The organism is Klebsiella pasteurii (assembly GCF_018139045.1).
Lineage (GTDB): Bacteria > Pseudomonadota > Gammaproteobacteria > Enterobacterales > Enterobacteriaceae > Klebsiella > Klebsiella grimontii.
Genome location: NZ_CP073236.1, coordinates 2,921,702 through 3,152,387, shown reverse-complemented (window position 1 = coordinate 3,152,387; position 230,686 = coordinate 2,921,702). Strand labels below are relative to the sequence as shown.

General features: G+C 55.7%; 216 protein-coding genes, 2 tRNA genes, 1 other RNA gene and 2 pseudogenes (1 of these 221 only partly in view). 109 read left to right on the top strand and 112 right to left on the bottom strand.

The genetic code is table 11. The features are described from left to right. Positions 1-6 precede the first annotated feature (6 nt). The 5 genes and pseudogenes from KCG39_RS14760 to KCG39_RS14740 all read left to right on the top strand — a co-directional run. Positions 7-876, top strand: coding sequence for an AraC family transcriptional regulator (locus KCG39_RS14760; protein WP_112166964.1), 870 nt, complete (start codon positions 7-9; stop codon positions 874-876). 122 nt (positions 877-998) lie between these two features. Then, a complete protein-coding gene (gene parC / locus KCG39_RS14755) occupies positions 999-3,257 on the top strand; it encodes a DNA topoisomerase IV subunit A (RefSeq protein ID WP_004125256.1) in 2,259 nt (752 codons plus the stop codon). A gap of 192 nt (positions 3,258-3,449) precedes the next feature. Beyond that, positions 3,450-4,187, top strand: coding sequence for a 1-acylglycerol-3-phosphate O-acyltransferase (gene plsC, locus KCG39_RS14750; RefSeq protein WP_004125254.1), 738 nt, complete (start codon positions 3,450-3,452; stop codon positions 4,185-4,187). Between the two features lie 84 nt (positions 4,188-4,271). Further along, entirely contained in the window at positions 4,272-5,684 is a 1,413-nt protein-coding gene (ftsP, locus tag KCG39_RS14745) for a cell division protein FtsP (RefSeq protein ID WP_004125252.1), read from the top strand. Positions 5,685-5,714: 30 nt separating this feature from the next. Beyond that, positions 5,715-7,940 (top strand): annotated as a pseudogene (locus tag KCG39_RS14740) (YgiQ family radical SAM protein); the annotation flags it as partial. 95 nt (positions 7,941-8,035) lie between these two features. On the opposite strand, the gene KCG39_RS14735 reads toward KCG39_RS14740, so the two are convergent. The 3 genes from KCG39_RS14735 to yqhD form a co-directional block, all read right to left on the bottom strand. Further along, a complete protein-coding gene (locus KCG39_RS14735) occupies positions 8,036-8,491 on the bottom strand; it encodes an HIT family protein (RefSeq protein ID WP_004125248.1) in 456 nt (151 codons plus the stop codon). A 98-nt stretch (positions 8,492-8,589) separates the two neighbouring features. Continuing rightward, positions 8,590-9,417 (bottom strand): 2,5-didehydrogluconate reductase DkgA, encoded by an 828-nt coding sequence (dkgA, locus tag KCG39_RS14730; RefSeq protein WP_049113394.1) that lies wholly within the window; start codon positions 9,415-9,417, stop codon positions 8,590-8,592. A gap of 132 nt (positions 9,418-9,549) precedes the next feature. Beyond that, positions 9,550-10,713 carry an alcohol dehydrogenase gene (gene yqhD, locus KCG39_RS14725; protein ID WP_004125245.1) on the bottom strand — a complete coding sequence of 388 codons (1,164 nt, stop codon included), beginning with the start codon at positions 10,711-10,713 and terminating at the stop codon, positions 9,550-9,552. A 196-nt stretch (positions 10,714-10,909) separates the two neighbouring features. Between yqhD and KCG39_RS14720 the strand changes: the two genes are divergently transcribed. Then, the gene (locus tag KCG39_RS14720; protein ID WP_004125243.1) at positions 10,910-11,809 is read left to right on the top strand and encodes an AraC family transcriptional regulator; all 900 of its coding nucleotides are present in this window, start codon (positions 10,910-10,912) and stop codon (positions 11,807-11,809) included. Between the two features lie 44 nt (positions 11,810-11,853). Here the strand turns inward: KCG39_RS14720 and yghB are convergent, their stop codons facing one another. After that, on the bottom strand, positions 11,854-12,513 hold the full coding sequence (gene yghB, locus KCG39_RS14715; protein ID WP_142468401.1) for a DedA family general envelope maintenance protein YghB: 660 nt from the start codon (positions 12,511-12,513) through the stop codon (positions 11,854-11,856). Between the two features lie 132 nt (positions 12,514-12,645). Beyond that, complete coding sequence (gene metC, locus KCG39_RS14710) at positions 12,646-13,833, bottom strand: cystathionine beta-lyase (RefSeq protein WP_004125240.1); 1,188 nt, start codon at positions 13,831-13,833, stop codon at positions 12,646-12,648. Positions 13,834-14,084: 251 nt separating this feature from the next. Between metC and exbB the strand changes: the two genes are divergently transcribed. The 4 genes from exbB to yghX all read left to right on the top strand — a co-directional run bounded on the left by exbB (position 14,085) and on the right by yghX (position 16,934). Beyond that, the gene (exbB, locus tag KCG39_RS14705) at positions 14,085-14,816 is read left to right on the top strand and encodes a tol-pal system-associated acyl-CoA thioesterase (RefSeq protein WP_004125237.1); all 732 of its coding nucleotides are present in this window, start codon (positions 14,085-14,087) and stop codon (positions 14,814-14,816) included. A gap of 6 nt (positions 14,817-14,822) precedes the next feature. Beyond that, positions 14,823-15,248 (top strand): TonB system transport protein ExbD, encoded by a 426-nt coding sequence (gene exbD, locus KCG39_RS14700; protein ID WP_004125236.1) that lies wholly within the window; start codon positions 14,823-14,825, stop codon positions 15,246-15,248. Between the two features lie 142 nt (positions 15,249-15,390). Continuing rightward, positions 15,391-15,885, top strand: coding sequence for a TIGR00645 family protein (locus KCG39_RS14695; RefSeq protein WP_004105804.1), 495 nt, complete (start codon positions 15,391-15,393; stop codon positions 15,883-15,885). Positions 15,886-16,046: 161 nt separating this feature from the next. Then, positions 16,047-16,934, top strand: a complete 888-nt coding sequence (gene yghX / locus KCG39_RS14690) for a YghX family hydrolase (RefSeq protein WP_142445254.1) — start codon at positions 16,047-16,049, stop codon at positions 16,932-16,934. Positions 16,935-16,969: 35 nt separating this feature from the next. Here yghX and yghU read toward each other — a convergent pair whose 3' ends face one another. Together yghU and KCG39_RS14680 are read right to left on the bottom strand one after the other, a co-directional pair. Then, on the bottom strand, positions 16,970-17,836 hold the full coding sequence (gene yghU / locus KCG39_RS14685; protein WP_004125234.1) for a glutathione-dependent disulfide-bond oxidoreductase: 867 nt from the start codon (positions 17,834-17,836) through the stop codon (positions 16,970-16,972). 60 nt (positions 17,837-17,896) lie between these two features. Next, complete coding sequence (locus tag KCG39_RS14680) at positions 17,897-18,457, bottom strand: DsbA family protein (RefSeq protein ID WP_049113389.1); 561 nt, start codon at positions 18,455-18,457, stop codon at positions 17,897-17,899. On the opposite strand from KCG39_RS14680, the gene KCG39_RS27995 reads away from it, so the two are divergent. The 3 genes from KCG39_RS27995 (at position 18,457) to KCG39_RS14670 (ending at position 21,978) form a co-directional block, all read left to right on the top strand. Then, positions 18,457-18,585, top strand: a complete 129-nt coding sequence (locus KCG39_RS27995; RefSeq protein WP_305955025.1) for a hypothetical protein — start codon at positions 18,457-18,459, stop codon at positions 18,583-18,585. The two genes, KCG39_RS14680 and KCG39_RS27995, sit on opposite strands and share 1 nt — an antisense overlap. Before the next feature lie 76 nt (positions 18,586-18,661). Then, complete coding sequence (gene gss / locus KCG39_RS14675) at positions 18,662-20,533, top strand: bifunctional glutathionylspermidine amidase/synthase (protein WP_142468403.1); 1,872 nt, start codon at positions 18,662-18,664, stop codon at positions 20,531-20,533. A gap of 263 nt (positions 20,534-20,796) precedes the next feature. Beyond that, entirely contained in the window at positions 20,797-21,978 is a 1,182-nt protein-coding gene (locus KCG39_RS14670) for an aminotransferase-like domain-containing protein (RefSeq protein ID WP_004125228.1), read from the top strand. 333 nt (positions 21,979-22,311) lie between these two features. Here the strand turns inward: KCG39_RS14670 and KCG39_RS14665 are convergent, their stop codons facing one another. The 4 genes from KCG39_RS14665 to KCG39_RS14650 all read right to left on the bottom strand — a co-directional run bounded on the left by KCG39_RS14665 (position 22,312) and on the right by KCG39_RS14650 (position 26,004). After that, positions 22,312-22,500, bottom strand: a complete 189-nt coding sequence (locus KCG39_RS14665) for a hypothetical protein (protein WP_071988238.1) — start codon at positions 22,498-22,500, stop codon at positions 22,312-22,314. Between the two features lie 273 nt (positions 22,501-22,773). After that, on the bottom strand, positions 22,774-24,696 hold the full coding sequence (locus KCG39_RS14660; protein WP_228299420.1) for a tyrosine-protein phosphatase: 1,923 nt from the start codon (positions 24,694-24,696) through the stop codon (positions 22,774-22,776). 272 nt (positions 24,697-24,968) lie between these two features. Then, positions 24,969-25,295 carry a hypothetical protein gene (locus KCG39_RS14655; RefSeq protein ID WP_004125215.1) on the bottom strand — a complete coding sequence of 109 codons (327 nt, stop codon included), beginning with the start codon at positions 25,293-25,295 and terminating at the stop codon, positions 24,969-24,971. A gap of 106 nt (positions 25,296-25,401) precedes the next feature. Beyond that, positions 25,402-26,004: a short chain dehydrogenase gene (locus KCG39_RS14650; protein WP_004125214.1), complete on the bottom strand. Its 603-nt coding sequence runs from the start codon at positions 26,002-26,004 to the stop codon at positions 25,402-25,404. Between the two features lie 98 nt (positions 26,005-26,102). Between KCG39_RS14650 and KCG39_RS14645 the strand changes: the two genes are divergently transcribed. Further along, positions 26,103-27,002, top strand: coding sequence for a LysR family transcriptional regulator (locus tag KCG39_RS14645; RefSeq protein WP_004125213.1), 900 nt, complete (start codon positions 26,103-26,105; stop codon positions 27,000-27,002). A gap of 79 nt (positions 27,003-27,081) precedes the next feature. Here the strand turns inward: KCG39_RS14645 and KCG39_RS14640 are convergent, their stop codons facing one another. Beyond that, positions 27,082-28,227 carry a trans-sulfuration enzyme family protein gene (locus tag KCG39_RS14640; protein WP_049112486.1) on the bottom strand — a complete coding sequence of 382 codons (1,146 nt, stop codon included), beginning with the start codon at positions 28,225-28,227 and terminating at the stop codon, positions 27,082-27,084. Between the two features lie 10 nt (positions 28,228-28,237). Beyond that, positions 28,238-29,608 carry a pyridoxal-phosphate dependent enzyme gene (locus KCG39_RS14635; protein ID WP_064397229.1) on the bottom strand — a complete coding sequence of 457 codons (1,371 nt, stop codon included), beginning with the start codon at positions 29,606-29,608 and terminating at the stop codon, positions 28,238-28,240. Positions 29,609-30,153: 545 nt separating this feature from the next. On the opposite strand from KCG39_RS14635, the gene KCG39_RS14630 reads away from it, so the two are divergent. Then, the gene (locus tag KCG39_RS14630) at positions 30,154-31,542 is read left to right on the top strand and encodes an SLC13 family permease (RefSeq protein WP_004125196.1); all 1,389 of its coding nucleotides are present in this window, start codon (positions 30,154-30,156) and stop codon (positions 31,540-31,542) included. Positions 31,543-31,841: 299 nt separating this feature from the next. Here KCG39_RS14630 and KCG39_RS14625 read toward each other — a convergent pair. After that, positions 31,842-31,917 (bottom strand) — tRNA-Phe (locus KCG39_RS14625). A gap of 105 nt (positions 31,918-32,022) precedes the next feature. After that, positions 32,023-32,739 (bottom strand): DUF554 domain-containing protein, encoded by a 717-nt coding sequence (locus KCG39_RS14620; protein WP_004125195.1) that lies wholly within the window; start codon positions 32,737-32,739, stop codon positions 32,023-32,025. Positions 32,740-33,176: 437 nt separating this feature from the next. Here KCG39_RS14620 and KCG39_RS14615 point away from each other — a divergent pair, with 437 nt between their 5' ends. Further along, positions 33,177-35,315, top strand: coding sequence for an ornithine decarboxylase (locus KCG39_RS14615; protein WP_004125193.1), 2,139 nt, complete (start codon positions 33,177-33,179; stop codon positions 35,313-35,315). 67 nt (positions 35,316-35,382) lie between these two features. On the opposite strand, the gene KCG39_RS14610 is transcribed toward KCG39_RS14615, so the two are convergent. The 4 genes from KCG39_RS14610 to mutY all read right to left on the bottom strand — a co-directional run bounded on the left by KCG39_RS14610 (position 35,383) and on the right by mutY (position 39,327). After that, positions 35,383-36,639, bottom strand: a complete 1,257-nt coding sequence (locus KCG39_RS14610; protein WP_004125191.1) for a nucleoside permease — start codon at positions 36,637-36,639, stop codon at positions 35,383-35,385. A 193-nt stretch (positions 36,640-36,832) separates the two neighbouring features. Further along, positions 36,833-37,915, bottom strand: a complete 1,083-nt coding sequence (gene mltC, locus KCG39_RS14605; RefSeq protein ID WP_004135825.1) for a membrane-bound lytic murein transglycosylase MltC — start codon at positions 37,913-37,915, stop codon at positions 36,833-36,835. A 50-nt stretch (positions 37,916-37,965) separates the two neighbouring features. Next, complete coding sequence (locus tag KCG39_RS14600) at positions 37,966-38,241, bottom strand: oxidative damage protection protein (protein WP_004105744.1); 276 nt, start codon at positions 38,239-38,241, stop codon at positions 37,966-37,968. A gap of 27 nt (positions 38,242-38,268) precedes the next feature. Beyond that, complete coding sequence (mutY, locus tag KCG39_RS14595; protein WP_004125187.1) at positions 38,269-39,327, bottom strand: A/G-specific adenine glycosylase; 1,059 nt, start codon at positions 39,325-39,327, stop codon at positions 38,269-38,271. A gap of 137 nt (positions 39,328-39,464) precedes the next feature. Between mutY and trmB the strand changes: the two genes are divergently transcribed. The 3 genes from trmB to KCG39_RS14580 are packed head-to-tail and all read left to right on the top strand — an operon-like array spanning position 39,465 to position 41,280. After that, positions 39,465-40,184, top strand: a complete 720-nt coding sequence (gene trmB, locus KCG39_RS14590; protein WP_004125186.1) for a tRNA (guanosine(46)-N7)-methyltransferase TrmB — start codon at positions 39,465-39,467, stop codon at positions 40,182-40,184. After that, positions 40,184-40,510, top strand: coding sequence for a YggL family protein (locus KCG39_RS14585; RefSeq protein ID WP_004105731.1), 327 nt, complete (start codon positions 40,184-40,186; stop codon positions 40,508-40,510). Before trmB ends, KCG39_RS14585 begins: the two co-directional genes overlap by 1 nt. A gap of 50 nt (positions 40,511-40,560) precedes the next feature. After that, positions 40,561-41,280: a YggN family protein gene (locus KCG39_RS14580; RefSeq protein ID WP_024358653.1), complete on the top strand. Its 720-nt coding sequence runs from the start codon at positions 40,561-40,563 to the stop codon at positions 41,278-41,280. A gap of 48 nt (positions 41,281-41,328) precedes the next feature. On the opposite strand, the gene KCG39_RS14575 is transcribed toward KCG39_RS14580, so the two are convergent. From KCG39_RS14575 to KCG39_RS14540, 8 genes are all read right to left on the bottom strand, one after another. Then, positions 41,329-42,630: a TRAP transporter large permease gene (locus tag KCG39_RS14575; RefSeq protein ID WP_004125184.1), complete on the bottom strand. Its 1,302-nt coding sequence runs from the start codon at positions 42,628-42,630 to the stop codon at positions 41,329-41,331. Next, entirely contained in the window at positions 42,630-43,133 is a 504-nt protein-coding gene (locus tag KCG39_RS14570) for a TRAP transporter small permease (RefSeq protein ID WP_049113283.1), read from the bottom strand. Before KCG39_RS14570 ends, KCG39_RS14575 begins: the two co-directional genes overlap by 1 nt. 46 nt (positions 43,134-43,179) lie before the next feature. Beyond that, complete coding sequence (locus tag KCG39_RS14565) at positions 43,180-44,166, bottom strand: TRAP transporter substrate-binding protein (protein ID WP_004125181.1); 987 nt, start codon at positions 44,164-44,166, stop codon at positions 43,180-43,182. 304 nt (positions 44,167-44,470) lie between these two features. Beyond that, positions 44,471-45,607: a radical SAM family heme chaperone HemW gene (gene hemW, locus KCG39_RS14560; protein ID WP_004125178.1), complete on the bottom strand. Its 1,137-nt coding sequence runs from the start codon at positions 45,605-45,607 to the stop codon at positions 44,471-44,473. Next, complete coding sequence (locus tag KCG39_RS14555) at positions 45,600-46,193, bottom strand: XTP/dITP diphosphatase (RefSeq protein WP_049113279.1); 594 nt, start codon at positions 46,191-46,193, stop codon at positions 45,600-45,602. The genes hemW and KCG39_RS14555 overlap by 8 nt, the downstream gene beginning before the upstream one ends. 12 nt (positions 46,194-46,205) lie before the next feature. After that, on the bottom strand, positions 46,206-46,496 hold the full coding sequence (gene yggU, locus KCG39_RS14550; RefSeq protein ID WP_004125173.1) for a DUF167 family protein YggU: 291 nt from the start codon (positions 46,494-46,496) through the stop codon (positions 46,206-46,208). Continuing rightward, the gene (locus tag KCG39_RS14545; RefSeq protein ID WP_004105714.1) at positions 46,493-47,059 is read right to left on the bottom strand and encodes a YggT family protein; all 567 of its coding nucleotides are present in this window, start codon (positions 47,057-47,059) and stop codon (positions 46,493-46,495) included. Before KCG39_RS14545 ends, yggU begins: the two co-directional genes overlap by 4 nt. 8 nt (positions 47,060-47,067) lie before the next feature. Beyond that, the gene (locus tag KCG39_RS14540; RefSeq protein WP_004125172.1) at positions 47,068-47,781 is read right to left on the bottom strand and encodes a YggS family pyridoxal phosphate-dependent enzyme; all 714 of its coding nucleotides are present in this window, start codon (positions 47,779-47,781) and stop codon (positions 47,068-47,070) included. A 16-nt stretch (positions 47,782-47,797) separates the two neighbouring features. Between KCG39_RS14540 and KCG39_RS14535 the strand changes: the two genes are divergently transcribed. Then, positions 47,798-48,778: a type IV pilus twitching motility protein PilT gene (locus KCG39_RS14535; protein WP_142468404.1), complete on the top strand. Its 981-nt coding sequence runs from the start codon at positions 47,798-47,800 to the stop codon at positions 48,776-48,778. Positions 48,779-49,126: 348 nt separating this feature from the next. Then, on the top strand, positions 49,127-49,780 hold the full coding sequence (locus KCG39_RS14530; RefSeq protein WP_004125160.1) for a LuxR C-terminal-related transcriptional regulator: 654 nt from the start codon (positions 49,127-49,129) through the stop codon (positions 49,778-49,780). Positions 49,781-49,835: 55 nt separating this feature from the next. Here KCG39_RS14530 and ruvX read toward each other — a convergent pair whose 3' ends face one another. The 8 genes from ruvX to metK form a co-directional block, all read right to left on the bottom strand. Beyond that, positions 49,836-50,252, bottom strand: coding sequence for a Holliday junction resolvase RuvX (gene ruvX / locus KCG39_RS14525; protein ID WP_004125157.1), 417 nt, complete (start codon positions 50,250-50,252; stop codon positions 49,836-49,838). Continuing rightward, positions 50,252-50,815 (bottom strand): YqgE/AlgH family protein, encoded by a 564-nt coding sequence (locus tag KCG39_RS14520; protein ID WP_004125153.1) that lies wholly within the window; start codon positions 50,813-50,815, stop codon positions 50,252-50,254. The genes ruvX and KCG39_RS14520 overlap by 1 nt, the downstream gene beginning before the upstream one ends. A gap of 175 nt (positions 50,816-50,990) precedes the next feature. Next, complete coding sequence (gshB, locus tag KCG39_RS14515; protein ID WP_049113275.1) at positions 50,991-51,938, bottom strand: glutathione synthase; 948 nt, start codon at positions 51,936-51,938, stop codon at positions 50,991-50,993. A 20-nt stretch (positions 51,939-51,958) separates the two neighbouring features. Continuing rightward, the gene (gene rsmE, locus KCG39_RS14510; RefSeq protein WP_004125147.1) at positions 51,959-52,690 is read right to left on the bottom strand and encodes a 16S rRNA (uracil(1498)-N(3))-methyltransferase; all 732 of its coding nucleotides are present in this window, start codon (positions 52,688-52,690) and stop codon (positions 51,959-51,961) included. Between the two features lie 90 nt (positions 52,691-52,780). Further along, entirely contained in the window at positions 52,781-53,488 is a 708-nt protein-coding gene (gene endA / locus KCG39_RS14505) for a deoxyribonuclease I (RefSeq protein WP_004125144.1), read from the bottom strand. Between the two features lie 94 nt (positions 53,489-53,582). Then, complete coding sequence (locus tag KCG39_RS14500) at positions 53,583-54,083, bottom strand: SprT family zinc-dependent metalloprotease (protein ID WP_087828544.1); 501 nt, start codon at positions 54,081-54,083, stop codon at positions 53,583-53,585. Between the two features lie 75 nt (positions 54,084-54,158). Next, a complete protein-coding gene (locus KCG39_RS14495) occupies positions 54,159-55,553 on the bottom strand; it encodes a sugar porter family MFS transporter (protein WP_004125138.1) in 1,395 nt (464 codons plus the stop codon). Between the two features lie 380 nt (positions 55,554-55,933). Further along, a complete protein-coding gene (gene metK / locus KCG39_RS14490; RefSeq protein ID WP_004125136.1) occupies positions 55,934-57,088 on the bottom strand; it encodes a methionine adenosyltransferase in 1,155 nt (384 codons plus the stop codon). A gap of 467 nt (positions 57,089-57,555) precedes the next feature. On the opposite strand from metK, the gene KCG39_RS28095 reads away from it, so the two are divergent. The 4 genes from KCG39_RS28095 (at position 57,556) to speB (ending at position 61,043) form a co-directional block, all read left to right on the top strand. Then, positions 57,556-57,705 carry a hypothetical protein gene (locus KCG39_RS28095; RefSeq protein ID WP_227637570.1) on the top strand — a complete coding sequence of 50 codons (150 nt, stop codon included), beginning with the start codon at positions 57,556-57,558 and terminating at the stop codon, positions 57,703-57,705. Between the two features lie 85 nt (positions 57,706-57,790). Further along, entirely contained in the window at positions 57,791-57,922 is a 132-nt protein-coding gene (gene yqgB, locus KCG39_RS14480) for an acid stress response protein YqgB (RefSeq protein WP_075210876.1), read from the top strand. 8 nt (positions 57,923-57,930) lie between these two features. Next, positions 57,931-59,907: a biosynthetic arginine decarboxylase gene (speA, locus tag KCG39_RS14475; protein ID WP_004125134.1), complete on the top strand. Its 1,977-nt coding sequence runs from the start codon at positions 57,931-57,933 to the stop codon at positions 59,905-59,907. Between the two features lie 215 nt (positions 59,908-60,122). After that, positions 60,123-61,043, top strand: coding sequence for an agmatinase (speB, locus tag KCG39_RS14470; RefSeq protein WP_004205166.1), 921 nt, complete (start codon positions 60,123-60,125; stop codon positions 61,041-61,043). Between the two features lie 3 nt (positions 61,044-61,046). Here the strand turns inward: speB and KCG39_RS14465 are convergent, their stop codons facing one another. Next, on the bottom strand, positions 61,047-62,258 hold the full coding sequence (locus KCG39_RS14465) for an MFS transporter (protein ID WP_211811428.1): 1,212 nt from the start codon (positions 62,256-62,258) through the stop codon (positions 61,047-61,049). Between the two features lie 427 nt (positions 62,259-62,685). Here KCG39_RS14465 and KCG39_RS14460 point away from each other — a divergent pair, with 427 nt between their 5' ends. The 14 genes from KCG39_RS14460 (at position 62,686) to KCG39_RS14395 (ending at position 75,393) form a co-directional block, all read left to right on the top strand. Next, the gene (locus KCG39_RS14460) at positions 62,686-63,009 is read left to right on the top strand and encodes a Rieske (2Fe-2S) protein (protein ID WP_112166751.1); all 324 of its coding nucleotides are present in this window, start codon (positions 62,686-62,688) and stop codon (positions 63,007-63,009) included. Then, positions 63,006-63,314, top strand: coding sequence for a recombinase-like helix-turn-helix domain-containing protein (locus tag KCG39_RS14455; RefSeq protein WP_004125120.1), 309 nt, complete (start codon positions 63,006-63,008; stop codon positions 63,312-63,314). The genes KCG39_RS14460 and KCG39_RS14455 overlap by 4 nt, the downstream gene beginning before the upstream one ends. Before the next feature lie 10 nt (positions 63,315-63,324). Continuing rightward, positions 63,325-64,347 (top strand): aromatic ring-hydroxylating oxygenase subunit alpha, encoded by a 1,023-nt coding sequence (locus KCG39_RS14450; protein WP_087828541.1) that lies wholly within the window; start codon positions 63,325-63,327, stop codon positions 64,345-64,347. After that, the gene (locus tag KCG39_RS14445; protein WP_004125115.1) at positions 64,347-65,096 is read left to right on the top strand and encodes an SDR family oxidoreductase; all 750 of its coding nucleotides are present in this window, start codon (positions 64,347-64,349) and stop codon (positions 65,094-65,096) included. The genes KCG39_RS14450 and KCG39_RS14445 overlap by 1 nt, the downstream gene beginning before the upstream one ends. 13 nt (positions 65,097-65,109) lie before the next feature. After that, positions 65,110-65,898, top strand: a complete 789-nt coding sequence (locus tag KCG39_RS14440; protein WP_004125113.1) for an IclR family transcriptional regulator — start codon at positions 65,110-65,112, stop codon at positions 65,896-65,898. Between the two features lie 88 nt (positions 65,899-65,986). After that, the gene (locus KCG39_RS14435; RefSeq protein WP_087828540.1) at positions 65,987-66,913 is read left to right on the top strand and encodes a VOC family protein; all 927 of its coding nucleotides are present in this window, start codon (positions 65,987-65,989) and stop codon (positions 66,911-66,913) included. Further along, a complete protein-coding gene (locus tag KCG39_RS14430; RefSeq protein WP_004125103.1) occupies positions 66,910-68,097 on the top strand; it encodes an NAD(P)/FAD-dependent oxidoreductase in 1,188 nt (395 codons plus the stop codon). The genes KCG39_RS14435 and KCG39_RS14430 overlap by 4 nt, the downstream gene beginning before the upstream one ends. A gap of 26 nt (positions 68,098-68,123) precedes the next feature. Beyond that, a complete protein-coding gene (locus tag KCG39_RS14425) occupies positions 68,124-69,380 on the top strand; it encodes an MFS transporter (protein ID WP_004125097.1) in 1,257 nt (418 codons plus the stop codon). 10 nt (positions 69,381-69,390) lie between these two features. Continuing rightward, positions 69,391-69,921, top strand: a complete 531-nt coding sequence (locus KCG39_RS14420) for a cupin domain-containing protein (RefSeq protein ID WP_004125089.1) — start codon at positions 69,391-69,393, stop codon at positions 69,919-69,921. Between the two features lie 9 nt (positions 69,922-69,930). Then, entirely contained in the window at positions 69,931-70,701 is a 771-nt protein-coding gene (locus tag KCG39_RS14415; RefSeq protein ID WP_004125084.1) for an alpha/beta fold hydrolase, read from the top strand. Then, positions 70,685-71,479: an SDR family oxidoreductase gene (locus KCG39_RS14410; protein ID WP_004125082.1), complete on the top strand. Its 795-nt coding sequence runs from the start codon at positions 70,685-70,687 to the stop codon at positions 71,477-71,479. Before KCG39_RS14415 ends, KCG39_RS14410 begins: the two co-directional genes overlap by 17 nt. Positions 71,480-71,488: 9 nt before the next feature. Beyond that, positions 71,489-72,253 carry an aspartate dehydrogenase gene (locus tag KCG39_RS14405; RefSeq protein WP_032741950.1) on the top strand — a complete coding sequence of 255 codons (765 nt, stop codon included), beginning with the start codon at positions 71,489-71,491 and terminating at the stop codon, positions 72,251-72,253. Positions 72,254-72,268: 15 nt separating this feature from the next. After that, entirely contained in the window at positions 72,269-73,738 is a 1,470-nt protein-coding gene (locus tag KCG39_RS14400; RefSeq protein ID WP_004125077.1) for an aldehyde dehydrogenase, read from the top strand. A 14-nt stretch (positions 73,739-73,752) separates the two neighbouring features. Continuing rightward, on the top strand, positions 73,753-75,393 hold the full coding sequence (locus KCG39_RS14395; RefSeq protein WP_004125074.1) for a thiamine pyrophosphate-binding protein: 1,641 nt from the start codon (positions 73,753-73,755) through the stop codon (positions 75,391-75,393). Between the two features lie 134 nt (positions 75,394-75,527). Here the strand turns inward: KCG39_RS14395 and loiP are convergent, their stop codons facing one another. Beyond that, positions 75,528-76,286, bottom strand: a complete 759-nt coding sequence (gene loiP / locus KCG39_RS14390) for a metalloprotease LoiP (RefSeq protein WP_042946041.1) — start codon at positions 76,284-76,286, stop codon at positions 75,528-75,530. Positions 76,287-76,564: 278 nt separating this feature from the next. On the opposite strand from loiP, the gene tkt reads away from it, so the two are divergent. Then, positions 76,565-78,556 carry a transketolase gene (gene tkt / locus KCG39_RS14385; RefSeq protein WP_024358643.1) on the top strand — a complete coding sequence of 664 codons (1,992 nt, stop codon included), beginning with the start codon at positions 76,565-76,567 and terminating at the stop codon, positions 78,554-78,556. A 160-nt stretch (positions 78,557-78,716) separates the two neighbouring features. Here tkt and KCG39_RS14380 read toward each other — a convergent pair whose 3' ends face one another. From KCG39_RS14380 to KCG39_RS14360, 5 genes are read right to left on the bottom strand one after another with little or no spacing between them, the layout of a single operon-like run. Then, positions 78,717-79,373 (bottom strand): ABC transporter ATP-binding protein, encoded by a 657-nt coding sequence (locus KCG39_RS14380; protein WP_142468406.1) that lies wholly within the window; start codon positions 79,371-79,373, stop codon positions 78,717-78,719. Next, positions 79,367-80,044, bottom strand: coding sequence for an energy-coupling factor ABC transporter ATP-binding protein (locus KCG39_RS14375; RefSeq protein WP_004125061.1), 678 nt, complete (start codon positions 80,042-80,044; stop codon positions 79,367-79,369). Before KCG39_RS14375 ends, KCG39_RS14380 begins: the two co-directional genes overlap by 7 nt. Continuing rightward, entirely contained in the window at positions 80,032-80,739 is a 708-nt protein-coding gene (locus tag KCG39_RS14370; protein WP_049112186.1) for an energy-coupling factor transporter transmembrane component T, read from the bottom strand. Before KCG39_RS14370 ends, KCG39_RS14375 begins: the two co-directional genes overlap by 13 nt. Then, positions 80,740-81,318, bottom strand: a complete 579-nt coding sequence (locus KCG39_RS14365) for an ECF transporter S component (protein ID WP_004125055.1) — start codon at positions 81,316-81,318, stop codon at positions 80,740-80,742. Between the two features lie 24 nt (positions 81,319-81,342). Beyond that, positions 81,343-81,768 carry a PPC domain-containing DNA-binding protein gene (locus tag KCG39_RS14360; RefSeq protein WP_004125053.1) on the bottom strand — a complete coding sequence of 142 codons (426 nt, stop codon included), beginning with the start codon at positions 81,766-81,768 and terminating at the stop codon, positions 81,343-81,345. Positions 81,769-82,145: 377 nt separating this feature from the next. Between KCG39_RS14360 and epd the strand changes: the two genes are divergently transcribed. The 7 genes from epd (at position 82,146) to srsR (ending at position 89,265) form a co-directional block, all read left to right on the top strand. Continuing rightward, entirely contained in the window at positions 82,146-83,165 is a 1,020-nt protein-coding gene (epd, locus tag KCG39_RS14355) for an erythrose-4-phosphate dehydrogenase (RefSeq protein WP_004125050.1), read from the top strand. Positions 83,166-83,216: 51 nt separating this feature from the next. Further along, complete coding sequence (gene pgk, locus KCG39_RS14350) at positions 83,217-84,380, top strand: phosphoglycerate kinase (protein ID WP_004125049.1); 1,164 nt, start codon at positions 83,217-83,219, stop codon at positions 84,378-84,380. A 97-nt stretch (positions 84,381-84,477) separates the two neighbouring features. After that, positions 84,478-85,557, top strand: a complete 1,080-nt coding sequence (gene fbaA, locus KCG39_RS14345; protein WP_004125043.1) for a class II fructose-bisphosphate aldolase — start codon at positions 84,478-84,480, stop codon at positions 85,555-85,557. Between the two features lie 189 nt (positions 85,558-85,746). Continuing rightward, entirely contained in the window at positions 85,747-86,604 is an 858-nt protein-coding gene (locus tag KCG39_RS14340; protein WP_004125028.1) for a small-conductance mechanosensitive channel MscS, read from the top strand. 150 nt (positions 86,605-86,754) lie between these two features. Next, a complete protein-coding gene (argO, locus tag KCG39_RS14335) occupies positions 86,755-87,390 on the top strand; it encodes an arginine exporter ArgO (protein WP_032741948.1) in 636 nt (211 codons plus the stop codon). A 90-nt stretch (positions 87,391-87,480) separates the two neighbouring features. Beyond that, entirely contained in the window at positions 87,481-88,248 is a 768-nt protein-coding gene (locus KCG39_RS14330) for an oxidative stress defense protein (protein ID WP_004125023.1), read from the top strand. Positions 88,249-88,368: 120 nt separating this feature from the next. After that, positions 88,369-89,265: a LysR family transcriptional regulator SrsR gene (gene srsR, locus KCG39_RS14325; protein ID WP_004125020.1), complete on the top strand. Its 897-nt coding sequence runs from the start codon at positions 88,369-88,371 to the stop codon at positions 89,263-89,265. Here the strand turns inward: srsR and KCG39_RS14320 are convergent. From KCG39_RS14320 to argP, 5 genes are all read right to left on the bottom strand, one after another. Next, complete coding sequence (locus KCG39_RS14320; RefSeq protein ID WP_142445241.1) at positions 89,262-90,728, bottom strand: acetyl-CoA hydrolase/transferase family protein; 1,467 nt, start codon at positions 90,726-90,728, stop codon at positions 89,262-89,264. The genes srsR and KCG39_RS14320 overlap by 4 nt on opposite strands. Before the next feature lie 24 nt (positions 90,729-90,752). After that, entirely contained in the window at positions 90,753-91,538 is a 786-nt protein-coding gene (scpB, locus tag KCG39_RS14315; RefSeq protein ID WP_004125013.1) for a methylmalonyl-CoA decarboxylase, read from the bottom strand. A gap of 10 nt (positions 91,539-91,548) precedes the next feature. Next, positions 91,549-92,544: a methylmalonyl Co-A mutase-associated GTPase MeaB gene (gene meaB / locus KCG39_RS14310; protein ID WP_142445240.1), complete on the bottom strand. Its 996-nt coding sequence runs from the start codon at positions 92,542-92,544 to the stop codon at positions 91,549-91,551. Continuing rightward, on the bottom strand, positions 92,537-94,681 hold the full coding sequence (scpA, locus tag KCG39_RS14305) for a methylmalonyl-CoA mutase (RefSeq protein ID WP_142445239.1): 2,145 nt from the start codon (positions 94,679-94,681) through the stop codon (positions 92,537-92,539). The genes meaB and scpA overlap by 8 nt, the downstream gene beginning before the upstream one ends. 198 nt (positions 94,682-94,879) lie before the next feature. Continuing rightward, complete coding sequence (gene argP / locus KCG39_RS14300) at positions 94,880-95,773, bottom strand: DNA-binding transcriptional regulator ArgP (RefSeq protein ID WP_004105608.1); 894 nt, start codon at positions 95,771-95,773, stop codon at positions 94,880-94,882. 169 nt (positions 95,774-95,942) lie between these two features. Between argP and rpiA the strand changes: the two genes are divergently transcribed. Both rpiA and serA read left to right on the top strand, forming a co-directional pair. Then, complete coding sequence (gene rpiA, locus KCG39_RS14295; protein WP_004125006.1) at positions 95,943-96,602, top strand: ribose-5-phosphate isomerase RpiA; 660 nt, start codon at positions 95,943-95,945, stop codon at positions 96,600-96,602. 269 nt (positions 96,603-96,871) lie between these two features. Continuing rightward, positions 96,872-98,104, top strand: coding sequence for a phosphoglycerate dehydrogenase (gene serA, locus KCG39_RS14290; RefSeq protein WP_004125005.1), 1,233 nt, complete (start codon positions 96,872-96,874; stop codon positions 98,102-98,104). Between the two features lie 377 nt (positions 98,105-98,481). On the opposite strand, the gene KCG39_RS14285 is transcribed toward serA, so the two are convergent. The 3 genes from KCG39_RS14285 to zapA all read right to left on the bottom strand — a co-directional run bounded on the left by KCG39_RS14285 (position 98,482) and on the right by zapA (position 99,734). Further along, positions 98,482-99,078 (bottom strand): 5-formyltetrahydrofolate cyclo-ligase, encoded by a 597-nt coding sequence (locus KCG39_RS14285; protein ID WP_049114439.1) that lies wholly within the window; start codon positions 99,076-99,078, stop codon positions 98,482-98,484. A gap of 101 nt (positions 99,079-99,179) precedes the next feature. Then, positions 99,180-99,363, bottom strand: a non-coding RNA gene (ssrS, locus tag KCG39_RS14280) — 6S RNA. A gap of 41 nt (positions 99,364-99,404) precedes the next feature. Beyond that, entirely contained in the window at positions 99,405-99,734 is a 330-nt protein-coding gene (gene zapA, locus KCG39_RS14275; RefSeq protein ID WP_004105598.1) for a cell division protein ZapA, read from the bottom strand. Positions 99,735-99,899: 165 nt separating this feature from the next. On the opposite strand from zapA, the gene KCG39_RS14270 reads away from it, so the two are divergent. The 8 genes from KCG39_RS14270 to KCG39_RS14235 all read left to right on the top strand — a co-directional run bounded on the left by KCG39_RS14270 (position 99,900) and on the right by KCG39_RS14235 (position 109,960). Then, complete coding sequence (locus KCG39_RS14270; RefSeq protein WP_087828548.1) at positions 99,900-100,478, top strand: YecA/YgfB family protein; 579 nt, start codon at positions 99,900-99,902, stop codon at positions 100,476-100,478. A 29-nt stretch (positions 100,479-100,507) separates the two neighbouring features. Next, entirely contained in the window at positions 100,508-101,824 is a 1,317-nt protein-coding gene (pepP, locus tag KCG39_RS14265) for a Xaa-Pro aminopeptidase (protein ID WP_134897563.1), read from the top strand. Then, positions 101,821-102,999, top strand: a complete 1,179-nt coding sequence (gene ubiH / locus KCG39_RS14260; RefSeq protein ID WP_142468408.1) for a 2-octaprenyl-6-methoxyphenyl hydroxylase — start codon at positions 101,821-101,823, stop codon at positions 102,997-102,999. The genes pepP and ubiH overlap by 4 nt, the downstream gene beginning before the upstream one ends. A gap of 10 nt (positions 103,000-103,009) precedes the next feature. Continuing rightward, entirely contained in the window at positions 103,010-104,212 is a 1,203-nt protein-coding gene (gene ubiI, locus KCG39_RS14255; RefSeq protein ID WP_087828532.1) for an FAD-dependent 2-octaprenylphenol hydroxylase, read from the top strand. Positions 104,213-104,631: 419 nt separating this feature from the next. After that, on the top strand, positions 104,632-105,726 hold the full coding sequence (gene gcvT / locus KCG39_RS14250) for a glycine cleavage system aminomethyltransferase GcvT (protein WP_049114444.1): 1,095 nt from the start codon (positions 104,632-104,634) through the stop codon (positions 105,724-105,726). Between the two features lie 22 nt (positions 105,727-105,748). Next, the gene (gene gcvH, locus KCG39_RS14245) at positions 105,749-106,138 is read left to right on the top strand and encodes a glycine cleavage system protein GcvH (protein ID WP_049114442.1); all 390 of its coding nucleotides are present in this window, start codon (positions 105,749-105,751) and stop codon (positions 106,136-106,138) included. 144 nt (positions 106,139-106,282) lie between these two features. Then, positions 106,283-109,156 carry an aminomethyl-transferring glycine dehydrogenase gene (gene gcvP / locus KCG39_RS14240; RefSeq protein WP_142468410.1) on the top strand — a complete coding sequence of 958 codons (2,874 nt, stop codon included), beginning with the start codon at positions 106,283-106,285 and terminating at the stop codon, positions 109,154-109,156. Positions 109,157-109,216: 60 nt separating this feature from the next. Continuing rightward, complete coding sequence (locus KCG39_RS14235) at positions 109,217-109,960, top strand: SDR family oxidoreductase (protein WP_112166769.1); 744 nt, start codon at positions 109,217-109,219, stop codon at positions 109,958-109,960. Between the two features lie 110 nt (positions 109,961-110,070). On the opposite strand, the gene KCG39_RS14230 is transcribed toward KCG39_RS14235, so the two are convergent. The 3 genes from KCG39_RS14230 to KCG39_RS14220 form a co-directional block, all read right to left on the bottom strand. Then, positions 110,071-110,562 (bottom strand): protein disulfide oxidoreductase, encoded by a 492-nt coding sequence (locus KCG39_RS14230; protein ID WP_112166771.1) that lies wholly within the window; start codon positions 110,560-110,562, stop codon positions 110,071-110,073. 190 nt (positions 110,563-110,752) lie between these two features. Further along, positions 110,753-112,186, bottom strand: coding sequence for a 6-phospho-beta-glucosidase (locus KCG39_RS14225; RefSeq protein WP_049115565.1), 1,434 nt, complete (start codon positions 112,184-112,186; stop codon positions 110,753-110,755). A 121-nt stretch (positions 112,187-112,307) separates the two neighbouring features. Continuing rightward, positions 112,308-113,036: a MurR/RpiR family transcriptional regulator gene (locus KCG39_RS14220; protein ID WP_024358621.1), complete on the bottom strand. Its 729-nt coding sequence runs from the start codon at positions 113,034-113,036 to the stop codon at positions 112,308-112,310. Between the two features lie 50 nt (positions 113,037-113,086). Here KCG39_RS14220 and yqfB point away from each other — a divergent pair, with 50 nt between their 5' ends. Next, positions 113,087-113,398: a N(4)-acetylcytidine aminohydrolase gene (gene yqfB, locus KCG39_RS14215; protein ID WP_049115563.1), complete on the top strand. Its 312-nt coding sequence runs from the start codon at positions 113,087-113,089 to the stop codon at positions 113,396-113,398. A gap of 162 nt (positions 113,399-113,560) precedes the next feature. Next, a complete protein-coding gene (gene trhA / locus KCG39_RS14210; protein ID WP_004124978.1) occupies positions 113,561-114,220 on the top strand; it encodes a PAQR family membrane homeostasis protein TrhA in 660 nt (219 codons plus the stop codon). 159 nt (positions 114,221-114,379) lie between these two features. Here trhA and dagF read toward each other — a convergent pair whose 3' ends face one another. The 8 genes from dagF to ygfZ form a co-directional block, all read right to left on the bottom strand. Further along, complete coding sequence (gene dagF, locus KCG39_RS14205) at positions 114,380-115,123, bottom strand: 2-dehydro-3-deoxy-phosphogluconate aldolase (protein WP_049115562.1); 744 nt, start codon at positions 115,121-115,123, stop codon at positions 114,380-114,382. Beyond that, positions 115,110-116,219, bottom strand: a complete 1,110-nt coding sequence (gene dgaE, locus KCG39_RS14200) for a D-glucosaminate-6-phosphate ammonia lyase (protein ID WP_049115561.1) — start codon at positions 116,217-116,219, stop codon at positions 115,110-115,112. Before dgaE ends, dagF begins: the two co-directional genes overlap by 14 nt. Positions 116,220-116,222: 3 nt before the next feature. Beyond that, positions 116,223-117,083 (bottom strand): PTS system mannose/fructose/sorbose family transporter subunit IID, encoded by an 861-nt coding sequence (locus KCG39_RS14195; RefSeq protein WP_162626088.1) that lies wholly within the window; start codon positions 117,081-117,083, stop codon positions 116,223-116,225. Further along, complete coding sequence (locus tag KCG39_RS14190) at positions 117,080-117,829, bottom strand: PTS mannose/fructose/sorbose/N-acetylgalactosamine transporter subunit IIC (protein WP_004124968.1); 750 nt, start codon at positions 117,827-117,829, stop codon at positions 117,080-117,082. Before KCG39_RS14190 ends, KCG39_RS14195 begins: the two co-directional genes overlap by 4 nt. Positions 117,830-117,854: 25 nt before the next feature. Then, positions 117,855-118,340 carry a PTS sugar transporter subunit IIB gene (locus tag KCG39_RS14185; RefSeq protein WP_142468412.1) on the bottom strand — a complete coding sequence of 162 codons (486 nt, stop codon included), beginning with the start codon at positions 118,338-118,340 and terminating at the stop codon, positions 117,855-117,857. A gap of 12 nt (positions 118,341-118,352) precedes the next feature. Beyond that, on the bottom strand, positions 118,353-118,778 hold the full coding sequence (locus KCG39_RS14180) for a PTS sugar transporter subunit IIA (protein ID WP_139529490.1): 426 nt from the start codon (positions 118,776-118,778) through the stop codon (positions 118,353-118,355). 120 nt (positions 118,779-118,898) lie between these two features. Further along, positions 118,899-121,697 carry a transcriptional regulator DagR gene (dagR, locus tag KCG39_RS14175; protein WP_004124960.1) on the bottom strand — a complete coding sequence of 933 codons (2,799 nt, stop codon included), beginning with the start codon at positions 121,695-121,697 and terminating at the stop codon, positions 118,899-118,901. Between the two features lie 172 nt (positions 121,698-121,869). Further along, positions 121,870-122,853 carry a tRNA-modifying protein YgfZ gene (ygfZ, locus tag KCG39_RS14170; RefSeq protein WP_004124956.1) on the bottom strand — a complete coding sequence of 328 codons (984 nt, stop codon included), beginning with the start codon at positions 122,851-122,853 and terminating at the stop codon, positions 121,870-121,872. Between the two features lie 244 nt (positions 122,854-123,097). Here ygfZ and sdhE point away from each other — a divergent pair, with 244 nt between their 5' ends. Further along, positions 123,098-123,364, top strand: coding sequence for an FAD assembly factor SdhE (sdhE, locus tag KCG39_RS14165; RefSeq protein WP_004124953.1), 267 nt, complete (start codon positions 123,098-123,100; stop codon positions 123,362-123,364). Then, on the top strand, positions 123,345-123,755 hold the full coding sequence (locus tag KCG39_RS14160; protein ID WP_004124948.1) for a protein YgfX: 411 nt from the start codon (positions 123,345-123,347) through the stop codon (positions 123,753-123,755). The genes sdhE and KCG39_RS14160 overlap by 20 nt, the downstream gene beginning before the upstream one ends. 8 nt (positions 123,756-123,763) lie before the next feature. On the opposite strand, the gene fldB is transcribed toward KCG39_RS14160, so the two are convergent. Then, positions 123,764-124,285, bottom strand: a complete 522-nt coding sequence (gene fldB / locus KCG39_RS14155) for a flavodoxin FldB (RefSeq protein ID WP_004124946.1) — start codon at positions 124,283-124,285, stop codon at positions 123,764-123,766. Positions 124,286-124,406: 121 nt separating this feature from the next. Between fldB and xerD the strand changes: the two genes are divergently transcribed. From xerD to lysS, 5 genes are all read left to right on the top strand, one after another. Next, positions 124,407-125,303 (top strand): site-specific tyrosine recombinase XerD, encoded by an 897-nt coding sequence (gene xerD / locus KCG39_RS14150; RefSeq protein WP_004124942.1) that lies wholly within the window; start codon positions 124,407-124,409, stop codon positions 125,301-125,303. Between the two features lie 22 nt (positions 125,304-125,325). Further along, entirely contained in the window at positions 125,326-126,039 is a 714-nt protein-coding gene (gene dsbC / locus KCG39_RS14145) for a bifunctional protein-disulfide isomerase/oxidoreductase DsbC (protein WP_049115165.1), read from the top strand. 5 nt (positions 126,040-126,044) lie between these two features. Beyond that, positions 126,045-127,778: a single-stranded-DNA-specific exonuclease RecJ gene (gene recJ, locus KCG39_RS14140; protein WP_004124937.1), complete on the top strand. Its 1,734-nt coding sequence runs from the start codon at positions 126,045-126,047 to the stop codon at positions 127,776-127,778. A gap of 85 nt (positions 127,779-127,863) precedes the next feature. Further along, a protein-coding gene (gene prfB / locus KCG39_RS14135) for a peptide chain release factor 2 (protein ID WP_098066859.1) occupies positions 127,864-128,962 on the top strand; the annotation gives its coding sequence in 2 pieces (ribosomal slippage) (positions 127,864-127,938 and positions 127,940-128,962; 1,098 coding nt in all). 9 nt (positions 128,963-128,971) lie between these two features. Continuing rightward, the gene (gene lysS, locus KCG39_RS14130; RefSeq protein WP_004124930.1) at positions 128,972-130,489 is read left to right on the top strand and encodes a lysine--tRNA ligase; all 1,518 of its coding nucleotides are present in this window, start codon (positions 128,972-128,974) and stop codon (positions 130,487-130,489) included. A 40-nt stretch (positions 130,490-130,529) separates the two neighbouring features. On the opposite strand, the gene idi is transcribed toward lysS, so the two are convergent. Then, positions 130,530-131,078 carry an isopentenyl-diphosphate Delta-isomerase gene (gene idi, locus KCG39_RS14125; RefSeq protein ID WP_004124926.1) on the bottom strand — a complete coding sequence of 183 codons (549 nt, stop codon included), beginning with the start codon at positions 131,076-131,078 and terminating at the stop codon, positions 130,530-130,532. Between the two features lie 331 nt (positions 131,079-131,409). Here idi and actS point away from each other — a divergent pair, with 331 nt between their 5' ends. From actS to arsC, 15 genes are all read left to right on the top strand, one after another. Next, complete coding sequence (actS, locus tag KCG39_RS14120) at positions 131,410-132,135, top strand: amidase activator ActS (RefSeq protein ID WP_004124922.1); 726 nt, start codon at positions 131,410-131,412, stop codon at positions 132,133-132,135. Positions 132,136-132,333: 198 nt separating this feature from the next. Then, positions 132,334-132,407, top strand: a tRNA-Gly gene (locus tag KCG39_RS14115). 693 nt (positions 132,408-133,100) lie between these two features. Continuing rightward, positions 133,101-133,826 (top strand): winged helix-turn-helix domain-containing protein, encoded by a 726-nt coding sequence (locus tag KCG39_RS14110; RefSeq protein WP_049113068.1) that lies wholly within the window; start codon positions 133,101-133,103, stop codon positions 133,824-133,826. Continuing rightward, on the top strand, positions 133,795-134,277 hold the full coding sequence (locus KCG39_RS14105) for a hypothetical protein (protein ID WP_142446962.1): 483 nt from the start codon (positions 133,795-133,797) through the stop codon (positions 134,275-134,277). The genes KCG39_RS14110 and KCG39_RS14105 overlap by 32 nt, the downstream gene beginning before the upstream one ends. 1,170 nt (positions 134,278-135,447) lie before the next feature. Continuing rightward, positions 135,448-136,131 (top strand): winged helix-turn-helix domain-containing protein, encoded by a 684-nt coding sequence (locus KCG39_RS14100; protein WP_032751173.1) that lies wholly within the window; start codon positions 135,448-135,450, stop codon positions 136,129-136,131. A gap of 327 nt (positions 136,132-136,458) precedes the next feature. After that, a complete protein-coding gene (locus tag KCG39_RS14095; RefSeq protein ID WP_142468413.1) occupies positions 136,459-136,935 on the top strand; it encodes a glycine zipper 2TM domain-containing protein in 477 nt (158 codons plus the stop codon). A 1,106-nt stretch (positions 136,936-138,041) separates the two neighbouring features. Further along, positions 138,042-138,638 carry a helix-turn-helix transcriptional regulator gene (locus tag KCG39_RS14090; protein WP_004124890.1) on the top strand — a complete coding sequence of 199 codons (597 nt, stop codon included), beginning with the start codon at positions 138,042-138,044 and terminating at the stop codon, positions 138,636-138,638. Positions 138,639-138,726: 88 nt separating this feature from the next. Next, on the top strand, positions 138,727-139,257 hold the full coding sequence (locus KCG39_RS14085) for a fimbrial protein (RefSeq protein ID WP_004124888.1): 531 nt from the start codon (positions 138,727-138,729) through the stop codon (positions 139,255-139,257). 74 nt (positions 139,258-139,331) lie between these two features. Continuing rightward, complete coding sequence (locus KCG39_RS14080) at positions 139,332-140,066, top strand: fimbria/pilus periplasmic chaperone (RefSeq protein WP_004124884.1); 735 nt, start codon at positions 139,332-139,334, stop codon at positions 140,064-140,066. Beyond that, complete coding sequence (locus tag KCG39_RS14075) at positions 140,047-142,635, top strand: fimbrial outer membrane usher protein (protein WP_004124881.1); 2,589 nt, start codon at positions 140,047-140,049, stop codon at positions 142,633-142,635. Before KCG39_RS14080 ends, KCG39_RS14075 begins: the two co-directional genes overlap by 20 nt. 5 nt (positions 142,636-142,640) lie before the next feature. After that, entirely contained in the window at positions 142,641-144,029 is a 1,389-nt protein-coding gene (gene stbD / locus KCG39_RS14070) for a fimbrial usher protein StbD (RefSeq protein WP_049113064.1), read from the top strand. Then, positions 143,995-144,738, top strand: a complete 744-nt coding sequence (locus tag KCG39_RS14065) for a fimbria/pilus periplasmic chaperone (RefSeq protein WP_049113063.1) — start codon at positions 143,995-143,997, stop codon at positions 144,736-144,738. The genes stbD and KCG39_RS14065 overlap by 35 nt, the downstream gene beginning before the upstream one ends. Positions 144,739-144,867: 129 nt before the next feature. Beyond that, complete coding sequence (locus KCG39_RS14060) at positions 144,868-145,218, top strand: transcriptional regulator (protein ID WP_004124874.1); 351 nt, start codon at positions 144,868-144,870, stop codon at positions 145,216-145,218. A 51-nt stretch (positions 145,219-145,269) separates the two neighbouring features. Beyond that, positions 145,270-146,562: an arsenite efflux transporter membrane subunit ArsB gene (gene arsB, locus KCG39_RS14055; protein WP_004124871.1), complete on the top strand. Its 1,293-nt coding sequence runs from the start codon at positions 145,270-145,272 to the stop codon at positions 146,560-146,562. 9 nt (positions 146,563-146,571) lie between these two features. Further along, positions 146,572-146,997 carry a glutaredoxin-dependent arsenate reductase gene (arsC, locus tag KCG39_RS14050; protein WP_087828524.1) on the top strand — a complete coding sequence of 142 codons (426 nt, stop codon included), beginning with the start codon at positions 146,572-146,574 and terminating at the stop codon, positions 146,995-146,997. 93 nt (positions 146,998-147,090) lie between these two features. On the opposite strand, the pseudogene KCG39_RS27780 reads toward arsC, so the two are convergent. Beyond that, positions 147,091-147,174 (bottom strand): annotated as a pseudogene (locus KCG39_RS27780) (hypothetical protein); the annotation flags it as partial. Between the two features lie 23 nt (positions 147,175-147,197). Here KCG39_RS27780 and KCG39_RS14040 point away from each other — a divergent pair. Continuing rightward, complete coding sequence (locus KCG39_RS14040; protein ID WP_142468415.1) at positions 147,198-147,719, top strand: P-loop nucleotide/nucleoside kinase family protein; 522 nt, start codon at positions 147,198-147,200, stop codon at positions 147,717-147,719. A 48-nt stretch (positions 147,720-147,767) separates the two neighbouring features. Here the strand turns inward: KCG39_RS14040 and KCG39_RS14035 are convergent, their stop codons facing one another. From KCG39_RS14035 to KCG39_RS13965, 15 genes are all read right to left on the bottom strand, one after another. Next, complete coding sequence (locus KCG39_RS14035; RefSeq protein WP_004124862.1) at positions 147,768-149,417, bottom strand: OFA family MFS transporter; 1,650 nt, start codon at positions 149,415-149,417, stop codon at positions 147,768-147,770. Between the two features lie 332 nt (positions 149,418-149,749). Further along, positions 149,750-150,907, bottom strand: a complete 1,158-nt coding sequence (locus tag KCG39_RS14030) for a CdaR family transcriptional regulator (RefSeq protein ID WP_004124860.1) — start codon at positions 150,905-150,907, stop codon at positions 149,750-149,752. Continuing rightward, positions 150,904-152,079: a glycerate kinase gene (locus tag KCG39_RS14025; protein WP_004124858.1), complete on the bottom strand. Its 1,176-nt coding sequence runs from the start codon at positions 152,077-152,079 to the stop codon at positions 150,904-150,906. Before KCG39_RS14025 ends, KCG39_RS14030 begins: the two co-directional genes overlap by 4 nt. A gap of 13 nt (positions 152,080-152,092) precedes the next feature. After that, a complete protein-coding gene (locus KCG39_RS14020) occupies positions 152,093-153,463 on the bottom strand; it encodes an MFS transporter (RefSeq protein WP_162557762.1) in 1,371 nt (456 codons plus the stop codon). 76 nt (positions 153,464-153,539) lie between these two features. Further along, positions 153,540-154,418: an SMP-30/gluconolactonase/LRE family protein gene (locus KCG39_RS14015; protein WP_004124853.1), complete on the bottom strand. Its 879-nt coding sequence runs from the start codon at positions 154,416-154,418 to the stop codon at positions 153,540-153,542. 13 nt (positions 154,419-154,431) lie between these two features. Beyond that, positions 154,432-155,769 carry an MFS transporter gene (locus tag KCG39_RS14010; RefSeq protein WP_004124842.1) on the bottom strand — a complete coding sequence of 446 codons (1,338 nt, stop codon included), beginning with the start codon at positions 155,767-155,769 and terminating at the stop codon, positions 154,432-154,434. Between the two features lie 135 nt (positions 155,770-155,904). After that, complete coding sequence (locus tag KCG39_RS14005; protein WP_142468417.1) at positions 155,905-157,095, bottom strand: thiolase family protein; 1,191 nt, start codon at positions 157,093-157,095, stop codon at positions 155,905-155,907. Between the two features lie 11 nt (positions 157,096-157,106). Further along, positions 157,107-157,841, bottom strand: a complete 735-nt coding sequence (gene fabG, locus KCG39_RS14000; RefSeq protein ID WP_142468419.1) for a 3-oxoacyl-ACP reductase FabG — start codon at positions 157,839-157,841, stop codon at positions 157,107-157,109. Positions 157,842-157,852: 11 nt separating this feature from the next. Next, on the bottom strand, positions 157,853-159,445 hold the full coding sequence (locus tag KCG39_RS13995; RefSeq protein WP_211811427.1) for an acyl CoA:acetate/3-ketoacid CoA transferase: 1,593 nt from the start codon (positions 159,443-159,445) through the stop codon (positions 157,853-157,855). Then, entirely contained in the window at positions 159,442-160,998 is a 1,557-nt protein-coding gene (locus KCG39_RS13990) for a class I adenylate-forming enzyme family protein (protein WP_142468422.1), read from the bottom strand. Before KCG39_RS13990 ends, KCG39_RS13995 begins: the two co-directional genes overlap by 4 nt. 249 nt (positions 160,999-161,247) lie before the next feature. After that, complete coding sequence (locus tag KCG39_RS13985) at positions 161,248-161,637, bottom strand: VOC family protein (RefSeq protein WP_004124827.1); 390 nt, start codon at positions 161,635-161,637, stop codon at positions 161,248-161,250. A gap of 1 nt (position 161,638) precedes the next feature. Further along, entirely contained in the window at positions 161,639-162,973 is a 1,335-nt protein-coding gene (gene fucP, locus KCG39_RS13980) for an L-fucose:H+ symporter permease (protein ID WP_004124824.1), read from the bottom strand. A 36-nt stretch (positions 162,974-163,009) separates the two neighbouring features. Beyond that, complete coding sequence (locus KCG39_RS13975) at positions 163,010-163,951, bottom strand: ribokinase (protein ID WP_004124820.1); 942 nt, start codon at positions 163,949-163,951, stop codon at positions 163,010-163,012. 11 nt (positions 163,952-163,962) lie between these two features. Beyond that, positions 163,963-164,652 carry a D-allulose 6-phosphate 3-epimerase gene (alsE, locus tag KCG39_RS13970; protein WP_112166788.1) on the bottom strand — a complete coding sequence of 230 codons (690 nt, stop codon included), beginning with the start codon at positions 164,650-164,652 and terminating at the stop codon, positions 163,963-163,965. 110 nt (positions 164,653-164,762) lie between these two features. Beyond that, positions 164,763-165,563, bottom strand: a complete 801-nt coding sequence (locus KCG39_RS13965) for a DeoR/GlpR family DNA-binding transcription regulator (RefSeq protein WP_004124815.1) — start codon at positions 165,561-165,563, stop codon at positions 164,763-164,765. A gap of 364 nt (positions 165,564-165,927) precedes the next feature. Here KCG39_RS13965 and deoC point away from each other — a divergent pair, with 364 nt between their 5' ends. From deoC to KCG39_RS13940, 5 genes are all read left to right on the top strand, one after another. Then, positions 165,928-166,677, top strand: coding sequence for a deoxyribose-phosphate aldolase (gene deoC / locus KCG39_RS13960; protein WP_032741946.1), 750 nt, complete (start codon positions 165,928-165,930; stop codon positions 166,675-166,677). A 53-nt stretch (positions 166,678-166,730) separates the two neighbouring features. Continuing rightward, entirely contained in the window at positions 166,731-168,236 is a 1,506-nt protein-coding gene (locus KCG39_RS13955; RefSeq protein WP_004124808.1) for a xylulokinase, read from the top strand. A 47-nt stretch (positions 168,237-168,283) separates the two neighbouring features. Then, positions 168,284-169,057, top strand: a complete 774-nt coding sequence (locus tag KCG39_RS13950) for a DeoR/GlpR family DNA-binding transcription regulator (RefSeq protein ID WP_004124804.1) — start codon at positions 168,284-168,286, stop codon at positions 169,055-169,057. A gap of 622 nt (positions 169,058-169,679) precedes the next feature. Then, positions 169,680-170,102 carry a hypothetical protein gene (locus KCG39_RS13945; RefSeq protein WP_004124801.1) on the top strand — a complete coding sequence of 141 codons (423 nt, stop codon included), beginning with the start codon at positions 169,680-169,682 and terminating at the stop codon, positions 170,100-170,102. Positions 170,103-170,600: 498 nt separating this feature from the next. After that, on the top strand, positions 170,601-172,154 hold the full coding sequence (locus KCG39_RS13940; protein ID WP_004124798.1) for a peptide MFS transporter: 1,554 nt from the start codon (positions 170,601-170,603) through the stop codon (positions 172,152-172,154). 40 nt (positions 172,155-172,194) lie between these two features. Here the strand turns inward: KCG39_RS13940 and KCG39_RS13935 are convergent, their stop codons facing one another. Next, complete coding sequence (locus KCG39_RS13935) at positions 172,195-172,974, bottom strand: acetoin reductase (RefSeq protein WP_004124794.1); 780 nt, start codon at positions 172,972-172,974, stop codon at positions 172,195-172,197. 166 nt (positions 172,975-173,140) lie between these two features. Between KCG39_RS13935 and KCG39_RS13930 the strand changes: the two genes are divergently transcribed. Next, positions 173,141-175,852, top strand: coding sequence for a winged helix-turn-helix domain-containing protein (locus tag KCG39_RS13930; protein WP_142469420.1), 2,712 nt, complete (start codon positions 173,141-173,143; stop codon positions 175,850-175,852). Here the strand turns inward: KCG39_RS13930 and KCG39_RS13925 are convergent. The 4 genes from KCG39_RS13925 to KCG39_RS13910 are packed head-to-tail and all read right to left on the bottom strand — an operon-like array spanning position 175,849 to position 180,584. Further along, on the bottom strand, positions 175,849-177,327 hold the full coding sequence (locus KCG39_RS13925; protein WP_004124789.1) for an MdtP family multidrug efflux transporter outer membrane subunit: 1,479 nt from the start codon (positions 177,325-177,327) through the stop codon (positions 175,849-175,851). The two genes, KCG39_RS13930 and KCG39_RS13925, sit on opposite strands and share 4 nt — an antisense overlap. Next, positions 177,324-179,267 (bottom strand): FUSC family protein, encoded by a 1,944-nt coding sequence (locus KCG39_RS13920; RefSeq protein WP_142468425.1) that lies wholly within the window; start codon positions 179,265-179,267, stop codon positions 177,324-177,326. Before KCG39_RS13920 ends, KCG39_RS13925 begins: the two co-directional genes overlap by 4 nt. Positions 179,268-179,276: 9 nt before the next feature. Beyond that, positions 179,277-180,305: a multidrug transporter subunit MdtN gene (gene mdtN / locus KCG39_RS13915; protein WP_004124783.1), complete on the bottom strand. Its 1,029-nt coding sequence runs from the start codon at positions 180,303-180,305 to the stop codon at positions 179,277-179,279. Between the two features lie 6 nt (positions 180,306-180,311). Next, complete coding sequence (locus tag KCG39_RS13910) at positions 180,312-180,584, bottom strand: YtcA family lipoprotein (RefSeq protein WP_004124782.1); 273 nt, start codon at positions 180,582-180,584, stop codon at positions 180,312-180,314. Positions 180,585-180,853: 269 nt separating this feature from the next. Here KCG39_RS13910 and yjdI point away from each other — a divergent pair, with 269 nt between their 5' ends. Together yjdI and KCG39_RS13900 are read left to right on the top strand one after the other, a co-directional pair. After that, the gene (yjdI, locus tag KCG39_RS13905) at positions 180,854-181,084 is read left to right on the top strand and encodes a 4Fe-4S mono-cluster protein YjdI (protein ID WP_004124779.1); all 231 of its coding nucleotides are present in this window, start codon (positions 180,854-180,856) and stop codon (positions 181,082-181,084) included. Between the two features lie 11 nt (positions 181,085-181,095). Next, positions 181,096-181,368: a GNAT family N-acetyltransferase gene (locus KCG39_RS13900; RefSeq protein WP_004124777.1), complete on the top strand. Its 273-nt coding sequence runs from the start codon at positions 181,096-181,098 to the stop codon at positions 181,366-181,368. Between the two features lie 69 nt (positions 181,369-181,437). Here the strand turns inward: KCG39_RS13900 and KCG39_RS13895 are convergent, their stop codons facing one another. The 11 genes from KCG39_RS13895 to KCG39_RS13845 all read right to left on the bottom strand — a co-directional run bounded on the left by KCG39_RS13895 (position 181,438) and on the right by KCG39_RS13845 (position 192,862). Then, on the bottom strand, positions 181,438-182,874 hold the full coding sequence (locus KCG39_RS13895) for an EAL domain-containing protein (RefSeq protein ID WP_004124775.1): 1,437 nt from the start codon (positions 182,872-182,874) through the stop codon (positions 181,438-181,440). A 28-nt stretch (positions 182,875-182,902) separates the two neighbouring features. After that, positions 182,903-183,829 (bottom strand): fimbrial protein, encoded by a 927-nt coding sequence (locus KCG39_RS13890; RefSeq protein ID WP_170100957.1) that lies wholly within the window; start codon positions 183,827-183,829, stop codon positions 182,903-182,905. A gap of 50 nt (positions 183,830-183,879) precedes the next feature. After that, positions 183,880-184,380 (bottom strand): type 1 fimbrial minor subunit FimG, encoded by a 501-nt coding sequence (fimG, locus tag KCG39_RS13885; RefSeq protein ID WP_142468428.1) that lies wholly within the window; start codon positions 184,378-184,380, stop codon positions 183,880-183,882. Between the two features lie 12 nt (positions 184,381-184,392). Continuing rightward, on the bottom strand, positions 184,393-184,920 hold the full coding sequence (gene fimF, locus KCG39_RS13880; RefSeq protein WP_162626091.1) for a type 1 fimbrial adaptor subunit FimF: 528 nt from the start codon (positions 184,918-184,920) through the stop codon (positions 184,393-184,395). A 13-nt stretch (positions 184,921-184,933) separates the two neighbouring features. Beyond that, the gene (locus KCG39_RS13875) at positions 184,934-187,570 is read right to left on the bottom strand and encodes a fimbrial biogenesis usher protein (protein WP_142445229.1); all 2,637 of its coding nucleotides are present in this window, start codon (positions 187,568-187,570) and stop codon (positions 184,934-184,936) included. A gap of 73 nt (positions 187,571-187,643) precedes the next feature. Further along, positions 187,644-188,369 carry a fimbria/pilus periplasmic chaperone gene (locus tag KCG39_RS13870; RefSeq protein WP_142468468.1) on the bottom strand — a complete coding sequence of 242 codons (726 nt, stop codon included), beginning with the start codon at positions 188,367-188,369 and terminating at the stop codon, positions 187,644-187,646. A 35-nt stretch (positions 188,370-188,404) separates the two neighbouring features. After that, positions 188,405-188,944 carry a type 1 fimbrial minor subunit FimI gene (fimI, locus tag KCG39_RS13865; protein ID WP_004124751.1) on the bottom strand — a complete coding sequence of 180 codons (540 nt, stop codon included), beginning with the start codon at positions 188,942-188,944 and terminating at the stop codon, positions 188,405-188,407. 72 nt (positions 188,945-189,016) lie between these two features. Beyond that, on the bottom strand, positions 189,017-189,562 hold the full coding sequence (gene fimA / locus KCG39_RS13860; RefSeq protein ID WP_004124748.1) for a type 1 fimbrial major subunit FimA: 546 nt from the start codon (positions 189,560-189,562) through the stop codon (positions 189,017-189,019). 464 nt (positions 189,563-190,026) lie between these two features. Next, positions 190,027-190,653 (bottom strand): tyrosine-type DNA invertase, encoded by a 627-nt coding sequence (locus KCG39_RS13855; protein WP_004124745.1) that lies wholly within the window; start codon positions 190,651-190,653, stop codon positions 190,027-190,029. Positions 190,654-191,096: 443 nt separating this feature from the next. Beyond that, a complete protein-coding gene (locus KCG39_RS13850) occupies positions 191,097-191,702 on the bottom strand; it encodes a tyrosine-type DNA invertase (protein ID WP_004124742.1) in 606 nt (201 codons plus the stop codon). Between the two features lie 548 nt (positions 191,703-192,250). Continuing rightward, positions 192,251-192,862 (bottom strand): LysE family translocator, encoded by a 612-nt coding sequence (locus KCG39_RS13845; protein WP_004124739.1) that lies wholly within the window; start codon positions 192,860-192,862, stop codon positions 192,251-192,253. Between the two features lie 149 nt (positions 192,863-193,011). On the opposite strand from KCG39_RS13845, the gene KCG39_RS13840 reads away from it, so the two are divergent. Then, entirely contained in the window at positions 193,012-193,473 is a 462-nt protein-coding gene (locus tag KCG39_RS13840; RefSeq protein ID WP_004124737.1) for an Lrp/AsnC family transcriptional regulator, read from the top strand. A gap of 106 nt (positions 193,474-193,579) precedes the next feature. Here KCG39_RS13840 and KCG39_RS13835 read toward each other — a convergent pair whose 3' ends face one another. Further along, the gene (locus tag KCG39_RS13835; protein WP_004124735.1) at positions 193,580-194,086 is read right to left on the bottom strand and encodes a MarR family winged helix-turn-helix transcriptional regulator; all 507 of its coding nucleotides are present in this window, start codon (positions 194,084-194,086) and stop codon (positions 193,580-193,582) included. An 80-nt stretch (positions 194,087-194,166) separates the two neighbouring features. Here KCG39_RS13835 and KCG39_RS13830 point away from each other — a divergent pair, with 80 nt between their 5' ends. Continuing rightward, the gene (locus KCG39_RS13830; protein WP_004124726.1) at positions 194,167-195,051 is read left to right on the top strand and encodes an EamA family transporter; all 885 of its coding nucleotides are present in this window, start codon (positions 194,167-194,169) and stop codon (positions 195,049-195,051) included. A 207-nt stretch (positions 195,052-195,258) separates the two neighbouring features. Here the strand turns inward: KCG39_RS13830 and KCG39_RS13825 are convergent, their stop codons facing one another. Continuing rightward, a complete protein-coding gene (locus KCG39_RS13825; RefSeq protein WP_004105360.1) occupies positions 195,259-195,468 on the bottom strand; it encodes a YdgH/BhsA/McbA-like domain containing protein in 210 nt (69 codons plus the stop codon). Between the two features lie 382 nt (positions 195,469-195,850). Here KCG39_RS13825 and KCG39_RS13820 point away from each other — a divergent pair, with 382 nt between their 5' ends. The 7 genes from KCG39_RS13820 (at position 195,851) to KCG39_RS13790 (ending at position 202,908) form a co-directional block, all read left to right on the top strand. After that, a complete protein-coding gene (locus tag KCG39_RS13820; RefSeq protein WP_004124723.1) occupies positions 195,851-196,168 on the top strand; it encodes an antibiotic biosynthesis monooxygenase family protein in 318 nt (105 codons plus the stop codon). 40 nt (positions 196,169-196,208) lie between these two features. Continuing rightward, entirely contained in the window at positions 196,209-196,931 is a 723-nt protein-coding gene (locus KCG39_RS13815; protein WP_142468467.1) for an ArsR/SmtB family transcription factor, read from the top strand. A gap of 394 nt (positions 196,932-197,325) precedes the next feature. Beyond that, positions 197,326-197,931 (top strand): type 3 fimbria major subunit MrkA, encoded by a 606-nt coding sequence (mrkA, locus tag KCG39_RS13810; RefSeq protein WP_004124717.1) that lies wholly within the window; start codon positions 197,326-197,328, stop codon positions 197,929-197,931. A gap of 126 nt (positions 197,932-198,057) precedes the next feature. Then, entirely contained in the window at positions 198,058-198,759 is a 702-nt protein-coding gene (locus tag KCG39_RS13805; protein ID WP_004124715.1) for a fimbrial biogenesis chaperone, read from the top strand. An 11-nt stretch (positions 198,760-198,770) separates the two neighbouring features. Next, a complete protein-coding gene (locus KCG39_RS13800; protein ID WP_004124712.1) occupies positions 198,771-201,257 on the top strand; it encodes a fimbria/pilus outer membrane usher protein in 2,487 nt (828 codons plus the stop codon). After that, positions 201,248-202,243: a fimbrial protein gene (locus tag KCG39_RS13795; RefSeq protein WP_004124708.1), complete on the top strand. Its 996-nt coding sequence runs from the start codon at positions 201,248-201,250 to the stop codon at positions 202,241-202,243. The genes KCG39_RS13800 and KCG39_RS13795 overlap by 10 nt, the downstream gene beginning before the upstream one ends. A gap of 14 nt (positions 202,244-202,257) precedes the next feature. Continuing rightward, the gene (locus KCG39_RS13790) at positions 202,258-202,908 is read left to right on the top strand and encodes a fimbrial protein (protein ID WP_142468466.1); all 651 of its coding nucleotides are present in this window, start codon (positions 202,258-202,260) and stop codon (positions 202,906-202,908) included. Between the two features lie 57 nt (positions 202,909-202,965). On the opposite strand, the gene mrkJ is transcribed toward KCG39_RS13790, so the two are convergent. The 6 genes from mrkJ to KCG39_RS13760 all read right to left on the bottom strand — a co-directional run bounded on the left by mrkJ (position 202,966) and on the right by KCG39_RS13760 (position 208,316). Continuing rightward, the gene (mrkJ, locus tag KCG39_RS13785; RefSeq protein ID WP_004124691.1) at positions 202,966-203,682 is read right to left on the bottom strand and encodes a cyclic-di-GMP phosphodiesterase MrkJ; all 717 of its coding nucleotides are present in this window, start codon (positions 203,680-203,682) and stop codon (positions 202,966-202,968) included. Between the two features lie 137 nt (positions 203,683-203,819). Further along, on the bottom strand, positions 203,820-204,404 hold the full coding sequence (locus tag KCG39_RS13780; protein ID WP_004124688.1) for a helix-turn-helix transcriptional regulator: 585 nt from the start codon (positions 204,402-204,404) through the stop codon (positions 203,820-203,822). A gap of 4 nt (positions 204,405-204,408) precedes the next feature. Next, the gene (locus KCG39_RS13775) at positions 204,409-205,110 is read right to left on the bottom strand and encodes a flagellar brake protein (protein ID WP_004124685.1); all 702 of its coding nucleotides are present in this window, start codon (positions 205,108-205,110) and stop codon (positions 204,409-204,411) included. Positions 205,111-205,498: 388 nt separating this feature from the next. Beyond that, the gene (locus KCG39_RS13770; protein ID WP_004124682.1) at positions 205,499-206,371 is read right to left on the bottom strand and encodes an aldo/keto reductase family oxidoreductase; all 873 of its coding nucleotides are present in this window, start codon (positions 206,369-206,371) and stop codon (positions 205,499-205,501) included. Between the two features lie 116 nt (positions 206,372-206,487). Further along, positions 206,488-207,717 carry an amino acid permease gene (locus KCG39_RS13765; RefSeq protein ID WP_004124679.1) on the bottom strand — a complete coding sequence of 410 codons (1,230 nt, stop codon included), beginning with the start codon at positions 207,715-207,717 and terminating at the stop codon, positions 206,488-206,490. Between the two features lie 110 nt (positions 207,718-207,827). Continuing rightward, complete coding sequence (locus KCG39_RS13760; RefSeq protein WP_004124676.1) at positions 207,828-208,316, bottom strand: multidrug/biocide efflux PACE transporter; 489 nt, start codon at positions 208,314-208,316, stop codon at positions 207,828-207,830. A 96-nt stretch (positions 208,317-208,412) separates the two neighbouring features. On the opposite strand from KCG39_RS13760, the gene KCG39_RS13755 reads away from it, so the two are divergent. From KCG39_RS13755 to KCG39_RS13745, 3 genes are all read left to right on the top strand, one after another. Then, a complete protein-coding gene (locus KCG39_RS13755; protein ID WP_004124673.1) occupies positions 208,413-209,285 on the top strand; it encodes a LysR family transcriptional regulator in 873 nt (290 codons plus the stop codon). 130 nt (positions 209,286-209,415) lie between these two features. Next, positions 209,416-210,591 (top strand): acetyl-CoA C-acetyltransferase, encoded by a 1,176-nt coding sequence (locus KCG39_RS13750; RefSeq protein WP_004124670.1) that lies wholly within the window; start codon positions 209,416-209,418, stop codon positions 210,589-210,591. A 243-nt stretch (positions 210,592-210,834) separates the two neighbouring features. Continuing rightward, positions 210,835-211,530: a porin gene (locus KCG39_RS13745; RefSeq protein WP_004124666.1), complete on the top strand. Its 696-nt coding sequence runs from the start codon at positions 210,835-210,837 to the stop codon at positions 211,528-211,530. A gap of 217 nt (positions 211,531-211,747) precedes the next feature. Here the strand turns inward: KCG39_RS13745 and KCG39_RS13740 are convergent, their stop codons facing one another. Then, positions 211,748-212,923 carry an oligogalacturonate lyase family protein gene (locus KCG39_RS13740; RefSeq protein WP_004124664.1) on the bottom strand — a complete coding sequence of 392 codons (1,176 nt, stop codon included), beginning with the start codon at positions 212,921-212,923 and terminating at the stop codon, positions 211,748-211,750. Between the two features lie 543 nt (positions 212,924-213,466). Between KCG39_RS13740 and kduD the strand changes: the two genes are divergently transcribed. Both kduD and araE read left to right on the top strand, forming a co-directional pair. Continuing rightward, complete coding sequence (kduD, locus tag KCG39_RS13735; protein ID WP_004124661.1) at positions 213,467-214,228, top strand: 2-dehydro-3-deoxy-D-gluconate 5-dehydrogenase KduD; 762 nt, start codon at positions 213,467-213,469, stop codon at positions 214,226-214,228. A gap of 311 nt (positions 214,229-214,539) precedes the next feature. Further along, entirely contained in the window at positions 214,540-215,958 is a 1,419-nt protein-coding gene (gene araE, locus KCG39_RS13730; protein WP_004124659.1) for an arabinose-proton symporter AraE, read from the top strand. On the opposite strand, the gene KCG39_RS13725 is transcribed toward araE, so the two are convergent. Continuing rightward, on the bottom strand, positions 215,959-216,954 hold the full coding sequence (locus KCG39_RS13725) for a LacI family DNA-binding transcriptional regulator (protein ID WP_004124657.1): 996 nt from the start codon (positions 216,952-216,954) through the stop codon (positions 215,959-215,961). A gap of 240 nt (positions 216,955-217,194) precedes the next feature. On the opposite strand from KCG39_RS13725, the gene KCG39_RS13720 reads away from it, so the two are divergent. From KCG39_RS13720 to KCG39_RS13710, 3 genes are all read left to right on the top strand, one after another. Beyond that, entirely contained in the window at positions 217,195-218,436 is a 1,242-nt protein-coding gene (locus KCG39_RS13720; protein WP_004124655.1) for an MFS transporter, read from the top strand. A gap of 18 nt (positions 218,437-218,454) precedes the next feature. Further along, positions 218,455-219,888, top strand: coding sequence for a glycoside hydrolase family 32 protein (locus KCG39_RS13715; protein ID WP_162626077.1), 1,434 nt, complete (start codon positions 218,455-218,457; stop codon positions 219,886-219,888). Between the two features lie 122 nt (positions 219,889-220,010). Beyond that, entirely contained in the window at positions 220,011-221,357 is a 1,347-nt protein-coding gene (locus KCG39_RS13710; protein WP_142468465.1) for a carbohydrate porin, read from the top strand. 220 nt (positions 221,358-221,577) lie between these two features. Here the strand turns inward: KCG39_RS13710 and KCG39_RS13705 are convergent, their stop codons facing one another. The 6 genes from KCG39_RS13705 to KCG39_RS13680 form a co-directional block, all read right to left on the bottom strand. Beyond that, positions 221,578-222,708, bottom strand: coding sequence for an oligogalacturonate lyase family protein (locus KCG39_RS13705; RefSeq protein ID WP_032742198.1), 1,131 nt, complete (start codon positions 222,706-222,708; stop codon positions 221,578-221,580). A gap of 68 nt (positions 222,709-222,776) precedes the next feature. Beyond that, positions 222,777-224,063 (bottom strand): ABC transporter substrate-binding protein, encoded by a 1,287-nt coding sequence (locus KCG39_RS13700; protein WP_004124644.1) that lies wholly within the window; start codon positions 224,061-224,063, stop codon positions 222,777-222,779. A gap of 16 nt (positions 224,064-224,079) precedes the next feature. Further along, entirely contained in the window at positions 224,080-225,207 is a 1,128-nt protein-coding gene (locus tag KCG39_RS13695) for an ABC transporter ATP-binding protein (protein ID WP_004124642.1), read from the bottom strand. Positions 225,208-225,219: 12 nt separating this feature from the next. Beyond that, a complete protein-coding gene (locus KCG39_RS13690; RefSeq protein ID WP_004124639.1) occupies positions 225,220-226,122 on the bottom strand; it encodes a carbohydrate ABC transporter permease in 903 nt (300 codons plus the stop codon). Then, on the bottom strand, positions 226,115-227,005 hold the full coding sequence (locus tag KCG39_RS13685) for a carbohydrate ABC transporter permease (protein WP_004115132.1): 891 nt from the start codon (positions 227,003-227,005) through the stop codon (positions 226,115-226,117). Before KCG39_RS13685 ends, KCG39_RS13690 begins: the two co-directional genes overlap by 8 nt. A gap of 490 nt (positions 227,006-227,495) precedes the next feature. After that, on the bottom strand, positions 227,496-227,822 hold the full coding sequence (locus KCG39_RS13680) for a cupin domain-containing protein (protein WP_004124635.1): 327 nt from the start codon (positions 227,820-227,822) through the stop codon (positions 227,496-227,498). 135 nt (positions 227,823-227,957) lie between these two features. Here KCG39_RS13680 and KCG39_RS13675 point away from each other — a divergent pair, with 135 nt between their 5' ends. Then, complete coding sequence (locus KCG39_RS13675) at positions 227,958-228,650, top strand: aspartate/glutamate racemase (protein ID WP_049114678.1); 693 nt, start codon at positions 227,958-227,960, stop codon at positions 228,648-228,650. Here the strand turns inward: KCG39_RS13675 and KCG39_RS13670 are convergent. Then, the gene (locus KCG39_RS13670; RefSeq protein ID WP_049114677.1) at positions 228,637-229,563 is read right to left on the bottom strand and encodes a LysR family transcriptional regulator; all 927 of its coding nucleotides are present in this window, start codon (positions 229,561-229,563) and stop codon (positions 228,637-228,639) included. The two genes, KCG39_RS13675 and KCG39_RS13670, sit on opposite strands and share 14 nt — an antisense overlap. Before the next feature lie 135 nt (positions 229,564-229,698). Here KCG39_RS13670 and lysA point away from each other — a divergent pair, with 135 nt between their 5' ends. Next, positions 229,699-230,686, top strand: the 5' portion of a protein-coding gene (gene lysA, locus KCG39_RS13665; protein WP_004124628.1) for a diaminopimelate decarboxylase. 275 nt of this gene lie beyond the right edge of the window; only the first 988 of its 1,263 coding nucleotides appear in the window; it begins with the start codon at positions 229,699-229,701; its stop codon lies beyond the right edge, outside the window.

Sequence of the window (230,686 nt, the reverse complement as noted above, 5' to 3'; positions counted from 1 at the left end):
GATGCGATGAACGATACTCAGGTAAGCCCGGCCTTTGCCGGGCGTTTTCAGCAAGTGTGCTTGTACATTGAACGTCATCTGGACACGCCGCTGTCGCTGGAGACGCTCAGTGCGATAGCCCATAGCTCGCCGTATCATTTTCACCGGCAATTCAGCGCCTATAGCGGGGTACCGCTCTATCGCTATATCCAATGGTTACGTTTGCGTCGCGCCTGTTGGCGACTGGCGTTTAATCCACAGGAAAAGATTATCGATATTGCCCTTGATGCGGGGTTCCAGAACCCGGAGTCGTTCAGCCGCGCCTTCCGCAGCGCCTTCGCGCAAAGCCCCAGCCAATTCCGCCAACAGCCGGACTGGCTGGAATGGCATCGACGTGTACCGAAACATACGCTACAGGAGCAACACCCAATGGATGTTAAAATAATCCAGCTTCCTACCACTCAGATCGCGATGCTGCAGCATCGCGGTAACCCTGGTTTAGTCAATGAGACCGCCGCGAAGTTTATCGCCTGGCGCAAGAAGAGCGGTCTGTCCCCGGTCGCCAGCTGCGCAACCTGGGGGATCTCCTGGGACGACCCCGCTGCCACGCCGGCTGACGATTTTCGTTTCGATATTGGCGGTACGGTCAGCCAGCCGGTGCCGGAAAACAGCTTTGGCGTGGTGAATGGCGAGATCCCCGGCGGGCGCTGCGCAGTAGGGCGTCATTACGGTTCTCTGGACACGCTCGCGCAGAGTATCTGGTTTCTTTATCGCGACTGGCTGCCCGCATCGGGAGAGGCGCTGCGCGATTTCCCGGTTTTCTTTCGCTACCTCAATTTTGTGCATGAAGTCGGTGAGCATGAGCTGCAGACGGACGTTTATCTTCCGCTGAAATGAAGGATGTCCACGGAATTCCTCAACCAGCCTAACGCCCTGTGACTCAGGGCGTCAGATAGGGTATTATCGCCGGTAGTTTTGCCGTCCGAACGGCCGGTACGCAGATTGAGGATTCACGATTAATGAGCGATATGGCAGAGCGCCTCGCGCTGCATGAATTTACGGAAAACGCCTACCTGAACTACTCCATGTACGTCATCATGGACAGGGCGCTGCCGTTTATTGGCGATGGCCTGAAGCCGGTCCAGCGTCGCATCGTCTATGCGATGTCTGAGCTGGGTCTCAACGCCAGCGCCAAGTTCAAAAAGTCCGCCCGCACCGTCGGCGACGTGCTGGGTAAATACCATCCGCACGGCGATAGCGCCTGCTATGAAGCCATGGTGCTGATGGCGCAACCCTTCTCTTACCGCTATCCGCTGGTTGACGGTCAGGGGAACTGGGGGGCGCCGGACGATCCTAAATCCTTCGCCGCGATGCGTTATACCGAATCCCGTTTGTCGAAGTATGCTGAACTGCTGCTGAGCGAACTGGGGCAGGGCACCGTTGACTGGGTACCAAACTTTGACGGCACTCTGCAGGAGCCGAAAATGCTGCCTGCGCGCCTGCCCAATATTCTGCTCAACGGCACTACCGGCATCGCCGTCGGCATGGCGACGGATATTCCGCCGCACAACCTGCGTGAAGTGGCTCAGGCGGCCATTACCCTGATTGAAAAACCGCAGACCTCGCTGGACGATCTGCTGGATATCGTACAGGGGCCGGATTACCCGACCGAAGCGGAAATCATTACTCCGCGTGCCGAGATCCGCAAAATCTACCAGAATGGCCGCGGTTCGGTGCGTATGCGCGCGGTGTGGACGAAAGAAGACGGCGCGGTGGTGATCAGTGCGCTGCCGCATCAGGTTTCCGGCGCCCGCGTGCTTGAACAGATTGCCGCTCAGATGCGCAACAAAAAGCTGCCGATGGTGGATGACCTGCGCGACGAATCGGATCACGAAAACCCGACTCGTCTGGTGATCGTCCCGCGCTCTAACCGCGTGGATATGGAGCAGGTGATGAACCACCTGTTCGCGACGACCGATCTGGAAAAGAGCTATCGTATCAACCTGAATATGATCGGGCTTGATAACCGTCCTGCGGTAAAAAACCTGCTGGAAATCCTCTCGGAATGGCTGACTTTCCGCCGCGATACCGTGCGCCGTCGTCTCAGCTACCGTCTGGAAAAAGTCCTCAAGCGCCTGCATATCCTGGAAGGTTTGCTGGTGGCGTTTCTGAATATCGATGAAGTTATCGAAATTATCCGTCACGAAGATGAGCCGAAGCCGGCCCTGATGTCGCGCTTTGGCATCAGCGAAACCCAGGCGGAAGCGATTCTGGAGTTAAAACTGCGCCATCTCGCCCGACTGGAAGAGATGAAGATCCGCGGTGAACAAAGCGAGCTGGAAAAAGAACGCGACCATCTGCAGGCCATTCTGGCGTCTGAACGCAAAATGAATAACCTGCTGAAGAAAGAGCTGCAGGCCGATGCCGACGCCTTTGGTGACGATCGTCGTTCGCCGCTGCGCGAGCGTGAAGAAGCGAAAGCGATGAGCGAGCACGATATGCTGCCGTCCGAGCCGGTGACCATCGTTCTGTCGCAGAGCGGCTGGGTACGCAGCGCCAAAGGCCATGATATCGACGCGCCGGGACTGAACTATAAAGCGGGAGACAGTTTTAAAGCCGCAGTGAAAGGGAAGAGCAATCAGCCGGTGGTCTTTATTGACACCACCGGGCGTAGCTACGCGATTGACCCGATCACCCTGCCGTCCGCACGTGGACAGGGCGAGCCGCTCACCGGTAAGCTGACGCTGCCGCCGGGGGCGACGGTGGAGCATATGCTGATGGAGGCCGATGATCAAAAACTGCTGCTGGCGTCCGACGCAGGCTACGGGTTTATTTGTACTTTCAACGATCTGGTCGCGCGCAACCGCGCCGGTAAGACGTTGATTAGCCTTCCGGATAACGCCCACGTGATGCCGCCGCTGGTGATTGAGGACGAGTCCGATATGCTGCTGGCCATTACCGCCGCCGGCCGCATGCTGATGTTCCCGGTCAGCGACCTGCCGCAGCTGTCGAAAGGCAAGGGCAACAAGATTATCAACATCCCGTCGGCGGAAGCGGCTGCGGGTCAGGATGGCCTGGCGCATCTGTTTGTCCTACCGCCGCAAAGTACGCTGACGATTCACGTCGGCAAACGGAAAATCAAACTCCGTCCGGAAGAGCTGCAAAAAGTCACCGGCGAGCGCGGCCGCCGCGGCTCTCTGATGCGTGGACTGCAGAAAATCGACCGGGTGGAGATTGATTCACCGCGTCGCGCCTCGGCGGGCGATAGCGAAGAGTAGGATGATCCTCCCCCGCAGTAAGGCGGGGGAGGTTAATATTTACCGCAAAATCGTTGTTTATTCAGGCATTGCGATTAACAATATCCGTCAGGATCGTTCGGGGTGCTTAACGCGCTTTGCAATGATGCCCGATGCCTGCAATCTGCGAAACAGCGAGTATAATTCTAAGCGGTTTGGGTTTTAGAGGTAGCTATGCTATTTATTTTTCGACTAATTATCGTTGTCATCTATTGTATTCTGGTCTGCATCTTCGGCTGTATTTATTGTCTGTTCAGTCCTCGTAATCCTAAGCACGTCGCCACCTTCGGTCACCTGTTTGGCAAACTGTCGCCGGTCTTCGGCCTGAAAGTCGAGCTGCGCAAGCCGGCCGATGCGGAAAGCTACGGCAACGCTATCTATATCGCTAACCACCAGAATAACTATGATATGGTGACGGCATCAAATATTGTGCAGCCGCCGACCGTTACCGTGGGTAAAAAGAGCCTGGCGTGGATCCCTTTTTTCGGCCAGCTCTACTGGCTAACGGGGAACCTGCTGATTGACCGCAATAACCGGGCAAAAGCGCACGGCACTATTGCCGAAGTCGTGAATGCGTTTAAAAAGCGCAATATCTCTTTTTGGATGTTTCCAGAAGGGACCCGCAGTCGAGGCCGCGGTCTGCTGCCTTTTAAAACCGGCGCTTTTCATGCGGCTGTCGCGGCTGGCGTGCCAATTATTCCGGTGTGCGTTTCTAATACATCGAATAAAATTAATCTCAATCGCCTGAATAACGGTCTGGTGATTGTAGAAATGCTGCCGCCGGTAGACACCAGTCAGTATGGAAAAGAGGGCGTTCGCGCGCTGGCGACGCACTGTCGCGAGCTGATGTCCGCTAAAATCGCTGAGCTGGATAAAGAAGTTGCCGAACGCGAAGCGGCCGCAAAGAAATAACACAGGAAACGCCGCGAAGCGCGCGCGTATTGCTGGCGGGAAACGAATTCCCTTGTTAATTAGTCAGTATTTCATGGAGTAAATATGTCACTCAGTCGGCGTCAGTTCATTAAGGCTTCAGGCGTAGCGCTGTGCGCAGGCGCCGCGCCGCTGAAAGCACAGGCCGCTGGTCAGCAGCCTGCGCTGCCGATCCCTCCTCTGCTGGAGTCCCGCCGCGGGCAGCCGCTATTTTTAACGCTACAGCGAGCGCACTGGTCGTTTACGCCCGGAACCCGCGCATCGGTGTGGGGGATTAACGGCCGCTATATGGGGCCAACCATTCGCGTCTGGAATGGCGACGATGTGAAGCTGATTTACAGCAACCGCCTGACGGAAAACGTGGCGATGACGATCCGCGGCCTGCAGGTCCCCGGTCCGCTGATTGGCGGCGCCGCGCGCATGATGTCCGCCAACGCCGACTGGGCTCCGGTACTGCCAATCCGCCAAAGCGCGGCGACGCTGTGGTATCAGGCCAACACGCCAAACCATATGGCAAAACAGGTCTATAACGGTCTGGCCGGGATGTGGCTGGTGGAAGATGATGTCAGTAAAAATCTGCCGATCCCCAATCACTACGGCGTGGATGATTTCCCGGTGATTATTCAGGATAAGCGTCTGGATAATTTCGGTACGCCTGAGTATAGCGAGCCCGGTAGCGGAGGGTTCGTTGGCGATACGCTGCTGGTGAACGGCGTTCAGGGGCCTTTCGTGGAAGTGTCGCGCGGCTGGGTGCGCCTGCGCCTGCTGAATGCGTCCAACTCCCGTCGCTATCAGCTGCAGATGAGCGACGGTCGATTGCTGCACGTGATTTCCGGCGATCAGGGGTTGCTGCCGGCGCCGGTTTCGCTGAAGCAGCTGTCGCTGGCGCCGGGTGAGCGTCGTGAAATTCTGGTCGATATGACTAACGGCGATGAAGTATCGATCACCTGCGGGGAAGCTGCCAGCATCGTCGATCGTATTCGCGGCTTCTTCGAACCGTCGAGCATCCTGATTTCCACCCTGATTCTGACGCTGCGCCCGACGGGCCTGCTGCCGCTGGTGACCGATAGCCTGCCCGTGCGTTTGCTGCCGACGGAGATTCTGGCTGGCGCGGCGATTCGCAGCCGCGATATCACGCTTGGTGACGATCCGGGTATTAACGGTCAGCTATGGGATCCGCAACGTATCGATATTACGGCGCAGCAGGGAACCTGGGAGCGCTGGACGGTGCGCGCCGACCGGCCGCAGTCCTTCCATATTGAAGGCGTGATGTTTCAGGTGCGTAACGTCAACGGCTCCGCGCCGTTCCCGGAAGATCGCGGCTGGAAGGATACCGTCTGGATCGATGGTCAGGTTGAGCTGCTGGTCTATTACAATCAGCCCTCCTGGCCGCACTTCCCGTTCCAGTACTTAAGTCAGACGCTGGAGCTTGCCGACCGTGGCTCTATTGGCCAGATTCTGGTGAATCCGGCGCCGTAATGTATTCTGTCCCGGCCCATACCGGCCGGGATCGGAAAAACCTCCTTCATTTCTTCCATCGTTCCGGCTTATAATCGCCGCCCTTTTTGATTATTTTTTTATCATTTCCCCGGAAGCAATATGAGCGCAATATCCCTGATCCAACCGGATCGTGACCTTTTCTCATGGCCGCAGTACTGGGCCGCCTGCTTTGGCCCCGCGCCGTTCTTGCCGATGTCGCGAGAAGAGATGGATCAACTTGGCTGGGATAGCTGCGACATTATTCTGGTTACCGGCGATGCCTATGTCGATCACCCGAGCTTTGGCATGGCGATCTGCGGACGCATGCTGGAAGCGCAGGGGTTCCGCGTGGGGATTATTTCCCAGCCGGACTGGAATAATAAAAACGACTTTATGCGCCTGGGTAAACCGAATCTGTTCTTCGGCGTCACCGCCGGGAATATGGATTCGATGATCAACCGCTACACTGCTGACCGTAAGCTGCGCCATGACGATGCCTACACGGCGGGGAACGTGGCCGGCAAGCGCCCGGATCGCGCCACGCTGGTTTATACGCAGCGTTGCAAAGAAGCGTGGAAAGATGTGCCGGTGATCCTCGGTGGTATCGAAGCCAGCCTGCGCCGAACCGCGCACTACGACTACTGGTCTGATACCGTGCGTCGCTCGGTTCTGGTGGACTCTAAAGCCGATATGCTGATGTTCGGCAACGGCGAGCGTCCGCTGGTGGAAGTGGCGCACCGTCTGGCCGCCGGCGAGCCTATCGGGCAAATTCGCGACGTTCGCAACACCGCGATCATGGTGAAGGAAGCGCTGCCGGGCTGGAGCGGGGTGGACTCCACGCGTCTGGACACGCCGGGGAAAATCGATCCGATCCCGCATCCGTACGGTGAAGATCTGCCGTGCGCGGATAACAAAACCGTCGCACCGCCAAAACAGGAAGCGAAGCGCGTTACCGTACAGCCGCCGCGTCCGAAGCCGTGGGAAAAGACCTATGTCCTGCTGCCTTCTTTTGAAAAGGTGAAAGGCGACAAGGTTCTCTACGCGCACGCGTCGCGTATTCTGCACCATGAAACTAACCCCGGCTGCGCCCGCGCGCTGATGCAGAAACACTGCGAACGCTATATCTGGGTTAACCCGCCCGCTATTCCGCTTTCCACTGAAGAGATGGATAGCGTGTTTGCCCTGCCGTATAAGCGTGTTCCGCATCCTTCATACGGCGATGCCCGCATTCCGGCCTACGAGATGATTCGCTTCTCGATTAACATCATGCGCGGCTGTTTTGGCGGCTGTTCGTTTTGCTCGATTACCGAGCATGAGGGCCGCATCATTCAGAGCCGCTCCGAAGATTCGATCATCAATGAAATCGAAGCGATTCGCGACACGGTTCCCGGCTTTACCGGCATTATTTCCGATCTTGGCGGTCCGACGGCCAACATGTATATGCTGCGCTGCAAGTCGCCGCGCGCCGAGCAAACCTGCCGCCGCCTGTCATGCGTTTATCCGGATATCTGTCCGCATATGGACACTAACCATGAGCCGACGATTAATCTTTACCGCCGCGCCCGTGACCTGAAAGGCATCAAAAAGATCCTTATCGCGTCCGGCGTGCGTTACGACATCGCCGTTGAAGACCCGCGCTATATTAAAGAGCTGGCCACCCACCACGTTGGCGGTTATCTGAAGATTGCCCCTGAGCATACGGAAGAGGGGCCTCTGTCGAAGATGATGAAGCCAGGAATGGGCAGCTACGATCGCTTTAAGCAGCTGTTTGATACCTATTCGAAGCAGGCGGGCAAAGAGCAGTATCTGATCCCGTACTTTATTTCCGCCCATCCGGGGACGCGGGATGAAGATATGGTGAATCTGGCGCTGTGGCTTAAGCAGCATCGTTTCCGCCTGGATCAGGTGCAAAACTTCTATCCGTCGCCGCTGGCGAACTCGACCACCATGTATTACACCGGTAAGAACCCGCTGGGTAAGATTGGCTATAAGAGTGAGGATGTAGTGGTGCCGAAGGGCGACAAACAGCGCCGCCTGCACAAGGCGCTGCTGCGCTATCACGACCCGGCCAACTGGCCGCTGATTCGCCAGGCGCTGGAGACCATGGGTAAAAAGCACCTGATCGGCAGCCGTCGCGATTGCCTGGTACCGGCGCCGACGATCGACGAGATGCGCGAAGCGCGTCGCCAGAACCGCCATACTCGTCCGGCGCTAACCAAGCATACGCCGGTGGCGCATCAGCGCCAGACGCCGGCAGGCCAGAAAAAGCGGGTAAAAGCAGGGCGTTAATCTCATGCCCGGTGGTTATAGGCTACCGGGCCCAAGCCTCAACGGCAAAAGCCGTTATGTGGCTATGCTTCTCTGATTCTGGCGGCCAGCGCCGCCAGCTTTTCATCATCCGCCCGCTCGTGATCGTGGGAAGAGAGATAGCCTTCGTATTGCGCAAAAAACTGAGTCTGACGCGACTCGATAGGCCGCCATTGGGTCATATCGCCGGTGCCGTGCATCGGGCTGAGCTTGCTGTGGACATGGTCAACGCCATAGCCTTCAAAAAACATCCCCGTACGGCCCACGTCATCAAAGGCTTTATCCAGAAGCTTCGCCACTTTCTGCGTCGCCAGCACCAAATCGGCCAGCGCCTGCGGCGGCATATCAAACGCATAGCTGGGGTAGTGCTTCTTTGGGATCACGACTGTAAAACCGTCGGTATTGGGGAAAATAGAGAGAAAGGCGAGGTGGTGTTCATCTTCCCACACCTTATGGCAGGGGGCTTTCCCCGCAACAATTTGACAGAAAATACAGCTCATCAGCACACATCCATTTGATTGCAACAAACTCTCAATGTACGTGGTTTTAACCGGTCCGCAAAGCGATGCTCCGCCGAAATCCGACGGAGCGGGGAAGATTAACCGCCGAACTGATCCGGGTCTGGCCCCAGGCGTTTGTTCTGGTCCAGTTTAGTGATTTCACTTAATTCATCTTTATCAAGACGGAAGTCCCAGACGTTAAAATTCTCGGCAATGCGCGATGGCGTCACCGATTTCGGGATCACCACCAGGCCGCTGTCCAGATGCCAGCGGATTACGATCTGCGCCGGGGTTTTAGCGTATTTATCCGCCAGTTGACGAATAATTTTGTGATCGAATACCCCTTCGCCACCCTGCGCCAGCGGGCTCCAGGACTCGGTCTGGATCTTATGCGTCGCATTCCAGGCGTGAAGCTGACGCTGCTGCATCAGCGGGTGAAGTTCAATCTGGTTTATCACCGGAGCGACACCGGTTTCATCTATGATTTTTTGCAGATGATGAACCTGGAAATTACACACGCCGATGCTTTTTGCCAGACCCTGCTGCTGCAGCTCAATTAAGCTTTTCCAGGCGTCGACGAAGTGGTTCGTTGCCGGAACCGGCCAGTGAATTAAATATAAATCGACGTAGTCGAGCTTCAGTTTTTTCAGACTTTCCTGCAGCGCTTCTTTGGGCTGCTTTTGATCGTCATTCCACAGTTTCGTGGTGACGAACAGCTCATCGCGGGGAACGCCTGCGCTGCTTAACGCGTTGCCGACGCCGGTTTCATTCTGGTACACGGCGGCGGTGTCAAACGAGCGATAACCGACTTCCAGCGCCTTATGAATGGCGGAGACGACTTCCTCGTTGCCTGCTTTCCACACGCCGAGCCCCAGCTGCGGCATCAGGTTGCCGTCGTGTAGTTTTATAACGGTTGGATGTGTCATGCCTTCCTCCTGTTAATGAACTCAGCGGAATAAAATCCGCCGAGGGGTAGCATTAAGTCTGGACGAAATAGCTAAAAACGGTAGTTAAACTCCTCTCCTTTGCGCGAGTTTACGCGTCGGAGAGGAGGTTGATTAGCGTGCAGCCTCGTAAATACGGCGGCTGACGTCCAGCGTAATATCCTGGTTTTCGCCCAGTTGGGTCATGCCGTGCTCTTCCAGTTTCGCCAGCAGCGCCGGGATAGAGCTACCATCCAGACCGTAGGCAGAAAGGCGCGTCGGGACACCCATCTGTTCGAAGAAATCACGCGTTGCGGCGATGGCGGCATCGATACGCTGCTCTTCAGAACCTTCGGTGATGTTCCAGACGCGAGCGGCGTACTGCAGCAGCTTGGCGCGTTTAACGTCGCGTTTTTCATTCCACAGCGCAGGCAGGACGATAGCCAGGGTCTGGGCGTGATCGAGACCGTGCATGGCGGTCAGCTCGTGGCCGAGCATATGGGTCGCCCAGTCCTGCGGCACGCCTGCGCCAATCAGGCCATTCAGTGCCTGGGTGGCCGCCCACATAATATTGGCGCGTACGTCGTAGTTTTCCGGCTCTTTCAGCGCTTTCGGGCCGTCTTCCACCAGGGTCAGCAGAATGCCTTCGGCAAAGCGGTCCTGAATTTTGCCATCGACCGGATAGGTGACGTACTGTTCAACGGTATGGACAAATGCGTCGACGACGCCGTTAGCCACCTGGCGCGGCGGCAGGGTATAGGTGTAAACCGGATCCAGGATGGCGAACACCGGCTGGACGTGGCTGGACATAAACGCGCGTTTGTCACCGGTGGTTTTGCGCGAGATGACCGCGCCTTTATTGGATTCGGAACCGGTCGCCGGCAGCGTCAACACGGAGCCCATCGGGATGGCGCTGGCCACTTTGCTGCCGTAGGTTTCGAGGATTTCCCACGGATCGCTATCGGCATTGTAGTGGGCCGCCGCGGCGATGAATTTGGTGCCGTCGAGAACGGAACCGCCGCCCACCGCCAGCAGGAAAGTGATTTTTTCATCACGCGCAATTTTTACCGCGTTCATCAGCGTTTCGTAGGATGGGTTGGGCTCGATGCCGCCAAATTCCCGGACGTCAATGCCGTTCAGCGCGCTGAGAACCTGATCAAGCACGCCGGTTTTCTTCACGCTACCGCCGCCGTAGGTGACAAGCACGCGAGCATCCGCCGGGATTTGATCGCGCAGATTTTCAATCGCGCCTTTACCGAACAGAATGCGGGTTGGGGTATGTAGGTCGAAATTATTCATGGCTGATGCCCTCAAATAGATAAAACCGCCAACAGAGACGATACCTCTGCCAGATGACGGACATTGTGTTCCCGTCGCCCGTTCCCCTCAATGCACATTCCTGCCGTTGTCTTGCCCATTTCTCCTTGGGGCTGGAGAAATACGCCGGAAGTGCGCACAATACGGAGGTAAAAAAATGTTCGCAGAGGCCCGCCAAATGAACCGCGCTGAGATATGTCAGTTACTAACGAGTAAGGTTAATCAGCTGAAAGATAAAGAGGAAGTGCTTAATGGTCTGCTGCCGGATATTCGCCTGCTGTACGGTACCCAGCCGGGGACACGGACGCCGGTCATGTATCAGCCGGGGATCGTTTTTCTCTTTTCCGGGCATAAAATTGGTTACATTAACGAGCGTACCTTTCGCTATGACACCAATGAGTATTTGCTGCTGACGGTACCGCTACCGTTTGAATGCGAAACCTTCGCCACCCCGGAAGTGCCGCTGGCGGGGATTCGGCTGAATGTCGATATTCTGCAACTGCAAGAGCTGCTGATGGATATCGGCGAAGATGAGCAGTTTCAGCCGTCCATGGCGTCGAGCGGGATTAACTCCGCGGTGCTGTCCGAAGAGATTCTGTGCGCGGCTGAGCGCCTGCTGGACGTGATGGAGCGCCCGCTGGACGCGCGCATTCTTGGTAAACAGATTATCCGCGAAATTCTCTATCATGTACTGACCGGGCCGTGCGGGGGTGCGCTGCTGGCGCTGGTCAGCCGGCAGACCCACTTCAGCCTGATTAGCCGCGTATTGAAGCGTATTGAAAGCCAGTACACGGAAAACCTCAGCGTCGATCAGCTGGCGGCGGAAGCAAATATGAGCGTCTCGGCGTTCCACCATAACTTTAAATCAGTCACCAGCACCTCCCCGCTGCAGTACCTGAAAACCTATCGTCTGCATAAAGCGCGCATGCTGATGATCCACGATGGTATGAAGGCCAGCGCGGCGGCGATGCGGGTGGGGTATGAAAGCGCGTCGCAGTTCAGCCGCGAGTTTAAGCGTTATTTCGGCATGACGCCGGGGGAAGATGCGGCGCGAATCAGAACGATTCAGGGGATGTGACGAACGATGTAAGGGCGGCGAATCCGCGCCGCCCCGGCAAACGATCAGGCGTTACAGTATTTCTTTTTAATCACCACGATAACCGTACCGAGCAGCCCGGCGATCAGCAGCGCGATAGGCAGAATCATCAGACAGGTCATAACCTGATCTTCATGACGCTTAACGAAGGGAATCATGCTCAGCGCATAGCCCAGGCCGGTAACCACGCCAACCCACAGCAGCGCGCTCAGCCAGTTGAAGAACTGGAAGCGGCGGTTTGGCAGCCCGGAAATGCCCGCCATGGTGGGAAGCAGGGTGCGAACAAACGCCAGGAAACGCCCGGCCAACAGCGCCAGCAGGCCGTGTTTGTCAAACATGCAGGTTGCCCGCTGATGGTACTTATGCGGCAGATGCTCAAGCCAGCGCTTAACCGTGACGGTGTTACCCAGCCAGCGCCCCTGGATATAGCTCAGCCAGCAGCCGAGGCTGGCCGCTGCGGTTAAAATGGCGACCGTAGGTACAAAGTCCATTACGCCTTTGGCGATCAGCGCCCCGGCGAGCAGCAGCAGGCTATCGCCCGGTAAAAATGAGGCGGGCAGCAGACCGTTTTCCAGAAACAGGGTTGCGAACATGACCAGATATACAACGCCCACAACGTGGGGGTTTGCCAACGCGGCAAAATCATGCTGCCACAGCGCGGCGACAATTTCTTGAATGACAACCATGGACTTTCCTAAGTGGTACCGTGTTTTTTGTCTAGTGTACTCCTGAAGAGGCTCGGGCACCTTGATCCCGGGCGCAACTAAAGCGGCCGTTTTTCTAAAAAACGTCCGCTATTGTTGCCACTGACTGTCACTTTACACGATACGCGCGAAGCCCGCCGCTAAATCATCCTGCAGATCGGTAACATTTTCTAACCCGATATGCAGGCGGATCAGCGTGCCGCTGAAATCAACTTCAGCATCAGGGCGGATTGCGGCAATGTGTTCCGGCTGGTTGGCTAAAATCAGCGATTCAAAGCCGCCCCAGGAGTAGGCCATGCTGAACAAGCTGAAGTGGTCCAGATAAGCGGAGAGTTCGGCGTCGGTCAGGCGTTTATTGAGCACGAAAGAGAACAGGCCGCTGCTGCCGGTGAAGTCGCGCTGCCAGAACTCATGGCCTTTGCTGCCGGGCAGAGCGGGGTGATTCACGCGGGCCACTTGTGGATGCTGGGCCAGCCATTCGGCAATCTGCAGGCTGCTTTCATGGTGCTGACGCAGACGCACCGCCAGAGTGCGCAGACCGCGGCTGGTCATATAGGCGGTATCGGCATCCACCATTTGCCCCATCAGATAGGCGTTTTCGCGCAGCTGCGCCCAACAGCGCTCATTGGACACGGCGGTACCGACCATCGCGTCGGAATGGCCGATCAGGTATTTGGTGCCGGCCTGAATGGAGATATCGATACCAAACTCCAGCGCTTTGAACAGCACGCCCGCCGCCCAGGTGTTGTCGATCATAATGATGGCTTCGGGAGCGACGCGGCGCACCGCCGCGACGATCGCCGGAACATCATGAACTTCCATGGTGATGGATCCGGGGGATTCGAGGAACACCACGCGGGTGTTCGGCTGTACCAGACGGGCGATATCGCCGCCGATGAGCGGGTCGAACCAGCCGGTGGTGACGCCGAGTTTGGCGAGGATTTTAGTGCAGAAATCCTGGGTAGGTTCATAGGCGGTGTTGGTTACCAGAATATGGTCGCCCTGCTCGACAAATGCCAGAATGGTATTGGCCACCGCCGCCGCGCCGCAGGGAAAAAGGGCACAGCCGGCGCCGCCTTCCAGCTCGCACATCGCTTCCTGCAGGGAAAAGTGGGTCAGCGTCCCGCGACGCCCGTAGAACAGTTCGCCTTTGGCGCGGTTGCGGGTGGCGTGTTTTTTCGCTTCGACGGTGTCGAAAACCAGCGATGAGGCGCGCTGAATGACGCTGTTTACCGAGCCCTGAGTGTATTTTTTGCTGCGTCCGGCGTGAACCAGCGCAGTATCAAGATGTTTATCAGCCATGTTCAGATAACCTGTTTTTATACGTCTGGACGTCTAAACTAACATGAATACCCGTTAATGTACCGGGTCGCGGCGGATACAGGTAAAAATTTTACCAACGGTGGGGTCAGCAACTTTTTTACTGCGTAAGCGCAAGGAAAATAATCGTGATTTGCTGCACAGTGTAAATACTAATGAGAACCACTATCAATTCGATGTCGTTTTGATATTATTGTGCGCAGATTTTGTGATTTACGTCCTGGAGATACAGTGTGGGTAATAATTTGATGCAGGCGGATCTCTCCGTTTGGGGTATGTATCATCATGCCGATATTGTCGTTAAGGTAGTGATGATCGGCCTGATTCTGGCGTCGGTAGTCACATGGGCTATCTTTTTCGGCAAAGGCGCAGAGATCCTGGCCAGCAAGCGTCGCCTCAAGCGCGAACAGCAGCTGGTTGCAGAAGCACGCTCTCTCGACCAGGCCAGCGATATCGCTAACGCGTTCGAGGCGAAAAGCCTGACCTCCCAACTGATCAACGAAGCGCAGAACGAGCTGGAGCTGTCCGCAGGTTCTGAAGATAACGAAGGCATTAAAGAGCGTACCGGTTTTCGACTGGAGCGTCGCGTGGCGGCGGTGGGTCGTTACATGGGGCGCGGCAACGGTTATCTGGCTACCATCGGCGCGATTTCCCCGTTTGTTGGTCTGTTTGGTACCGTCTGGGGCATCATGAACAGCTTTATCGGTATTGCCCAGACCCAGACCACTAACCTGGCGGTCGTGGCGCCAGGCATCGCGGAAGCTCTGCTGGCTACGGCAATTGGCCTGTTCGCTGCGATTCCGGCGGTGGTCATCTACAACATCTTCGCCCGTATGATTGCCAGCTACAAAGCTTCACTTGGCGATGTCGCCGCCCAGGTTCTGCTGCTGCAAAGCCGCGATCTGGACCTGAGCGCCAGCGGCGTTAAGCCAGTGCGTACCGCCCAGAAACTTCGCGTAGGTTGATGCTTTATGGCCATGCATTTTAACGAAAACCTCGATGATAACGGTGAAATGCACGACATCAACGTGACGCCGTTTATCGACGTCATGCTGGTGCTGCTGATCATCTTTATGGTGGCGGCGCCGCTGGCCACCGTAGACGTGAAGGTGAATCTTCCGGCGTCTTCCAGCCAGCCGCAGCCGCGCCCGGAAAAGCCGATCTACCTGTCGGTGAAGGCGGACAAAACCATGTTCCTCGGTAATGACCCCATCACCGAAGAGAGCATGATTACGTCCCTGGATGCCCTGACCGAAGGCAAGAAAGATACCACTGTCTTCTTCCGCGCAGATAAAACCGTAGACTACGAGACGATGATGAAGGTCATGGATACCCTGCACCAGGCGGGCTATCTGAAGATTGGTCTGGTAGGCGAAGAAACCGTAAAAGCGAAGTAACCCCTTACCGACTCATCTCCCAGGCTGGCCTTGCGCCGGCCTTTTTTATCTCCTCGAATTGCTCTCCTGTTGGACGAGTGTTGCATAAACGTTGCCCTGTTGCGGTATAATGGCGGCCGTTTATGTTAACTGACAGGATCTTATGGAACGCTTTCTGGAAAATGCTATGTACGCCTCGCGCTGGCTGCTGGCGCCGGTTTATTTTGGCCTTTCGCTCGGTTTGATTGCGCTGACGATCAAATTTTTTCAGGAGATCTTCCACATACTGCCGCATATTTTCAGCGTCAGTGAGTCGGATATGATTCTGACCCTGCTGTCGCTGGTGGATATGACCCTGGTGGGCGGTCTGCTGGTGATGGTGATGTTCTCCGGGTATGAAAATTTTGTCTCGCAGCTGGATATTAACGAGGGTAAAGAAAAACTCAGCTGGCTGGGCAAAATGGACGCGACGTCGTTGAAAAATAAGGTTGCCGCCTCCATCGTGGCGATCTCCTCTATTCACCTGCTGCGGGTGTTTATGGATGCGAAAAACGTCCCGGACAATAAGCTGATGTGGTACGTCATTATCCACCTGACCTTTGTGCTGTCGGCCTTTGTGATGGGCTACCTCGATCGTCTGACCAAAGTGAAACACTGAGGCTGATGATCGAGCTGTTTTAGATATTGCGCTCGTCTTTCTGCCGGGTGGCGGCTTGCGCCTGACCCGGCCAACAAAATCCACCATTTCTGCCCCTCGCCGCTGGCGCATGCTCGCGCTTCTGCTTTGCTTAAAGAGCGCTTAACAACGGAGGAAGGGTGATGACGCGACTCACGGCCAAAGATTTTCCCCAGCAGCTGCTCGAGTACTATGACTACTACGCCCACGGCAAAATCAGCAAACGCGAGTTTCTCCAGCTGGCGGGGAAGTATACCGTCGGCGGGATGACCGCGCTGGCGCTGTTTAACCTGCTGAAGCCCGACTATGCTCTGGCGGAGCAGGTGGCGTTTACTGACCCGGATATCCGCCCGGAGTATATGCGCTATCCCTCTCCTGACGGCCACGGTGAAGTGCGGGCCTATCTGGTGACGCCGGCGAAAATAGCCGACAAAGCGCCCGCCGTGGTGGTGGTTCATGAGAACCGAGGCCTGAATCCCTATATTGAAGACGTTGCCCGGCGGGTGGCGAAAGCGGGCTATATCGCGCTGGCGCCGGATGGCCTGAGCTCCGTCGGCGGCTATCCCGGTAACGACGACGAAGGCCGCGCGCTACAGCAGAAGGTCGATCCCGTGAAGCTGATGAATGATTTCTTTGCGGCGGTCACGTTTATGCGCCAGCACCCGCAGGCGACGGGGAAGGTCGGCATCACCGGATTTTGCTACGGCGGCGGCGTCAGCAACGCGGCGGCGGTAGCGATCCCCGAGTTGGCCTGCGCGGTACCGTTTTACGGTCGCCAGCCGCCGCTGAATGAGGTCGATAAAATTAACGCGCCGCTGCTGCTGCATTATGCAGGACTGGATAGCGGCATTAATGAAGGCTGGCCCGCCTATGAAAAAGCGCTGAAGGCACACCATAAAGTCTACGAGGCCTATATTTATCAGGGTGTTAACCACGGCTTTCATAATGATTCCACGCCGCGCTACGACCGGGCCGCGGCTGAGCTCGCCTGGCAACGCACGCTGGCATGGTTTGAGAAGTATCTGCGCTAAAAGCCGGAGGCTGAAGCCTCCGGCGGGCATGGGTGCTAAGCCTGGCGTTTATCTTCGGTTTGCGTGTCGAAGTCGCTGGCGTCATGGCGCTCGTGAAGCTGCTCGTTGAGCGGGCCAGAGGTGCGGTTAACCATGCGTCCACGCTGTACGGCCGGGCGATTGCCAACATCCTGCGCCCAACGCAGCACGTTTTTATAGCTACCGGCATCAAGGAACTCGGCGGCGTTATAAACGTTCCCCAGCACCACGTTACCGTACCATGGCCAGATGGCCATATCGGCGATGGTGTACTCTTCTCCCGCCACAAAACGGCCGCGGGCAAGCTGCTTGTCGAGCACGTCAAGCTGGCGTTTGGCTTCCATCGTAAAGCGGTCGATCGCGTATTCGATTTTCACCGGCGCATAGCTGAAGAAATGGCCAAAGCCGCCGCCGAGGAACGGGGCCGAGCCCTGTAGCCAGAACAGCCAGTTGAGGGTTTCAGTGCGGCCTGCTGGATCTTTGGGCAGGAAGAAGCCAAACTTTTCCGCCAGATAGAGCAGGATGCTGCCGGATTCAAAAACGCGGGTCGGCGGCGTGGTAGAGTGGTCGCGGAGCGCGGGGATTTTCGAGTTCGGGTTAACCTCGACAAAGCCGCTGGAGAACTGATCGCCTTCGCCGATGCGAATCAGCCAGGCGTCGTATTCCGCGCCGCTGATGCCTAACGCCAGCAGCTCTTCCAGCATAATGGTCACCTTCTGCCCGTTGGGCGTCCCCAGCGAATAGAGCTGAAGCGGGTGCGCGCCCACCGGCAGCACCCGATCGTGCGTTGCGCCGGAGACGGGACGGTTGATATTGGCGAATGCGCCGCCGTTGTTTTGCTTCCATTCCCACACTTTCGGTGGCTGGTAGTTCTTCTCTGACATGCTGATCTGCCTTTTTAGTGAGGTGTTGAAGTCGTGGCGCTAACCTTTCGGTGCGCCGGTCTAAGCCAGAATCCGCGCGGCCCATACGCTGACGTCGTCGCCGCTGCCGAGATCCGGCTGCACCAGGCCGTTAACCATAAAGGTCGGCGACACGTGAATGCCGTTCTGGCGGGCGTACTTGCTGTGCCATTTGATCTCGTTTTGCAGCTCCGGGCGGGCAAACGCCGCAGCCAGCGAAACGTGGCTATAGCGTTCGATACGCTCGATAATCTGCTGCGGCGTGACGTCCATGTTTGGCCCGCTACAGTGGTCGGTAAACTCAAACTCTTCACGGTGGTCGGCGACGGCTTTAAGGACCTTATGCGCCTGCTCCCGGCCGTGCGGCAAGGTGGAAGCGGCAAGAATGCAGCGCACGATGACGCCGGAAAACAGATGCCAGGGCTGGGACTGGAGACGAATTTTGATCGTCACGTTATCCGCGCCAACTTCATCTAGCAGATCATCCAGCTTATTAAAGGCGCGCACGGAGAAAGGGCAGGTGGGTTCGAGGAACACCTCAAAGGTGCGTGGGCCATGCCCCCAGACCAGCGGTTGGGCAGTCAGATGCGAAGGTGTGCTCATTGTCGACTCCTGTTTTTTTTATCTCAAATAACGATATCACTTTTGCCCGGCGGCGCAGGCTTATTTTCCTTAAGGGCACGATTAGCGAATCGAATGAGTGGTATCATCACTCCACCTCTGTCTGGTAAGTGCCTGCGGCAGGATAAGAAGAGGGAGTTTTGTTTCGCCAACTGCCCGGGCTGCATTAATTTGAGGTCAGGCTAAATGAGCAAAGGTTCGACAAGCAGTGACGCCCCGTTTGGTACACTATTAGGCTACGCACCGGGCGGCGTGGCGATTTATTCTTCGAATTACAGTAGCTTAAATCCGCAAGATTATCCGGATGACGCCACGTTCCGCAGCTATATCGGTAATGAGTATATGGGGCACAAATGGCAGTGCGTGGAGTTCGCGCGCCGCTTTCTGTTCCTCACCTACGGCTTTGTTTTCACCGATGTCGGCATGGCCTATGAAATCTTCTCCCTGCGTTTTCTTCGCGAGGTGGTCAACGACAATATTCTGCCGCTGCAGGCGTTCGCCAACGGCTCCCGCCGTCCGCCGATCGCCGGCTCGCTGCTGATCTGGCAGAAAGGCGGCGAGTTTAAGCACACTGGCCACGTGGCGGTGATTACGCAACTGGTTGGGAATAAGGTCAGGATCGCCGAACAGAACGTGATTCACTCGCCGCTGCCGCAGGGCCAGCAGTGGACCCGCGAGCTGACGCTGGAAGTGAAAAACGGCCTCTACACGATTAAAGACACCTTTGCCGATACCGAAATCCTCGGCTGGATGATCCAAACCGCCGATACCGAGCACAGCCTGCCGCAGCCGGTGCTGCCGGGTGAGGCGATGGCCATTAAAGGCGCGCGGCTGCCGAATAAAGGCCAATACCGCGGCAACTGGCTCAACGAGAAAGATTCGCTGCAAAAAGCCTATGTGGAAGCCAACGGCCACGTCATCAATAAAGACCCTTACCAGTATTTCACCATCAGCGAAAGCGCCGAGCAGGAGCTTATCAAGGCCACCAACGAGCTGCACCTGATGTACCTGCACGCCACCGACAAGGTGATGAAGGATGACAGCCTGCTGGCCCTGTTCGATATTCCGAAAATTCTCTGGCCGCGTCTGCGCCTCTCGTGGCAGCGCCGTCGCCATCATATGATTACCGGCCGCATGGATTTTTGTATGGATGAGCGGGGGCTCAAGGTGTATGAGTACAACGCCGACTCCGCGTCCTGCCATACCGAAGGCGGGCTAATCCTCGAACAGTGGCTGAAACAGGGCTACTACGGCACCGGCCACAACCCGGCGGAAAATCTGCTGGATGAGCTGGCCGGGGCGTGGAAGCACAGCCGGGCGCGTCCTTTTGTACACATCATGCAGGATAAGGATCTGGAGGAGAACTACCACGCGCAGTTTATCCAGCGTTCGCTGACCCAGGCCGGTTTCGAGAGCAACATTCTGTTTGGCCTGGATGAGCTGCGCTGGGATGCCGCCGGGCAGCTGATCGATGCTGACGGTCGTCTGGTCAACTGCGTCTGGAAAACCTGGGCATGGGAAACCGCTATTGAGCAGGTGCGGGAAGTCAGCGCCGATGAGTACGCGGCGGTGCCGATCCGTACCGGACACCCGAATAATGAAGTGCGTCTGATTGACGTTCTGCTGCGCCCGGAAGTATTAGTCTTCGAGCCGCTGTGGACCGTCATTCCAGGCAACAAGGCGATTTTGCCGGTGCTGTGGTCGCTGTTCCCTAATCATCGCTATCTTCTGGATACCGATTTTGTGGTTAACGAGCAGCTGGCGGAAAGCGGCTATGCGGTTAAGCCTATCTCGGGCCGCTGCGGCAACAATATCGACCTGATTGGCCCGCAGGACGAAGTGCTGGATAAAACCAGCGGCCAGTTTTTCGACCGCAAAAATATCTATCAGCAGCTGTGGTGCCTGCCAAAAGTGGATGGCAAATACATCCAGGTTTGCACCTTCACCGTCGGCGGTAACTATGGCGGGACCTGCCTGCGCGGAGATGATTCTCTGGTGGTTAAAAAAGAGAGCGATATTGAACCGTTAATCGTGCTAAAAGACACAGATAGCCGTTAAGTTTGGCCCCGGATTGCGGCAGTGAGCGCTTTATCCGGGCTGCGGTTCTCGTCACCTGCGGCATTTGTAGCCCGGGCAAGGCGCATCGCGCCGCACCCGGGCAAGGCCGCTGGATGCTGAAGAATATCCCGGAGGCGATGCTGCGCATCTGTCCGGGCTACCGAACATACGAACCCGTAGCCCCGGTCAGCGTCGCGCGACCGGTGAATGACCGTTAAAAATAGATAAAACATCACAACAACAAGACAGAAAAGGAAAATAGTATGCACGATCGGCGACTCGCCGCCCGCGCGGGTGAACTTAAGCCCTCCGCCGTCCGCGAACTCCTCAAGCACAGTAAACTGCCCGGCGTTATCTCTCTGGGCGGCGGTATTCCGGCCCCGGAGCTTTTTGATACCGAAGGCCTGAACCTGGCAGTGCAGCAGGTGATGAACGGGCGCTTTAACGATGCGTTCCAGTACGGGTTGACCGAAGGTTATCCGCCGCTGCGTCAGGCCGTTAGCGAACTTTGTCAGGCGCGCGGCGTGGCCTGTTCGGCAAGCCATGTCTATATCACCTCCGGTTCGCAGCAGTCGCTGGATATCGTCGCCCGCACGCTGCTCGATCCGGGCGATGCGATCGTCGTTGAGCGTCCGACCTATCTGGCGGCGCTGCAGGTCTTCCAGCTGGCGCAGGCGAACATTCTCAGCGTCGATACCGATGATGACGGCATGCTGGTGGAGCAACTGGCCGACCTGCTGGAAACCACGCGTGTGAAAGCCGTTTACCTGGTGCCGACGTTTGGCAACCCCGGCGGGAAAACCCTGAGCGAAGCACGCCGTCGCCGCCTGGTAGAGCTGGCGAAAAAGCACGACTTCGTCATCATTGAAGACGATCCGTATGGCGAAATTAGCTTCACTGACGAAGTGCGCCGTCCGCTGTATCAGTACGCGGTTGAGCTGGGCTGTGAAGATCAGGTGGTTTATACCTCCACCTTCTCCAAGATCCTCGCGCCGGGGATGCGTATTGGCTGGATCGTCATGCCGGACTGGCTGGCGCAGCAGACGGTGATCGTCAAACAGGCGGCGGATCTGCACACTAACATGCTTTCGCAGGTCATCACCGCGGAATACCTGAGCATGAACCGTCTGGAAAGCCAGATTGCCCTGATCCGCGAGGATTACCGCAAGAAGTGCGTGGCGCTGGCCGACGCGCTGGAATCGCAGCTTGGCGAGCATCTGGAGTTCAGCCGTCCTAAAGGTGGTATGTTCCTGTGGGCCCGCTTCCGCTATCCGTTCGATACCATGGAATGGATGAAGAAAACGCTGGAAAACGGCGTGGTTTACGTTCCAGGGGAAGCGTTCTATAACGATAACCCGGATACCCGCACGCTGCGTCTTTCCTACTCTACGGTGTCGGCAGACGGTCTGATGACCGCCGTCGAGCGTCTGGCTAAGTCGCTGTAATCGTCTTGCTCCGCGCCGTCGGCGGCGCGGGGCTCCCTTCTCGTTTTCTTCTTTAAGCCCCTGTTTTTATGCGAATGCATGACCTGCCCGGCGGGCGAAAATCATCAATGCGTAGCGTGAAAATGGCATGGGCGGGGTTTTTGAATCGCCCGCAGCCGATGGCGACGGGCGAAAGAAACACAGAGGCGGGCGTTTTGCGACTTATCGCTGGCCCGGGTCGTTAATCCTGGTCGGCAATGCGATCGTCAAGCCAGATCAGCATCAGCGTGGAAAGAAAAGCAACAGCGACGGTACCAATAGCTAACAGCATAAGAAGAGCCTCAGGGGTTTTTATTATTTTTCTGCTTTGACCGATGAGCGATTATTTCTGTCTGTGATGGTGACTTTTGTTGCTGAATGGGATGTTGCGAGGGTGAAAAAATCGTCAGCATCAATATCGAAATTGAGGACGATTTCTTTGTACTTTCCACAATTCATTAACTCTTTTGCTTCTTTCATACTACTGGCTGTGATAGTAGGCATCAGTTTCATCTCGTTTAAAAACTGAGAAGCAAAATAAGAGCTTGTCGATACCAGATCAACTACTTTTTATGGTAAGGACAATCATGCATCAGATTGATGATTGCCGCTGCCAGTAGCCGATTGAAACATAATTTCTGTTTTACCTTTCCTGCCAGCGTTTCGTTTTGCCCATGACGGCGAAAAATGCGCCGATCCTCGGCGGTGTATGTTTAACCGCTTTGCAATTTCGTGGCTAAGAGCAAGCCGCCCGCGGCGGCGGCCTGCTGGGGATGTTTAAAAGGCGTAGCCCACGCTAAGGCTGCCGCTGTAGCCGTGGCTGTCGCCGCCGCTGGCGACGTCAGCCTGGCCGCCAAGGTTCAGGCTCAGCGCACCGCGCGTGATGCTCAAACTGGCGCCAGCGTTGACCATGTCACGGCTATCGAAGGCCGCGTTCTGTACGACTTCATAGTGATAAACCTGGCCCTGAGTACGTACCGAAGGGCCGCTGAAACTATGTTCATAGCCGATATTTATCGCCGGCGTGAAGCGCCAGCCGCCGCCGTTTTGCGAATGAAATGCGATACTCACATTGGCAATACCGCTGGCGTTATTTTCACTGACGCGGTCGACGTTGAGCGCCAGCTCGCTGCCGCTTTCGCGGAAAGCGTCCATCCGCAGGTGGGTCAGGCGGGTACCGATGGCGTACTCAACGCTGGCAAAATCGAGTGGACTCACGTAGCCGAGGCGCAGCGTGCCGCCAACCAGCTGGCCATGGGTATCGCCGGTGGCCGTACCCAGCCCGCTATTCAGCCGGCGCGTACTGCTATAATCGATCCAGCCTGCGTTAAGATCGGCGGCGGCAAATAAACCACGATTTAGATCCTCAAAAGCATAGCGACCGCCAAACCCCAGCAGAGTGGTGTTGGCATCCGCATCGGCGCTGGCGCTGCCCAGCGAGCCCCAGCTATATCCCAGAGTGCCGTAGCCGCTAAGCTGCGCGTTAAACCGCCAGGTATAGCCCAGCAGCGAGCCGGTGGTATGCTCATTACTGCTGGCGGCGCGGGCGGAACCATCGGTGCCAAGATAGCCGCTAAGCCCGGTCAACCACAGTTTTCCTTCCCCATCCCGCAGCTGACGGCTATCAATATTCGGCGTTAACGCCCTGTCTAATCGCGATCCGCTGCGCAGCAGGTAGCTGGCGGCGTCCGCGTAGATCTGCCCGCCGACCTGAGTCTCCACGCCGCCGAGGGTTCCGGCATCAATGGCCGATTGCAGATAATAGTTATAGTCGGTGTAGCGGCCCGCTAGCCCGCTATTTTGCAGGGCGTTAAGCAGCGCTGCGCCCTGCGCCGCATTCCCCCGCAGTTCGCTTTGCCCCGGCAGCTGGCCGTACTGCACCATTTTGCCGCGCAGGACGTAGAGCGTCTCCTGCGACAGCCCCAGGCCCTGCTTCAGATAGTTATCAACCGATCCGTACTCGCGGCTGATTTCATCCAGCCCGGCCTGAAGATAGCTGGCGTCAACGCCCAGCAGCGGCTCGTAAATCGCCGCCATGGCGGGGGGCATCATCGCCAGGGTCGCTTCAACGCGCTGGCGGGTATAATCGTTGGTGGCGAGGTAGTTTTCCATAATGGTCCCCTCATCGACGCCGGCAATGCTCAGCAGCATCGCGGCGGTCCAGCCGGTGCGGTCCTTGCCCGCGGTACAATGGAACAGCGCTGCGCCTTCGGCGCTGGCCAGATCGTTAAATAGCGTGGTGAACCGGGCGCGCATCCCGGCATCGCTGACGAAGGCGACGTTAGTCTGCTGCATCATTGCTTTGGCTTCCGCGGCGCTACTGAACGTTATTGAGGTGATGTTGCTGCCCGAAGCGGTGTTGCCGATGATATCAATATGGGTATACCTCGCCCCGTCGGGCATCACGTCCGGGCTGCTGGCGATTTCGCTGGCCGTGCGCAAATCATAAACATCGCTGATACCGAGCGTGCTCAGCGTCGACTGGTCCGCGGAGGATAATGCCAGGGCATTGGAACGATAAAAAACGCCTGTGCGCAGGGTGCCGTCGCGGCTGGTGGTATAAACAGTCGTCGTGCCAGCAATATCGCGGAAATTATCCATCGTAGCGAGCACGGGCGTATTTATCGGCGCAGCGTAGAGCACGCAGGAAACGGCAGCGGCGACCAGAGAGAGCGAAACGGGAATATAGCGAATCAACATAAGCCTCGATAATTATTGGTTATAATTCTTTGTTTATTAAGGCTTGAAAATATAAGAGGGGATTGTGACGAAATTATTTCTGAAACGAAATTTTTTAAATAAATAGGATGATAATAACGTCAGGCTATCGATTAAATATAACTTTTGCGCGCGCTAAATACTGTTATTCATTCGCCATGTTTATGTTTAACATTCCGCTCGTCGCAGCGGAATGTTATTTTCTATTATTGTCAGCGAGTCATTTTGCGCAGTAATCCCCCTTAATCCGGGCGCTACTTTTCACTCATCAGCTGGCGACAGCGCTGCTGGTCCTGGCTGATACTTTTCTGCTCTTCCGGCGTGAGCTGCTGCCAGGTGTCCAGCATCCGTTGGCCCAGAGCGGGCACGTAATGGGTCTTATGCAGCGCATAATCCGAATTGCCGCCTTCAATCATATTTTCCATATCGCGGAGAAACGCGCGGCTGTCCTGATGGTCGATAACGCAGAAGACGGAGCGGTAGTACGCGACATCCTCTTCGGCGTAGCGGGGCGTGAACCACCAGATAAGCAGGGCGATAAGCGTCAAAAGCGGGGCGATAAAAGCAAGTTTCTTCAACATGAGTCATTCAAAAAGGCAAATTGAAGGAGCAGTGTAGCCGTTGATGAAACAGGATGTAAGCGCCGCTGCGGGCTGGAAGGGGGATTCCGGCCCGCAGCGGTACCGGTTAGTAGCCGACCTTATAGATCCGTCCGCTCTGGATGCCTTCCACGCTGCGGCGGTAGGCCTGAGCCACGCTGGCGGCGGGAACGCTGGCAAAACCGGGGAAGAAACCGTCGTAGGCTGCCGCCGATTCCGTTAATACGGTCGGGCTAATCAGGTTAATGCGTATTCCGCGCGGTAGTTCGCAAGCGGCGGCGCGAACGAATCCTTCCAGCCCAGCATTGACGGTGGTGGCATTGACGCCCTGAGCGATGGGCTCATGGGCGACGATCCCGCTAATCAGCGTAATAGATCCGCCGTCGTTCAGATAATGCTGGCCGGTCAACGCCAGGCGAATCTGCCCCAGTAGTTTATCCTGTAAGCCCTGGTTGAAATCGTCATCGGTCATGGTCGCCAGCGGACCAAAGAACAGATTACCAGTGGCGGAAACAATCGCGTCTACCCGACCGATTTTCTCAAACAGGTTCTCTACGCTTTGCTGTGAGGTGATATCCACCTGATAGTCGCCCTGAGTGCGGCCGACGTGAATAACCTCATGACGCTGACTTAACTCTTGCGCAACCGCGCGGCCAACGGTACCGCTGGCGCCAATAACGATGATTTTCATAGCAGATTCCTCTCTCGGATGAGAGGCTATTCTTTAATAAAACAAATATCGGATAAACTGGCTAAAAGTTAAATGATTACTAACCAGGAGTTTGTAATATGGATAAGCTGCGGGCGATGGAGACCTTTATTGCGGTGGTGGAGTGCGGAAGCTTTACCGAAGCCGCATCGCGCCTCGATATGTCGGCGGTGATGGTCGGGAAATATATCGCGCTGATCGAACGGCAGCTTAATACCCGTCTTCTTGAGCGCAATACCCGCCGCCAGAGCCTCACCGACGCCGGGCGGGTCTATTTTGACGAGGCGAAACGCGTCCTTGAACAGGTTTCAATCGCCGAGAGCGCGGTGGAGAGGCTGCGGATCGCGCCCGCGGGGACGCTGCGGGTAAGCGCGCCAACGTCGTTTGGCGCCTGCGTCATTGCTCCGCTGGCCGCCACTTTTCTCCAGGCCTGGCCCGACGTGCGCGTGGAGCTGGATCTGACTAACCGGATGGTCGATCTGGTGGATGAAGGTATCGATTTGGCGATCCGCATCGGCGAGATCCGCAATAACGATCTGGTAGCAAAGTATCTCGCGCCCTACCGGATGACGATCTGCGCCGCGCCCGGGTATTTAGCCCGCTACGGTACCCCGATGACGCCTGCGGACCTGGCCGATCACCTCTGTTTGTCGCATACGGTGTGGACCGCGCGCAATGAGTGGAAGCTGCCGGGCGCCGAGGAGGGCGTCCGCTGGAAGCGCGATGCCGTCCTGCGCTGCAATGATGGCTATGCCCTGCGAACGGCGGCGATCGCCGGAGCTGGACTGCTGCTGCAGCCGGAAGTGCTGCTGGCGGATGCGCTCGAGTGCGGCAAACTGGTGCGCGTGCTGGAGGCGTATACCCCGCAGCCGAGGCCGGTTCATTTACTCTGGCGGCAGGATCTTCGGCCGCTGCCGAAGCTGACGCGGTTTGTTGAGCATCTTTTGCAGGGGCAGCGCCACAACGGGCAGAGTGCTTAAGTCTCTGCCGGGCGGCGGGCCTGATGTGATGGGGGGCTTGTCGGCCCGGCAAAGCGTTAGCCGCCGCCGGGCAATCTGCTTAGTCGCGCAGCGCGTGGCGCCAGTCGGCGATCAGATCCTGCGGATCTTCGATGCCTACCGACAGACGAATCAGCTGAGGAGTAATGCCGTTGGCTAACCGCTGCTCCAGCGGGATTGACGCGTGGGTCATGCTAAACGGCTGGCTCACCAGGCTTTCCACGCCGCCGAGGCTCTCCGCGAGGGTAAACAGCTTCAGCTTACGGATGATCCGTTCGGCGTAGCCATCATCGCCTTTGACCACCACGGAGATCATCCCGCCGGGAAGCGCCATTTGCCTGCGCGCCAGCTGATGATGCGGATGCGAAGCCAGCCACGGGAACCAGACTCTTTCGACCTGCGGCTGCTGCTCCAGCCACTCGGCAAGCAGCAGCGCATTGCTGCTGTGGCGCTCCATACGCAGCGCCAGGGTACGAATACCGCGCAGCGTCAGGAAACTGCTGAAGGGATCGAGCACGCCGCCAACCGCGTTTTGTAGATAGCCCAGCTTTTCCGCCAGCGCGGCGTTGTCGCCGACCACCGCCAGCCCGGCGACCACATCGGAGTGGCCGTTAAGATACTTGGTCGCCGAATGCACCACGATATCAAAGCCCAACTCAAGCGGACGATGGATAGCCGGCGAGGCGAAGGTGTTGTCGGTGACGCTGATAATATTGTGCCGCCGCGCAATGGCGGCGATGGCGCTGAGGTCGGCCAGCTTAAGCAGCGGGTTGGTCGGCGTTTCAACCCAGATCATGCGCGTATCGGGCCGAATAGCTGCTTCGATGGCCGCCAGATCGTCGGGCTTCACCCAGCTTACCCGCAGGCCGGCGCTGCGGCGGCGAACGTTTTCAATCAGCCGATATGTGCCGCCGTAGACATCGTCGACGGCGACCAGGTGACTGTCTTTATCCAGCAGTTCCAGCACGGTTGAGATGGCCGCCAGACCGGAAGCAAAGGCGTAACCGCGCGTGCCGCTTTCCAGGTCGGCAATCGCCGTCTCCAGCGCGTGACGGGTCGGGTTGCCGCTGCGCGAATATTCGTACCCGGTATGCTGGCCCGGCGCAGGCTGAGCAAAGGTGGAGGTGGCATAAATAGGCGGCATCACCGCGCCGTGTTCATCGGTAAATGCGCCGCTATGTACGCTCAGGGTATGCAAATTTGTCATTGAGAAGTCCTTACTGTTCGAGTCGGTTACGCCAGGTGGTCAGCACATCGCTGCGGGTAATGAGGCCAAGAAAACGATCGTTGTCGGCGATAACGGCCACCAGGCCGCGATCGAAAATGGCCTTCAGCGCGCTTTCCGGCGCGTGCTTATCCAGGGTCTCCACGTTACGCGTCATTGCTTCCCTGACCGGCAGAGAAAAGCGCTGACTGTCGCCCTGGACGTGGCTAATCAGATCCCATTCGTCGACAATGCCGACGACCCGGCCGTTTTCCAGCACCGGCAGCTGCGAGATGTCGTAGAGACGCATACGCGCGAGGATGGCCGCCAGGGTATCGTCCGGCGCGGCGGTGACGGTTGCCCCTTCGTCGTGGCGCAGAGCGATAAAATCGCTGAGATCGCCGCGCGATGGACGGCTTAAAAAGCCCTGCTGGCGCATCCAGTCATCGTTAAACATCTTTGATAAATATTTATTGCCGCTGTCGCAGGCGAAGGTCACCACGCGTTTCGGGGTTGTCTGCGCCCGGCAGTAGCGCAGGGCAGCGGTGAGCAGCGTTCCGGTAGAGGAGCCCGCGAGAATGCCCTCAACCTGCAGCAGCTGGCGGGCGGTGGCGAAAGCTTCGCTATCGGTGACGCGGTATGCGCTGCGGACGCCTTCAAGATGGGCCAGCGGCGGAATAAAGTCTTCGCCGATCCCTTCCACCAGCCACGAGCCGGTTTCGCCGTAGCGTCCGGTTTCGACCTGGTCCGCCAGAATGGAGCCCGCCGGGTCGGCGAGGATAAATTCCGTTTTGGGGGAGTGCTCAGCAAACCAGGCCTGTAGCCCACCGAGCGTTCCGCCGGAGCCGACGCCGACGACAATCGCGTCGATATCGCCTTCCAGCTGCTGGAAGATCTCCGGGGCGGTGGTGGTGGCATGCGCCAGCGGGTTAGCTTCGTTATTAAACTGGTCGATATAAAAGGCGCCAGGCGTTTCGTCGGCAAGACGCCGGGCGTAGTCCTGATAGTAGGCGGGATGGCCTTTGTTAACGTCCGAGCGGGTAAGCTGCACCTGCGCTCCCAGCGCGCGCAGGTGGAAAATCTTCTCACGGCTCATTTTGTCCGGCACCACCAGGATCAGGCGATAATTTTTCTGCGCGGCGATCAGCGCCAGCCCGAGGCCTGTATTGCCGGCGGTGGCTTCGATAATCGTGCCGCCGGGTTTTAATTTTCCTTCGCGCTCTGCCTGGGCAATCATGGATAGCGCGACGCGGTCTTTTATCGAACCGCCGGGATTTTGATTTTCCAGTTTTAGAAACAGGCCGCAGGGGCCGGTATCCAGCTTATGAAGCTGCAGCAGGGGAGTATGACCAATCAGGTCGCTAACGGAATGAAAAACTGACATAACATTTTGCCCATTCGTATCGAGATGATTTGAATGGTAGGGCTGCAAAATTGGCATTTTAAAGAACTTTTGTCTGCCGCTAAGAGCAAAAAGGAATATAAGATGCTTTTTAGCCGTCCGGAGGGAAAGGTTGTTAGCCGCCTGGGCGTGTTGATTTCCAGAATAGCGCGCTTTTGCCCGGTTTTTCACCGAATTATCCGTTTTTACGCGCTGCTTTATCTCTATTTCAGAAATAGATTGCCGAAAATATTCGATGGATCTCTGGGGTTAGTTTAGGTGTTGGTGAAATTATCAATGCCGCGTATACCGGCAAAGTAGCCAACGATCTAAATTCAGGTGCAGGAAATTAAAGCTAATAAAGTCGGCCTGCTCGCTTCAATAAATCGTCTATATCAGGAACCTCTTTCCGGAAATATCCTGACTTGGGTGTCATTCAGCCGGGAAATTGTCTGGTACGATCCAGTTAACAGAACAGGAACATAATTTATACCTGATAGACATATACATGTAATGATTCAGTCGTAACCAGTTACAAGGAAGCTACTATGAATAAAAACGACATGAGTCCTTTACCCACCAATACCCACGAGTGGTTTTTTAATCGTAACAGCATCATCATTTTGCTCGATATTGTTCTGTTTATCGTTCTCTACAACACGCTACCCTATGAGCCGAAGGTGGTCATGGGACTGAGTATGCTCGCTTTTATCGCCGTATTATGGTTAACAGAAGCGCTGCACGTGACCGTTACGGCCATAATGGTTCCCGTTATGGCCGTGCTGTTGGGGGTATTTAATACCCAGGCGGCGCTAAACAGTTTCGCTAACTCTACGATATTCCTTTTCCTCGGCGGCTTTGCTCTGGCGGCGGCGATGCATGTGCAGGGGCTGGATAAAGTCATTGCCGATAAAGTATTAGCGATGGCGAGGGGCAAAATGCGCCTCGCGGTCTTTATGCTATTTGGCGTGACGGCGCTGCTGTCAATGTGGATCAGTAATACGGCAACGGCCGCAATGATGATGCCGCTGGTATTGGGGATCCTGAGTAAAGTCGATGGCAAAAACCGCCATTCGACCTATGTGTTTGTGCTCCTCGGTATTGCCTATAGCGCCAGCATTGGCGGAATGGCGACCATCGTCGGCAGTCCACCGAATGCGATTGCCGCCGCTGAGGTGGGGCTCTCCTTCTTTGACTGGATGAAGTTCGGTTTCCCGGCAATGATCGTCTTACTGCCAGTCGCTATTGCGATTCTTTACCTCGTGTTCAGGCCGGAACTTAAGGGGACCTTCGAAACGAATAGTGAACAGGTCGATTGGGATAAAGGTAAAATAGTCACCCTGGCTATTTTTGGCCTTACCGTATTCTTCTGGATTTTCAGCGGACCCATTAACGATCTGCTGGGCGGTTTTAAATCCTTCGATACCATCGTGGCTTTAGGCGCCATTATATTAGTCAATTTCGCCCGGGTGGTTCACTGGAAGGATATAGAAAAAACGGCTGACTGGGGCGTGCTGTTATTATTCGGCGGCGGTATCTGCTTAAGTAATGTGTTGAAAGAGACGGGTACCAGTCTGTTCCTGGCAAACCAGATTAGCGGGATGGTGGCTCATATGGGGATATTTATTATTATCCTGGTGATTGCAGCATTCGTGGTGTTTCTGACCGAGTTTGCCAGTAATACGGCCAGCGCCGCTTTGCTTATTCCCGTATTTGCCTCAGTGGCCGAAGCGTTCGGCATGTCGCCTGTGATTCTGTCGGTATTGATTGCCATTGCGGCTTCATGCGCTTTTATGCTGCCCGTGGCGACGCCGCCAAACGCTATCGTTTTCGCCACTGGCCATATCAAGCAGCAGGAGATGATGCGCGCCGGCCTGTTTTTGAATATCGCCTGTATCGTCGTTTTGACCGGATTTAGCATGATGTTTTGGGTCTAGCTTTTGATAAGCGAGTTTCCACCCAATATCTTGCAAATGAAGACTGCCGAGCGGCGAATAATCGAATGCAGTTCGATGGAGAGTCCGGTCGTAGAAAAGCAAAAACCCAGCCATAGGCTGGGTTCTCTGAATAAGTGGTGCCCGGACTCGGACTAACGCCGCAGGCGTTGAACAGCGCGCTTGTCGCGCTGGCCCCGAAGGGGTGAGCCGCTGTGCGGCGAATAATCGAACGTAGTTCGATGGAGAGTCCGGTCGTAGAAAAGCAAAAACCCAGCCATAGGCTGGGTTCTCTGAATAAGTGGTGCCCGGACTCGGAATCGAACCAAGGACACGGGGATTTTCAATCCCCTGCTCTACCGACTGAGCTATCCGGGCAACGGGGCGCATTAAACCTGATTCACCGCACCTCGTCAACGAAATTTATCTGTTTCGCAGCAGACTGAACAATCTATCACCAGATTGCGTCAAAAGCACGCATCTTCAGGCGAAAAACGCCGTCCAGGCCATTGAAATCGGCATCGCCAGCACCAGGGCAGGCAGCATATTCACCACGGCGAACATTTTAATTCCGCAGATGCGCAAACCGGTGGCAACCAGCAGCATCCCGCCGACAGCGGTGAAATCCGCCATCATCATCGGCGTGGTTAACGGCATAATCAACGATGCGCAGGCCGCCAGCGCCAGCTGGATGGCCAGCATCGGTACGCAAATGGCCGAGACCGCCAGCCCCAGGGTGCAGGCGAAGATGGTGGCGGTAAAGAAGTCGAGAAACGCTTTGGCGATAAGAATGCTGGCGTCGCCGGTCATTCCTTCGCGCATCGCGCCGAAAATCCCGGTTCCGCTGGCGCAGAACAGCACGATTATCGCGACGTAGCTTTGAATATAGGACTCATGCGCTGAGACCTTTTTCTGCCCCTTTTTGGGCGAAAGCAGCTGCTGGAGCTTACTGACCAGCGTATTAATGCCTTTCTCCATGTTGCACACTTCGCCGAGCAGCGCGCCCACCAGCGTTGAAAGCACCATCACCGGCAGGTTGGCGCATTTAATCACCAGCAGAATGCCGATGCCCAACGACGCAAGGCCAAAAATAGAGGTCATTGATGTACGAATCCGTTCCGGCAATCTTTGACTTAAGAGTGCGCCGAGTACGCCGCCCAAAAGGACCGCGCCGGCGTTAATAAATGGCCCTGTAACCACAATATGACTCCTGTTAATTATCCCTAATGACTGCATTATTATGACGCCAATCGGGCAAAAAGGCTTGCGCATCCGTGGTGTGGCTGCATACGTAATTCATCTTGCGCGGTAGATTTAAAGGTGACATGATTGCGCGAATTTTCTCCTCTCCTGAATGAGGCCGCCGGGATGACGACATCGCCACTACATCACCAGTGCCGCTGCGTACAGATGCGCAGGCAGCCTCGTCTTGCTACCCTTACACTGCAACTTCTGCCCGCCATGCGGTGAGCGTAACGCAGGCTCACTGCAGGACAACAGTAAGATCGGACGCGGTCTGCTTTTACTGATGTCTGGCGGTCGGAGCTGGGATCCAGTCAGACCCTGACATTTCGTTGGCCAGAGCCCAGACGCCTTGGCCGAAGCCTTTTACTCTCCGGAAACGGGTATTCGCGCTCATGAAATCAATGCACATTGCCGCCAGCCGCGAGCTGGTATCCCGCCTGTCCACCCACCGTCGCGTGGTGGCCCTGGACAGTACCGATTTTACCGATGTGGCGGCAGTCGTCATTACCGTAGCGGACAGCCGCAGCGGCATCCTTGCGTTACTGAAACGCACCGGGTTCAACCTGCCGGTTTATCTGTTCAGTGACGCTGACCACGAAAAACCAGAAGGCGTGACGGCCATCGTTAGCGGCAAAGAGCAGGAGTGGCTCGAACTGGAAGCCGCCGCCTGCGGCTATGAAGAGAACCTGCTGCCGCCGTTCTTCGATACCCTGACCCAATACGTTGAGATGGATAACAGCACCTTCGCGTGCCCGGGCCATCAGCACGGCGCCTTCTTTAAGAAGCATCCGGCGGGACGGCAGTTCTTTGACTTCTTTGGCGAAAACGTCTTTCGCGCCGACATGTGCAACGCCGACGTTAAGCTTGGCGATCTGTTGATTCATGAAGGATCGGCCAAACACGCGCAGAAGTTCGCGGCGAAGGTCTTCAACGCCGATAAAACCTACTTCGTCCTTAACGGCACCTCGGCGGCGAACAAAGTGGTGACCAACGCGCTGCTGACGCGCGGCGATCTGGTGCTGTTTGACCGTAACAACCATAAATCCAATCATCATGGCGCGCTGATTCAGGCCGGGGCAACGCCGGTTTATCTCGAAGCGTCGCGCAATCCGTTTGGTTTTATTGGCGGTATCGACGATCGCTGCTTCGATGAGAAATACCTGCGTGAACTGATACGCGAGACGGCGCCGGAAAAAGCCGATGCGCCGCGCCCGTTCCGCCTGGCGGTGATTCAGCTCGGTACTTATGACGGGACGGTGTACAACGCCCGCCAGGTGGTCGATAAAATCGGCGGTCTGTGCGACTACATCCTGTTTGACTCGGCCTGGGTCGGCTACGAGCAGTTTATCCCGATGATGGCCGACTGTTCACCGCTGCTGCTGGACCTGACGCCGGACGATCCGGGTATTTTTGTCACGCAGTCGGTGCATAAACAGCAGGCCGGTTTTTCGCAAACGTCGCAGATCCATAAAAAAGATAACCACCTGCGCGGGCAGGAACGTTTTTGCCCGCATAAGCGGCTCAACAATGCCTTTATGCTGCACGCCTCGACCAGCCCGTTTTATCCGCTGTTCGCCGCTCTGGACGTGAATGCCAAAATTCATGAAGGAGAGAGCGGGCGCCGCCTGTGGGCGGAGTGCGTGGCGCTGGGTATTGAAGCGCGCAAGGCGATTATCGCCAACTGCAAAATGATCCAGCCGTTTATTCCACCGGTGGTGGCGGGGCGTCCGTGGCAGGATCATCCCACTGAAGCCATCGCCCGCGAACGGCGCTTCTTTAGCTTTGAGCCGGGCGCGCGCTGGCACGGCTTCGAAGGCTATGCCAGCGATCAGTATTTCGTTGACCCCTGTAAACTGCTGCTGACAACGCCGGGGATCGATGCGGAGAGCGGGAAATATACCGATTTTGGTATCCCGGCGACCATTCTGGCCCACTACCTGCGCGAAAACGGCATCGTGCCGGAGAAGTGCGATCTGAACTCCATTCTGTTCCTCCTGACGCCCGCAGAGAGCGCCGAGAAGCTGGCGCAGCTGGTGGCGATGCTCGCCCAGTTTGAGCAGCATATTGAATCCGACACCCCGCTGGCCGACGTTCTGCCGACCATCTTTAATAAATATCCGGTGCGCTATCGGGATTACACCATCCGCGAGCTGTGCCAGGAGATGCATAACCTGTACGTCAGCTTTGACGTGAAGGATTTGCAAAAAGAGATGTTCCGCAAGAGGAGCTTCCCGCGCGCGGTGATGAACCCGCAGGACGCCAACCGCGAGTTTATTCGCGGTAACGTTGAGCTGGTGCGCTTAAGCGCAGCCGAAGGGCGCATTGCGGCGGAGGGCGCGCTGCCGTATCCACCGGGCGTGCTGTGTGTGGTGCCCGGAGAGATCTGGGGCGGGGCGGTGCTGCGCTATTTCCTGGCGCTGGAGGAGGGGGTCAATATGCTGCCGGGCTTCTCGCCGGAGCTCCAGGGGGTCTACAGCGAAACGGACCCTGACGGCATTAAGCGGCTATATGGCTATGTGCTGAAAGCATAAAAAACGCGCCCCGTTGATAACACCGGGGCGCGTTTTTTTATTCGTAAATCTGGGGTAAGCCGTTTATTTAATGTGCGACGGTCTGCGCCCCGGTTGGTACGCGGACGTGCTTGTACTTAAACAGCGCTACAAAGGCAAAAGCCAGAACCAGCGAATAGCCGGCGAAAATCAGCCATACGGTTTGCCAGTCGGTGATCCCTTCGACGGTAAAGTGCTCCACCACTTTACCGCTTACCATCCCGCCAAGTATGCAGCCGAAGCCGTTGGTCATCATCAGGAACATCCCCTGCGCGCTGGCGCGGATTTCCGGGCGAACCTCTTTTTCCACAAACACCGAACCCGAGATGTTGAAGAAGTCGAAGGCGCAGCCATAAACGATCATCGACAGCACCAGCAGCACGGTGCCGAACGGGGTCGGGTCGCCGTAAGCGAACAGGCCGAAGCGCAGCATCCACGCCACAATACTAATCAGCATCACGTTCTTGATGCCGTAGCGGCTGAGGAAGAACGGGATGGTCAGGATGAACAGGGTTTCCGAGATCTGCGAAATCGACATCATCACCGAGGCGTGCTGCACGATAAAGCTGCTGGCGAACAGCGGATCTTTATCAAAGCTGTGCAGGAAGGTGTTGCCGAACATATTGGTGATTTGCAGTTCGGCGCCCAGCATCATCGAGAAAATAAAGAAGATCGCCATACGTTTGTTTTTAAACAGCGCGAAGGCATCGAGGCCCAGCATGGCGGTCCAGCTCTGGTTTTTCTGCTGATTAGCCACCGGAATATGCGGCAGCGTCAGGGTGAAGAGCACCAGCAGTAAGGAGAGCGCCGCGCCGATATAAAGCTGCATATGGCTTAGCTCAAATCCGGAGAAGCTGACGCCCCACATGGCGAGGATAAAACCGATGGTGCCCCAGATGCGAATCGGCGGGAAATCGGTCACGATATCCATGTTCGCAGACTGCAGACGGTAGTAGGAAATGGTGTTAATCAGCCCCAGCGTCGGCATATAGGCCAGCGAGTTAAGCAGAATGACGAGGAACATCTCGCCCGGCGTAGTGACCTGGGCGGCGAGCCACAGCGTCAGCGCGCCGACCAGATGGCAAATGGCGTAAACCCATTTGGCACTGATCCATTTATCGGCAACGATACCAAGCAGCGTCGGCATAAACACCGCGGCGATACCGAGTGAGCTATAAACCGCTCCGATGGCCGCACCGTCAAACTTCAGGGTGACGAACATATACGAGCCGAGCGTGGTGAGCCAGCTTCCCCAGAGGCAGAACTGCAGGAACGACAGTACTTTGAGCTGCAGTTTAAGATTCATGTTTTGATCCTCACGGATATAGAATTGTTTTGTGTTTTAAATAACATTTATAGCGTTATTTTGGTTGGATTCTATCATTTATGCGGTGGATGCTTTTGTTAACTGCCGCAGAAAATCGCAAAACAGTTGCGCAACTCTATTGTGTATAGCAGAAGGAAGGCGCCCTTGAGGAAACAAGGGCGCTGGAGGGAGATTACCTGCGGCGATAGCCTTTCTGCGCAGAGTTAACCTTGTACAGATAACGACGCGACTCGGCGGAGGGGTGACGGCTGGTGATGGTTTGATAAACATCGCCCGGCGTCATGTTGTTGATGATATTCGCTGCCTGAACCTTATCGCTGGAGAAGACCCGCAGTACGCTGCCCGCGCCGCCGTTATACGCGGTGATGACCGCATAGCGACGCGAGGTCGGGTTGGTGATACCGGACAGATAGACGTTGTTAAGCATTGCCAGATAGGCGGTGCCGGTGTCGATGTTATTGACCGGATCGAACAGGTAGCTGCGGCTCGGTAGGCCTGATTTCCCCTGCGAACGGAACACGTCCTTCCCGGCGCTGTGCTGCACCACCTGCATCAGCCCCAGGGCGTCGGCGTGACTTACCGCATAGGGGTTAAAGGAGGATTCGGTTTGCATAATCGCCAGGATCAGCGATTCATCAACGCCGTATTTGCGCGATGCCTGACGGACCATACCAATGTACTTATGCGCGCGTTTGTCGAGGTGGTTCGGCACCAGGTTAATGGTGATGCTGTAGATCATGCGCGGGCCGTTGCTGCGGCTTTTCAGGCGTGTTTGCAGCAGATAGTCGGCGAAGCGCGAGGCGCGCCACTCCCAGCGAATCGCCTCGCCGGTGTTATCCACCACCTGGCCATACAGGAACGGCTCTTTTGAAATCTGAATATCATCGACGTCAGAATAGAGGTCGATGGAGTTAGGGTCATCGCCCATCAGCAGGGTTTTAATAATCGCCTGGCGCAGGCGCCCGGCCGGGTCGGTACCGGCGATAGTTTCAACGGTAATCGTCCCCGCATCAAAGTTGATGTGGCTGCGGGTTTGATACTGGTCGGTGTATTTAACGTAGTCCTTCGGCCCGGCGAGCAGAACTTCGTTATAACCCCAAATGTTCTCGATGTTATGGGCGAACTGGCCCATCAGGATATCAAAGCCGTTGGTGTCCTTCACCCACGCCTCGTTATACTCGGCGCCTTTTTTGGTTGAGCTGGAACACGAAACGAGCAAAGGCGCAATCAGCGCTAGCGCTAAGTATTTTTTCATCATTCCGGGAGTGCGTGTTGTGTTTATTGTTGTAAAGGGCCGTCAGGCCCTTACTGTTTTTCTGGCGGCGTATAGCCTTCGATGTGCACGTCTTTGCCTTCAAACAGGAACTGAACCATCTCCTGCTCCAGCAGTTTGCGATGCTCAGGGTTCATCATGCTGAGTTTTTTCTCGTTTATCAGCATCGTCTGCTTATGCTGCCATTGGGCCCAGGCTTCTTTGGAAATTTCGTTATAGATGCGTTTGCCCAGCTCGCCCGGATACAGCTGAAAATCCTGGCCATCGGCTTCACGCTGCAGGAAAGTACAAAAAATCGTTCTGCTCATTCTTAATCCTCTTTAATCGCCAGAAAGCTAAACCGGTGCTCCGGCTTTTAACTGTTGCAACAAGCGCTCCACGGGGGCCGCCAGACCGACGGACGGCGGCTGCGCTAAGTTATACCAGAGTGCGCCCCCTTCATCCATGCATGCGCCGGATGAGTGCACTGTAAGCCACATCGGCACAATATCCAGATGGAAATGGCTGAAAGTGTGGCGGAACGCGGTTAATTGCGTCAGATTCTCAGCCTTGATCTGCCGCTGGGCCAGCCACTCCCGCAGCGTATCTTCATCTTCAAACTGCGGGAAGCAGAACAATCCCCCCCATAATCCCACCGGTGGGCGCTGGGAGAGAAACACCTTGTCGCCGTGCTGCATCAGCAGGAAATAGCCGGTACGCTCGGGGATCGTCTGTTTCGGTTTTTTGCCTGGATATTGAGCCCATGAATGATTTGCGTAGGCCACGCAGCCGTTATTCAGCGGACAAAGCTCGCATTTCGGCTTTGAGCGGGTGCATACCATCGCTCCAAGGTCCATCATGGCCTGGTTAAAACGCTCGACGCCTTTGGCCGGCGTGACGTCCTCGGCGATCTCCCACAGGCGTTTCTCAACCTCTTTTTTCCCCGGCCAACCGCTGACAGCATAGCAGCGCGCGAGCACGCGCTTCACGTTGCCGTCGAGAATCGGATAATGCTGACCGAGAGAAAGGGACAAAATCGCGCCGGCGGTGGAGCGGCCCACGCCTGGCAGTGCGGCGACTTCATCGAAGGTCTGCGGGAATTTTCCGCCGTGCAGGGTGGCCACCTGCTGCGCCGCTTTATGCAGATTGCGCGCGCGGGCGTAATAGCCAAGTCCGGTCCAAAGATGCAGGACTTCATCGAGGGGTGCGTTCGCCAGATCGGTAATTGTTGGGAAACGCGCCATAAAGCGTTCAAAATAGGGGATAACCGTCGCCACTTGCGTTTGTTGCAACATCACCTCGGAGAGCCATACTTTGTAAGGCGTCTTGCCAATTTGCCAGGGCAGGGTTTTGCGCCCGTATTTGTCGTACCAGTCCAGCACCTGGGCTGAAAATTGCGCGGCGAGAAAAGTCAAAGCTACGGCTCCGGGAAAGCGATTATAAGGTGGCAGATTGCAGCACAAGGGCGAGGGGCTGTAAACCCTTGCATCCGCCGGGTAACTTTGGATAATGCCCGTTTTCCGAACACATCTCACAAGCAGACTTAACTTTTATGAAAAACGACGTCATATCTCCGGAATTCGATGAAAACGGCCGCCCGCTGCGCCGTATTCGCAGCTTCGTCCGTCGTCAGGGCCGCCTGACCAAAGGTCAGCAGCACGCGCTGGACACTATTTGGCCGGTGATGGGCGTTGAATTCAACGAAGCGCCGCTCGATTTCGCCGCCCTGTTTGGCCGTGAAGCGCCGGTCACGCTGGAGATTGGTTTTGGCATGGGGGCGTCGCTGGTGGCGATGGCGAAAGAGAAGCCGCAGCAGAATTTCCTCGGCATTGAAGTGCACTCGCCGGGCGTCGGCGCCTGCCTGGCGTCCGCCGAAGAAGAGGGCGTGCAGAACCTGCGCGTCATGTGCCACGATGCGGTGGAAGTGCTGCATACCATGATTCCGGATAACTCCCTGAGCATGGTGCAGCTGTTTTTCCCTGACCCGTGGCACAAAGCGCGTCATAATAAGCGCCGTATCGTTCAGCCGCCTTTTGCCGAACTGGTGAAAAGTAAACTGAAGCTGGGGGGTGTCTTCCATATGGCGACCGACTGGGAGCAATATGCCGAGCATATGCTGGAAGTGATGTCCTCGCTTGAAGGGTATCGTAACCGGTCTGAAAGCAACGACTATGTGCCGCGCCCGGAATCGCGCCCGGTAACCAAATTTGAACAGCGTGGCCATCGTCTTGGCCACGGCGTATGGGACTTAATGTTCGAGAGGGTGAAATAATGGCAACGAATCGTAGCCGTCGTCTGCGTAAAAAAATGCATATCGACGAGTTTCAGGAAGTGGGTTTCTCCGTCGCGTGGCGCTTCGCGGAAGGAACCAGCGAAGAGCAGATCGACCAGACCGTTAACGATCTGATTGATGAAGTGATTGAGCCTAATAAGCTGGCCTTTGATGGCAGCGGCTATCTTTCCTGGGAAGGGCTGATCTGCCTGCAGGAAATCGGCAAATGCACCGAAGAACACCAGGCCATCGTGCGTAAATGGCTGGAAGATCGCGGGCTTGCCGATGTACGCACCAGCGAACTTTTTGATATCTGGTGGGACTAAGTTTGACAAGGGTCGGCAACTGCCGGCCCGTTTTGTCTGAAGGGAGTTAAATGATGCGCAAAACGCTGTTGGCAGTGGCGCTGTCCGTCACCGCTTTGTCCGCGCATGCGGACTACCAGTGTAGCGTCACGCCGCGTGACGATGTCATCCTCAGCCCGCAGCAGGTGCAGGTGAAAGGCGAAAACGGCGATCTGGTGATTAAGCCGGACGGCAATCTGACCTTTAACGGGAAAGCCTATGCGCTGAATGCCGCCCAGCGCGAGCAGGCGCAGGACTATCAGGCTGGACTGCGCAGCAGCCTGCCGTGGATTGATGAAGGCGCCCGCACGCGGGTAGAAAAAGGCCGCGCCGCGCTGGATAAAATCATTACCGAACAGGTGGGGGCCAGCAGCAGCATGCATAGCCGCCTGACCAAGCTTGATGCGCAGCTGAAAGCGCAAATGGGCCGTATTATTGAACATCGCAACGATGGGCTGACGTTCCACTATAAAGCCATCGATCAGGTGCGCGCCGACGGCCAGCAGCTGGTAAACCAGGCGATGGGCGGTATTCTGCAGGACAGCATCAACGAGATGGGCGCGAAGGCGGTTCTCAAAGGCGGCGGTAACCCGCTGCAGGGGATCCTTGGTAGCCTTGGCGGCCTGCAAACGGCCATTCAGGACGAATGGAAAAACCAGGAGGCAGATTTCCAGCAGTTTGGTAAGGACGTCTGCGGCCGCGTGGTCTCCCTTGAGGAGAGCCGCAAAGCGCTGGTGGGGTCGTTAAAGTAAGTTTTAATTCGCTACCTGCGGGCGCAGGTAGCGATTATGGTCAGTCGGTCACATCAGCCCCAGCAGCTGCGGAATAAACAGCGAGATCTGCGGGATATAGACAATCATCATCAGCGCGATCAGCAGGGCGGCGTAGAACGGCAGCAGCGGTTTAATGAGCTGCTGAATTTTAACGCCGGAAATAGAGCAGCCTACAAACAGCGCGCTACCTACCGGCGGCGTCAGCAGACCGATGCACAGGTTAGCGACCATCATGATGCCGAAATGCACCGGATCCATCCCCAAATCCTGCGCGATGGGCAGGAATATCGGCGTGAAAATCAGTACCGCCGGGGTCATATCCATAAAGATCCCGACGATTAACAGCACGATATTTATCAGCAGCAGAATCACCACCGGGTTTTCAGAAATCCCCATTAGCGCATCGCTTATCATGTAGGGTATATCGGCGTTGGTCATCGCCCACGACATGCCGACGGAAAAGCCGATCAGCAATAGCACGATGGAGGTCATCACCACCGATTCAAGGATCAGCTTCGGCAGATCGCGCCACTTCACTTCCCGGTAAATCAGCACTGACAGGATAAAGGTGTAAACCACGGCGATAGCCGACGCTTCGGTCGCGGTAAAAATGCCGCCGAGGATCCCGCCCATCACAATGATCACCAGCAGCAGGCTGGGCAAGGCGTCGAAAAACGCTTTTGCTGCCTGGGCGCATGTGGGACGTTCAGAAACCGGATAACCGCGACGTTTAGCGATAAAAGCGCACACCACCATGATGGCCAGACCCATCAGAATGCCCGGCAGATAACCGGCCATAAACAGCGACGCAACCGAGACGCCCCCGGCCGTCAGGGAGAAGACGATCAGGACGTTTGACGGCGGGATGAGCAGGCCCGTGATGCATGATGAGACGTTAACCGCCGTGGAGAACGCCGGATCGTAGCCCTTCCGGGTCTGAATGGGGTTGAGCGTTCCCCCTACCGCCGCCGCCGCGGCGACCGCCGAACCTGAAATCGAGCCGAACATCATATTTGCCAGCACGTTGACGTGGCCCAGCGATCCCGGCACGCGTCCGACCATCACCTGCGCCAGATTGATTAAGCGGATGGCAATCCCGCCGCTGTTCATCAGGGTGCCGGCAAAGATAAAGAATGGAATCGCCAGCAGGGCGAAGTTGTCGAGGCCGTTCGCCAGGCGCTGAGAAACGGTAATCACCGCAATATCCCACGGGAACATCAGCAGCATCGAGCCGACGGTCGCGATGCCAATGGAGAAGGAGATGGGGACGCCAATAAAAACCAGAATAAAGAAAGAGCCAAATAGCATCAGTGCGATATAGCTGTCCATCAATTTGCCCCCGCTTCATAGTTTTTCATATTTTTCAGACCGTTGCTGATAAAACAGAGCGTGTAAAACATCATAATGATGCCGGTTAGCGGCAGGATCAGATACACGTAGCCCATGGGGATCTGCATCGCGGCCGAGACCTGGGATGTCGACAGCGTTTTTTCAATCAGCTTCACGCCGCCGGTTACAATTACTGACCCGGCAAAAATAAAGATCAGCAGATTAATAATGACGCTGAGCAGCGCTTGCTTGCGGGGAGGAAGCGTCATGGCGAGTAAATCGATCGCCAGATGACGCTGGGCGCCGACAGTATATGCCGCACCCAGCAGCCCGACCCAGATCATCAAAAATCGCGCCAGCTCGTCGGTCAGGGTGCTTGGCTGGTTTAGCACGTAGCGGCTGAACACCTGCCAGACGACGCAGACCACCAGCGCAATCATAACGGCGACGGAGAATGCGGCGATCGTGCGGTCCACCGCCAGCTTTATGCGGTTAAGTATCATCATTGTTTTCCCGATGAAAGCGGGCCAGCGGCTGGCCCGCTAAGTGTTATTCGGCGGCAGCTTCAAATTTGTCCAGCAAGGCGGCCTGCTTCGGATCTTTTTTGAAGTCATCAAACAGCGGCTGCACGGCGGCGCGGAACGGTGCTTTATCCACTTTGATGATTTCGCCGCCCATGGCTTTGGCCTGCGCGCGGGTGTCGGCGTCGATCTTGTCCCACAGTTTTTGCTGATACGCTTCGGAAGCTTTTGCCGCCTTGATCAGGATTTGCTGCTGATCGGGCGTCAGTTTGTCCCAGGTTTTACTGGAGATAACGAGGAAATCCGGGATGGAGGCATGTTCATCTTCAGAGAACACTTTAGCGATTTCGATATGGCGCGTTTGCACCCAGGAAGGCACATTGTTCTCCGCGCCGTCCACCACGCCCTGCTGCATGGCGGTATAAACTTCACCAAAGGAAATGGGCGTTGGCGAACCGCCCATTAATTCGACCATTTTTAAGGTTGTCGGGCTGGCCTGGACGCGGATTTTCAATCCTTTTAAATCTTCCGGTTTAGTGATGGGCTTTTTGGCGTAAAAACTGCGGGTCCCGGCAACATAAGCGGAAAGCGCAAAGAATCCTTTATCTTTCGTAGACTCCATTATTTCCTTACCCACCTCACCGAAGACGACTTTATTGAAGTGATTCTGGTCTTTAAACAGGAACGGTAAATTATATATCGCGTAGACGTTATCGAAGGACTCCAGATCGCTGGCGGAACCTTTGGTCATATCCAGCGCGCCATTTTGTAATAACTCCAGCGTTTCACGGGCGCTGCCCATTTGGCTACTGGGATAAATACGGATCTTTATAGCCCCGTTGGAAAGTTGGTTAACCTCTTTGGACATCTCCTCAAAGGCCTGATGAACAACATGGCTGCGTTCAAGGTTATGTGCCAGTTTTAATGTGACTTTTTCAGCCGCGCTTGCGCCTGAGGAGAGCAGGGCAAGCAAAGATACACACACCAGAGAACGAGAAAAAGAGAATTTTTTCATGAGTCGGCTCCATGCACTTGGGGTAATTGGTCAATATCTTAAGGGGTAATCTTTGTTTCTGTATGACATATTATCCTTGTTGTCGTATATCTTTAAGCTATCTGTCTCACACTTTTTCTCAATAAGTCGATCAAAAAGATATTTTTGTGCGGTTGGTTATATTTATTTTCAATAAATGAATGTGAATTTATTTTCACTGGAAATGTTGAATTGAGATGCTTCGGGAATAGTGATATTGATGTTTCGTAAAAAACGAATAATTAATTATCCCGCTATTTTTATAACGGGATAAGTGGAGAGGAGATTATTCGCTGAGGAAAAGTTCGAGAAGGGAATTCAAAAATAGCTTACCGTGCTCGGTAATTTGCCAGTAGCGCTCATCTTCCATCAGGTAGCCTTCGGCGATGGCGGCATCGATTTGCGGACGGATCGTACGCTCATCAAGGCCGGTGTAGCGGCTGAATTCATCGCGCGGGGCGGCTTCCAGCAGGCGGAAACGGTTCATAAAGAACTCAAACGGTTTATCCGCATCTTCCACATCGTGCTGGCGCTCCAGATAGCGGCCTTCCATGTAGCCGCGTGGATGCCGGGTTTTCGCCGTCCGCAATATGCGCCCGTCCGGGAACGTCACTTTGCCGTGCGCGCCGCAGCCAATCCCCAGGTAGTCGCCAAAGCGCCAGTAGTTCAGGTTATGCTGGCACTGATAGCCCGGCTTAGCGTAGGCGGAGGTTTCATATTGCTGATAGCCCGCCGAACTGAGCAGGCTATGCCCCTGTTCATAAATGTCCCACAGCGCGTCGTCGTCCGGCAGGGTTGGCGGACGCGAGCCAAACAGGGTGTTTGGCTCAATGGTCAGCTGATACCAGGAGAGGTGCGGCGGATTGAGCGCGATTGCCTGGCGCAGGTCATCCAGCGCCTCTTCCAGAGACTGATCCGGCAGACCGTGCATTAAATCGAGGTTAAAGCTGCGCAGTCCCAGACCGCTTGCCAGATTTGCCGCGCGCCGGGCTTCCTGTGGCCCATGGATACGTCCGAGCCGCTGCAGCTTCTGTTCGCTAAAGCTCTGTACGCCGATGGAGATGCGATTAATACCTGCGCGCTGATACTCGACAAAGCGATCCGCTTCCACGGTGCCGGGGTTGGCTTCCATGGTGATTTCCGCGTTGGATGCCAGCGGAAGAGATTCGCGCACGCCGTCGAGCAGGGTTTGCATCGCCGTGCCTGAGAGCAGGCTCGGCGTACCGCCGCCGATGAAAATAGTCCCGATTTCACGTCCCTGCGCATAGTGGGCGTCGGCCCGCAGATCGTTCAGCAGATGCTGAACGTAGTCGTCGTGCGGTACCTCGCCCTTTAACGCATGCGAGTTAAAATCGCAGTACGGGCATTTTTGCACGCACCACGGGATGTGAATATAGAGGCTCAGGGGCGGCAAATTAGCCATTACGTAAGGCTTCCAGTAACAGTTTTAGCGCGCGTCCGCGGTGGGAAATGGCGCTCTTTTCTTCACGGCTCAGCTCCGCTGCGGTTTTACCTTCCGTCGGAACAAAGAATATTGGGTCGTAACCAAAGCCGCCGTTGCCTGCGGCTTCACGAGCGATGATGCCCGGCCAGCTGCCGTGGCAAACCAGTGGCGTTGGATCTTCCGCATGACGCAGATAGACCAGCACGCAGTGGAATTGCGCCTGGCGCTTATCGTCCGGCACGTCGCGCAGCGCGTCGAGCAGCTTTTCCAGATTGCGCTGGTCGGTCGCATCTTCACCGGAATAGCGGGCGGAGTAGATGCCGGGCGCCCCGCCTAATGCATCGACGGCCAGACCTGAGTCATCGGCGATGGCCGGGAGCCCGGTCACCTGCGCGGCATGGCGCGCCTTCAGAATGGCGTTTTCGATAAACGTCAGGCCGGTTTCCTCTGCGGAATCCACGCCCAGCTCGGTTTGCGCCACGATATCGAGGCCAAAATCTGCCAGCAGCGAGGCCAGCTCGCGCACTTTTCCGGGGTTGCCGGTAGCGAGAACAACTTTTTGCATATGAGATCCTGTTTATTCTGTCAGCGCGGCGACCCCGTCCGGGATCTGCTGCGGATGAATGATTTTTATCTGTTTGTGGCGGCCCAGTTCGCCTTTCTCAATAAGCACCTGGCTTTTCGCTACGCGAAACTGTTTGGCGAGGAATTTTACCAGATGGGCGTTGGCCTGGCCGTCAACGGGAGGCGCGGTAATGGCGACTTTGAGCTCGTCGCCATGTAAACCAACGATGCTGTCGCGGCTGGCCTTGGGCTGAATATACAGCCGTAAGACCAACCCGTCAGCGCAGGCTTCGACGGCACTCATAGCGCCATCCACAGCCCCGGAAGCAGAACGTTGCCGGTAGCCTGCAACAGTTCGGCGATACCCATATTGATTACGTACAGCAGCAGAACCAGCACCATCGGCGAGAAATCAATGCCGCCCATTGAGGGCAGCAGCCTGCGGATCGGGCGCAGCAGCGGGTCTGCCAGCTGCATCAGAACATATTCCACCGGGCTGCGGCCCTGGCTTACCCAGCTCATGATCGCCATTAACAGAAGAACCCAGAAGATCAGCGAGCCGACAGTTTTGATAAGGATCAGCAGCGCGGAGATCCAGATAATCGGCTGGAAGGTGACGACCATAAAAAGGACGATAGCTTTCACGACGCAGAGAATAAATGCGACCAGCAGGGAGGCGCTGTCGAGCGGCCCCATCGCCGGGATAATACGGCGCAGCGGCCCAACGACAGGCTGCGTAGCCTTGACCACGAACTGCGAAAACGGGTTATAAAAGTCGCAGCGCGCCCACTGCATCCAGACGCGTAACAACACGACCATTGTGTAAAGCTCAATGACCGTTGAGAGCAGGAAAGTCAACGTCTTCATGGCGTTCCTCAGATTCCTTGTTTTTTGCTGTAGTCGCGCGCGCCGAAAATTGCGGTTCCGATGCGCACCATAGTGCTTCCCGCCGCGATGGCGGCTTCCATATCATCCGACATTCCCAGCGACAGCGTATCGACGGTAGGGTAGTGCGTTTTTAGCCGCGCAAATGCTACCGCCATTTGTTGGGCGACGGCAAACTGCCTTACATATTCTGACTCTGGCGCGGGAATGGCCATTAAACCGCGTAGCTGCAGATTAGGGAGTTTAGCGATTTCTGCCGCCAGCGCGTCCAGCTCTTCAGGCGGAATACCCGACTTGCTCTGCTCATCGCTAATGTTGATTTGAATTAGCACGTTGAGCGGCGGCAGTTGAGCCGGGCGCTGTTCACTCAGGCGGACGGCGATTTTGAGACGATCGACGGTATGGCACCAGTCAAAATGCTCGGCCACCAGACGGCTCTTATTGGACTGCAGCGGACCAATAAAGTGCCACTGTAGACCGGTTGCGCCCGTTTCCTGAAAGTAGCGGATTTTATCCACGCCTTCCTGGACATAGTTTTCGCCAAACGCGAGCTGGCCGGCAGCCATCGCTTCTTCGATAGCGCTCGCAGGTTTCGTTTTACTGACTGCAAGCAACGTAACTTCTTCTGGAGCACGGCCGCAGCGTGCGGCAGCGGCTGAGATTTTGTCCCGGACCTGTGCCAGGTTATGCGCAATATCGTTCATATACCGAGGATGAGTTATGGAACTGGAAGAAATAGTGGCCCTTAGTGTAAAGCATAACGTCTCCGATCTACACCTGTGCAATGATTCAGCGCCGCGCTGGCGTCGCCAGGGCAAGCTGGAGCCCGCGCCATTTACCTCCCCTGATATTGGCAAAATACTCACTGATTGGCTCAACGCCGAGCAGCTCGACCAGTGGAAGGCCTGCGGACAGGTTGATTTCGCGCTGACTCCGGCGGGTGGGCCGCGTCTGCGCGCCAGCGCATTTGTGCACAATCGCGGTCTGTCGCTGGCGCTGCGTCTGCTGGCGGAAACCTGCCCTCAGCTGGCGGATCTCGGTGTGCCGGCCGCCTTAACGGAGCTGCTCAATGAGGAGAGCGGACTTATCCTGGTCACGGGGGCTACCGGTAGCGGGAAATCAACCACCCTGGCGGCGATGGTGGGCTATCTTAACCAGCGCCTCAGCGGCCATATCCTGACGCTGGAAGATCCGGTTGAATTTATTCACCGCAGCGAGCGCTGTCTGATTCAGCAGCGGGAAATCGGCCGCCACTGCCCCTCATTTGCCGCTGCCCTGCGCGCCGCGCTGCGTCAGGACCCGGATGTCATTCTGTTAGGAGAACTACGTGACAGCGAAACGATCCGCCTGGCATTAACGGCAGCGGAGACCGGACATCTGGTGATGGCGACGCTACATACGCGCGGCGCGGCGCAGGCGGTTGAGAGGCTGGTGGACGTCTTTCCGGCGCAGGAGAAAGAGCAGGTACGCAGTCAGCTGGCGGGAAGTTTGTGCGCGGTGCTGGCACAAAAACTGTTTCCAGATGCTGCTGGCGGCAGAGTTGCGTTATACGAGCTTTTGGTTAATACCCCGGCGGTGGCTAATTTGATCCGAGAGGGGAAAACGCATCAGCTGCCCGGCGTAATGCAAACCGGGCAGCAATCGGGCATGCAAACATTTACGCAAAGCTTTCAGCAACGTACGGCCGCCGGGCTTTTGTAGCTGCGCTTTTTATATTCAGAGATCCTACCAATAGCTTGTTATAATAATGTTTTATTAATGTTTGCTACCCTTATTTGATATTACAAATAAACACCTAAGATTAAGCCGAATAATGTATTCCATGAAAAACGAATTGACATAAACCTCTCATAACCAGGAAAAAAGTTTGATAATCTTTTGACTCTCTTAAGGCATTCGATTTATGCTGTTTACAGGGATAGGAAAATTCCCATGGAATATTGTTTCAATGTGTAAAAGTGGTTTGTTTTTATAAATACACAGACGATCGTATTCTTGTTAATTCATTTAACCGCTATGAAGGCGGAAATCAACTAAGGAGAGTTTTAAGTGATTAATTTATCTGAGAATTTGGCTTTTTCTCACCAGGTTACTTTTATTACTCACCCCTCCATTCAAAGCAAAGCATTTGCGACCTGGCTGGCCGAAAGGTTATCCGCATCGGTCATTCTGCAAAATATTAACAAACCCCTCGCGCAACGCCTTTTGAAAAATTCTGTAATATTATTTGATATTGCGGTTTCAAATAAAAAGTTGAATAGCGTATGGCGTGATATTATTCGCATGCAGGGAGATAACCCCCGTTTATTGATTATCAATAGCGCACAAAAGTATGAGCTCTACGAAATGGCGCAGTGGCCAGCGCTGTACGGCGTTTTCCGTCATGACGATGATGAATCGCGCTTAATTGAGGGCGTTAGAGCTGTGCTGAACGGCGAACAGACGGCTGAATTGAGCGTGATGCACCCGGCGATGTATGCTGCGGATCATGTATCGGCGCCTGCGGAAAATTCACCGTTGACCGAGCGTGAATGTGAAATTCTGAATGAACTTCGCTGCGGGGCGACAAATCTGGATATTGCCCGCGCGCTATTTATCAGTGAAAACACGGTGCGTACCCATCTGTACAACGTGTTCCGTAAGCTAAGCGTGAAGAACCGGACTCAGGCGGTAAGCTGGGCGAATGAACATCTGCGCCACTAAACATGAAATCCGGATGATGGCGCCTGCCGCTGGTATGGGGCGCCATCATTCAGCTTCAGTAACTCTGCTCGAAGTAGCTTTCCAGAATAATGACGGCAGAAGCGGAATCCACGCTGCCTTTTTTTAGCGCCCGGAATCCACCCTGTTCGAATAGCCCGGCTCTGGCTTCAACCGTGCTCAGACGTTCATCATGCAGGATTATCTGCACGCCGAAGCGGCCATGGATTTTATTCGCGAAGTTGCGCGCACGGGCTGTCAGGGGTTGTTCCGTACCGTCCATATTCAGCGGCAGGCCGACAATCACGGCTTCGGGCTGCCACTCTTTCAGCAGTTTCTCAATAACGTTCCAGTCAGGCTTACCGTCCTGCGCTTTCAACGCGGGGAGGGGGCGGGCGGTGCCGGTGATGCGCTGCCCTACAGCGACGCCAATGCTTTTGGTGCCAAAATCGAAGCCTAAAAACGTTCCGCTCATTACGCGTGCCCCGCTTCGGCTGGCATGGTCACGATATCAATGCCAATCAGCTTCGCAGCCTCACGCCAGCGGTCGGCTATCGGCGTGCTAAACAAAATATTCCGATCGGCCGGCGCGGTGAGCCAGGCGTTATCCAGTATCTCCTGCTCCAGCTGGCCTTTCTCCCAGGAAGCATAGCCCAGCGCAACCAGCACGTTCTCCGGCTGTTTATCCGTACCCAGCGTTTCGAGCACGTCGCGGGAGGTAGTGATCACCGTGTTATCGGAAATACGGATGCTGGAGGAGAAATCGGAAGGCGGCGAATGCAGGATAAAACCCCGATCCTCGGCCAGCGGACCGCCAACCATCACCGGTTTATCCAGGCGGATCTCGGGATTACGCGGCTCAGGCGTGATTTTTAATTTCTCCAGGATCCCTTCAACCTGCAGATTTTCCATCGGCTTATTGATGATGATGCCCATGGCACCGTCATCGTTATACTCGCAGATATAGACTACGGAGCGACGGAACATCGGGTCCTGGAGAGCAGGCATGGCAATTAGAAAGTGATGCTGTAAATTCATTGTCAGAGGTTCTGTTCCTGGTTCAAAAAAGCAGCACCCAGTATGCGGGTAAAGCAAGGGAGTGTCGATTCACTTTATCTTTCAGGTTTTAGGGGCTTGCCTGCCTGAGCCTGAAAGCGAATCGCCTGCGCTGGCTCCAGGCTACAGGCGCGGGCCTGCAGCCGGAATAAGCGCTTTATTTATTGAGGCGCTTCTCGATGGCGTCCATCAGCATCCCGGTAATGGAAATCGGGAAGGCGGCTTCGATTTCACGGACGCAGGTGGGGCTGGTGACGTTAATTTCCGTCAGGCGATCGCCGATGATGTCCAGGCCGACGAAGATTAAGCCTTTGGCCTTCAGCGTGGGGCCAACGCGGCGGGCGATGGCCCAGTCGCTTTCGGTCAGCGGGCGCGCTTCGCCACGACCGCCGGCAGCAAGGTTACCGCGGGTTTCGCCGCCCTGCGGGATACGGGCCAGGCAGTAAGGAACCGGCTCGCCGTCAACCACCAGCACGCGCTTATCGCCATCTTTAATGGCTGGCAGATAGTTCTGCGCCATGCAGTAACGGTTGCCCAGCTCGGTCAGCGTCTCGGTGATGACGCCGAGGTTAGGGTCACCCTCTTTTACGCGGAAAATAGAGGTGCCACCCATACCGTCCAGCGGTTTGAGGATGATATCGCCGTGTTTTTCCCAGAAGGCTTTCAACTGCGCTTTATTACGGGTGACCAGCGTTTCCGGGGTCAGCTCGGAGAACCAGGCGGTAAACAGCTTTTCGTTACAGTCGCGCAGGCTCTGCGGTTTGTTGACGATAAGCGTGCCTTGCTCTTCGGCGCGTTCGAGGATGTAGGTCGCGTAGATAAACTCGGTATCGAACGGCGGATCTTTACGCATCAGAATGACGTCAAGCTCCGCGAGAGGCAAATCCTGCTCGCCGTTGAACGCGTACCAGTTGTCGTAGTTCTGCTCGACGCTTAGCTTGCGCGTACGGGCGCGGGCTTCGCCGTTGATTAAGTACAGATCGTTCATCTCCATATAATGGAGTTCATAGCCGCGACGCTGCGCTTCCAGCAACATGGCGAAGCTGGTGTCTTTCTTGATGTTGATGGTTGCGATGGGGTCCATCACGATGCCGAGCTTAATCATTGTTCTTCTCCGTTAACGCTTCAACCTAAGTCGCCAAAACGCACCTGCAGGGCGGTAATGGCAGTGAGCGCAGTTGTCTCTGTACGCAGAACGCGCGGTCCCAACAGGATATCAGTAAACTGGTAGCGAGCTGTCATCGCTATCTCTTCTGCCGAAAGCCCGCCTTCCGGGCCAATCAGCAGCCGGATACGTTCGACCGGCAGCGGCAGCGTATTAATGCTGGCGCTGGCGCGAGGGTGCAAATTAAGCTTCAGGCCCTCGTCCTGCTCCGCACACCAGGCTTCAAGCTGCATGGCCGGGCGGATTTCCGGCACCACGTTGCGGCCGCTTTGCTCGCAGGCGGCAATGGCGATTTTCTGCCACTGCTGGATCTTTTTCTGCAAACGTTCGGCGTCCAGTTTAACGCCACAGCGCTCGGAAAACAGTGGCGTTATGAGGCTTACACCAAGTTCGATCGATTTCTGGATGGTGAATTCCATTTTTTCGCCGCGGGACATCACCTGGCCCAAATGGATATGCAGAGGGGATTCACGGTTATCAACTTTGCTGCTCTGTACTTCAACCAGAACATTTTTCTTACCGGCCTCGACAATAACCGCCTCGAAGACCTGATTGCTGCCGTCAAAAAGCTCTATAGCCTGGCCTTTACCCATCCGTAAAACGCGACCGACATGGTTGGCCGCGTCGTCGGAAAGAGCTATCTGGCTACCCGTGGTAATGCGTTCCGGGTGATGGATGCGAGGAATGCGCATGCTTGATGTTCCGTTCTTAGCGCAGATGTCTCTTCCCCCAGTAAAGGGGGAGGAGTAAAGCTGCAAATTAACAATTGCCGCTAGTGTAGGTTAGCTCTTTTGCGCCTGGCAAGCCTGCAGGACATAAGGATTATGGTTGCCCTGAACTTTGGCAATACGCGCGTCGCGTTCGCACTCCCAGGTTGTGACCGGGTACATCTTATCCCAGGCGGTAAACAGCTGGGTTTGCTGGCGGGAAAGATTGAGCTGGTAGCGGTCGCGCATATAGAAGTAGGTACGGGCGATGGCGCCACGTGCGCGCGCCGGCGGCTCGGCAACTTTATCTTTAAAATCAACCTTCATTGCGCACTGACCGTACTGGCCTTCGCCGCCGTTCCACTGGCTGTACATAAAGTTGGCGCGATCGCCGTTGACCTCGCCGACCGCCGGCTGCAGGTTATGCATGTCGCTTTCCATCTTGCGGTATTCCGGATCTTTAGCGCAGTTTTTGCGCCCGCCGTCCTGCCAGCACTGACGCTGATGGCCAAACTGCCATGCGGGAACCACATGCTCCCACTCGACCCGGCTGGCGCGATTTTCATTTTTACGCACTTTATAGCCACAAGACTCCAGGTCGATAACCCCCTTTTTTCCCTGCCAGTTGATCTTACAGCCGCAGTAAAAATCGCCGGGGGCATCGGCATTGACCTTGACCCCAGCGGTCTTGGCCTGAGAAAAACTGTTGATTCCTTCCGCTGCAAGCGGAGCGCATACCGCCGCGCTGAGAAATGCGACAGCAAAAATATGAATACGGGACATCGTTAACTCCGTGTCAAAACGAGCCCGCAACGTAACGAATGTGATTGCCAGACGCAATCAGTCAGATCAGAAAATTTCCAATTATTTCCGGAGATTACTTTTCCGCCACCAGAACATCTCCACAGCGCACGCAGCGATAGGTGGCCTCTCCGCGCATCACGCGATTGTGGCGGCGGACGGTAAGCTGGTGCTGCTGGCACTGGCAGCGGTAGGGGAAGGTATTTTTACGGACTGAATCGAGTTCGAAACGATGGGTGCGCAGAGCTGGAACGCCCAGCACGCTTTCCATCATCCATTTCCACTCTTTGCCGTGTGGCGCTACGCGGCCAAAGTGCTTCCACACCAGTAGGTGGGCCAGTTCGTGCGGCACGACTTCATCAATAAACGCCTGCTGGTTTTCCAGCAGCAGCACCGGGTTAAGGCGGATTTCATTTTTCTCCAGCCAGGCGGTACCGGCGGAGGTTCCCCGCTGCTGATAAACCAGCACCGGTTCAGGGTAAAGTCGTCCCAGCTTGAGGTTCGCTTTGGCCAGATTCTCCCGCAGGCTGCGCATAACGGCCTGTTGAAGGGCAATGGGAATTCGGGGTGTTTTCATAGCGCCAGAGGATAGTGCGGCGGGGTGAGGAGAGCAAGAAGAAGCTTCCTCCCTGGAGGGAGGAAGCGTATCAGGCTAGTCGCGCGCGCCAATTTCGCGCAGCTTGCGGCCTTTCATCAGGTTACGTTCGATATGCTCCAGCGAAACGTTTTTGGTTTCCGGGATCAGCCACAGGGTCAGGAAGATGAACAGGATGTTCAGGCCGCCATAGACCCAGAAGGTGTTGGCGCTGCCCAGCGAGTTCAGCATGGTCAGGAACGTCGCGCCGACGATCATGTTGGCAATCCAGTTGGTGGCCGTTGAACAGGTGATACCGAAATCACGCCCTTTCAGCGGCTGGATTTCGGAACACAGCACCCAAATCAGCGGGCCGGCGCTCATGGCAAAGCCAACGATAAACATCAGCAGCATCAGAACGGCAAAGTACTGCGCCGTGGCGGAGTGGATGCCGATATGCATCATGCTGCCCAGAATGCCCATGCCGAGCGCCATGACGATAAAGCCAAGGATAAGCGTCGGCTTACGGCCCCAGCGGTCGACCAGCCCGATGGCGATAAAGGTCGCCAGCACGTTGGTCAAACCGACGATGACGGTGCCCCACATCTGTTCGGTGGTATTGGCATAGCCCGCCAGTTCAAAAATCTTCGGCGCGTAGTACATGATGACGTTCATACCGGTGAACTGTTGCATCACCTGCAGCAGAACGCCGAGGAATACCGCGCGGCGGAAGTTGCTGTTTTCTTTGAACAGCGACCAGCCGGACTGTTTTACCTTCAGGCTTTCGCGGATCTCATCCAGCTCGCGTTTCGCTTCAGCGCTGGTGTCGCGCAGGCGCAGCAGAACCCGTTCGGCATCGACAAAGCGGCGCTTAGCGGCAAACCAGCGCGGGCTGTCCGGCAGGAAAACCACGCCAATCAGCAGCAGCACCGCCGGGATAATAATCACCCCGAGCATCCAGCGCCAGGCGCCGCTGTAGCTGAATGCCGTATCGGAAAGATAGGCGCCGAGAATACCAATAGTAATCATCAGCTGGTACATCGAAATCATGCTGCCGCGGATTTTTTCCGGGGCGATTTCAGACAGATACAGCGGGGCGGTGTAGGAGGCGACGCCCACGGCCAGGCCGAGCAGCACGCGGGAGATCAGCAGTACTTCCACGTTCGGCGCGGCGGCGGAGAATAGCGAGCCGGCAACGAACAGGATGGCGCCAATCATCAGGCTTTTTTTACGCCCGAGTTTGAAGGAGAGCCAGCCGCTGCCCACTGCGCCGACGGCGGCGCCGAACATCATGGAGCTGACCACCCATTCCTGAGTGTGGGCGCTTATCTGGAACTCGTTGGCAATAAAGGGTAAGGCACCCGCAATAACACCGATATCAAGGCCGAACAGCAGGCCAGCCAGTGCGGCGAGGAAGCAGACAAAGAACGTCATCGTCTTGTTCGAACGCCCTTGTTTTTTGTTGTCAGGCATAACGCCCTCCGGTTGAGTTATTGATCCTGTCGATGCGTAGGGTAGGTAAATACGTCGTAAAAAAATGTGATAGTAATCACGACTGTGTAATCGGTTACACTAGAGTAAAGAAATGTAATTGTTATAAACGTATTTAAATCAGTATATTAATTGAGTTTAGTCTAAGAAATTAAAAGCGCTAATCAGACTTTGCTGAAATATTGTGTAACAAAGTGAAGGGTTATTACATTTTGCACGTATTAGGGGAGTATATTTGCGCTGTATATGATGTAATCGCTTCCATTTTTGACGAGCGGAAGGCAGGATTCGGCGTCAGCGGAGGGAAGCTAAAGTAAAAAGGCCAGCGCGGGGCTGGCCTTGAAAGCGGGGGAGTGCGGAGATTATTTCAGACCGGACGCTTCGCGCAGCTGGGCTGCTTTGTCGGTTTTTTCCCATGGGAAATGTTCGCGACCGAAGTGACCGTATGCCGCCGTCTCTTTGTAGATCGGGTGCAGCAGATCCAGCATCTGAATCAGGCCGTACGGACGGAGGTCAAAGAACTCACGCACCAGCAGGGTCAACTGCTCAGAAGGCACTTTTTCGGTACCAAAGGTTTCAACCATGATTGACGTCGGCTCCGCCACGCCGATGGCGTAGGAAACCTGAATTTCACAACGATCGGCCAGGCCAGCGGCAACGATGTTTTTCGCTACATAGCGCGCCGCGTAGGCCGCAGAACGGTCCACTTTAGATGGATCTTTACCGGAGAACGCGCCGCCGCCGTGACGAGCCATGCCGCCGTAGGTGTCAACGATGATTTTACGCCCGGTCAGGCCGCAGTCGCCCATTGGTCCGCCGATAACAAAACGGCCGGTTGGGTTGATAAAGAATTTTGTGGCGCTGTTCAGCCACTCGGTCGGCAGAACCGGTTTGATGATCTCTTCCATCACCGCTTCCTGCAGCGATTTCTGGTCGATATCTTCCGCGTGCTGGGTCGACAGGACTACCGCGTCAATGCCGACGATTTTACCGTCGTCGTACTGGAAGGTGACCTGGCTTTTCGCATCCGGGCGCAGCCACGGCAGAGTGCCGTTTTTGCGCACTTCAGCCTGACGCTGCACCAGACGGTGCGCATAGGTGATCGGCGCCGGCATCAGCACGTCGGTTTCGTTGGTGGCATAGCCAAACATCAGGCCCTGGTCGCCCGCGCCCTGTTCCAGCGGATCGGCGCGGTCAACGCCCTGGTTGATGTCCGGAGACTGTTTACCGATAGCACTCAGGACCGCGCAGGAGTTGGCGTCAAAACCCATGTCGGAATGCACGTAGCCAATTTCACGGACCGTGTTACGGGTGATCTCTTCAATATCAACCCATGCGCTGGTGGTGATCTCGCCACCGACCAGAACCATGCCGGTTTTGACATAGGTTTCACAAGCTACGCGCGCCTTCGGATCCTGTTCGAGGATCGCATCCAGCACGGCGTCGGAGATTTGGTCAGCAATTTTGTCGGGATGCCCTTCTGATACGGACTCTGACGTAAAGAGGTGTTTTGCCATGTTTTATTTCACCTGTGGACGATTCGGGTAGCTCATACTGTTGTGTAGAATGGCTTTGACGGATGACTCTACCAAAGCTTGCAGGTAGCGACACGAGCAGTCTGAGTGTTAATCAGTATAGATGGATTAACTTCTGGACGGCTATTTTAGGGCAGTTCTTGACCCCATTTCCAGCCTTTTTTGATATTCGTCGCATTTATAGAAAAAGGGCGGTGGCAATTTTTCCTGACAATCCCCGGTAACGCGCATATTTTTATTTTGCTTTTTACCCCGCTTCTCGGTATAAAACGCCGCGCGCGGCTCATTAAAACAGCGCACGAGCATTTACCTCGTGACGCCACTTCCAGCCGGGTTAAGCAGTCTGTATTGACAGAGTCCCGCAGCGGCGTTTTCGCTGACTGTCTGGAACGTATAGCTTTGGCTTGTCGCTGGCCCGTCTCGGGGCAGTGTGGAGGTGATACCAGATAATGAACCCACGTTTTTCGCCTGATTCGTCGCGTCGTTCCGTCGCGCGTCACTATCCCGCAACCCGCATCTCTCTCATGCAAACCAGCCGATGTTCTACCCATCTCGGCGCTTCTCAGGATTCCCGGGCCGGCAGGCTGCTGGAACACTGAACAAGGGCGCTCTTGCGATAGCAAGGGTTTTCTCGTGGTTTCTCCGGACTGTCATACTCCGTTCGGGTACGTGTTTTACGATGATATGAATAAGAAACCGGTCGCTCAGCCGCAAGACCAGCACTATCTACTGGGATTTCGGACTGTTTATGGGTTGTTATCGCTTCTTCGGATTGCGATAGTAGTCAACTGTTTTACACTTGTTACTAAAATTTGAGGTTCGCTATGTCTGACGACATGTCATTATCTTCGCCTTCGTCAGCAGGCGATCACGGTGTACTACGTTCCATGCAGGAGGTTGCGATGAGCTCCCAGGAAGCCAGCAAGATGCTACGTACTTACAATATTGCCTGGTGGGGTAATAACTACTACGACGTTAACGAACTGGGCCATATCAGCGTCTGCCCGGATCCTGACGTCCCGGAAGCGCGCGTTGACCTTGCTGAGCTGGTGAAAGCCCGTGAAGCTCAGGGGCAGCGCCTGCCTGCGCTGTTCTGCTTCCCGCAGATTTTGCAGCACCGCCTGCGTTCGATTAACGCCGCCTTCAAACGCGCGCGTGAGTCTTATGGCTATAACGGTGACTACTTCCTGGTTTATCCGATCAAGGTCAACCAGCATCGCCGCGTCATTGAATCGCTGATCCACTCCGGCGAGCCGCTGGGTCTGGAAGCCGGTTCGAAGGCTGAGCTGATGGCGGTGCTGGCACACGCCGGTATGACCCGCAGCGTCATTGTTTGTAACGGCTACAAAGACCGTGAATATATCCGCCTGGCGCTGGTGGGCGAAAAGATGGGCCACAAGGTCTATCTGGTCATCGAGAAGATGTCGGAAATCGCCATCGTGCTGGAAGAAGCCGAGCGGCTGAACGTGGTACCGCGTCTTGGCGTGCGCGCGCGTCTGGCTTCGCAGGGCTCCGGTAAGTGGCAGTCCTCCGGCGGCGAAAAATCCAAATTTGGCCTCGCGGCGACCCAGGTTCTGCAGCTGGTTGAAATTCTGCGCTCTGCCGGGCATCTGGACAGCCTGCAGCTGCTGCATTTCCACCTTGGCTCGCAGATGGCCAATATTCGCGATATCGCCACCGGCGTACGTGAATCCGCGCGTTTCTACGTTGAGCTGCATAAGCTGGGCGTGAATATTCAGTGCTTTGACGTTGGCGGCGGTCTCGGCGTTGACTACGAGGGCACCCGTTCGCAGTCCGACTGTTCGGTAAACTACGGCCTGAACGAATACGCCAACAACATTATTTGGGCGATTGGCGATGCCTGCGAAGAGAACGGTTTGCCGCATCCGACGGTGATCACTGAATCCGGCCGCGCAGTCACGGCGCACCACACCGTGCTGGTATCGAACATTATCGGCGTTGAGCGTAACGAATATACCGAGGCGACCCCGCCTGAGGAAGACGCCGCGCGTCCGCTGCAAAGCATGTGGGAAACCTGGCTGGAGATGCAGGAAACCGGCAACCGCCGCTCGCTGCGCGAATGGTTGCACGACAGCCAGATGGATCTGCACGATATCCACATCGGCTACTCCTCCGGCACTTTTAATCTTCAAGAGCGCGCCTGGGCCGAGCAGCTGTATCTGAATATGTGCCATGAAGTTCAGAAGCAGCTCGACCCCAGCAACCGCGCGCATCGCCCGATTATTGATGAACTGCAGGAGCGCATGGCGGATAAGATCTACGTCAACTTCTCCCTGTTCCAGTCGATGCCGGATGCGTGGGGTATCGATCAGCTGTTCCCGGTGATGCCGCTGGAAGGGCTGAACAAGATACCGGAACGCCGCGCGGTGCTGCTGGATATCACCTGCGATTCCGACGGCGCGATTGACCACTATGTGGATGGCGACGGTATTGCGACCACCATGCCGATGCCGGAATACGATCCGGAGAATCCGCCGATGCTGGGCTTCTTTATGGTGGGCGCCTACCAGGAGATCCTCGGCAATATGCACAACCTGTTCGGCGATACGGAAGCCGTAGACGTGTTTGTCTTCCCTGACGGCAGCGTCGAAGTTGAGCTGTCGGATGAAGGGGATACCGTTGCGGATATGCTGCAGTACGTGCAGCTCGATCCGAACACGCTGTTGACCCAGTTCCGCGATCAGGTAAAAAATACGGACCTGGACGCCGCCCTGCAGCAGCAGTTCCTTGAAGAGTTCGAAGCGGGTTTATACGGCTACACTTATCTCGAAGACGAGTGATATACGTCCTCTCCGTAGCCGAGAGGGAAGAGAGGGGGAGAGAAGGCTCATTACGGCCATTCGCCAGACTCACTTGAACGCGTAGACATTTACGGCGATAATTCGCTCAACTAAGCAGTAAACTCATTTAAACCCTTCCTCGTCGGGCCTAACGACGCGGAAGGGTTTTTTTATATTTGTATTTCAACGCAACGACGGTAAAAGAGGTCATATCCATGAGCACCTTAGGTCATCAATACGATAACTCCCTGGTATCCAACGCATTTGGTTTTCTGCGTCTACCGATGAATTTCATGCCGTATGACAGCGATGCGGACTGGGTCATCACCGGCGTACCGTTTGATATGGCGACCTCCGGACGCGCGGGCGGCCGTCATGGCCCGGCGGCGATCCGTCAGGTGTCGACGAACCTTGCGTGGGAGCACAACCGCTTCCCGTGGAATTTTGACATGCGCGAGCGCCTGAACGTCGTGGACTGCGGCGACCTGGTTTATGCCTTCGGCGACGCGCGTGAAATGAGTGAAAAGCTGCAGGCCCACGCGGAAAAACTGCTGGCGGCAGGTAAACGCATGCTCTCCTTTGGCGGCGACCACTTTGTCACCCTGCCGCTGCTGCGCGCTCACGCTAAGCACTTTGGCAAAATGGCGCTGGTGCATTTTGATGCCCATACCGATACCTACGCCAACGGCTGCGAATTTGACCACGGCACCATGTTCTACACCGCGCCGAACGAAGGCCTGATCGATCCGAATCACTCAGTGCAGATCGGTATCCGTACCGAGTTTGATAAAGACAACGGCTTCACGGTGCTGGATGCGGGCCAGGTCAACGATCGCAGCGTTGACGACGTGATCGCTCAGGTGAAACAGATCGTCGGCGATATGCCAGTGTACCTGACCTTTGATATCGACTGCCTGGACCCGGCGTTTGCCCCGGGTACCGGTACGCCGGTGATCGGCGGCCTGACCTCCGATCGGGCGATCAAGCTGGTGCGCGGCCTGAAGGATCTGAACATCGTCGGCATGGACGTGGTGGAAGTCGCTCCGGCCTACGACCAGTCCGAAATCACCGCCCTGGCGGCGGCGACGCTGGCGCTGGAAATGCTCTACATTCAGGCGGCGAAAAAAGGCGAATAAGCCTCAGACGCTCACTGCTGCTGCGCGACGCATGCGCAGCAGCAGCACGCCTCCGGCGCAAAGCGTCATCAGCTGTGATACCACCAGCACCGAGAATTCCGAGCTTACCGATCCCGCCGACTTCATGACCATCCCCATCAGCAGCGGGATAAACGCTGCGCAGATATTGCCGATGCCATTAATAATGCCATAGGCGCTGCCGACCGCCTCGCGTGGCGCATGGTGCTGCACGACCGCAGGGATCGCCGCGCCCTGCAACCCCCAGAATACGTTCGCCGCCAGCATAAACAGCGCCAGCATCGCCTGCTGGTGGCTGAGCATCAGCGCCAACACCGACAGAGCGGTCAGCAGGCCGCCGATAATAAACAGCACGGGCGCCTGCTCCGGCCGCATCTTATCGAGCAATACCCCGCCGAGAAATTTTGACCCCAGACTTAGCAGAAACGGAACCGCCGCCAGCAGGCCGGTGGCCTGCAGCGAGAAGTGATGCTCGTCGCGTAGCCAGGCCGGCAGCCAGGCGCTACTGCCCCACAGATAGCTGAGGGTGGCGATCTCCACCACCAGGATCCAGCCGAGCAGCGGCGTGCGCCAGGCGAGAGTAAAGGTTTTGATGATACCGGGCTTTGCGCAGCGTTCATTGACGACAGGGGCGGGCAGAAAGCGCCAGATTAATCCGCCGCCGAGCAGCAGGTTCAGCAGCGCCAGGGCGTAAAACGAACCCATCCAGCCGACGTGCGCCATCAGCCAGGTGACCAGCGGAAAGCCCATCGCCAGCCCGAGCGAGACGCCGAGGGCCGTCACGGCGTTAGGTTTACCAACCTCATCGGCAGCGAAGCTATCGCTGATAAAGCGGGTTTTCAGCGAGAATAGCGGCCCCTCGGCAACGCCGAGAACGATGCGCGCGATTAACATTCCCAGCAGCGAGCCCAGCAGCGGCGAAACCGCGCAAACCAGCGCCCATATTGCCACGCTGCTTAACAGTCCCTGGCGATAGTTGAGCCTGCTTTCTATAAGCGGAGTTAATATTAATGCCGATAAACCATAACCCAGGAGAAAGCATGTCATCAGCATGCCTTGTAACATTCTGTTTTCATTTAAATGAAAGTGAGCGGCGAATTCGGGGTTCAGGATCATTACCGAGATATTTACCCGATCGACGTAAGAAATAATTATTAACAAAAGTAGTGCGATAGTACCTTGCCATCTTGCCGCCATGTTTTACCTCTTTTTTAAATTTAATACATATTGGTTATTATTTTTTTAACGCCAGAAATAATCACCTGACTAAAATGGTTCACCTATGAAACTCTATGTTTTTTAAGGTTAAAATTTCATTTTGTTTCATATGTGAAACTGTGATATTTACCTTTTTGCTCATTTCTAACGAGCATTGTGAAAAGAAGTCAACAGGTCCACTTCATTTCTTAAGAGATAGCGTTATTTATAATGAAAGAGCACTTTAAATATCATCATTTCATCTGGCTGCTTTTTTTCGTGATCAATTCCACAGTTAGCTAATTAAAAGTCTATTCATTAACAATTTAATCACATTAGCGCTTGACGAAAGATTCATCGCTTTTATATTGACCGTATTAAATAAGAAACAGAGTTTCATATATGAAACAGAGCCCGGAGGAATGCGATGAGCTGGATTGGCGTGTGTGACGCGGAGCAAGTACAGGAAGATTTCCCCTACAGCGGCAGTATCGACGGTAAAGAAATCGGTATCTATCTGATTGATGGCGAATATTACGCGCTGGAAGACGTTTGTCCCCACGCTTATGCGCTGCTGAGCCAGGGCTTTGTTGAAGATGGCAAGGTGGAGTGCCCGCTGCATGAAGCGGTATTCGACGTCAAAACCGGCCAGTGTTTGCACGGCCCCGGTGGCCGCAGCCTGCATCGCTACCCGGTGCGGGTATACGACGAGCAGATCCAGATTTCTTTTATCGAGGAGAACGTGGCATGAGCGAATCCCTGGACTTTAACCCGGCATTGCCGGAAAGCCGTCAGTTCACGCCGCCGGCGGAAGGCGGAAACGGCAATATTCACAAGCCCGGCGACTATCCCAATCTGATCTGGCAAACCCGCAGCCGGGTGCCGGAAAGCTGGGAACTACAGCTTATTGCCACCCTGGAAACGCTCTTTGAGCAGGGCGCGGAAAACCTCGGCGAGCTGGTGAGCGGCCTGAACGGCGTCAGAATGTACGACCAGCAGGGCGAACCGTGGAGCGAAAGCAGCTTCCAGGCATTTCTGCAGGTAAATGGATACTGAGGACACAGCGATGACGACAACGGTACAAAACTATCTTGATAAAGGGTTACGCGGCCTGTGGTATCCGGTGCTGGCGAGTTGGGAAGTGCAGTCGGCTCCGGTGGGCATTACCCGCCTCGGCGAACAGATTGTGGTCTGGCGCAATAAAGACGGCCAGGTGCAGGCGCTGGAAGACCGCTGCCCGCATCGCGGCGCGCGCCTGTCGATGGGCTGGAACCTGGGCGATCGCATCGCCTGCTGGTATCACGGCGTGGAAGTGGCCGGCAACGGCGAAGTGAAAGACGTCCCGGCAGTTGACCGCTGTCCGCTGGTGGGTCAGCAATGCGTCCGCAGCTACAGCGTTCAGGAAGTGCACGGCGCTATTTTTCTGTGGTTTGGCGTCACCGCCGACCAGCAGCCTGATGAGCTGAACTTTCCGCAAGAGCTGGCCGATAGCGACAAATATAGCAACTTCCTGTGTACCGCGGCATGGAAATGCAACTACCAGTACGCCCTGGAAAACGTGATGGACCCGATGCATGGCACCTATCTCCACTCCTCCTCGCACTCCATGGCGGAAGGCGATCGCAAAGCCGACATGGTGCTGCAGCCCACGAAAACCGGGTTTATTTTTGAGAAGAAAGGGCAGGTTGGCGTTAACTTCGACTGGGTTGAACTGGGCAACAGCGGGACCTACTGGATGCGCCTCTCTATTCCGTACAAAAAGCGCTTTGGACCGGGCGGTCACTTCTGGATTGTCGGCATGGTGGTGCCGGAAGATAACGACAACTGCCGCGTCTTCTTCTGGCGCATCCGTGGCGTACAGGGCTGGCAGCGCGATCTGTGGCGTTTTATGTATCGCAACCGCCTGGAAAAACTGCACTGGGAAGTGCTCGAACAGGATCGCGTGGTGCTGGAAAGCCTGGCGCCGAATGCCCGCGATCGTGAATATCTTTATCAGCACGACGTCGGCCTTTCGCGTCTGCGCCGCATGATGCAGAAAGCGGCAAAAGAGCAGTTGGCGGCCCTGGAAGAGCAGCAGGGAGCCGCCTGATGAACGGCCTGCTTAACGGGAAACGTATCGTCGTCACCGGCGCGGCGCGCGGCCTGGGCTACCACTTCGCCGAAGCCTGCGCCGGACAGGGCGCGGCGGTGGTGATGTGCGACATTCTGCGGGGTGAGCTGGCGGAAAGCGCCCATCGTCTGCAGGAAAAGGGCTACCGCATCGAATCCCACGCGATCGATCTCGCCGATAGCGAATCGATCGACCGGGTATTCAGCGCTATCGGCGAGCGGGGAGCGATCGACGGGTTAGTGAATAATGCGGCAATGGCCACCGGCGTCGGCGGTAAAAACATGCTCGATTACGATCCGGATCTGTGGGATCGGGTGATGACGGTTAACGTTAAAGGTACCTGGCTGGTGACCCGCGCGGCGGTGCCGCTGCTGCGCGAAGGGGCGGGGATCGTCAATGTCGCCTCGGATACCGCCCTGTGGGGGGCGCCGCGGCTGATGGCCTACGTTGCCAGTAAAGGCGCGGTGATCGCGATGACCCGCTCAATGGCCCGCGAGCTGGGGGAAAGGCGCATCCGCATAAACGCCATCGCGCCGGGGCTGACCCGCGTTGAGGCGACGGAATACGTGCCTGCGGAACGCCATCAACTTTATGAAAACGGTCGCGCGCTGAGCGGCGCGCAGCAGCCGGAAGACGTCACCGGCAGCGTGGTCTGGTTGCTCAGCGATCTGTCGCGGTTTATCACCGGCCAGCTGATCCCGGTCAACGGCGGTTTTGTTTTTAACTAATAAGTGAGGCGGTATGGCGAACGATCAGGAAGTGAAGTACCTGGTGCCGGGGCTTGAGCGCGGCCTGCAGCTGCTGCTGGCTTTTGGCGAACAGCATCGCGATCTGACCTTCGCCGAGCTGCACCGGCTGGTGGATATGCCGAAAGCGACCGCCTATCGCGTGGTGCAAACGCTGGAGTATATGGGCTTTCTCGAGCGCAACGCGCGCACCAACACCTTTTCGCTGGGGATGAACGTGCTGCGGCTGGGCTTTGAATATATCGCCTCGCTGGATATCGCCCAGGTGGGTCAGCCGGTTATCGAGCAGCTGCGCGATGTCAGCCAGTGCAGCAGTCATCTGGCGATCCGCGATGGCCGGGACATTATCTACATCGCTCGCGTCAGCGCGGCCGGTTCGCGGATCAACCAGGTCAGTGTTGGCACCCGGCTGCCGGTGCACTGCACCTCGCTGGGCCGCATGCTGCTGACCGATGTTTCACGCAGCGAGTTTGAACAGCTGTTCCCTGACGAGCGACTGCCGGGCAACACTCCGGGCCAGCTGCACGATCGCGAAGCGCTGTGGCAGATGGTACAGCAGGATAAAGCCCGAGGTTATGTGATTGGCGAGTCGTTCTTCCGCCACGGCATCTCGTCGATTGTCTACCCGGTGTATGACCGCAGTGGCCGGGTGGCGGGGGTGGTCAGCATCCTGGTTCCCTCCGATGAGATCCCGCAAAGCGATCGCGAGCGGCTGCAGAACGACGTCAGCCTGGCGGCGGACAAAATTTCCGGTTTCCTGGGATATTTGTCTCAGGCTAGTTAAATCAAACACTTAATGGCAGGCGCTTGAGTGCGCCGGGCATGTTTTACGCCCAAATTCGGGCGACAGAACGGTAAAGAGGCGACGAACAATGAGTATTACCGGAATTGAAAAGCTGGAATTTGGCGTAGATGACCTGAACCATAGCGCCAAATTTATGCACGATTTTGGCCTGGCTGGCGATGCCAGCGGGCGCGTGTTTACCACCCTCAGCGGCGCGCGCGTCGAGCTTAATCTGATCGACAGCCCCGACCTGCCCCCAGCGTTTGAGGCCGGCAATACGCTGCGCCGTATGACCTGGGGTGTAGCGGATCAGGCGGCGCTGGAGGCGCTACGTCCAAAGCTGGAACGTCAGCCCGGCTTCCGCAGGGTTGACGGCGCGCTGGAGTGCCTCGACCCGAACGGCATGACGCTGCGGGTGCAGGTCAGCCAGCAAACGGCGGTAGAGCTTAACGTCGAGCCGATCAACCAGTGGGGCGATGTTCGCCGCATCGACACGCCGAGTCCGGTTTACGACCGCGCGCAGCCGATCAACGTCGGCCACGTGGTGTTCTTTGTTGAAGAACTGGCGGTGGTCGAAAGCTTCTATCGCGAAGTCCTCGGCTTCCAGGTGTCAGACCGCTACATCAACCGTGCGGTATTCCTGCGCTGCGGCGCGCGCGGGGGCCATCACAACCTGTTCCTGCTGCAGCTGCCGAACCGCAAGCGGGGTCTGAACCACGTGGCCTTCACCGTGCGTGACATCCACGAGGTGATCGGCGGCGGCATCGCGATGAACAAAAACGCCTGGAGTACCTTTATCGGCCCCGGCCGCCACCCGGTCTCTTCGGCCTACTTCTGGTACGTCAACAGCCCCACCGGCGGCGCCTTCGAGTACTACACCAACGATGATTATCTGACGGAAAACTGGCAGCCGCGCGAGCTGGAGCACTCGTTGGTCTCCTTTACCGAATGGGCAGTGGAGGGCGGTATCGACCACGATACTCGCCGCCAGCAGAAAAAAACGGAGGCGGTATGACGGCGCGGATTGTGATTGTCGGCGGCGGCCAGGCGGGCGGCTGGGCGGCGAAAACGCTGCGCGACGAGGGATTCGACGGTGAGATTTGCGTGGTGGCGGAAGAGGAATGGGATTTCTACGAGCGGCCGCCGCTTTCCAAAGCCGCATTGTTGGATACCGATGCGCAGCTACCGCGCTTGTTTTCGCACGAAGCGCAGCAGGCGCTGAACCTGACCTGGTATCGTCCGCTGCGTGCAGAGCAGATTGACCGGGCCGCTAAAACGCTAATTTTAAGCAACGGCGAACGTATTAGTTACAACATTCTTTTAATCGCCACCGGGGGGCGAGCGCGTCTGCCGGGCGAGGCGTGGGCGGCGCATCCTCAGGTTTATACCCTGCGTCACTGGCAGGATGCGCAGCGTCTGAAAAGTCGTCTGGCGGAAAGTCAAAAACTGGCCATTGTCGGTGGCGGCTGGATTGGCCTTGAGATTGCCGCCTCGGCGCGGAAAAACGGCGTGGCGGTGACGCTGTTCGAGCAGCAGCCTGCGCTGTGCATGCGTTCGGTGAGCGGCGAGGTGTCGCAACGCTTAGCGGCAATTCATCGCGCGCAGGGCGTGGATATCCGTACCGGCTGCGGCGCGCTGGAGCTGGAAGATAATAACTGCCTGCCGGTCATTCACTGTGACGGTAAGCGCGAAATTTATGATGCGGTGGTGGTGGGGATCGGGGTCGATCTTAATCTCGAACTGGCGCGCGACGCGGGGCTGAAAACAGAGCGCGGGATCGTTGTGGATACCCAGGGGAGAACGTCGGATCCGTTCATCTTTGCTGCCGGGGATGTGGCGCAGCATCATCACTACGGCCTGTGCATCCAGTCCTGGGCCTTCGCCCAGAATCAAGCGGTGGCGACGGCAAAAGCGATGCTCAACCCCGATGCGCCAGGCTACGACGACGCGCCGTGGCTGTGGTCGGATCAATATCAGCACAATATCCAGATCCTTGGTATTCCGCAGCCGGGCAGCAGAACGATAGCGCGTGAAGACTCGCTGTACTTCTCGCTGGACGAAAACGGGCGGCTGACGCAGCTGGTGGCGTTCAACGATGCGCGTACCGTCAAGCTGGCGAAGCGCTGGATGGCGGCAGGGCGAGATTTATCCGCTGTACCGCTCGCCGACCCGGCCTTTTCACTGATGTCATTGCGATAGCTAACCCGCACCCTTAAGGGGGAGAAATGACCACATTAGAGACTAACGCCGCGCCTGCTGAGGCGAGCGGCGAGGGCATCCGCACGCCTGAAAAAGCGGTTCGCTGGGCCATTCCGCTGTCGCTGCTGGCCTGCGTACTGCTGGCGTTCTTCGACAAGATCAGCATCGCCGCGCTGTTTTCCGATAGCCACTTCCAGCAGGCGATGGGTATCGATTTCGACACCACTCGTCTGGGTATCCTGATGAGCGCTTTCCTGCTGAGCTACGGATTTTCCTCAGTGCTGTTAAGCGGCCTGGGCGACCGTATCGCGCCGCTGCGTCTGCTTACCGGGATGATGGCGGTGTGGTGCATTTTAATGCTGGTGATGGGCTTCACCCACAACTACACGCTGATGGTGACGCTGCGAATTTTGCTGGGTATCGCCGAGGGGCCGCTGTTCCCGCTGGCGTTCGCTATCGTCCGCCATACCTTTCCGCAGCACCTGCAGGCGCGGGCCACCATGCTCTGGCTGCTGGGCACCCCGGTGGGCGCGGCGATTGGCTTTCCGCTATCGATTTGGCTGCTCAACACCTTCGGCTGGCAGAGCACCTTCTTTGTGATGGCGATGCTGACGGTGCCGGTACTGATTTTTGTGCGTATCGGGCTGCGCGGCGTCAGGCTGGAGGCGAAAGCCAGCGGCGGGCAAACGTCGCAGGAGGCGCGCCGCAGTGCGCGCCGCGAGCTGTTTGTCAGCCCGCACTTCTGGATGATTTGCATCTTCAATATCGCTTTTCTCGCCTATTTGTGGGGCATCAACGGCTGGCTGCCGGGCTACCTGATTAAGGGCAAAGGTATCCATCTTGAACACGCCGGCTGGCTGTCTTCAATGCCGTTTATCGCCATGCTGCTCGGCGAAATCATCGGCGCCTGGCTGTCAGACCGCGTCGATAAGCGCGCTGCCGCCTGCTTTATTTCCCTGGCAGGTGCAGGTATTGGCCTGGCTGCGGTGATGCATTTCACCACGCCGTTGCCGGTGATCGCGGCGATGAGCTTTAGCACCTTTATGTGGGGGACCGGCGCGCCGAATATCTTCGCGTTGTTGGCCAAGGCGACCCATCCGCGAGTCAGCGCCACCGCGGGCGGAATTTTCAACGGGCTGGGAAACTTTGCCGGGGCGTTATCGCCGGCGGTGATGGGCGCGCTTATCGCCTTCACCCACAGCATGGATTCCGGGCTGATTTTTCTGGTGGTGATGGCGGCGGTGGGCTGCGTCCTGTTACTGCCGCTGCTAAGACGTTACTGAGGATAAAACGATGACTGATTCAACCGTAACCGCAAAACCGAGTCTGAAACCTGAACATCTGACGATGGAAGAGTGGGTCGAGTCGCGTATTGCGCGCTTTGAAGGCCGTAAATACGACTGGAATGCGCTGAAGTTCCAGGCGGATTTCGATCCGAAGTATCGCCGCGCGCAGATGCGCTATATCGGCACCGGCGCGACCGGCGTCGCCAGCGATAGCAATACCGTTCAGGCGGAACACTTCACCTTCTCCACCATGGTACTGCCGTCCAAATGCGAAGGCCCGCTGCATCTGCACGACGATGTGGAAGAGGTGTTCTTCATGCTCAAAGGGCAGATCACCCTGATGATTCAGGATGGCGACAGCTATACCGAGACCGTCCTGCGCGAACGCGATCTGATTTCCGTTCCGGCCGGAATTTATCGCGGGCTGTTCAACCATGGAGAGGAAGAGGCGCTGATGTGCGTGATGCTTGGTACGCCAAAGCCGCATATTCCGACCTACCCGGAAGATCATCCGCTGTCAAAAGTGAAGCGCAGCTAAGGAGCGATGATGACGGGTTTTCGTGAACAAGGAAGCGGTACGCCGCTGACGCTGCTGCACGGCATCAGTTCCGGCGCGGCCTCCTGGCATAAACAGATGGCGCTTCCGGGCTACCGCGTGCTGGCCTGGGATATGCCCGGTTATGGCGAAAGCCCGATGCTTGCGACGGCGCGGGCGGATGCCGGCGACTACGCCGATGCGCTGGCGCGGATGCTCGACCGCGCCGGGGTACAGAAAACCGTACTGGTCGGCCATTCGCTGGGCGCGCTGGTCGCCGCCGCTTTTGCCGCCAGGTATCCGCAGCGCGTGCGGTATCTGGTGCTGGCCGACGTCGCTCAGGGCTACGGCCAGGCGGCAGCCGCGCAGCGGGAAAAAGTCTGGCAAGGGCGTCAGCAACAGATGGCGCTAGGCGGTGAGGCGATGGCCCTGGGACGGGCGGCGAAGCTGCTGCGCCCCGGTGCGCGCGAAGCCGATGTAGCGACGGTTGCAGCAGGCATGCGCAGGCTGCGCAGTGAAGGCTATCTCGCCGCCGCCTGGATGCTGGCGCACGACGACATCCACCGCTGGCTTGCCGATTATCGCGGCCGCTTCGCCGTGTGGTGCGGCGAGCAGGATGCCATCACCCAGCCCGAGTTGGTGCAGGGGGTGGCGCTACGCTACGGCATGCCGTACACCGCTATCCCGCAGGCCGGGCACGCCAGCTATCTCGATAACGCGACGTTTTTTAATCAACAGCTTTTACGCATAGGGGAAGAGGTGCGCGATGAATGCACAAATTGAAGGACGCGTCGCGGTGGTCACCGGCGGCTCGTCAGGGATTGGTTTCGAAACGCTGCGCCTGCTGCTGGGCGAAGGGGCGAAAGTCGCCTTTTGCGGCCGCAATCCGGACCGGCTGGCCAGCGCCCACGCGGCGCTGCTAAACGAATATCCCGCTGGGGACGTGTTTTCCTGGCGCTGCGACGTTCTGAATGAACAAGAGGTTCAGGCCTTTGCAAATGCAGTAGAAGCCCATTTTGGCGGCGCTGACATGTTGATAAACAACGCCGGCCAGGGCTATGTCGCCCATTTCGCCGATACGCCGCGCGAGGCCTGGCTGCACGAAGCCGAGCTGAAACTGTTCGGCGTGATTAATCCGGTCAGGGCGTTCCAGCCGCAGCTTGAGCGGTCGGATATCGCCTCAATTACCTGCGTGAACTCGCTGCTGGCGCTGCAGCCGGAAGAGCACATGATCGCCACCTCCGCTGCCCGCGCCGCGCTGCTGAATATGACGCTGACCCTGTCGAAGGATCTGATCGGCAAAGGGATTCGCGTCAATTCCATTCTGCTGGGCATGGTCGAATCCGGACAGTGGCAGCGCCGTTTTGCAAACCGCAGCGATAAGAGCCAGAGCTGGCCAGAGTGGACCGCCGACATCGCCCGCAAGCGCGGGATCCCGATGGCGCGGCTCGGAAAACCGCAGGAGCCGGCGCAGGCGCTGCTGTTTCTCGCTTCGCCGCTGGCTTCGTTTACCACCGGCGCGGCGCTGGATGTGTCCGGCGGCTTTTGCCGTCACCTGTAGGGAAAGATGATGAAAAAGGTGATGTTAATCGGCTACGGCGCGATGGCGCAGGCGGTCATTGAACGGCTGCCGCCGCAGGTGGCGTTAGGCTGGATCGTGGCGCGCGAGCCGCACCATGCGGCGATCCGTCGGCAGTTTGCCGGGGCGGTTGCGCCGTTAAGCGATCCGCAGCAGTGCGACCAGACGCCGGATCTGGTGCTTGAATGCGCCAGCCAGCAGGCGGTGGCGCAGTACGGTGAGGCGGTGCTGGCCCGCGGCTGGCATCTGGCGGTGATTTCCACCGGCGCGCTGGCGGATAGCGAACTGGAACAGCGCCTACGCCAGGCGGGAGGCAGGCTAACGCTGTTGGCGGGCGCGATAGCCGGTATTGATGGCCTGGCGGCGGCGAAAGAGGGCGGCCTTGAGCGTGTGACCTATCAGTCGCGTAAAAGCCCGGCCAGCTGGCGCGGCAGCTATGCCGAGCAGCTGATCGATCTTAGCGCGGTACATGAAACGCAGATTTTCTTTGAGGGCAGCGCCCGCGAAGCGGCGCGGCTGTTTCCGGCGAACGCCAACGTGGCGGCAACCGTGGCGCTGGGCGGCATTGGTCTTGATGCCACCCGGGTGCAGCTGATGGTGGATCCGACGACGCAACGCAACACCCATACGCTGCACGCCGAAGGGGGGTTCGGCGAGTTTCACCTGGAGCTGAGCGGCCTGCCGCTCGCCAGCAATCCCAAAACGTCGACCCTGGCGGCACTGAGCGCGGTACGCGCCTGCTGCGAACTGACATAACGCAGAGAGGCTGAGATGGACGAGTTAGACATTTTTATCGGCGGCCAGTGGCGGCGCGGCGGCGGCAACCTGATGCACAGCCGCTTTCCGGCGGATGGATCGCTTAACGCTTCGCTATATGCGGCCAGCCTGGACGATCTGCAGGAGGCGATCGACTGCGCCGATCGCGCCTGGCGGGAGCCGATGTGGCGGGCCACGCTGCCGCATCAGCGGGCAAAGATCCTGCATAAGGTCGCCGATCTGATTGAAGCGCAGAGCGACGAGTTAACCCGCAAGCAGAGCCGCGACAACGGTAAACCGCTGGCGGAAGCGCGAGGTCTGGTGATGAGCGCGGCGGGTACCGCGCGCTATTTTGCCGCCGCCTGCGAACTGCTGGAGGGCGAGCTGCCGACGCCGCGTCAGGCGGATCTGCTGACCCTGAGCCGCTATGAACCGCTGGGCGTGGTGGCGGCGATTACGCCGTGGAACTCGCCCATCGCCAGCGAAATGCAAAAAGTTGCGCCGGCCATCGCCGCGGGGAACGCAGTGATCCTCAAGCCGGCGGAAGCGACGCCGCTGATGGCGCTGGAGCTGGCGCGCATCTTTGAGCAGGCCGGGCTGCCCGCCGGGCTGCTGAGCGTGCTGCCGGGCAAAGGTTCGGTGATTGGCGATGCGCTGGCTCGTCATCCTAAGGTGCGCAAAATTTCCTTTACCGGCGGTACCGCTACCGGACGACATCTGGCGCACGTGGCGGCGGAAAAACTGATCCCGGCGTCGCTGGAGCTGGGCGGCAAATCGCCGACCATCGTGCTGGAAGATGCCGATATTGAACAGGCGGCGCGGGGTATCTGCTACGGCATATTCAGCTCCGGCGGCCAGGCCTGCATCGCCGGATCGCGTCTGTTCATTCATGAAAAAGTCTATCCGCAATTAATGGCCCGGCTGCTGGAATTAACCCGCGGGCTGCGGGTGGGCCATCCGTTTAGCGCCGACACCCACGTCGGACCGCTGATTAACGATAAGCATCGCCAGAGCGTGCTGGCGTATGTCGAACTGGCGAAGCGCGAAGGCGGTAGCGTGCTGTGCGGCGGCGAGATCCCGGCGGATCCGGCGCTGGCGGCGGGCAGCTACTTCCAGCCGACGATCGTCGAGGGACTGAACAACCAGGCTCGCGTCTGTCAGGAAGAGATCTTCGGGCCGGTGCTGGTGGCGTTGCGCTTTAGCGATGAAGCGGCGCTGATCCGCGAGGCCAATGACTCCGTCTTCGGGCTGGCGGCGGGGATCTGGACGCGCGATACCGGCCGCGCCTTGCGCCTGAGCGAACAGCTGGAGGCCGGTACGGTGTGGATCAACACCTATAAGGTTTTCTCTATCTCCACCCCGTTTGGGGGCTTTAAAGAGAGCGGATTGGGCCGCGAAAAAGGTATCCAGGGTCTGAAGGCCTGGATGCAGCAGAAGAGTATTTATCTGGCGACGGGTAATAGCGTCAACCACTGGTGCGATTGAGATAAGGGTGAACAATGAGCGAAATGATAACCGTCGGCGACGCCATCGCCAGAACGCTGGAGCAGTATCATGTTGAAGCCATGTATGGCGTCATCTCTATTCACAATCTGCCGATCGCCGATGCCGTTGGCCAGCGGGAAAAAATCCGCTTCGTCCCGGCGCGCGGGGAGGCGGGATCGGTGACTATGGCTGACGCCCACGGGCGTTTTTCCGGGCTCGGCGTGGCGTTGACCAGCACTGGCGCCGGGGCGGGCAACGCCGTCGGCGCGCTGGTTGAAGCGATGAACGCCGGCACGCCGCTGCTGCACCTCACCGGCCAGGTTGAAAAAGCCTGGCTGGATGCCGATACCGGGTTTATTCACGAAACTCGCGATCAGCTGACTTTCCTGAAGGCCAGCTCAAAGCGCGCTTATCGCATCAGTAGCGCCAATCAGGCGGTCGCTCTCCTGCATAAAGCGATTCAGGAGGCGCAGACGCCGCCATGTGGCCCGGTCTCGGTTGAAATTCCGATTGATATTCAGAGCGCCAAAATCCCGCTTTCGCTGCTGACCGCGCCGTTGAAACACGCTTCGGCTGTGGCGCCGGAATCGTCGATGGTTGATATGCTGTGGGCGCAGCTTAAGCAGGCGAAGCGGCCGCTGCTGTGGCTTGGCGGCGGCGCCTTAGAGAGCTGCGAGGCGGTGAAGGTGCTGGCGGATGCCGGGATGACGGTGATTTCCAGTACCCACGGCCGCGGCATTCTGCCGGATGGTCACCGCGCCAGCCTGCGCGCATTTCATAATTCGCCGTCGGTTGAAGCGCTGATTTCACACTGTGATTTCACACTTGTCGCCGGTTCACGGTTACGCAGCAACGAGACGCGTTCGTGGACGCTGGAGCTGCCCGCGCCGCGGGTGCAGATTGATATCGACCCGGCGGCGGCCAGCCGTAACTACCTGATGGACAATACGCTGGTGGCGGACTGCCGCGCATTATTAGGCGCGCTGGCGGAACGAGCGCAGGGGCGCATATGGGGCGACGCGCGCTGGGATAGCCAGATAAAAGAAGCGGTGGCGATCGCGGAGCAGGGGCTGCGCGAACAGTGCGGCGATTACGCCAGATTAAGCGACGCGATCGCGCAGGCGCTGCCGGCGAACGGCATCCTGGTACGCGATATTACCGTGTCCGGTAGCCTGTGGGGCAGTCGCCTGTTTCGCGCCCACGGTCCGCTGATGAATATTCACTCGCTGGCCGGGGCTATTGGTATGGGGCTGCCGATGGCTATTGGTACCGCGATTGCCAATCCGCAGCGTAAGGTGGTGGGGCTGGTTGGCGACGGTGGCCTGAGCCTGAACCTCGGTGAACTGGCGACGCTGGCTCAGGAAAAGGCTAACGTGACGCTGCTGATTATGAACGATGGCGGCTACGGCGTGATGCGCGGCATTCAGGATAAGTATTTTGGCGGCCGCCAGTATTATAACGAGCTGCATACGCCAGATTTTACGCTGCTGGCACAGGCCATCGGTCTGCAGGCGTGGAGCGTCGATCGGGCGGAGGATTTCCAGGCGGTGATGACCGAAGCGCTAGCGATGCCGGGGCCGTCGGTGGTGGAGGTGAAAATGGGCGAGATAGGCGCGCTGCGCTTTGCCGGCCCGCCGCAGAAGACGCTGTACTAGTCTGACGGCGAGCCCGCAGGCCGCCTCCGGGGAAAACGCCCGGCTTGAGGGCCCAAACCCTCTCCTTACCGGGAGAGGGGGGAGGCTCCACAAGGCGTTCCTCTTCACTATAAATAGTGAGAGTACGCCGGGGCTTACTTGATCCCGTCGGCCTTCATGCGATCGCGGATATGTTGAGCGCGTGCTTCCGATGCCGGGTGGTCATCAAACATGGAGCTTTGGCGTCCGGCTTCCAGCTTTGCCAGTTTCTCGAAGCTGGTGGCGAGGCCTGCCGGATTAATGCCGCGCTTGCGCAGCAGATCGTACGAGTAGTCGTCCGCTTCAGACTCCTGACGCTGAGAGAACTGCGAGTTCACCAGCTTCTCGCCCAGATCGCCCAGCTGCGACTGCGACAGGCTACCGACGATGCCGCCCGCGGAGGCCGCCGCCGCGCGTACCGCGTTGGTGCCTAATGCCACCTGCATGCCTTTCTTCACGTGGCCCAGCGCAACGTGACCCATTTCGTGGCCGATAACCGCTTCGACTTCATTATCATTCATCAAATCCATCAGCCCGCTATAAACGCGGATGCAGCCGTTAGCCATGGCGAAGGCGTTAACGTCTTTAGTTTGATACACCTTGTAGTTCACCGGCTGGCCGTTGATGTTGTCCCCCAGCGCAGCGGCGATTTTACTCAGACGTTTACTGTATTCACTGCTGGCAGGCGCGATAGTCGCTTTCGCATCCATCTCCTGACAGGCTTTGTCGCTTAAGGCTTTTACCTGCTCGTCGCTGAGTGAATAAGCCTGGAAAGCCTCCGCGCCGGAGCTAAGCAGGCCGTTGGAATCCATGTTCTGGCATCCGGTAAGCGTGGCTGCGATCCCAAGGGCAAGAAGAGCTGAGCGAATTTTCATTTTTTATCTTCCACAATCTTATGGTTATTTATCCGAAAAAACGGCGATGGCTACCTGCCGTATCCTGTGCAAATTATAAATACTATATGAGAATGCGGGCGAGAGGATTACGCCGTAGCACAACGTGTTCCAGAGATTTCTTAAACGGCAAAAGGATGCTCCATGTACATGCTTTGCCGCTTAGGTTACATTGTTCACACTTTTTTCCGGCGTAGCCCAAAACGCGCTGTCGTCAAGTCGTTGCGGGCATGGCCTTCATTATCCGATCTGGAGTCAAAATGTCCTCACGTAAAGAGCTTGCTAACGCTATTCGTGCGCTGAGCATGGACGCAGTACAGAAAGCCAAATCCGGTCACCCGGGTGCCCCGATGGGTATGGCTGACATTGCCGAAGTCCTGTGGCGTGATTTCCTGAATCATAACCCGCAGAACCCGTCCTGGGCCGACCGCGACCGTTTTGTCCTGTCCAACGGCCACGGTTCCATGCTGATTTACAGCTTGCTGCACCTCACCGGTTATGATCTGCCGATTGAAGAGCTGAAGAACTTCCGTCAGCTGCACTCTAAAACGCCGGGTCACCCGGAAGTCGGCTACACCGCGGGCGTGGAAACCACTACCGGTCCGCTGGGGCAGGGTATTGCGAATGCGGTTGGTATGGCCATCGCGGAGAAAACTCTGGCGGCGCAGTTCAACCGCCCGGGCCACGACATTGTTGACCACTTCACCTACGCGTTCATGGGCGACGGCTGCATGATGGAAGGTATCTCTCACGAGGTATGCTCCCTGGCCGGTACCCTGAAGCTTGGCAAGCTGGTGGCGTTCTATGACGACAACGGCATCTCTATCGACGGTCATGTAGAAGGTTGGTTCACCGATGACACCGCGAAGCGTTTTGAAGCCTACGGCTGGCACGTGGTGCGCGGCGTTGACGGCCACGATGCTGACTCGATTAAACGCGCGGTAGAAGAAGCGCGTGCGGTCACCGACAAACCGTCCCTGCTGATGTGCAAAACCATTATTGGTTTCGGTTCGCCGAACAAAGCCGGTACCCACGACTCCCACGGCGCGCCGCTGGGCGACGCGGAAATCGCGCTGACCCGCGAAGCGCTCGGCTGGAAACACCCGGCATTTGAAATCCCGTCTGAAATCTATGCCCAGTGGGATGCCAAAGAAGCCGGCCAGGCGAAAGAGTCCGCGTGGAACGAGAAATTTGCCGCCTACGCCAAAGCCTTCCCGCAGGAAGCCGCCGAGTTTACTCGTCGTATGAAAGGCGACATGCCGGCTGACTTCGATGCGAAAGCGAACGAGTTCATCGCGAAGCTGCAGGCTAACCCGGCGAAAATCGCCAGCCGTAAAGCATCTCAGAACGCCATTGAAGCCTTCGGCCCGCTGCTGCCTGAGTTCCTTGGCGGTTCCGCTGACCTGGCGCCAAGTAACCTGACCCTGTGGTCCGGTTCTAAAGCGATCAACGAAGACACTGCCGGTAACTACATCCACTACGGCGTGCGCGAATTCGGTATGACCGCGATTGCCAACGGTATCGCTCTGCACGGCGGTTTCCTGCCGTACACCTCTACCTTCCTGATGTTCGTCGAGTATGCGCGTAACGCGGTACGTATGGCCGCGCTGATGAAACAGCGTCAGGTAATGGTCTACACCCACGACTCCATCGGTCTGGGCGAAGACGGCCCGACTCACCAGCCGGTAGAGCAGGTGGCTTCCCTGCGCGTCACGCCGAACATGTCCACATGGCGTCCGTGCGACCAGGTGGAATCCGCCATCGCGTGGAAATATGGCGTTGAGCGTCAGGACGGCCCGACCGCGCTGATTCTGTCCCGTCAGAACCTGGCGCAGCAGGAGCGTACTGAAGAGCAGCTGGCGAACGTTGCCCGCGGCGGCTACGTGCTGAAGGATTGTGCCGGTCAGCCGGAACTGATCTTCATCGCCACCGGCTCTGAAGTTGAGCTGGCGGTTGCCGCTTACGAAAAATTGACTGCCGAAGGCGTGAAGGCGCGCGTGGTTTCCATGCCGTCCACCGACGCGTTCGACAAGCAGGATGCCGCTTACCGTGAAGCCGTGCTGCCGAAAGCCGTCTCTGCGCGCGTAGCTATCGAAGCGGGTATCGCCGACTACTGGTTCAAATACGTGGGCCTGAACGGCGCGATCGTTGGCATGACCACTTTCGGTGAGTCTGCGCCGGCGGAGCTGCTGTTTGAAGAGTTTGGCTTCACCGTGGATAACGTTGTCGCCAAAGCGAAAGCACTGCTGTAGTCCTTTCACCGCTCCCGGGGGCGGCGCGGTAAAGCGGCGCCTTGCCCGGGCTACAGGCCAGTACGGTCGGGTGGCCCGGACAGGTGCGCAGCACCGCCGCTGGGAAAGAATTTGATTGTCACCGTAAAAAAACGGGTCGCTCAGGCGGCCCGTTTCTTTTTCAGGAAATACTCAGCAGTCTGCCCTTTTCCAGGCGCACCATGCGGGAAAAGTGGCGCTGGATAAAAGCCGGGTCATGGCTGATAGCCACTACGCTGGTCCCCCTCTTGCGGCAAACCGCAAGCCACTCCTCAAATATCGTCAGCCAGTGCGGGTCAAAATCGCGGCTGGGTTCGTCGAGCAGCAGAATTGCTGGCGCCATCGCTTCCAGACAGGCGACGGCAACCATGCGGCGCTGGGCGGTATGCAAATCCAGCGGATGCGCATCGGCGACATCCTCTAACTGGCAAAGCTGCAGCGCTGCCGCGGTGCGTTGAGTAACTTCTGTGGCAGGCCGTTTCTGTAGCCGCAGCCCGAAGGCGATTTCTTCAGCCACCCTGCTGTGAAAGATTTGATTTTCAGCTTCCTGAAACAATACGCCGAGCATACCGGCGCGATGGCGATTTTTATAATGCGCCATCGGTTTATCCAGCAGATTGACGGTACCGGACGTGGCGGGTAGCAGTCCGGCCATCACCCGCAGCAGGGTGGATTTCCCCGCGCCGTTATCGCCGGTGAGCGCCAGCCATTCTTTTTCACAGAGGTTTAGCGAGATGTTTTGCAAACAGTCTGCCGCCGCGCCGGGCCAGCGATAAGTCACCTGATTTAACGTCAGCATAGCGGGGAAATCGCTCCATCATGCAGTCGCCATCCCTGCTGACACCAGGCAAGAAAAGGCGAGGGGGTTCGTTCAAAAAGGATAATCAAGGAACGCTGCGCCTGCGCCCAATGCTGCAAGCGCTCAAGAAGCATGGTGCTTGCCTGCGCTGTCAAACGGCTAAACGCTTCATCCAGAATCAATATCCTGGGCTGCATGACGAGCGCGCTGGCAATGACTACCCGCTGGGTTTCTCCCCCGGAGAGCGTCGCCGGGTGGCGATGACGTAACGCCTGGCACGCTGTCAGCGTCAGCGCTTCATCAATACGGCGCATAATCTCGTCTTCGCTGAGGCAGAGATTTTCAGGACCAAAAGCGACCTCTTCTTCGACGCTGAAGGTACAGCCGGAAAGCTGGAGATAGGGGGATTGTTGAACCAACTGGATGGTGCTCGCCTGTTCGACGAGCGACAACTGTCCGATAGGGTTCCCGAGTAACGTTCCTTTACCTTCAGTTTCTCCGGGGAGGAAATCCGGATACCAGCCCGCCATCAACTGCGCAAGCGTACTTTTTCCGCTGCCGTTATCGCCAAAAATCGCCACCATACCGGGCTCGGCGTAGTGAAAATCGAAGCAGGCAGGTGGGCGCGCGGCATGGGTTGGAAGATAGCGAAACTGTTCTAATGTAACCATATCCAGACTCCGGTCTCGGCTATCATCAGCACCACCATGGCGTAGCGTGCCCAACGCTGTAAGGGGCTGTCCGGCGGCGCCCACAGTGTGGTGCGTGTCCGATGCAGGCGAAATCCTCGCATATCCAGCGCCGCACCGCGTACGGCTAAATCGTTGAGCGCATTATGGGTAAGCGGCACAATCAATGCAGGCATCGCGCGTAAACGATGATACCAGGCCTCATCCAGCGGTACGCCCCGTGCGCGCTGGGCCTCATGAATAATCGCCAGTTGACGTTTGAGTTGCTCGACAACCAGCAACGGGCCGGCAAACAGATAGGCGAGACCCGGCGGCAAGCGGGAGGCAAACAGGGCGCGCATAAACCGCGAAACCGGCACGTAGTGCATCCACAGCTGCGATGTTGATACGATGGCCAGGATCCGCAGCCAGAGCGTGACGGCATTGGCCCAACGTTCAGGTTCACGCGCTTGTCCACCGATCCATTCGCTCAACCAGCCGCCGTGCACCAGCCACAGGCCTAACCCTAAAGGGATCATCAGCCAGAGTACGTATTTTGCCCGTGGTCGCGTGGCCTTCATTCCCAGTAAACAAATGAAAGTTAGCGCGCTATAAAGGCTTAATGGCGTACCCGCGGGTAGCAGGAGCGTGGAGCAGGCGGCGAGCGCCCACAGGCTTAATGAAGTAAAGGGATGCATTTAGCGTACAGCAGACATGGTTGGGAAATGGCGCGTTGTGCGCAGCGGAAGCTGGCGCAACAGGACCCAGACGATGACCGCCGTCAGGATTTTATCGACCAGGTTCGCGCCAAGCACGGTAATCGCGACGGACTCCACCAGATTCTGGCCGACCGAGTGCATCCAGGCGACAAAGAGATCGGCACCGCTGCCGGTAACGCCGCCAAACAACGTAGTGCGAATAGGCACGGCGACAAGCGTGACGGCAAGAGTAATGATGATACCGCTGACAACCACTTTCGGTAAGGTGCGAAACCATCCCGTCCGCGCCAGCCATCCGGCCACCAGCCCGATAACCATCGCCACCGGAGCGAAGGCGGCGGCGATAGGATCGGTCAACAACCCCCACAGCAGGTTAGTGAGTAGGCCAGTCAGCATTCCGACCACCGGGCCTAACAGCACCGCGCTGATTAAGGTGCCAATAGAGTCGAGAAAAATCGGTAATTTCAGCATGCTGATCAGCTGCCCGCCGACCATATTGATGGCGATAGCAATGACGATCAGGGCCAGAGACTGGCTGGAAAATTGGCGACGCGCCATAGAAGACCTCGTTTAAGTGAAGCGTTAGCGGGATGAAATGACCAGTTCGTCATAGCCGGACACCGCGCACGGCTGACGGCTAAACGCCACGGAGGTCAGTTCGCCGATCACCAGTTCAAGAGTGGTGCGGACGGTACAGCCGGGCATCATATGGCCGCCGAGCATGGCGCCTTGCGGATCGGACAGGGATAAATGGAGATGTTCTCCGGTTAATTCCAGCGTGCCATTCAGAGAAATCACCTCATATATTCCGTTCAATAAGGTGGTTTCATCCTGACCTGCAAAGCGTAACGCTACGTTGCTTAGGCTGCCGGTACAGCCGGCTATCCAGGCGGCCTGAATATGGTGTTGCTGCACGAACGCGCGCAGACGGGAAAAAACCTCCTCGCCCGGAAGTAAGCGAAGCGCATAGTAACGTGCCGCAGAGGGCTGAATGTGGGGAATTGTCATGATTTTAGAGGGACTCCGAGACTCGGACGTAACGGTAATAATATCGCCGCTCTTCAGTATAGTTTCTGATATAAATCAGTATTAGCGGCCCGACAACGAAAAGATATTGCTACGCTTATTCGCCATTCTGGAATATGGAATAAATTCCCCAGCAGATAGCGCGAAAGTGTGATGTAAGTCAGATAAATGGTTTCTCCAGCTGGACAATCATTCCTTTTATTCCTTGTTTGGCTTATTCTAGCTGAAGCGTTTCAGTCGTCTAAATGTTCGACAATTAATCAATCAGTCGCAGTTTGCGACAGGTAAGGTTTCCCTCAGAGCGTTGCTGCATTACTCTGTCAGCCACCTCTTATCATGGACAGCCTTGCAGGAGACCTATGACCATACGCATTGCGATTAATGGCTTCGGTCGCATCGGGCGTAACGTGGTTCGTGCTTTGTATGAATCCGGGCGTCGTGCGGAAATTACCGTGGTGGCAATCAATGAACTGGCGGATGCTGCCGGCATCGCGCATTTGTTGAAATATGACACCAGCCATGGGCGCTTTGCCTGGGATGTTCGCCAGGAGAGAGAGCAGCTGTTTGTCGGCGATGATGCTATTCGCCTGCTGCATGAGTCTTCCCTTGAGGTGTTGCCATGGCGTGAGCTGGCGGTGGATGTGGTGCTTGATTGTACGGGCGTTTACGGCAGCCGTGAACATGGCGAAGCCCATCTTCAGGCTGGCGCGAAGAAGGTGCTCTTTTCACACCCTGGCGGCAACGATCTCGACGCAACGGTTGTTTTTGGCGTCAATCATGATGAACTGCGAGCCGAGCACCGTATCGTCTCCAACGCCTCCTGCACGACCAACTGCATTATTCCGGTCATTAAACTATTAGATGATGCCTACGGCATAGAGTCAGGAACGGTAACGACGATCCACTCATCAATGAACGATCAGCAGGTCATTGATTCCTGGCATCCGGATTTGCGCCGGACGCGAGCAGCCAGTCAGTCGATTATCCCGGTTGATACTAAGCTTGCTGCGGGGATTACGCGTTTTTTCCCTCAGTTTAACGATCGTTTCGAAGCGATTGCGGTGCGTGTGCCGACCATTAATGTGACGGCTATCGACCTTAGCGTCACGGTGAAAAAACCGGTAAAAGCAAGTGAAGTCAACCAGTTGCTGCAAAAAGCAGCACAGGGTGCATTTCATGGTATAGTTGACTATACGGAATTACCGTTAGTCTCGATAGATTTCAACCACGATCCGCATAGCGCCATTGTTGATGGCACGCAAACGCGAGTGAGTGGTGCGCATTTGATCAAAACGCTGGTCTGGTGCGATAACGAATGGGGCTTTGCTAACCGGATGCTCGACACCACGTTAGCGATGGCCGCACAAGGTTTCAGGTAAGGCGCGCAGGCGCCTGCAAAACTTTATCAAGAATCAACGAGAGGATTCACCATGTCTGTAATTAAGATGACCGATCTGGATCTGGCTGGTAAACGCGTTTTTATCCGTGCTGATCTGAACGTACCGGTTAAAGAAGGGAAAGTAACCAGCGACGCGCGTATCCGTGCTTCTCTGCCGACCATCGAACTGGCCCTGAAGCAGGGTGCGAAAGTGATGGTCACTTCCCATCTGGGTCGTCCTACCGAAGGCGAGTACAACGAAGAATTCTCTCTGCTGCCGGTTGTTAACTACCTGAAAGACAAACTGTCTAACCCGGTACGTCTGGTTAAAGATTACCTGGACGGCGTAGAAGTCGCTGCCGGTGAGCTGGTGGTTCTGGAAAACGTTCGCTTTAACAAAGGCGAGAAGAAAGACGACGAAGCGCTGTCGAAAAAATACGCTGCGCTGTGCGATGTATTCGTCATGGACGCGTTCGGTACCGCTCACCGCGCGCAGGCGTCTACTCACGGTATCGGCAAATTCGCTGACGTGGCTTGCGCAGGTCCGCTGCTGGCCGCTGAGCTGGACGCTCTGGGTAAAGCGCTGAAAGAACCGGCTCGTCCGATGGTCGCTATCGTGGGTGGTTCTAAAGTTTCCACTAAGCTGACCGTTCTGGATTCCCTGTCTAAAATCGCTGATCAGCTGATCGTCGGCGGCGGCATCGCCAACACCTTCGTTGCCGCTCAGGGCCACAACGTTGGTAAATCCCTGTACGAAGCCGATCTGGTTGACGAAGCTAAACGCCTGCTGACGACCTGCGATATCCCGGTTCCGACTGACGTTCGCGTGGCAACCGAGTTCTCTGAAACCGCAACCGCCACCCTGAAATCTGTTAACGACATTAAAGATGAAGAGCAGATTCTGGACCTGGGCGATGCTTCCGCAGAGAAACTGGCTGAAATCCTGAAAAATGCGAAAACCATCCTGTGGAACGGCCCGGTCGGCGTGTTCGAATTCCCGAACTTCCGCAAAGGGACGGAAATCGTGGCTAACGCCATCGCAGACAGCGAAGCGTTCTCTATCGCCGGCGGCGGCGACACTCTGGCAGCAATCGACCTGTTCGGCATTGCTGACAAAATCTCCTACATCTCCACCGGCGGCGGCGCATTCCTCGAATTCGTGGAAGGTAAAGTTCTGCCGGCAGTAGCCATGCTCGAAGAGCGCGCTAAGCAGTAATTCAGTTCAGGCGGGGAGACCCGCCTGTTTTTCAGCGCGCGTAAAAGCTCGCGAACCTTCTTCAACGGTCGAAGATACAGATACAGGACTACGTAACATGTCTAAAATTTTTGATTTCGTAAAACCGGGCGTCATCACTGGCGACGACGTTCAGAAAGTGTTCCAGGTAGCTAAAGAAAACCAATTTGCTCTGCCAGCGGTAAACTGCGTGGGTACTGATTCCATCAACGCCGTTCTGGAAGCAGCTGCAAAAGTTCGTTCTCCGGTTATCGTACAGTTCTCTAACGGCGGCGCTGCGTTCATCGCGGGCAAAGGCGTGAAAACTGACGTTCCTCAGGGCGCAGCCATCCTGGGCGCTATCTCTGGCGCGCATCACGTTCATCAGATGGCTGAGCACTACGGTGTTCCGGTTATTCTGCACACCGACCACTGCGCGAAGAAACTGCTGCCGTGGATCGATGGTCTGCTGGACGCTGGTGAAAAACACTTCGCTGCAACCGGCAAACCGCTGTTCTCTTCTCACATGATCGACCTGTCTGAAGAGTCCCTGCACGAAAACATCGAGATCTGTTCTAAGTACCTGGCGCGTATGGCCAAAATGGACATGACTCTGGAAATCGAACTGGGCTGCACCGGCGGCGAAGAAGACGGCGTGGACAACAGCCACATGGATGCTTCTGCGCTGTACACCCAGCCGGAAGACGTTGATTACGCGTACACCGAGCTGAGCAAAATCAGCCCGCGTTTCACCATCGCCGCTTCCTTCGGTAACGTACACGGCGTTTACAAGCCGGGCAACGTAGTACTGACCCCGACTATCCTGCGCGACTCCCAGGAATACGTTTCTAAGAAACACAACCTGCCGCACAACAGCCTGAACTTCGTATTCCACGGTGGTTCCGGTTCTTCCGCTCAGGAAATCAAAGACTCCGTAAGCTACGGCGTGATCAAAATGAACATCGATACCGATACCCAATGGGCAACCTGGGACGGTATCCTGCAGTACTACAAAACTAACGAAGCTTACCTGCAGGGCCAGCTGGGCAACCCGAAAGGCGAAGACCAGCCGAACAAGAAATACTACGATCCGCGCGTATGGCTGCGCGCTGCACAGACTTCCATGGTGACGCGTCTGGAGCAGGCATTTAAAGAGCTGAACGCGATCGACGTTCTGTAAGAAAATTTCGTTTCTTACCCGGAAGCCCGCAGAAATGCGGGCTTTTTTATTATTGGAACAACATGAAGTTTTGCTAAATAAATGTGATCAATTTGGCAAAACGCACTGTTATTGTTTACCCTTAACCTGTTTGCAATTATCAGGTTTGGTTATTTTATTTCCCGTCCGGGTATCCATAAGGAAAGTTGAATGGAAGATTTGAACGTTGTCGATAGCATAAATAACGCCGGTTCATGGCTGGTGCGCAATCAGGCATTACTGCTGAGCTATGCCGTCAACATCGTCGCGGCTCTCGCGATTATTATTGTCGGCTTGATCGTGGCGCGCATTGTTTCCAATACTGTGAATCGCCTGATGCGGGCGCGGCATATCGATGCCACCGTTGCCGATTTTCTTTCTGCGCTGGTGCGCTATGCCGTTATTGCTTTTACGCTGATCGCCGCTCTGGGCCGCGTGGGCGTGCAAACCGCCTCGGTCATTGCCGTCCTCGGCGCCGCGGGTTTAGCTGTAGGTCTGGCGCTGCAGGGCTCGCTGTCTAACCTTGCCGCTGGCGTCCTGCTGGTGGTCTTCCGCCCATTTCGCGCCGGTGAATACGTTGACCTGGGCGGCATCGCGGGAACCGTGCTGAACGTGCAGATTTTTTCTACGACCCTGCGCAGCGCGGATGGCAAAATCGTGGTGGTGCCGAACGGTAAAATCATCGCCGGGAATATCATCAACTTCTCCCGCGAGCCGGTGCGCCGCAACGAATTTATCATTGGCGTGGCCTACGATGCTGATATTGATAAAGTGAAGCAACTGCTCACTAATATTATCGAATCGGATGAGCGTATCCTCAAAGATCGTGAAATGACCGTTCGTCTGAATGAACTGGGCGCGTCATCGGTGAACTACGTGGTACGCGTATGGAGTAAAAGTAGCGATCTGCAAAGCGTTTACTGGGATGTTCTGGAGCGCATTAAGCGCGACTTTGACGCCAACGGCATCGGCTTCCCGTATCCGCAGATGGATGTGCATGTGATTCGTCCGCAGGAAAAAACAGAGTAGTTTTCCCCTCCAAAAGGCCGGTATGCCCGGCCTTTTATTCGAACCTGATTATTAGATTGGCTTATAAATGATTAATATTTTCAATTTCCTCTAATGATATTTGCGCGCTATATTCCCCGGCATTGACTCTTGCAGTGGAAATCACGCCCCATGTTATCGTATTACTTTCAGGGCCTTGCTCTGGGAGCGGCCATGATTTTGCCGCTCGGCCCGCAAAACGCCTTTGTGATGAATCAGGGCATTCGCCGTCAGTACCATCTGATGATCGCGCTGCTGTGCGCCATCAGCGATCTGCTGCTGATTTGCGCCGGGATTTTTGGCGGCAGCGCGCTGCTGATGCAATCGCCGTGGCTGCTGGCGCTGGTGACCTGGGGCGGCGTCGCTTTTTTATTGTGGTACGGTTTTGGTGCGCTGAAAACGGCCTTTAGCAGCAATCTGGAGCTGGCCAGCGCGGAAGTGATGAAGCAAGGGCGCTGGAAAATTATCGTCACCATGCTGGCGGTGACCTGGCTGAATCCCCACGTTTATCTGGATACGTTTGTGGTGCTCGGAAGTCTCGGCGGGCAGCTGGCGATGGAGCCGAAGCGCTGGTTTGCCTTAGGCACCATCAGCGCGTCGTTCTTGTGGTTCTTTGGCCTGGCCTTGCTGGCCGCCTGGCTGGCTCCGCGCCTGCGTACGGCGAAGGCGCAGCGCATTATCAACGTGTTGGTCGGTCTGGTGATGTGGGTCATTGCCTTCCAGCTGGCGAATGACGGCTTCGCCCATGTGCAGGCGCTGCTTAACTAAGCCTTGTCCGATGGACTTTCTCCGCGTAAGCGCTAAGCTTGCTGGCATGCGTCTGTGTATAGACGACCAATGTAATATGGAGAAACGACAGTGAAGTTAAAAGTCATGGCCCTGGCGGCGGCACTCGGATTTAGCGCAATGGCAGTTCAGGCAAACGAGTTGCCAAACGGCCCACATATCGTCACTTCAGGTACCGCCAGCGTCGCTGCGGTTCCTGATATCGCTACGCTGGCGATTGAAGTAAACGTCTCCGCGAAAGACGCGGCATCCGCTAAAAAACAGGCCGATGAGCGCGTGGCCCAGTATCTCTCCTTCCTGGAGAAGAGCGGCATTGCGAAGAAAGACATTAACTCAGCTAACCTGCGTACCCAGCCTGATTACGACTATCAGAACGGCAAAAGCATTCTCAAGGGCTATCGTGCGGTGCGTAGCGTTGAAGTGACGCTGCGCCAGCTGGATAAGCTCAACGGTCTGTTAGATGGGGCGCTTAAAGCCGGTCTGAATGAGATCCGTTCAGTCTCACTGGGCGTGGCGCAGCCGGACGCTTATAAAGATAAAGCGCGTAAAGCGGCAATTGATGATGCCATTCACCAGGCTCAGGAGCTGGCTACCGGTTTCCACGGCAAACTGGGGCCAGTCTATAGCGTTCGCTATCATGTCTCCAACTACCAGCCAAGCCCGATGGTGCGGATGATGAAGGCCGATGCGGCGCCGGTTTCTGCCCAGGAAACCTACGAGCAGGCAACCATTCAATTTGATGACCAGGTGGACGTGGTGTTTGAGCTGCAACCGACCCAGCCTGCGCCAGCACCTGCTGAACCGGCGAAACCCGCCGAACAACCCAAAGCGGCGCAGTAATCCCATCGCCCGGCCTTCGCGCCGGGCTTTTTCTGTGACTATCTGTAAAAGTGAGAGCGCGACAAAAGTCTTTTCCCTGAATGAGGTAAGGATATATCCCTGTTCTACTATGAGGTGAGCATGGATATCTTTATTTCGAAAAAGATGCGCAATTTCATTTTGTTGGCGCAGACTAACAACATCGCCAGAGCGGCGGAAAAAATCCATATGACCGCGTCTCCCTTCGGCAAAAGCATTGCTGCGCTCGAGGATCGGATAGGCTATACGCTATTTACCCGCAAAGATAACAGCATCAGCCTCAATAAAGCGGGGCAGGAGCTCTATCAGAAGCTGTTTCCCATTTATCAGCGCTTATCGGCCATCGATAACGAAATTCACTTTTCCGCGCGCCGCTCGCGCAACGTCGTCATTGGCATCGACAATACCTATCCGACGATTATTTTCGATCAGCTCATCAGCCTGGGCGATAAATACGATGGGGTGACCACCCAGGCCGTAGAGTTCAGCGAGAATGGGGTGATTGATAATCTGTTTGACCGTCAGCTCGATTTTATTATCTCACCGCAGCACGTTTCGGCCCGCGTGCAGGAGCTGGAAAATCTGACCATTAGCGAACTCGCGCCGCTGCGTCTTGGGTTTCTGGTTTCCCGCCGTTATGAAGATAGGCCGCCGCAGGAACTTTTACGTGAGCTGCCCTGGCTGCAGATGCGCTTCCAGAACCGGGCCAATTTTGAGGCAATGTTGGACGCGTATATGCGCCCCAGCGGGATCAACCCGACGATTATCTATCGTCCCTACAGCTTTATGGCCAAAATTAGCGCCGTAGAGCGGGGGCAGTTTTTGACGGTTATTCCTTACTTCGCCTGGCGTCTGGTCAACCCGGCGAAGCTGAAGTACTTCGATGCGCCCGGCAGCGCGATGTATATGCAGGAGTATCTCTATTCGCTGAAAAACCATCGCTATACCGCCACGATGCTTCAGCACATTACTGAGGATCGCGTCGGTACGGAGGACTAGCCGAGCATGGAGCCGTACTCAAGCAGATTACGATGCAGGTCGAACGCGTGGGCGAGGTCGTGATGAATATGCCCACCGGGCGCGTTATCCAGGTAGCGGTGTAAATAGTCCCGATAGAGCGGGTGCGCGCAGTTATCAATGATGACGCGGGCGCGTTGCAGCGGCGATAGCCCGCGCAGGTCGGCGATCCCCTGCTCGGTCACGATCACCTTTACGCTGTGCTCGCTGTGATCGACGTGGCTGCACATTGGCACGATAGTAGAGATTTTTCCCTCTTTGGCGATGGAGGGGGCCATAAAGATAGAGAGCCAGGCGTTGCGCTCAAAATCGCCGCTGCCGCCGATACCGTTCATCAGATTCACCCCGGCCACGTGCGTGGAATTAGCGTGGCCGTAGATATCAAACTCCAGCCCCACGTTGAGGGCGATAACCCCGAGGCGGCGGATAATTTCTGGATTATTGGAGATCTCCTGCGGGCGCAGGACAATACGGCTGGCGAAGAAATCCATGTTGTCGTAAATCTTGCGCAAAGCATCGGCGGATACCGTCAGGCTGGAGGCGCTGACGCCGGTAATTTTCCCGCTTTCCAGCAGATTAACCACCGACTCCTGTAATACCTCCGAATACATCATAAAAGCGGGAATATCCGGATTCTCACCCAGCCGCGCCATAACCGCGTTATTGATATTGCCCACGCCGCTTTGCAGCGGCAGAAATTCAGGCGGGATGCGTCCGCGAGCTATTTCTTCGAGCAGAAAGGTGACCACGTTATCGGCGATTTGCTGACACACGGGATTGACTTTATCAAGCGCATTGCCGGCGTCGGGCAGTTCGGTCTCCACGACCGCGACAATCTTTTGCGGATCGATTTGCACGTACCGACTGCCCACGCGATCCATCGCATGAAAGATGGCGATGCTGTTGCGCCGCGGCGGGGCGCCGGGGATGACGATATCAGCCAGCTCGGCGACGCGCGGATTGTGGTAGTGATTAAGCTCGATGATCACTTTCTTCGCCCGCAGCAGCCAGGTTGGCGCGTTGCCGATACCGCTGGTGAGCCAGACTCGTCCGTCCGGCGCGATAGCCGAGGCTTCGATCACCGCGACATCAATCTCGCCAAAGAAGCCGTAGTTGACCATTTGCGCCACTTCGCTCAGGTGCAGGTCGACAAACCTCACCTCCCCTTGGTTGATTTTTTGCCGCAGCCCGGAGGCGGTCTGATACGGTGCACGCCACGAGACGGCATCGGCCGCCGAGAGCGCATCATCGGCGGCGGCGCTGATGGAGGCGCCGGTCAGCAGGCGGATCTGGAAAGGCTGCTGCGCCTGATGTAATACACCGGCGCGGCGAGCGATGGCCGCGGGTAGCGCTTTAGGCGAACCGGCGGGCGTGAACCCGCTGAACGCAACCATCTGGTCATGCTGGATAATCTCCGCCGCTTCATCGGCGCTCATCCGTTTCATTTTATACTCCTTAACCCGGCGTGATTAATGGCCGACGAACTGAGGTTTACGCTTTTCCATAAACGCGCTCATGCCTTCCTGATAATCCTCGCTGTCGTAAACGGCGCGACGCATTCCCTGAATACGTTCAAACTCATCGGAATTCATGGTGTGCGCTTCGCCAAGCACGCGCAGCTCTTCCTTAATAACCGCGATCGCCAGCGGTGCTTTCTCGGAGATGTGGTGTGCCATCTGCAAGGTAAAATCCTCCAGTTCGTCGGCGTCCACCACGTGATTGAGAATACCGACCGCCAGCGCGCGCTGGGCGGTAATCGGCAGAGCGGTGAAAATCAGCTCTTTCACGATGTGAAAGCCGGCGTCGCGGGTCAGATTGTGAATGCCGACCAGGTTGTAGGGCACGCCGAGATTCACCGGCGTCATAGAGAACGTTGACGTGCTGGCGGCGATGATCAGATCGGAGCTCATGATCATCTCAAACGCGCCGCCCCAGACGCTTCCTTCGACCATGGAGATCACCGGTTTCGGATATTTTTGGATCATGCGGGTGATCTGACGCAGCGGATCGTCATAGGAGAGCGGATCGCGGCGGCCGCTGGGCAGTTCATGGATGTCATGGCCGGCGGAGAAGACTTTTGCGCCCCCGGGCGCGCGTAAAATAACGCAGCGTATTTCCGGCCGGTTGAGATCGCTCAGCGCCTGCATCAGATCGTCGATGAACACCTTGCTTAAGGCGTTGAGCTTGCGGCTATAGTTGAACTCAATGACCGCGACTTTCTGAATAATTTCGACATTAACATATTGATAAGACATAAATATCCTTTTACGCAAAATAATGATTCTGGAGAAATTCGCTAATCTGCCGCAGGCCGGTGCGCGGCGAGAGGCCGTTGTTTTTCACCGCCTGTAGCGTCTGCTGGAAGTAGCTCTCGAAGTCGGTTCGGGCAAACAGCAGGTGCAGCGCCTCGGTTTCGGTCTGCTTTTGCAGCCACTCCAGCGCCTGGCGCTGGCGCAGTTTTTCAAGCTCTCCGCTGTCAGTCAGGGTTGTTTTGAAATCCAGAACGGCGAGCCAGACGGCTTCGATGCCGCGCCGCTCCAGCGCGCTACAGCTCAAAACGCGCGGCTGCCACGCGGCGTGCTTGCGGCGCAGAATATGCAGGGCGGATTCATACATATGCCGGGTGATGGCGACGCTGGCGCGATTCTCGCCATCATCTTTATTGATGACGACAATATCCGCCATCTCCATGATTCCTTTCTTGATGCCCTGCAGATCGTCACCGCCGCCGGCGATCTGCAGCGAGATAAAGCAGTCCACCAGGCGGGAGACTTCGGTTTCCGACTGACCGACGCCGACGGTTTCGACAATCACCACATCGTAGCCCGCCGCTTCGCACAGCAGTATCAGCTCCCGCGCGCGCAGGCTGGTGCCACCGAGATGGCCGCTTGAGGGCACCGGGCGGATAAAGGCCGAATCCGATCGCGCCAGGTCGATCATGCGCGTTTTGTCGCCAAGGATGCACCCGCCGCTGACCGGACTGCTCGGATCGACCGCGATCACCGCAACCCGCAGGCCATGTCGAATCAGCAGCATGCCGAAGGCTTCCAGAAAGGTACTCTTTCCGGCTCCCGGCGTGCCGGTGACGCCAAGGCGCAGGGCGTTGCCGGTGAAAGGCATAATCGCATCCAGCAGTTGGGCGCTCAGCGCCTGGTGGCGTGGATGCTGACTCTCTACCAGCGTCATGGCCTGGGCAAGCGTGGCCCGCTCGCCCAAACGTAATCGCCGAATGGCGTCGGTCAGGGTGGATAGGTTAATCATGATGCTGGCTAATCCTCGTCAGGACGTCACGCACGCTCTCCAGCATCGGCGTGCCGGGGCCGTAAATGGCGGCCACGCCGCGGGCCTGCAGAAAGGCGTAATCCTGCGGCGGGATGACGCCGCCGGCGATGACGCAGATATCTTCCCGCCCCCATTTTTTCAGCGCGGCGACCAGCTCGGGGATCAGGGTTTTGTGGCCTGCCGCCAGCGATGAGGCGCCAACCACGTGCACGTCGTTTTCTATCGCCAGACGAGCAATCTCTTCCGGCGTGGAAAACATCGGGCTCAGGTCAACATCGAAGCCGAGATCGGAATAGGCGCTGGCGATCACTTTGGCGCCGCGATCGTGCCCATCCTGGCCCATTTTGGCGATCAGAATGCGCGGTCGGCGGCCGTTATCCATCAGGAACCGTTCGGTTTGCGCAACAATGGCGTCAAATTCGCAGGCGGCTGTGTCTGACTGATGGTAGCTTTGCGCAATCACGCCTGTGACGCACTGGCTGGGTACCAGATAGCGGTCAAACGCCGCCTCCAGCGCGTCGGAGATTTCCCCCAGGGTGGCGCGAACGCGGGCGGCGTTTATCGCGGCAGCCAGCAGATTTTCATGATGCTGCGCGGCGTGGGTGAGGGCGTTCAGCGCGGCTTTCACCGTCACATCGTCACGCTGAGCGCGAATTTTTTCCAGCGAGGCGATCTGCTCGTTGCGCACCTTGACGTTGTCGATCTCCAGCACCGCTGTGTTATCCTCTTTTTCCAGCTTGTACTTATTAACGCCGACGATGACGCGCTTGCCCTGATCGATCAGCGATTGTTCGCGGGCGGAGGCCTCTTCGATCATCCGTTTCGGCAGTCCGGCTTCGATCGCCTTAGCCATTCCACCCGCCTCGGCGATCTGTTGAATAATGGCCCGCGCCTCCTTGACGATGCGATCGGTCAGCGACTCCACGTAATACGATCCGGCCAGCGGATCCACGGTGCGGCAGATCTCCGACTCCTCCTGAATGATGATCTGCGTATTACGCGCGATGCGGGCGGAAAAGTCGGTCGGCAGGCCGAGCGCCTCGTCAAAGGCGTTGGTGTGCAGCGACTGGGTGCCGCCAAGCGTGGCGCCGAGCGCTTCGATGGTGGTACGGATCACGTTGTTATACGGATCTTGCTCGGTGAGGCTCCAGCCGGAGGTCTGGCAATGGGTGCGCAGGGCTAAGGATTTCGGATTGGTGGCGCCGAAGCCGCTTACCGCTTCGCTCCACAGATAGCGGGCGGCGCGCAGCATCGCAACGTTCATAAACAGATCCATGCCGATGCCGAAGAAAAACGACAGGCGCGGCGCGAAGTCGTCAATTTTCAGCCCGGCGGAGAGCGCGGCCTTGATATATTCGATACCGTCCGCCAGCGTAAAGGCCACCTGCTGCACGCAGTTAGCTCCCGCTTCACCCATGTGGTAGCCGCTGATGCTGATGGTATTAAAGCGCGGCATATTGCCCGAACACCAGGCGATGATGTCGGCGATAATGCGCATTGAGGGTTTTGGCGGGTAAATATAGGTATTCCGGCATAGATACTCTTTCAGAATATCGTTCTGGATTGTCCCGGTGAGCTGTTCCGGCGCAACCCCTTGTTCTTCCGCCGCGACGATATAAAACGCCATCACCGGCAGCACCGCGCCGTTCATGGTCATCGACACGGACATCTTATCCAGCGGGATCCGATCGAACAGAATTTTCATATCTTCGACGGTATCGATCGCCACGCCCGCTTTACCGACGTCGCCCGCCACGCGTGGGTTATCGGAATCATAGCCCCGGTGAGTGGCGAGGTCGAAGGCGACGGAAAGTCCTTTCTGCCCGGCCGCGAGGTTGCGGAGATAGAAGGCGTTGGACTCTTTGGCGGTAGAGAAACCGGCGTACTGGCGGATGGTCCACGGCTGCGCGGTGTACATGGTGGCGCGCGGGCCGCGAACGTAAGGCGGCAGACCGGGCAGGGTGCCGGTCACTTCCAGATTATCAAGATCGGCTTTGGTATACAGCGGCTTAACGGCGATGCCCTCTGCCGTCTGTTTGATCAGGTCGTCGACGGTTTTTTCCCGCCGGCTAAGCTCTTTGTTGGCGAGCGTTTGCCACTCCTGCAACTCAGACATGTTGTGCTCCGTATTCGCAATAAAATGGGGTATTGCGAATACGGTGAGCTTTTTCATCGGCCCTGTCGCCAGCAAAAAACAGCCATCGATGCGTCGTTTTTTGCCGGATAAAATGTTTTATTTTGTGATGTATTTCAAAGATATGAGCAAAGAATGGTGGGTCACGCGGGCCGGAGGGCTCCGGCCTGCTTGCGGGGGTTAATCTTGCCTCAACACCTTGTGGCCGTAATCGATCAGCGCATCGGTCACCCGGCGCATCATGCGGCTTTCCGGCGCAAAACGGTGCCAGTAGAGCATCCGGCGCTGGAATAGGCCCGGCGTGAGGTTGATAAGCTCGCCGCTGTTCAGCTCTCTTTCAATTTGCAGATGCGGGATCATACAGCAGGTCGTTCCCTGGCGGGCCAGCTGCACGAAGGCTTCAGAAGAGTTGACGATATGGCAGGGCACGCTGCCCGGGGGCAAATCGAAGTTCTGCTGCAAAAAAGCCTGATGCATATCATCGAGATGATCGAATGCCACCACCGGTGCTTTCAGCAGCGCCGAGCGGGTCACCCCATTAGGGAAATAGCGTTGGGCAAACTCCTTCGAGGCGACGAATAGGTAGTCGAGGGCGCCGAGCTGATCGACCAGACAGCTTGGCAATGCCTGCGGCTGGATACTGACCGCGCCGACCACTTCGCCGCGGCGCAGGCGTTCCTGGGTCCGGGTCTCGTCTTCCACCTGCAGATTCAGGCGAATCGGGGAGTCCGAAAGCACGCTGGAAAGCGCGGGCAGCAGCCAGGTGGCCAGACTGTCGGCGTTGACCGCCAGCGATAGCAGCAGCGGCGTGGAGCCGGTTTGCTCATCGCCCAGCCACTCCTCTTCCAGCAGCTCAACCTGACGCAGCAGGGCCAGCAGCTTTTGCCCCTGTTCGGTAGGACGCGGCGGTACGGTTCGCACCAGCAGCGGCTGTCCAAACATGTTTTCCAGCTGTTTGATGCGCTGAGAGACGGCGGACTGCGTAATACAAAGCTTCTGCGCGGCGCGCTCAAACCCTCGTTCCCTGATTACTGCGTCCAGCGCCTGTAGTGTTCTGTAGTCCGGTCGTTTCATTGCCCTGGCGTGCCCCCTAATACTTTTCGTTAACTCGCACTATGACATAAATTTGTTTTTGATGAAGATGAAAAATTGGCGACTGCGTTGTGTGATCGCCATCGCAGGGACAATGGCCCCCCTGATGTTCTATAATGCGCCACAGGAATTCACATCTCGGACCATAATCATGACGCAAGATGAACTGAAAAAAGCGGTAGGCTGGGCGGCATTGCAGTATGTACAACCGGGCACTATCGTTGGGGTCGGCACGGGCTCCACGGCGGCGCATTTTATTGATGCGCTGGGTACCATGAAAGGGCAGATTGAAGGAGCGGTTTCCAGCTCTGACGCCTCTACTGAAAAACTGAAAAGCCTCGGTATTACGGTTTTTGATCTGAACAGCGTTGACCGTCTTGGTATTTATGTGGACGGCGCAGATGAAATCAACGGCCACATGCAGATGATTAAGGGCGGCGGCGCCGCGCTGACGCGCGAGAAAATTATCGCCTCGGTCGCCGATAAATTTATCTGCATCGCCGATGCTTCCAAGCAGGTGGATATTTTAGGTAAATTCCCTCTGCCGGTAGAGGTGATTCCGATGGCGCGCAGCGCCGTAGCGCGTCAACTGGTTAAGCTGGGCGGCCGTCCGGAGTATCGTCAGGGCGTCGTGACCGATAACGGTAACGTGATCCTCGATGTGTTTGGTCTGGAAATTCTGGACGCTATTGCGCTGGAAAATACCATTAACGGTATTCCGGGCGTCGTGACCGTCGGCCTGTTTGCGAATCGTGGTGCGGATGTCGCGCTGATTGGTACCGCTGATGGTGTAAAAACTATCACTAAATAGTCTGATCCGAGGGAGCGAATCGCTCCCTCGCAAATATTTTTTCTCCAGGCCTATTTTGGTGACTTCTGTCACATTTATGCGCCTTGTCTCAGTAACAATCTACCTTTCTTTTACTTTCTGGTGTTTTGTCCTGCTATTTCCCGCTGATTGATATTTCTTCAGGATGCCGACGCAAACGTTCATATTGCCGCAATAGTTTTTTTTGATATGTTGCTGAGAAGAACTTTCGTTCCGCACGACATCAGTTAAGACAAAAACAGGACGGGGAAATGGCTAAGGTATCACTGGAAAAAGACAAGATTAAATTTCTGCTGGTTGAAGGTGTGCACCAAAAAGCGGTGGACAGCCTCCGCGCAGCGGGCTACACCAATATCGAATTTCATAAAGGCGCGCTGGATAGCGAAGATCTGAAAGCGTCCATCCGTGATGCCCATTTCATCGGCCTGCGTTCCCGTACTCATCTGACGGAAGAGATCTTCGCGGCGGCGGAGAAGCTGGTTGCGGTCGGTTGCTTCTGTATCGGCACCAACCAGGTTGATTTAAACGCGGCGGCAAAACGCGGTATCCCGGTGTTTAACGCCCCGTTCTCCAATACCCGTTCCGTTGCTGAACTGGTAATCGGCGAGCTGCTGCTTATGCTGCGTGGCGTACCGGCGGCAAACGCTAAAGCGCACCGCGGCGTATGGAACAAGCTGGCGGTCGGCAGCTTTGAAGCGCGTGGCAAAAAGCTGGGTATCATCGGCTATGGTCATATCGGCACGCAGTTGGGTATTCTGGCTGAATCGCTGGGGATGCACGTCTATTTCTATGATATCGAAAGCAAACTGCCATTAGGTAACGCCACCCAGGTTCAGCATCTCTCTGATTTGTTGAACATGAGCGATGTGGTGAGCCTGCACGTGCCGGAAAACGCCTCGACGAAGAATATGATCGGCGCGGAAGAGCTGGCGCTGATGAAGCCCGGCGCGCTGCTGATCAACGCCTCCCGCGGCACCGTGGTGGATATCCCGGCGCTGTGCGATGCGCTTGCGAGCAAGCACCTGGCGGGCGCGGCGATCGACGTATTCCCGACCGAGCCGGCGACCAACAGCGATCCGTTCAACTCTCCGCTCTGTGAGTTCGACAACGTTATCCTGACCCCGCACATTGGCGGCTCCACTCAGGAAGCGCAGGAGAACATCGGTCTGGAAGTGGCGGGCAAGCTGGCGAAATACTCGGATAACGGTTCAACGCTCTCCGCGGTTAACTTCCCGGAAGTGTCTCTGCCGCTGCACGGCGGGCGCCGTCTGCTGCACATCCATGAAAACCGTCCGGGCGTTCTGACCGCGCTTAACCAGATTTTCGCGGCCCAGGGTATTAACATCGCGGCGCAGTATCTGCAGACCACTCCGCAAATGGGCTACGTGGTGATTGATATCGAAGCCGAAGAAGATGTCGCGCAGAGCGCGCTGCAGGCGATGAAGGCTATTCCTGGCACCATCCGCGCCCGTCTGCTGTTCTAACTCCTTTTTTGCCAGCGGGCAGGTCATCGACCTGCCCCTTGTCTCCTGATAGACCCTTCTGCCATTTCCCGTCACCACCCAAACGCTTTGCGAGGCCTGCCGCAAACGGCGATTAAAACCGTCGGAGGTCGTTGTGCCTGAAAGAAAGGGATTTACGATAAAGACTCAGCGTGGGGCTGAAACGGGAAAGCCCCTACCGGGGCAGGGGCTCTAAAAGGAAAGGGACGATGATGAGACTCTTCATCATGCTGCTTATCCTGTTAATCATCGCCTGGCCAGCATATTAACTGAGAGAATGCAGGAGGGAGGTTCGCCTCCCTCACCCTTTACCCAGGAATTTAGGTGAAAAAAACAGCAATGTCAATTGTTCGGGCGTTTTACCAGAGCCAGGTTTTTGACGGCGTGATGACCGCTGGCAGCGGGATATCCCACTGCTCCGTCGGTAGCGCGTCGACCTGCTGGCAATCATGCGCGTAGCCGACCGGCTGCAGGCGATGCCGCCGCCAGTTTTGCAGCGTCCGGTCGTAAAATCCGCCGCCCATACCCAGACGCTGTCCGGCGGCATCAAACGCGACCAGCGGCGTTACCAGTACATCCAGCCGGCTAAGCGGGAGGACATCGCGCACGTCGAGCTTCGGTTCGCGGATTTTCAGACGATTCACCACCAGATCGCTGCTTGGGTGGTAGTGCAGAAACAGAAGATTGCCGGGGCTGAACGGATGAAGCACGGGGAGATACACCCGTTTGCCCGCCCGCCAGAGCTGATCAATCAGCGGCCGCGTATCCAGCTCGCCGTCAAACGAAAGAAATACCGCGACCGTCTGCGCGAGCAGAACCGGCGTATACGCCATCATTCTGTCCGCCGCCTGGAGGGCGAACTGGGTTTGCTGCTCCGGCGTTAGCGCGCGTCGGCGCTGGCGGATCTGCTGACGAATTTGCTGCCTGGTATAGGGGGGATCTGACAGTAGAGTCATACCTGAGTCTCATCGGTAAGCAAACGATACAAACAGGCGTAGTTTAATACACGACGGCAAAAGCCGAAAATTAACTTACGGGGGATGAAACGAAAAAGAAGGGAATCTCCGAGATGCCGCCGCAGGCTGTAACCCTTGAACCCTTGGTTCAAGGTGAATGTGTCGTCACAGTTTTAAGGCTTCTCGGACGGGCCGAGCATGCTCACCAACCGTGGAGCGCCACATTCTTGTGGTATGAAATATCGGCTCAGGGGACTGGCCCGCTTGCAAACATCTCAGAGAAATTTTGTTCTTGCGATTACTCTAACACAGTTAAATGCAAAGTGTTATTCAAACTTCTGCCCGGGTCTTTCGCTTATGCGACCTTGCTCAAGCAATGCTTGTTCGATGGTCTGCTGAAGCATCCGAATACGCTGCTCCATGCTGGCGGCGTAGTCGCGGGTTTTCGCTTTTTCCTGAGTCAACTCATAGCTGATGTTCAACGCGGCGATGAAGACCAGCTGCTCAGTATTTGTGACTCTAGTGCGTTCTTTTAAATCTTGCAACCGCTGATTCAGGTCGTCAGCTGCCTGGTTTAAGGCATCCCTTTGTTCAGGCGGGCAATTCACTCGTAGTGAACGGCCAAAAATTTGGAGATCTACGGGTTGTGCAGACATGCCACCTTCCTGCTGATTGACTGCGCGGCCTTCACGCCCTGGGAGGGTCTGCGAAGGGGCGACACTATAGCTACCCTGGTTTTAAGATACAAGCCCTATTCTGGTTCACCAGGGTCCAAAGTGGTAGCATATCATGAATATTCCTCCCAACGATGACGAATGCGCATGTCTATACAGAACGAAATGCCTGGCTATAACGATGTAGACCAGTTACTGAACCAACAAGGGGTGGGATTAACCCCTGCCGAAATGCACGGTTTGATCAGCGGGATCCTGTGCGGCGGCAACAAAGACAGCAGCTGGCAGCCGTTGGTGCACGATCTGACCAACGAAGGTCTGGCCTTTGGCCATGAGCTGGCGCAGTCGTTGCGTAACATGCATTCCGCCACTAGCGATTCGCTGGAGGACGACGGCTTCTTATTTCAGCTCTACCTGCCGGATGGCGATGCGGTGAGCGTGTTCGATCGCGCTGATGCGCTGGCGGGTTGGGTAAACCATTTCCTGCTTGGACTGGGCGTGACGCAGCCCAAGCTGGATAAAGTGAAAGACGAAACCGGCGAAGCCATCGACGACCTGCGCAATATTGCTCAGCTTGGGTATGATGAAGACGAGGATCAGGAAGAACTCGAAATGTCTCTGGAGGAGATTATCGAATACGTACGCGTTGCCGCGCTACTGTGTCACGACACCTTCTCTCTCCAGAAACCCACCGCGCCGGAAGTGCAAAAGCCGACGCTACATTAATAAATTCATTAAATCGTTCAGGGGGCGTCATGACTCAGCAGGAATTTATCTCTCGTCGCCAGGCTCTACTGGCGCAGATGCAACCGGGCAGCGCAGCGCTCATTTTCGCCGCGCCGGAAGCAGTACGCAGCGCAGATTCGGAATATCCCTACCGGCAGAGCAGCGATTTTTGGTATTTCACCGGCTTTAATGAGCCCGAAGCGCTGCTGGTATTGATTAAAAGCGATGAGACGCACAACCACAGCGTGTTGTTTAACCGCGTGCGCGACCTGACCGCTGAAATCTGGTTTGGCCGTCGCCTTGGGCAGGAAGCTGCCCCCGAGAAGCTGGGCGTCGATCGCGCGCTGGCATTTAGTGAAATCAATCAGCAGCTGTTCCAGCTCCTTAACGGCCTCGACGCTATCTACTTTGCGCAGGGCGAATATGCCTACGCCGACGAAATCGTGTTTAACGCGCTGGAAAAACTACGCAAAGGCGTGCGGCAGAATCTACAGGCGCCGAACTCGGTCATTGACTGGCGGCCGCTGGTGCATGAGATGCGCTTGTTTAAGTCGCCAGAAGAGCTGGCGGTGATGCGCCGCGCAGGCGAGATTTCCGCCCTTGCGCATACCCGTGCGATGGAAAAATGCCGCCCGGGGATGTTTGAATATCATCTGGAAGGCGAGATCCTCCACGAGTTCAACCGTCACGGCGCGCGTTTCCCTTCTTATAACACCATCGTGGGCGGCGGCGAAAATGGCTGCATCCTGCACTACACCGAAAACGAATGCGAGCTGCGCGACGGCGATCTGGTGCTGATTGACGCAGGCTGCGAATACCGCGGCTACGCGGGCGATATCACCCGAACCTTCCCGGTTAACGGCAAGTTCAGCCCGGCGCAGCGCGAGATTTACGACATCGTCCTTGAATCTCTGGAAACCTCGTTGAAGCTCTATCGCCCCGGAACCTCGATCAACGAGGTTAACCAGCAGGTGGTGCGGATTATGATTACCGGCCTGGTGCGCCTGGGGATCCTGAAAGGCGAAATTGATGAGCTGATTGCTAATAACGCCCATCGTCCTTTCTTTATGCATGGCCTGAGCCACTGGCTGGGTCTCGACGTGCATGATGTCGGCAGCTATGACATCGACCGCTCGCGTATTCTCGAACCGGGAATGGTGCTTACCGTTGAGCCTGGGCTGTATATCGCCACGGATGCCGACGTTCCGGCCCAGTACCGCGGCATCGGCATTCGTATTGAAGACGACATCGTCATTACTGAGGACGGCAACGAGAATCTCACCGCCGGGGTAGTGAAAAAGGCTGATGATATTGAGGCGCTGATGGCGGCGGCGCGCCAGCTATGAGCGTCCTGATCGTTGGCGGCGGAATGACCGGCGCGACGCTGGCGTTAGCGATATCTCGCTTAACCGGCGGTACGCTGCCCGTGCATCTGGTTGAAGCATCCGCGCCGGAATCCGCGCAGCATCCGGGTTTTGACGCCCGCGCCATCGCCCTGGCTGCTGGTACCTGCCAGCAGCTGGCGCGCGTGGATATCTGGCAAGAGATAGCCGACTGCGCCACGGCCATTCAGCGCGTGCATGTTAGCGACCGCGGCCATGCGGGGTTTGTCACCCTCGAGGCTGAGGACTATGGGCTGGCGGCGCTGGGTCAGGTGGTTGAGTTGCACGATGTCGGCCAGCGCCTGTTTGCGCAACTGCGCAAAGCGCCGGGCGTGACGCTGCACTGCCCTGCCAGGGTGGAAAATGTCAGCCGCAGCGAAGAGAGCGTGAGCTTGCAGCTGGATAACGGCGAAACGCTCAGCGGTAAGCTGCTGGTCGCCGCCGACGGTTCGCGCTCCACTCTGGGAGCCCGCTGCGGTATCAGCTGGCAGCAACAACCCTATGAACAGCTGGCGATTATCGCCAACGTCAGTACCGCTCAGCCGCATAGCGGGCGCGCGTTTGAACGCTTTACCCCACACGGTCCGCTGGCGATGCTGCCTATGTCGCAGGGCCGCTGCTCGCTGGTGTGGTGCCATCCGCAATCGCGGCATGAAGCGGTTCTGAGCTGGTCTGACGAACGCTTTTGTCACGAGCTTCAGCAGGCGTTTGGCTGGCGTCTTGGCCGGATCGTCCAGGCCGGAAAGCGCAGCGTCTATCCGCTGTCGCTGACCTCGGCTACCCGCACGGTTGCGCATCGTCTGGCATTGGTCGGCAATGCGGCGCAAACGCTGCATCCTATCGCCGGACAGGGGTTTAACCTCGGTCTGCGGGATGTGATGAGCCTGGCGGAAATGCTGGCGCAGGCGCATGCTGACGGAGAGGATCCGGGTAGCTATCCGCTTTTATGTCGCTATCAGGCCCGGCGCGCCGCAGATAAGGCCGCCACCATCGGCGTGACCGACGGGCTGGTGCATCTGTTCGCCAATCGCTGGGCGCCGCTGGTGATGGGGCGCAATCTGGGCCTGATGGCGATGGAATTATTTACCCCGGCGCGCGATGCGCTGGCGCAGCGTACCCTCGGTTGGGTCCCCCGTTAAGGAGTGAAACGTGCAAAGTGTTGATGTCGCTATTGTTGGCGGTGGAATGGTAGGACTGGCCGTTGCCTGCGGTTTACAGGGCAGCGGGCTGCGCGTTGCGGTGCTCGAACAGGCCGCGCCTCAGCCTTTGAGCGAGGATGCGCCGCCGGCGCTGCGGGTGTCGGCGATTAACGCCGCCAGCGAGAAGCTGCTGAACAAACTGGGCGTCTGGCAGGATATTATCGCCCAGCGCGCCAGCTGCTACCACGGTATGGAAGTGTGGGACAAAGACAGTTTTGGCCGCATCAGCTTTGATGACCAGAGCATGGGTTTTAGTCACCTTGGGTATATTATTGAAAACGCCGTGGTTCACCATGCCCTGTGGCAAAAAGCACAGCGCTGTGCAGACGTCACCCTGCTGGCTCCGGCGCAGCTGCAGCAGGTCGCGTGGGGGGAGAACGAGGCCTTTCTTAGCCTGCAGGACGGCAACATGTTAACCGCCCGGCTGGTGGTTGGCGCCGACGGGGCCAATTCGTGGCTGCGCAATAAAGCCGATATTCCGCTGACCTACTGGGATTATCACCATCATGCGCTGGTTGCCACTATTCGCACCGAAGAGCCGCACGAAGCGGTGGCGCGTCAGGCGTTTCACGGTGAAGGGATCCTCGCGTTCCTGCCGCTGAGCGATCCGCACCTTTGCTCTATTGTCTGGTCGCTCTCTCCTGAAGAGGCGGAGCGGATGCGGGCGGCGGACGATGCCGCTTTCAATCAGGCGCTGAATATTGCCTTCGATAACCGCCTCGGCTTATGCGCCGTGGAGAGCGAGCGCCAGGTCTTCCCGCTCACCGGCCGCTATGCGCGTCAGTTTGCCGCCCATCGTCTGGCGCTGGTCGGCGATGCCGCCCATACCATTCATCCGCTGGCGGGGCAGGGCGTTAATCTTGGCTTTATGGATGCCGCCGAGCTGATCGACGAACTGAAGCGCCTGCACGCGCAGGGCAAGGACATCGGCCAGCATCTGTATCTGCGTCGCTATGAACGCAGCCGCAAGCATAGCGCCGCGGTGATGCTGGCGGGGATGCAGGGTTTTCGCGACATGTTCTCCGGCAGCCATCCTGCGAAAAAGCTGCTGCGGGATATCGGCCTTAAGCTGGCGGATACATTGCCCGGCGTGAAGCCGCAGCTTATTCGTCAGGCGATGGGGCTCCACGACCTGCCTGCCTGGTTACGTTAAGTACATCACACTTCTCTCACCCGGCCTCGCGCCGGGTTTTCTCCTCTCATTTGAAATAATCTAATTTCACCTCGTTTTTCGCATTAGTTTTATTAATGTTACCTTTTTTTGTTATAGAAATTAGGCTCATCATTTCGCAGAAAATATCATCATGCGCTGCTTTTTCACTTTATTAGTTTAATTTTATGCGGTTTAACCCGCTTTATTGCAGCCGAAAACTCTGTAGTCTCTTTAGCTGATTTTAGTCATAAGCTAATGTGATGTCCTGACCAGGCTTATGGTTTAGTGTGGATATCGGTGGTAAGTTCAGGCCAAAGAGAACGTTTGCGTCAGCGTCCGTTAGCGATGCCGGCGGCGTTTTTCGCGGCGCAAAAACGCCAGAAATAGTGGCTGGTTCCGTTTTATTCGATGAGGAAAAGATGGCTCAACAGACTCCGTTGTTTGAACAACACACGCTATGCGGCGCGCGCATGGTGGATTTCCATGGCTGGATGATGCCGCTGCATTACGGATCCCAGATTGATGAGCATCATGCGGTGCGCGGCGATGCCGGAATGTTCGATGTGTCGCACATGACCATTGTCGATTTCCACGGCAGCCGAATCCGCGAGTTTCTGCGCTATTTGCTGGCTAACGACGTAGCGAAGCTCACCGTGCCAGGTAAAGCGCTCTATAGCGGCATGCTGACCGCCTCCGGCGGCGTCATTGATGACCTGATTGTTTATTTCCTTTCTGAAGACTATTTCCGCCTCGTTGTTAACTCCGCCACCCGTGAAAAAGATCTCGCCTGGATCACCGAGCAGTCTGAATCTTATGGTCTTGAGATAACCGTGCGCGACGATCTTTCCCTGATCGCAGTCCAGGGGCCTAGGGCGAAAGAGAAAGCGGCGACGCTGTTTACCGATGCGCAGCGTCAGGCCGTGGAAGGCATGAAGCCGTTCTTTGGCGTGCAGGCTGGCGATCTGTTTATTGCGACCACCGGTTATACCGGCGAAGCGGGCTATGAAATCGCGCTGCCGAACGAGCAGGCGGTAGATTTCTGGCGCGGCCTGCTCGATGCGGGCGTTAAGCCATGCGGCCTCGGCGCGCGTGATACGCTGCGCCTGGAAGCGGGCATGAATCTTTACGGCCAGGAGATGGACGAAGGCGTCTCTCCGCTGGCGGCTAATATGGGCTGGACCATTGCCTGGGAACCGGCTGACCGTGATTTTATCGGGCGTGAAGCGCTGGAAATGCAGCGTGAAAAAGGCACCGAGCAACTGGTGGGCCTGGTGATGACCGAGAAAGGCGTTCTGCGCGGCGGCCTGCCGGTGCGCTTTAGCGATGCCGACGGCAATCAGAAAGAAGGCATTATCACCAGCGGCACCTTCTCCCCGACGCTGGGCTACAGTATTGCGTTAGCGCGCGTACCGGAAGGCATCGGTGAAACCGCCGTAGTGCAGATTCGCAACCGCGAAATGCCGGTCAAAGTGACTAAACCTGTTTTTGTACGCAACGGCAAAGCCGTGGTGTGATTTCCCTTTTGGAGATGAATTGATGAGCAACGTACCAGCAGAACTGAAATACAGCAAAGAACATGAATGGCTGCGTAAAGAAGCGGACGGCACTTATACCGTTGGTATCACCGAGCACGCGCAAGAGCTGCTTGGCGATATGGTTTTCGTAGACCTGCCGGAAGTGGGCGCCGTCGTTGAAGCGGGCGCAGACTGCGCGGTTGCCGAATCCGTCAAAGCGGCTTCCGATATCTACGCGCCGATCAGCGGCGAAATCGTTGCCGTCAATGACGAGCTGAACGACTCCCCTGAGCTGGTCAACAGCGAGCCGTACGCCGGCGGCTGGATCTTTAAAATCAAAGCCAGCGACGAAGCTCAGGTTGCCGCGCTGCTGGATGCGACCGCATACGAAGCTCTGTTAGAAGACGAATAAATACGCTTCATCCTTCACGCTGCAGGGGCGTTGGCTTCCTGCTACGCCAATGATTTTGCGTATTCTGGCCCGGTAAGCATCAGTGCTCGCCGGGCAAACCAGTCAGACAATCACGATTCACCGCACGTTCAGGAACCATCGCTCATGACCCAGACTTTAGGCCAGCTTGAAAACCGTGACGCCTTTATTGAACGTCACATCGGCCCGGACGCCTTGCAGCAGCAGGAGATGCTGAAAACCGTTGGCGCCGATTCGCTTAACGCCCTGATTGGCCAGATTGTGCCGCAGGATATCCAGCTGGCGACGCCGCCGCAGGTGGGCGAGGCAACCACGGAATTCGCCGCGCTGGCGGAACTCAAGGCGATTGCCGGTCGTAACAAGCGCTTCAAGTCGTACATTGGCATGGGCTACACCGCCGTGCAGCTGCCGCCGGTGATTCAGCGCAACATGCTGGAAAACCCGGGCTGGTATACCGCCTATACGCCTTATCAGCCGGAGGTTTCTCAGGGCCGTCTGGAATCGCTGCTGAACTTCCAGCAGGTGACCCTCGACCTGACCGGTCTCGATATCGCCTCGGCCTCGCTGCTGGACGAAGCCACCGCCGCCGCGGAGGCGATGGCGATGGCCAAACGCGTAAGCAAACTGAAAAACGCCAACCGTTTCTTCGTCGCCGCCGACGTTCACCCGCAGACTCTGGACGTGGTGCGCACCCGCGCGGAGACCTTCGGTTTCGATGTGATTGTCGATGATGCGGAAAAAGCGCTCGACCATCAGGACGTCTTCGGCGTACTGCTGCAGCAGGTGGGCACCACCGGCGAGGTTCACGATTACAGCAAACTGATTGCTGACCTGAAAGCGCGCAAAGTGATTGTCAGCGTCGCCGCCGATTTTATGGCGCTGGTTCTGCTGACCGCCCCGGGCAAGCAGGGCGCGGACATCGTTTTTGGCTCCGCCCAGCGCTTCGGCGTACCGATGGGCTACGGCGGCCCGCACGCGGCTTTCTTTGCCGCCAAAGATGAATTTAAACGCTCCATGCCGGGCCGTATTATCGGCGTATCGAAAGATGCGGCGGGCAATACCGCGCTGCGCATGGCGATGCAGACGCGCGAGCAGCATATTCGCCGCGAGAAAGCGAACTCCAATATCTGTACTTCTCAGGTGCTGCTGGCCAACATTGCCAGCCTGTACGCGGTATTCCACGGTCCGGCTGGCCTGAAGCGTATCGCCAGCCGTATTCACCGTCTGACCGATATTCTGGCCGATGGTCTGCAGAAAAAAGGCCTTAAGCTCCGCCATGCGCACTACTTCGATACCCTGTGCGTTGAGGTTGCCGATAAAGCCGCTGTGCTGGCGCGGGCGGAAGCGCTGCGCATTAACCTGCGCAGCGATATTCATCATGCCGTCGGGATCACCCTTGACGAAACCACCACGCGTGAAGACGTCCTGAATCTGTTCCGCGCCATCATTGGCGACGATCATGGCCTGGACATCGATACCCTGGATAAAGACGTGGCCCTCGATAGCCGCTCGATCCCCGCCAGCATGCTGCGCGACGATGCGATCCTTACTCATCTGGTGTTTAACCGCTACCACAGCGAAACCGAGATGATGCGCTATATGCATGCGCTGGAGCGTAAGGATCTGGCGCTCAACCAGGCGATGATCCCGCTGGGCTCCTGCACCATGAAGCTGAATGCCGCCGCCGAGATGATCCCTATCACCTGGCCGGAATTCGCCGAACTGCATCCGTTCTGCCCGGTCGATCAGGCTGAAGGCTATCATCAGATGATCGCTCAGCTCTCCGACTGGCTGGTTAAGCTGACCGGCTATGATGCGGTCTGCATGCAGCCGAACTCCGGCGCGCAGGGCGAATACGCGGGCCTGCTGGCAATTCGTCATTACCACGAAAGCCGCAACGAGGGGCATCGCGATATCTGCCTGATCCCAAGCTCTGCGCACGGCACCAATCCGGCTTCCGCGCAGATGGCGGGAATGCAGGTGGTAGTGGTGGCCTGCGATAAAAACGGCAATATCGATCTGGCGGATCTGCGGGCGAAAGCCGAGCAGCATGCGGCGAACCTCTCCTGCATCATGGTGACCTATCCGTCCACCCACGGCGTTTACGAAGAGACCATTCGCGAAGTGTGCGAAGTGGTGCATCAGTTTGGCGGCCAGGTTTATCTCGATGGCGCGAACATGAACGCCCAGGTTGGCATTACCTCTCCGGGCTTTATCGGCGCGGACGTCTCGCACCTCAACCTGCATAAAACCTTCTGCATTCCGCACGGCGGCGGCGGCCCGGGTATGGGGCCGATCGGCGTGAAATCGCACCTCGCGCCGTTTGTACCGGGCCACAGCGTGGTGCAAATTGAAGGCATGCTGACCCGCCAGGGAGCGGTTTCTGCCGCGCCGTTCGGCAGCGCCTCCATTCTGCCGATTAGCTGGATGTATATCCGTATGATGGGCGCAGAAGGGCTGAAACAGGCGAGCCAGATGGCGATTCTGAACGCCAACTACATCGCTACACGGCTGAAAGACGCGTTCCCGGTGCTGTATACCGGCCGCGACGGTCGCGTGGCGCACGAATGCATTCTGGATATTCGTCCGCTGAAAGAAGAGACCGGCATCAGCGAGCTGGATATCGCTAAGCGACTGATTGATTTTGGTTTCCATGCACCAACCATGTCCTTCCCGGTTGCCGGTACGCTGATGGTTGAACCGACCGAATCGGAAAGCAAAGTGGAGCTGGACCGCTTTATCGATGCGATGCTGGCGATTCGCGGCGAGATCGACCGCGTGAAAGCCGGCGAGTGGCCGCTGGAGGATAACCCGCTGGTGAACGCGCCGCATACCCAGGGTGAACTGGTGAGCGAGTGGAACCATCCGTACGCCCGCGAACTGGCGGTCTTCCCGGCAGGGCTGAACAACAAATACTGGCCGACCGTTAAGCGTCTGGACGATGTTTACGGCGACCGTAACCTGTTCTGCTCCTGCGTACCGATGAGCGAATACCAGTAATCTGCTGATGAGACTATCTTTTAAAGGCGCTGCGGCGCCTTTATTTTTTGGGAGAATGGCATGACGATAGCTTTGGTGACGGGCGGCAGCCGGGGAATAGGTAAAGCGACGGCGCTGCTGCTGGCGCAGGAAGGTTATACCGTGGCGGTGAATTACCACCAGAATAGCGCCGCCGCGATCGGCGTGGTGAACGAGATTATCGCCAGCGGCGGCAAAGCCGTTGCGCTACGGGCGGACGTCAGCGATGAAGCGCAGGTGATGGCGATGTTTGCCTCGATCGACCGTCTCGGCGAACCGCTCTCCGCACTGGTCAATAACGCCGGGATTTTATTTACCCAAGGGACGATTGAAAGCCTTAGCGCCGAACGGATTAACCGGGTGCTGGCCACCAATGTGACCGGTTACTTCCTCTGCTGCCGGGAGGCGGTAAAGCGGATGTCGCACAAGCACGGCGGTAAGGGCGGGGCGATTGTGAATGTGTCGTCCGCGGCGTCGCGCCTCGGGGCGCCGGGGGAGTATGTGGATTACGCCGCGTCGAAAGGTGCGGTAGATACTCTGACCACTGGCCTGTCGCTGGAGGTAGCGGCGCAGGGGATTAGGGTTAACGGCGTGCGTCCCGGCTTAATCTATACCGACATGCACGCCAGCGGCGGTGAGCCGGGGCGCGTGGATCGCGTGAAGTCGATGCTGCCCATGCGGCGCGGCGGGCAGCCGGAGGAGGTGGCTCAGGCCATCGTCTGGCTGCTAAGCGATAAGGCTTCCTACGTTACCGGCAGCTTCCTCGAGCTGGCGGGCGGAAGATAATCGGCAGCTCGTTTCCCGGGGGGGCGGCTAACGCCTTGCCCGGGCGACAAAATCTGCATACCGCACCCCATCCGTAGCCCTGCTAAGCGCAGCGCAAGCAGGGAAATGCCCTACGACGCCAGCCACAGCCGCAGGCGCATCCCCCAGCCGCTGGTCCAGCCGGTGGTGATTGACTTAACCTCGCCGCGTGAAATCACGATCAGGGTCGGCGTGACCTGCACATCCCACCGTTGGGATAGCTGACCTGTAGCGTCATTGATCGTCGGCAGCGCCGTTTTTTTATGCGCCAGCCAGCGCGTCAGGGCGGCGTTGTCGCCGGAACGGAGCGCTACCGTCATGACGTTGCCGCCATCGTCGGCCAATGCGGCCACCGAAGGCGTGGTATAGCGGCAAACGCCGCACCAGGTGGCCCAGACGTACAGCAGCAAAGGGCGCTCGTGGCTCATGGCCGCCAGATCGACCGTTCGGCCATCAAGCGTTTGCAGCGGCGTGCTGGAGAAATTCTGCGGCAGCGCGGGCCTGCGCAGGTAATCCACCGCCAGGCTAACGGCGGCGACAATCAGCAGCCATATCAGGATCTGTCTGAAGACGTTTAGCATCATTTTTCTACATAGTGATGCGCCGGAAAGGCCGGCAGCGTGCGGCGTTGATTCGCGGAGTAAGCGTCAGCGGCTCAACGTTTGATGTGGTTTATCTTATCGGCTCAGCGCGCGTTAGCAATGCTAAAGCTGTAAAGAAGTGTCTGTTTTGTAGGAAGTTTTGCCCCCTTCCGGCTGGAAAGGGGCAAGATGATTACAGTTTCTCGCCGTTGCTGGCGATAACATCTTTGTACCAGTTAAAGCTCTTCTTGCGCGAGCGGGACATATCGCCGGTACCATCGTCATGTTTGTTGACGTAGATAAAGCCGTAGCGCTTGCTGTATTGACCGGTCGTGAAGGAGACGCAGTCGATGCAGCCCCACGGGGTATAGCCCATTAGCTCAACGCCGTCGTAAGTCACCGCTTTGATCATCTCTTCGACGTGAGCGCGCAGATAGTCGATGCGGTAGTCGTCGTTGATACTGCCATCTTCTTCGACTTTATCGTACGCGCCGAAGCCGTTTTCGACGATAAACAGCGGTTTCTGATAGCGCTCATACAGTTCGCACAGCGCATAGCGCAGGCCCACCGGGTCAATTTGCCAGCCCCAGTCGGAGGCTTTGACGTGCGGGTTGGGCACGCTGCCCTCGAAGCCGGAAATTGCGTCGCCGCTGCCGCCTTCCGCTTTCACCGCATTGGTCATGTAGTAGCTGAAGCCGAGATACGCGCAGGTGCCTTCGCGCAGGATTTGGGCATCGCCGTCCTCCATGTTGATACTGAAGCCGCGACGTTCCCATTCGTTCAGGACGTAGCTCGGATAGTAGCCGCGCAGCTGGACATCGGTAAAGACGTAGCGTTCGCGCATGGATTCCTGGGCAAACATCACGTCTTCCGGCTTACAGGAGAACGGATAGAGAGGGACCATTGCCAGCATGCAGCCAACCTGCATCTGCGGATTGATTTGACGTGCCGCCTTCACCGCCAGTGCGCTGGCGACAAACTGATGGTGCAGCACCTGATACATGGTCTCTTCCGGGTTTTCATGCTCGGTATAGACCACGCCGGAGCAGCAGTAGCCAAACAGCGGCGCGCGCCAGTTACGCTGGTTATTGATCTCGTTAAAGGTCATCCAGTATTTCACTTTATGCTTATAGCGCTCGAAGACCACTTCGGCGAAGCGCACAAAGAAATCGACCACTTTGCGGTTGGTCCAGCCGCCGTACTGCTGAACCAGATGCAGCGGCATCTCAAAGTGGGAGAGGGTGATTACCGGCTCGATGTTGTACTTCAGCAGCTCATCGAACATGCCATCGTAGAATTTCAGCCCCTCTTCATTCGGCTGGCTTTCGTCGCCCAGCGGGAAAATGCGCGTCCAGGCGATGGAGGTACGGAAGCACTTGAAGCCCATCTCGGCGAAGAGCTTGATGTCTTCTTTGTAGCGGCCATGGAAGTCGATGGCTTCATGGTTCGGATAGTACTTGCCCGGCTCTACCTGCTGGGTTATCTCGCGCGGCACGCCGTGCGCGCCGCCGGTAAGCACGTCGCAGATGCTCGGACCTTTACCGTCTTTATTCCAGCCGCCTTCAACCTGGTGCGCGGCGACGGCGCCGCCCCATAAAAAGTCTTTTGGTAAAGGAATTTTCTTCATCTTTGCTCATCTCGTCATAATTACTTGTTGGTTTCGAGTCTAACAAAGGCGATATAAATGTCACGATATAACAATTTTCCATGGATGGAATTTGTTACATCGAAAAAACATCCTGTTATTTTCAGCGGAGTTTGCGCGCTAATTTACGCCCCAGTGTTTCCAGAATATAAATGACTGGGATCTGGGTGGTAATGTCATAGACGCCGCCAATGCGCGTTTGCGGAACGTGCCAGGAGAGATTAAAGTCGGCAAGCTTTGCCAGCCGCGAGTGCTCGTGGCTGGTAATGGACATCACTTTACAGCGATGCAGGCTGAACTGGCTGGCAAAGCGCAGGATCTCTTCGGTTTCGCCGGAGACCGACAGCACAATCGCCAGCGCATTACGCGCCATATCATTGGTCACCGGGAAATAAGGGTCATCGATATGGTTACTGAATTTCCCGACGTTAGAGAAGAAACGCGCGCCATATTTCGCCAGCGCGCCGGAGGTGCCGGCGCCGACGAAAATAATACGTTCCGACGACAGAATAATATCGACCGCCTGCTCGAGCAGTTGGTCAAATTCATCGTTATTAACGCTTTTAAAAAAGCTCATTATTTCGCTGGCACCGATATTTGCCTGTTGAGGCTCATTCTGCTCCAGATATAATTTAAAGCGTACGCGGAATTCCGAGTAGCCTTCGCACTGCAGCTTGCGGCAGAAGCGCAGGACGGTGGTCGTGGAGACTCCGGCCGCTTCCGCCAGTTCGCGGATGGTCATGTACATCACTTTGTCGCGATTTTTAATGACATAGTGATACACCATCATCTCAAGATTATTGAGACTGGCGATAGCGGCGTGGGAGAAGATACTCACAGTGGCAAACTCACAATTCATAATGACCAGGACGGAATGATATCATGCAGCCAAATAACATAACCTTTTTTCAGCGTTTTCAGGACGACATCCTCGCCGGACGTAAAACCATTACCCTCCGCGATGCTGCGGAATCGCACTTTAAAGCAGGCGATGTACTGCGCGTTGGCCGCTATGAAGATGACGGCTATTTTTGCACCATTCGCGTAGTCGCAACCTCGACGGTGACGCTGGATACGCTGAGCGAATGGCATGCGCAGCAGGAGAATATGACCCTGGCGCAGCTGCGCGAAGTGATAGCGGAAATCTACCCCGAAGAAAAGCAGTTTTATGTTATTGAATTCGAAAAACTTTAATTAAATAGTGAACGCCTGTTAGTTGAAATATTTATGTAAGCTATTGATTTTATACTGTTCACAAATATTCATCCTTTTATTTTAGCTAACAGGTGTTCACTGGAATCATTCTCAGTTAACCTAAGTGTGCTATTGAAAGCGTACTTGTTTTCGGAGTCAAATATGGTTCGCAAATCGTTAATCACGCAGGGATATTCTCTGGCAGAGGAAATTGCCAACAGCATCAGCCACGGGATTGGGCTGGTGTTCGGTATTGTCGGTCTGGTGTTGTTGCTAGTACAGGCGGTGGACAGCAACGCCGGCGCAACGGCCATCACCAGCTACAGCCTGTACGGCGGCAGCATGATTCTGCTGTTTCTCGCCTCTACGCTCTATCATGCTATTCCGCATCAGCGGGCAAAGCTGTGGCTGAAAAAATTCGACCACTGCGCCATCTATTTGCTGATTGCCGGGACCTACACGCCGTTTCTGCTGGTGGGGCTCAATTCGCCGCTGTCGCGCGGGCTGATGATCGTCATCTGGAGCCTGGCGCTGCTGGGGATCCTGTTTAAGCTGACGATTGCGCATCGTTTTAAGATCCTCTCTTTAGTGACCTACCTGACTATGGGCTGGCTGTCGCTGATTGTGGTTTATCAACTGGCGATTAAGCTGGCGGTGGGCGGCGTGACGCTGTTGGCCGTTGGCGGGATTATTTATTCGCTGGGGGTTATTTTCTACGTCTGCAAACGTATTCCGTACAACCACGCTATCTGGCACGGTTTTGTCCTGGGCGGCAGCGTGTGCCACTTCCTGGCCATTTATTTGTACGTCGGGCAGGTATAAATTTCGCGAAATCTCCCGGCTCGCGCTACGCTTTGCCGGGCTACAGGTTCACCGTCGCCTGAGGGCTGGTAGCCCGGACATGGCGCGCCAGCGCCGCCTCCGGGATATTCTCCGTTGGTGATGGCTTGCTTGCCTGGGCTACGGCCTGGTGTTTTTGATTCAGACCACGGCTTTCACAATATCCATTAATCTGCGGATATCTTCTGGCCGGGTATTGCCGGTTTGCGGGTCGATTATCGAGCTGTAAACATGAGGCATCACGCGAGGTACGCCGGCTTCCAGACAGCTTTGCAAAATAATGCCAAAGTTATCGAGATCGATTCCGCCGGTTGGTTCTATCAGCGTCATCCCGTTGCGCGCAGCGGTGGTCGCCAGCACATACAGCTCCGGTAGCGACTTCTCGCCGCCCATGGGGAAAAACTTCGCCGCATGGGCCCCCATATCCTGCATCATGCGTACCGCCGCATCGCAGGAGACGCGGGCCGGCGTGCCCTGACAGCTGCTGACGCCGGTGGAGATAAGCACCTCGCCTGGGGTTCCCGTCGGGCTGACCAGCGCATTAATGTAGGTCTGCTGCCCGCCCGTAGCCGCCAGCGCGCCTGCGGCAAACCCGCTGCCGGTAAAGGTCTGATTTACGTGCGCCGGGTGCAGCGCTGACGCGATCATCGCCGCTTTGTAATACTGTGCTGGATCGCCGGCCCCCAGGCCGACGGAGAGGGAGGGTATCTCCGCCATCCAGCGTTTGACTTCCTGGATACCTTCTTCCACGGAGGCAAACTGTGCCGAAAGGACGCCGATCGCCGCATGGCCTTCGGCGGCATCATAAATTTCCCGGGCGTTGGCGATATCTTTCGCCAGTACGTTAATTGCCACTCGTTGGCGATAAAAATTAATTTGCTGCATGGTTTGCAATCTCCTTTAAGCGCGTCACGATCAGGGCCATCTCCCCTTCAGCCACCGTTCGTGGGTCCAGACTAAAAACCCCCTGATGGAGGTTATAGCGCCGGGCGTAAATGGCGATATCGCCGTTGCGCAGCTCTGCTTCGACTTCGCGGGCATCCAGGCCCAGCTCCTCGGCATTCACCTGAATGCGGATACGCCAGATAGCGCGTCCGGCTTCATCCTGCTCAATATCGGCGGTTAAGCCCTTGATCCCTGAAATCGCTTTTGCGACGGGCTGGAGCTCCTCGGCAGCGACCGCCTTCTGTCCCTGATGATAGTGTTCCAGCGCATAAACCAGACCGACCATATTCTCCTTGCCGATTTTCATCGCCCGCGCAATACCGTGATGCTGCGCCTTACACGCCGCGATCCACTGTTTTTTCCCGGTGATGAATCCGGAGGTGGGCGCGTTAAACGCTTTTGCCCCGCTATAGATAACCATGTCCGCTCCGCTCGCGACCCAGACGCGCAAATCCTCCTCGGCGGCGGCGTCGACAATCAGCGGCAGGTTGTGGCGCTGCGCGACCTGGGCGAAGTCCTCAATGCTCAGCATCCCTTTTTGCACGCAGTGGTGCGACTTCACGTACAGCAGGGCGGCGGTGCTGGTAGAGATCGCGCTCTCCAACTGCCAGCGCGCCGCCAGATTGCTTGAACCGACCTCCACGACGCGCCCACCGCCTAAGCGAATCGCGCTGGTGATGGGCGCGCCGTAATCGACGTTATGCCCGCGGAGCATGACGACTTCGTTGGCCATATCGCGACTGTCCGGCATCTGCATCACTCGCGCCTGGTCGCCATGGGTAATCGCGGCGGCCACGGCGATGGCGATTCCCGCCGAGGCGCAGGAGGTGATATAGCTGTCCTCCGCACCGGTAAAGCGGGAGACCCGCTCGCCGGTTCGGTCTACCAGCCTGTCGATTTCCACAAAGGCCGATGCCGCCCGCGCCGTTGCCTGCATCACCTCCGGCGCCACGCTGGAAACGCCCAGAATCGTCATTTTGCCGCAGGCGTTAATCACCTGTTTTAACCCCAGCTGTTGATAGATATTCTGCGTCATGGTTTACAGCACTCCCAGTAGCGAACAGACCACGCTGAGCGCGACAATTGACAGCAGAATGGTGGTGTAGCGCGGCCCTTTCTTCACCAGATAGAAGTAGATGGCAAACACCGCCGCCAGCGGCAACAGGCCGGGCGCGATAGAGTCGAGAATTTGTTGGACCACCACCTCCGAGCCCTTCAGCGCGCTGAGCTTTAAGGGGGTGGTGATTTTGACGTAGCTTGCGGAGAGCGCGCCCATCATAATCAGGCCCAGCACGTTCGCGCCGTAGATAAGCTCCTTAATTCGTCCTCCCTGGAGCAGGCCGATTATTGAGTCGCGTCCCAGGGTGTAGCCTTTGTGCACCATACCGTAGCTGATCGCCAGCGTAATGGCCGGATAGAGAATTAAGGGCACAATGCCGCCCATCGCGCTGCCGCTGGCGGCGAACGGGATGAAAATAGCAATCAGCAACGGCATGACGGCCGCCCAGATGATCGAGTCCCCCATCCCGGCCAGCGGCCCCATCAGCCCGGTCTTAATCCCGGTGATAGACGCGTCGCTAATCGGTTCTCCGCGGGTTTTCTGCTCCTCCATCGCAATCGAGATCCCCTGAATCACCGCGCCAAAGGTTTGCTCAGAGTTGAAGAAGTTCAGATGGCGTTTTAGCGCCTCCACCTGCTCTTCTTTTTGCGGGTAGAGTTTTTTGATAATCGGCGTCATGGAGGCGCAGAAAATCAGACTTTGTAAACGTTCATAGGAGCTGGAAACTTCCGCGCCCAGCCAGTAGATAAACCAGGCCTTGGTGATGTCCGCTTTGGTCAGCGTGCCGCTCTCACGTGCGCGCTCAACCAGTTCATGCTGCATTACGTCGCTACTCATCATGCTGCTCCTTCATTTTTCGCCAGGCCTTTAATCAGGAAGGCCACGCAGGTCCCAAAGATCGCCATCGCCATGATGTCCACCTTCAGGTACAGCACCGCAAAGAATCCGCCGATAAACCACGGCAGCAGGCTCTTCTTGCCGATCACCATAATGGTGATGGCAAAGCCCAGCGCCGGCAGAATGCCGCCCATAATTTCAAAGGAGTGAGTCAACCAGTGCGGCATCAGCTTGAGGAAACTTTCCACCACGTCCTGGCCAAAATAGTTGGCAGCAAACACCACCGGGAAACGCAGCACCAGGCCGAGCAATGCCGGGTAGAGGAACGCGCAGCGCATAATACCGCCCATGTTGGCCGTTTCCGCGTGTTTATCCGCCATATGGACCCACGCGGCGTTCAGCGTGCGTCTAAGCTGGTCAAGGAATACGCCGATCACGCCAAACGGGATGGCCAGCGCGATGGCCAGGTTCGGATCCATTCCGGCTTTTACGGCAATAGGAATTGAGATGCAGGCGGCCAGCGCCGGATCTGACGGCACGTTACCGCCGGGCGTTGAGGTCACGCCGAGGTAAACCAGCTGCATGCCAGCGCCAATAATCATCGCTGTTTCCATGTTGCCCAGCAGCAGGCCGACAAAAACGGCGATCACCACGGGTTGAAGCAGCATGGCGGAGAAGGTGTAGCCAAGGCGTAAGCGGGCAAACCAGTAATACAATCCCATCAGGCTTGCAAAGACTAAAGTATCCATAATTATTTACCCTGTTATCAGAGGATTAGAATTTTTTCAGGATATCGTCCAGCGACTGCGGCTTATCTTCCGGGATAGTCTGGAAGACCGCCTTAATCCCTCGACTTTTCAGGTCGTGAAGAATGGCAACGTCTTTTTCATCCAACGTGATGTTCTGGAAAACGACCTTGCGGTTCGGCCCGCCGCCTAAGCCGCCAACCTGAATGGCGGAAACATTAAACCCGAGCTGTACGGCCTCCTGAATCGCCGCGAGGGAAGGGAACAGCACCAACACGCTGCCGTCACCAAGCTGGTTTTCTTTCCACGATGCGGCAAAGCTCTGATTGCTGTAGCAATCCACTTTGATGTTTGGCGGTGCCGCCATCAGATAGATATTTTTCATAAACGGATCGGCGTCCAGCTCATCACTCACTACCGCAATCCGGTTGGCCTGGGATTGTCCGACCCATTTTGTCACCACCTGACCATGAATGAGGCGGCTGTCAATACGACATAACACGATGTTAGCCATGATATTTTTTCCTTATTGTGATTGATGTAGCTGACGAACGTGGGCGACAACGTCCAGACAGCTGCTGCGCGCGGCTTCAACTAAGTCGGCTACGCAGGCGGATAGCGGCCCCTGTTCACGCTTGTCCAGCGCCTCCAGCAGCAGCGAGGCATTCAGTCCGGAAATCACCGCCACCGGATAATCGGCGCTTAGCCGCGCGGCCACGTTAGAGGTAGTCCCACCGATAAAATCGGTCAGAATAAGTGAGCCTTCGGGCAGGGTTTTCACGACAGCTTCTACGCGCTGATAAAACTCGCCCAATGTATCGACGGGCATCAGGGCTATTTCCGTTACGCCTTTAATTTCGCCCGTCACCATGCACAGGCTGTTGCAGAGCTGTTGTCCCCAGCCGCCATGGGTCAGCAGCAGGATCTGGGACAAGGGTTCAGTGGTAATCAAAATGGCCTCCTGGCGCTATTACGTTGACATACGTAATAAGAGCAAAGGCTATGCCAGAATTTGTGTCACATGGGGGGATAAGAGGGGCTGGCGCAGCGTAAAGCCACGCCAGTTAAGGGGTTAGCGATACAGCAGTTCGTAGATATAAAAATATTCCGCGTCGGATAACCGAATGGCATAAGCCTCTTCGATCGGCTGGAAGGCGGATTTAATGACACTAAACGCGCGGACGTCCAGCGCGGGCTGGCTCTCCAGCGACATCTGTAACGGTTTTCGGTTAATCACGATACGCTCGACCATACAACAGCAGTGGATCAGGAAGCGTAGTGTCACCTGGCGGCTGGGTTTTAGCGAAAGCGAGGTGGTTAAATGATTAAACACGCCTTCCATCTCTTTAAGAATACGCTGGGGGTTGAGTACCGAAATATGGTTGATGATACTTTCCATGGTCAGCGCGCTGATAAATCGCATCGCGCTGCGCTCCATCTCCAGACGGCGCTCACTGCTTGAAAGGTCCGGCGTGAGCAGGCTAAGCACCAGCTCCGGCCCCTGCTCGGAGAACAGCTCTTCAAGTGAGATAAACGGAATGTCCGGCAGCCCCGGCTGGAAGGTGCCGACAATCCCCGCTAGCCGCTCACCGGCCAGCAGCGACTGCTGAACGCGCTCCAGGCTGCGAACCTCGTTGTAATCAAGGATTACCATTCGCGTATCCTGTGACATCAGCTCGCCAAAACTTTCCTCCAGCACTTTTTTGATTTTCTCTGCGGTTCCCATGCCCGTAATGCAGGAGATCACCAGCACCTTACCGCCATTCTCCTGCTGCGGAGTACAGAGCTGACAGGGGATATTTTTACTCTGCATTAATTCCGCAAGCTGCGGTAGCTCGCTGGTTTCATAGCTTAAATCCAGACCCAGCTCCAGCAGGCTGGTCAGCGTAATATTTGGCAGTAACAGGACGTCAATCTGGAATAACTTGCTGATGGTACTGCCAAAATGCACCAGTGAGCCGATATCCACCATCAGAATCAGCCGCCGGTAGCGTTGGGTTTGGATCAGCTGGGTTAGCGTTTCCAGCGTGTCATGCACCGACTGCTCAAATGGCATATCGATGGCGCTGAACAGCTCCCGCTCCAGCACTCGATTGACGTACTGGGCCTGGCTGGTCGCGGTCGTCGCGCCGTGAGCGATTAAAATGACGCCGCAGTCGGGACTGGCGTCGATACGCTGGCGATAATGGCGGCACTCTTTCAGGAACAGACATAACCAGACAATCTCCGTCGCCGGGCACTGAATATGCAGCAGCTCGTTGATTTTCCGGCACAGCAGAGTCGCGTTTTCATACTCGTCTTTGCAGCGGTCGAGGATCAGGCTGGAGGAGTAGAGCTGCGGGATCAGCCCGCGCTGGACGTAGCCAATCAGCGCCAGAAAGTGTTTTCGCAGCGGATTCATCAGGTTTTCTGGCAGCGTAAAGCCCAGCACCTGTTCCACACAGCCAATCAGCAGGGTCACCCGCTCTTCAATCCGATCGCCGTAGCGCGGCGGATGGGCCACGCTGTCGCGGCTGTAGAGACCATATTCAAAGATTGAACTGAGTTTGTTTTTGAGGATCGCCAGCGTCTCAGCCGGTGGGACATTGCTGTTGCGCAGGTTGATGTATTCGCGGGTGAGGAAGCTGTAAAACAGATCGCTTTCTTCGATCTCCGCTCCTGTCGCCAGAGAGGTTTTCAATGCGGGTAACGTGCGCGCATCGACGCTTAGCCGATCCTGGCCGTCAAACAAGGTATCGACGAGCAGGCGCTGTTCCGGGGTGGCGTTAAACGGCATGTCTACCAGCCGTTTATCCAGCCGGAGCGTGTCGTTATGCTCGGTCATTCCCGCGGCCCACGCCTGGGCGCAAAGAAACTGGATATCGCTTTTGAGCTGGCCGATATTGCCTTCCAGCGGCTTATTCAGCAACCAGAGCAACAGCGTTTTGTCGATACTGACCGTACGCTCAATTTTGCGGCTCTCACGCTGGAGAAAACCGACGATAAGCTCCACCTGTTCCTCCACCGAGCGCTGACGGATCCCAGGAAGATCGATACAGACCTGGATGCGCCTCTGGAACGTTCGCAGCAGCGCCGAACTGACCGGTTCGGTAGTGGCGCAAATCAAGCGTACCGTGATGGAACGCGCCGTGGCGCTTGAACCGAGCGGGCGATATTGACCTTTATCGAGAATGGAGAAGAGTTTTTCCTGCCCTTCATAAGGCAGGCGATGCACCTCATCAAGCAGCAGATACCCGCCGTCCGCCTGCTCCACCAGACCGGCTTTATTCTCACTGGCGCCGGTAAAGGCGCCCTGCCGATGACCAAATAAATGCGAAGAGAGCAGTTCCGGGTTGTGCGCATACTCGGCGCAGTTAAAGTAGACCAGCGGCGGGGGGGAGCCCGCGGCGTGTTCGCAGGCAAAGCGGTGCATCAGTTCGGCAAAGAAAGTTTTTCCCACACCGGAGGGGCCAGTCAACAGCACATGGAGCCCGTGAGGATAAAGCACCGCGGCGCGGCCTTTTTCCACCGCGTCACGGAGGCTACGGTCGTAGCCAATCAGCCCGCTGAAGGGGTCATCCGGCGAGCGATCTTCCTGATGCGGTAGAAGGTCGCCAACCGTGCGCACTTCACATTCGGTATCATTCAGTCTGCGCCCCAACAGCGTTTCCATTGCCTGACGGTGCAGAAAGAACACCGGTCGCCCTTTGCTTTTAATCGCCAGGCCGTCGTTCCATAACTGATTGAGGTCTTTACTGACCGAGTTACGCGCAAGCCCGAGGTTAAAGCCGATGGCTTCCGCCGTAAAAGCTGTTTCCTGTTCCAGATCCGCAAGACTCAGCCCGCGCGTTAGCCGCTCCAGTTCCCCCAGTATGACCTCAATCCGTCTCATCTCTTTACCGCTTAAGAAATAAATGATTGTTCAGAACATACACTATTATTCTACGCAAGAAAGTGGCCTGGGCCAGAGATGGCGCATTTGCGCAAAGCGCGGTCGCGGGTGTTTCGTGGTTTGCGGGTAGGGTAGCGCCGCCTCCGGGGAGAAGGCGGCCGGGAATGTCGCTTTAACGCTCTTCCAGCGAATACGGCAGCGGCTCAATGCTCAGGCTACCGGCATCGTCGCGCACGCGGAACACGCTGTCCGGCTCCATATCGTTATTCATTACCACCTGCACCAGCAGACGGCCGTCGTCCAGCTGTACGGCAGCTAAAACGGTGCCGGTACGGCGCCAGTTTTCACCCATTTTCAGCTCCAGGTCTTCCCCGGCTTCAGGCACGCGGCTGGCCGTTCCCGCCAGATACCACAGGGCGCGCTTGTTGGCGCCGCGGAATTTAGCGCGGGCTACCATTTCCTGGCCGGTGTAGCAGCCTTTTTTGAAGCTGATGCCGCCCAGCGCCTGCAGGTTGGTGGCTTGCGGAATAAACTGCGCGCTGTTGGCGCTGTCGATAACCGGCAGACCGGCTTCGATATTCAGCGCCAGCCACTGCTGGCTATTGTTGAGCTGCGCTTCGCCGCGCAGGGTATCGGTGATGCGGGTGGCGGTTGCCACATCGGTCACCAGCAGGAAGCGCTCGGCCGGATGCTCAAACCACAGCACGCTGGTAGCGCCTTCGCTGACCACCTGTTTCTCGGCGTTCGGCAGCTGACTAAACAGCGGCGACAGCGCAGCGCGCGCCTGGAAACCGGCAACGCCCAGCAGCACGGATTCATCATCGGCGGCGATGGTCACCTTAGAGAACACCGCGTATTTTTTCAGTTCGGTCAGCTGCGCATCGCGCAGGCTGCGGCGCTCAATCCACGCAAAACCCTCGTTGCGGCGGAAAACGCGAAGATTGCTCCACATCTTGCCCTTGGCGTCACAATGCGCGGCAAGCAGATGCTGCTCGTCGGTCAGGTGGCTGACGTCGGCGGTAATCTGCCCCTGCAGATATTTTTCGCCATCCGGACCGGTAATCGTCGCCAGCGCCCAGTCGTCCAGCGTCATCAGCGTTAACGGCAGACGAGCGGAAGAGGAAGGCTGACGCGGAGGAAAAGGTGTAAAAGCCATAGTCATATCCTGAATAGCTTAACGCAGAGTGTGTGACTAATGGTAAAAGAGCTATGGTGCAATGCAAGCGCTTTTGACAGGCCATTCGTGCCCTAAAAAACCGGGAGCCAAAACGAGCGAAATAATCAATAACCTGATTATTTTAAGGATTTCATGGAATAGCGCTCGCGAATCTTGATATTCCAGTGAAGTCAGCGCCGAAAACGGGTTAAACTAAGAGATATTTATAAGTAGGAAGTAAAACATGGACATTAACAATAAAGCCCGCATCCACTGGGCATGTCGTCGAGGTATGCGTGAACTCGATATCTCCATCATGCCGTTTTTCGAGCATGAGTACGACACGCTAAGCGATGGCGATAAGGCGTTATTCATCCGCCTGCTGGAAAATGACGATCCGGATCTGTTCAACTGGTTGATGAATCATGGCGAGCCGGCTGATGCTGAACTGCAGCGGATGGTAAAATTAATTCAGACTCGGAATCGGGAACGTGGTCCTGTGGCAATCTGATTTACGCATCTCGTGGCGCGCGCAGTGGTTCTCACTGCTGATGCACGGCGTGGTGGCGGCGCTGGTGCTGGTATTGCCCTGGCCGCTGAGCTATACCCCGCTGTGGCTGATATTGCTGTCGCTGGTAGTGTTCGACTGCGTACGCAGCCAGCGGCGGATCCACGCCCGTCAGGGTGAAATAAAGCTGCTGATCGACTCGCGTCTGCGCTGGCAAAAGGCGGAGTGGGATATCATCGGCACGCCGTGGGTAATCAACAGCGGCATGCTGCTGCGCCTGCGGAATACGGAAAACCAACGTACCCAGCATTTGTGGGTCGCGGCGGATAGCATGGACGCGGGAGAATGGCGCGACCTGCGTCGGCTAGTGTTACAGAAACCGACGCAAGAGTAGGCAAGGGCTCAGGAGAACTGCTCAGCCATTTCACCGAGGATTTGCTCGCACCAGTTCTGAATGCGCTCATCGCTCAGGTCGTACTGGTTCGTTTCATCAAGCGCCAGGCCAACGAACAGCTGGCCGTCGGCGATGACCGGTTTCGGGCTGGTGAATTCATAGCCTTCGGTAGGCCAGTAGCCAATGAACTTAACCCCTTTGGTCGCCAGCTTATCGTGCAGCATACCGAGCGCGTCGAGGAACCATTCGCCGTAGCCGATCTGGTCGCCCATGCCGTACAGCGCGACGATTTTATCCTGCAGATCCAGCGTATCAAGCTGCTGCCAGACGGCCTCCCAATCCTCCTGGATCTCGCCGAAATCCCAGGTCGGAATGCCGAGGATCAGCACGTCATACTGCGTCATCAGGGTAGGGGAATCATCTTTCAGGTTGTGCAGCGTGACCAGTTCAGGGCCGATAATATCGCGGATTTTTTCTGCCGCCATTTCGGTGTAGCAGGTGCTGGAACCGTAAAAAAGACCTATGTTCATCGCGGAAACGTCTCAATTCTTGCTGTGACTTTGCGCTTAGTGTACCAGAAAGGCCGCGCCCGCCTGCAACTCGAATTATTTAGGGTATAATGGCGCCGTTTTAATAAGCAAAGAGGCCGGAGTGGAACAGGATCTCGCACGAATCGAGCAGTTTCTTGATGCCTTATGGCTGGAGCGTAATCTGGCTGAAAACACGCTAAGCGCCTATCGCCGGGACCTGACGATGGTGGTCGAATGGCTGCATCATCGTGGCCTGTCGCTTGCCAGCGTCAGCGGCGAAGATCTCCAGTCGCTGCTGGCGGAGCGGCAAACCGGTGGCTACAAGGCCACCAGCACCGCGCGCCTGCTAAGCGCCGTGCGCCGCTTCTTCCAGCATCTTTACCGGGAGAAAATTCGCCCGGACGATCCCAGCGCGCTGCTGGCCTCACCAAAGCTGCCGCAGCGGTTGCCGAAGGATCTGAGCGAGGCGCAGGTGGAGCGACTGCTCCAGGCGCCGCTGGTTGAACAGCCGCTGGAGCTGCGCGATAAAGCGATGCTGGAAGTGCTGTACGCCACCGGTCTGCGCGTTTCCGAGCTGGTGGGCCTGACCATGAGCGACATTAGCCTGCGCCAGGGCGTGCTGCGCGTGATTGGTAAAGGAAATAAAGAACGTCTGGTACCGTTAGGCGAAGAGGCGGTGCTGTGGGTTGAGAACTACCTTGAATACGGCCGTCCCTGGCTGCTGAACGGCGTGGCGTCCGATGTGCTTTTCCCCAGCCAGCGCGCGCAGCAGATGACGCGCCAGACTTTCTGGCATCGAATTAAGCATTATGCCGTACTGGCGGGGATTGATAGCGAAAAGCTCTCCCCGCACGTGTTACGCCATGCGTTTGCTACGCATTTACTTAACCATGGCGCTGACTTACGCGTGGTGCAGATGCTGTTAGGACACAGCGATCTCTCCACGACGCAGATCTACACCCACGTGGCGACCGAGCGTCTGCGACAACTCCATCAACAGCATCACCCGCGTGCGTGAGTGCTGAAAAAAAGGACTGAGTATGAAAAAAGGTTTACTGATGTTCACTCTGCTGGCGACCACCTTATCTGGTGCGGCGCATGCGGATAGCGCGGCGATTAAGCAACTGCTGGCGAAGCTGGGCGTGCAGAGTTCGGACGTGCAACCTTCGCCGATCAAAGGCATCAGCACCGCATTGACGGACAGCGGCGTGATATACGTTACCGATGACGGTAAGCACATTATCCAGGGGCCGATGTACGACGTCAGCGGCGCGCGGCCGGTAAACGTCACCAATACGCTGCTGGTCGGTAAGCTGAACGCGCTGGAAAAAGAGATGATCGTCTATAAGGCGCCGCAGGAAAAACACGTCATCACCGTCTTCACCGATATTACCTGCGGCTATTGCCATAAACTGCACGAACAGATGAGCGACTACAACGCGCTGGGGATTACCGTGCGCTATCTGGCCTTCCCGCGCCAGGGGCTGCAAAGCGAAGCCGAACAGAACATGAAGGCTATCTGGTGCGCCAAGGATCGCAACAAAGCCCTGGATAACGCGATGAGTGGCAAAGGCGTACAGCCGGCCAGCTGCGATGTTGATATCGCTAAGCACTACACTCTCGGCGTTCAGCTTGGCGTTAACGGCACGCCGGCGATGGTGCTGAGCGACGGCACGCTGATGCCCGGCTATCGCGATCCTAAAGACCTGAAAGCGCTCCTTGATGAGCATCAAAAACAGACAAGCGGTAACTGATTCGCGTGAAACAACAGATACAACTACGCCGCCGTGAGGCGGTTGACGGCGTCGATTTACCTGCCGATCTCCCGCCGCTGTTGCAGCGGCTGTACGCCAGCCGCGGCGTGCGCAGCGCGCAGGAGCTGGAGCGCGGGGTGAAAGGCATGCTGCCGTGGTCGCAGCTGACCGGCGTCGAAAAAGCAGTAGAGATACTTTATGGCGCATTTAAGCAGGGGCTGCACATCGTGGTGGTCGGCGACTTTGACGCCGACGGCGCCACCAGCACCGCGCTGAGCGTGCTGGCCCTGCGCGCGCTGGGGTATAGCAACGTTTCGTACCTGGTGCCAAACCGTTTTGAGGATGGCTACGGCCTGAGTCCAGAAGTGGTGGATCAGGCTCACGCCCGCGGCGCGCAGCTGATTATGACCGTGGATAACGGCATTTCTTCGCACGCTGGCGTCGATCATGCACACGCGCTGGGTATTCCGGTGCTGGTGACCGATCACCACCTGCCGGGGGATTCGCTGCCCGCGGCGGAAGCGATTATTAACCCGAACCTGCGCGACTGTGAGTTCCCGTCGAAATCGCTGGCCGGGGTGGGTGTGGCTTTTTATCTGATGCTGGCGCTGCGCACTTTTCTGCGCGATAAAGGCTGGTTTGAGGAGCGCGGCATCGCGCCGCCGAATCTGGCTGATTTACTCGATCTGGTGGCGCTTGGAACCGTGGCGGACGTCGTACCGCTGGATGCCAACAACCGGATCCTGACCTGGCAGGGGCTGAGCCGCATTCGGGCGGGGAAATGCCGTCCGGGCATTAAAGCGCTGCTGGAAATCGCCAACCGCGACCCGCAAAAGCTGGCGGCAAGCGATCTCGGGTTTGCGCTCGGTCCGCGCCTGAACGCGGCTGGACGGCTGGACGATATGTCCGTCGGCGTGGCGCTGCTGCTGTGCGACAACACCGGCGAAGCGCGGGTGCTGGCCAATGAGCTGGACGCGCTGAACCAGACGCGTAAAGAGATAGAGCAGGGGATGCAGGCGGAAGCGCTGACCCTGTGTGAGAAGCTGGAGCGCAGCGGCGAGACGCTACCCGGCGGCCTGGCGATGTACCACCCGCAGTGGCACCAGGGCGTTGTCGGTATTCTGGCCTCGCGTATCAAAGAGCGTTTTCATCGCCCGGTTATCGCCTTTGCGCCTACAGGCGACGGTACGCTCAAAGGCTCCGGCCGGTCGATTCAGGGGCTGCATATGCGCGATGCGCTGGAGCGCCTGGATACCCTCTATCCGGGGCTGATTATGAAGTTTGGCGGCCATGCCATGGCGGCAGGACTATCGCTGGAAGAGGCGCGCTTTGAAGAGTTCCAGCAGCGCTTTGGCGAGCTGGTGACCGAGTGGCTCGATCCGGCGCTGCTGCAGGGCGAAGTGGTCTCCGACGGTCCGCTGGCGGCGGCAGAAATGAGCATGGAGGTCGCGCAGATGCTGCGCGACGCCGGGCCGTGGGGGCAGATGTTCCCCGAGCCGCTGTTTGACGGGCGTTTTCGTCTGCTGCAGCAGCGGCTGGTCGGCGAGCGTCATCTGAAGGTGATGGTTGAACCGGTCGGCGGCGGCCCGCTGCTGGACGGTATCGCGTTCAATGTTGATACTTCCCTTTGGCCGGATAACGGCGTTCGCGAAGTTCAGCTTGCCTATAAGCTTGATATCAACGAGTTCCGCGGCAACCGCAGCCTGCAGCTGATCATCGACCACCTCTGGCCAAATTGACAACAGTATATTAATGAGAGCGCGAATCCGGTAGAATTCCGCTCTTATCACCGCATTTTGACGAATCCATTAAAAGAAACCGACCATGTTTGAAATAAATCCGGTAAAAAACCGCATTCAGGACCTCACGGAGCGCTCGGGCGTTCTTAGGGGGTATCTTTGACTACGATGCTAAGAAAGAACGTCTCGAAGAAGTAAACGCCGAGCTGGAGCAGCCGGACGTCTGGAACGAGCCCGAGCGCGCACAGGCGCTGGGCAAAGAGCGTTCCTCGCTGGAAGCTATCGTGGATACGCTGGATCAGATGTCTCAGGGGCTGGAGGACGTTTCCGGCCTGCTGGAGCTGGCCGTTGAAGCCGACGACGAAGAGACCTTCAACGAAGCCGTCGCTGAGCTCGATGTGCTGGAAGAGAAGCTGGCGCAGCTGGAATTCCGCCGCATGTTCTCCGGTGAATACGACAGCGCCGATTGCTACCTCGATATCCAGGCCGGTTCCGGCGGTACGGAAGCGCAGGACTGGGCCAGCATGCTGACGCGCATGTATCTGCGCTGGGCAGAAGCGCGCGGCTTCAAGACCGAGATTATTGAAGAGTCTGAAGGCGAAGTGGCGGGCATTAAGTCCGTGACCATCAAGATTATCGGCGACTACGCCTACGGCTGGCTGCGTACCGAAACCGGCGTTCATCGCCTGGTGCGTAAGAGCCCGTTCGATTCCGGCGGCCGCCGCCACACCTCTTTCAGCTCCGCGTTCGTTTATCCGGAAGTGGATGACGATATTGATATCGACATTAACCCGGCGGATCTGCGCATTGACGTTTATCGCGCATCCGGCGCGGGCGGTCAGCACGTTAACCGTACGGAATCCGCGGTGCGTATTACCCACATTCCGACCGGCTTAGTGACCCAGTGCCAGAACGACCGTTCACAGCACAAGAACAAAGACCAGGCCATGAAGCAGATGAAAGCGAAGCTTTATGAGCTGGAAATGCAGAAGAAAAATGCCGAGAAGCAGGCGATGGAAGACACCAAATCCGACATCGGCTGGGGCAGCCAGATCCGTTCTTACGTGCTGGATGACTCCCGCATTAAAGATCTGCGCACCGGGGTGGAAACCCGCAACACTCAGGCGGTGCTGGACGGCAGCCTGGATCAATTTATCGAAGCAAGTTTGAAAGCAGGGTTATGAGGAACCAACATGTCTGAACAACAAGCACAGGGCGCTGACGCGGCAATTGACCTTAATAATGAACTGAAAGCCCGTCGTGAGAAGCTGGCCGCGCTGCGTGAGCAGGGTATCCCGTTCCCGAATGATTTCCGTCGTGACCACACCTCTGACCAACTGCACGCTGACTTCGATGGCAAAGAAAACGAAGAGCTGGAAGCGCTGAACGTTGAAGTCGCCGTCGCTGGCCGCATGATGACCCGTCGTATCATGGGTAAAGCCTCCTTCGTTACGCTGCAGGACGTTGGCGGCCGCATTCAGCTGTACGTTGCCCGCGACGATCTGGCGGAAGGCGTCTATAACGAGCAGTTCAAAAAATGGGACCTCGGCGATATCATCGCGGCGCGCGGTAAGCTGTTCAAAACCAAGACCGGCGAGCTCTCTATCCACTGCACCGAGCTGCGTCTGCTGACCAAAGCCCTGCGACCGCTGCCGGACAAATTCCACGGCCTGCAGGATCAGGAAGCGCGCTATCGTCAGCGCTACCTGGATCTGATCTCCAACGATGAATCGCGCAACACCTTTAAAGTGCGTTCGCAGATCCTGGCGGGCATCCGCCAGTTCATGGTCGGTCGCGGCTTTATGGAAGTCGAAACCCCGATGATGCAGGTGATCCCTGGCGGCGCATCTGCGCGTCCGTTCATCACCCATCACAACGCGCTGGATCTGGATATGTACCTGCGTATCGCGCCGGAACTGTACCTGAAGCGCCTGGTGGTTGGCGGCTTCGAGCGCGTGTTCGAGATCAACCGTAACTTCCGTAACGAAGGTATCTCCGTTCGCCATAACCCAGAGTTCACCATGATGGAACTCTATATGGCCTATGCGGACTACAAAGATCTGATTGAGCTGACCGAATCCCTGTTCCGCACCCTGGCGCAGGACGTTCTCGGCCATACTGAAGTGCCTTACGGCGATCAGACTTTCGATTTCGGCAAGCCGTTTGAAAAACTGACCATGCGCGAAGCGATCAAGAAGTACCGTCCGGAAACCGAGATGGCCGATCTGGATAACTTCGATTCTGCAAAAGCCATTGCGGAAAGCATCGGCGTTCACGTTGAGAAGAGCTGGGGTCTGGGCCGCATCGTGACCGAGATTTTCGAAGAAGTGGCGGAAGCGCATCTGATCCAGCCGACCTTCATTACCGAATATCCGGCAGAAGTCTCTCCGCTGGCGCGTCGTAACGACGAGAACCCGGAAATCACCGATCGTTTTGAATTCTTCATCGGTGGGCGTGAAATCGGTAACGGCTTTAGCGAGCTGAACGATGCGGAAGACCAGGCGCAGCGTTTCCTCGATCAGGTTAACGCGAAAGCCGCCGGTGACGACGAAGCGATGTTCTATGACGAAGACTACGTGACCGCGCTGGAGCATGGTCTGCCGCCGACTGCGGGTCTCGGTATCGGTATCGACCGTATGGTGATGCTGTTTACCAACAGCCACACCATCCGCGACGTGATCCTGTTCCCGGCGATGCGTCCGGTAAAATAAGCATTACGCGAATAAAAAAACCCAGCAGAGCTGGGTTTTTTTATGCCTGATTGCTAAAGCTGATTAATGCGTTACGCGCATTATCGTCCGCCGACTGCAGCACCATCCACGGGCTAAAAGCCCACGGCGTCGCGCGAATCCCGCTTAACACATCCGCAAGATGGCTCCATTGAAAATCCATCACTTCGTCAGGATTTATCCGTAATGCGCTGGCGACTCGTGCCGCATAGACCGGACAGACCTCGTTTTCGACAATGCCATTCGGCGCGACGGCCCGGTAACGGAACTCCGGAAAGACCGGGACGATGCGGGTAATCTCAACGCCGAGCTCAAAGCGGCAGCGGCGCTCAACGGCCTGTTCGAAGGTTTCGCCGGTTTGCGGATGCCCGCAGACTGAGTTTGTCCACACGCCTGGCCAGGCTTTTTTGCCCAGCGAGCGGCGCGTGACCAGCAGTTGGCCTTGTTCATTGAACAGCCAGCTGGAAAACGCGAGATGCAGAGGGGTATTGAGGGTGTGGGCGGCATACTTCTCCAGCATACCTGTAGGCTTATCTTGCTCGTCCAGCAAAATGACATGTTCCCCGGCCATGACAACTCCTGAAATAGAAAATGACCCGGCACAAACCCGCCGGGTCATGTACTCAGGCCACTAGGGTAGCCCATAAATGGGACAAAGGCATTACCAAAACATGTTGGCCACGGGGGAGAGTATGATATTACAGATGCGCTGCCAGGCGGCTCATGGATTAACTAGCCGTTTAACCCGAAGCATCATGAAGATCCTGGCGATGATATGTAGCCGCTTAGCCGGCCTTTAATACTTCTGTATGAAGGGTAGCGATTGGGGATTGCCCTGGGGACTGGTATGATAATCCCCCCTGGTTTTGAGGTGAATGTTTGTGTTAAGCGCAGGACGCCTGATGAGAAAACGCTTTGTTATCGCAATAATGTTGTTGAGCAGCCTGATCGTCGCGGGGTGTTCCAGCTCATCCGATTCCGGTTCCACCTATACCGTGAAGCGCGGCGACACGCTGTACGCTATTTCACGTTCCACTGGCACCAGCGTCAGGGATCTCGCCCGTCTCAATAATATTTCACCTCCCTATACCATCGAAGTTGGGCAAAAGCTGAAGCTGAACAGCGGCTCAGGGACTACGGCGAAGGCGGGGGCATCCGGCAAGAAATCGTCAGCGAAACGTACCGCAGCCGTGACGCCATCTTCGGCAGTGCCGCAGTCCTCCTGGCCACCGGTCGGGCAACGCTGCTGGCGCTGGCCAACCAGCGGTAAAGTAGTGCTGCCATACTCCACCAGCGATGGCGGCAATAAAGGTATCGATATCGCCGGTAAGCGCGGCCAGCCGGTGTATGCGGCAGGGGCGGGCAAAGTGGTGTACGTGGGCAACCAGCTGCGCGGCTACGGCAACCTGATTATGATTAAACATAATGAGGACTATATCAGCGCCTATGCGCACAACGACAAGCTGATGGTGAACAATGGCCAGAGCGTGAAGATCGGCCAGCAGATCGCCACCATGGGCAGCTCGGATGCGGATTCCGTGCGTCTGCACTTCCAGATTCGCTACCGGGCGACGGCGATCGACCCGCTGCGCTATTTGCCGCCGCAGGGCAGTAAGCCCAAGTGCTAAAAGGTTATTTTATCGGCAGTTAGCCTGGTTTGGGCTTGTCAGCGGGTGCGTAAGGTCTATAATGGCCCTCGCACCTCTTTGCTTCAAGGAGGAGGAGTAAGGCATTGCATGGTTGTCTTAAAGTAGTCTGTTGTAAAACTGATTACATCCCTGACAAGAATCCAAATGGGTGAATTTGCTTTATCGGATCCTGTCTGGGCGAGTGTAGCTCAATGGTAGAGCTTTTGGTTCCCAACCAAATGACGGGGGTTCGATTCCCCTCACTCGCTCCACTTCCTGAATAGAGTCCGCTATGGACGCCAGCCTTAATTTCTCAAAACGTATGAATGGTGCCTACAAACGTCGCTATCACTTAGTATAGGGACATCATCTGAGTATTAACCCACGATGCGTTGGTGATTGATCTGTGCTCATGCACGATTCTTGGCTGGTCGCTGTTACTACGAATTTGACCACCATTTGCTTATGCTAGAATCTCATTCAACTCTTTGAAAGTAGACTATATTCATAGAGGTCACAGGGTCAGCCTGGGCACCAGATGGACGATAGCGTCTAGTTAGACAGAGTATGCTTTCAATCGCGGACGTTTTCACTGCGAGGATGGCGATCGCAGAGGGCAATAATTAGCAAATCAGTAAGTTACCAAGGTTAAGGTCATAACACATTTATAAGAATAAACTTATTCTGCTAATTATGTGATACGCAAGTTAAAGTGAAGTCCGCCAATAGAGATAAACTACAACGTACTGATAAAACACAAGTATTATAAAAAACATACGATATGTACGTGCTTAATATCAAAAAAATTCAAATATATTAGCGAAAATAGATGAAATAAATGATTTCTCCTGAAATTAGTATAACTTGCGCCTTTTAAGTTCAAAAAGTAACCAATTGCATACGAATTGCATAACCTATTTAATCAAATTATAATAAAAAGAATATAATTGCAGGAGCGATGTGCAATGAATTACTTACTTGAGAATTTGGTTCATTACAATGAAGAGTCGCGAGCTTTAGAGAACGATAATACAGAGATAATACTTCCTGTATCGGCCGCGAGGCTATTGTCTTTATTGTTACAAAAAAATAACGAGCAGTTAAGCAGAATTGAAATTCTTGAGAAAGTTTGGGAGAAGTATGGTTTAGTGGCATCTAACCACAATCTAAACAGAAATATCTCTATATTACGGAAAACGTTACAAGAATTAGGTCTGTCAGATATCATTGAAACGATACCTAAACAAGGGTTCAGGTTGCATTGTGATTTTAAGTTAATATCCCAAGCTCAAGAAAATAATACAAAAAAAATAAAACACAAGGTGTTACGTAACACTGGCTTAAAGCTTAATTTCTTCATTTTTATATGTTTTAGTATACTCCTCATATGTCTTTACATCAAATATGATGAAAAAAGCAGTGTATTATATAAATATAAAACGATAGGGAAATGTGATGTATATGTTGATAAAAGCTTAACAAACATTAATAATGTATCCGTTTTTTTCGATACTATACTTGGTAAGAAAATCATTGAAACTTGTAAGAACATGACCCAAACGATATTTTTTGATGATAATAAAACATCTTTAAAAGATAAAACGTACTCTACGCACGTAGCTGTTTGCAAAGCAAATAAATTGAATAAAGGTAATCAATGTGAAAACTATCTCAATATTAAAAATATTTAGCGTAGCTGTTAATATTGTATTGTTGCTGGTTATTGCCTTTATTGGTTATAAGTTATTTGCCATAGATAAATATTTGCCAATGAACTGTATGTCTAGTTTTTACATCAATCAGGGAGAAAAAAACGTTATCACAGGTAATGTTAAAATTGTTTTTCATATAACAGAAAAAGGACATGTGGTTGTTAATGAATATGGTACTCTCGAGAATGAAGGGAAGGAATATATTGTTGACCGTTCAGGTGATATGACTATCACCAAAAATACGGAAAATGGTTTTCATAAAGTAGTTAAAGGGCGTTTTACAGCCAACAAGCAGGATACAACTCCGCCAGAATTGACGGAGAAACTTACTTCAAGTCAGTCTGTATTTTTTTATAAAATTCAGAAAATAGATGAAGTCACATGGCGTATTAGCGATCTGCAACGTACTATTTTCATGTGTCGCAGATGATCTATTTTATTCACCAGTGAATTAATAATGTTAGCTCATGGTTTTTATAAAGGTGTATGCAATTTTTATACTGTCGTATGTTCTTTTTAATCAATGATAGCGACAGTAAGCCGTATTGATTTAATAATCGACATTGAATACTGGTAATCAGTGATAAAGCAAGTTAACTATTTTTTCTTTTATAGCTATTCGATAACTGCTTTTAACTCCTGTAAAAATCTGGGCATGAAAATATAGCTATCAACAGGAATATATCTTCTTGTCCCTCACTCTCTTTTGACGTAATGCTGCGCTAACCATTTATGTGGTTATTCAATGTGGCAATCGAACTGGCATTTCTTTCTCCTTCTTCTGTTTGTATTGTTTATATCCGAATAGGTAACATACATCTTCCTGCCCTGATGAAGTATCCCTTTTTAACTCCTGATTTATTCATAAACAGTTTATGCAAAATATTTATCAGGAAAAAGCAAACTCTATCCCTGCCTGAATTATATCAAAGCATGTTGTTTCTTTAACTACATGGCAATACTGGCACAAGTAAAAAATTATAGGGATTACATTTGATCGTAAATCTAGTGAAATACCTTCTTTCTGGTTTTTCTGAGCTGAATAAAAAATGGCAATAACTATTTCCAGTGAGGGATGGTTAAAAAATTTTCCTGTAGAGGGCATAAATATCTATAATTTTAATCGATTTTACAGTTGTCAGGTTTATGAATTGTCTTTGTAAAAGCGTGTGAAAATTGAACAAAAAAATGTGAGCTTTACGTGAAGTTATAAAAAATCTTACCAATGCACCTATTTTCACACCAGCTAAAGGCAGTCAGTTGTATAATCCTTTCTTAATTAAAGCTATCTTGGTAGCGTGAAAAACTAGATTTTATTTGATTATTGGAGTTATGTGCTGATTCGTTATGATTGTCTATGATGTTTTTATAATTTATTACAGGTTTTAGAATAATAATTTGTATATTCAGTATGACTTTTTGCTCTATTGCCTTGCCTGACAAATAGCGTAACAATTGTTGCCATGTTCAGGTATGTTCAATTGGATGAGATCACCAGCGTTGGTACCAGATGGAATTATAAGTTATATGTTTTGCGATGGAATAGATTAAAAGCCTGGGGCTATACAAAGTAGGAACATTTTCTAACAAGGATTCGGATGTGCGTGCCTTAATATTAGATCCAAATGTCATTAGTCAAAATTACTTACGATCTCAGACGGAAAATGCTGGGTTTGTTGTGGATGTTTGTTCGAGCTTAAAAGAAGCATGGCTGTTCATGATATCGAATAAACCAGATGTTATGGTAATGACTACGACTCCTCGTGATTCCGAAAGTGTCCAGGCTATTCGGCGTTGGCGAAAAATGGGAGAAAATATTAGGATCTTAATAATCAGCAATGAAGAAAACCTGCAGCATAAAGTGCGTGCTTTAAATGGAGGCGCTGATGATTATATTGTCAAACCATTCAGGATAGAAGAACTCATTGTTCGCTTACAAACACTTATTCGTAGGTCTTGTCTGGAACCGACAAAAAAAATGGCTGCAGGTAAGATTGAGCTTAACATTGGAAGTAGAGCATTGTTTATTGCAGATGAAAAAATAAAACTCACCAACTATGAGTTTGAGATAATGAGACTGCTTATTAAAAAAAGTGGCAAGCTCATCAGTAAATATGAAATTATGAAGCATTTGCATGATGATATATTTAATCAAAACAATAATACTGTAGAAGTACTCATTGGGCGGTTGCGAAAAAAAATCGCACCTTATAAATGTGCCAGAATTGAAAATAAAAGAGGTGATGGATATTATCTGGATGCAAAAAATTTTATTGACCATTAAATATAAAAGCATTCTTGCTTGTACCAGGTAGATGTGGAAATACCATCCTCATAAATTATAGTGAGAGTTGCAGTATAGATTAAATCTAATGCCGAAGTTTTAAAAATAACAATACATTCAGCGTGTATAGCAAACCATAGCCGTGTGGCCACAAATTCATGACCATTTTTATTATGGCCATATTTGATGATATCAGTAATGTGATAGCAAAATTGCTTACTGAATAAAAAGCAGTGATAAGTATTAAACTATGTATGTCAGGGAGCGACCACAGTGGCGGTTCCTGTTAATTAAAGATGAATTACGTTGTCAATAACAGGAGAGGTTATGTTTTTGAAATTAATTTTAGTGTCTGTTGGTTCCTTATTTTTAGTGAGCTGCAGTGGAAATCCTGTGGGCTCGGCTGATAATATTAATATGGCTTTGACGGGGCAGCCCATGTCTGTTACCCAGGGTACCGTCACCAGAGTAAGAAATATTACAATCCAGAATGACAGTGATAATAATATTGCCGGTGCGGCAGCAGGTGGGGTATTAGGTGGCGTAGCAGGTAATGCTATAGGTGGTGGAAGTGGCAGACGCATCGCTACGGCAGGCGGTGCCGTTGCCGGTGCTTTGACCGGGCAAGCGATTCAGCGCAATAGATCTCAAATAAATGCTGTGGAGCTTTTCATCCGACCAGTGCATGGTAATGAATTTGTCATTGTTCAACCGATGGGAGAAACGCCTTTTTTTGTCGGGCAGCAGGTTAATATTACGTCACTAAGGGGGCAGGTTACCATTACTCCTGTCGCTCAATTGTAGAATTATTCTCATTGTATGTTCTTTGAATAATATTGCTGTCTGGGGGAGACAGGATTAATTAAGCTGTTTTTTAATTAACTCATTTCCCATTTTATGCCGATTGCTTATGGAGGGTTTCTTTAATGAATTTACATTCAATGACATTCTCGGATATTGTTATGTCATTTTTTACGATTTTGTTCTTTTTTGCTTATTTAATGTTAATTTTTCAGATTCTGACGGATCTTTTTCGTGATGATGACTTGCATATTTCTTTTAAAGTAGTTTGGATCGTTTTATTACTCTTCATCCCTGTCATTTGCTCAATTATTTATCTATTGGTTAGGGGGAAGGGAATGGCGGAAAGACAGCGATATCATCACCATAAACATTCTTACTCAGGGTACCCCAGTGTAAGGAAGAGTATTACTGAACAAATAATTGAAGCTCATGAGCTTAAGGTCTCAGGCATTATCACTGAACGTGAGTATGCAGAAATAAAGGAAAAGCTTCTGCGGTAGTATGTTTTATTTTCTACATAGCTGAATAACGTCAGCCATGCGATACAGTATTTATTTGTTAAGCAAGGATATGCATAGCTATTTTTTTTTAGCAGAGCACTGCTATCATGATTGATAGCATAAATTTTGTTTAAATGACTAATGAGTACTGTACAACTCAATTTGCCCAAAGTGGGGTGGTTTTTTTTTAATTTTTGTCAGTTTTTTTGATGAGATGCTAAATCAACCCTTTTCTAAAAGGATAATGGTATTTCCTTTAGGGCGTTATTTTACTTTTTAACAAAATAACCCTTAAAAAGAAATGTAATCATGGTTTTTTTATTATTAAGTATTTGAATTTCACTTGTTGGTAGTGAAAAGCTCTGAATTTGACTTTTTTGTGGCCTGACTTCAGCGCAAAATTCATTATTTCGCAAGAATATTCTTAAGTGCATGGGGGGGATTCCTAATTTTTGTGTATATCAGGTAGGTTTAATCATCCCTGAGTTAAGATTTTTCTTCTTTTTTAGAGTTTATTAATTCAAAAAAATCAAGTTGTAAAATTTATATCTGAATATATTATGTAGGAAAGTTCCTGGTGATTATTAGGATATTTCAAGGAGGGGTATGAAGCATGGGAATGTACTGTGTCAGAGTTGTAGTGTTAAATGCCAAATCCTTCCTGAACAAGAGTTTAGCGCCTCTCAGTGTCTTAATCCTAAGGTTTGTATCTGGCCGGGAGTAAATGTTTTTTTTGAGGCGGGGGTGAGGTTTCTGGTTAATTCAATAAGTATTATCACCTCTTCTGAAGGTTTTATTTTTGTGGATTTTTCCTGGCGGAACATTCATTTCTTTATGAATGACGAGTGGGTTGAATACCTTGCCAGTACGAATATGAAGATAATATTGTTGGCAGATGTAAAAATGGCAGCGCTGGCCAATTATTACAAACAAACTGAAAAGAGAGTAACAGAGGTACTCTACCTCTCTGAAGGTTTAGGGGCGACCTTAATTAACTTCAGGAAAGTGTTTATTGGATTACCTTTGTTTCGTCGGTCTGGCAGAGCATTAACAAAAAAAGAAAGGCAAGTTCTCTATTTAACGCTAAAGCATAAAGGCGTGGCTGATATTTCCACGGAAATGTCACTCGATGTCAAGGCTGTTTATAATATCAGGCAAAGAATTGAGAGTAAGATAGGAATGAAAATAAGGAGGTTTGCATAATATCAGAGTGCTGTGCCATCACCAGGCAGGCTGAAATATAGCGTTTATAATATCGTTGCTATTAATAATGTACGTGGAGAATTTATTTATGAATAAAAAGATCATAGCCCTGAGTGTTTTTGTCGGTTTGTCATCCGCTGTTTCAGCTTTTGCTGCATCTGATAACACTATTACTTTCCAGGGCGAAGTCACTGACCAGACCTGCGCGGTGACCATCAACGGAAACGCGGTATCACCGGTGGTTTTATTACCGACGGTGAGTATTTCCGATTTCGCAAGTTCGACAACTGCTGGCGCCACAAATTTTGAAGTCGGTGTCAGTGGCTGCGCGGTTGAAACGACCGATCGGGAAATTTCTACCGTTTTTGTAGGTAATCAGGTGACTACCTCTGGCAATCTGGGAAATACCGGTAGTGCAGGTGATGTGGAAATCCAGATCCTCGACACTACGGGAACGGTTATTGATTTTACCAGCTATTTCACTGGTGATGCTGACCTGACGTTAACCGCAGGTGAAACATCGGCAAGTGCTAATTATACCGCTCAGTACTATTCAGCTGGTACGCCAACAGCGGGTGATGTTACTGCTTCATTACAGTATGCCGTGACCTACCTGTAAAACTATGGCCGGAATTTTTTCCGGCCATTTTTACCGGGCCAGGCTGTGTACTGGCTTTATTAATGGAGAGAAATATGAAATTTCTATATAGATCCTTTTCGTTCTTTTGTTTTACTTTTTTAGCGTTATTTTCTCTTCAGCTTAATGCCAGCGTTATTATGACGGGTACTCGGATTATATATAATGAGGGCAGTCGTTCAGTTGATGTTAACCTTAAAAACCAGAGCGATTTCCCCTATGTTGTACAGACGTGGTTTGATGACGGGAAGATGTCTAGTGGACCGGATGCCTCTGTAAGGGTTCCCTTTATCGCCTCCCCCCCTGTTTTTCGAATTCAGCCGGGTGCAGGTCAGGTTGTTAAAGTGACATTCACGGGTGGTTTGAATCTTCCAGATGATAGAGAGTCTGTGTTTTATTTTAATTTCTTGCAGGTTCCTCCAGCAAATATTAACAAAAATGACGTAAAAAATAAAATGCTCGTCATGCTGCGTAACAGAGTTAAAATTTTCTATCGCCCTGCATCTCTGGTATCAGGTCCAGGCAGGGGGGTGCCCAATATATCTGTAACGCCTGTTGCAGATAATGCCTCAGCAGTGATGATAAAAAACCACACGCCTTTCTATGTCACTGTCAGCAGCGTTGCATTAACAGAGAAGCAACGGAGATTGTCTTCTGGGTCGGGTATGATTGAGCCTTCAGGATCTCATATTTTCAATATTTCTCGAGCAGGTTCAGTTAAGGGTAAAAAAATCACTGTGACAGTGGTAAACGATCAGGGAGCACGACTGAATGCGGAATTCAATTTATAACAATATCTGCATTAGTAATATCTGGTGGCGGTTTAACAAAATCATATTAACAATATCGTTTGTTGTTACATATATTCCTTCCGCCAGTGCACAGGATTATTACTTCGACCCGGCATTGCTGAAAGGTTCTGCCCTTGGGCAGGATATGGAACGATTCAATAAAAAAATCACGCCTGTTCAATCCGGGAAATATGTTCTCGATGTCTATGTTAACAACACGCTAATTTCGATAAGCGAGACCATCAATATAATGGAGCGTGAAGATGGAAAAACAGAACCTTGTCTGACTCGGGAACTGATCGCTAAATTGGGCATCAGAATAAATGCTGTAGTGACTGCAGAAAGTCATCAGTGTGTACTTGTGTCTGACGCCGGGGCGACTATTCAGGCTGAGGTGGACTTATCACAGTCTCGTCTCAACCTGTCTGTACCACAGTCGAATATGTTTCAAAACCCCCGTGGTTTTATTCCTGTCGAAAGCTGGGATAGCGGGGTTATGGCGCTTTTTCTGCGCCATAACACCAATTTCACACGCACCGAGAATACAGGAACAAATTTTAAATATAATTATCTCTGGAGCAATATTAATGCAGGGACGAACCTTGGATTGTGGCAGCTCAGGCATACAGGAAATTTAAGATATGCTGACAGTAACCTTGGCGGTAGTGAATATAAATATAATGCGGCCAGGACATGGGGGCAACGTGCTATTCCTGCATTAGAAAGCGTACTCACTGTCGGTGATAGCTACACCAGCAACAGCCTGTTCGGGAGTCTGTCTTTTAATGGCGTAAAGATGGCTACCGATAAACGAATGTGGCCTCAGGGAAAGCGGGGATACGCACCAGAAGTCAGAGGCGTTGCAGCGACAACAGCTCGGGTTGTCATCCGTCAGCAGGGGACGGTAGTGTATGAGACTACCGTTTCGCCGGGGAGCTTTGTTATTAATGATCTTTATAACACGAAAAGCAAGGGAGACCTGCATGTAGAGGTTATTGAGGCTGGTGGTAATATTTCAACGTTCACCGTCCCCTACTCTTCTGTACCTGATTCTGTACGACCAGGTAACTGGGAGTATTCTGTATCGTTAGGACGGGTGAGAAATTATTACAGCGTTAACAATCGTTTTATTGAAGGAACACTGCAGCGGGGCATGTCGAACATGCTCACCGCGAACAGCGGTATTCGTCTTGCTGAGGATTATCAGGCCGCTTTGCTGGGAGGCGTTATTGCTACTGGAGCAGGGGCATTCGGATTAAACACGACTTTTTCTCATGCCCGAGTTGAAAATGAGCAGACCACCAGCGGCTGGCGTGCAGAAGCCAGCTACAGCAGAACCTTTGACACAGGAACTAATCTTGTTCTTGCTGCGTATCGCTATTCAACCAGTGGCTTCAGGGATTTACAGGATGTCCTTGGCGTCAGGCGTCAGTATCATAATGGCACTGAATACTGGTCAGATACCTTAAGGCAAAAAAATAAGTTTTCAGCAACCGTCAGTCAGCCTATGGATGAATGGGGGATGCTTAACCTCTCAGGCAGTACTGCCGATTATTATGATGGGAGAGGCAGAATTAAACAATTGCAATTGGGATACAGTAATAACTGGGGACAACTCAGTTATAACCTGAGTATTGCTCGTCAGCAGACCATTATGACGAACGGCAGATACTTTTATAGTCTTAGGGATAGCGATTACGACACGGGAAACCGACAAAGGTATACAGAAAATACCATCTCATTGGGTTTTTCTGTACCGCTTGATTTTGGCAAAAATCGATCCAATCTGACTTTTGGCTTAAATAAAAATAGAGACACCCGGAGTGCGCAGGTAGGTATCAATGGTTCTGCCGGGGAACAGAGTAATTTTACTTATTCCTTATATGGTGGTGCTGAAAATTACCATAACAGCGGTAATGCCACCAGTTGGGGAGGGAGCGGTCAGCAGAACACATCCGTGGGCGCTTTTCGCGCAAACCTCTCTGCAGGTAAAAACTATCGGCAGTTCGGCGCAGGATATTCTGGCACGCTGGTTGCTCACCGCGGCGGGCTCACGGTAGGACCCTATGCAAGCGATACGTTTGCAATCATCCATGCGCCGGGCGCCAGTGGGGCAATTGTCAAGAACGGCCAGGGAGCAACAATAGATCGCTTTGGCTACGCTATACATCCGTCACTAACCCCTTACCAGTATAACAATGTTGGACTTGACTCGAGATTCATTAATTCTGACGTTGAGCTGCAGGGAGGCAGTAAGAAAGTGGTTCCTTACGCAGGAGCCATGCCGATGGTTTCTTTCGAAACGCTGCATGGTAGAGCCATTTTAATCACCGCGAGCTTTGAGGGGGAAATGCCTCCGATGGGCGCTGATGTTTTTGATTCTGCTGGTAACGAAATAGGAATGGTAGGTCAGGGCGGTCAAATTTATGCCCGCGTTGAAGATAATACAGGAAAACTGACTGTTAAATGGGGAAAGCAGGATGGTCAGCGCTGTGAAATCAAATATCGCCTACCGAAAGCAGATAATCAGCCGGTAACACAAATTCATCTGCCCTGTGAGAGGAAATAACAGAGATGATGACCTTCCAAAGTAAAAAAGAGAAGCCGCGGATTTTTATTTTCCTGCTAGTTCCGGTTATTTTTTTCGGCTGGAGCCAGATAAGCTTTGCTGCAGGTACCTGCACAAAAGTAACGTCGACAAGTCAACTATCCACTGCTGCGCTGAATGCGGGCTATACTGCCGCATCGTGGACCGGTGCTTCTGATGCTAATACGGTCACAAGTCTTGGGTTGCCCGGTATTATAACGATCAGTGGTTCCAGTAGTTTTCAGCCGTCTGGAACCCTTCTTGGTAGTTCAGCAGCCTCCTTTCTGACGTCTGGTCACAAGGAGACATACCCGGCAAATCAGATTTTATTTCGCTGCAATCAGACTGCAGTGGATGCGGGATTATATGAGTTTTATGCCACTAATGGTGACGAAAACTACAGTGGTAAAAATGCCGCCAGCGAAGTAGACGGCTCTTATTTTACGTATGTAAAAAATGTTGCTATCAGATTAACGAATATGAAGACAGGGGAATATTATTCACGGTACTGGAAATCCCGTCAGCTTACCGCTGACGACTGGTATTCAGATGATACCTATACTTATATCCCCGCGAGTGCATTCGCTGATGTATTTGTTGAGCTGTTTAAGGTTGACGGAACTTACGGGAGTCAGAATAGCTCAAACTTCTACACCTATAACTGGTGGAGTACAGGGAGCGCTCAGCCTGCCGGTTATGTTGCATTTCAGGGGGGGAGCTTAAGCTCTGGACTTTATAACGGCGCTGATTCTGCTAGTAACTACTCGGGATGGTATGGGTACTGGCCTGCCGGTTTTGGTCTGACGAATTATGTGACGTTCGTCAGAGGGGCGACATGTCTTGTTAAGGATTTCCCTTCGGTTGTACTGTTGCCAACTATTTCAGTTAGCGAGCTTAATGCGGGAAATACCAGCCGCGCCGGATTCTCCATCAGTCTGGAATGTGAATCGGGGGCTGTTTCCAGTACATCGAATTCAACAAGTTCTTCGGCAAATGTTGCTATGGGTTTTATGGTGAATCAGGCAAACGCGGTCAGTAAAGCGCAAAGTCTGGGGCTGGTGACTTCCGGTGGTGGTCTCACCTGGCTGCTGGATACCAATTATGGAAACGGTGCAGGGGAAGCCTCAGGGGTCGGTATTCAAATTCTTAACAATAGTGGAAGTGCGCTCAATCTTTTACCCGCTAAATCATCATTTGGCTCAGGAAACAGCTACGGATGGTATGGTTTTAAAGATTTATTGTCCTTAACTGGGACGGGAAGCGGCACCGATATTTATACAGGAGATTTCACTGCAGAGTTGGGTGCAATCACTGGTCAGACAGTTACCGCGGGGTCCGTAAATGCGCAGTTACAGGTTGTTGTCAGCTTTCAGTAAAACAATTATCAAGGTGAAATGGTTATGCTGCGTACTATTCGTGCTGGCGCAGCCTGGTTTCGCCGTTGTGAATGTAGAAGGTACCCGGGTAATATTTAATGCCGGAGAAATGGTTTCATCGGTGAATCTGATAAATTCAGGGGGGGAGCCCTCCCTTGTACAACTCTGGTTTGATGAGGGGGATCTATTTATGTCTCCAGAAAACGCCAGAACACCGATTATTGCCGTCCCTCCGGTGTTTCGATTACAGCCGGGTGAACTGCGCGATGTAAAGCTGCAGTTGATCTCTCGGGATAATTTTCCGCAAGATAAGGAATCTCTTTACTGGCTGAATATTTATCAGGTGCCGCCCAATACGATCGGTCCGGCTAATGAGAAGCGCGTTATTCTTCCCCTGCGATTACGCCTGAAAGTTTTTGTACGACCCGTTAATGTCCCACGACCTCAGCAGACTGATGGAGAGCGACTGCAGTTTCAGATTAAAAATAACAATCAACAGGTTGTCATTATGAGCAATCCAACGCCATGGTATATGACGATAGCGACATTCGAGTCTGGTTATATGAAAATTGATAGCATCATGTTAGCGCCAGGAGAGAAAAAGGAAATCACCCTGAATAAAACAGTGAAAGCGGGGGAGGTGCAGTATGAAATCATCAATGATGATGGAACCAAATGGCGTTATCGTTCATTTTTAAGACAGTCATGAACACTGAATGCTCGATAGGCATGACTGACCTGACCCGCCGGTATGACTCTAACACATATGATTTTTCATATGTGGTGTTGAACTTATATCTCTGTGGAGTATCCTGTCCGTCGACGATCGGGAGGAATGATGTCATTAACATCCTTACAGCTTTTCAAAAATCTGTCCGATGAAACCCGCCTGGGTATTGTGCTGCTGCTTAAAGAGATGGGGGAGCTGTGCGTGTGCGATCTCTGCACGGCGTTGGATCAGTCGCAGCCCAAGATCTCCCGTCACCTCGCTATGCTGCGGGAAAGCGGATTGTTGCTGGATCGCAAGCAGGGTAAGTGGGTGCACTATCGCTTATCACCACATATGCCTGCATGGGCGGCACAGGTAATAGAGCAGGCCTGGTTAAGCCAACAGGAGATCGTACAGACCATCGCCCGCAAGCTGGCATCAGCAAACTGTTCTGGGAGCGGTAAAGCGTTCTGCCTTTAAAAATTTGCCGTAACATATATGTTTTTTCGAATGTGATTTTCAGGGGGTGGTATGCTACTGGCAGGTGCTATTTTTGTCCTGACCATTGTTCTGGTTATCTGGCAGCCGAAGGGGTTAGGCATCGGCTGGAGCGCGACGCTGGGCGCGGTACTGGCTTTGATTGTTGGCGTCGTACATGTCGATGATATCCCGGTGGTGTGGAATATCGTCTGGAACGCGACGGCGACCTTTATTGCCGTAATTATTATCAGCCTGCTGCTTGATGAGTCCGGCTTTTTCGAATGGGCAGCGCTGCACGTATCTCGTTGGGGAAACGGTCGTGGCCGTTTGCTGTTTACGTATATCGTTCTGCTCGGCGCAGCGGTGGCGGCGTTGTTTGCCAATGATGGCGCGGCATTAATATTGACGCCAATCGTGATTGCCATGCTGCTGGCACTAGGATTCAGCAAGGGCACGACGCTGGCCTTCGTGATGGCTGCCGGGTTTATCGCCGATACGGCCAGCCTGCCGCTTATTGTGTCGAACCTGGTGAATATCGTCTCGGCGGACTTCTTTGGGCTGGGATTCACCGAATATGCGTCGGTGATGGTGCCGGTCGATATTGCCGCCATTGGCGCCACGCTGGTGATGCTGCACCTGTTCTTTCGCAAAGATATCCCGCAGTCCTACGATCTGGCCCTGCTTAAATCACCGGCAAACGCAATTAAAGATCCGGCTACGTTCCGCACCGGCTGGATAGTATTGATTCTGCTGCTGGTCGGTTTTTTCGTCCTCGAGCCGCTTGGCATTCCGGTCAGCGCGATTGCCGCGGTAGGGGCGGTAATACTGTTTACCGTGGCGAAACGAGGTCATGCCATCAATACCGGTAAAGTGTTACGCGGTGCGCCCTGGCAGATCGTGATTTTCTCACTGGGAATGTATCTGGTGGTATATGGTTTGCGCAACGCCGGGCTAACCGAATACCTTTCAGGAGTACTGAACGTACTGGCGGATAAAGGACTCTGGGCTGCGACGCTGGGTACTGGCTTCCTGATGGCTTTCCTGTCTTCGATCATGAACAACATGCCTTCCGTGCTGGTGGGGGCGCTCTCTATCGATGGAAGCACCGCAACCGGCGTTATTAAAGAGGCGATGATCTACGCCAACGTGATTGGCTGCGATCTGGGCCCGAAAATTACGCCGATCGGTAGCCTGGCAACGCTGCTCTGGCTGCACGTACTTTCACAGAAGAATATGACCATCACCTGGGGCTACTATTTCCGCACCGGGATTGTCATGACTCTGCCTGTGCTGTTTGTAACGCTGGCCACGCTGGCGCTACGTCTCTCTTTCACTTTGTCATGAGATACCAAAATGACCAACGTTACTATTTATCACAACCCGGCCTGCGGCACGTCGCGTAATACGCTGGAGATGATCCGCAATAGCGGTACTGAACCCACCGTTATTCATTACCTTGAAAATCCACCGCCACGCGATGAGCTGGTCAAACTCATTGCCGATATGGGGATCGCGGTACGGGCGCTGCTGCGTAAAAATGTTGAGCCATATGAAGAACTGGGCCTGGCGGAAGATACATTTACCGATGACCAGTTAATCGACTTTATGCTGCAGCATCCGATCCTGATTAATCGCCCGATTGTGGTGACGCCGCTGGGAACGCGCCTGTGCCGCCCATCGGAGGTGGTACTGGATATCCTTCCTGACGCGCAAAAGGGCGCGTTTGAAAAGGAAGATGGCGAGAAAGTGGTGGATGATAAGGGCAAAAGGCTGAAGTAAATTTCCAGCGGGACGGTATCACTATCACTGAACGTTGCCCTGGACGTGACGATTATCTGTAGATGCATCCTGATGTCGTTTCAGCCAGTATTGAATACTAATAATACCTGGCTGAAAAAGATCCGTGGTCAGGTAAGCTGGAAAATCACCAATAATCATCGCCAGCGGCAATAACATGACGCTGCCGTAACGGGAAATCGATGTTACTGATCTTTGGCGGTCTGCCCGGTACCGGGAAATCAACTATCGCTCGCCTGCTGGCCGCCAGGCTGGGCGCCGTCTGGTTACGGATTGATTCGATTGAGCAGGCGCTGATCCGCGCCAAAACCGTCACCCTGCACGATATAGGGCCGGCTGGATATCTGGTGGCGTACGCCATTGCCGCGGATAACCTCAGGCTGGGCAACGTGGTGATTGCCGATTCGGTGAATCCCATCGCCATTACCCGCCATGCGTGGAGAGAGGTCGCGACCGGGAATGCCGTGCCTTTTCTGGAGATAGAATTGACCTGCACCGACCAAACCCAGCATCGGTATCGCGTGGAAAACCGCGCGGCGGATATTCGCGGCCATATCCTGCCGGACTGGCAAAAGGTGATCACCCGTGAGTATGAGCCCTGGCGCACCGCCAGCCTGACTCTGGATACCTCTGTATTGACCGCCGAAGAGGCGGTCGAGAGGATCCTTCAACATATCCAGTCAGGCGGCCTGGCACGCCGGTAAGCGCATAAATAGCCTCCCGGGATACTGCCCGGCATCGGCGGCAAGAACCTACATAAAGAACTTCACGGCCTGCTGGAGGGTGGTGCCGACTCCCCATAACAGCGGCACGCTCACCGCTAACCAGCTTACGGTTAACAGCAGCGTGGACGGACGGGCCTCCCACGTGAGCTGGGCATCCTTATTGATAGTATACAGACCTTTCGCCTGCTGCTGCTGTTCCGCGGTCATCGCATGCTCTTCCGTCAGCGGACGCACCAGCTGATTACAGATAAAACCCATTACCAGCAGGCCGGTCAGGACCATCAGCGTAATATCATAGACGCGCTCGGGCGGAACCCCGTGCGTCAGCTGATACTCGCGCAGATAGTTCACCAGCACCGGGCCGCTGATCCCTGCCGCCGACCAGGCGGTTAACAAGCGCCCGTGAATCGCGCCCACCATTTGTGAACCAAAGACGTCGGCAAGATAGGCGGGAATACTGGCAAAGCCTCCGCCGTACATCGAAATGATAATGCACATCGCGCAGACATACAGCGCGATATAGCCGCCGTGATTCACCAGCGGCAACGTCCCGTACAGCACGGCGCCCAGGCAGAAAATAATCGCAAAGGTCATTTTGCGCCCGCACAGGTCGGACACCGATGCCCAGAAAAAACGTCCCAGGATGTTAAACAGGCTGAGCAGGCCGGTAAATCCTGCGGCCATGGTAGCAATGCGTTTCAGCTGCTCGCCGTTCAGCTCATGCCAGCTGAGATCGAGCGACAGCAGTTTACCGGCAAAGATCTCCTGCAGCATCGGCGAGGCCATACCGAGAATACCGATTCCCGCGGTGACGTTGAGCCATAGCACCATCCACAGCAGCCAGAACTGCGGAGTGCGGCAGGCAACGCGGACGTGCACCTGGATGGTGGGATTATTGCGGATCGTTTTTTGCGCCTTCTCACCCGAAGGATGCCAGCCCATGGGCGGCAGGCGATAGCCAAAGGTACCGGCAAGCATAAATAGGGCATAAATCGCCGCCAGCGCCAGAATGCTTTGCCATACCCCGTTGCCGGCCGGACCGGCAAAGTAATTCATCAGACCGTTTGCCAGCGGCGCTCCCACCAGCGCTCCCCCGCCAAAACCCATAATCGCCATCCCTGCCGCCATTCCGCGCTTGTCAGGGAACCAGCGCAACAGCGTCGAAACCGGTGAAATATAGCCCAGTCCGAGACCGATTCCGCCGATGACCCCGGCCCCCAGCCACAGCAACCATAGCTGATGGAAATAGATAGCGGCGCTGGATAGCAGCAGGCCGCCGCACCAGCACAAGGTGGCAATAAAGCTCACCAGCCGCGGTCCAACCTTCTCCAGCCAACTGCCCCACAGCGCCGCCGAACAGCCGAGAAAAACAAAAAACAGCGTGTAGGTCCAGCCGAGCATGGAGATTTTCCAGTCGCAATCGCGGGTAAACAGCTGCTGCCAGAACGACATATTGACGGGGCATTGCAAGGACGTGCTTCCTCCTATTAACTGCGACATAGGCAGCCAGTAAACGGAAAACCCATAGGCCATACCTATGCAGAGATGAACCGCGAGCGCGGCCGGTGGCACCAGCCAGCGGTTAAAGCCGGGCCTGGCGATGATACGGGGTTTCGCGAAAAAATCGCGTAAGGGAGAGACCGGTGCGGTCGCGATGTTTTCATTCATTTGCGCCATTTTCCTGTCCTTTTTGTCTATATTGGCCGACGAATGCCGCCGTCGGGGAACGTAGATAAAAGGCAAGAAAGATGCCATTTGATTGAAATATGTACAGAAATGGCGACTGAAGCGAGCAAGCTTCGCCGAACGGCTGAGGCGAAAAGCCCGCCACTGGCGACGGGCGCCCCTCTCGCGATAAAAATGCCGGGCGCGCTATTATTTTGATAAACGTCGGTCTCAGAGTGATACGCCGCGACCTGTAACGTTCGGGCCGTCTCCTCCCGGACATGGCTGGAGCACATGGCTATGGCGTATTTCCCTGCAGGGCGGGCGAGAGCACCCGCCGCTCTTTAGCTTAAGGTATCAATCCATTCGCTCTGGCGCGGGTTCTGCCGACGATAGCAGTGTACCGACACCGCCAGCTGCGTCAGGTCGGTGAAGACCATCGGATCGAGCTGAATATGCTTTTTAATCTGCTGCAGCCGGTAGGTGAGCGTATTACGATGAATCCCCAACAGCAGCGACGTTTTGCCCGGCTCGGCGTTATTGGCTATAAAGCTGCTCAGAGTATCCAGCAGCACTTCGCCGGAATCATGCTCAAGCAGCTGGCGTACGTTATTGATAAAAAAATTCACCATATAGCTGTCCTCCAGCACCCGGAACAGGCAGAGCATCGCCATCTCGCGAAAGTAGTAGATTTGTCGCTGCGGCTGCACTTTGCTCCCCACCTCAATCACCGACCTGGCGAATCGGATGGCCTCGCGAATATCCGGGGCGTTGTCCGCCTGCACGCCAATCCCGATATGGTAATGGCTGATCTGATTGCTGAGAACAAACTCGATGCCCCGCAGCATCGTCTCCTGGGGGTCGCATAGCGTATTGAGGATAAGTATTTCATTGCTGCCCAGCAAAATGACGTCCCTTACCCCGGACAGCTGCGAGAATTCCCGCAGCAGCGTACTCAGTACTTCGCTTAGCTGGTGCTGTTCGACCTGCACGGTCACCACAACCGGCATCAGCGGCGCATTAAAACTGAAGCCGAGCTCCACCAGGCGATGAAGCGCTTCCTGTCCGGCGGGCGCGGCTCCCTGCTCAAGATACTGACAAAACAGAGTGTCGCGCAGACGCTGTCGCCAGTTAGTTTCCCGCATCTCTATGGCCTGGCGGACCAGTAGTTCGGCGGTGAGCACCGCCAGTTCAGCATAGCGGCTGATCGCCGCAGGATCGCCGCTGATGCCCACTACCATCACCACACGATCGTCATACATAATGGGGTGATTAATCCCGGGATGCACATTCTGAAAACGCGCCGCTTCCACGGTGTTATTAATACAAATGCGTTTACCGGTGCGTATCACCTCGCGAGCGATTTCATGCTGTTCGCCGATACGATGACGTTCACCTGAGGCAATAATCTGTCCATGATGGTCAATCACGTTCACGTTATGATGAATTATCGCCATTGCCCGGGCGACAATTTCATTAGCCAGCGCCGTCGTAATAATCATACAGTTATCCGCTTATGTGCCTCTCCGCGCCGTCCGCTCAGAAAGGTTCGTAGAACATTCTCCGCTGCGTCGGCGAGGAGCTGTTCGCATGTGTTCATCGACTCCGCCAGCGGCATAGGGCGCTGGCAGATAGACCACATCGCGTCAATATGGTGTTGATATAATTGCCGACTGCTCTCATCCCGTCCTCCGCAAAGGGCCACAACCGGTACGCCATGGCGCGCGGCTTTGCCCGCTACGCCCACCGGGGCTTTACCAAATGCGCTCTGACGATCGAGCCAGCCTTCACCGACGATGGTCAGCGCGGCATTGCTAAGATGACGGTCGGCGTTTAGCAATTCCAGCACCAGGTCAATGCCCGGACGCAGCGTGCCGCCCGCATAGGCGATCAGCGCAGCTCCCATACCGCCCGCGGCCCCGGCTCCGGGCACTTCGCTGACGTCGTAGCCGAGCGTTTGCGTAAGCTGCCGGCTGTAGTGCGTCATACCCGCCTCCAGCTCGTTCAGCGCCGCCTCATCCGCCCCTTTCTGCGCGCCATAAACCCAGGTGGCGCCATCGGTTCCAAGCAGAGGGTTGGTGACGTCGCAGGAGGCCTGAATTTCGGCTTGCCGTAAACGTGGGTCCAGTTCGCTTAAATCGATGCGCTGGATATGCGCAAGATCCTGGCCTGCGGCGGGAACCGGCAGCAGCGTGCCGTCCTTACGCCAGAACCGTGCGCCAAGCGCCTGGGCAAAACCGATGCCGCCATCGTTGGTCGCGCTGCCGCCCAGCCCGATAATCAGACGCCGGCAACCGGCATCCAGCGCCGCTCTTACCTGTTCGCCCAGTCCAAAGCTGCTGGCCAGACGCACATCCCGCTGCGCTTTCGGCGTAAGCTCCAGCCCACAGCTTTGCGCCATCTCAATGATGGCCCGCTCGCCGGGCAGGATCAGAAACGCGGCCTGCATGGAGACACCGTAAGGCGAGGTACAGCGCTGCTGCTGCCACCTCGCGCCCTTCAGCTGCGGACTTTCCGCAAGGGTCGAGAGCAATCCCTCACCGCCGTCCGAGACGGGCATTTCGACCAGCTCCAGCGCCGCGTCAACCCGGCGCAATCCCTGTGCTACCGCTGCGCAAGCGGCCTGCGCGCTACAGCTGCCCTTAAACGAATCCAGCGCGATAACAATCTTCATGCGTTCTCCTGCGTTAATGCGCTTTGCGCGGCGTTTTATCGGTGGTCATGAGCTGCAACAACATCCCCAGCAGCGCACATCCCGCCATGGTAAAGAAGGCGTAGATATAACCCGCCGGATTTTCCCATCCCCCGCCAAACTGGATGAGCCAGCCCATAAGCAATGGCGAAATGCCGCCGCCGATAAACATCGCCGTGGTGATAATTCCGTTGGCGGTAGAGGTGGCGCGTTCTTCGGCGGAGTCCGAGGCCATTGCGTAATAGATAGGCCACACGGCGTTGGCCACCAGGCCAAAAAATAGCTGAATGGCGATAAGACGCGGCATATTGGTGGCGAAATAGAACAGCGCAATGCCGATACTCATCCATAGACCGCAGACGATCAGGGTACGTTTACGGCCAAAGCTATCGGACAGCCAGGGCCAGATTATCTGTCCCAGGGTACCGGTCAGCGTGAAGATAATACTTAGCCCGGCGGATGCCGCCAGCGACAGGCCGGAGACGTGATAAAGGTACGGCGGCAGCACAACGTTAATGCCCATATAGACAATTTGCGTCAGTAGGGTATTGCCCGCCGTCAGCGAAATATTGCGGTTGCGCAGGGTGCGTAAAAAGGTCTTCATCCCTTCGCCTTTGGCAACATGGCTGCTTTCCTGCGTCGCCGGGCGCGTCATCCCCTGGCTATCGATATGCTGATAAAGCGTGTTGATGCGATCGGCGGTGGAATATTTCGCCCAGAAGATCATTAGCGGTATGGCGACGATCAGCGCCAGCAGGAAGCAGTAGCGCCAGCTGCCTTCGCCAAATGCGGAAAGCACGAGGCTTGCCACCACGCCGCTCAGCAGCGCGCCAATCGGGTAGCCGGTATGATGTACCCCCAGCGCGAAGCCGCGCTTCTCTTTCGGCCACCACTCCGCGGTGTTGCTGACGCCGACGGGCTCGCCCCAGCCGGCCCCGAGGTTGACGCCAACGCGCAGCAGCACAAACGCCGTCAGTCCGTGGCTGATCGCTTTAATCCCGGAAATAAAAGAGAGGGCGGTATAGCCCAGCACCAGCGGTACCTGAAAGCGCGCTCGCTTCCAGCCTGAACCGTAGCGATCGCTCCAGATGGCGCCGGGGATATCCAGCACCGCCAGGGCAACCATAATCAGCGCGACGACGTTGCCCCACTGTTCCGGCGAGAGCGAGAACTCTTTAGAGATGACCGGGCCAAGGCGCAGGATCATCTCCCGGTCGTAGGCGTTAAGCACCCAGATTAGCCAGCAAACCAGCAGCGAAACCCAGGAGAAACGATGTATCAGCCGCTTTTTTGCGCCTTGTTCGCCGGCAGGTGTGTGATTGATTGTTGTCATAGTCGTGTTTACTCCGCGGCGTCGCGACAGCATGGCGCGCGCCGCCAGGTATCAGGGTCAGAGTGGGTTCGCCGGGTATTATTGTTATCGCGGCGAGCCGGAGATTCGCTTAACCGGCAAAGCGCCGTTCCGCTACGCCGGTCACACCCAGGTCGTAAATGGCGAACAGGCTGCCGCGTAGCTGATTATCTTCCGGGAAGCGCGGTAGCGGCGGTTGCGCCATTGAGGTGACGTACAGCACGTCGAGGTTTTCGCCGCCGAACATCACGCTGGTGACTTTTTTCACCGGCATCTCAATGATGCGATCGACCTCGCCCTCCGGCGTGTAGCGCACCAGCTTGCCCGCGTAGACCAGCGCGTTCCACAGATAGCCTTCGCTGTCCACGGTGGCGCCATCCGCCGCGCCGCCTTCGCTGCGATCGACGTGGCAAAAGACTCGTTCGCCAGAGAGATCGCCGGTCGCGGTGTTGTAATCCCAGGCGCCGATCTCGCCTGTCCAGGTATCGGCAAAGTAGAACGTTTCGCCGGAGGGGCTCCAGCAGGGGGCGTTAGAGACAATGATATTTTTCTTCAACACGTGCAGTGACAGATCGGTATCCAGGCGATATAGCGCGCCGCTTGGCTCCTCTTCGCGCATATCCATCGACCCGAACAGAAAGCGTCCCTGACGATCGACTTTACCGTCGTTGAGCCGGTTAAAGGGCCGATCCGCTTCCGGTTGGTGCAGCAACGCCAGCTCGCCGCTGGCGAAGTCGAGCAGATGAACGCCATTCTGTAGCGCCACCACCGCGCCTTCGCCGTTCTGGCGCAGGGCGAAAGAGCCAATTTTCTGCCGCACGTCCCAGCTCTTAATCGCGCTGCCCTGCGCATTACAGGCGAACAGGCGCCCGTCGAGGCTATCTACCCACCAAAGACGCTGCTGCTCGACATCCCATACAGGACTCTCGCCGAGGCGAGTTTTTAAATCCAGTAACACTTCGATACGCATAAGGCGCTCCTGATTAAGCGTTTTCGCCGCGGGCCTGTTTTGCCGAGGCGGGGGTAGAGGATGACGAACTTTTAATCAATAGAGATGCCAGCGCGCCGACGATCAGTAGCGCGACGGCGAACCATAAGCCGGACGTCGCCGCGCCGGTGCGGTCCTCAAACGCGCCGAGGATAAACGGCCCGAGAAATCCGCCGCACAGTCCGAGGCAGTTAAGCAGGCCGAAACTGCCCGCCAGCATATGCCCGCTCATGATCGAGGGGAGCCAGTTAAAGATGATGGATTGCATGGCGAAGAACATGAAGGCGGCCAGCGAGAAGCCAAGCAGCGCCACGCCGTGGCCGGCAATTGCGCCAATCGCCATGCCGGTCGCCATGACCAGATACCCGGCCATCAGCATGCTGCGCGAACGCTGTTCCGTCCGGGCGAAACGTGGCAGCAGGATCCCGCCCGCGGCGGCGGCGATCCACGGGATGGCGGTCAGTAGACCGATCTGTAGCGGCGTCAGTTGGCCCCAGCTACCGATGATCCCTGGCAGGAAATAACTCAGGCCGTAAACCGAAAACTGATGGGTAAAGTAAATCAGCACCAGCAACAAAAATACGCGGGTGGTGAGCGCGGTTTTCAGGGAAAAACGGCTCGGCGTATGGCGCGTCTCCTCGGCTTCTTTCTCCAGCACCGCAGTGATTGCCTGCACGTCGTTGCTGTCCAGCCAGCGGGCGTCGGCGGGTTTATCCGGCAGCCTGCGCCAGACGACGAACGCCAGCGCTATCGCAGGCAGCCCTTCGATAAAGAACATCCACTGCCAGCCGTGCCAGCCGGACATTCCATCAAGGCTTAATAACAATCCGCCCAGCGGCGCGCCGATAATATTGGCCAGACAGACCCCCAGCAGGAACAGGCCGGTGGCTTTAGCGCGCTCTTCGCGGCCAAACCAGAGGGTCAGGTAGTAAATAATGCCCGGATACAGCCCCGCTTCGGCGGCGCCGAGCAAAAGGCGCATCACGTAAAAGGATGTAGGCCCGGTGACAAACGCCATGCCGCAGGAGATGATCCCCCAGGTGATCATGATGCGGGCGATCCAGCGCCGCGCGCCAATCCGGGTTAAAAACAGGTTGCTGGGGATCTCCAGCACTGCGTAGGTGAGAAAAAACAACCCGGCCCCGAGGCCGAATGCGGTTGCGGAAAGGCCGATATCCACCGACATGGTCGCTTTCGCCATGCCAATATTGGTACGATCAATAAAGCTGATGATGTACGCCACGATAAGCAGCGGCATCAAATGACGGTAGATCTTTTTATGGGTGCGCTGTAGCTGCGTCCCGTTTACCGCCTTTTCATTTATTGCGGACATGGTTATTATTTCCCCGTATTCGTGGTCAGAAGCCTTGCCGGGATCGCGTCGATCCCGTTCGTCAGCTCACAGGTTGTCGCCGGGTGCTGACCCGAACGACGCCCGGCCCGAAGCCCCACTTCGGGCCGTCTTTTCCTAAGCGCCTTCGCGCTCGAATAGCATAGAAATCCCCTGGCCGCCGCCGATGCACATGGTGACCAGACCGGTGCGCGCGCCGCTGCGCGCCATTTCATACATCAGTTTGACCGGCAGGATGGCACCGCTGGCGCCCACCGGGTGGCCGAGGGCGATCGCGCCGCCGTTGACGTTAACGCGGGCCGGATCGAGATGCAGATCGTTCATCACCGCCAGCGCCTGGGCGGCGAAGGCCTCATTGAGTTCAATTAAATCGATGGCGTGGACATCCATATTGAGACGGTCCATCAGACGCCGGGTAGCGGGAGAGGGGCCAAACCCCATAATATCCGCGCCGCAGCCGGCAACCGCCCAGCCGCGAATCCGCATGCGCGGGGTGAGGCCGCGGTTTTCCGCCTGCTGGCGGGTCATCATCACCAGCGCGGCCGCACCGTCGTTAATGCCGGAGGAGTTGGCCGCCGTCACCACGCCGTCGGCTTTAAATGCCGGGCGTAGCGCGGCAAGCTTTTCACGCGGGGTGTCGCGCGGGTGTTCATCGGTCGCAAACAGGCGGGTCGATTTTTTGCCGTCCGGCACCTCAAGGGCCAGAATCTGCTCGCGGAAGCGATCCTCAGCGATCGCCTTCAGCGCTTTCTGCTGGCTTGCCCAGGCGAAATCGTCCATCGCTTCGCGAGAGATACCGAAGCGTTGCGCGACATTTTCCGCCGTGATGCCGTTGTGATAAGGCCCTTCCGGCCAGGTAAGAATGGAGATCAGCCCATCTTCCAGCTCGCCGTGGCCCATGCGATAGCCATCGCGCGCTTTACGCAGGTAGTAGGGGAGCTGGGTCATATTTTCCGTTCCGCAGGCGACGACCACCTCGGCCTGGCCGCTTTGCAGCTGCATCATGCCGTCCGCGAGGGCCTGGAGCCCGGATCCGCACTGGCGGTTAACCGAATAGGCAGTGTTCTTCTGCGGGATCCCCGCCCGTAGCTGGCAGATGCGGGCGATAAAGCCGCTTTCGGCGATTTGCCCGACGTTGCCGACGATCGTTTCGTCGATATCCTGCGGCGCAAGCCCGGCGCGGTTGACCGCTTCGCGAATAACCGCTGCCCCGAGGTCATGCTGGTGGGTATGCTTAAGACTGCCGTTAAAGGTGCCAATAGCGGTACGAACGCCGCTGACAACCACAATATCATTAGCCTGTGTCATCGTTTTTCTCCTTACAGCACCATGCCGCCGCCGACGTTAATCACTTCACCGTTGATATAGCGTGCGCCGTCGGATGCCAGAAACGCCACGCACTCGCCAACGTCTTTCGCCTCCCCGGCGTAGCCCGCGGGTATCTTATTGATCATGATTTGCCAGACGTTTTCCGGGACGCCGCGCGTCATATCGGTATCGATAAAGCCCGGGCAGATGGCGTTAACCGTGACGCCTTTCTTCGCCAGTTCGCGGCAGGCGGTTTTGGTCATCCCCACCACGCCGGCTTTTGACGCCGAATAGTTGGTTTGCCCGACGTTGCCAAGCCAGCTGGCGGAAGCGATATTGATAATGCGGCCCGCGCCGCGCTCGCGCATGCGGATGGCGGCCTGCTGCATACAGAGAAAAGTGCCCTTCAGATTGACATCGATCACCGTGTCCCAATCCGCTTCGGAGAGTTTGTGCAGCATGGCGTCGCGGTTAATTCCGGCGTTATTCACCACAATATCCACCGGGCCAAACGCCTCTTCGGCCTGGGAAAACAGCGCTTCGACCTGCGCTTTTTCACCGATATTGCAGCTGATAAACAGTGCCTGCGCGCCCGATTCGCGCAGGGAGGCGGCGGCGGCTTCGCCGTGCGCGTCGCGATCGGCGATGATCACGCGCACGCCTTCCCGCGCAAGCACCTGGGCAATGCCAAAGCCGATACCGCGAGCGGCGCCGGTGACAATGGCGGTTTTACTGGCAAGTTTCATAGCTAATTTCCTTATGAGTCAGAGGATGAATTCCGGGACAGATGTTCCGCGAGGCCGCAGGGCTGCGGGGTGAACAAGCGGCTGTCCATAACCTGAAGGTCCGTGGCGATCGTCGGACGAAAATCCATATGCGCCAGGATGTCGCGCTCAAGATCGATACCGGGGGCGATTTCCGTCAGCACCGGCCCCTCCGGGCGCAGTTCGAAAACCGCCCGTTCGGTGACGTAATGCATGGTTTGTCCTTTGGCGCGGGCCAGCTCGCCGTTGTAAGAAATCTGATTAACCCCGGCGACGAATTTGCGTACCTCGCCTTCGCGACGGATATGCAGCGTCCCTTGTTCACAGGCGATCTCCAGCCCTTTGGCGGTAAAAGAGGAGCAGAACACGACGTGGCGGGCATTCTGGGTGATATCGATAAAACCACCCGCGCCGGGGCAGGAGGTGCCGAGCCGCGTGGCGTTGACGTGGCCGTGCGGGTCCATCTCGCCGGCGCCCATAAAGGTGATATCGACCCCGGCGCCGTTGTAATAGAGCATTTGATCCTGGTGGCTTATCATCGCGCTCAGATTACGGCCGATGCCGAAATCAACGCCGCCCGCCTGCTGCCCACCGTAGATCCCTGACTCCACGGTGATGGTGACCTGCTCGCCGAGCCGTTCTTCGTGAATGATGGCGCCAATAACGTCGTTGGGAATGCCGGTGCCGAGATTGATGACGCAGCCGGGCGTCAGATAGCGGCAGGCAATCCGCCCGATGAGCTTGCGCAGGTCGAGCGGCAGCGGCGCGTTCTGCGTGGCGGGAAGCTGGATATCGCCGCACAGCGCCGGATCGAAGTCCCAGCTGGAGGTCTGGCGGTGATCCGTCTGCGGCTCTTCGCACACCACAATGGCGTCGATCAGGTTGCCGGGAACGGTGATGCTTTTCGGATGCAGCGAGCCTTTCGCCACGCGATATTTCACCTGCGCCAGCACCTTCGCCCCATAGCGTCTGGCGGCGAGAACCGCGTGCAGAACTTCCAGCTTCATCACCTCTTCATCGGTCGTGAGGTTGCCGTCTTCATCAGCATGGGTGCCGCGCACAATGACCACGTCCAGAGGAATGGCCGGGTAGAACAGATACTCGTCGCCGCGAAACGTCACGTGCTCGATCAGATCGGGCCGTTCGCGGGTGCGGACGTTCATCCGCCCGCCTTCCATGCGCGGATCGACAAAGGTACCGAGCCCGACGGGGGAAAGGCGCCCCGTAAGTCCGGCAGCCATCGCGCTATAGAGATGAACGATCTGCCCCTGCGGCAGACACCAGGCTTCCACTTCGTTGTTGTTGATCATCGCCATCCAGCGCGGCGCCAGGCCCCAGTGCGAACCGATGAGGCGCGTCACCATACCCGGATGGGCGAAGTGCTGGATACCGCGCTGGCGATCGCTTTGCCCTGCGGCATGCAGCAGCGTCAAATCGCGCGGCTCGCCTCCGCTCAGAAAACGCGCTTCGATGGCGCCTAAAATGGATTCCGCCGCGCCGATAAGCGTCATCCCGACGGTACAGACGGTGTCTCCGCTGGCGACCCGCTGCGCCGCTTGATGGGCGCTGATAAATTTGTTGCTCACTTTTTATCCTCCGTTGATAGCGTGATGATGGATTCCGCGAGGCGCGTTTTAAGCTGCTGTTTGCTCACTTTTCCGTTATGGGTACGCGGTAAAACGCGGGTGAAAATAATGCGCGCCGGCAGCTTAAAGCGGGCGATTTTGACCTTCAGCCAGCCGAGGATCTCTTCGCTGGTCAGGTGGTGCTGACCGTCCGGCACGATAAACGCCACCGGCTCTTCGCCATAGACCGGGCTGGGGGTCGGGATCACGGCAACTTCCCGCACGCCCCGATAGGTAGAGAGGATGTTCTCCAGCTCCAGCGAGTAGATCTTCTCTCCGCCGCGATTGATCATGTCTTTGCTACGGTCTTTGATGTACAGCCAGCCTTCGTCGTCGAGATAGCCAAGATCGCCGGTACAAAACCAGCCCTGCGCATCGCAGCTCGGGCGTCGTTCGCTGTGCTGCCAGTATTCGCGGATCAACACATCGCCTTTTAGCCAGATATGCCCGATTTGCCCGGCGGGGAGGGGCTGCTGGAGATCGTTGCGGATCGTAATGGCGAGACCGGGGATCGCCTGGCCCGAACTGCCGCATTTAGCGCTGCCCCAGACGTCGCCCGGAAAAATCGTCGCGGGTGAGGTCGTTTCGGTGAGACCGTAGATCGGCTGAATCGCCGTATGCGGGAACAGGGTTTTTAGCTCAGCGATCAGTCCGTCGCTCAGGTGACCCGCGCCGCAGGCAATCGTGCGCAGCGCGGGGAAATCGCCTGGATGGCTGGCGCTCTGCTCGCGCGCAGCCTGGCAAAGCAGGATAAAAATGGTTGGCGAGCCGTGCAGAAAGGTAATGTTCTGCTCGCGCAGTGTGTTGATTACCTGCGGGGCGTTGAACCGGTGCTGTAGCCAGATGCTCGCGCCAAGGCTAATAAACAGCGCCAGCAGCGCCGACAGGCCGGTGATGTGATAGATAGGCACCGCCAGAATGGTGCTATCCGCGGCGGTAAGATGCAGTTTTTGCGTGTAAGCGTCAATCGCGCAGAGCAGGTTGTGGTGCGTGATAATCGCCCCTTTAGGCTCGCCGGTGGTACCGGAGGTAAACATCATCACCGCCGTATCATCGCGGTTAACCGGGGTCGGCAGACGGGTTAGCGGATCGGGAAGAGAGAGCGCCTGCCATTCGCTGAGCGAAATGCAGCGGGCGTCGGGAGTGTGTTTCAGCCAGTCCTGCACGGTCGCATCGAACAGCACGGCCCGGGGGGCGATATGACCCACCAGCTCCTCGCTTTCGGCCTGCTTAAGCTTAGTGCTGAAAGGGACCACTTCGATGCCCAGACCCAGCGCGGCAAATAGGACTTCGCAAAAAGCGGGATGATTCCCCCAGGCCAGCAGGATTCGATCGCCTTTGCGCAGCGACCAGACCTGGTCAAGCTGCGCCATCGCTCGCTGTACCCGCAGGTGAAAATCGCGGTACAGATAGCGCCGATCCTCAAACGCCAGCGCCAGCGCATCCGGGCTGCGGGTGGCGCTGCGGCTCAGGGCCTGGTAAAGATTCTGGAAGTCGGCGGAGGTGCTGCTCATTTGTCTCTCCTGATATCGCGTATTGACTGAATGTAGTCTGGGGAAATTCAGGAGAGGAAATTGCCGAATGGCTCACAATAGAAAATCAACAAAACAGAAGCAATTTTGTAACATTGCACAATAGGCAGGAGAGGCTGGGTAGGGGAGAGAAATCCTCGAATTACCCCGGTTTTTGTAAAGCCAGAGGAAGCCCGCTTTTAGACCCGTATTAACCGGGCCTAAAAGGGAGAAGGGAATCAGGCCGGCCGCTTAGCGCTTAAAGGCATCAAACTCGAGCCGTTCGCCGTCGGGGCCGCGAATAAGCAGGAAGCGCACATTTTCTTCCTCAATCGGCCCTTCATCGAGCGGATAACCGAGCGCCGCCAGCCGCCGCTGCACCGCATTCAGGTCGCTAACTTCCAGCGCCAGATGATCGATACCGCAGCGAGGAGCGTCAAAAGGCGTTCCTGTGGGCAGCTGGTACAGCTCAAGAACGGCGCCCCCCATTTCAAGGAAAGCGACTTCAATGGCGCCCTGCGGCGAAGGTTTGCTAAACCGCTGCTGGCGCTGAAAGCCCAGCGGTTCATAGAAGGCCAGCGAACGCGTTAAGTCGCTGACCTGATAGCCGATATGAGCAATTTTATTAACCAGTTCACGCATTTTATACCCCCTTACGCACGCACCAGAAACCGTAGAAAGCGACATATACAAAGCACAGGAGCGGGGCGATAAAGGCGATTTGCATATTGCCGCCGTTCATATCCGAGATAATGCCCATCACCAGCGGAATAACGGCCCCGCCGATAATCGACATCACCACGATCGAGCCCGCGGTCTGGGTATCTTTCCCCATGCCTTTAATGACCAGGCCAAAGTTAGTCGGCCAGCATGGCGCCATACAGAAGCTGACCAGAATGAGTGCATAGACCGCCAGCATTGAACTGCTGAACACGGCGACCAATAAAAGGACCGTGGCGGCCAGGGCAAAGGTGCCGAGCAGCAGCGCCGGATTCAGGCGGTTCATCAACCAGGTGGCCACGGTTTTACCCACGGCGTAAATCACCAGAGAAGCCAGCAGCCAGTAAGTCGCGGAGTGCTCGCTGGTGCCCTGCTGCACGAGCTGCACAAAGCGAATCGTGAAGCTCCATACGCCAACCTGGGCGCCGACGTACAAAAACTGCGACAGGATCCCGAGGCGAAAGCGCGGGATAGCAAACAGGCGTTTCAGCGTAGGTCCCATGCTTTCTGTCGGGATCTGCTGCTGTTGAGACGGCGTGCCCTTGCACGACGGGAATTTAATAAACACGAACACCAGCGCCAGTACTACCAGCACGGAGCCGATAATCAGATAGGGCCCGACCACCTGGCCGACCATCTGATGGCGCGCGGCGTCCGCGGCGGCGGCGGGCATCGCCAGCAGCTGTTCATGGCTCGGATCGTTTTCGCCAAAGACCATCACCTGGCCAATCAGCACGCCGGAAATCACGCCCAGCGAGTTGAAGATCTGCGAAAAGTTAATGCGTTGGGTGGACGATTGAATCGGGCCCAGCAGGCTTGAGTAGGTATTTGCCGACGTTTCCAGAAAAGAGAGTCCGCAGGCGATCACCCCCAGGCAGGCGAGGAACGCGCCGTAGGTCATGATCTGCGCGGCCGGAACGAACAGGAAACAGCCGAGGGCGTACAGGCACAGCCCAATAATAATCGCCGCTTTATAGGAATAGCGCTTAATCAGCGCCGCCGCAGGCAGGGCGACAAAAAAATAGCCGAGGAAAAAAATCGACTGCACCAGCGCCGTCTGGGTGTCCGTTAAATCGAAGCCCTTTTTAAACTGGGCGATCAAAATATCATTCAGGTTACCCGCCATGCCCCATAGAGCAAACAGGCAACAGACCAGTAAAAATTGCAGCCAGGGGGTGTGCGGTAAATACGCGCTGGTGTCCAGTTTTTCATGGTGGACCGCCGCTTTATCGACCTTATCCGTTATTAGCGTACTCATTGAGCTATCCTCTTAATGGTTTTTATACAGTAGGGTTTATGCCATTTGATAATCAGAGGCGGCACGCAAAAGCCGTTCTCGTGCCTCCTGGTAATCCGGTAAAGATGATGCGCCCTGCTTTTCGACGCTGACGGCGGCATAGGCCGCCGCGAATCGGGCCGCGGTATGCAGCGGCTCGCCGCAGGCCAGACGCGCCGCCAGCGCGCCGTTAAAGGCATCGCCCGCGCCGGTGGTATCGCGGGGATGAGAAGGAAAGCACGGGATAGGGGATTTCACGCCCTGCTCGCTCAACAGGGCGCCCTTTGCGCCAAGGGTGATAATGACATTGCGCGCGCCCTGAGCATGGAGCATATCGGCGGCCTCGGCCGCGGCCGCCAGACTGTCAACCCGGCGCCCGGTCATTAGCCCGGCCTCCGTCGCGTTCGGCGTGAGCAGATCCACTTTGCTTAGAAAGGCGCGCTCAACGGGCTGCCAGGGGGCGGGATTGAGCACCACGAAGGCCCCGGCTGCTTTCGCGGCGTCAACGACCTGTTCAATGGCGGAAAGATTGTTTTCCAGCTGAACCAGAACCACATCCGCGCAGCCGATAGCGGGGACGCAGCTGGCGATTTCATCATCGCTGACCGTCATATTCGCGCCGGGGTCGACGGCGATCATGTTTTCGGCATCGTTGCCGGCCACATAAATCAGCGCATTGCCGGTGGGGACATCTTCGGCGACCAGCAGCGTTACGGCGTTAAACCCCACGCCTTTCAGATGGCGGCGGGCAAAATGGCCGAACGTATCATTACCAATCTTGCCGATATAGTGGACATTCGCTCCCGCTTTTAGCGCGGCGGTGGCCTGGTTCGCCCCTTTTCCGCCGGCGCTGGTCATGCTCCCGCAGGCCACTAACGACTCGCCCGGGACGGGAAAGCGTTCCACTCTGGCCACCATGTCGAAATTGAATGAACCAAAAACGCAGACTTTTCCTGACATCATTCGCTCCTTTATACGCACTCGGGGGAGTGCAGCGCGGCGGACAGTTCCCGGGACATTTTTTCCCAGGCCTGCTCGAGCGGCATATCCGGGCGGAATAAGCCGCTGCTGCCCATCACTAATACCTGCGCCCCGGCGCCCAGCAGCTCACGGTAGGTGGTGCGGTTGCATGAGCCGTCGACTTCCAGCAAGAAGTGGAGGTCGCGGGTCTCTTTTAGCTGATGAAGCTGCGCGATTTTGGCGGTCATTTCGGGAATAAACGGCTGACCGGCATAGCCCGGATCGACGGTCATTACCGTGACCTTATCGAGCAGATGCAGATAGTGCTGCATGCTCTCAACCGGCGTGGCGGGATTGAGCACCATGCCCACCGCTTTACCCGCCTGGCGGATGGAATTGATGATGCGAAAGGCTTCCCGGCAAATGGTTTCCGGATGCAGTGAAATGGCGTCTGCTCCGGCTTCTATCAGCGCCGGGATAAATGCCGCAGGTTCCTCAACCATCAAATGGACGTCGATCGGCAGCGACGTGTAAGGACGAATCTGCGCGACAAAGCTGGCTGATAGCGCCAGATTTTTAACGTAGTGCCCGTCCATCACGTCGACGTGCAGCCTATCGGCTTTGCTATTTAAAAAGCGCAGCTGTTCGGTCACTTGCATCATGTCCATGCACATGAGCGAGGGAGAAAGGTAATAACGCATAAGGCCTCTTTTTATTCCGGTAGTGGCTGATTTCAGGCAAAGTCTGGCCCTGCCGCGTGAAGCAGCGTTTCGACAATGCGCGTATTGGCCGTCACGTCATGACGGCGCACTCAGGCGATTTGTAAGCCGACGTTGTGCCAGGTCATCTCTTTTTCCAGCAGCGGATCGGTAAACTTTTCGGTAATTAAACAGTCCAGTTCGCCTAACCCGCCGATCCGCGCGACGCCCGTTCGCCCCAGCTTGCTGCCGTCGACTAATGCCACCGTCTGACGGGCGGCCAGCATCATCTGTTTCAACAGGGCGGCGTGGGCTTCCGTACCCGCATATAAGCCGCTATCGCGCTCCAGTCCCTGGCAGGAGAAAAAGAGCGTATCGACGGCGTACTCCCGCAGCGTTCGTGAGGCGGTTTCACCGAAGAACGACTCCTCGGTCGGGGAAAAATCGCCCCCCAGTCCCACGAGATGCAACGAGCGTCTGCTCATCAGCGTTTGCAAGATGCGGATGGAGGGCGTAATCACCGTTAGCGCCATCTCCGGCATCTGCCGGGCCAAAAACCAGCTGGTGCTGCTGCCGTCCAGGACGATGGTCTGTCCCGGCTGCAGAAACTGCAGCGCTTTGCGGGCAACGCGCATTTTTCCTTCGCTGTGCAGTAGCGTTCTCTGCTGAAAGCTTCCCTGGCTATCTTCGACCGGCAGAGCGGGCGACGCCGCCCGGATTGCCGGCAGCGGGTTCTCCGCCGCCAGCGCTCCTCCATGGCTCCGATTTAAGATCCCTTTCCGTTCCAGCGCGCTCAGATCGCGGCGAATCGTTTCCCTGGAAACCTGGGTCGCTTGCGCGATCTCATTGACCCGCATTACGCCGTGTTGGCCCAGCAGTTCGACAATCAAACGGTGACGTTCCAGCGGCAACATAGCTCTCTCCTGAAGTACTTAATCAGATTACCTTTCCCTTGCGCGGGGCGTTGAGAGCGCGGGAATATCCTCTGAAGGCGATCTTTTCGTCGCCGGAGAATGTGACAGGAAACGCATTTCAACCTCCCTCCCGGCACCCGTTTCCGCTACCTCGCTCGTTATCCGGTCACAAACAAAAACAAACAAAAATAAATGCAATATTGCGGTTGTGCCCGTTTATGCCCATTTACGCCCGTTCAGCAAGAGCTTCGCTCATTTTCCGTCTGCTAATTAAAAACAAATGAAAATAAAAAAATGCTAATTTGATCACGTTATTTTCATTTAATGCGTTTTTAAATGGATTTAAGCCGATTAACAGCATTAAATGAAAGTAACTAAAAACAAAGAGCAGGATGAAACCATGAATGAAACAACCCGTCGTTTTGCGCGTTTAGTCGACCTGAGCGCAGTCCAGGCCACCAGTACCGAAGCGGACGTTCGCGCCTGCGCCGAGCTGGCTACCCGATACAACATTATTTCCGTCCATGTGCTGCCCTGCTGGACGCGTTTTCTCAGTACGTTGCTGCCGCAGCAGGGAACGGGAGAGGTGATGATTGGCGGGCCGGTCGGCTTTCCCGGCGGCGGGCATGCTACTGATACCAAGGTTCAGGAAGTGCGGCAGCTGATTGCCGATGGCGCCCGCGAAGTCGATATGGTGGTGAACATCGGCAAAGTGTTATCCGGCGATTATGACTATGTGCGCGAGGATTTACGCCGCGTGGTGGACGCCGCCGCGCCGGTACCGGCGAAGGTGATCCTCGAAACGCACTATCTCAATGAGGAGCAGATTCGCCGCGTGTGCGATATCGCCGTAGAGGTGGGGATGAAGTGGGTCAAAACCTCCACCGGCTGGGCGCCGACCGGCGCGACGGTGGAAAAAGTCAGCATCATTGCCGACCAGCTTAAAGGCCGAATCGATATCAAAGGCGCAGGAGGCATTCGCGATCTGGAAACGGTGCGCGCGCTTTACCAGCTTGGCGTCCGCCGCTTTGGCATGAGCCACGGTGCGGTCAGCAAAGTGCTGACTGAACTGGAGCAGCACCCGGAGCGCTTTCCCGAGCTGAACGCCGATTAAACTGAGAGACCGCGGGCCTGATGGCCCGCCATAAAACGTCACCGGAGTCAGTGATGAAAGATAAAATACTCACGATTGATGTTGGCACTGGTAGTACCCGCGCCGCTATTTTGTGCGTTGATGGCACGATGGTCGGCTTTGCGCAGAGGGAGTATGAGCAGACCACGCCGCGTGCGGGCTGGTCAGAACAGGCTCCTTCTCTATGGTGGCGGGCCGCCTGTGAATGCATACGCGAGGTGCTCTACCGCTATCCTGAAATGGTTACGCAGATTGCGGTCATTGGCGCCTGCGGACAGATGCACGGCACCGTCCTGCTGGACGACTGCGGCGAGCTGGTGGAGGACCGGGCGCTGCTGTGGAATGACAAGCGCAGCCAGCCGCAGGTGGATGCCTTTACCGCGCGCGAAGGGCGGGAAAAGTGGCTGGCGCATTTAAATAATCCGCCCGCGGCGGCCTGGCCGGCTTTTAAATTAGCCTGGTGGCGTGAACATCATCCGGAGCGTTGGCCAAAGCTCGCCAAAGTGTTAATGCCGAAGGACTATATTAATTTCATGCTCACCGGCGCCCTGGCGACCGACTATAGCGAGGCGTCCTGCTATTTCCTGATGGACAGCGAAACCCGCAACTGGTCTTCGCAAGCCTGCGAAACGTTTGGCCTGCGGGTCGATCAGCTACCTGAGCTTAAACTTTCCAGCGACATCATCGGCCAGGTGACGCCGCGCGCATCCGATACGACGGGGCTACCTGTCGGTATCCCGGTGGTGGCAGGCACGTCCGATATGGCGGCCTCTCTGCTCGGTTCTGGCGTGTATGAGCCGGGGATGGCGTCCGACTCCACCGGCACGTCGACGCTAATAACGGTGGTATCGCAGCGGCCGTTACGTCATCCGCTGGTCAATAATCTTCATCTGGCTAACGCGGCCTGGGGTGGATTTACGATTCTGGATGCCGGAGGCGATGCCGTCCGCTGGGCGCGGCTGGCGCTGGCCGATAACCAGATAACGCACCCGCAGCTTTTGCAGGAAGCAGCCGCGGTGCCTGCCGGTGCGGAAGGGCTGCTCTTTCTTCCCTATCTGACGGGAGAGCGCCTGGCCGAGCACACGAACTCGCGGGCGCAGTTTTTCGGCCTGCAGCGCAAGCATCGCCGCGGCCATTTATTTCGCGCGGTTCTGGAAGGGGTGGCCTTTGCGTCCTGGCGCAACCTTCGCCAGCTGCAAGCGTGCGGGCAATATCCGCAGCAAATGATCGCTTCCGGCGGCGGCGCGCGCAGCCCGCTGTGGCTTGAAATCAAAGCGGCGGCGTACAATCTTCCGATATTATCCACGCGCAATCAGGAGAATGGCGTCACCGGATGCGGTATTATCGCCGGGGTTGGCGCAGGGCTGTACGCCGATTTTGCCAGCGGCGTGCGGCAGACGGTGCAGTTCGACAAGCTGATTTCGCCGGATCCCCGTCTGCGGGAATATTACCAGGCCTGCAGCGAGCTTTTTGATACGCTCTACCGGCAATCCGCCGCCTTATACGACAGGCTGGATGCGCTGAGTGCGGGACCAGACTGAAGGTATGCTATCGCGCGGAGAGCGCCGTAAATATAGAGAGAGGCAGAATGTTTGCAGAAGAAAGACAGGAGAAGTTGCTCAGTATTCTCAGGGAAAAACGCAAAGTGGCTGTTTCTGAGATGTGTGACGTCTTTAATGTATCTGGCGCCACCATTCGTGCCGATCTCCGACAGCTGGAAGAGGAGGGGCTGCTGACCCGTACCCACGGCGGCGCCGTTCTTCGCACGCGGGCAAGCTTTGAACAGGCCTCTGACGCGCGCGAAATCGTCAACCTCAGCGCGAAAGAGCGCATCGGCCAGCGCGCGGCGGCGCTGGTTGAGGATGGCGACATTATCGTGCTGGATACCGGTACCACGACCCTGCATATCGCGCGCAATATTCGCGACAGACAAAACGTCACGGTGGTGACCAACGATTACCAAATCGCCCGCGAGCTGGAAGCCAGCCCCTCTATTCAAACCATTCTGCTGGGTGGGATCGTGAAGAAGGGGTACCACTGCGTGGTGGCTATCAACGGGCGCTCCATTCTCGATACGCTGAACGTCGATAAAGCGTTTATGGGCGCCAATTCGCTGTCGCTGAAACACGGCGCCTGCGTGGCCGATATCATGCTGGCAGAAACGAAACGCGGCATGGTTGAACACGCCAGCCAGGTGATTATCGTCTGCGACTACAGCAAGCTGAATAACACCTCCCTTGCCCAATTTACCGCCGCGGATCGGATTGATACCGTGGTGGTCGATCGTCTGCCCGATGACGTTCAGGCGTATCGCAACGCCGGCATTCAGGTGATCTCCCTGGATGAAGAGGCGCACCCCTAGCGTTCTGTTCCGGCAGCGGCGCCACCGACCCGCAGTTTTACGGTAAAGGGCTCGGTAATGCGCTGCATAAAGGATACCCGCTGCTGGCTGAGATAAACCCGGCGCTGAGAAAGTGATGGCTTCTCCAGAATATAGCGAAATGAAACCACGCTGGATGAAATCGTCGTTGATAGTGGCGTACAGGAAAGATACCCCCGGAGGGTATAGCGCCACAAACGTACCTGTATGCCATCGGGAGCATCGGCTTATCCGTCAACGAACAAACGGGTCACTGGTTTTCCCGCTTTTTAAAAGTTTTCAATACATTATGCGCATAGCTAATATAATCCTTAGCAAGTAGACATTTAAAATGTTACGTGAAACTTCTGAAAAACATGTCTAATGAAATAAAAAGTGGATTTTATTTCAATCTTTATGTCAGAATCGCGTTATGACAGTAAAAACCATATTTTATATATTGTCATTATGCAAGCCATAATGAGCGGTTATTACCGAACGCTACAGAAATAATATTCTGAGGCGTTGTCTGATTATCCGCATGGAGAATTATCGTGATGCTATCCTATTTTAAAAACTTCGCTGGTGATTATGTAGGATAGACATCATATGGCAGGAAGAATAAATGAGTTCGATGACAAATAGCCTGGAAAGATTAAGGGAAGAAAAGGAGAAAATAAAACGACAGCGGCATGAGTTTAAAATAAAATTCGTGTGCTTGTATGTCTCAATATTGTCACATCTAAAAGCTAACCCTGATAATAAAGTTACCAAGGGATCTTTTGGTGATACCAAAAAAATAACCGTGGCAAACGATGGCTTCTTTTTTGATATTAGTTTCAAATATGACTATGCAAGAAATAAAGTGCGGATCGTTGTATCTGAAGAAAGTCTATCGCTGAAAGTCAGGCTCACCCTGAGGCTGGTGACATCAAAAGCGAAATGGCGCATTGTAAAAATATCCCATAAAAAGTTTAAGTATCTTTTTAGAGTCATGAAGCCACAAATGATTGAGGGGCTTATCGTCTTTTTGATCCGCTATCTGTAGATATTTCCTCTCCGTCAGCGGGCCATCTAGTCGGGATGCTCGCTACGAGCGTTCCTCCGGCTGCCGGTTGGAATATTCCCTGCCGCGAGTCCCGTCTTGTTTGAGTCGATGAGAATGCCATTAAACGGCGTTACTCAATAAAGCCCACCATTAATGCTGTTTTTTCCTGCTTTTCCCCCTTTTACCGCCCGGGTTTCCTGGTGGGATGAGGTTGCTATGGTAATTTATTAACTTATTGTAATTAAATAGAAAAGTATCATTTTTGTCATGAATGCCTCTGTCAATCACATTTCCCCTCTCACCAACTTTAAATCTGTAAAAGTAGACGTTTGTCGACTTTTCATCTAAAAAGTTGGGGGAAGGGACTAGACAGGACCATTATTAGGTTATCAAATGGTTAAATTACGTCACATTAAATGTGAATGATTGGTCTTATGTATAAAAGGCCAACACGCTTTCCGCTGCGTTAAAGCGCTGCGGACATCTTTGGGAGAAGTTATGCATTCCTCTGTTAATAAAAATGAAACTCGGACCTTTTTTGGTCATCCTTACCCCCTCGGTTCACTGTTTTTCACCGAAATGTGGGAACGGTTCTCGTTTTACGGTATTCGTCCGTTACTGATCCTGTTTATGGCGGCCACCGTCTATGACGGTGGGATGGGGCTGGCGCGCGAGAACGCGTCGGCCATTGTCGGGATCTTTGCCGGGACCATGTATCTTGCCGCGCTGCCGGGCGGCTGGCTGGCTGATAACTGGCTCGGGCAACAAAAGGCGGTCTGGTACGGTTCGATACTGATCGCTCTGGGCCATCTCTCCATCGCCCTGTCGGCGGTGATGGGCGATAGCCTGTTCTTTATTGGCCTGATGTTTATCGTGCTCGGTTCCGGCCTGTTTAAAACCTGTATTTCGGTGATGGTCGGTACCCTCTACAAAAAAGGCGATGCGCGCCGCGATGGCGGCTTCTCGCTGTTTTATATGGGCATCAACATGGGGTCGTTTATCGCCCCGCTGATCTCCGGCTGGCTGATTAAATCCCACGGCTGGCACTGGGGCTTCGGCATCGGCGGCATCGGGATGCTGGTCGCGCTGATTATCTTCCGCGTTTTTGCCGTCCCGGCGATGAAACGCTACGACAGTGAAGTCGGCCTCGATTCCACCTGGAACAGCCCGGTAGTGAAACGAAATGGCGTCGGCGCATGGTTGCTGGCGCTAACGGTGGGCGTGGCGGTTATCATCGCCTTGATTGCCCAGGGCGTTATCGTGATTAACCCGGTGGCGGTCGCCAGCGTACTGGTCTACGTGATTGCGGCGTCGGTGGTACTCTATTTTATCTACCTGTTCGTCTTCGCCGGATTGAGCCGCAAAGAGCGCGCCCGCCTGCTGGTATGCTTTATCCTGCTGATCTCTGCCGCCTTTTTCTGGTCGGCGTTTGAGCAGAAACCGACCTCGTTTAACCTGTTCGCTAACGACTATACCAACCGTATGCTCGGCTCCTTCGAGATCCCGGCGGTGTGGTTCCAGTCGATTAACGCCCTGTTTATTATTCTGCTGGCGCCGGTATTTAGCTGGGCGTGGCCTGCGCTGGCGCGTAAAAACGTGCGTCCGAGCAGCATCACCAAGTTTGTTATCGGTATTTTATGCGCGGCGGCGGGCTTTGGCCTGATGATGCTGGCGGCGCAAAACGTCCTGAGCAACAACGGCGCGGGCGTCTCGCCGATGTGGCTGGTGGGCAGTATTCTGATGCTGACGCTGGGCGAGCTGTGCCTCAGCCCGATTGGCCTCGCGACCATGACGCTGCTGGCGCCGGAAAGAATGCGCGGCCAGATGATGGGGCTGTGGTTCTGCGCCAGCGCCCTGGGGAACCTGGCGGCGGGTCTGATTGGCGGTCACGTGAAGGCCGATCAGCTGGATATGCTGCCCGACCTGTTCGCACGCTGCTCTATTGCGCTGCTGATCTGCGCCGCGGTGCTGTGCCTGCTGATTGTTCCGGTTCGCCGGATGCTGGAAAACACCCGTAGCGACAAGCCGCAGGAGCCCGCGGCTAACGCGTAACCCCGCAAAAACCCGGCGCGTTCTGCGCCGGGTTTATCCCTTAACGGTAAACAATACCGCCATCGATCAGAATCGACTGACCGGTAACATAATCGGAATCCGGGCCTGCCAGATAAGAGACCAGGCTTGCCACATCGTCCGGCGTTTCGGCGCGGCCAAGGGCGATGCCTTCAACGTATTTTTTATAAGTTTCGCCCACCGGCGCACCGGTAATTTCCGCAAAGCGCTTATCGATTTCGGTCCACATCCCGGTTCCCACAATCCCCGGACAGTAGGCATTAACCGTAATGCCGCGGCTGGCATACTCCTTCGCCGCCGCCTGCGTCAGGGCGCGTACGGCAAATTTGGTGGCGGAATAAACGCCCAGCAGCGCGAAACCATCATGACCGGCGATAGAGCAGGCGTTGATGATTTTCCCTTTCTGCTGACGATCGATGAATTTTTTCGCCGCCGCCTGAATACCCCACAGGGTACCCTGAACGTTGATGCGCATGATGCGGTCCACTTCTTCAGGCGTCACATCGGCCAGCGCCTGAACCTGGGCGATCCCGGCGTTGTTCACGATAATATCAAAGCCGCCCAGCTGTTTTTCCGCTTCATCAATGGCGGCGTACACCTGCGCGCGATCGGCGATGTTAGCGACGAAGGTGGCTGCTTTGCGTCCCAGCGCTTCCACTTCGGCGGCGACGGCGGCAATCCCTTCAGGGTTCACGTCGACCAGCATCACCGACGCGCCGTCTTTGGCCAGACGCAACGCAATACCGCGGCCAATGCCCTGACCGGCGCCGGTTACCAGCGCAACTTTATTTTCGATAGCCATGTCTGTACTCACCTTGTACTGATTAATAAACTAGGGAGGCCCGCGGCCGATGTCGTCGTAGCCGCTGCGGCGAATGGCACTACTCTATCGGGCGCGATAAGCGTGGCCTACCCCCCTGATGGGGGGGATAATGAGCGTACGGACTGGATTAAGGAGTAATCGTGGTATGGCCTTTTTATCCTCGGCGGATGATGCGCTGGCAGCGCTTGTTCATCAGGAACCTTTACGCTTCACGGGGACGCTGCCGCTTATCTCCACGCGCTTTACGCCGCCCCGTACGCCGGAAAGTCTGCTGTCGCGGGAGCGCCTGCTACAGCGCCTCGACGCCGCCGTCTCCCGCCGTTTAACCCTGGTGCGCGCGCCCGCCGGATTTGGCAAAACCACCCTGCTGGCGCAGTGGTACCGGCACCGCCTTCGACAAGGGGATGCGCTGGCCTGGCTGAGCCTTGAAGAGGATGACAACGCGCCGCTACTGTTTATACGCTATCTGCAGGAGGCGCTGCGGCCCTTGTGGCAGGGGTGGAGCCCGTCGTTTCTGCAGCTGCTGCAAGGCGAGCTTCCGGCCGATCTCCCCCTGTTCTTTGCTGAACTCGTTAATCAGCTTAATCAGTGCCCGCACCCGCTGTATCTGATCCTCGACGACTATCAATGCATCAGCGATCCGGCGATTCATCAGGGAATGAGCTGGCTGCTGAACCATGCGCCGCCGGCGCTGCACCTGATTATCGGTAGCCGCAGTCAGCCGTCTTTAGCCCTCAGCCGTCTGCATATGCAGGATCAGCTGCTGGAGGTGTACGACCCCGAGCTGCGCTTTACCCCCAGCGAAGCCCGCGCCTGGTTCTCCGGCGCATCGGGGCTGGATCCGCAGGCGATCCCGCGGCTAATCGCGCTCACGGAAGGGTGGATCGCGGGAATGAAAATGGCCGCGCTCTCTGCGGACGCCTCCACGGCGATGGGGCACAGCGCCGGCTCGCGGTCAATCTCCCGCTATCTGGATGAGGTGATTTTCGCGCCGCTGCCGCCAGAGGTGCTCGACTTCCTTCTGCAGACCTCGATGCTTAATCGCCTGCATCCGGCGCTGTGCGACGTCGTCTGCGGCCGCAATAACGCCAGCGCGATGCTGGCGTGGATAGAGCGGCATAACCTGTTTCTTTCCGCGCTGGATGAAAGCGGCCTTTGGTTTCGCTATCACCCGCTGATGCGCGACGCGCTGCTGCACCGCCTGCGGCACAGCGGTGAGATTGATATTCGCCAGCTGCACGACCGCGCCAGCGGCTGGTTCGCCTCACAGCAGCTGTGGGCCGAGGCGATACGCCATGCGCTGGCCGCCGGGACGTCGGCGGCGAAGGATGCGGAAGCCGGCGCGCAGTCGCTGGCGGAAGAGGGGGATATCGATACCCTGGTGCAGTGGATCCGCTATCTGCCTGCGCATCCTGACCCGTCGCGCATTGCGCTGCAGCTAAACCTGGCCTGGGCGCTAGCCCACCGTTTCCGATTCAGCGAAGCCCGCCAGCTGTTGGATGCCATTGAGATGCAATCGGCGGCGCATGGCGAGGCGCTGGCCCACAGCGCGTGGGTTAAGCTGCGGGTAGTGCGCGCGATCTGCGAAGCCTTTGCCGACAATATCGACCGCAGTATCGCCATTGTCGAACCGCTGCTGCGCGAGGTGCCCTGCGGCGATATTTGGGTCGATGGCCTGGTATGCAACATCCTCAGCTACTGCCATCTGGCGGACTCCCGGCCGCAGCAGGCGCTGGAGGTTCAGCAGCGGGTATCCGGTGTTAACCTCGCTAACCGCAACCTGTTCGTGACGGTTTACCGGGCGTTCGTCATGGCGCAGAGCTATCTGCGTCAGGGAAATCTTGCCGAAGCGGAACGCCAGGCGGCACGGGCTCTGCGCTACGCGGAGCGGCACGCCGGTGAGAACGCCAGCAGCGGCGCAACCCTGGCGCCCATCCTGGCGGAGATCGCCTGGGAGCAGGGGAAGGGAGAGCAAGCGCAAAGCCTGCTGGTTCCGCGTCTGGAGACTATCGACAGCTTTTGTCCGCCGGACGGCCTTAGCCGCACCTACATCGTCCTGGCCCGCCAGGCCCGAGAAACGGGGCGGCTCGCGGAGGCCGAATCGCTATTACTGCATGCCGAAGGGCTGGCGGCCCAGCGCGGCTGGCTGCGGGCGCAGGCGCCGCTGCTGGCGGAGCGGATCGCCGTCGCGCTTCACGCGGGCGACAAACTGGCCGCTGAGGCGCTGCTGCTTCGTCTGCAGACCCTTAGCCAGACGGAGGCTGCCGGCGGATATATCGCGCTCAGCCAGAGCCGCCTCCTTATCGCCGCCGGCGAACCGCTGGCCGCCACGCGGCTGCTGGATACGCTGGCCGGCGTACGGGAAACTAGCGGCGAGTGGCTGTTCGCCGTGCGTTTGCGGCTCAGGCAGGCGCTCGCCCTCTGGCGTGCCGGCGAGCGGGAGCAGGCGATGACTATCTGCCGACCGGCGCTTGCGCGCGCGCTGCATCAGGGGTTATGGCGCAGCCTGCTGGAGGGGAGGGAAGAGATGGCTGCGCTGCTGGCGGAGATACACAAGCGCGGCGCGGCGGATGATGCGCTGACCGCCGATATCGCCGCTGTGCTGTCGCGTTTCGCCGCCGCCGACATCGCGATTGATAGCGCCCGCCCGCAGCCGCCCGCCCTGCGGCTGACCGAACGGGAGCAGCAGACCCTGCGTTTAATTGCCGACGGCTATTCCAATAAGGGCGTCGCGCGCGAGCTGGGTATTTCGGCGGAAACCGTCAAATGGCACCTTAAGCAGCTGTATGAAAAGCTGCAGGTGAAGGGACGCATCCAGGCGGTAAACCAGGCGCGCGAATGGCGCCTGTTAAGCTAGCGCGATGGGGCGTTCTCGCTCAGCGCCGGGCCGCGGTAATCGCCGCCCAATGCTTTAATCAACGTGATATCAGTGCTGAGCCGCTGGGCCTGGATATCCAGCAGCAAAAGCTGCTGCGCGATGGCCGGGCGACGCGCCTCCTGCGCCGCATAGTAGCTGACCAGCCCGCGCTGATGGTGCGCGCTGGCGCTGCGGGTGGTCACCATCGCCGCCGTCACTTTCTGCTGCTGCAGGGCGGCCTGCTGGTTCAAATCGTTCAACTGGCTGGAGCTAATCGCCACGTCGCGCACCGCGTCCAGCACCGCCTGGTTGTACTGCTTAATCAGGATATTGCTCGCCGTACGCGTCGATTTCAGGGTGGCGTTTAAGCGCCCACCGTCAAACAGCGGTAAATAGAGCCCCGGCAGTATATTGATCTGCTGGAAGGAGGACTTAAACAGGTCGCCGACGCTCAGGGCGTTGTAGCCCCAGAAGGCCTTGATATCAAAGTGCGGGTAAAAGGCCGCTTTTGCCGCGTCCACCTGGCTCATCGAGGCGCTAACGTAGCCGCGCAGCGCCTGCAGGTCCGGGCGGCGGGCCAGCAGCTCAAACGAGAGCGAGTCCGGGAGCGTTTCCTGCAGCGCCGGCAGCGCCACCGGATGGATCTCCGGCATGCTATGCGCATCAGCGCCGATCAGCGCCCGCAGGGTTTCCCGATACTGCGTTATCGTTCCCTGCGCCGTAATCACCTGCTGCTGCGCCGCCAGCAGCTCCGCCTGGGCATTGGCGACATCGACGCTATCCTCGACGCCGCGCGCGGTACGATGCTCATGGGCCCGCACCGAGAGACTGGCGATGGCCTCCAGTTGGTTGAGTAATTCGATTTTCTGGAAGGTTGCCTGCATCGCGAAATAGAGCTGGGCGACGCTGCTGGCGAGATCCAGCTCGATACCGGCGGTCTCCGCCTGGCGGGCGTTCTTTTCGCCAATCGCGGCGGCGACGCGGGCGCGGTCGGCGCCCCATAAATCGATATTCAGCGTTGCCCCTACGCCGACCGTATTCAACGTGTACCAGGGGCCGTTTTTATCCACCGGCAGGGAGAAGGAGTAGGGCCAGGTGAACTGTTTATTGGTCACCCGCAGGCGGTTTTGCGCCGCCACGGCGGTGGCCTGCACGCCCATTGCCGACTGCGCCAGCTCCACGGTGGACTGCGATTGCGAAATACGCAGCCGCGCAGCCTGCATAGTGGGTGAATTCTGCAACGCGCGGTTGACCAGCATATTGAGCTGCGGATCCTGATAGCCTTCCCACCAGCGCGCCGTCGGCCAGCCGCTATTCGCCAGATGGATCACCTGCGCCAGCTCGGCCTGCTGCGGCTTGACCAGCGGCACCTGGCCGGGATCGTCCTGAATTAACGCGCACCCGGTTAACAGCGTCAGGGCGAAGGCAAGCGCCGGGGTACGCCAGACGCGCGGAGGAGGAGTGATGTTTATCATGAGCGGGTTGCCTGTCGCGGAATAACGGAGGATGCAAAGGGCCACGCCGGCAGGGCGGCCAACGCGTGGACCAGCGGCGCGCCAAACGGATTCGCCGGGTCCGGGAGAAGCGCCTGAGAGCGTTCTGCGGTGGTTTGCTGCGCGTCGATACCGGCGGCGTAGTCCTCAAGCCGCGGGGCGCAGCGGGATAAAAAGGTATCCCCCGACGCCGCATTCAGGCGATAGCCTTCACTGAGGCGCAGGATCTCTTCTGCCTGATGAAAAGTCGCCCGCGTCGGCCAGTTTTTCGCTTCCGGCCACGGGTGCGCGTAGGTTCCCAACGGCTCGGCGGACACCCGGTTAATTAAGGTTTCGCTTTCGGTCAGCGCGGCAAAGAGCGGTACCAGTTGAACCTCATCGTCGCGGGCGGCGAGGGTCTGCGCCAGCTGACGATACAGCTGCGCCAGACGCGCCTTAAGCCGCGGCGCTTCGCTATCGGGCCATAAATAGAGATGAACAATGGAGGAGACCAGCACGCCGAGCAGGATACCGATAACCCGGTCGCGCAGTTCGGTAAGGTTACTGAGCGGGCCAAACCAGCTGAGGAACGCCAGCGCGAAGGTAAAGCCTATCTGAATGCCGGCGTAGGCGATGCGCTCCGAGCCTGCCGCAATCCACGCCGCCAGCGCGAAAACCGGCAGGGTCATCGCCAACAGGCCGCTTAGCGAGTCGGTCCAGGGTTGCACAAAGACGATCAGCAGAAGCGCAATCAGCGTAGCCAGCAGCGCGCCGCCGATGCGCAGCCACGTTTTCTGCATGGTGGCGCCCAGGCCCGGCTGGGCGACGATCACGCAGCTCAGCATGATGGTGTGGATGCCCTGCCAGTCGGCGGCGGTATAGAAAACGTAGCACAGCAGCGTCGCCAGCAGCGTTTTCAGGGCAAAGTGTAGATAGGCGGGATTGGACCACGCGTCCGGCAGTAGCAGCGGCGCTTTTTCCACTTCACCCTGCGGTAACGCGATGTCTTCGCCGCGCGCCAGCCGCGCCAGCACCTCGGCGATCTCCTGCAAAATGGCGCCGTTGGCGCCGTCGCGCGGGACCATCAACGGCTCAATATCCACCGCCGTGGGGCTGGGCAAATTATCCGCCAGCGCGTTAAGTTCGTGGGCTATCCGCTGACGCGCATCGGAATGGTCGTCGCCCGGCTGGAGCAGCGCCGTCAAATGATAGCAGCGCAGCGCGGCGGCCATCAGCGCCTGCCAGGCCTGCGGGTCGGCGGCGATCTCCGGCGTGGCGCGTGCAGCCTGCTGATACAGGGACTGCAGCTGGTTAAACTGCCCGGCGATCTCGGTAAAGGTAGGCTGCGACTCTCCAGCATCCGGTTGGCTAAGCACCTTCGCCGTCTGGCGCAGCATCACCACCAGCCGGGCTTTAAACTGATAGCCGGGAAAGGCCTGCTGGAAACAGGCGTTGACCAGCAGCGTCACCAGAATGGCGGTATTAATTGCTACCCATAGCCACAGCAGCAGGCGCACCAGAATTTCGCTCTGGCTGGTCATCGACGGGAAGGTCTGGGCGTAGATGACCGCCAGCGCCACCACGAAAAATGCCAGCCCCAGCTTGCCGAGCACCCGCATCAGATAAATGGCGCAGAAGAACAGGATCACCGAGGCGACCAGGCGGATCAGCGGATAGTCATAGGTCCACTTGATAATCAGCAGCACGCCGCCGAGCGCGACGCTGACGGTGAGCACGAAAACCACGCTGACCAGCTTAATCATCAGCACGTTAGGCTGGCTGACGTAAAACACCACGATCAGGGCGACGGCGAGGAAGGGAATATGCAACGTCATAAACAGCACGATCAGCACCGCGCAGCTGAGCGTCAGGCGCAGGGTGTAGTTCGCCCGCCCCGGCGCATCGTGGAGTTCACGGGTGAGAAACGGCCATAAGCTCTGCATGCCGTCTCCTTATTGCGGCTGCAGAACGGCGCTGGCGGAGGCGCCCATACGGAACAGGGCCGGGTCGGGGTCTTTGACGGCGATTTTGACCGGGAAGCGCTGGGAGACGTGGACCCAGTTGATACTCTTCTGGATGACCGGCAGGCCCTCGATGACGCTGCCGCCGTCGGGCAGAACGCCGGTGCCGACCGAGTCGACCACGCCCTCAAAGGTACGGCTGTGGTTGGTCATGACGGTGATTCTTGCCGGAACGCCGGGCCGCACGTTCTGCAAGTCGGTTTCACGGAAGTTCGCCACCACGTACCAGTGGTCGTCATCCAGCAGGGTAAAGACCGGCTTAAGGGCCGAGGCGTACTGGCCGATCGTCGTTTTCAGCGCCACCACTACACCGTTAAACGGCGCACGCACTTCGGTGAATTCAAGGTGCAGCTCCGCCAGCGCAATCTGCGCGAGGATCCCCGCGCGCTGCGCCACCATGGCATCGACGCCGGTCACGGCGGCGGAAGCCTGTTTCGCCTGCAGCAGGGTGGCCTCCAGTTCGGCGCGCGCCGCTTTTTCGGCCGTTCGCGCCTGATCCAGATCTTCTTGTGAGGCAAACCCTTGCGGTACCAGTGGCTCAAGGCGTATGCGTGAAGAGGTGGTCTGCTTAACCAGCGCTTTAGCGCGTTCAACGGCGGCGCTGACCGACTGCGCGTTGTACTCCTGCGCTTTGATCGTGCGCTGGGTCAGCATAATCTGCGCATCAAGCGTGGTCAGGCGGGCTTTGGCATCGTCGAGCATCGCCTGGTAGGGGCGCGGGTCGATGCGGAACAGCAGGTCGCCTTTTTTTACCCGTTGATTGTCGCGAATAGGCATCTCGACGATCCGCCCGCTCACTTCCGGCACCACGTCGATGGTGTCGGCATAGACGTAGGCATCGTTGGTTTCCGGCGAGGTTTGCAGCTGCCAGATAACCACAATTAGCGCCACAATAGCGGCGAGAACGAGCGCCAGCAGGGGCCATTTTTTGCGGATAACGCTTGAGCGGGATTGAGTCATAGGTATCTAGTTTACGAAGAACAGGAACCACAGAATCGTGGCGAACAGGAACATCAGCGCCAGATAGCTGAAGACCAGCGGAGAAAATCGCGACTGCCATCCTTTACGCACAATCAGGATATGGCAGGGAATAAGTAATAGCGAGGCGCCTAATAAGCAGAAGAACCAGCCTGGAAAGGCAGCGCCTAATACCGGAATCGCCGGGGATAATGAGCAGCCGGTGAGCGTAAATAGCGAGAATAAGAGCGAAGGGCGCGCCAGCTTTACAATGCGATTCAAGACTAAATACCTGAGTGCTCGGGTTAGGATGGAATGAGTTTAATCTCACTGCCAGGGAAATTAAAGATGGATATAACAGAAGCGTCCGTACTTTATCGGCAATCAGAACATTTTCTTTGGCTAAAGAGTGCATAGAAAATCATTCATTCTGCATTAATGGCGTGCGGCTACCGAAATAAAATTTCACCCGTTACCGATAGTCAGCGGTTGTTGGCAGGACTATGCTTAGAGACAAAGTTATAAAAAATAGTCAGAACTGAGGCAATGTCATGGATAAAGAACTACTGGACGCGGGTTATCGCGCCTATACCGGCGAGAAAATCGATGTCTATTTTAACACCGATATCTGTCAGCACTCGGGCAACTGCGTGCGCGGCAGCGCGAAGCTTTTCAACCTGAAACGCAAACCGTGGATCGTCCCCGATGAAGTGGACGTGGACACGGTGGTTAAGGTTATTGATACCTGCCCGAGCGGCGCACTGAAGTATCGCCAAAAATAAGCGAGGAAACGATGGAAATACTGGAAGGTCATAATAAGTTTTACGTCAATGATGCCGACGGGAATCAGGTGGCGGAAATTGTTTTTGTGCCTACGGGCGAGCACCTCAGCATTATTGAGCATACCGACGTCGACCCCAGCCTGAAAGGACAGGGGGTAGGGAAAAAGCTGGTGGCGAAAGTGGTAGAAAAAATGCGCGGCGAGCAGCGCAAAATTATTCCACTATGCCCGTTTGCCAAACATGAATTTGATAATACCCGCGAGTACGACGATATCCGCGCCTGAATAAATGCGCCAGCGCGCTGGCGCAACTATTTTAGCCTGGCGCGGTCGGCGACGTCTTCTGGGGATTTTTCATCCGTCGATAAGGCTCAGATTGCGGCCGGATAAAAGCTGGTGGATAAGGTCACTGACGTTTTCCCGCTCCACCGGCGGCGAAATGAGATAACCCTGAAAACGGTCGATCCCCAGAGCTCTCAGCCGGTTGAATTTATCCAGGCTGTCCACGCCTTCGGCAACACAGCGGCTACCGGTTAGCTGGCAGTAGTAAAGCAGGCTTTTGATCAGGGCCATGGCGTGAGGATCGCGCTGCATATCGTTGACGATGCTCATATCCAGCTTATAGGCGCTGAACCTGACCGACCTCACTGGAAACATGACGCTGCTTTGTGAAAAGCAGTCATCGAGCATAATGGCAAAGCCCTGCTTGCGTAGCCGGGAAATATTATCGGCAATTTTACTCTGCAGGTTGAGGTCCAGGGTTTCAGCAAATTCCAGTACCAACCTCGAGGACAGATGGGGCTCGCGCAGCTGTTGGCGCGCGGTCTCCAGCATGCGGATCAGGTTGTCATTGCTGGCGATAGCGGCGGGAATATTGACTGAGAAATAAAACTCACCTGGATGCAAATTGATACTCTCCACGGCCTCGCGAAGCATAAAGGCTGTCAACACCAGCCAGGCGTACGCGGAACGTATCTGCGGTAAAAACTCGCCGGGAAGCAGAACCTGACCTTTTTGCCGCCAGCGACAGAGGATCTCTAAACCTTTTAGCCGCATCCGATCGTCAGTGATGGGCTGGAAGACCGGGAAAATTTGCCGACAGTGAATCGCGTGGACAAATTCGCGCTCAAAGGCGGAGAGCGCGGCATCCGGCTGGATCTTCTGCCCTTTGGTCTGGCTGCCGGGGAAACGGGTTGCCAGCTGAGGATAATGTTCCACCATTTTTTTCAGTCCTGCTGTGCGCTGGTTATAAAGCGTTTTGTGGCTAATGCCGCGGCGCTTTGCCTGGGCGTTGACGCTGTATCCGCTGAGTAGACCGAGAATGGCATTGAGCTCCGGCCTGGTGAGCCCGCCGGGGCGCTTTCCGCCGAGGCGTATCTCTTCGTCGGCCAACTGCTTAAGCGAAGGATATCTTTGCAGAATGTAGTCCTGGAGCACTGCGGTCAGGCTGGGGACGGGCAGGTCCGAGGCGGCGGATCGCACTTCAGAAAGTAAATGTCGATCGATGACCTGATGCAGCAGCGTGTGCCACAGCCAACTGGCCGGACTGCGGCTAAGGATCAGCATCGGCAGCGGCGTTGCCGAACGTTCGAGAAACGCAGCGGCCTGCTGTAGGGTGGCGAGCAGCCTGGCCGGCGTTTCCGGCAGAAAAACGATGATGCGGCGAATGTTCGCGTCGCCGGGAAGCCTCGTCGCATCCGACGGCAGCACAACGGGCTGCATGCTGTTGGCCATCATCACTTTGACTAATCCATCGGCGACCAGCGAGCAGGGCGAAAGAATATAGTCCATTCCCGTTCTATCACGCGCCGCAGGCGCGTTACTGGTAAACAAAGGTCACCCCAATAATGGATTGCACGTTGCCCGCGGTGACCTGGCCGCTGGTGCGCGCATAGGTTGCGGTGAGTCCCAGGTTGACCGCGGAGGTGCCCACGGTTCCCATTGAGACGGTACTGTTTGAACGCAGGATGGTGCCATTGCGCAGTAGCTGAACGCCAATGCCCTGAGCCGGTGAGGCGGAAGAGGTATTGGTGAAAACGGTGTTGGCGCTATCCGCCGTGGTGCCGGAGAGGTAAAAACCTATCTTTTGATTTTGCCCGCAGCGTACCGTAAGCGGAACAGCGGTTGAACCCGGGTACTCAGGCAGCGTTACCGTGACGTTGCGAGCGGAAACATCGCAGCCGCCCGTCGGGATAATCACGCTATTGTTGGAATAGATATTCCAGGTAAATTTTGAGGTACGAACGTTACCGCCGCCGTTGATATCGGAACCCACCTGATACATGACCAGCGTGGCGATATGCGAGCCGGCGCTTATCGCCAGCCCGGAGGCGGTGGATATTGGCGTCAGGTAGAGCTGGGTATTCCAGCTGGTGTAGTTACCGGAAGTAAAGTTGTGGCTGGCGGTCGGGGAGTTTAGCGGGAAGCTATAGCTAACCCCATAGTACTTTAAAGAGCCGGTAAAATTGGTCAACAGGCCGCTATAGGCCGAGCCCTGTAGCATGCTTACCATGTCGTTGCGCCGGTCCGGCGCGTCATTTTTACAAAAAATCGAGCTGGATAAGTCGACGACCAGGTTCTGCCCGGCCCCGAGGCTTGGCTGCAGGTTCACGTAGACGTTGGATACTTTCCCGCCGGAATCGCTATTTAATATGGTGCCGGTGGAGTCGTAGCAGGTATAGGCCCTGACGCTGGTGGAAAAGCCCGCTAACACAATCGCCAGCCACAGCGCCTTGACCAGCGCCATATGACATCTACGGGGAGCGGTAATCCGCTGATTCATAACGTTCTCCTGCCTTATAGCCAGGTGTAGGTGACGTTAATCACCGCCTGGATTGTTCCTTGCGTTGGCCCGCCATTAACCGTCAGCGCCCTGACGCGCAATGGAAAGCGGGTGGATTGCGTGGCATCGTTGACGGCCACCGTTTTGCTTGTGCCGTTGTTAAACCGGGCGCCGCTGGTGTCCTGCAGCTCCAGCTGGAGGTTGCCCGCCGTCCCCTGGTTTTTGTAATAGCCGGTGGCATCCGCCGTGCCGCTGAAGCTGGCGGTGACCCGTGAGGTACCAACCGGACAGTTGCTGAGCTCGATCGTGACGTCATGCCAGCCTGATGCCGAGCCGGGTGAAAGCATGTTAAAGGTGTATAAATCACCGAGGTCGACGGTGGCCTTTGGGGTGGCGATGGTGCAGGGTTTGGCCACCACTTTGCCGTTAACGGTAATGGTGACGTCGGCGGCTTGGGGGGCGCTGGCGAAGGTCATGATTACCGCCAGCAGCCAGGGTGCATGAGTCCATTTCATTTCAGCCTCCGGTTACTGAAATTCAAGCGTGAAGGTTGCGGTGGCATTAACGTGTCCTGCCGTAATCGGGACGCGCGCGGCCATCAGCCGGGCGTAAAAGTTCAGGGTGTTGGTCTGCCCGGGTTTCAGCGTGGTCCACGCGATGTTTGACGAGGGGGCGTTGAGTAGCAGGGGGGCCCGGCTGCCGTTAAGGATCTGCACGCCGATGCCGGATGCTGCTGATACGCCGCTGTCCAGCTTAAGCAGGCTGGTGTTGTCGCTATCCGCTACGCCGGTAAAACCGACTTTGACCGCGGTGACGGAACCGCCGCAGGGCGATAGCACGATGCGAAAAGGCACCAGCGGCGTGGTCGTGCCGACGGCATTAAACTGTTTGGCGGCGTTATTCATCAGGTCGACGGTAAAATCTTTTGACTCACCCGCCACGGCGCAGGTGTTATCCCTTACGTATCCGCTAATCGTAATAGTGCTATCGGCGGCAGGGGTGCTGAAGGAGACCAGAGAGAGTATGGCGCCCAGCAGATACAGGTTTTTTCTCATCATCATGCTTTCCTTAGCGGCACGCTGCCGACAGCTGGCTTAACGCCTGGTTCTGGCTTTCCGGCGGCAGGCGGTAGTCGGCTTCACAGCTGGCGTCGGGTCCGTCTCCCCACTTCGCGCGCACCTTGCCCGCCAGCGGCATTCCGCTCAGATAAACCTGGCCGTTATCGGCGACGATGCTGCTATTCTGGCTATCGACAGCGGCGGCTATGGCGCCAAAAGGAACCGGTTTACCGTTGTGGGTCAGCGTTATCAGCAGCTTCATGCCGACGCTGGCCTTAAATTCGGCGCGCGCAATCGCCCCGTGGGTGGGCACAATACTGACCACCGCATCATCAAGATCGACGTTGTTGGCCAACGTATTGGTGTTCAGCGCCACCCGGTTTTCCCGGTATTCGGTGGCGTAGGGCAGAACGGCGTAGCCGCGCCAGTCGGTCCGTACCCCGGTCTGGTTTTCTACCTTCACGCCATCCGCGCCGGGGGCTTTGATCAGCACCACCGTATCGTTCATCGGCTGGCTCAGGGTGATGCCGTCGGCATGGGCCAGTACGCCGCCGCTCAGGCCGTAGTACAGCTGTTTGATGCCGTCGCTGCGGCTGTAGCCGACGTTGGCGTTGCCGTAGCCGCCGCGGTAGTTCAGCGCCGCGTAGCCGGTACCGCCGCTGTTGCCCTCACCGCCGCCGGCGTAGCCGGTCTGTACGCTGTAGCTCAGGTTGTTGTCCTCCAGCAGCGTGCCGTACAGCCCCGCCAGGCTGGTGGTCCTGCCGTTCAGATCGTTGGACATGCTGTAGCTGGCGTTACCGTTTCTCCAGGCCGACTTGCTGTCGGAGCGCATCCAGTGGCTGAACGGGATACTGACGTTGACGGCCAGCATCTGGTCACGACCCTGCTGCCAGGCGTTTTTGGTCAGGCTGTAGCTCAGGGTCCAGTTGATATCGTCCATGGCGGCATTAAGCCCGGCCTGGAGCTGCTGGTCGGCGCTGTTGGTTCCCCAGTAGGTCTGATGGCTGCCGCTCAGGTAGAGCGTGGCGGTGCGTCCCAGCTGCTGGGTAACGCTGAGCTGCACTTTGCCGCGCTTGTTGTACGCGAGGTTGTAGTAATCGGTGAACTTCGGCTTCATCTGCACCACCCCGTCCTGGGTCTCGATGTTGTAGCCGCTCATCCGGCTGTAGGTGGTGTCGGCGAAGCTGAAATAGCCGCGCGTCGAGTAGCGGTAGCCCACCAACTGGATGTTGGTGCCGGTATCCGTCAGCGACTTGTTATAGAGGAAGCGAACCGACTGGCCCTGACGATCGCTGTCATCGGGCAGGGTGGCGTTGGCCTGGGTGATATCCAGCGACAGCGCCCCCAGCTCCCCCATATTTTTGCCGACGCCGAGGTTAAAGGCGCGGTAGCGGTCCGCCAGCTGGGTGCCGCCGTACAGCGTCCAGCCCTCAGGAAGACCGCGCATTACGGTGCTCTGGAAGAACTTCGGTTTTTCCTGTTGATTGCTGCCGCTGCGGTACTCCCCGGCGGTGACGGCATAGCGGGTATGGCCCTCGCGCTGGAGCACCGGAACGGACGAGTAAGGGACGGTGAAGACCTGGCTGCTGCCGTCGGCCTCTTTGATGGTCACCTGCAGATCGCCGCCATTGCCGGCGGAGTAGAGATCGTTGATGGTGAACGGGCCGGGCGGTACCGTGCTCTGGTAAATCTCATAGCCGTTCTGTTTCACCGATACCTGAGCGGTGCCACGGGCAATGCCGTGAATGACCGGGGCAAACCCTTTCTGGCTGTCCGGCAGCATATTGTCATCGGAGGCAAGCTGCGCGCCGCGGAAGTTGATGCCGTCGAAGACGTCGCCGTTGGTGTAGCTGTCGCCGAGGGTCAGGCGCGAGCGCAGCAGCGTAATATCACGTTCAAGCCAGGTATTGATGTGCTGCCACTTGTTTTCATTGGTCGACGAGCTGCCGCCGCTGCTGTAGCTCCAGGTGGTGTTGTCGCGCAGGCGCCAGGCGCCGAGGTTGAGCCCGCTCTGCAGGTTCAGGTACGCGTAATTGCTGCTGCCGCCAACGTCGTTGTGCACGTTGTTGCCGGTGAAGTTGTAGTTCAGCAGGCCGGCGTTAATCCCGTGGTCCCAGAGTTCGGGGGGAATATAGCCGCGGGCGCGGTTGCCCATAAACGCCTGGGGTACGGTCAGATACAGCCGCTGCAAACCGACATCGAAGCGGGTAGTGGCGTCCTTGATGGTTTCGGTTAACGGTACGCAGGCATCGGATGCCAGAGCGCCGATCCCTTCAATGGATAACGTGTTGACACCCATCCCGGCCAGCTGCCCGCGCGTCAGGCAGGGGACCAGCGAGCGATCGTTTACTCCGCTATTAAAAGTGACATCGCGGGTGGTCATAAACCCGTCATTGAGGTAAATATCGACGCGATAGGTTCCTGGAGGGACCTCCTGGCCGTTGGCGAATCCTGATAAATCCGCCACGGCGGCAGGGTCATCCGCTAAAAAACGCGGATTAAAATAGAGCTCCGCCTGCACAGAAAAGATCGGTGCGGCAAGTAACAGAGCCAGCGTGATTTGAGCGAAAGCGCGCGTATTCCCCGGCCCGTGGCTGCTTTTACGCCCGGAGTCCAGGCCGTCGAGTCCATATTTCAGATGTGACATAGTCCCTCCGGTCCAAAGTCGCCCGGCTGTCAGTTCTTATTTTTATTTCCGGGAGGACGCGGCCTCCCGTCGGTTATTGCGTGACGCCCTGCATCCGTGGGGTCAGCGCGCCGTAGTCGTTAATCGTCCGGTATGTAATCTCACGACCGGCATCGGCGGGCAATTTAACGCTGGCTTCACCCATCGGCGGAACCAGCGCATTTTCCAGCACCCGGGTTCCGGCGTTGAGTTCGGTGACCGTCAGGTAGTAGGGGGTGGGATTGACCAGCGTAAGCGTGCCGGTGCCGCGGCGAAACTTCAGTTTCTCCGCAGCCTGATCCGGCGGCAGCACCAGCTTTGCCGGGCGGTAATAGAGCTTAATGCGGCTGATGATCGCCAGTTGCAGGGTGTTGTCGCTGAGCTTTGATTTATCCATTGACGGGATCGCCTTGACGTTCATCCAGAACAGCGTTTCCCGATCCTGCGGCAGCTGGTTGTTGGTGGCATCAATAATGCGCAGGGTGTTCTCTTTTTTCCCCTGCATGGCGAACAGCGGCGGGGTGATGACAAAGCGGCCGTCCTTCGCGCCATCGGCATTCTCCACCCATGACTGGATCAAATAAGTGCTCTTTTCGTCGTTGTTGGTGACCGCCAGTTGAACCTGCTTTTGCCCGGCAGGATAGATGACGCGGGTTGCCCCCAGCGCCACGCCGGCCTCGGCGCGAGCGGTAAATCCCATGGCGGCTATCATCAGCGCCCCCGCCAGTAAACCGCGCGTTATCGCCAGTGTTGTTCTCACGTTTACCCCTTTTATCGTCACCGTCGTTTCCTGTTTTCGGTTCGTCTGCTGATTCATTACTGGTAGGTCAGGGAGAACCAGGCCTGAGCGTTGGCCGCGCCACCGGTGACCTGGTGCCCTGTTGCCCGGTATTTCGCTACAAAATGCAATGTGGTTGGCCCGGTATACAATCTTGTCCAGGCGGCGGGAGGACCGTTCAATGGGATCGGATGGTCGTCTTTATCAAACAGAGCGACACCCACGCCGGTCGCTATTCCCGGTCCTTCGCCCACCGAGAGCACGTCCGGGTTTTTACCATCGGCGACGCCGTGAAAGGCCACGCCAACGCGTTGGCTGACGGCGGTACTGCACTCCTGCAGGTGGATATCGAAGGGAACTGGATTCGTATCTTCTCCGGCTGAATGAAGCCGATTACTGCTGATCTGTCCCATATTGACCGTCATCTGCTGGTCGCCAGCTTCAACGCGGCAGGACTCGGCAATGATGATGCCCTGAAAGCGCATATTTCCGCCGGGCAGCGTGACGTTCCATTGATTACCGGCCAGCGCCAGCGATGGGAGCAAAAATATCAACAGACCTGACTTCATCCTTTGCATCGTTATCACCCGAGTTCCGTTATGGATAACGGGCCTTCCTGGCCCGATATGCTTCCCTGCCTGATGAATGAATTACTGGTATTGCACTTTGAAGGTCGCGTCAGCGTTAGCGGTACCGGCAGTGGCTGCAGCGGTCGCATAGTAGCGCGCCTGGAACGGGATGACGTTGGTGCCATCGTTCAAGGTGGAAGCTGCGCTGAAGGTCGCGCCATCCAGCACCAGCGGCGTACCGGTACGGTCCAGGATCTGCACGCCGACGTTATTCGCGCTGCCTGCTGCGGAGCTTTGCAGCGCCAGTACGGTGGTGTTGGTGCTGTCAATTGCGGTGCCGGTGAAGGCGACGGCGGCCTTGGTGGCAACGGTGGTGTCACAATCGTTCAACTGGATATTGAAGCCGACAGCCGTGCTGGTGCTGCCTGGAGTAGCGAGTTTTGCCGAACGAACCTGGCCCATTGGAACGGTCTGATCGATTGAACCCGCGTCAATGGCGCAGGCTGCGTTGACGACTTCCCCTTTAAAATGCACCGTGCCGCCATTTACCGTGGTGTCGGCCAGCGCCGCCGCGGAGCTCAGAGACAGGGCTGACAGAACAACGATTGCCAGTGATTTGATTTTCATGTTGTTTTCCTTTGAACAATATCGGGATTACGAACCGATCTGGCCGTCATCATGACCTCCAGGTATTTCATGTTTCAGCCGAAGTTTTCGGCTGCGGTTCTGCATGTTTTTCACCCAAAAAATGAGACATTTGGGGCCATTTTGACTCGTTGGCGTAATTCACTGAAAATATGGCTTTTTTATAAATAATTTGGTTTTTTAATCTGCTTTGTTGTTGTTTTTCGAGATAATGAATTGAAATAGTTAAGGCTTAATAAGCCATGGATGGCTATCGGCAACGCGGGGCCACGAAGGATGGGTAGCGGAAAGAAGGATGTTTCTGGAAAAAATTAAAAATAAAAAAATATTATTAATCAATGTGATATTGGTTTTTACACTCTGTTTGATGCATTCGATGGTTGCAAAAGGTTACTGAATATTTTTATGATGCACACAGTTTGGCCCCAATTGACCTGTTCGGTAAGCTATTTCCCCTTATTTATCAAATTCTTATTTTCCATTCTCTGATTTTGTAAATTCCACTCCATCAGGTTGTTGCGTTCCCAGAGTCCGGCGAATCGCGCGGCGTTGCTGGCCGTATAGCGTACGGTATGGCGAATATTTCGATGGCCGAGGTAGTCCTGGATAAGGCGGGTGTCGGCCCCTCTCTCCGCTAGCTCGTAACCGCAGGCATGGCGCAGCATATGCGGGTGAGTATGGGTAGCCGTGCCAGCGTCTACGCCAGCGGTTCGGATGATTCGGTAGGCCTGCTGACGCGAAAGCGGAGTACCGCGTCGCGATATAAACAGCGCATCGGTTTTTTGCGCGCCTTTCCAGGCGCCGCGTACCTGGCTCCAGCGCCTGATGGCGTCACATTCATCGACCATCAGCGGATGTACGGTGGAGAATCCATTCTTCAGCCGTCGAATATTGATGCGGCCTTCGACCAGATCGAGGTCGCGATAGTGCAGATCGAGTAATTCGCTAATGCGCATACCATGACGAAAAGCGAGCAGGATTAGACAGTAATCCCGCTCTCCCGTTTGCCCGTGACGGGCTGCCAGCATCATCGCCTGAACTTCTTTACCGGTAAGAAAACGACGTCGGTTCACAATAAATAACTCCTGATATGATCTTGATAATTAACACGACCCTGCTGACAGCAGGGGGCGCTCACAAATAATTCGCAAGGTTAATCGCGTATTATATGAAGGGGATTAAGCATAGTTGAATAATGACATTATAGCGGCTGTGGGACAGAATATTGCCAGATGATAAATCTTATTCTTATAGATTTTATTGATGGCGGCAACCTCTGCGCCGCGGTTCTTTTTCAGGTGTATAAAATTAAAAGGAAAAAAGCATGGTTGCGGCTATTTTAAACGGAAGGGAGTTGGTGCATTTATATGCTGGGTCATGCCCGAGGGGTAATAAGATAAATCATCGTAGCGCTGTGAACTTGCCGGAACAATAATCATAAACACCGTATGGTTAATTTTTATTAATGTTTACCGCTGCCTGACGGTTATTTTGACGCCCTCCATGGCATCGAGCATTACGGCAGAACAGGGCTCCGCTGTCTGTCTCTGCTTTCGTCCCAGATACCATAGAAACGGCCAGCGTTACTGGCGGTATACCATACGGTATGGCGAATGTTGCGGTGGCCCAGGTAGTCCTGGATAAGGCGGGTATCAATGCCCATGTTGGCCAGGGCGAAGCCGCATGAATGACGGAGCATATGCGGATGAATTTCGAGCGACAGCCCGGCATTATCGCCAGAGGCGGAAATAATCTGATAAAACTGCTGGCGAGACAAAGGATTACCTTTTCGTGAGAGAAATAACCATTCGCTGTCGGACTGCGGGTATGAGGCGCGGACATGCAGCCAGTTTTTTAATGCGCGGATTTCTTTATTCAGCAAAGGATGCGTTGTCGAAAATCCATTTTTAAGACGGTGAATATAGATGCATTTAGAACTAAGGTCGATATCGGAAATTTGCAGGCGGCATATTTCACTGGCGCGTAATCCGTGAATAAAACATAATAATGTCAGGCAATAATTACGCGTGGCATGTGCGCCACTGTTGGCCGCTTTGAGTAATGACTCTATTTCGTTGTGAGTCAGGAAGTTCCTTTTTTTTAAAATAGCATTGCTTTTCATTGAGTTCCCTTTATTATGCAGCCGGCTAGCGCATTTTTTGGCCGTTATCAGGTAATGATTAAGCTCGTCTGCATGTGCATTATTTATTGCTGCGGCGGGCAATATTTAAGCGTTGTGGCTTCTTTTGGATAGGTAGTTTTTATATTTATATTTTTGTTTGGCGTTACTCTTTGGGATAGGGCCCATATTCTGCTCATTGTTTTCTCCTTAAGTGGGTATACAGCAGTATATAACTTCTAATATTGTTAACCATACTGCAAAAACCTTCTTATGAATAGGGGAAACAGGATGCGCAAGAATTCTGGCGGATGGTAAGAGTTATTTTATTTAAAGTGAGATAAACCTTAGCTGCTGCTAAGAGGATTATATCGGAAGGGCACATAATCAAAAATCAGGTTGATAAGGATCCCGGAGTCGCCTGTGGGCTAACTTCAGGGAGGTTATGGCTGATGCAAAAATAACCGTGAGGCGGGGCGTTTTACTGTACGTTTTTTCTTAATAATGCACTGGCGCGAACAGGCCGGTCGCTCACGCCTCATACTTCCCCCCTACCTCAACTGCTCCACGAACAGCACGGCGGCTACGGCGACCATCATCACGCCGGAAGCCATACTGACCTTGCGTGCGATTTGAGGCCGGGTTGCCAACAGCGCTCGGGCGCCGTAGCCGACCAGTAAATAGACCAGCGTGCAGGTCACCAGATGAATGCCGCCCAGCGCCGACATCTGCTGAGCCAGAGACCAGCTTCCCTGGGGGTCGGTAAACTGCGGCAGCAGGGCCAGAAACAGAAGAAAGACTTTTGGGTTCAGACCGCTAATGCATAGCCCCTTAATCGCCCAGCGATTCCAGCTATCCGCGCTGTATTGCTGGGTGCCTGGCGTTGGCGGATGGCGCAAAATAGCGATTCCCAGCCACATCAGATAGCCCGCGCCCAGCAGGGTAATCGTCGACAGCGCCAGCGGGTGGCCGGCGATTAACACGCCGATTCCGGCGACGACGATCAGCGTGGCCAGTAGGTGGCCAGACATCAGTCCGGCGACGGCGGGTATCACGCGGCGTCCGTTGATTCCCGCGCTGATGGTATAGGCCCAGTCAGCGCCCGGCGTGATGATCAGCAGAAAGGAGACCAGCCAAAAGCTGGCGATAAAGCTCATTTCCATGGACAGCGCACCTCTGCGTGGTAACGGCAGTTTCTCATCATTTTCCCTCGTAAAGCGGCGATTATTTGAAGGAAAGAATATCGAGTTTATTGCGCAATGAGCTTTCAATGTTATGCTCTTAAGCGGTCTTCTGAGGGAAAATATTCCAAATGGATAGCATTGATAGAAAAATTCTTGCTGAACTCCAGTCCGATGGACGACTGTCGATAACCGAGCTAGCCGAGCGGGTGAATCTCAGCCTTTCTCCCTGTCATCGACGGCTGCGGACGCTGGAGCAGGAAGGCGTCATTACCGGCTACCGGGCCAATCTTGATCCGGCCAAAATGGGCTTCAACTTCCTGGCGATTGTCTTCGCGACGTTAAAAGAGGGTGATAAGAAAGCGGTGAGCGCGTTTGAGGACGCGGTAGAAGAGATCCCCCAGATCGTGCTGGCACAGCGCCTGTTTGGCGATCCGGACTACCTGATGCACGTGGTGACGCGCGATCTCCCGGCGTTCCAGAAACTGTATGATGACAAGCTCTCGGCGATGCCGGGCGTGCAGCACCTGCGCTCTACGCTGGTGATGAAGACGGTTGTGCAGGATCGCCCGTTTCCGCTCGGAAAGGGGTGAGCGCAGCTCGGACAGATGCTCAGCATCGCCTCCGGGGAAATAACGGTGATGCTTCATCAAAGATGCTCCGGCAGCAGTATGAGCACCCTGTCAAAGCAAAGTGGTATTACTCTTTTTCCAGCAGGCGCATAAAAACCGTCAGCGCTTCATCCAACTGCAGGCGCTGCGCTGCGGAAAGCCCGCTCAGCAGTTGCCGCTCATTCTCCACGTGGCTTTCCACCGCCTTATCGATGAGCTCTCGTCCCTCTGGCGTTAGCGCCACCAGCATACTGCGGGCATCTTCCGGGTTTGGTAGACGGCAAATAAACCCCCGTTTTTCCAGCGCCTTCAGGCGATGAGTCATGGTGCCGGAGGTGATCATTAACGTTGAAAAGAGCTGGGTGGGCGACAGCATGAACGGCTCGCCCGCCCGGCGTAACGTCGCCAGCATATCAAACTCCCAGCGCACCAGATCGTGGCGCACAAAGGCCGCTTCGATGCGCGGCTCCAGCAGCATCGTGCAGCGTTTCAGGCGGCCGATCGGCCCCATCGGGCTGCAATCGAGATCGGGGCGCTCCTGTTTCCACTGTTCAAGAATGCGATCCACGGCGTCGGTCTGCGGTGATTTGTCCATTCATGCTCACTTGTCTTGATATCAAGATAATTGTCGGTACATACTTAGGCCACAATTTACCTTGATATGAAGATAAAATCATGGCCTTTGTTTCGCGTAATGTGATCGTTGATTTACTGCTGACCGCGCTGGCGCCCGCCATCTGGGGCAGCACCTATATTGTGACCTCGCAGTTCCTGCCGCCCGATCGGCCGTTTATCGCTGCGTTGCTGCGGGTTCTGCCGGCCGGGATCGCTCTGCTGATCTGGAGCCGCCGTTTCCCGCTGCGCGCCGAGTGGTGGAAGCTGATCGTCACCGGGATCCTGAATATCGGCGCGTTTCAGGCGCTGCTGTTTATTGCCGCCTATCGGCTGCCGGGCGGTCTGGCGGCGGTGATTGGCGCCATTCAACCGCTGCTGGTGATGCTGCTGGCCTGGTGCGTCGATCGTCAGCGATCGCCCTGGCTGGCGGTACTCTCGGCATTGATGGGCATCGCGGGAATGGCGATGCTGCTGCTGTCGCCGCAAACCACCCTCGAACCGCTGGGGATCGCCGCCGCGTTTCTGGGGGCGATGAGTATGGCGTTGGGAACCTGGTTATCGCGGCGCTGGGCGATCGCTTTGCCGGTCATCGCGCTGACCGGCTGGCAGCTGCTGATTGGCGGTATCGTACTGGCGCCGATGGCGTTTCTGGTCGATCCGCCGCTGCATCAGGTGACGCTGACTCAGGCGGCGGGTTATCTCTGGCTGTGCGTTGCCGGGGCGATGCTGGCATATGGCCTGTGGTTTCGCGGCATCGGCCGCCTGTCTCCAGTGGCTGTGTCGGCGATGAGCCTGCTGAGTCCGGTGACGGCGGTGCTGTTAGGCTGGATCTTCCTTGGACAAAAAATTGAGGGAATGGCGCTGGTGGGGCTGGTGATTGTGCTGTTCAGCGTGCTGTCGATTCAGCGTGCGTTATCGAATAAGAGCGCCGTCGCGGGCCGATAACATCCCGGAGGCGATGCTGCGCATCTGTCCGGGCTATCGGACTGCAGACGGCAGTGAACCCACAGCCCGGGCTGTGGGTTCACTGTTCGCCAGCAACAAAAAAGCCCCATTAAGGGGCTCGACATTGCTGCGTGCTTATTATGTGGCGGGAGCCAGACCAGCCGCCGTCAGGCGACCTGTCCGGCAGCTCCCTCTGCAACCATTCGGTTATTTAGACAGCTCGGCGGTCATATGCACCTGATTACCGGTATACGCTTCGGTAATGTGGTAAGACTCGCCCTGGTCTTTAGCAATGGCGGCGATTTTGGCTTCGGCGTTGTCCAGCGTATCTGCGGTTACGCTAACAGGCTGAGCGAAGCTAGCGAAAGAGACCAGAGACAGCATACCGGCAGCGGCAAGTAATTTTACGTTTTTCATGGTGTTTATCCTTTTAACTTTTATGGTGGAAAGCGTGTTTGCTTTCGATGGACTTATAATAAGTCTGCTAACTATAACGCGCGTTGCAAAAAGTGCGATTTAGATCACATTTTTATGACGATATGATGACGGGTGTGCAAATTTTAACTTTTTATTTTCAATAAAAACAAAAGGATGGGTTGTCGTGAATCGTATTTTTGGTCACGGAAAATAATCTGACCAGAAGCGCAATTTTCCTGCTTCGGCTTATTAATCATTGTTTTTGTGAATGCGATGGGTGTTTTTTGAGCAAAAAGGCGGCCATATTTCGCTCGTTAACGAAGCATTGGGCTCGGGTGAAAAGCTACTGTGGCTCTCATACTGATTGCGTGAGGACGACGAAATGATTGCAGTACTCTTTGAAGCCGAGGTCACTCCGGCGAGCCAGGAACGTTACCTGGCGCTGGCGGCGGAACTGAAGCCGCTGCTGAACGACATTGACGGCTTTATCGCCATTGAGCGTTTTCAAAGTTTGAGCACGGCGGGGAAAATTCTGTCACTCTCCTGGTGGCGGGATGAGGACGCGGTGCTGGCATGGAAACGCAACCTTTGCCATCAGGCTGCGCAGAAAGAGGGGCGGGAGAGCATTTTCGCCTGTTATCACATTCGAGTGGCTCAGGTGCTGCGCGAATACCGTTCTTCACATTCCGATCCCCTGTAATAGGGTTACGTTTTGCCGTGGGGAAAATAAGCGAGGCGCTATGTTAAAACCTGTTGAACTGATTGAAGACGACGAGTCGCTGGCCGAGGCGATGGCGGTAGTGGCATCGGCGATGGCCGATGCCTCGCGGCTAAAGATCCTTTGCGCCTTAATGGATGGCCGGGCGTGGACGGCCACCGAGCTTTCCGCCGTGGCGGATATTTCCCCCTCGACCGCCAGCGCGCATCTTAGCCGCCTGATCAACAGCGATTTATTGATTTGCCTTGCCCAGGGCCGCCATCGCTACTACCGTCTCGCCGGTAGCGATGTCGCCGGTTTGCTGGAGAATATGATGGCCATGGCCGGCAAGCGCGCGGTGACGCTCTCAACCAGCACGCCGGTAAATTTGCGCGTTGCGCGTACCTGTTACGATCATCTGGCCGGAGAAGTGGCGGTATCGCTATATGATTTTATGCTGCGCGAAGCGTGGATAGCGCCTGACGGCGCGGCCCTGACGCCCGCCGGGGAAGCGCACTTTACCCGCCTGGGGGTGACGGTGAAACGCACCTCGCGGCGTAAAGCGTGCTGCGGTTGTCTGGACTGGAGCGAACGCCGCCTTCACCTTGGCGGGGCGGCTGGGGCGGCGCTGCTGCAGCACGGTCTGCAGAAAGGCTGGTTTACCACCACCGCGGGATTTCGCGAAGTGACGATTACGCCGGCAGGATGGCGCGCGTTGCATCTGCATTTTCAGCTGGCGGAAAGATCGTCGTGGATGATTAATTAAGAGTGTTCTCTATGTGGAGAAATAGCCTTCTATGACAAGATAGGTTGCTGTTTTGTTAATTCCATATCGCTTTTCCCTGTTCAATGTAAATAACAATGGTTTCGTTTCTTGCTATCAATCCCCCACAATTAATAGTTGTGAGCTATCTGTTACATTGATTAACAGCTCGTGAACATATGTATATTTGTCAGCGAAAAATAGCATTCTTTGACGCCGACAGCCTCGACGAATTCTTTCATTGAATTCGTTCCTGACGCCTTAAATATTGCGGCCTCCGGTCAGTCGAAGTTTCTATTAACAGTTGCACAAGTGAGCATCGCAAATCGCTTCTGACTTTTGTGCGAATTAACTGTTTGCTCATTGATACTTAATTCACTCTGACAAGGAAATGGCAATGAAAAAGGTTCTTCTCTCTGCTGCAATGGCGACTGCGTTTTTTGGTATGGCTGCAAATGCTGCTGATACCAATGTAGGCGGCGGTCAGGTTAATTTCTTCGGTAAAGTTACCGACGTATCTTGTACTGTTTCCGTAAACGGCCAGGGCAGCGATGCGAACGTATATCTGTCTCCGGTTACTTTAACTGAAGTTAAAGCTGCCGCGGCGGATACTTATCTGAAACCGAAATCTTTCACCATCGATGTTTCTGACTGCCAGGCTGCTGATGGTACTAAACAGGACGATGTGAGCAAACTGGGCGTGAACTGGACCGGCGGTAACCTGCTGGCTGGCGCAACGGCTAAACAGCAGGGCTACCTGGCTAACACTGAAGCCGCTGGCGCGAAGAATATCCAGCTGGTTCTTTCTACCGACAATGCTACCGCGCTGACCAAAAAAATCATCCCGGGCGATAGCACTCAGCCTAAAGCGGTCGGCGACGCATCTGCCGTTCAGGATGGCGCACGCTTCACTTACTACGTCGGCTACGCGACCAGCACCCCGACGACTGTTACCACCGGTGTGGTTAACAGCTATGCGACTTACGAAATTACCTACCAGTAATATCGACTGAGAGATAAAGGCCGCCTCGCGCCGGGGCGGTTTATACCCGTCATTCGAATTATTTAGGGTATACAACAATAATAAAGCGGCCACTGCTGCCGCTTATTTTTTTATTCTGAGGTCAGCATGAAGCGTATTGCCCTTTTTTTCTGTTTCATTTTTAGTTTTGCGGCCCACGCCAATAATATTATTGTCAACGGCACCCGCTTTATTTATCCAGGAAATGAAAAAGAAATAACGGTGCAGCTCTCTAACACCGCCGACCGTCCAGCGCTGGCGCAAGCCTGGCTGGACAACGGTAATGCCGACGCGACGCCGGATACCATTACGACGCCATTTATTATCACGCCGCCTATTTCCCGCGTAGATGCGAAAAGCGGTCAGACTCTGCGTATTAAGCTCGGCAGCAGCGCGGGTCTCGCTAAAGATAAAGAGACGCTGTGGTGGCTGAACCTGCTGGAAATACCGCCGGTTGAGGCCAGCCAGAAGAATGAAGGGCAAAATATTCTGCAGCTGGCGATTCGTTCGCGCTTTAAGTTTATCTATCGTCCCAGCGGATTAGGCAATCGCGACGCCGCGGCAGAGAAATTAGCGCTCTCCGCTAACGGCAACAGCCTGTCCGTCAGTAACCCGACGCCCTTTTATATCACCGTAAGCCGTATCTCCCGTAACGGCGGCAAAGCGCTCAACAGCAAAACGGTCATGTTTGCCCCACAGTCCAGCCAGACCATCGCCCTCTCTTCCGCAGTGAGCAAAGGCGAGATCCTGACCGTTAACAACATTAATGATTATGGCGCAGATGTCGCAGTGAAAGTTACCGTCAAATAAGGGAAACGATCATGAAGCAGAGGTCAATCTGCCCGGGAAGATTAAGCACGGCTATCGCGGTTGCGCTGTGCTGCTTTCCGCCATTTTCCAGCGGACAGGAAAACCCGGGAACGATCTATCAATTTAACGATGGTTTTATCGTCGGCAGTCGCGAAAAGGTCGACCTGTCGCGTTTCTCGACCAGCGCGATTAGCGAAGGCGTCTATTCCCTTGATGTGTATACCAACGGCGAGTGGAAAGGGCGCTACGATCTGAAAATCACCGCCGATAAAGATGGCAAAATGGGCATCTGCTACACCAAAGCGATGCTGATGCAATATGGGATCTCGCCGGAAAAGTTTAACCCGCAGCTCAGCGAAAAAGAGGGCTTCTGCGGACGCCTACAGGAGTGGCGCAACGAGGCCAACGTCAAAGACACGCTGATTCAGTCCTCCCTGAGACTGGATATTGCCGTACCGCAAATCTACGAAGATCAGCGCCTGAAAAACTTTGTCAGCCCGGAATTCTGGGATAAAGGCGTTGCGGCGCTGAATTTAGGCTGGATGGCCAACGCCTGGAACAGCCATATCTCCTCGGCCAACGGCTCCGATAACAGTAGCGCGTATCTTGGCGTTAACGCGGGTCTGTCGTGGGATGGCTGGTTGCTCAAGCATATCGGTAACCTGAACTGGCAGCAGCAGCAGGGGAAAGCGCACTGGAACAGCAACCAGACCTACCTGCAGCGGCCTATCCCGCAGATTAATTCGATAGTCAGCGGCGGGCAGATTTTTACCAACGGCGAGTTCTTTGACACCATCGGCCTGCGCGGGATCAATCTGGCGACCGATGACAATATGTTCCCGGACGGCATGCGCTCCTACGCCCCTGAAATTCGCGGCGTGGCGCAAAGCAACGCCCTGGTGACGGTGCGCCAGGGCAGCAATATTATCTATCAGACCACGGTGCCGCCGGGGCCGTTTACCCTGCAGGATGTATATCCTTCCGGCTACGGTAGCGACCTTGAAGTGTCGGTTAAAGAGGCCGATGGCTCGGTCGAGGTATTCAGCGTGCCTTACGCCTCGGTGGCGCAGCTGCTGCGTCCAGGGATGACCCGCTATGCGCTCTCTGCCGGTAAAGTCGACGATAGTTCGCTGCGTAATAAACCGATGCTCTACCAGGGAACCTGGCAGCACGGTATCAATAACCTGTTCACCGGCTATACCGGCGTCACCGGATTTGATGACTATCAGGCGTTCCTGCTGGGGACCGGGATGAACACCGGCATCGGCGCGCTGTCATTCGACGTTACCCATTCGCGGCTGAAGAGCGAGACCCTCGACGAGCACGGCCAGAGCTATCGCGCCACCTTTAACCGCATGTTTACCGAAACCCAGACCAGCATCGTGCTGGCGGCGTATCGCTACTCCACCAAAGGCTACTACAACCTGAACGACGCTCTGTACGCCGTCGATCAGGAGAAGAACTACAGCAGCAACTACACCGTATGGCGGCAGAAAAACGGCATGACGTTTACCGTCAACCAGAACCTGCCGGACGGCTGGGGCGGCTTTTACCTGAGCGGTCGGGTAGCGGATTACTGGAACCGTTCGGGGACGGAAAAGCAGTATCAGTTTAGTTACAACAACATGTACGGTCGGCTCTCGTGGTCGGTCAGCGCCCAGCGCGTCTATACCCCGGATAGTTCCGGCCACCGCCGCGACGATCGCGTTTCTCTCAACTTTAGCTACCCGCTGTGGTTCGGTGAAAACCGCACCGCTAACCTGACATCGAATACCGCGTTTAACAATTCGCGTTTCGCCAGCTCGCAGATTGGCGTCAACGGTTCGCTGGATAGCGAAAACAACCTTAACTACGGCGTGTCGACGACCACCGCCACTGGCGGCCAGCACGATGTGGCGCTGAACGGCAGTTACCGTACCCCGTGGACGACGCTGAACGGCAGCTATAGCCAGGGCGAAGGCTATCGCCAGAGCGGCGTGGGCGCCAGCGGGACGCTAATCGCGCATCAGCACGGCGTCGTATTCTCGCCGGAAACCGGCACCACTATGGCGCTGATCGAAGCGAAAGATGCCGCGGGCGCGATGTTGCCCGGTTCGCCGGGGACCCGTATCGATAGCAACGGCTACGCCATTCTGCCGTATCTGCGGCCTTACCGGATTAACGCCGTTGAGATTGACCCGAAAGGCAGCAACGACGATGTCGCCTTCGGCAGTACCGTGGCGCAGGTTGTGCCGTGGGAAGGTAGCGTGGTCAAGGTCTCCTTCGATACCACGCTGCAGAACAACATCACTCTGCGGGCGCGCCAGGCAAACGGCCTGCCGCTACCGTTCGCCGCGACAATTTACACCCCTTCCGGGAAAGAGATCGGCGTGGTGGGGCAGGGCAGCATGATGTTTATCAGCGACGCCAGCGCGCCGAAGGCCACGGTTAAGTGGAGCGGCGGACAGTGCTCGGTGGAATTAAGTCAGGAAAAAACAAAGGAAACGCTATGTCGCTAATGAAAAAACTGACGCTTTTTATTGGCTTAATGGCGATGGGGACTACGTCGGCGTGGGCGTACTGTACGCGCCTGTCGCAGCCGACGGTAAGCCTCGACATGGTAGTGGGCCGGGTGGTGGTTCCACCGGATCTGCCGGTAGGGTCGGTGATCGTTTCCCGCGACTGGACAATGTCGGCGCCGGGCGGGGCCAGCTATAGCTGTAGCAGCGGCACTAACCGCTTTGTGGCCAAAATCGTCGCCCCCGGGGCGACCGATCTGGGCAATAAAATTTATTCCACCAACGTGCCAGGTATCGGCCTGCGGTTTAGCCGCGGCGGGGCGACGGTCAATATCATCTATCCTGACACTTTCTCCAGCTACGTTAGCAGGACCACAAACTATTCGCTGGAGGGTTCCCGCTTTACGCTGGAGGTGATTAAAACCGCGAGCGTGACCGGCAGCGGTACCCTGGCGGCAGGTAAGTACACCTCTTATGACTGGGAGAACGGCAATAACCCGATCCTCGAAACCCGTCTGAGCGCCAACGCCATCACCGTGGTATCGCCCTCATGTACCATCCTGAGCGGCAAAAACATGAACGTCGATGTCGGCACCATCAAGCGCAGCGATCTCAATGGCGTCGGCACCACCGCGGGCGGGAAGGATTTTAATATTGAGCTGCAGTGCAGCGGCGGGCTAAGCGAGTCGGGATACGCCAATATCCAGACCTCTTTCTCCGGCACGTTGGCCACTGGCACCACGGTGAGCCGGGGCGCGCTGCTGAACGAAAAATCCGGCTCCTCGCTGGCGAAAGGGATTGGTATCCAGGTCCTCAAAGAGGGCGTACCGCTGGAATTCAACAAGAAATACAGCGTGGGTACGCTGCGCACGCAAGAAACGCGATACATCACCCTGCCTCTGCACGCGCGTTTCTATCAATATGCGCCGACCACCAGTACCGGTGAGGTGGAGTCGCACATGATCTTTAACCTGACGTACGATTAATTCGGGAGGCGGGTATGCGTGATTCAGCACAATTGAAAAATAGCAAACGACTCATTCAGCTGGCCCTGATAAGCGGGATGCTGATTGCCTCACCGGCGTCGGCTTTTGAGACCAACTACGATCGGGGACGGGTGGATTTTGCCGGACGGGTCACCGATATTTCATGCAGCGTGGCCCTAAACGGCGGCAACAACGCCGGGAGCGGCAGCGTCTGGCTGGCGCCGGTCAGCCTGGCGGAAGTCCACGAGCGCGGCGCCGGGGCATTTATGAAACCGCAGCCCTTCACGCTGGAGCTGTCGAACTGCCAGCTGCGGCACGACGGCGGCGCGGCGGATAAAAACGAGATCCGCCTGGTTAACGTGCGCTGGGTTGACGGATTTACGGTCAATGCGGTCAGCAATGAGAATGCTGGTTATCTGAGGAATACGCGGGCGGACGGCGCCAGCCATATTTTCCTCGCGCTGTCGACCAATGACAATAATACGCTGGATAGAAGCAATAAAATTGTTCCCGCCGACCCCTTACAAAACCGGGTACCGCTGGTAGAAAAAGCGGTGGATGGCGGCGTATTTACCTATTACATTGGCTACGTTACGCCAGCGCCGGAAAAAGCAACCAGCGGTCCGTTGACCAGCTGGGCGACCTGGGAACTTGTTTACAATTGAAGGGTTGATGGCCTTGCGCAAATGTTACAATTGATGCCGGAATCATCCGGCATTTATTTAAACGGTGAGATCTTCTTTGACCAGCTGTTCAATGCTGACTTCCTTCCAGTAGTGTCCCTGAATAGCAAACCACTCCATTCCCTGTAACCACGCCTTATGCGCTTCGCTTTCTACGCCTTCAATAATCACATTATGGTGATTGCGGGTAAGGAAGGTGACCAGTGCATCCATTAACGGCCGGCCGGAATCTTTTTGCATTAAAAGCCAGAAGAAGTCTTTATCGATTTTGACATAATCGAAATGATAGTCGCGAATGGCGCTAATACCGGCGTTGCCAGAACCGAAATCATCGAGCCAGAGCGTGGTGCTTTGCGGGTTGCTCCAGGTAGCGAGCGCCTTATTTAATAATTTATTTGAGTTCTCGGTAACTTCAAAATGGACGCAGCCGATATGGTTGACGAGCGCTTTAATCTCCGGACGTAGCAATACGTTAAGTATATGGTCATCAACGTTGATCGTCGCCGAGATGCCATTTTGCTTAAACCACTGTTTATGTTTTTCAATGAGCGCCAGCTGTTCCATAAAAATGCTTTCACGTAATCCGGTATTGGCGTAGCGAAAGAAGTATTCCGGCGATATGGACATGCGGTCAAAGCGGCTCAGGCACTCCACGGCGACGAGCGTACCTTCTGGGGAAAACATTTTTTGAAAGACATAACGAACGGATATATCGCTACGTGATAAATTATGATCAGAAAAAAGAGTCGCGTTCATTATCTCTCGTCAAAATAAGGTCAGAGGTAAAGAGAGGTGGATATTATAGGTGACCTTTCTGCCGATGGGAATGATTATTAATGGCTTGTTGCCAATAAATTATCGGCTTTTGATTGGTCACCCACATATTTTTAGTTTCAACACTGATACATATTGACTATGCTTTTGTTCATTATCCGCGAACTATTCATTCCTAGTTTTTTCATAATATGTACCTTATGACTGTGAACCGTTTTATGATCAATGTCGAGAAGCACCGCTATCCTTTTATTGTTATTGCAGGCAATAATTAACTCCAGCACCTGAAGCTCCCTGGCGGTGAGCTTTCTGCGGGTACATAGACCCTGGCAGCCCTCGGCGGTTAAGGGCCTGCTGAGGATGGCTGAGTACGCTGACAAAGAGGATTTTTCTGTAAGAATCAATAGGTTTTCCAGATCAAGCAGTTCCCGGTACAGGCTGGAGAGCTCGCTTTTGACTATCAGAACCAGCATGGCGCAATGCGCGAGGCGATTGCGCAAAGTGTTCAGTAAGTCAACCGTTGTGGCCGCTGAGATATCTTTATGGATGATATTGATAATAACGGTCGCTGTCGGGGAAGCGCAGACTCCTTTCACGATATCCTGAAAGTTCAGGGTCGTGATGTCCGTGGCGTGATCGATCAAGTAATCATGAACTGATTGTCCGATGATATTATCATCGGTGTAAAGCAATATACTGTCCAATGGTTCAGACTCTCTTTTTTCTCTTGGCTTCCATAATCAAGTCGAGCAGCACTTTCTCTATTCTCTTCTTGTTATCAAGATGACGAAATTTGAACTGGCAAGAAATTTGGTAGTAGCTATCCGACTTTTCGTTATCATCTAAAGTCACCATGACAACGTTTTTTATAACTAAATCTACGGTAACTTCGCCATATTCAGCGAGGGCCAGTATGGCGTTCTTAAGGATGGCGTTATGGCTGAGGAATTTCAGATTGGGACTCTTGGTCATCAGCGCACAACCGCCATCCGAAATGTCTTTGATTTCGAATAGATAATTTTCTCCATTTTTATGCCGACCGTGACAGAAGAATTCGTGCTCGTGGCGCAAACGGAATCGGGGATCGCGCCGACGTTGTACCACCTGGATACATTCCGGCAAGGTAAAAGCGACCTTGTGGCATTTTCCTTCGCCGCTGGCGTAGCTTTTCTTTAGCGTGGAGCAAAACTCGATTTTTCCTGAATCGCTATGCAGAATAAATTTAACTTTATGCCCGGTGGGGATTTTGCTGGTGGTTAAGATATGAAACTCGGCAAAATCCACCCGCGTTAGCTGGGTAATAGTGCTTTTGTTATTAACAAAAACTTCTATCTCCGCCTGCTTTCGGAGCTCTTCCCTGAAAATAGCAATGATTTCATACTTACTGGTCTTTATCGTTCCCTCTGTCATGTGCAATCCTTGTAAATTGTTATTGTGTGTGGTTGATTTTTTATATAGCAATGCAAACATTCTGATTGTGTTAACCAGATGTTTTTATGAGCGTTTGATGTTGTTAGCTATCTTTGCAGCTAAATTGATTTGTATAAACTTTGAATGAGATATTGTTTTTCCTGTAATCAAGACTCCGAAATTTTTGGTGAGACAAAAACGACAGAAGCCTCCAATTAGGAGGCCAGTCGGAAAAGTATAAAGCTATGCTTTGCATAGGGTTATCCGTAAGAGAATAAAGCAGATAACCCCTAATTTGTAGGATGTATAGTGCCAGCGGCGTTAAGGTAATTCCAGGCAAATATTGAGATGAAGGCTTCTGCGAATATTCATCCGCAGAAGCCTGAAATCAGGCGTGGGGTTCCAGATTATCGAGAATGGTTAGCGCTTCAGGCGGAAGCGTTAATTGCGCGGCGGCGAGATTTTCATGCAGATGCGCTAGCGAAGAGGTACCCGGAATGAGCAGAATATTCGGCGAGCGCTGAAGCAGCCATGCCAGCGCCACCTGCATCGGGGTCGCGTCCAGCGAAGCGGCGACATCGTTAAGCTCCCGGGCCTGTAGCGGCGTAAAGCCGCCGAGCGGGAAAAAGGGCACCCAGGCGATATGCTGCGCCGCCAGTTCGTCGATAAGCGGGTCATCCTGACGGTTCGCCACGTTGTACTGGTTCTGAACGCAGACGATGGGCGTCATTTTTTGCGCATCGCTCACCTGTCTGGCGGTAACGTTGCTCAGCCCGATATGGCGAATCAACCCGCGTTCTTTAAGCTCCAGCAGGGTGGTTAAGGGCTCCTCCAGCGAACCTTCTACCGGACCGTGAGTGCCGAGCATACTGCGCAGATTCACCACCTCAAGCACGTCGAGACCCAGATTGCGCAGATTATCTTCCACCGCCTGAGTGAGCTCCGCGGGAGACATCGCGGGGAGCCAGTTGCCTTTTTCATCGCGGCGAGCGCTGACTTTGGTCACGATGCACAGATCGTCGGAATAGGGATGTAGCGCCTGGCGAATGAGCTGATTCGTGACGTGCGGGCCATAAAAATCGGAGGTATCGATATGATTGACGCCCGACTCGACCGCTTCCTGCAGTACGCGGATAGCGGTTTGCGGATCTTTTGGCGGCCCAAAGACGCCGGGCCCCGCAAGCTGCATCGCCCCGTATCCCAGACGATAAACCTGACGATCGCCTAACGTCGCGGTACCGGATAATTTTACGCTGGACATATAAACCCCTGCTCTAATGGTATGCAAAGGATCAGTGTATGTCCGTCAGGGAGATTGGGGGGATGAGAATGTTGGCAGAACGTGCGGCGAGCAAGAAACTCGCCGCAGAGCAAGGATCAGCTAAAAAACATCACTGATACGCAGAGCAAACCGACAACCAGGGTAATGAAGTTACCCACCGAGCGGTAGGGCTTCAGCGCCGGAATAAGGTACGTGGAGAGGGTCGGCATGATGAACAGGATCATCGCAATAAGCGGGCCGCTAATGGCGTAAATCATTGAAATAGCGTTGGGATTGATAAAGCACACCACGAAGGTCAGCGTCGATACCAGCAGGATCGACATCGCCCGGTTGAACGCGCGGCTCTTGCGAATACCCGCCTGAGCGAGAGACGTTTTGACGATTTCGCTGGCCCCTTCAATCACGCCAAAATAGGTACCCAGGAACGATTTCGACATCGCCACCACCGCCACAATAATCCCGGTGACCGCCAGCCACGCCGGTGACCCCGGCATCATCGACAGGGCGGAAAGAATGGTGACCCCTTGATTGCGCGCGGTTTCGATATAGCCCGCTGGTATCGACAGCAGGCAGCTGAAGACGAAAAACAGCACGCTGGCGCAGATGAGGGTGTAGGCCACCTTCATGATTTTTTTGCATTTACCCATGGCCAGCTCGCCGTATTTTTCCTGCTGATCGATAGCAAAAGTCGAGATGATTGGCGTATGGCTAAAAGCGAAAACCATCACGGGAATGGAGATCCAGATTTGGTGGAACGTGTGCGGGGTCAGCTGCATCTGGCTGGTCAGGTAAGCCGGCTGCCAGCTACCCATTAAATAGATGGAGAGGAACAGGAAACAGGCGATCAGCGGGAAGACTAAAAAGCCCATCACCTTAATGGTGACGTGGCGGCCCATTAAAAAGATCAGATTCAGCACCAGCACAACGGCCAGGCTGAGCAGCGCCCGTACCTGGGAGGTGATGGGGACATGTCGGGATAGCTGCTCCGCGAGCGAGTTAGTAATGGCGACCGCGTAGATCAGCACGACCACGAAAAAGGCGAGGAAATAGAGGCCGGTAATCAGGTTGCCGATCTTTTTACCGTAGTAGTGGTTAACGGCGCCGGTAATCCCCTCGCCCGGGGCGATGTTGGCGGAGAGAATAAACTGGCTCAGCGCTTTATGCGGCCAGTAGGTCAACGGCCAGGCGACCAGCGCGGTGATGAAAAGAACAATGGCGCCCGCGGATCCCAGTTGGATCGGCAAGAATAACGTGCCAGCGCCTACAGCAGTGCCATATAAGGCGAAACTCCAGAGAGTTTCTTCTTTAGACCAAATTTTAGACATTATGCGACTTTATCAACCAGAAAACGAACAAAAAGGAGTGCAATTTATCACATTTATGAATGGGCTGCGGCGATAGTTTCTGGCTAATAAGTGAAGCGGCGGAGCGCCCGTCAATCGATCGGGCGATCCGTGCAGGATGAGCGGCGAGCGGCGATTCGCTGCAGGCGAACCTTCATCACGCGCTCGCGCAGCGTATCCCAGGCCCAGTTGAAGGCCATGGTGTAGGGCAGGAAGAACAGCATGAAGCCGATTTCCAGCATAAACGCCTGCATCAGCGAGACGCCCAGCACCAGCGCGACCATGGTGACGCCAATAAGAATAAAGCCTGACTCAAAGCCGATCGCGTGCAGCGCGCGGACCCGCAGGTTGCGGACGACACGGGAAACCGGCCACAGGCGGTCAAACAGGGCGTTATAGATAATGTTCCAGACCATCGCCAGCGTCGCGAGCAGGATACTGAGCCCGCCCATTTCGACTACCGAACGCTGCATTAGCCATGCGGCGGTCGGGGCGAGGATCAGCGTCGCCAGACCTTCAAAGCTGATAGCGTGAATGACCCGTTCCGTCAGCGTTTTGCGCTGGGCGTTAACTTGTTGCATGGCTTGTTGCCTCCGGACTTTATAAGAAATTACCCGGCATTTTATGGATAAATATGATAAACAAAAGATAGTATCCATCGATAAAGTAGATAGTTCATGCGCTATTCTCCCGAAGCTTTAACCGCTTTTGTCGAATCCGTGGCCTGCGGTTCGTTCTCTGGCGCGGCGCGGCGGCTGCGTAAAAGCCAGTCCACCATCAGTACCGCAATCGCCAATCTGGAGGCCGATCTTGGCGTCACGCTGTTCGATCGCACCTCCAGGCAACCGACGCTGACGCCGCAGGGCGAACAGGTGTTGAGTTATGTGAAAGCGATTCTGGCGGCCAGCGACAGGCTGGATGAACTGGCCATTTCGCTGTCTGGCAACACCGAAGCGCGCCTGACCTTTGTGCTCTCCGATACGCTGCATCCCGATGTGCTTGAAGATCTGCTGGCGCAGTTCGATCGCCGTTTTCCGCATACCGAATTTGAGTGCCTGATTGGCGAAGATGACGATGTTATCGATCTGCTGCAAAAAGAGCGGGCGCAGGTGGGGCTGATTGAGGCCAGGGACAGCTATCCGACAGAGATAGGCAGTATCCGCCTGCCGATGCAAACCGAAATGGCTATCTTCGTGGCGCCCCGGCATCCGCTGGCGGCCCAGGGGAGAGTCACCCGTGACGAGCTGTTCAGCTGGCGCGAGCTGCGCCTGAGCACCTATCTGGACAATTCGGCGGAACCGGCGCGCGGTCTGGTCTGGTCGGCGCCAAACTATCTGCTGCTGTTCAGCATGGCGGCTCAGGGGCTGGGGTGGTGTATTTTACCCAGCGCGCTGGTGGAGGAGTTTGCCGGGAGCGGAAGCCTGGTGGCGCTGGATATTGCCGGCTGGCCGCGGATGATCTCTACCGATTTGCTGTGGAATAAAAAAGCGCCGCCGGGCGAAGCCGGAAGCTGGTTGCGTCAGCATCTGCAGGGGCATGGGCGCAAATAGGGGCCATTTATGCCATCGTCGACGATCTTTGTGATTTCCCTCACTTTTTTTAAACAATTGCGAAATTTTTTGATAACAATTCACTACTATGATGCTGTTTCTTTGCGCAGAGGCGGAGCAGAGGTAGAGGATGAAAGATGTCGTAATCGTCGGCGCGTTGCGAACGCCAATCGGCTGTTTTCAGGGCACGCTATCGCGTCATTCTGCGGTGGAGCTGGGCAGCGTTGTGGTAAAGGCGTTAGTGGAGCGCAGCGGCGTCGATCCGCAGAGTATTGATGAGGTGATCCTCGGCCAGGTTCTGACGGCAGGAACCGGACAGAATCCGGCACGTCAGTCGGCGATACGTGGCGGGCTGCCTAATACTGTTTCTGCCATTACCATCAACGACGTCTGCGGTTCCGGGCTGAAGGCACTGCACCTGGCAACCCAGGCGATTCAGTGCGGCGAAGCGGACGTGGTGATCGCCGGAGGGCAGGAGAATATGAGCCGCGCCCCGCATGTGCTGACCGATAGCCGGACCGGCGCGCAGCTGGGTAACAGCCAGCTTATCGACAGCCTGGTCCATGATGGCCTGTGGGATGCGTTTAATGACTACCATATGGGCGTGACGGCGGAGAACCTGGCGCGCGAGTACGGTATTAGCCGTGAATTGCAGGACGCGTGGGCGCTTAGCTCGCAGCACAAAGCGCGGCGAGCGATTGACTCCGGCCGCTTTCGCGATGAAATCGTTCCGGTGACCAGCGAACTCAACGGTATTCCGCGGCTGGTGGATACCGATGAGCAGCCGCGCGTTGACCCCAGCGCTGAAGCGCTGGCCAGTCTGCTGCCGACTTTTGACCAGCAGGGCTCGGTCACCGCGGGCAACGCGTCGAGCATTAACGACGGCGCGGCGGCGGTGATGATGATGAGCGAGACTAAAGCCGAGGCGCTGGGGCTGCCGATACTGGCGCGGATCCGCGCCTTTGCCAGCGTTGGCGTCGATCCGGCGCTAATGGGCATCGCCCCGGTCCATGCTACCCGCCGCTGCCTTGAGCGAGCGGGCTGGAAGCTGGATGAAGTCGATCTGATTGAAGCCAACGAAGCCTTTGCCGCCCAGGCCATTTCGGTGGGTAGGGTGCTGGAATGGGACGAGCGGCGGGTGAACGTCAACGGCGGCGCTATTGCGCTGGGCCATCCGATCGGCGCTTCCGGCTGCCGGATCCTGGTTTCCCTGGTGCATGAAATGATCAAACGCGACGCCCGTAAAGGGCTTGCCACGCTGTGTATCGGCGGCGGTCAGGGCGTGGCGCTGGCGGTGGAACGTTAATAAGTCTTTTCTAATATGCGTTAACTGAGCCTCCCTGTGGAGGCTTTTTTTTTCTTCCCACCAGGCGTTTCCCTCCAAAAAACTCCTTTTTGACGCGCGATTTTGGTGAGCGTTGTCACGTCTTTTTGTGCCACCTTTTTTGAAACAAATATTTACGATCGCGATCACTAAAACATTATTGCCTAAAAAATAAAATACGGTTTTATAAAAACGAAACGATATTTTAATTATGAGGGGTAATTTATGTTCGCAAGATCTCTGGCCCTTGCTGCACTCTGTGGCATGTCCTTCGCGGCTTCAGCTGTCACGGTAGATTTACGTCACGAATTCATTGATGGCGGGAAAACGGATAAGAGTAACGCCGACCGCGTTTCCGTCTCCCACCGTTTCGCTAACGGCTTCGGCTTCTCCGTTGAGGCGAAGTGGAAATCGGGCGGCGAGAACACCAGCCAGCCTTATTCCGATTTCGTCGGCAATGGTCATGAAGAGAGCATTAGCTGGCAGTGGAAAGCGGACAAGAACTTCTCGGTTACGCCGGGGTTCAATATTGAAAGTAACGATAGCCGCTCGATCTACAAGCCAAACCTGCGCGTGCAGTACAGCTTTGATAATGGCTTCTACGTTGCTGCCCGCTATCGTTATGACTATACCCGCTACCCGGCGAATGCAGGGAAAGACGATGACAAAGTTAACCGTGGCGATGCGTGGGCCGGTTACGTCTTCGGCGACTGGCGTACGGAGCTGAACTACGTTTACGCGCGCAGTAGCGAAGGAGTTAAGCGCAACGACAACAAACCGTACTCGCAGGAGTACAACCTCAAGGTTGCCTATAAGCTGGATAAAAACTGGGCGCCGTACGGCGAGCTCGGCAACGTCGGCGTCAACGATCGCAGCGACCGCCAGACCCGCTTCCGCGTAGGTGTCGCCTACTCGTTCTAAATTAAAAAATGTCTTCATCGTTTACCCCGGAGCGGTCAGCCGGGGTTTTCTGTTGGTATGAATCCCTCTTCCCGGAGGCGGCGCAGCGCGCCCCAGCTGCACGTCATGTAGCCCGGATAAGCGCAGCGCAATCCGGGGCAAACGTCGGGCATAAAAAAGCCCTCCGAAAGGAGGGCAAGGCCAGTTACAGAAACACTAACTCAAACAGTGGCTAACGCTATGCCTTCAGCATCTCAGGCTGCGGCGGCAGCTTCGCGATATAAACGGCAGGTTTGCCGTCTTTATCGGAGCTGAACAAAATGGCGCTATCGTCCGGCGTAAAGGACGGGTGCGGGTGGGTCACCTGGCGACTATTGGCCACCGTTGCCCAGGAGGTATCGTGCCGCGCGACGCGGAAATAGGCCTGCTTCGCGACATCGAAAGCGTACAGATACGGGTCGTTATCAATGGTGTAGCCGCTGGTGTCTTTGACGTCCACCGGGGTGCCGGAGCCATCGCCAACCAGCATCGTGCCGTCAAAGTTACTCATCAGATGCGAGCAGGCAGGCATCTGCATCACTGCTTCATTGACGCCGGTATCCGGGTTGAAACTATAAATTGTTCGACCCTGCTGGCCCTTCAGATAAGAGACGTACACCAGCGCGGAGCCGTTCGGAACCCAGAATTCGTGAGTGCAGCTTTCGCCTTCCGCATGCGCTTTAACTTTACGTACGTTGCTGCCGTCTTCATTCACCATCCACATCCGCGCATCGACCAGGTCGTGCGGGCCTTCATGGCAGAAGGCGACGGTATTGTCATCGAACGGACGATAAATCGGATGGCCTAGCCATTTCTTCTCTTCGTGGATCACGCTGCTTTCGCCGGTTTGCAGGTCGACGCGCAGCAGGCGGCAGCGGGGGCCTTTGTGAAAGAAATCGTGGAAAATCTGCCAGTCGTTAAGCGGCGTCCAGTCGCTTTTGGCAATCTCAATGCCAACCAGTTTGGTGCAATCGCTGTTGGCCACCCAGGTGCCGTAGCCAACCCAGTCATCGGCAACGCGATAAACTTCGCGCTCTTGCAGCGTCGTGAGGTTAACTTCCAGCAGCGTCCGGTCGTTCTTCACGTAATAAAGGGATTTATCATCCGGGGAAAGGAAACCGCCAAATGTGTTATCACCAGCGCCTTCCGTTAGCTGCACCGCCTCGGCTTTTGCGAGGTCCAGCAGATAGTAGTTCCAGTTACCGTCGAACTCGCCGGCGAACAGCAAATGGCTGCCATCGTTAAAAAAACACTTCTGATAGAAATAGTTACGATGACAGGTCACTTCTGGTGGGGTTAAACGGGTGATCTCCGCGCCGGTGTCCGGATCGCGGCTGACGTCATAATTCAGTTTAACCCGCATGCCTTTAGCCATGATGTACTCCTTTTCCTTCCTGAGATGTCGCCCGCCTGCGTTGACCGGCCAGTGGAAGTAGATTTAAAAGATGGGTGTTAATTTATCAAAACATCGTTTCATTATTTGTGATGGCGGACGCAATTCGCAACAACTTCTTGCTGCAGATCGCGTTTTTTTGCTTTACGTGCGGCAGGTATCCCGGCGGTCTTTGTTTTCTTGTCGATTTTTTTCGATCCCTGGTCTTTTTTTAAAGTTCATTTTAACTAGCTGTATTTTAAAGAATTAAATAAATATTTCCGGATCAATTCTCCGGCGCTTCGTGATCTGTTTTGCATTTTTAACATTTAGCAGTCTTAAAATTGAAACGATGTTTTAATAATAATTGAAAATGACTTTAGCCGGGGATAAGATGTGCTCACAGTAAAACGGAACTCTGTTTTATTTTTAGAAGGGTCAATCCCTGAGAGTTCTTCAAACCATAAGGGTCTGCACAAGCAGCAGGCTGGACTATCAGAACCTTGCCTGTACCTACACAGGCTCTGAAAGATTAAGGAACCAAGTATGATTCTCGACGCATTCTCCCTGCAGGGCAAAGTAGCCGTGGTCAGCGGCTGTGATACGGGTCTGGGCCAGGGTATGGCGGTTGGCCTCGCGGAAGCCGGCTGCGATATCGTGGGTATCAATATTGTTGAACCGACGGAAACCATTGAGCGCGTTACGGCGCTGGGCCGTCGTTTTCTCAGCCTGACCGCCGATCTGCGCCAGATTGACGGCATTCCACAACTGCTGGAGCGTGCGGTAGCGGAGTTCGGTCATATCGATATTTTGGTTAACAATGCCGGTCTGATCCGTCGCGAAGACGCGATTGAATTCAGCGAGAAAAACTGGGACGACGTGATGAACCTGAATATTAAGAGCGTGTTCTTTATGTCTCAGGCGGCGGCGAAACACTTTATCGCTCAGGGTACCGGCGGCAAGATTATCAATATCGCCTCGATGCTCTCTTTCCAGGGCGGGATCCGCGTACCGTCCTACACGGCGTCAAAAAGCGCGGTGATGGGCGTGACCCGTCTGCTGGCGAACGAGTGGGCCAAGCACGGCATCAACGTCAATGCGCTGGCGCCGGGCTATATGGCGACCAACAATACCCAGCAGCTGCGCGCCGACGAACAGCGCAGCAGCGAGATCCTCGACCGTATCCCGGCGGGACGCTGGGGCCTGCCAAGCGACCTGATGGGGCCGGTGGTCTTCCTGGCTTCCAGCGCTTCTGACTACATCAACGGCTACACCGTGGCGGTGGATGGCGGCTGGCTGGCGCGCTAATATTTGCCGCGTTATCAGCGCAAAATGGAACCCTGCTTCGGCAGGGTTTTTTTATGGCTGAATAACAATTGTCCATATGATGAAATTGAAATAGTCCATATGGTTTACTTGTTTCTCAGCAGAGTATCTATGTTTAACAAGGGTCGGTGAAGTTGAAATGCTTATTTTCTGTTCTTTCGAAAGTTGAATGTCCATCACAAAACCATTGCCTGTAGCAACTTAATCCATATCTTTGGCTTGTCACGCCTGACACCTTGCGCCGCCGATCCCGTAGTTTCATCGTATGTCTTACTTCGTCTGGCGGGAAAAAAATGACCTCAATCAGTCACGACTCTACAACTATGCCGCGTACGCTGCGCGATACCCGGCGCATGAATCAGTTTGTCTCGGTTGCCGCCGCGGTGGCAGGATTGCTGTTTGGCCTTGATATCGGCGTAATCGCCGGGGCGCTGCCCTTTATTACCGATCATTTTGTTTTATCCAGCCGCCTGCAGGAGTGGGTGGTGAGCAGCATGATGCTGGGGGCTGCCATCGGCGCGTTATTTAACGGCTGGCTCTCTTTTCGCCTTGGGCGCAAATACAGCCTGATGGTGGGCGCAGTGCTGTTCGTGGCCGGTTCCGTGGGCTCCGCTTTTGCCGCCAGCGTCGAAATGTTGCTGGCGGCGAGGATCGTTCTCGGGGTCGCGGTGGGGATTGCCTCTTATACCGCGCCGCTGTATCTGTCGGAAATGGCGAGCGAAAACGTGCGCGGCAAGATGATCAGCATGTATCAGCTGATGGTAACGTTGGGGATCGTGATGGCGTTTCTCTCCGATACCGCGTTCAGCTACAGCGGCAACTGGCGAGCGATGCTTGGCGTACTGGCTCTGCCGGCGCTGGTGCTGATTATTCTGGTGATCTTCCTGCCGAATAGCCCGCGCTGGCTGGCGGAAAAAGGGCGTCACGTGGAGGCGGAAGAGGTGCTGCGGATGCTGCGCGACACGTCTGAAAAAGCCCGCGACGAGCTGAATGAGATCCGCGAAAGTCTCAAGCTGAAGCAGGGGGGCTGGGCGCTGTTTAAGGTCAACCGCAACGTGCGGCGGGCGGTGTTCCTCGGTATGTTGTTGCAGGCGATGCAGCAGTTTACCGGGATGAATATCATCATGTACTACGCGCCGCGCATCTTCAAAATGGCCGGCTTCACCACTACCGAGCAGCAGATGGTGGCGACCCTGGTGGTTGGCCTGACCTTTATGTTCGCCACCTTTATCGCCGTCTTTACCGTCGATAAGGCCGGGCGTAAACCGGCGCTGAAAATCGGCTTTAGCGTGATGGCCATCGGCACGCTGGTGCTGGGCTACTGCCTGATGCAGTTTGATAACGGCACCGCCTCCAGCGGTCTCTCCTGGTTGTCGGTGGGGATGACCATGATGTGTATCGCCGGCTATGCGATGAGCGCCGCGCCGGTGGTGTGGATCCTGTGTTCGGAAATTCAGCCGCTGAAGTGTCGCGATTTCGGTATCACCTGCTCAACCACCACCAACTGGGTGTCAAACATGATTATCGGCGCGACCTTCCTGACGCTGCTGGACGCGATCGGCGCGGCGGGAACCTTCTGGTTATATACCGCGCTGAACGTCGCTTTTATCGGCGTGACGTTCTGGCTGATCCCAGAAACCAAAAACGTCACCCTTGAGCATATTGAACGCAAGCTGATGTCCGGCGAGAAGCTGCGCAATATCGGCAATTAACTATAACGACTCGCGCGGCAGCCACGGGCTGGCAACCCGTACCGTCTCCCGATGGCTGTCGCCGTTAATAATGTGCAGGGCGCTCAGGCGCCCAATATCATAGTGCGGGAGCTGTACCGTTGAGAGCGGCGGAAAAAACAGATCGCCGATCCCCACCATATTGTCGTAACCCACCACAGCCACATCCTGCGGAATGCGCAGCCCCTGCGCCAGTAGCGTCTGATAGACCATAAACGCGATGCGGTCGTTGCCGCAAATCACCGAGTCGAACGGCAGCGTGGGTTGCTGAATATGCGCCAGCACGACAGCGGGAATATCGCGATAGTGCTCATCACCATAGGCCATATAGCTGTGATGGAGCGTATCCGGGTCAATCCCCGCTTCCCGGCAGGCGCGTTCCAGCCCCTGACGGCGGCGGACGGTCGCCAGATGATTCACCGGGAGATGCAGGCACAGCGGACGGCGGTAGCCCGCGGCCAGCAGAGCCTGCACCGCCGTATACTGGCCCTGTTCGTCGTCCGGGATATAGCTGGCCACCGGATCGTGCAGGCTTTCGCAGTTGGCCAGCACGCAGGGGAGGGTTAACAGCTTGGCCGGCAGCGGCACCTGGCGCAGGCCCATCGTGGTATAGATAATCCCGTCCGGACGGTGGGAGAGCAGCAGGTCGACAATGGTTTCCGGGCTATCGTCAGAGAACATGTTGACCACGAAGCTGTTCCAGCCGTGCGCCCGCGCGGTCTCTTCGATGGAGAGCGTAATCTCCACCGAGAACGGCGTAGTGACGGTATCCAGCGCCAGCACCCCGATGGTGTTTGGCGTCGCGTGGGCGCCGCGAATTTTCTTCGCCGACAGGTCGGGGACATAGTTGGTCTCTTCGATAGCCGCCTGGACCCGAGCCAGGGTCTCCGGCTTGAGTCTTTCCGGGCTGTTTAGCGCTCGGGAGACCGTCATCAGCGACACATTCGCCAGCTTTGCCACATCTTTCAGAGATGCCATATTAAGTGCTCCACCCATGCCGTCGGCAACGGGTTTTACTAAGTTACTGATGTAAAAGGATCATGCGATATTCTATCGTACACCCGATGCCGATGCAGACGAGGAATATTTGATCGCGATCCCACTCTCATTGTGTTAACGTTAACTTTTGTGATTAACATCATGAATCTCAGCAAAATGACATGAGATTCGTTTTTTGTTAACGTTACCATATCAGCATTACTCCTACATGAGAATGTCATGATGAAAGCGCACCCCTCACAAAGCTATCCGTTACTCAGCGCGTTACTGTTTTTCTTTTTCGTGACCTGGTCCTCTTCAGGTTCGCTGCTCTCGATCTGGCTGCACCAGGAAGTGGGCCTTAAACCGGGGGATACCGGGATTATCTTCTCGGTGCTTTCCGTCTCGGCGCTTTTCGCGCAGGTGTGTTACGGCTTTATTCAGGACAAACTCGGCCTGCGTAAAAATCTGCTCTGGTACATTACCGTTCTGCTGATCCTCTCCGGCCCGGCCTATATGCTGTTTGGCTATCTGCTCAAAATTAACGTGTTGCTCGGCAGCATCTTCGGCGGGATTTATATCGGACTGACCTTCAACGGCGGTATCGGCGTACTGGAGTCCTATACCGAGCGCGTCGCGCGCCAGAGCCAGTTTGAATTCGGCAAAGCGCGGATGTGGGGCTCGCTGGGCTGGGCGGTGGCGACGTTCTTCGCCGGTTTGCTGTTTAATATTAATCCGCATTTAAACTTCGCGGTGGCCAGCTGCTCCGGACTGGTCTTTTTTATACTACTGGCGCGACTGCGGGTCTCTTCCGCGCCGCACGCCATGCAGGAGGCGGTATCGGGCGGTAAAGTGACGCTGGAGGACGCTCTGCGTCTGCTGACCCTGCCGCGCTTTTGGGCGCTGGTATTCTTCGTCATCGGCACCTGTATCTACGGCGTTTACGATCAGCAGTTTCCGGTCTACTTCTCTTCCCAGTTCCCGACCTTACAGGAAGGCAACGAGATGTACGGCTACCTGAACTCGTTCCAGGTGTTCCTTGAAGCTGCCGGTATGTTCTGCGCGCCGTGGCTGGTTAACCGTATTGGCGCGAAAAATGGTCTGATCTTCGCCGGGATGGTGATGGCGATGCGTATGGTGGCGTCCGGGCTGGTGGAAGGGCCGCTGCTTATCTCCATTACTAAACTGCTGCACGCGGTCGAGCTGCCGGTGCTGCTGGTCTCCATCTTTAAATACAACAGCCTGAACTTCGACAAGCGTCTCTCCTCAACGCTGTATCTGGTGGGCTTTGCCTGCACCAGCTCGGTTATCGCGACGGTGCTGTCGCCGCTGGCTGGCTATAGCTATGAGAAATACGGCTTCGCCCAGTCCTATCTGATTATGGGACTGCTGGTGTTCTGCACCACCTTTATCTCCATCTTCTTGTTGCGTTCCAGTAAGTCCTCTTCGGACCCGCTGATGCCGCAAACTTCCGCTATCTGAATCAAAAGAGTAATGAATATGACTTATTCCATTCCCCGGGCCGAGCAAGAACTGCAGGCCAAACATGAAAAGCTGAACCTGCGCTGGTATCCGCGCTATCACCTGGCCGCCCGCGCGGGTTGGATCAACGATCCCAATGGCCTGGTCTGGTTCGACGGCTGGTATCACGCCTTTTACCAGCACCATCCGTACTCCACCCAATGGGGACCGATGCACTGGGGTCACGCGCGCAGTAAGGATCTGGTGCACTGGGAGCATCTGCCGGTGGCGCTGGCCCCGGAAGGCCCGGAGGATAAAGACGGCTGCTTCTCCGGCTCCGCAGTGGTGGATGGCGATACGCTGGCGCTGATTTATACCGGGCATAAATTCCATGGCGATCCCAGCGATGAAGCCAACCTGTATCAGGTGCAGTGTCTGGCGACCAGTCGCGACGGGATTCACTTCGAGCGCCAGGGGATCGTGGTCGACACTCCGCCGGGCATGCACCATTTCCGCGACCCGAAAGTGTGGCGAGAAGGGGACAGCTGGTACATGATCGTTGGCGCTCGCGATGGCGATACCGGCCAGGTGCGGCTGTATCGCTCAGCCGATCTGCGCCAGTGGCAGGACGCGGGCGTGCTTGATGAAGCGGAAAAAGAGATGGGCTACATGTGGGAATGCCCGGATTTCTTCGCCCTCAACGGCAAACATATCCTGATGTTCTCCCCTCAGGGGCTGGCGGCGAAAGGCTATCGCAACCGCAACCTGTTCCAGAGCGGCTATCTGCTCGGTGAGTGGCAGCCGGGGCAGGCGTTTGTACGCGAGGGGGAGTTTGTCGAAATGGATCACGGGCACGATTTCTACGCCCCGCAGAGTTTCCTCACGCCCGATGGTCGCCGCATTGTCATCGGTTGGCTGGATATGTGGGAATCGCCGCTGCCGGAGCAGCAGGACGGCTGGGCGGGCATGCTTTCGCTGCCGCGCGAGCTGAGCCTGAGCGCCGATAACCGTCTGCAGATGCGTCCGGCGAAAGAGGTCGAGAGCATGCGCGGCGCCAGCTTCCCGTGGCCGGTGACGACGCTGAAGAACCAGCAGACCACGACGGTGGAAAACTGCGAGGCGATGGAGGTGATCCTGCACTGGGACTGCGCCAGCAGCAGCGCCGAGCAGTATGGCCTCAGCTTCGGCGAAGGTCTGCGCGTTTACGTGGATGCGCAGATGCAGCGCCTGGTGCTTGAGCGACACTATCCGCAGTATGGCCTCTGCGGCACCCGCAGCGTCCCGTTGACCGAAGGCGCCGATCTGAAGCTAAGGATATTCTTCGATAGCTCTTCGGTAGAAGTGTTTGTTAATGATGGCGAGGCCTGTCTCAGCAGTCGTATATATCCTGACGCCGCTCGCCGTGAATTAGCGTTATTTTCCTGGAGCGGTTCGGCGCATTTAAAAGAAGCGGGTGCCTGGCAGCTGGAATAAGTTTTACTGAATAGTTGTTAATAACCCGTCTTCGACGATGGGCGGGTTATTATTGTCACTGTCGTCGAGCTTTACCCATAAATAAAAAATACTATTTAACTAAATAATAAAGGGTTATTCCGATGAATAAAATCTGGGTCGGGTGTGTTCTGACGTCTTTATTTACCCCTCTGGCTAATGCTCAGGCGCCGTTATCCCTTGAGGAGCGGCTGGCGCAAATGGAACAACGGCTAAAGGCGACAGAGCAGCGGGCGGCCAGCGCGGAGGCGGAAATCCGCGCGCTAAAAAAACAGGAGGCACAAGCGACGACGGTGGCCAGCGCCGCGCCAGCTAAACCCGCTTTACAACTTAATGATTATGGTGAATTAAAATTCTATGGCGACGTTGAGTTTAATATGGACGGCGCCAGCCGCACCGGTAGCCTGACGTCGGTGAAAACCAGCGCTAATAAAAACTGGGCGCCGGGAGATAAAGAGCGCTGGGATATTAACGGACGTATTCTTCTGGGCTTTGATGGATTACGCAAAGGGGCTAACGGTAAATATGCCGGATTCAGCGTGCAGCCGCTGGCGGATATGAGCGGTAAAATGAATCTTGATGATGCGGCCTTTTTCTTTGGTCAGCAGGATGACTGGAAAATTAAAATCGGTCGCTTCGAAGCCTACGATATGTTCCCGCTAAATCAGGATACGTTTGTTGAATATTCCGGCAACACGGCGAACGATCTGTATAGCGACGGCTACGGCTATATTTATATGATGAAAGAGGGGCGCGGACGCAGCAGCAGCGGCGGCAATTTCCTGCTGAGTAAAAATCTCGATAACTGGTATTTTGAGGTGAATACGCTGGTGGAGGACGGCAGCTCGCTGTTCGTGGACCAGAATTATCACGGCAACGCGCTGGATAACCGTAAAAATGTGGTTTACGTGCGTCCGGTCGCGGCCTGGCAATCCGGCGCCTGGTCGGTGGCGGCAGCGATGGAAAGTAACCTCGTTAATAATGCTTACGGTTATGAGAATCAGAATGGACGTTGGGTCGATCAGTCCAGCCGCACCGGCTACGGCATGACGATGAGCTGGAACACGCTGAAAACCGATGCCGAGAACGGGGCGGTGGTGAACGTAAGCACCGCGTATCTTGATGCGGCGGACGAAAAGGATTTCAGCGCCGGTATCAATGCGTTATGGCATCGCGTGGAGCTGGGCTATATCTACGCGCATAACAAAATCGACCAGTTTAATATGTCCGGCGTCAACGCGGAGTGCGATGGCGACTGCGCCATCCTGGCGCCGGGGCGCTACGATATCCACACCCTTCATACCTCATGGCATCTGCCGAATATTATGGATATGCCGAACTTTAATATTTATCTCGGAGCCTATGCGTCATGGCTCGATTCATCGGCGGCGAAAAGCGGCAATACCGATGAACGCTACGGCGCGCGGGTGCGGTTTAAATATTTCTTCTGACGATTTTTCCCGGGTCGCGGCGTAAACGCCTTACCCGGGCTACCTGTCCGCAGACGGCGGTGAACCTGTAGCCCGGGCAGGCGCTTTGCGCCGCCCCCGGGGAAGCAGGGTGATAATTCCCGGAGGCGATGCTGCGCATCTGTCCGGGCTACCTGTCCGCAGACGGCGGTGAACCCGTAGCCCGGCTAAGCACCGCGCGAGCCGGGACGTTGCCGAATCACTACACCTCCGCCAGATACAGCGCCGGCATGCCCTCTTTATCGGAGGTAAACAGTACCCAGCGGTTATCCGGTGAAAATGACGGATGCGGATGCGTCGCCTGCCGCTCGCCTTCAATCACTTTCCAGGTGGAGTCGTGGCGGCACACCGCAGTCTGCTTATCGGCGGCTATATCAAACACCCAGATAAACGGATCGTTAAGCTGTATATCGCCGGTGCTGTGCGGCGCGCCGTCGCCGACCACCAGCGAGCCATCGTGATTGCTCATCAGATGTGAGCACGGAGGAATCGCCATAAGCTGGCGGTTTTCCAGGGTTGCCGGGTCGGCGCGATACAGATAGCGATGCGGATCGTTTTCCTGATGCGCGACATAATAAAGCGCGGATCCATCCGGCACCCAGAATTCGTGGGTAAAACTCTCCCCCGGCTGGTGCTGGCGAACCTTGCGCATATGGCTGCCGTCAGCGTTGATAAGCCACATTCGGGCATCGATAGCATCGCGCGGGCCTTCGTGGCAGAAGGCGATGGTGCCGTCATCAAACGGGCGGTAAATCGGGTGGCCGAGCCAGCGTTTTTCCTGCAATACCACGCGCTGTTCGCCGCTGCGCAGGTCGATATTAATCAACCGGCACTCCGGCTCGGTGAAGTAGAAGGCGCGGAACTTGCCCCAGTCGGTCAGCGGCTGCCAGTCGCTTTTTTTGATTTCGATACCGACCATCTGGCTGCAATCGCTATTGGCGACCCAGGTTCCGTAGGCCACCCATTGGTCATCCACCTGATATACAACCTGCTCTTCCAGCGTCGCCAGGTCCACGCGGCGCAGCTGCTGGTTGTTTTTCACGTACCACAGCGACCGGTCGTCGGCGGACAGGAAACCGCCAAAGGTGTTATCACCCGGCCCATCGGTCAGTTGGGTGGCCTGCTGGGCGGCGATATCGAGTAGATAGTAATTCCAGTGGCCTTCAAAGGCACCGCCGAAAATCAGTTTGCTGCCGTCCCGGGTAAAGCATTTTTGATAGAAGTAGTTGCGGTGGCAGATAACATGCGGTGGCGTCATCCGGATCACCTGGTGACCGGTTTCGCTGTCCTGCGTGTGCAGAAAGCTCAGCGGGATGATTTTGCCTTTCATGATTCGATTCACTCCTTGCTAAAAAAATACCCCGCAGCCGGAGCTGCGGGGTAGATACGGATAGCGGTTAATTAGCGCATCGCGCGGCGCAGGATTCGGTCAGACTGACGTTGGAAGTCAATTGCCGTCTCTTCTACGGTTTTCTGCCCGTAGTCGATGTACTGCAGAGAGGTGCCGAACTGGGCAACGATCTGCGGGTCGTCAAAGTATGGCGACACCGAGAGTTTGGCCGGCAGGGACTGCGCCAGACGCAGGCCAGATACCGCCGGATCGTCCTCTTTGATCGCGCCGTTTTCGGTCAGGTATTGCACCGCGACTTTGCTCAACGGCACGCCGCGCTCCAGGCCCAGCGTCTCAACCCCTTCTTTGCTGTTCAGCAGGAAGTTGATCACCTTCGCCGCCGCTTCCGGGTTTTTAGTCGATTTACCAATCGAGAGCATCTGCGCGGGTTTAAAGAACAGGCCCGCGTCGGTGGCGCCCGGCAGCATCGGATAGCTGCCCAGCTCCAGCTTCGCCGGCGGCTTCAGGTTGTCGGAGTATTTGTTGATGGTGGAGTTCCACATATAGGTTCCCGCCCACTCGCCCTGAATCCACGGCTTCATTTCATACATATTGCTCTTGCCGAACGAGGCGTAGTACTTGGTGTCCGGCATGACGTGGCTGTCGATAAGCTTTTTATACATCTGGAAAAATTCGACCCACTGCTCTTTGCTGTAGGAGAATTTTTTGGTTTTTTCATCGATAGCCGGCTGGTTGTACTTCTGAATCATATATGAATTCAGCAGCGCCAGGGTGTCCTGGTGCTCCAGCACTACCGGGTAATACTGTTTACCCAGCTTGCTCTCGAAGGTTTTACCCGCCGCCATCAGCTCGTCCCAGGTTTTCGGGTACTCAACGCCCGCTTTTTTCCAGGTTTCGTCATTGAAGTAGAACACGCGCGCGGTGACGGAGATCGGAATACCGTTAAGCTTGCCGTCCACCGTGGTGGACTGCAGCTCTTTGGCGTCAAACTGGCTCAGGTCGATCACATCCTTCATCTTATTCAGATCGTAGAAGCCTTCGCCGTTTTTCGAGAAGATCGGCAGCCAGTTCCAGTTGGTTTGCATCACATCCGGCTCGGTGCCGCCGGCGATTTGCGTGGTCAGGCGCGAAAGGTGACCGTCCCAGCCGGTATATTCCGCCTTCACGTTAATATCCGGATTGAGTTTATGGAACTCTTCCAGCGCCTTCAGGGTCACCTGGTGGCGGCCGTTGCCGCCCCACCATGACATACGCAGGTCGACATCCTTCGCCATGGAAGGCAACGCGGTAAGGGCCAAAGTTGCGGAGATTGCGGCGCTTAAAAGCACTTTTTTCATTTTAATACTCCAGGGTTCACAGAGAGATGTTCTGTTCAGTTTTGGCGTCAAAGATATGACACTTGTTGAGATCGAATTTGAAATGCACCTTGCGATGCAGCCCTTTCTCAATCATGGGCTTCGCTTCATCTGACGGCACGCGGGCGGTCAGTTCATAATCGGCGACCTTCAGATAGACGAAGAATTCATGGCCCATATTTTCCACGCGTACCATTTCGCCGGTGCATGAACCTTCGGCGAACGGTTCATCGGAGATGGAGACAAACTCCGGGCGCACGCCGAAGAACACCTGCTGGTTCTTGTGGGTGTCGACCTTGCTCTGCAGCCTGTCGTTGAGCGGCAGCAGGCCATCGCCAACGGTCAGATGCAGACGGCCCGCTTGCTCAACCAGCTTGCTGGGACGAATATTCATCTCCGGCGCGCCGATAAACCCGGCCACAAACATGTTTTTCGGCTTGTGGTAGAGGTTGTCCGGGGTATCCACCTGCATGATATGACCCAGCTTCATCACGCAGATGCGGTCGCCCATGGTCATCGCTTCGGTCTGATCGTGGGTAACGTACACGGTGGTCGCCGGTTTACCGGATTTCTTCAACTGCTTATGCAGGTCGGAAATACGGATGCGCATCGAGGCGCGCAGCTTGGCGTCAAGGTTAGAGAGCGGTTCATCGAACAGGAACACATCCGGTTTCTTCACAATCGCGCGGCCAACCGCCACGCGCTGCGCCTGGCCGCCGGAGAGCTGACGTGGCAGACGATCCAGTAGCTCTTCCAGCTCAAGGATTTTCGCCGCTTCGTTAACCTGGGCTTCAATCTGATCTTTCGGCAGCTTGCTCAGCTTCAGGCCGAAGGCAAGGTTTTCGCGCACCGTCATATGCGGATAGAGCGCGTAATTCTGGAACACCATCGCGATACCGCGCGCTTTCGGCGCGAGGTTGTTTACGATTTTCTCGCCGATCCGCACTTCGCCGCCGCTGATGGTTTCCAGACCGGCCAGCATGCGCAGGGTGGTGGATTTGGCGCAGCCGGACGGCCCAACGATAACCATAAACTCGCCGTCCGCAATTTTCAGATCGATACCATGTACCGCCTTGAAGCCGTTGGAGTAGACCTTTTCCAGTTTGTTGAAAATAACTTCAGCCATGATATTTCCCTCTTAACCTTTAATTCCGCTGCTGGTAACGCCCTGTACGAAGTAGCGTTGTGCCAGGAAGAACACGATGATGGACGGCAGAATGGAGATGCTCGCCATTGCCAGAATTTCGTTCCACGGAGCGCCTTCCGTGACGTCGATGGACATTTTCAGCGCCAGCGCAATCGGATATTTATCCACGCTGTAGACGTAAATCAGCGGACCGATAAAGTCGTTCATGGACCACATGAACTGGAACAACGCCACCGAGATAATCGCCGGTTTCAGAATCGGCACCACCACGTACCACAGCACCTGAATGGAGTTGCAGCCGTCGATCTGCGCCGCTTCTTCCATGTCGCGCGGAACGCCGCGCAGGAACTGAATCAGCATGAAGACAAAGAACCCCTGGGTGGCGAAAGCCAGCGGCAGGTACAGCGGCAGATAGCTGTTCAGCATGCCCATTTCACGGAACATCAGGTACTGCGGAATCAGCAGTACGGTGCTCGGCAGGAGCATGGTGGTGATCAGCGTCGCGAACCAGAATTTCTTCCACGGGATTTCGAAGCGGGCAAAGCCGTAGGCCACGATGGTGGAGGAGATAATGGTCAGCAGTACTTTCGGGATCACATACTTGAAGGTGTTCAGCATGTAGTGACCGAAGTTGTACTCGGTACCGGTTTTCCAGCCGTTGATAAAGCCATCCCAGGTCGCGTGGGCAGGCCACAGGCTCAGGGTGGTGAAGATCTCGTGGTTCGGTTTGAACGACGCCGAGAACATCCATACCAGCGGGTAGAGCATCAGCAGGCCGACGAACAGCAGGATCACATAGCGAATCGAGCGGCTAATTTTTTCACGACGCAGCGTCCGCGCGACTTCACGTTCGGCGATGTCCCTTGCTTCAGAGATGTGTTGGATATCAGCCATTTTTGCCTCCCTTATCGGCGGAGTAGAACACCCAATATTTCGAAGACTTAAACGCGATGGCGGCAAAGACCGCGACCACCAGGAATAGCACCCACGCCAGCGCCGCGCCGTAGCCCATATCGAAGTACTTAAAGGCGGTGTCGTAGATGTAGAGCGAGAACAGATAGGTGGAGTAGGTCGGGCCGCCGCCGGTAATGACGTACGGGCCGGTAAACTCCTGGAACGCCTGGGTGGTCTGCATGATGAAGTTGAAGAAAATCACCGGCGTGATCAGCGGCACCGTGACCTTCATAAACATCTGCCATTTTGACGCGCCATCGATCATCGCCGCTTCATATTGTGATTGCGGAACGTTCTGCAGCGCCGCGAGGAAGATAACCATGGCCGAACCGAACTGCCAGACGCGCAGCAGGGTGACGGACATCAGCGCCAGCGAAGGCTCGCCGAGCCAGTTGACCGGATCGAAGCCGAGCACGCCGATAAAGCTGTTCAGCAGGCCGTCGATAGCAAACAGCGCGCGCCACAATACGGCAATCGCCACCGAGCTACCGAGAATGGACGGGATATAGTAGGCGGTACGGAAAAAACCAATGCCGCGCAGCTTAAAGTTGAGGACAAACGCGATCCCCAGAGCGAAAGCCAGTTTTAACGGGATGGTTAAAAAGACATACGCGAACGTCACGCCCATGGATTTCCAGAAGAGGCCATCTTCGGTCAGCATGTAGCGATAGTTTTCGATGCCGTTAAACACCGGTGGGCTCATCAAATCGTACTCAGTGAAACTGAGGAAGAAAGATGAAACAAAGGGAAAGGCGGTAAAGACTATCAACCCTATGATATAGGGCGATATCCATGCCAATCCCAGCATTTTGTTTTCATTCATACATACCTACCTGGCTTGCGAGTTTGTAATACGGATTCGGGTTGACTGTCTCTCCCGCGGTAGCCGCCGGAGAGTTAATGCGTTCCTGGTATGTCGGCGGTAAATGCTTCCTTGTTAACTGTGCGTTTGTTGAGAACTTTTGCGCTCTTATCATCCCTGGAGAGCATATGTTTTTTGATTTTGTCTTACCCAGCGTTCTGATTTTGTAAAACGCCGTTTTAATTTTATTTTATTGCTATTTATTACGGAGTCATTCGGTTCATCGCGGAAATGTGATCAAAGTCGAAACGATGTTTCAAAAAGGTGCTGGCGCGCGCATTTTGCCAGGGGGCGGTCATAGAAAAGGATGAGAGACAGGCGCAGTGAGGTGATTCAGGTGGGATTAATTGCTCGGCTAATCATTGCGACATGACATAGATTATGACAATTATTATTGGCGGAAAAGTTCAGAAAATGGTGGGCATGCGCGGCATGCCCCAGGGAGGAGAGATTACTTTTGCAGAAAATCCTGACGAACGGGGGTAAAGGTATCCAGCAGCGTGCCCGGTTTCAGGCACACGCAGCCGTGCATAATGTTCGGTTTCTTGTAGAGCGTATCGCCGGCGCTGACCACGTGCTTTTCATCACCGATGGTGAACTCAAACTCGCCGGAGAGCACATAGGTGAGCTGCTCGTGCGGGTGATTATGCATCGGCCCGATAGCACCCGCTTCGAAGTTCACTTCAACCGCCATCATCTTGCCATCGTGCGCAAGGATGCGGCGGGTGACGCCATTGCCCAGATCTTCAAGGGTGGTCTCTTTATGAAAAATAAACATCCGCTGGTCCTGTAATTAAATGAAACAATGTTTCATTTAATCTATCGCATAATCTTCTAAAAGGAAACGATCGCCTGGAGAAGTGGAAAGTCGATCACAACTTTGTTTTACTGAAACTTCACGCACGGAGGGATGATGAAAACAATTGGTCTGTTAGGCGGCATGAGCTGGGAATCGACGATTCCTTACTATCGTCTTATTAACGAAGGTATTAAAACGCGCCTCGGCGGCCTGCACTCTGCCAGCCTGCTGCTGCATAGCGTAGATTTCCACGAAATTGAAGTCTGCCAGTCCACCGGCGACTGGGATCGGGCGGGCGAGATCCTCGCCCGGGCGGCGCTCGGGCTACAGCAGGCGGGCGCCGAGGGGATTGTCCTGTGCACCAACACCATGCACAAAGTCGCGCAGGCCATTGAAACGCGCTGCGATGTGCCGTTCCTGCATATTGCCGATGCGACCGGCCGGGCGATTACCGCGAAGGACCAGCGCCGCGTGGCTCTGCTGGGGACGCGCTATACCATGGAGCAGGATTTTTATCGCGGCCGCCTGCAGCAGCAGTTCGCTATCGACACGCTGATTCCGGAGGCGGAAGATCGCGAACGTATCAACCAGATCATCTTCGACGAGCTGTGCCTGGGAACCTTTAGCGCAGACTCGCGCGACTACTATCTTCAGGTTATTGAGCTCCTGGCGGAGCAGGGTGCGGAAGGGGTGATTTTCGGCTGTACCGAAATCGGCCTGCTGGTGCCGGAAGAGAGCAGCCCGCTGCCGGTATTTGATACGGCCGCGATCCATGCGGCGGACGCGGTGGAATTTATGCTGTCGTAAGTACTGCTTCGAGCGGCGTCAGGATGCGCGGCATGCTCTCTTGCAGATGGCGGGCGAAGGCATCGACCAGCGCGGAGCCGGGACGGTGCAGCGGGCGCACCAGGCTAACGGTAAAAGGCACTTCCACGCTAAAGCGGCGTACCACCACGCCGTTCCCGGCATAATCGAGGGCGGTGAGCGGGTTAACCACCGAAATGCCGACCCCGGCCCGCACCATCGCGCAGATGGAGGCGGCGCTGTGCGTCTCCACCACCATCCGCCGTTTGACCTGATGTTCGACAAACAGGGCATCGAGCAGCTGGCGATAGCTATCGGTGCGCGACAGGCTAATGTAGTTTTCGCCGTGAAAATCCGCCGGCGTCAGCGCCGGCTTTGCCGCCAGCGGATGGCCCTGCGGCAGTACGCACACTTCATTGAGGGTCAGTAGCGGCGTACGCTCGGTTCCGGCGGGGGTATGCAGGGTTTCCGTTAATCCCAGATCGTGGCGCTGGGCCGACAGCCACTCCTCCAGCAGCGGTGATTCCTGAGGGACGATTTGCAGGCTGACGTCCGGGTAACGGGCTAAAAACGGCGCCAGCAGCAGCGGCAATAGCGATTGGGAGAAGACCGGCAGACAGGCTATCGACAACTCCCCCTGGCGGAATTCGCGCAGGCTTTCCGCGGCGCTGACGATTCTGTCCAGGCCATACCAGGAGCGTTGGACCTCTTCAAACAGACGTAATCCCTGAACCGTAGGCTGCAGGCGCCCGCGGGTACGGGAGAACAGCGTCAACCCCAGCACCTTTTCAAAACGCGCCAGCTCGCGGCTAACGGTGGGCTGCGAGGTATGCAGCATACGTGCGGCCTCGGTCAGATTGCCGGTGGTCATCACCGCATGGAAGATTTCAATATGGCGCAGGTTGACGGCGGGCATGGGTGTTCCTTAAGTGGCGCAAGCCATATCATTTTTGCATAGACTGGCAATAAAACGATATTTTTTATTACGTACGCGCTGTGGCGTAATCGTAAAAAACAGAGATAACGCACACACATAGCACCGGAGTTCTTTATGCCACACTCGCTTTACGCCACCGATACCGACCTGAGCGCAGAAAACCTGCTGCGTCTGCCCGCCGAGTTCGGCTGCCCGGTTTGGGTTTACGACGCGCAGATTATCCGCCGCCAGATTGCCCAGTTGAGCAAGTTCGACGTGGTGCGTTTTGCGCAGAAGGCCTGCTCCAATATCCACATTCTGCGCCTGATGCGCGAGCAGGGCGTGAAGGTCGATTCGGTGTCGCTGGGCGAGATCGAGCGCGCGCTGGCGGCAGGGTACGATCCGCATCAGCATCCGGACGATGTTGTCTTTACCGCTGACCTGATCGACGACGCGACGCTGGCGCGGGTTAAAGAGCTGCAGATCCCGGTCAACGCCGGCTCAATTGATATGCTGAGCCAACTGGGCGAAGTTTCTCCTGGCCATCGCGTCTGGCTGCGGGTTAACCCGGGCTTCGGCCACGGCCATAGCCAAAAAACCAATACCGGCGGCGAGAACAGCAAGCACGGGATCTGGCACAGTCATTTAACGGCGGCGCTGGAAGTGATGCGCCGTTACCAGCTCCAGCTGGTGGGTATTCATATGCATATCGGTTCTGGGGTCGATTATGGCCACCTGGAACAGGTTTGTGGCGCGATGGTGCGCCAGGTGGTTGAATTCGGTCAGGATCTGCAGGCGATCTCCGCCGGAGGCGGGCTGTCGATCCCCTATCACGAAGGTGAAGAGGCGATCGACACCGATCACTACTTCGGCTTGTGGAACGCCGCGCGCGAGCAGATCGCTAAACATCTGGGCCATCCGGTGAAGCTTGAGATCGAGCCGGGTCGTTTCCTGGTGGCGGAATCCGGGGTGCTGGTTTCTCAGGTCCGCAGCGTGAAGGAGATGGGCAGCCGCCACTTCGTGCTGATTGACGCCGGCTTTAATGATTTGATGCGCCCGGCGATGTACGGCAGCTATCACCATATTACCGCTCTCGCCGCGGACGGCCGCGATCTGCGCGCTG

Coding starts and splice junctions, on each gene's coding strand:
- KCG39_RS14085 (WP_004124888.1), top strand. CDS start 138,727: ATGAATAAAAAGATCATAGCCCTGAGTGTTTTTGTCGGTTTGTCATCC.
- KCG39_RS13680 (WP_004124635.1), bottom strand. CDS start 227,822: ATGTTTATTTTTCATAAAGAGACCACCCTTGAAGATCTGGGCAATGGC.
- KCG39_RS14190 (WP_004124968.1), bottom strand. CDS start 117,829: ATGGATACTTTAGTCTTTGCAAGCCTGATGGGATTGTATTACTGGTTT.
- KCG39_RS14660 (WP_228299420.1), bottom strand. CDS start 24,696: ATGTTGATTCGCTATATTCCCGTTTCGCTCTCTCTGGTCGCCGCTGCC.
- KCG39_RS14185 (WP_142468412.1), bottom strand. CDS start 118,340: ATGGCTAACATCGTGTTATGTCGTATTGACAGCCGCCTCATTCATGGT.
- argO (WP_032741948.1), top strand. CDS start 86,755: ATGTTATCGTATTACTTTCAGGGCCTTGCTCTGGGAGCGGCCATGATT.
- fldB (WP_004124946.1), bottom strand. CDS start 124,285: ATGAACATAGGTCTTTTTTACGGTTCCAGCACCTGCTACACCGAAATG.
- KCG39_RS14080 (WP_004124884.1), top strand. CDS start 139,332: ATGAAATTTCTATATAGATCCTTTTCGTTCTTTTGTTTTACTTTTTTA.
- KCG39_RS13765 (WP_004124679.1), bottom strand. CDS start 207,717: ATGTCTAAAATTTGGTCTAAAGAAGAAACTCTCTGGAGTTTCGCCTTA.
- KCG39_RS13890 (WP_170100957.1), bottom strand. CDS start 183,829: ATGGCGCTGGTCAAGGCGCTGTGGCTGGCGATTGTGTTAGCGGGCTTT.
- KCG39_RS14555 (WP_049113279.1), bottom strand. CDS start 46,193: ATGCAAAAAGTTGTTCTCGCTACCGGCAACCCCGGAAAAGTGCGCGAG.
- scpA (WP_142445239.1), bottom strand. CDS start 94,681: ATGTCTGAGTTGCAGGAGTGGCAAACGCTCGCCAACAAAGAGCTTAGC.
- KCG39_RS14600 (WP_004105744.1), bottom strand. CDS start 38,241: ATGAGCAGAACGATTTTTTGTACTTTCCTGCAGCGTGAAGCCGATGGC.
- KCG39_RS14035 (WP_004124862.1), bottom strand. CDS start 149,417: ATGGCGCAAATGAATGAAAACATCGCGACCGCACCGGTCTCTCCCTTA.
- KCG39_RS14010 (WP_004124842.1), bottom strand. CDS start 155,769: ATGTCCGCAATAAATGAAAAGGCGGTAAACGGGACGCAGCTACAGCGC.
- ubiH (WP_142468408.1), top strand. CDS start 101,821: ATGAGCGTCCTGATCGTTGGCGGCGGAATGACCGGCGCGACGCTGGCG.
- KCG39_RS13925 (WP_004124789.1), bottom strand. CDS start 177,327: ATGATAAACATCACTCCTCCTCCGCGCGTCTGGCGTACCCCGGCGCTT.
- KCG39_RS14650 (WP_004125214.1), bottom strand. CDS start 26,004: ATGAAAATCATCGTTATTGGCGCCAGCGGTACCGTTGGCCGCGCGGTT.
- KCG39_RS14455 (WP_004125120.1), top strand. CDS start 63,006: ATGAGCGAATCCCTGGACTTTAACCCGGCATTGCCGGAAAGCCGTCAG.
- KCG39_RS14020 (WP_162557762.1), bottom strand. CDS start 153,463: ATGCTGTCGCGACGCCGCGGAGTAAACACGACTATGACAACAATCAAT.
- fimG (WP_142468428.1), bottom strand. CDS start 184,380: ATGAAATGGACTCATGCACCCTGGCTGCTGGCGGTAATCATGACCTTC.
- KCG39_RS14270 (WP_087828548.1), top strand. CDS start 99,900: ATGTCTATACAGAACGAAATGCCTGGCTATAACGATGTAGACCAGTTA.
- KCG39_RS13700 (WP_004124644.1), bottom strand. CDS start 224,063: ATGAAAAAAGTGCTTTTAAGCGCCGCAATCTCCGCAACTTTGGCCCTT.
- KCG39_RS14340 (WP_004125028.1), top strand. CDS start 85,747: ATGGAAGATTTGAACGTTGTCGATAGCATAAATAACGCCGGTTCATGG.
- lysS (WP_004124930.1), top strand. CDS start 128,972: ATGTCTGAACAACAAGCACAGGGCGCTGACGCGGCAATTGACCTTAAT.
- KCG39_RS13670 (WP_049114677.1), bottom strand. CDS start 229,563: ATGCCCGCCGTCAACCTGCGCCATATTGAAATCTTCCATGCGGTGATG.
- KCG39_RS28095 (WP_227637570.1), top strand. CDS start 57,556: ATGAACCCACGTTTTTCGCCTGATTCGTCGCGTCGTTCCGTCGCGCGT.
- KCG39_RS14405 (WP_032741950.1), top strand. CDS start 71,489: ATGAAAAAGGTGATGTTAATCGGCTACGGCGCGATGGCGCAGGCGGTC.
- fimF (WP_162626091.1), bottom strand. CDS start 184,920: ATGAGAAAAAACCTGTATCTGCTGGGCGCCATACTCTCTCTGGTCTCC.
- KCG39_RS13795 (WP_004124708.1), top strand. CDS start 201,248: ATGTCGCTAATGAAAAAACTGACGCTTTTTATTGGCTTAATGGCGATG.
- KCG39_RS13725 (WP_004124657.1), bottom strand. CDS start 216,954: ATGGCATCTCTGAAAGATGTGGCAAAGCTGGCGAATGTGTCGCTGATG.
- yghB (WP_142468401.1), bottom strand. CDS start 12,513: ATGGTTGTCATTCAAGAAATTGTCGCCGCGCTGTGGCAGCATGATTTT.
- arsB (WP_004124871.1), top strand. CDS start 145,270: ATGCTACTGGCAGGTGCTATTTTTGTCCTGACCATTGTTCTGGTTATC.
- KCG39_RS14030 (WP_004124860.1), bottom strand. CDS start 150,907: ATGATTATTACGACGGCGCTGGCTAATGAAATTGTCGCCCGGGCAATG.
- KCG39_RS14695 (WP_004105804.1), top strand. CDS start 15,391: ATGGAACGCTTTCTGGAAAATGCTATGTACGCCTCGCGCTGGCTGCTG.
- KCG39_RS13965 (WP_004124815.1), bottom strand. CDS start 165,563: ATGTTGCCGCTGGAACGTCACCGTTTGATTGTCGAACTGCTGGGCCAA.
- rpiA (WP_004125006.1), top strand. CDS start 95,943: ATGACGCAAGATGAACTGAAAAAAGCGGTAGGCTGGGCGGCATTGCAG.
- KCG39_RS14640 (WP_049112486.1), bottom strand. CDS start 28,227: ATGACAAATTTGCATACCCTGAGCGTACATAGCGGCGCATTTACCGAT.
- deoC (WP_032741946.1), top strand. CDS start 165,928: ATGAAAGTAACTAAAAACAAAGAGCAGGATGAAACCATGAATGAAACA.
- pepP (WP_134897563.1), top strand. CDS start 100,508: ATGACTCAGCAGGAATTTATCTCTCGTCGCCAGGCTCTACTGGCGCAG.
- KCG39_RS13755 (WP_004124673.1), top strand. CDS start 208,413: ATGCGCTATTCTCCCGAAGCTTTAACCGCTTTTGTCGAATCCGTGGCC.
- KCG39_RS13710 (WP_142468465.1), top strand. CDS start 220,011: ATGAATAAAATCTGGGTCGGGTGTGTTCTGACGTCTTTATTTACCCCT.
- KCG39_RS13895 (WP_004124775.1), bottom strand. CDS start 182,874: ATGGACTATATTCTTTCGCCCTGCTCGCTGGTCGCCGATGGATTAGTC.
- KCG39_RS13900 (WP_004124777.1), top strand. CDS start 181,096: ATGGAAATACTGGAAGGTCATAATAAGTTTTACGTCAATGATGCCGAC.
- KCG39_RS13745 (WP_004124666.1), top strand. CDS start 210,835: ATGTTCGCAAGATCTCTGGCCCTTGCTGCACTCTGTGGCATGTCCTTC.
- KCG39_RS14015 (WP_004124853.1), bottom strand. CDS start 154,418: ATGCGTATCGAAGTGTTACTGGATTTAAAAACTCGCCTCGGCGAGAGT.
- yjdI (WP_004124779.1), top strand. CDS start 180,854: ATGGATAAAGAACTACTGGACGCGGGTTATCGCGCCTATACCGGCGAG.
- KCG39_RS14430 (WP_004125103.1), top strand. CDS start 66,910: ATGACGGCGCGGATTGTGATTGTCGGCGGCGGCCAGGCGGGCGGCTGG.
- KCG39_RS14670 (WP_004125228.1), top strand. CDS start 20,797: ATGCACGATCGGCGACTCGCCGCCCGCGCGGGTGAACTTAAGCCCTCC.
- KCG39_RS14445 (WP_004125115.1), top strand. CDS start 64,347: ATGAACGGCCTGCTTAACGGGAAACGTATCGTCGTCACCGGCGCGGCG.
- KCG39_RS14320 (WP_142445241.1), bottom strand. CDS start 90,728: ATGAAACGGATGAGCGCCGATGAAGCGGCGGAGATTATCCAGCATGAC.
- KCG39_RS13775 (WP_004124685.1), bottom strand. CDS start 205,110: ATGACAGAGGGAACGATAAAGACCAGTAAGTATGAAATCATTGCTATT.
- araE (WP_004124659.1), top strand. CDS start 214,540: ATGACCTCAATCAGTCACGACTCTACAACTATGCCGCGTACGCTGCGC.
- mrkJ (WP_004124691.1), bottom strand. CDS start 203,682: ATGAACGCGACTCTTTTTTCTGATCATAATTTATCACGTAGCGATATA.
- KCG39_RS14645 (WP_004125213.1), top strand. CDS start 26,103: ATGGATAAGCTGCGGGCGATGGAGACCTTTATTGCGGTGGTGGAGTGC.
- gss (WP_142468403.1), top strand. CDS start 18,662: ATGAGCAAAGGTTCGACAAGCAGTGACGCCCCGTTTGGTACACTATTA.
- KCG39_RS13685 (WP_004115132.1), bottom strand. CDS start 227,005: ATGAATGAAAACAAAATGCTGGGATTGGCATGGATATCGCCCTATATC.
- KCG39_RS14665 (WP_071988238.1), bottom strand. CDS start 22,500: ATGCCTACTATCACAGCCAGTAGTATGAAAGAAGCAAAAGAGTTAATG.
- alsE (WP_112166788.1), bottom strand. CDS start 164,652: ATGCGTTATTACCTTTCTCCCTCGCTCATGTGCATGGACATGATGCAA.
- KCG39_RS13850 (WP_004124742.1), bottom strand. CDS start 191,702: ATGAAAAGCAATGCTATTTTAAAAAAAAGGAACTTCCTGACTCACAAC.
- speA (WP_004125134.1), top strand. CDS start 57,931: ATGTCTGACGACATGTCATTATCTTCGCCTTCGTCAGCAGGCGATCAC.
- KCG39_RS14720 (WP_004125243.1), top strand. CDS start 10,910: ATGAACCGCGCTGAGATATGTCAGTTACTAACGAGTAAGGTTAATCAG.
- dagR (WP_004124960.1), bottom strand. CDS start 121,697: ATGAGACGGATTGAGGTCATACTGGGGGAACTGGAGCGGCTAACGCGC.
- KCG39_RS14570 (WP_049113283.1), bottom strand. CDS start 43,133: ATGATACTTAACCGCATAAAGCTGGCGGTGGACCGCACGATCGCCGCA.
- plsC (WP_004125254.1), top strand. CDS start 3,450: ATGCTATTTATTTTTCGACTAATTATCGTTGTCATCTATTGTATTCTG.
- KCG39_RS13675 (WP_049114678.1), top strand. CDS start 227,958: ATGAAAACAATTGGTCTGTTAGGCGGCATGAGCTGGGAATCGACGATT.
- KCG39_RS14435 (WP_087828540.1), top strand. CDS start 65,987: ATGAGTATTACCGGAATTGAAAAGCTGGAATTTGGCGTAGATGACCTG.
- KCG39_RS13845 (WP_004124739.1), bottom strand. CDS start 192,862: ATGGAAATGAGCTTTATCGCCAGCTTTTGGCTGGTCTCCTTTCTGCTG.
- KCG39_RS14630 (WP_004125196.1), top strand. CDS start 30,154: ATGAATAAAAACGACATGAGTCCTTTACCCACCAATACCCACGAGTGG.
- KCG39_RS13935 (WP_004124794.1), bottom strand. CDS start 172,974: ATGGCTATCGAAAATAAAGTTGCGCTGGTAACCGGCGCCGGTCAGGGC.
- gcvT (WP_049114444.1), top strand. CDS start 104,632: ATGGCTCAACAGACTCCGTTGTTTGAACAACACACGCTATGCGGCGCG.
- KCG39_RS14540 (WP_004125172.1), bottom strand. CDS start 47,781: ATGAACGATATTGCGCATAACCTGGCACAGGTCCGGGACAAAATCTCA.
- KCG39_RS14425 (WP_004125097.1), top strand. CDS start 68,124: ATGACCACATTAGAGACTAACGCCGCGCCTGCTGAGGCGAGCGGCGAG.
- KCG39_RS14735 (WP_004125248.1), bottom strand. CDS start 8,491: ATGAGCTGTATTTTCTGTCAAATTGTTGCGGGGAAAGCCCCCTGCCAT.
- dsbC (WP_049115165.1), top strand. CDS start 125,326: ATGAAAAAAGGTTTACTGATGTTCACTCTGCTGGCGACCACCTTATCT.
- trhA (WP_004124978.1), top strand. CDS start 113,561: ATGGTTCGCAAATCGTTAATCACGCAGGGATATTCTCTGGCAGAGGAA.
- yqfB (WP_049115563.1), top strand. CDS start 113,087: ATGCAGCCAAATAACATAACCTTTTTTCAGCGTTTTCAGGACGACATC.
- KCG39_RS14395 (WP_004125074.1), top strand. CDS start 73,753: ATGAGCGAAATGATAACCGTCGGCGACGCCATCGCCAGAACGCTGGAG.
- epd (WP_004125050.1), top strand. CDS start 82,146: ATGACCATACGCATTGCGATTAATGGCTTCGGTCGCATCGGGCGTAAC.
- KCG39_RS13690 (WP_004124639.1), bottom strand. CDS start 226,122: ATGGCTGATATCCAACACATCTCTGAAGCAAGGGACATCGCCGAACGT.
- metC (WP_004125240.1), bottom strand. CDS start 13,833: ATGGCTGATAAACATCTTGATACTGCGCTGGTTCACGCCGGACGCAGC.
- arsC (WP_087828524.1), top strand. CDS start 146,572: ATGACCAACGTTACTATTTATCACAACCCGGCCTGCGGCACGTCGCGT.
- KCG39_RS14195 (WP_162626088.1), bottom strand. CDS start 117,083: ATGATGAGTAGCGACGTAATGCAGCATGAACTGGTTGAGCGCGCACGT.
- KCG39_RS14040 (WP_142468415.1), top strand. CDS start 147,198: ATGTTACTGATCTTTGGCGGTCTGCCCGGTACCGGGAAATCAACTATC.
- KCG39_RS14440 (WP_004125113.1), top strand. CDS start 65,110: ATGGCGAACGATCAGGAAGTGAAGTACCTGGTGCCGGGGCTTGAGCGC.
- KCG39_RS14065 (WP_049113063.1), top strand. CDS start 143,995: ATGCGCAGTTACAGGTTGTTGTCAGCTTTCAGTAAAACAATTATCAAG.
- idi (WP_004124926.1), bottom strand. CDS start 131,078: ATGGCCGGGGAACATGTCATTTTGCTGGACGAGCAAGATAAGCCTACA.
- KCG39_RS14095 (WP_142468413.1), top strand. CDS start 136,459: ATGTTTTTGAAATTAATTTTAGTGTCTGTTGGTTCCTTATTTTTAGTG.
- KCG39_RS14495 (WP_004125138.1), bottom strand. CDS start 55,553: ATGCCTGACAACAAAAAACAAGGGCGTTCGAACAAGACGATGACGTTC.
- KCG39_RS13940 (WP_004124798.1), top strand. CDS start 170,601: ATGCATTCCTCTGTTAATAAAAATGAAACTCGGACCTTTTTTGGTCAT.
- KCG39_RS14060 (WP_004124874.1), top strand. CDS start 144,868: ATGTCATTAACATCCTTACAGCTTTTCAAAAATCTGTCCGATGAAACC.
- dagF (WP_049115562.1), bottom strand. CDS start 115,123: ATGCAGCAAATTAATTTTTATCGCCAACGAGTGGCAATTAACGTACTG.
- KCG39_RS14400 (WP_004125077.1), top strand. CDS start 72,269: ATGGACGAGTTAGACATTTTTATCGGCGGCCAGTGGCGGCGCGGCGGC.
- fabG (WP_142468419.1), bottom strand. CDS start 157,841: ATGAAACTTGCCAGTAAAACCGCCATTGTCACCGGCGCCGCTCGCGGT.
- KCG39_RS14450 (WP_087828541.1), top strand. CDS start 63,325: ATGACGACAACGGTACAAAACTATCTTGATAAAGGGTTACGCGGCCTG.
- rsmE (WP_004125147.1), bottom strand. CDS start 52,690: ATGCGCATTCCTCGCATCCATCACCCGGAACGCATTACCACGGGTAGC.
- KCG39_RS13800 (WP_004124712.1), top strand. CDS start 198,771: ATGAAGCAGAGGTCAATCTGCCCGGGAAGATTAAGCACGGCTATCGCG.
- yggU (WP_004125173.1), bottom strand. CDS start 46,496: ATGAGTGCCGTCGAAGCCTGCGCTGACGGGTTGGTCTTACGGCTGTAT.
- KCG39_RS13920 (WP_142468425.1), bottom strand. CDS start 179,267: ATGCAGAGCTTATGGCCGTTTCTCACCCGTGAACTCCACGATGCGCCG.
- KCG39_RS13790 (WP_142468466.1), top strand. CDS start 202,258: ATGCGTGATTCAGCACAATTGAAAAATAGCAAACGACTCATTCAGCTG.
- KCG39_RS13720 (WP_004124655.1), top strand. CDS start 217,195: ATGATGAAAGCGCACCCCTCACAAAGCTATCCGTTACTCAGCGCGTTA.
- ruvX (WP_004125157.1), bottom strand. CDS start 50,252: ATGAGCGGAACGTTTTTAGGCTTCGATTTTGGCACCAAAAGCATTGGC.
- KCG39_RS14465 (WP_211811428.1), bottom strand. CDS start 62,258: ATGGCGGCAAGATGGCAAGGTACTATCGCACTACTTTTGTTAATAATT.
- trmB (WP_004125186.1), top strand. CDS start 39,465: ATGAAAAACGACGTCATATCTCCGGAATTCGATGAAAACGGCCGCCCG.
- srsR (WP_004125020.1), top strand. CDS start 88,369: ATGGATATCTTTATTTCGAAAAAGATGCGCAATTTCATTTTGTTGGCG.
- sdhE (WP_004124953.1), top strand. CDS start 123,098: ATGGACATTAACAATAAAGCCCGCATCCACTGGGCATGTCGTCGAGGT.
- KCG39_RS13875 (WP_142445229.1), bottom strand. CDS start 187,570: ATGTCACATCTGAAATATGGACTCGACGGCCTGGACTCCGGGCGTAAA.
- yghX (WP_142445254.1), top strand. CDS start 16,047: ATGACGCGACTCACGGCCAAAGATTTTCCCCAGCAGCTGCTCGAGTAC.
- KCG39_RS14090 (WP_004124890.1), top strand. CDS start 138,042: ATGAAGCATGGGAATGTACTGTGTCAGAGTTGTAGTGTTAAATGCCAA.
- gshB (WP_049113275.1), bottom strand. CDS start 51,938: ATGATTAAGCTCGGCATCGTGATGGACCCCATCGCAACCATCAACATC.
- kduD (WP_004124661.1), top strand. CDS start 213,467: ATGATTCTCGACGCATTCTCCCTGCAGGGCAAAGTAGCCGTGGTCAGC.
- parC (WP_004125256.1), top strand. CDS start 999: ATGAGCGATATGGCAGAGCGCCTCGCGCTGCATGAATTTACGGAAAAC.
- yqgB (WP_075210876.1), top strand. CDS start 57,791: ATGAATAAGAAACCGGTCGCTCAGCCGCAAGACCAGCACTATCTACTG.
- KCG39_RS14415 (WP_004125084.1), top strand. CDS start 69,931: ATGACGGGTTTTCGTGAACAAGGAAGCGGTACGCCGCTGACGCTGCTG.
- KCG39_RS14225 (WP_049115565.1), bottom strand. CDS start 112,186: ATGAAGAAAATTCCTTTACCAAAAGACTTTTTATGGGGCGGCGCCGTC.
- exbD (WP_004125236.1), top strand. CDS start 14,823: ATGGCCATGCATTTTAACGAAAACCTCGATGATAACGGTGAAATGCAC.
- KCG39_RS14285 (WP_049114439.1), bottom strand. CDS start 99,078: ATGACTCTACTGTCAGATCCCCCCTATACCAGGCAGCAAATTCGTCAG.
- KCG39_RS14380 (WP_142468406.1), bottom strand. CDS start 79,373: ATGCTGACGTTAAATCAGGTGACTTATCGCTGGCCCGGCGCGGCGGCA.
- KCG39_RS14580 (WP_024358653.1), top strand. CDS start 40,561: ATGATGCGCAAAACGCTGTTGGCAGTGGCGCTGTCCGTCACCGCTTTG.
- KCG39_RS14420 (WP_004125089.1), top strand. CDS start 69,391: ATGACTGATTCAACCGTAACCGCAAAACCGAGTCTGAAACCTGAACAT.
- KCG39_RS14545 (WP_004105714.1), bottom strand. CDS start 47,059: ATGAAGACGTTGACTTTCCTGCTCTCAACGGTCATTGAGCTTTACACA.
- KCG39_RS14005 (WP_142468417.1), bottom strand. CDS start 157,095: ATGACACAGGCTAATGATATTGTGGTTGTCAGCGGCGTTCGTACCGCT.
- speB (WP_004205166.1), top strand. CDS start 60,123: ATGAGCACCTTAGGTCATCAATACGATAACTCCCTGGTATCCAACGCA.
- fimA (WP_004124748.1), bottom strand. CDS start 189,562: ATGAAAATCAAATCACTGGCAATCGTTGTTCTGTCAGCCCTGTCTCTG.
- zapA (WP_004105598.1), bottom strand. CDS start 99,734: ATGTCTGCACAACCCGTAGATCTCCAAATTTTTGGCCGTTCACTACGA.
- mltC (WP_004135825.1), bottom strand. CDS start 37,915: ATGAAAAAATACTTAGCGCTAGCGCTGATTGCGCCTTTGCTCGTTTCG.
- mdtN (WP_004124783.1), bottom strand. CDS start 180,305: ATGACTCAATCCCGCTCAAGCGTTATCCGCAAAAAATGGCCCCTGCTG.
- KCG39_RS14565 (WP_004125181.1), bottom strand. CDS start 44,166: ATGAAAAAATTCTCTTTTTCTCGTTCTCTGGTGTGTGTATCTTTGCTT.
- gcvH (WP_049114442.1), top strand. CDS start 105,749: ATGAGCAACGTACCAGCAGAACTGAAATACAGCAAAGAACATGAATGG.
- KCG39_RS13820 (WP_004124723.1), top strand. CDS start 195,851: ATGATTGCAGTACTCTTTGAAGCCGAGGTCACTCCGGCGAGCCAGGAA.
- KCG39_RS13975 (WP_004124820.1), bottom strand. CDS start 163,951: ATGTCAGGAAAAGTCTGCGTTTTTGGTTCATTCAATTTCGACATGGTG.
- KCG39_RS14500 (WP_087828544.1), bottom strand. CDS start 54,083: ATGAAAACACCCCGAATTCCCATTGCCCTTCAACAGGCCGTTATGCGC.
- KCG39_RS13715 (WP_162626077.1), top strand. CDS start 218,455: ATGACTTATTCCATTCCCCGGGCCGAGCAAGAACTGCAGGCCAAACAT.
- KCG39_RS13930 (WP_142469420.1), top strand. CDS start 173,141: ATGGCCTTTTTATCCTCGGCGGATGATGCGCTGGCAGCGCTTGTTCAT.
- dkgA (WP_049113394.1), bottom strand. CDS start 9,417: ATGACACATCCAACCGTTATAAAACTACACGACGGCAACCTGATGCCG.
- KCG39_RS13695 (WP_004124642.1), bottom strand. CDS start 225,207: ATGGCTGAAGTTATTTTCAACAAACTGGAAAAGGTCTACTCCAACGGC.
- fimI (WP_004124751.1), bottom strand. CDS start 188,944: ATGCAAAGGATGAAGTCAGGTCTGTTGATATTTTTGCTCCCATCGCTG.
- KCG39_RS14535 (WP_142468404.1), top strand. CDS start 47,798: ATGGAACTGGAAGAAATAGTGGCCCTTAGTGTAAAGCATAACGTCTCC.
- KCG39_RS14575 (WP_004125184.1), bottom strand. CDS start 42,630: ATGGACAGCTATATCGCACTGATGCTATTTGGCTCTTTCTTTATTCTG.
- KCG39_RS14410 (WP_004125082.1), top strand. CDS start 70,685: ATGAATGCACAAATTGAAGGACGCGTCGCGGTGGTCACCGGCGGCTCG.
- tkt (WP_024358643.1), top strand. CDS start 76,565: ATGTCCTCACGTAAAGAGCTTGCTAACGCTATTCGTGCGCTGAGCATG.
- gcvP (WP_142468410.1), top strand. CDS start 106,283: ATGACCCAGACTTTAGGCCAGCTTGAAAACCGTGACGCCTTTATTGAA.
- metK (WP_004125136.1), bottom strand. CDS start 57,088: ATGGCAAAACACCTCTTTACGTCAGAGTCCGTATCAGAAGGGCATCCC.
- KCG39_RS14610 (WP_004125191.1), bottom strand. CDS start 36,639: ATGAATCTTAAACTGCAGCTCAAAGTACTGTCGTTCCTGCAGTTCTGC.
- KCG39_RS13835 (WP_004124735.1), bottom strand. CDS start 194,086: ATGGACAAATCACCGCAGACCGACGCCGTGGATCGCATTCTTGAACAG.
- yghU (WP_004125234.1), bottom strand. CDS start 17,836: ATGTCAGAGAAGAACTACCAGCCACCGAAAGTGTGGGAATGGAAGCAA.
- serA (WP_004125005.1), top strand. CDS start 96,872: ATGGCTAAGGTATCACTGGAAAAAGACAAGATTAAATTTCTGCTGGTT.
- pgk (WP_004125049.1), top strand. CDS start 83,217: ATGTCTGTAATTAAGATGACCGATCTGGATCTGGCTGGTAAACGCGTT.
- hemW (WP_004125178.1), bottom strand. CDS start 45,607: ATGGCTAATTTGCCGCCCCTGAGCCTCTATATTCACATCCCGTGGTGC.
- fucP (WP_004124824.1), bottom strand. CDS start 162,973: ATGAGTACGCTAATAACGGATAAGGTCGATAAAGCGGCGGTCCACCAT.
- KCG39_RS14025 (WP_004124858.1), bottom strand. CDS start 152,079: ATGAAGATTGTTATCGCGCTGGATTCGTTTAAGGGCAGCTGTAGCGCG.
- KCG39_RS14235 (WP_112166769.1), top strand. CDS start 109,217: ATGACGATAGCTTTGGTGACGGGCGGCAGCCGGGGAATAGGTAAAGCG.
- meaB (WP_142445240.1), bottom strand. CDS start 92,544: ATGATTAACCTATCCACCCTGACCGACGCCATTCGGCGATTACGTTTG.
- KCG39_RS14230 (WP_112166771.1), bottom strand. CDS start 110,562: ATGATGCTAAACGTCTTCAGACAGATCCTGATATGGCTGCTGATTGTC.
- KCG39_RS13805 (WP_004124715.1), top strand. CDS start 198,058: ATGAAGCGTATTGCCCTTTTTTTCTGTTTCATTTTTAGTTTTGCGGCC.
- KCG39_RS14680 (WP_049113389.1), bottom strand. CDS start 18,457: ATGAGCACACCTTCGCATCTGACTGCCCAACCGCTGGTCTGGGGGCAT.
- KCG39_RS14375 (WP_004125061.1), bottom strand. CDS start 80,044: ATGGTTACATTAGAACAGTTTCGCTATCTTCCAACCCATGCCGCGCGC.
- KCG39_RS14360 (WP_004125053.1), bottom strand. CDS start 81,768: ATGACAATTCCCCACATTCAGCCCTCTGCGGCACGTTACTATGCGCTT.
- dgaE (WP_049115561.1), bottom strand. CDS start 116,219: ATGACGCAGAATATCTATCAACAGCTGGGGTTAAAACAGGTGATTAAC.
- KCG39_RS13770 (WP_004124682.1), bottom strand. CDS start 206,371: ATGTCCAGCGTAAAATTATCCGGTACCGCGACGTTAGGCGATCGTCAG.
- argP (WP_004105608.1), bottom strand. CDS start 95,773: ATGAAACGACCGGACTACAGAACACTACAGGCGCTGGACGCAGTAATC.
- KCG39_RS13825 (WP_004105360.1), bottom strand. CDS start 195,468: ATGAAAAACGTAAAATTACTTGCCGCTGCCGGTATGCTGTCTCTGGTC.
- KCG39_RS14655 (WP_004125215.1), bottom strand. CDS start 25,295: ATGTTGAAGAAACTTGCTTTTATCGCCCCGCTTTTGACGCTTATCGCC.
- yqhD (WP_004125245.1), bottom strand. CDS start 10,713: ATGAATAATTTCGACCTACATACCCCAACCCGCATTCTGTTCGGTAAA.
- KCG39_RS13830 (WP_004124726.1), top strand. CDS start 194,167: ATGGCCTTTGTTTCGCGTAATGTGATCGTTGATTTACTGCTGACCGCG.
- scpB (WP_004125013.1), bottom strand. CDS start 91,538: ATGTCTTATCAATATGTTAATGTCGAAATTATTCAGAAAGTCGCGGTC.
- KCG39_RS13955 (WP_004124808.1), top strand. CDS start 166,731: ATGAAAGATAAAATACTCACGATTGATGTTGGCACTGGTAGTACCCGC.
- loiP (WP_042946041.1), bottom strand. CDS start 76,286: ATGAAAATTCGCTCAGCTCTTCTTGCCCTTGGGATCGCAGCCACGCTT.
- KCG39_RS13815 (WP_142468467.1), top strand. CDS start 196,209: ATGTTAAAACCTGTTGAACTGATTGAAGACGACGAGTCGCTGGCCGAG.
- KCG39_RS14370 (WP_049112186.1), bottom strand. CDS start 80,739: ATGCATCCCTTTACTTCATTAAGCCTGTGGGCGCTCGCCGCCTGCTCC.
- KCG39_RS13740 (WP_004124664.1), bottom strand. CDS start 212,923: ATGGCTAAAGGCATGCGGGTTAAACTGAATTATGACGTCAGCCGCGAT.
- KCG39_RS13950 (WP_004124804.1), top strand. CDS start 168,284: ATGTTTGCAGAAGAAAGACAGGAGAAGTTGCTCAGTATTCTCAGGGAA.
- KCG39_RS14635 (WP_064397229.1), bottom strand. CDS start 29,608: ATGTCAGTTTTTCATTCCGTTAGCGACCTGATTGGTCATACTCCCCTG.
- KCG39_RS14615 (WP_004125193.1), top strand. CDS start 33,177: ATGAAATCAATGCACATTGCCGCCAGCCGCGAGCTGGTATCCCGCCTG.
- KCG39_RS13760 (WP_004124676.1), bottom strand. CDS start 208,316: ATGCAACAAGTTAACGCCCAGCGCAAAACGCTGACGGAACGGGTCATT.
- ftsP (WP_004125252.1), top strand. CDS start 4,272: ATGTCACTCAGTCGGCGTCAGTTCATTAAGGCTTCAGGCGTAGCGCTG.
- KCG39_RS13985 (WP_004124827.1), bottom strand. CDS start 161,637: ATGCGTGAACTGGTTAATAAAATTGCTCATATCGGCTATCAGGTCAGC.
- KCG39_RS13840 (WP_004124737.1), top strand. CDS start 193,012: ATGGATAGCATTGATAGAAAAATTCTTGCTGAACTCCAGTCCGATGGA.
- mrkA (WP_004124717.1), top strand. CDS start 197,326: ATGAAAAAGGTTCTTCTCTCTGCTGCAATGGCGACTGCGTTTTTTGGT.
- actS (WP_004124922.1), top strand. CDS start 131,410: ATGAGAAAACGCTTTGTTATCGCAATAATGTTGTTGAGCAGCCTGATC.
- KCG39_RS14110 (WP_049113068.1), top strand. CDS start 133,101: ATGAATTACTTACTTGAGAATTTGGTTCATTACAATGAAGAGTCGCGA.
- KCG39_RS14075 (WP_004124881.1), top strand. CDS start 140,047: ATGCGGAATTCAATTTATAACAATATCTGCATTAGTAATATCTGGTGG.
- KCG39_RS14520 (WP_004125153.1), bottom strand. CDS start 50,815: ATGAATTTACAGCATCACTTTCTAATTGCCATGCCTGCTCTCCAGGAC.
- KCG39_RS13990 (WP_142468422.1), bottom strand. CDS start 160,998: ATGAGCAGCACCTCCGCCGACTTCCAGAATCTTTACCAGGCCCTGAGC.
- KCG39_RS13945 (WP_004124801.1), top strand. CDS start 169,680: ATGAGTTCGATGACAAATAGCCTGGAAAGATTAAGGGAAGAAAAGGAG.
- KCG39_RS14460 (WP_112166751.1), top strand. CDS start 62,686: ATGAGCTGGATTGGCGTGTGTGACGCGGAGCAAGTACAGGAAGATTTC.
- endA (WP_004125144.1), bottom strand. CDS start 53,488: ATGTCCCGTATTCATATTTTTGCTGTCGCATTTCTCAGCGCGGCGGTA.
- ygfZ (WP_004124956.1), bottom strand. CDS start 122,853: ATGGCTTTTACACCTTTTCCTCCGCGTCAGCCTTCCTCTTCCGCTCGT.
- KCG39_RS13750 (WP_004124670.1), top strand. CDS start 209,416: ATGAAAGATGTCGTAATCGTCGGCGCGTTGCGAACGCCAATCGGCTGT.
- KCG39_RS14365 (WP_004125055.1), bottom strand. CDS start 81,318: ATGGCGCGTCGCCAATTTTCCAGCCAGTCTCTGGCCCTGATCGTCATT.
- stbD (WP_049113064.1), top strand. CDS start 142,641: ATGATGACCTTCCAAAGTAAAAAAGAGAAGCCGCGGATTTTTATTTTC.
- KCG39_RS14760 (WP_112166964.1), top strand. CDS start 7: ATGAACGATACTCAGGTAAGCCCGGCCTTTGCCGGGCGTTTTCAGCAA.
- KCG39_RS14585 (WP_004105731.1), top strand. CDS start 40,184: ATGGCAACGAATCGTAGCCGTCGTCTGCGTAAAAAAATGCATATCGAC.
- fbaA (WP_004125043.1), top strand. CDS start 84,478: ATGTCTAAAATTTTTGATTTCGTAAAACCGGGCGTCATCACTGGCGAC.